The 229,569-nt window shown below is 59.7% G+C and carries 213 protein-coding genes and 2 tRNA genes (2 of these 215 cut by a window edge); 97 read left to right on the top strand and 118 right to left on the bottom strand.

What is annotated here, in order from left to right:
* Positions 1 to 422 carry the 3' portion of a cyclic nucleotide-binding domain-containing protein gene (locus tag RLW41_RS09210; RefSeq protein ID WP_414464300.1) on the top strand. Its footprint begins 103 nt before the window's first position, so only the last 422 of its 525 coding nucleotides appear in the window; the start codon falls outside the window, past its left edge; the stop codon is at positions 420 to 422.
* Positions 423 to 776: 354 nt separating this feature from the next.
* On the opposite strand, the gene RLW41_RS09205 is transcribed toward RLW41_RS09210, so the two are convergent.
* The 4 genes from RLW41_RS09205 to RLW41_RS09190 all read right to left on the bottom strand — a co-directional run bounded on the left by RLW41_RS09205 (position 777) and on the right by RLW41_RS09190 (position 6,581).
* Positions 777 to 1,508 carry a LolA family protein gene (locus tag RLW41_RS09205; RefSeq protein ID WP_414464299.1) on the bottom strand — a complete coding sequence of 244 codons (732 nt, stop codon included), beginning with the start codon at positions 1,506 to 1,508 and terminating at the stop codon, positions 777 to 779.
* 242 nt (positions 1,509 to 1,750) lie between these two features.
* Positions 1,751 to 4,471, bottom strand: coding sequence for a DNA translocase FtsK (locus tag RLW41_RS09200; protein ID WP_414464298.1), 2,721 nt, complete (start codon positions 4,469 to 4,471; stop codon positions 1,751 to 1,753).
* Between the two features lie 17 nt (positions 4,472 to 4,488).
* Positions 4,489 to 5,715, bottom strand: coding sequence for an aminotransferase class I/II-fold pyridoxal phosphate-dependent enzyme (locus RLW41_RS09195; protein ID WP_414464297.1), 1,227 nt, complete (start codon positions 5,713 to 5,715; stop codon positions 4,489 to 4,491).
* A gap of 65 nt (positions 5,716 to 5,780) precedes the next feature.
* Positions 5,781 to 6,581: a helix-turn-helix transcriptional regulator gene (locus RLW41_RS09190; RefSeq protein ID WP_414464296.1), complete on the bottom strand. Its 801-nt coding sequence runs from the start codon at positions 6,579 to 6,581 to the stop codon at positions 5,781 to 5,783.
* Between the two features lie 57 nt (positions 6,582 to 6,638).
* Here RLW41_RS09190 and RLW41_RS09185 point away from each other — a divergent pair, with 57 nt between their 5' ends.
* Complete coding sequence (locus RLW41_RS09185; RefSeq protein WP_414464295.1) at positions 6,639 to 7,655, top strand: MBL fold metallo-hydrolase; 1,017 nt, start codon at positions 6,639 to 6,641, stop codon at positions 7,653 to 7,655.
* Between the two features lie 15 nt (positions 7,656 to 7,670).
* Here the strand turns inward: RLW41_RS09185 and RLW41_RS09180 are convergent, their stop codons facing one another.
* From RLW41_RS09180 to RLW41_RS09135, 10 genes are all read right to left on the bottom strand, one after another.
* Positions 7,671 to 8,063, bottom strand: a complete 393-nt coding sequence (locus RLW41_RS09180) for a VOC family protein (protein ID WP_414464294.1) — start codon at positions 8,061 to 8,063, stop codon at positions 7,671 to 7,673.
* Positions 8,064 to 8,100: 37 nt separating this feature from the next.
* Positions 8,101 to 8,880, bottom strand: a complete 780-nt coding sequence (locus tag RLW41_RS09175; RefSeq protein WP_414464293.1) for a succinate dehydrogenase iron-sulfur subunit — start codon at positions 8,878 to 8,880, stop codon at positions 8,101 to 8,103.
* Between the two features lie 106 nt (positions 8,881 to 8,986).
* Positions 8,987 to 9,586: a hypothetical protein gene (locus tag RLW41_RS09170; protein ID WP_414464292.1), complete on the bottom strand. Its 600-nt coding sequence runs from the start codon at positions 9,584 to 9,586 to the stop codon at positions 8,987 to 8,989.
* Positions 9,587 to 9,729: 143 nt separating this feature from the next.
* The gene (sdhA, locus tag RLW41_RS09165) at positions 9,730 to 11,577 is read right to left on the bottom strand and encodes a succinate dehydrogenase flavoprotein subunit (protein ID WP_414464291.1); all 1,848 of its coding nucleotides are present in this window, start codon (positions 11,575 to 11,577) and stop codon (positions 9,730 to 9,732) included.
* Between the two features lie 5 nt (positions 11,578 to 11,582).
* Positions 11,583 to 11,966: a succinate dehydrogenase, hydrophobic membrane anchor protein gene (sdhD, locus tag RLW41_RS09160; RefSeq protein ID WP_409561538.1), complete on the bottom strand. Its 384-nt coding sequence runs from the start codon at positions 11,964 to 11,966 to the stop codon at positions 11,583 to 11,585.
* Positions 11,966 to 12,376 (bottom strand): succinate dehydrogenase, cytochrome b556 subunit, encoded by a 411-nt coding sequence (gene sdhC, locus RLW41_RS09155; RefSeq protein WP_013950197.1) that lies wholly within the window; start codon positions 12,374 to 12,376, stop codon positions 11,966 to 11,968. The genes sdhD and sdhC overlap by 1 nt, the downstream gene beginning before the upstream one ends.
* A 91-nt stretch (positions 12,377 to 12,467) precedes the next feature.
* Positions 12,468 to 13,442 carry an NAD(P)/FAD-dependent oxidoreductase gene (locus RLW41_RS09150; RefSeq protein ID WP_414464290.1) on the bottom strand — a complete coding sequence of 325 codons (975 nt, stop codon included), beginning with the start codon at positions 13,440 to 13,442 and terminating at the stop codon, positions 12,468 to 12,470.
* 154 nt (positions 13,443 to 13,596) lie between these two features.
* Positions 13,597 to 14,145, bottom strand: a complete 549-nt coding sequence (locus RLW41_RS09145; RefSeq protein WP_414464289.1) for a superoxide dismutase family protein — start codon at positions 14,143 to 14,145, stop codon at positions 13,597 to 13,599.
* 83 nt (positions 14,146 to 14,228) lie between these two features.
* Entirely contained in the window at positions 14,229 to 15,287 is a 1,059-nt protein-coding gene (locus RLW41_RS09140; protein ID WP_409561535.1) for a MaoC family dehydratase, read from the bottom strand.
* A gap of 147 nt (positions 15,288 to 15,434) precedes the next feature.
* Positions 15,435 to 16,334 (bottom strand): HpcH/HpaI aldolase/citrate lyase family protein, encoded by a 900-nt coding sequence (locus tag RLW41_RS09135; protein WP_013950193.1) that lies wholly within the window; start codon positions 16,332 to 16,334, stop codon positions 15,435 to 15,437.
* A gap of 159 nt (positions 16,335 to 16,493) precedes the next feature.
* Here RLW41_RS09135 and RLW41_RS09130 point away from each other — a divergent pair, with 159 nt between their 5' ends.
* From RLW41_RS09130 to RLW41_RS09120, 3 genes are all read left to right on the top strand, one after another.
* Positions 16,494 to 17,315 (top strand): PfkB family carbohydrate kinase, encoded by an 822-nt coding sequence (locus tag RLW41_RS09130; RefSeq protein ID WP_414464288.1) that lies wholly within the window; start codon positions 16,494 to 16,496, stop codon positions 17,313 to 17,315.
* A 96-nt stretch (positions 17,316 to 17,411) separates the two neighbouring features.
* Positions 17,412 to 18,599 carry a Na+/H+ antiporter NhaA gene (nhaA, locus tag RLW41_RS09125; protein WP_414464287.1) on the top strand — a complete coding sequence of 396 codons (1,188 nt, stop codon included), beginning with the start codon at positions 17,412 to 17,414 and terminating at the stop codon, positions 18,597 to 18,599.
* Complete coding sequence (locus RLW41_RS09120) at positions 18,599 to 19,237, top strand: carbonic anhydrase (RefSeq protein ID WP_409561532.1); 639 nt, start codon at positions 18,599 to 18,601, stop codon at positions 19,235 to 19,237. Before nhaA ends, RLW41_RS09120 begins: the two co-directional genes overlap by 1 nt.
* A gap of 31 nt (positions 19,238 to 19,268) precedes the next feature.
* On the opposite strand, the gene RLW41_RS09115 is transcribed toward RLW41_RS09120, so the two are convergent.
* The 5 genes from RLW41_RS09115 to ccmA form a co-directional block, all read right to left on the bottom strand.
* Positions 19,269 to 19,877 (bottom strand): DsbE family thiol:disulfide interchange protein, encoded by a 609-nt coding sequence (locus tag RLW41_RS09115; protein WP_414464286.1) that lies wholly within the window; start codon positions 19,875 to 19,877, stop codon positions 19,269 to 19,271.
* A gap of 10 nt (positions 19,878 to 19,887) precedes the next feature.
* On the bottom strand, positions 19,888 to 20,043 hold the full coding sequence (gene ccmD / locus RLW41_RS09110; RefSeq protein WP_024274982.1) for a heme exporter protein CcmD: 156 nt from the start codon (positions 20,041 to 20,043) through the stop codon (positions 19,888 to 19,890).
* Positions 20,044 to 20,054: 11 nt separating this feature from the next.
* Positions 20,055 to 20,807 (bottom strand): heme ABC transporter permease, encoded by a 753-nt coding sequence (locus RLW41_RS09105; protein ID WP_013950187.1) that lies wholly within the window; start codon positions 20,805 to 20,807, stop codon positions 20,055 to 20,057.
* Between the two features lie 62 nt (positions 20,808 to 20,869).
* A complete protein-coding gene (gene ccmB / locus RLW41_RS09100) occupies positions 20,870 to 21,535 on the bottom strand; it encodes a heme exporter protein CcmB (protein ID WP_024274981.1) in 666 nt (221 codons plus the stop codon).
* Entirely contained in the window at positions 21,532 to 22,155 is a 624-nt protein-coding gene (ccmA, locus tag RLW41_RS09095) for a heme ABC exporter ATP-binding protein CcmA (protein WP_409561530.1), read from the bottom strand. Before ccmA ends, ccmB begins: the two co-directional genes overlap by 4 nt.
* A 227-nt stretch (positions 22,156 to 22,382) precedes the next feature.
* Between ccmA and acnA the strand changes: the two genes are divergently transcribed.
* Entirely contained in the window at positions 22,383 to 25,097 is a 2,715-nt protein-coding gene (gene acnA, locus RLW41_RS09090; protein WP_414464284.1) for an aconitate hydratase AcnA, read from the top strand.
* Between the two features lie 202 nt (positions 25,098 to 25,299).
* The gene (locus RLW41_RS09085) at positions 25,300 to 25,611 is read left to right on the top strand and encodes a hypothetical protein (protein WP_414464283.1); all 312 of its coding nucleotides are present in this window, start codon (positions 25,300 to 25,302) and stop codon (positions 25,609 to 25,611) included.
* Here RLW41_RS09085 and RLW41_RS09080 read toward each other — a convergent pair.
* Complete coding sequence (locus RLW41_RS09080) at positions 25,593 to 26,198, bottom strand: hypothetical protein (RefSeq protein WP_414464282.1); 606 nt, start codon at positions 26,196 to 26,198, stop codon at positions 25,593 to 25,595. The two genes, RLW41_RS09085 and RLW41_RS09080, sit on opposite strands and share 19 nt — an antisense overlap.
* Before the next feature lie 457 nt (positions 26,199 to 26,655).
* Here RLW41_RS09080 and RLW41_RS09075 point away from each other — a divergent pair, with 457 nt between their 5' ends.
* The gene (locus tag RLW41_RS09075) at positions 26,656 to 27,417 is read left to right on the top strand and encodes a DUF1223 domain-containing protein (RefSeq protein ID WP_414464281.1); all 762 of its coding nucleotides are present in this window, start codon (positions 26,656 to 26,658) and stop codon (positions 27,415 to 27,417) included.
* Positions 27,418 to 27,519: 102 nt separating this feature from the next.
* Here the strand turns inward: RLW41_RS09075 and RLW41_RS09070 are convergent, their stop codons facing one another.
* Entirely contained in the window at positions 27,520 to 29,598 is a 2,079-nt protein-coding gene (locus RLW41_RS09070; RefSeq protein ID WP_414464280.1) for a M3 family metallopeptidase, read from the bottom strand.
* Positions 29,599 to 30,082: 484 nt separating this feature from the next.
* Between RLW41_RS09070 and RLW41_RS09065 the strand changes: the two genes are divergently transcribed.
* Complete coding sequence (locus RLW41_RS09065) at positions 30,083 to 30,466, top strand: DUF2794 domain-containing protein (protein ID WP_414464279.1); 384 nt, start codon at positions 30,083 to 30,085, stop codon at positions 30,464 to 30,466.
* A 131-nt stretch (positions 30,467 to 30,597) separates the two neighbouring features.
* Here RLW41_RS09065 and RLW41_RS09060 read toward each other — a convergent pair whose 3' ends face one another.
* The 3 genes from RLW41_RS09060 to RLW41_RS09050 form a co-directional block, all read right to left on the bottom strand.
* Positions 30,598 to 31,359, bottom strand: a complete 762-nt coding sequence (locus RLW41_RS09060; protein WP_414464278.1) for a Bax inhibitor-1 family protein — start codon at positions 31,357 to 31,359, stop codon at positions 30,598 to 30,600.
* Positions 31,360 to 31,462: 103 nt separating this feature from the next.
* The gene (locus RLW41_RS09055) at positions 31,463 to 34,042 is read right to left on the bottom strand and encodes an ABC transporter permease (RefSeq protein WP_414464277.1); all 2,580 of its coding nucleotides are present in this window, start codon (positions 34,040 to 34,042) and stop codon (positions 31,463 to 31,465) included.
* Complete coding sequence (locus tag RLW41_RS09050) at positions 34,039 to 34,806, bottom strand: ABC transporter ATP-binding protein (RefSeq protein ID WP_414464276.1); 768 nt, start codon at positions 34,804 to 34,806, stop codon at positions 34,039 to 34,041. The genes RLW41_RS09055 and RLW41_RS09050 overlap by 4 nt, the downstream gene beginning before the upstream one ends.
* Positions 34,807 to 34,858: 52 nt before the next feature.
* Between RLW41_RS09050 and RLW41_RS09045 the strand changes: the two genes are divergently transcribed.
* Together RLW41_RS09045 and thpR are read left to right on the top strand one after the other, a co-directional pair.
* Positions 34,859 to 35,575 carry an arylesterase gene (locus RLW41_RS09045; RefSeq protein ID WP_414464275.1) on the top strand — a complete coding sequence of 239 codons (717 nt, stop codon included), beginning with the start codon at positions 34,859 to 34,861 and terminating at the stop codon, positions 35,573 to 35,575.
* Positions 35,576 to 35,604: 29 nt separating this feature from the next.
* On the top strand, positions 35,605 to 36,183 hold the full coding sequence (thpR, locus tag RLW41_RS09040) for an RNA 2',3'-cyclic phosphodiesterase (RefSeq protein WP_414464274.1): 579 nt from the start codon (positions 35,605 to 35,607) through the stop codon (positions 36,181 to 36,183).
* 12 nt (positions 36,184 to 36,195) lie between these two features.
* On the opposite strand, the gene RLW41_RS09035 is transcribed toward thpR, so the two are convergent.
* A complete protein-coding gene (locus tag RLW41_RS09035) occupies positions 36,196 to 37,173 on the bottom strand; it encodes an NADPH:quinone oxidoreductase family protein (RefSeq protein WP_409561518.1) in 978 nt (325 codons plus the stop codon).
* Between the two features lie 52 nt (positions 37,174 to 37,225).
* Here RLW41_RS09035 and RLW41_RS09030 point away from each other — a divergent pair, with 52 nt between their 5' ends.
* Entirely contained in the window at positions 37,226 to 37,732 is a 507-nt protein-coding gene (locus RLW41_RS09030) for an RNA methyltransferase (RefSeq protein WP_013950169.1), read from the top strand.
* Positions 37,733 to 38,251 carry an invasion associated locus B family protein gene (locus RLW41_RS09025; protein ID WP_414464273.1) on the top strand — a complete coding sequence of 173 codons (519 nt, stop codon included), beginning with the start codon at positions 37,733 to 37,735 and terminating at the stop codon, positions 38,249 to 38,251. It begins immediately after the preceding gene.
* A 2-nt stretch (positions 38,252 to 38,253) separates the two neighbouring features.
* Here the strand turns inward: RLW41_RS09025 and RLW41_RS09020 are convergent, their stop codons facing one another.
* From RLW41_RS09020 to RLW41_RS09010, 3 genes are all read right to left on the bottom strand, one after another.
* Positions 38,254 to 38,898 (bottom strand): Smr/MutS family protein, encoded by a 645-nt coding sequence (locus RLW41_RS09020; protein ID WP_414464272.1) that lies wholly within the window; start codon positions 38,896 to 38,898, stop codon positions 38,254 to 38,256.
* The gene (locus tag RLW41_RS09015) at positions 38,895 to 40,214 is read right to left on the bottom strand and encodes a murein transglycosylase A (RefSeq protein WP_414464271.1); all 1,320 of its coding nucleotides are present in this window, start codon (positions 40,212 to 40,214) and stop codon (positions 38,895 to 38,897) included. The genes RLW41_RS09020 and RLW41_RS09015 overlap by 4 nt, the downstream gene beginning before the upstream one ends.
* A 102-nt stretch (positions 40,215 to 40,316) precedes the next feature.
* Positions 40,317 to 41,072: a Tim44/TimA family putative adaptor protein gene (locus RLW41_RS09010; protein WP_409561515.1), complete on the bottom strand. Its 756-nt coding sequence runs from the start codon at positions 41,070 to 41,072 to the stop codon at positions 40,317 to 40,319.
* Between the two features lie 299 nt (positions 41,073 to 41,371).
* On the opposite strand from RLW41_RS09010, the gene RLW41_RS09005 reads away from it, so the two are divergent.
* Both RLW41_RS09005 and secB read left to right on the top strand, forming a co-directional pair.
* Positions 41,372 to 41,902, top strand: a complete 531-nt coding sequence (locus tag RLW41_RS09005) for an FxsA family protein (protein ID WP_409561514.1) — start codon at positions 41,372 to 41,374, stop codon at positions 41,900 to 41,902.
* A 112-nt stretch (positions 41,903 to 42,014) separates the two neighbouring features.
* The gene (secB, locus tag RLW41_RS09000; protein WP_414464270.1) at positions 42,015 to 42,509 is read left to right on the top strand and encodes a protein-export chaperone SecB; all 495 of its coding nucleotides are present in this window, start codon (positions 42,015 to 42,017) and stop codon (positions 42,507 to 42,509) included.
* A gap of 6 nt (positions 42,510 to 42,515) precedes the next feature.
* Here the strand turns inward: secB and dnaQ are convergent, their stop codons facing one another.
* The 5 genes from dnaQ to RLW41_RS08975 are packed head-to-tail and all read right to left on the bottom strand — an operon-like array spanning position 42,516 to position 46,148.
* Complete coding sequence (dnaQ, locus tag RLW41_RS08995) at positions 42,516 to 43,226, bottom strand: DNA polymerase III subunit epsilon (protein ID WP_409561512.1); 711 nt, start codon at positions 43,224 to 43,226, stop codon at positions 42,516 to 42,518.
* Positions 43,227 to 43,247: 21 nt separating this feature from the next.
* On the bottom strand, positions 43,248 to 43,865 hold the full coding sequence (gene coaE, locus RLW41_RS08990) for a dephospho-CoA kinase (protein ID WP_414464269.1): 618 nt from the start codon (positions 43,863 to 43,865) through the stop codon (positions 43,248 to 43,250).
* On the bottom strand, positions 43,866 to 44,696 hold the full coding sequence (locus RLW41_RS08985; RefSeq protein ID WP_414464268.1) for a shikimate dehydrogenase: 831 nt from the start codon (positions 44,694 to 44,696) through the stop codon (positions 43,866 to 43,868).
* A complete protein-coding gene (locus RLW41_RS08980) occupies positions 44,693 to 45,304 on the bottom strand; it encodes a Maf family nucleotide pyrophosphatase (protein WP_414464267.1) in 612 nt (203 codons plus the stop codon). Before RLW41_RS08980 ends, RLW41_RS08985 begins: the two co-directional genes overlap by 4 nt.
* Positions 45,297 to 46,148 carry a pyruvate, water dikinase regulatory protein gene (locus RLW41_RS08975; RefSeq protein WP_409561508.1) on the bottom strand — a complete coding sequence of 284 codons (852 nt, stop codon included), beginning with the start codon at positions 46,146 to 46,148 and terminating at the stop codon, positions 45,297 to 45,299. The genes RLW41_RS08980 and RLW41_RS08975 overlap by 8 nt, the downstream gene beginning before the upstream one ends.
* Positions 46,149 to 46,599: 451 nt before the next feature.
* Here RLW41_RS08975 and hemE point away from each other — a divergent pair, with 451 nt between their 5' ends.
* The 3 genes from hemE to rho all read left to right on the top strand — a co-directional run bounded on the left by hemE (position 46,600) and on the right by rho (position 49,656).
* Complete coding sequence (gene hemE, locus RLW41_RS08970) at positions 46,600 to 47,652, top strand: uroporphyrinogen decarboxylase (RefSeq protein WP_414464266.1); 1,053 nt, start codon at positions 46,600 to 46,602, stop codon at positions 47,650 to 47,652.
* An 8-nt stretch (positions 47,653 to 47,660) separates the two neighbouring features.
* On the top strand, positions 47,661 to 48,188 hold the full coding sequence (hemJ, locus tag RLW41_RS08965; RefSeq protein ID WP_409561506.1) for a protoporphyrinogen oxidase HemJ: 528 nt from the start codon (positions 47,661 to 47,663) through the stop codon (positions 48,186 to 48,188).
* 202 nt (positions 48,189 to 48,390) lie between these two features.
* Positions 48,391 to 49,656: a transcription termination factor Rho gene (gene rho / locus RLW41_RS08960; protein ID WP_013950154.1), complete on the top strand. Its 1,266-nt coding sequence runs from the start codon at positions 48,391 to 48,393 to the stop codon at positions 49,654 to 49,656.
* A 79-nt stretch (positions 49,657 to 49,735) separates the two neighbouring features.
* Here the strand turns inward: rho and bla are convergent, their stop codons facing one another.
* The 3 genes from bla to RLW41_RS08945 all read right to left on the bottom strand — a co-directional run bounded on the left by bla (position 49,736) and on the right by RLW41_RS08945 (position 53,860).
* Entirely contained in the window at positions 49,736 to 50,584 is an 849-nt protein-coding gene (gene bla, locus RLW41_RS08955; protein WP_414464265.1) for a class A beta-lactamase, read from the bottom strand.
* Positions 50,585 to 50,756: 172 nt separating this feature from the next.
* Complete coding sequence (locus RLW41_RS08950; protein WP_414464264.1) at positions 50,757 to 51,737, bottom strand: sterol desaturase family protein; 981 nt, start codon at positions 51,735 to 51,737, stop codon at positions 50,757 to 50,759.
* Positions 51,738 to 51,847: 110 nt separating this feature from the next.
* A complete protein-coding gene (locus RLW41_RS08945) occupies positions 51,848 to 53,860 on the bottom strand; it encodes a thioredoxin domain-containing protein (protein WP_414464263.1) in 2,013 nt (670 codons plus the stop codon).
* Between the two features lie 107 nt (positions 53,861 to 53,967).
* Here RLW41_RS08945 and mnmE point away from each other — a divergent pair, with 107 nt between their 5' ends.
* The 7 genes from mnmE to coaA all read left to right on the top strand — a co-directional run bounded on the left by mnmE (position 53,968) and on the right by coaA (position 61,527).
* On the top strand, positions 53,968 to 55,311 hold the full coding sequence (mnmE, locus tag RLW41_RS08940; RefSeq protein ID WP_414464262.1) for a tRNA uridine-5-carboxymethylaminomethyl(34) synthesis GTPase MnmE: 1,344 nt from the start codon (positions 53,968 to 53,970) through the stop codon (positions 55,309 to 55,311).
* 365 nt (positions 55,312 to 55,676) lie between these two features.
* The gene (gene mnmG, locus RLW41_RS08935) at positions 55,677 to 57,611 is read left to right on the top strand and encodes a tRNA uridine-5-carboxymethylaminomethyl(34) synthesis enzyme MnmG (protein ID WP_414464261.1); all 1,935 of its coding nucleotides are present in this window, start codon (positions 55,677 to 55,679) and stop codon (positions 57,609 to 57,611) included.
* Positions 57,611 to 58,294, top strand: coding sequence for a 16S rRNA (guanine(527)-N(7))-methyltransferase RsmG (gene rsmG / locus RLW41_RS08930; RefSeq protein ID WP_414464260.1), 684 nt, complete (start codon positions 57,611 to 57,613; stop codon positions 58,292 to 58,294). Before mnmG ends, rsmG begins: the two co-directional genes overlap by 1 nt.
* A 3-nt stretch (positions 58,295 to 58,297) precedes the next feature.
* Complete coding sequence (locus tag RLW41_RS08925) at positions 58,298 to 59,143, top strand: ParA family protein (protein ID WP_013950146.1); 846 nt, start codon at positions 58,298 to 58,300, stop codon at positions 59,141 to 59,143.
* A 60-nt stretch (positions 59,144 to 59,203) separates the two neighbouring features.
* Entirely contained in the window at positions 59,204 to 60,082 is an 879-nt protein-coding gene (locus RLW41_RS08920; protein ID WP_414464259.1) for a ParB/RepB/Spo0J family partition protein, read from the top strand.
* Between the two features lie 117 nt (positions 60,083 to 60,199).
* Positions 60,200 to 60,532: a phosphoribosyl-ATP diphosphatase gene (locus RLW41_RS08915; protein ID WP_024274964.1), complete on the top strand. Its 333-nt coding sequence runs from the start codon at positions 60,200 to 60,202 to the stop codon at positions 60,530 to 60,532.
* A complete protein-coding gene (gene coaA / locus RLW41_RS08910) occupies positions 60,529 to 61,527 on the top strand; it encodes a type I pantothenate kinase (RefSeq protein ID WP_409561499.1) in 999 nt (332 codons plus the stop codon). Before RLW41_RS08915 ends, coaA begins: the two co-directional genes overlap by 4 nt.
* A gap of 134 nt (positions 61,528 to 61,661) precedes the next feature.
* Here coaA and RLW41_RS08905 read toward each other — a convergent pair whose 3' ends face one another.
* From RLW41_RS08905 to RLW41_RS08880, 6 genes are all read right to left on the bottom strand, one after another.
* The gene (locus RLW41_RS08905) at positions 61,662 to 61,943 is read right to left on the bottom strand and encodes a hypothetical protein (protein WP_414464258.1); all 282 of its coding nucleotides are present in this window, start codon (positions 61,941 to 61,943) and stop codon (positions 61,662 to 61,664) included.
* Positions 61,944 to 62,137: 194 nt separating this feature from the next.
* A complete protein-coding gene (locus tag RLW41_RS08900; RefSeq protein ID WP_013950141.1) occupies positions 62,138 to 63,136 on the bottom strand; it encodes an adenosine kinase in 999 nt (332 codons plus the stop codon).
* Positions 63,137 to 63,207: 71 nt separating this feature from the next.
* Positions 63,208 to 64,254 (bottom strand): DNA polymerase III subunit delta, encoded by a 1,047-nt coding sequence (gene holA, locus RLW41_RS08895; RefSeq protein WP_414464257.1) that lies wholly within the window; start codon positions 64,252 to 64,254, stop codon positions 63,208 to 63,210.
* 42 nt (positions 64,255 to 64,296) lie between these two features.
* Entirely contained in the window at positions 64,297 to 64,869 is a 573-nt protein-coding gene (locus RLW41_RS08890) for a hypothetical protein (protein WP_414464256.1), read from the bottom strand.
* Positions 64,856 to 67,480 (bottom strand): leucine--tRNA ligase, encoded by a 2,625-nt coding sequence (gene leuS / locus RLW41_RS08885; protein ID WP_414464255.1) that lies wholly within the window; start codon positions 67,478 to 67,480, stop codon positions 64,856 to 64,858. The genes RLW41_RS08890 and leuS overlap by 14 nt, the downstream gene beginning before the upstream one ends.
* Before the next feature lie 247 nt (positions 67,481 to 67,727).
* Positions 67,728 to 68,132 (bottom strand): GlcG/HbpS family heme-binding protein, encoded by a 405-nt coding sequence (locus RLW41_RS08880; RefSeq protein WP_414464254.1) that lies wholly within the window; start codon positions 68,130 to 68,132, stop codon positions 67,728 to 67,730.
* A 176-nt stretch (positions 68,133 to 68,308) separates the two neighbouring features.
* On the opposite strand from RLW41_RS08880, the gene RLW41_RS08875 reads away from it, so the two are divergent.
* Positions 68,309 to 68,941, top strand: a complete 633-nt coding sequence (locus tag RLW41_RS08875; RefSeq protein WP_414464582.1) for a YggS family pyridoxal phosphate-dependent enzyme — start codon at positions 68,309 to 68,311, stop codon at positions 68,939 to 68,941.
* Between the two features lie 112 nt (positions 68,942 to 69,053).
* Positions 69,054 to 69,986: a hypothetical protein gene (locus RLW41_RS08870; protein ID WP_409561492.1), complete on the top strand. Its 933-nt coding sequence runs from the start codon at positions 69,054 to 69,056 to the stop codon at positions 69,984 to 69,986.
* Here the strand turns inward: RLW41_RS08870 and RLW41_RS08865 are convergent.
* From RLW41_RS08865 to RLW41_RS08855, 3 genes are all read right to left on the bottom strand, one after another.
* Entirely contained in the window at positions 69,983 to 70,135 is a 153-nt protein-coding gene (locus tag RLW41_RS08865; protein WP_409561491.1) for a hypothetical protein, read from the bottom strand. The two genes, RLW41_RS08870 and RLW41_RS08865, sit on opposite strands and share 4 nt — an antisense overlap.
* Before the next feature lie 80 nt (positions 70,136 to 70,215).
* Positions 70,216 to 71,142 (bottom strand): polyphosphate kinase 2, encoded by a 927-nt coding sequence (gene ppk2 / locus RLW41_RS08860; RefSeq protein ID WP_409561490.1) that lies wholly within the window; start codon positions 71,140 to 71,142, stop codon positions 70,216 to 70,218.
* Positions 71,143 to 71,272: 130 nt separating this feature from the next.
* Positions 71,273 to 72,298 carry an aldo/keto reductase gene (locus RLW41_RS08855; protein WP_414464253.1) on the bottom strand — a complete coding sequence of 342 codons (1,026 nt, stop codon included), beginning with the start codon at positions 72,296 to 72,298 and terminating at the stop codon, positions 71,273 to 71,275.
* 343 nt (positions 72,299 to 72,641) lie between these two features.
* On the opposite strand from RLW41_RS08855, the gene RLW41_RS08850 reads away from it, so the two are divergent.
* Positions 72,642 to 73,259, top strand: a complete 618-nt coding sequence (locus tag RLW41_RS08850; RefSeq protein WP_414464252.1) for a hypothetical protein — start codon at positions 72,642 to 72,644, stop codon at positions 73,257 to 73,259.
* A 270-nt stretch (positions 73,260 to 73,529) separates the two neighbouring features.
* Here RLW41_RS08850 and RLW41_RS08845 read toward each other — a convergent pair whose 3' ends face one another.
* Together RLW41_RS08845 and RLW41_RS08840 are read right to left on the bottom strand one after the other, a co-directional pair.
* Positions 73,530 to 73,670, bottom strand: a complete 141-nt coding sequence (locus RLW41_RS08845; protein ID WP_013950131.1) for a hypothetical protein — start codon at positions 73,668 to 73,670, stop codon at positions 73,530 to 73,532.
* Between the two features lie 281 nt (positions 73,671 to 73,951).
* Positions 73,952 to 74,548 (bottom strand): N-acetyltransferase family protein, encoded by a 597-nt coding sequence (locus RLW41_RS08840; protein ID WP_414464251.1) that lies wholly within the window; start codon positions 74,546 to 74,548, stop codon positions 73,952 to 73,954.
* A 277-nt stretch (positions 74,549 to 74,825) separates the two neighbouring features.
* Between RLW41_RS08840 and zapE the strand changes: the two genes are divergently transcribed.
* Together zapE and mdh are read left to right on the top strand one after the other, a co-directional pair.
* A complete protein-coding gene (gene zapE, locus RLW41_RS08835; protein ID WP_409561486.1) occupies positions 74,826 to 75,929 on the top strand; it encodes a cell division protein ZapE in 1,104 nt (367 codons plus the stop codon).
* Between the two features lie 184 nt (positions 75,930 to 76,113).
* Positions 76,114 to 77,085 (top strand): malate dehydrogenase, encoded by a 972-nt coding sequence (gene mdh, locus RLW41_RS08830; protein ID WP_414464250.1) that lies wholly within the window; start codon positions 76,114 to 76,116, stop codon positions 77,083 to 77,085.
* A gap of 60 nt (positions 77,086 to 77,145) precedes the next feature.
* Here mdh and RLW41_RS08825 read toward each other — a convergent pair whose 3' ends face one another.
* On the bottom strand, positions 77,146 to 77,784 hold the full coding sequence (locus tag RLW41_RS08825; protein ID WP_409561484.1) for a 2OG-Fe(II) oxygenase: 639 nt from the start codon (positions 77,782 to 77,784) through the stop codon (positions 77,146 to 77,148).
* Positions 77,785 to 77,981: 197 nt separating this feature from the next.
* Between RLW41_RS08825 and sucC the strand changes: the two genes are divergently transcribed.
* The 6 genes from sucC (at position 77,982) to lpdA (ending at position 86,462) form a co-directional block, all read left to right on the top strand.
* A complete protein-coding gene (sucC, locus tag RLW41_RS08820; protein WP_414464249.1) occupies positions 77,982 to 79,181 on the top strand; it encodes an ADP-forming succinate--CoA ligase subunit beta in 1,200 nt (399 codons plus the stop codon).
* 124 nt (positions 79,182 to 79,305) lie between these two features.
* Positions 79,306 to 80,205 carry a succinate--CoA ligase subunit alpha gene (gene sucD / locus RLW41_RS08815; RefSeq protein WP_013950125.1) on the top strand — a complete coding sequence of 300 codons (900 nt, stop codon included), beginning with the start codon at positions 79,306 to 79,308 and terminating at the stop codon, positions 80,203 to 80,205.
* A gap of 112 nt (positions 80,206 to 80,317) precedes the next feature.
* Positions 80,318 to 83,281: a 2-oxoglutarate dehydrogenase E1 component gene (locus RLW41_RS08810; RefSeq protein ID WP_414464248.1), complete on the top strand. Its 2,964-nt coding sequence runs from the start codon at positions 80,318 to 80,320 to the stop codon at positions 83,279 to 83,281.
* Positions 83,282 to 83,408: 127 nt separating this feature from the next.
* Positions 83,409 to 84,689 (top strand): 2-oxoglutarate dehydrogenase complex dihydrolipoyllysine-residue succinyltransferase, encoded by a 1,281-nt coding sequence (gene odhB, locus RLW41_RS08805; protein ID WP_414464247.1) that lies wholly within the window; start codon positions 83,409 to 83,411, stop codon positions 84,687 to 84,689.
* Between the two features lie 11 nt (positions 84,690 to 84,700).
* Complete coding sequence (locus RLW41_RS08800) at positions 84,701 to 85,036, top strand: hypothetical protein (protein ID WP_414464246.1); 336 nt, start codon at positions 84,701 to 84,703, stop codon at positions 85,034 to 85,036.
* A 28-nt stretch (positions 85,037 to 85,064) separates the two neighbouring features.
* Positions 85,065 to 86,462 carry a dihydrolipoyl dehydrogenase gene (gene lpdA, locus RLW41_RS08795; protein ID WP_414464245.1) on the top strand — a complete coding sequence of 466 codons (1,398 nt, stop codon included), beginning with the start codon at positions 85,065 to 85,067 and terminating at the stop codon, positions 86,460 to 86,462.
* A 168-nt stretch (positions 86,463 to 86,630) separates the two neighbouring features.
* Here lpdA and RLW41_RS08790 read toward each other — a convergent pair whose 3' ends face one another.
* Positions 86,631 to 87,179 carry a hypothetical protein gene (locus RLW41_RS08790; protein WP_414464244.1) on the bottom strand — a complete coding sequence of 183 codons (549 nt, stop codon included), beginning with the start codon at positions 87,177 to 87,179 and terminating at the stop codon, positions 86,631 to 86,633.
* Between the two features lie 278 nt (positions 87,180 to 87,457).
* On the opposite strand from RLW41_RS08790, the gene RLW41_RS08785 reads away from it, so the two are divergent.
* A complete protein-coding gene (locus RLW41_RS08785; protein ID WP_409561478.1) occupies positions 87,458 to 87,910 on the top strand; it encodes a YaiI/YqxD family protein in 453 nt (150 codons plus the stop codon).
* A gap of 492 nt (positions 87,911 to 88,402) precedes the next feature.
* Here RLW41_RS08785 and RLW41_RS08780 read toward each other — a convergent pair whose 3' ends face one another.
* From RLW41_RS08780 to fsa, 6 genes are all read right to left on the bottom strand, one after another.
* The gene (locus RLW41_RS08780; RefSeq protein WP_414464243.1) at positions 88,403 to 88,966 is read right to left on the bottom strand and encodes a DUF4142 domain-containing protein; all 564 of its coding nucleotides are present in this window, start codon (positions 88,964 to 88,966) and stop codon (positions 88,403 to 88,405) included.
* Between the two features lie 165 nt (positions 88,967 to 89,131).
* Complete coding sequence (locus RLW41_RS08775) at positions 89,132 to 89,539, bottom strand: DUF6559 family protein (protein ID WP_414464242.1); 408 nt, start codon at positions 89,537 to 89,539, stop codon at positions 89,132 to 89,134.
* 3 nt (positions 89,540 to 89,542) lie between these two features.
* Positions 89,543 to 90,571 carry a TraB/GumN family protein gene (locus RLW41_RS08770; protein WP_414464241.1) on the bottom strand — a complete coding sequence of 343 codons (1,029 nt, stop codon included), beginning with the start codon at positions 90,569 to 90,571 and terminating at the stop codon, positions 89,543 to 89,545.
* Positions 90,572 to 90,602: 31 nt separating this feature from the next.
* Entirely contained in the window at positions 90,603 to 91,577 is a 975-nt protein-coding gene (locus RLW41_RS08765) for a tyrosine recombinase XerC (RefSeq protein ID WP_414464240.1), read from the bottom strand.
* 64 nt (positions 91,578 to 91,641) lie between these two features.
* The gene (locus RLW41_RS08760) at positions 91,642 to 93,066 is read right to left on the bottom strand and encodes an FAD-binding oxidoreductase (RefSeq protein ID WP_414464239.1); all 1,425 of its coding nucleotides are present in this window, start codon (positions 93,064 to 93,066) and stop codon (positions 91,642 to 91,644) included.
* A 15-nt stretch (positions 93,067 to 93,081) separates the two neighbouring features.
* Entirely contained in the window at positions 93,082 to 93,738 is a 657-nt protein-coding gene (gene fsa / locus RLW41_RS08755) for a fructose-6-phosphate aldolase (protein WP_409561474.1), read from the bottom strand.
* 107 nt (positions 93,739 to 93,845) lie between these two features.
* On the opposite strand from fsa, the gene RLW41_RS08750 reads away from it, so the two are divergent.
* From RLW41_RS08750 to RLW41_RS08725, 6 genes are all read left to right on the top strand, one after another.
* Positions 93,846 to 96,080: a primosomal protein N' gene (locus tag RLW41_RS08750; protein WP_409561473.1), complete on the top strand. Its 2,235-nt coding sequence runs from the start codon at positions 93,846 to 93,848 to the stop codon at positions 96,078 to 96,080.
* 170 nt (positions 96,081 to 96,250) lie between these two features.
* Entirely contained in the window at positions 96,251 to 97,201 is a 951-nt protein-coding gene (gene gshB / locus RLW41_RS08745) for a glutathione synthase (protein ID WP_414464238.1), read from the top strand.
* Between the two features lie 41 nt (positions 97,202 to 97,242).
* The gene (locus RLW41_RS08740; protein WP_414464237.1) at positions 97,243 to 97,740 is read left to right on the top strand and encodes a hypothetical protein; all 498 of its coding nucleotides are present in this window, start codon (positions 97,243 to 97,245) and stop codon (positions 97,738 to 97,740) included.
* 188 nt (positions 97,741 to 97,928) lie between these two features.
* Complete coding sequence (locus RLW41_RS08735) at positions 97,929 to 98,126, top strand: hypothetical protein (RefSeq protein WP_013950108.1); 198 nt, start codon at positions 97,929 to 97,931, stop codon at positions 98,124 to 98,126.
* A gap of 94 nt (positions 98,127 to 98,220) precedes the next feature.
* Positions 98,221 to 99,750, top strand: a complete 1,530-nt coding sequence (locus RLW41_RS08730) for a YifB family Mg chelatase-like AAA ATPase (RefSeq protein ID WP_414464236.1) — start codon at positions 98,221 to 98,223, stop codon at positions 99,748 to 99,750.
* A 26-nt stretch (positions 99,751 to 99,776) separates the two neighbouring features.
* Positions 99,777 to 99,983: a KTSC domain-containing protein gene (locus RLW41_RS08725; RefSeq protein ID WP_414464235.1), complete on the top strand. Its 207-nt coding sequence runs from the start codon at positions 99,777 to 99,779 to the stop codon at positions 99,981 to 99,983.
* A gap of 69 nt (positions 99,984 to 100,052) precedes the next feature.
* On the opposite strand, the gene folD is transcribed toward RLW41_RS08725, so the two are convergent.
* From folD to RLW41_RS08710, 3 genes are read right to left on the bottom strand one after another with little or no spacing between them, the layout of a single operon-like run.
* Positions 100,053 to 100,937 carry a bifunctional methylenetetrahydrofolate dehydrogenase/methenyltetrahydrofolate cyclohydrolase FolD gene (folD, locus tag RLW41_RS08720; RefSeq protein ID WP_414464234.1) on the bottom strand — a complete coding sequence of 295 codons (885 nt, stop codon included), beginning with the start codon at positions 100,935 to 100,937 and terminating at the stop codon, positions 100,053 to 100,055.
* A 23-nt stretch (positions 100,938 to 100,960) separates the two neighbouring features.
* Positions 100,961 to 101,311: a DUF167 family protein gene (locus tag RLW41_RS08715; RefSeq protein WP_409561467.1), complete on the bottom strand. Its 351-nt coding sequence runs from the start codon at positions 101,309 to 101,311 to the stop codon at positions 100,961 to 100,963.
* Complete coding sequence (locus RLW41_RS08710) at positions 101,308 to 101,598, bottom strand: YggT family protein (RefSeq protein ID WP_013950096.1); 291 nt, start codon at positions 101,596 to 101,598, stop codon at positions 101,308 to 101,310. Before RLW41_RS08710 ends, RLW41_RS08715 begins: the two co-directional genes overlap by 4 nt.
* A 248-nt stretch (positions 101,599 to 101,846) precedes the next feature.
* Between RLW41_RS08710 and RLW41_RS08705 the strand changes: the two genes are divergently transcribed.
* Positions 101,847 to 101,922 (top strand) — tRNA-Ala (locus tag RLW41_RS08705).
* A 404-nt stretch (positions 101,923 to 102,326) separates the two neighbouring features.
* Here the strand turns inward: RLW41_RS08705 and RLW41_RS08700 are convergent.
* Together RLW41_RS08700 and RLW41_RS08695 are read right to left on the bottom strand one after the other, a co-directional pair.
* Entirely contained in the window at positions 102,327 to 103,346 is a 1,020-nt protein-coding gene (locus tag RLW41_RS08700; RefSeq protein WP_409561466.1) for an O-fucosyltransferase family protein, read from the bottom strand.
* A 24-nt stretch (positions 103,347 to 103,370) separates the two neighbouring features.
* Positions 103,371 to 104,372, bottom strand: a complete 1,002-nt coding sequence (locus tag RLW41_RS08695; protein ID WP_414464233.1) for a hypothetical protein — start codon at positions 104,370 to 104,372, stop codon at positions 103,371 to 103,373.
* A gap of 340 nt (positions 104,373 to 104,712) precedes the next feature.
* Here RLW41_RS08695 and RLW41_RS08690 point away from each other — a divergent pair, with 340 nt between their 5' ends.
* Positions 104,713 to 104,913, top strand: coding sequence for a hypothetical protein (locus tag RLW41_RS08690; protein WP_409561464.1), 201 nt, complete (start codon positions 104,713 to 104,715; stop codon positions 104,911 to 104,913).
* A gap of 248 nt (positions 104,914 to 105,161) precedes the next feature.
* On the opposite strand, the gene RLW41_RS08685 is transcribed toward RLW41_RS08690, so the two are convergent.
* Both RLW41_RS08685 and RLW41_RS08680 read right to left on the bottom strand, forming a co-directional pair.
* Positions 105,162 to 107,456 (bottom strand): heavy metal translocating P-type ATPase, encoded by a 2,295-nt coding sequence (locus RLW41_RS08685; protein ID WP_414464232.1) that lies wholly within the window; start codon positions 107,454 to 107,456, stop codon positions 105,162 to 105,164.
* A 189-nt stretch (positions 107,457 to 107,645) separates the two neighbouring features.
* A complete protein-coding gene (locus RLW41_RS08680) occupies positions 107,646 to 108,647 on the bottom strand; it encodes a cytochrome-c peroxidase (RefSeq protein WP_414464231.1) in 1,002 nt (333 codons plus the stop codon).
* On the opposite strand from RLW41_RS08680, the gene RLW41_RS08675 reads away from it, so the two are divergent.
* The 12 genes from RLW41_RS08675 (at position 108,594) to RLW41_RS08620 (ending at position 121,334) form a co-directional block, all read left to right on the top strand.
* On the top strand, positions 108,594 to 109,376 hold the full coding sequence (locus RLW41_RS08675; RefSeq protein WP_414464230.1) for a VIT1/CCC1 transporter family protein: 783 nt from the start codon (positions 108,594 to 108,596) through the stop codon (positions 109,374 to 109,376). The two genes, RLW41_RS08680 and RLW41_RS08675, sit on opposite strands and share 54 nt — an antisense overlap.
* 449 nt (positions 109,377 to 109,825) lie before the next feature.
* Entirely contained in the window at positions 109,826 to 110,998 is a 1,173-nt protein-coding gene (locus tag RLW41_RS08670; protein ID WP_414464229.1) for an ABC transporter permease, read from the top strand.
* A gap of 5 nt (positions 110,999 to 111,003) precedes the next feature.
* The gene (locus RLW41_RS08665) at positions 111,004 to 111,795 is read left to right on the top strand and encodes an ABC transporter ATP-binding protein (protein ID WP_414464581.1); all 792 of its coding nucleotides are present in this window, start codon (positions 111,004 to 111,006) and stop codon (positions 111,793 to 111,795) included.
* 9 nt (positions 111,796 to 111,804) lie between these two features.
* Positions 111,805 to 112,926 (top strand): ABC-type transport auxiliary lipoprotein family protein, encoded by a 1,122-nt coding sequence (locus RLW41_RS08660; protein ID WP_414464228.1) that lies wholly within the window; start codon positions 111,805 to 111,807, stop codon positions 112,924 to 112,926.
* Positions 112,927 to 113,693: 767 nt separating this feature from the next.
* Positions 113,694 to 114,011 (top strand): hypothetical protein, encoded by a 318-nt coding sequence (locus RLW41_RS08655; protein WP_409561458.1) that lies wholly within the window; start codon positions 113,694 to 113,696, stop codon positions 114,009 to 114,011.
* A 1-nt stretch (position 114,012) separates the two neighbouring features.
* Positions 114,013 to 114,381, top strand: a complete 369-nt coding sequence (locus tag RLW41_RS08650) for a response regulator (protein WP_409561457.1) — start codon at positions 114,013 to 114,015, stop codon at positions 114,379 to 114,381.
* Positions 114,378 to 116,354, top strand: coding sequence for a chemotaxis protein CheA (locus tag RLW41_RS08645; RefSeq protein WP_414464227.1), 1,977 nt, complete (start codon positions 114,378 to 114,380; stop codon positions 116,352 to 116,354). Before RLW41_RS08650 ends, RLW41_RS08645 begins: the two co-directional genes overlap by 4 nt.
* 34 nt (positions 116,355 to 116,388) lie before the next feature.
* Positions 116,389 to 116,865, top strand: coding sequence for a chemotaxis protein CheW (locus tag RLW41_RS08640; protein WP_414464226.1), 477 nt, complete (start codon positions 116,389 to 116,391; stop codon positions 116,863 to 116,865).
* Positions 116,866 to 117,007: 142 nt separating this feature from the next.
* Complete coding sequence (locus RLW41_RS08635; RefSeq protein WP_409561454.1) at positions 117,008 to 118,861, top strand: methyl-accepting chemotaxis protein; 1,854 nt, start codon at positions 117,008 to 117,010, stop codon at positions 118,859 to 118,861.
* Positions 118,861 to 119,346 (top strand): chemotaxis protein CheW, encoded by a 486-nt coding sequence (locus tag RLW41_RS08630; RefSeq protein ID WP_409561453.1) that lies wholly within the window; start codon positions 118,861 to 118,863, stop codon positions 119,344 to 119,346. The genes RLW41_RS08635 and RLW41_RS08630 overlap by 1 nt, the downstream gene beginning before the upstream one ends.
* Positions 119,347 to 119,369: 23 nt before the next feature.
* On the top strand, positions 119,370 to 120,239 hold the full coding sequence (locus tag RLW41_RS08625) for a CheR family methyltransferase (protein WP_414464225.1): 870 nt from the start codon (positions 119,370 to 119,372) through the stop codon (positions 120,237 to 120,239).
* Entirely contained in the window at positions 120,240 to 121,334 is a 1,095-nt protein-coding gene (locus RLW41_RS08620; RefSeq protein WP_414464224.1) for a protein-glutamate methylesterase/protein-glutamine glutaminase, read from the top strand.
* On the opposite strand, the gene RLW41_RS08615 is transcribed toward RLW41_RS08620, so the two are convergent.
* From RLW41_RS08615 to RLW41_RS08605, 3 genes are all read right to left on the bottom strand, one after another.
* Positions 121,331 to 122,974, bottom strand: a complete 1,644-nt coding sequence (locus RLW41_RS08615; RefSeq protein ID WP_414464223.1) for a hypothetical protein — start codon at positions 122,972 to 122,974, stop codon at positions 121,331 to 121,333. The genes RLW41_RS08620 and RLW41_RS08615 overlap by 4 nt on opposite strands.
* A 72-nt stretch (positions 122,975 to 123,046) precedes the next feature.
* Complete coding sequence (locus RLW41_RS08610) at positions 123,047 to 124,402, bottom strand: putative bifunctional diguanylate cyclase/phosphodiesterase (protein ID WP_414464222.1); 1,356 nt, start codon at positions 124,400 to 124,402, stop codon at positions 123,047 to 123,049.
* Positions 124,399 to 124,761 (bottom strand): response regulator, encoded by a 363-nt coding sequence (locus RLW41_RS08605; protein ID WP_409561447.1) that lies wholly within the window; start codon positions 124,759 to 124,761, stop codon positions 124,399 to 124,401. The genes RLW41_RS08610 and RLW41_RS08605 overlap by 4 nt, the downstream gene beginning before the upstream one ends.
* A gap of 912 nt (positions 124,762 to 125,673) precedes the next feature.
* Here RLW41_RS08605 and RLW41_RS08600 point away from each other — a divergent pair.
* On the top strand, positions 125,674 to 125,964 hold the full coding sequence (locus tag RLW41_RS08600) for a PilZ domain-containing protein (RefSeq protein WP_409561446.1): 291 nt from the start codon (positions 125,674 to 125,676) through the stop codon (positions 125,962 to 125,964).
* Between the two features lie 13 nt (positions 125,965 to 125,977).
* On the opposite strand, the gene RLW41_RS08595 is transcribed toward RLW41_RS08600, so the two are convergent.
* Together RLW41_RS08595 and mprF are read right to left on the bottom strand one after the other, a co-directional pair.
* Positions 125,978 to 127,369: a virulence factor family protein gene (locus RLW41_RS08595; protein ID WP_414464221.1), complete on the bottom strand. Its 1,392-nt coding sequence runs from the start codon at positions 127,367 to 127,369 to the stop codon at positions 125,978 to 125,980.
* The gene (mprF, locus tag RLW41_RS08590) at positions 127,345 to 129,984 is read right to left on the bottom strand and encodes a bifunctional lysylphosphatidylglycerol flippase/synthetase MprF (RefSeq protein WP_414464220.1); all 2,640 of its coding nucleotides are present in this window, start codon (positions 129,982 to 129,984) and stop codon (positions 127,345 to 127,347) included. The genes RLW41_RS08595 and mprF overlap by 25 nt, the downstream gene beginning before the upstream one ends.
* Before the next feature lie 506 nt (positions 129,985 to 130,490).
* Between mprF and RLW41_RS08585 the strand changes: the two genes are divergently transcribed.
* From RLW41_RS08585 to RLW41_RS08575, 3 genes are all read left to right on the top strand, one after another.
* Complete coding sequence (locus RLW41_RS08585) at positions 130,491 to 130,991, top strand: hypothetical protein (RefSeq protein WP_414464219.1); 501 nt, start codon at positions 130,491 to 130,493, stop codon at positions 130,989 to 130,991.
* Between the two features lie 211 nt (positions 130,992 to 131,202).
* On the top strand, positions 131,203 to 132,291 hold the full coding sequence (locus tag RLW41_RS08580; protein ID WP_414464218.1) for a helix-turn-helix transcriptional regulator: 1,089 nt from the start codon (positions 131,203 to 131,205) through the stop codon (positions 132,289 to 132,291).
* A gap of 171 nt (positions 132,292 to 132,462) precedes the next feature.
* Positions 132,463 to 132,732: a hypothetical protein gene (locus tag RLW41_RS08575; protein ID WP_409561441.1), complete on the top strand. Its 270-nt coding sequence runs from the start codon at positions 132,463 to 132,465 to the stop codon at positions 132,730 to 132,732.
* Positions 132,733 to 133,287: 555 nt separating this feature from the next.
* On the opposite strand, the gene RLW41_RS08570 is transcribed toward RLW41_RS08575, so the two are convergent.
* The 5 genes from RLW41_RS08570 to RLW41_RS08550 are packed head-to-tail and all read right to left on the bottom strand — an operon-like array spanning position 133,288 to position 136,849.
* Positions 133,288 to 134,190, bottom strand: a complete 903-nt coding sequence (locus RLW41_RS08570) for a CsgG/HfaB family protein (protein WP_414464217.1) — start codon at positions 134,188 to 134,190, stop codon at positions 133,288 to 133,290.
* A gap of 22 nt (positions 134,191 to 134,212) precedes the next feature.
* Positions 134,213 to 134,578, bottom strand: a complete 366-nt coding sequence (locus RLW41_RS08565; RefSeq protein WP_414464216.1) for a curli assembly protein CsgF — start codon at positions 134,576 to 134,578, stop codon at positions 134,213 to 134,215.
* A 24-nt stretch (positions 134,579 to 134,602) separates the two neighbouring features.
* On the bottom strand, positions 134,603 to 135,115 hold the full coding sequence (locus RLW41_RS08560; RefSeq protein WP_414464215.1) for a hypothetical protein: 513 nt from the start codon (positions 135,113 to 135,115) through the stop codon (positions 134,603 to 134,605).
* Positions 135,100 to 135,687 (bottom strand): curli-like amyloid fiber formation chaperone CsgH, encoded by a 588-nt coding sequence (gene csgH, locus RLW41_RS08555; RefSeq protein ID WP_414464214.1) that lies wholly within the window; start codon positions 135,685 to 135,687, stop codon positions 135,100 to 135,102. The genes RLW41_RS08560 and csgH overlap by 16 nt, the downstream gene beginning before the upstream one ends.
* Positions 135,641 to 136,849 carry a hypothetical protein gene (locus RLW41_RS08550; protein WP_414464213.1) on the bottom strand — a complete coding sequence of 403 codons (1,209 nt, stop codon included), beginning with the start codon at positions 136,847 to 136,849 and terminating at the stop codon, positions 135,641 to 135,643. The genes csgH and RLW41_RS08550 overlap by 47 nt, the downstream gene beginning before the upstream one ends.
* Positions 136,850 to 137,234: 385 nt before the next feature.
* On the opposite strand from RLW41_RS08550, the gene RLW41_RS08545 reads away from it, so the two are divergent.
* From RLW41_RS08545 to RLW41_RS08535, 3 genes are all read left to right on the top strand, one after another.
* Positions 137,235 to 137,678, top strand: a complete 444-nt coding sequence (locus tag RLW41_RS08545) for a YeeE/YedE family protein (protein ID WP_409561435.1) — start codon at positions 137,235 to 137,237, stop codon at positions 137,676 to 137,678.
* The gene (locus RLW41_RS08540) at positions 137,675 to 138,085 is read left to right on the top strand and encodes a DUF6691 family protein (RefSeq protein WP_414464212.1); all 411 of its coding nucleotides are present in this window, start codon (positions 137,675 to 137,677) and stop codon (positions 138,083 to 138,085) included. Before RLW41_RS08545 ends, RLW41_RS08540 begins: the two co-directional genes overlap by 4 nt.
* A 195-nt stretch (positions 138,086 to 138,280) precedes the next feature.
* Positions 138,281 to 138,565: a hypothetical protein gene (locus RLW41_RS08535; RefSeq protein ID WP_409561434.1), complete on the top strand. Its 285-nt coding sequence runs from the start codon at positions 138,281 to 138,283 to the stop codon at positions 138,563 to 138,565.
* A gap of 53 nt (positions 138,566 to 138,618) precedes the next feature.
* Here RLW41_RS08535 and RLW41_RS08530 read toward each other — a convergent pair whose 3' ends face one another.
* The 3 genes from RLW41_RS08530 to RLW41_RS08520 form a co-directional block, all read right to left on the bottom strand.
* Positions 138,619 to 139,806, bottom strand: coding sequence for an efflux RND transporter periplasmic adaptor subunit (locus RLW41_RS08530; protein WP_414464211.1), 1,188 nt, complete (start codon positions 139,804 to 139,806; stop codon positions 138,619 to 138,621).
* 14 nt (positions 139,807 to 139,820) lie between these two features.
* The gene (locus tag RLW41_RS08525; RefSeq protein WP_414464210.1) at positions 139,821 to 142,982 is read right to left on the bottom strand and encodes an efflux RND transporter permease subunit; all 3,162 of its coding nucleotides are present in this window, start codon (positions 142,980 to 142,982) and stop codon (positions 139,821 to 139,823) included.
* Positions 142,983 to 143,416: 434 nt separating this feature from the next.
* Positions 143,417 to 143,968 carry an NYN domain-containing protein gene (locus tag RLW41_RS08520; RefSeq protein WP_409561431.1) on the bottom strand — a complete coding sequence of 184 codons (552 nt, stop codon included), beginning with the start codon at positions 143,966 to 143,968 and terminating at the stop codon, positions 143,417 to 143,419.
* A 522-nt stretch (positions 143,969 to 144,490) separates the two neighbouring features.
* On the opposite strand from RLW41_RS08520, the gene RLW41_RS08515 reads away from it, so the two are divergent.
* The 3 genes from RLW41_RS08515 to RLW41_RS08505 all read left to right on the top strand — a co-directional run bounded on the left by RLW41_RS08515 (position 144,491) and on the right by RLW41_RS08505 (position 147,934).
* Positions 144,491 to 145,756 carry a multidrug effflux MFS transporter gene (locus tag RLW41_RS08515; RefSeq protein ID WP_409561430.1) on the top strand — a complete coding sequence of 422 codons (1,266 nt, stop codon included), beginning with the start codon at positions 144,491 to 144,493 and terminating at the stop codon, positions 145,754 to 145,756.
* A gap of 137 nt (positions 145,757 to 145,893) precedes the next feature.
* On the top strand, positions 145,894 to 146,571 hold the full coding sequence (locus tag RLW41_RS08510) for a winged helix-turn-helix domain-containing protein (RefSeq protein ID WP_409561429.1): 678 nt from the start codon (positions 145,894 to 145,896) through the stop codon (positions 146,569 to 146,571).
* Positions 146,558 to 147,934 (top strand): ATP-binding protein, encoded by a 1,377-nt coding sequence (locus tag RLW41_RS08505; protein WP_414464209.1) that lies wholly within the window; start codon positions 146,558 to 146,560, stop codon positions 147,932 to 147,934. Before RLW41_RS08510 ends, RLW41_RS08505 begins: the two co-directional genes overlap by 14 nt.
* A 94-nt stretch (positions 147,935 to 148,028) precedes the next feature.
* Here the strand turns inward: RLW41_RS08505 and hutX are convergent, their stop codons facing one another.
* The 10 genes from hutX to RLW41_RS08455 form a co-directional block, all read right to left on the bottom strand.
* Positions 148,029 to 148,550, bottom strand: coding sequence for a heme utilization cystosolic carrier protein HutX (gene hutX, locus RLW41_RS08500; protein ID WP_414464208.1), 522 nt, complete (start codon positions 148,548 to 148,550; stop codon positions 148,029 to 148,031).
* Between the two features lie 5 nt (positions 148,551 to 148,555).
* The gene (locus tag RLW41_RS08495) at positions 148,556 to 148,903 is read right to left on the bottom strand and encodes an antibiotic biosynthesis monooxygenase family protein (RefSeq protein WP_409561426.1); all 348 of its coding nucleotides are present in this window, start codon (positions 148,901 to 148,903) and stop codon (positions 148,556 to 148,558) included.
* 214 nt (positions 148,904 to 149,117) lie between these two features.
* The gene (locus RLW41_RS08490) at positions 149,118 to 149,519 is read right to left on the bottom strand and encodes a bleomycin resistance protein (RefSeq protein ID WP_414464207.1); all 402 of its coding nucleotides are present in this window, start codon (positions 149,517 to 149,519) and stop codon (positions 149,118 to 149,120) included.
* Entirely contained in the window at positions 149,516 to 150,337 is an 822-nt protein-coding gene (locus tag RLW41_RS08485) for a heme ABC transporter ATP-binding protein (RefSeq protein WP_414464206.1), read from the bottom strand. Before RLW41_RS08485 ends, RLW41_RS08490 begins: the two co-directional genes overlap by 4 nt.
* A gap of 4 nt (positions 150,338 to 150,341) precedes the next feature.
* Entirely contained in the window at positions 150,342 to 151,427 is a 1,086-nt protein-coding gene (locus RLW41_RS08480) for a FecCD family ABC transporter permease (RefSeq protein WP_414464205.1), read from the bottom strand.
* Positions 151,424 to 152,329 carry a heme/hemin ABC transporter substrate-binding protein gene (locus RLW41_RS08475; RefSeq protein ID WP_414464204.1) on the bottom strand — a complete coding sequence of 302 codons (906 nt, stop codon included), beginning with the start codon at positions 152,327 to 152,329 and terminating at the stop codon, positions 151,424 to 151,426. Before RLW41_RS08475 ends, RLW41_RS08480 begins: the two co-directional genes overlap by 4 nt.
* A gap of 35 nt (positions 152,330 to 152,364) precedes the next feature.
* Positions 152,365 to 152,592 (bottom strand): hemin uptake protein HemP, encoded by a 228-nt coding sequence (hemP, locus tag RLW41_RS08470; protein WP_414464203.1) that lies wholly within the window; start codon positions 152,590 to 152,592, stop codon positions 152,365 to 152,367.
* Positions 152,593 to 152,641: 49 nt separating this feature from the next.
* Positions 152,642 to 153,202, bottom strand: a complete 561-nt coding sequence (locus tag RLW41_RS08465; RefSeq protein WP_414464202.1) for a hypothetical protein — start codon at positions 153,200 to 153,202, stop codon at positions 152,642 to 152,644.
* A 96-nt stretch (positions 153,203 to 153,298) separates the two neighbouring features.
* Positions 153,299 to 153,484: a hypothetical protein gene (locus RLW41_RS08460; protein WP_081740917.1), complete on the bottom strand. Its 186-nt coding sequence runs from the start codon at positions 153,482 to 153,484 to the stop codon at positions 153,299 to 153,301.
* 71 nt (positions 153,485 to 153,555) lie between these two features.
* Positions 153,556 to 154,656, bottom strand: coding sequence for a putative zinc-binding metallopeptidase (locus RLW41_RS08455; RefSeq protein ID WP_414464201.1), 1,101 nt, complete (start codon positions 154,654 to 154,656; stop codon positions 153,556 to 153,558).
* A 317-nt stretch (positions 154,657 to 154,973) separates the two neighbouring features.
* Between RLW41_RS08455 and RLW41_RS08450 the strand changes: the two genes are divergently transcribed.
* The 5 genes from RLW41_RS08450 (at position 154,974) to RLW41_RS08430 (ending at position 163,145) form a co-directional block, all read left to right on the top strand.
* Positions 154,974 to 158,276, top strand: a complete 3,303-nt coding sequence (locus tag RLW41_RS08450) for a DUF2126 domain-containing protein (RefSeq protein WP_414464200.1) — start codon at positions 154,974 to 154,976, stop codon at positions 158,274 to 158,276.
* Positions 158,277 to 158,418: 142 nt separating this feature from the next.
* On the top strand, positions 158,419 to 160,989 hold the full coding sequence (locus RLW41_RS08445; protein WP_414464199.1) for a circularly permuted type 2 ATP-grasp protein: 2,571 nt from the start codon (positions 158,419 to 158,421) through the stop codon (positions 160,987 to 160,989).
* A complete protein-coding gene (locus RLW41_RS08440; RefSeq protein WP_414464198.1) occupies positions 160,986 to 161,876 on the top strand; it encodes a transglutaminase family protein in 891 nt (296 codons plus the stop codon). The genes RLW41_RS08445 and RLW41_RS08440 overlap by 4 nt, the downstream gene beginning before the upstream one ends.
* A 112-nt stretch (positions 161,877 to 161,988) precedes the next feature.
* On the top strand, positions 161,989 to 162,570 hold the full coding sequence (locus RLW41_RS08435; protein WP_414464197.1) for a cytochrome b: 582 nt from the start codon (positions 161,989 to 161,991) through the stop codon (positions 162,568 to 162,570).
* On the top strand, positions 162,567 to 163,145 hold the full coding sequence (locus RLW41_RS08430; RefSeq protein ID WP_414464196.1) for a YceI family protein: 579 nt from the start codon (positions 162,567 to 162,569) through the stop codon (positions 163,143 to 163,145). The genes RLW41_RS08435 and RLW41_RS08430 overlap by 4 nt, the downstream gene beginning before the upstream one ends.
* 10 nt (positions 163,146 to 163,155) lie before the next feature.
* On the opposite strand, the gene RLW41_RS08425 is transcribed toward RLW41_RS08430, so the two are convergent.
* The 9 genes from RLW41_RS08425 to RLW41_RS08385 form a co-directional block, all read right to left on the bottom strand.
* Positions 163,156 to 164,136 carry a beta-ketoacyl-ACP synthase III gene (locus RLW41_RS08425; protein ID WP_414464195.1) on the bottom strand — a complete coding sequence of 327 codons (981 nt, stop codon included), beginning with the start codon at positions 164,134 to 164,136 and terminating at the stop codon, positions 163,156 to 163,158.
* Positions 164,133 to 165,392, bottom strand: coding sequence for an adenosylmethionine--8-amino-7-oxononanoate transaminase (locus RLW41_RS08420; RefSeq protein ID WP_414464194.1), 1,260 nt, complete (start codon positions 165,390 to 165,392; stop codon positions 164,133 to 164,135). Before RLW41_RS08420 ends, RLW41_RS08425 begins: the two co-directional genes overlap by 4 nt.
* Positions 165,389 to 166,036 (bottom strand): dethiobiotin synthase, encoded by a 648-nt coding sequence (gene bioD / locus RLW41_RS08415; RefSeq protein WP_409561410.1) that lies wholly within the window; start codon positions 166,034 to 166,036, stop codon positions 165,389 to 165,391. The genes RLW41_RS08420 and bioD overlap by 4 nt, the downstream gene beginning before the upstream one ends.
* On the bottom strand, positions 166,033 to 167,166 hold the full coding sequence (locus RLW41_RS08410) for an 8-amino-7-oxononanoate synthase (protein WP_409561409.1): 1,134 nt from the start codon (positions 167,164 to 167,166) through the stop codon (positions 166,033 to 166,035). Before RLW41_RS08410 ends, bioD begins: the two co-directional genes overlap by 4 nt.
* On the bottom strand, positions 167,150 to 168,220 hold the full coding sequence (bioB, locus tag RLW41_RS08405) for a biotin synthase BioB (protein WP_414464193.1): 1,071 nt from the start codon (positions 168,218 to 168,220) through the stop codon (positions 167,150 to 167,152). The genes RLW41_RS08410 and bioB overlap by 17 nt, the downstream gene beginning before the upstream one ends.
* Before the next feature lie 134 nt (positions 168,221 to 168,354).
* Positions 168,355 to 168,807 (bottom strand): DUF1178 family protein, encoded by a 453-nt coding sequence (locus tag RLW41_RS08400; protein ID WP_013950034.1) that lies wholly within the window; start codon positions 168,805 to 168,807, stop codon positions 168,355 to 168,357.
* The gene (locus tag RLW41_RS08395) at positions 168,804 to 169,682 is read right to left on the bottom strand and encodes a carbon-nitrogen hydrolase family protein (RefSeq protein WP_414464192.1); all 879 of its coding nucleotides are present in this window, start codon (positions 169,680 to 169,682) and stop codon (positions 168,804 to 168,806) included. Before RLW41_RS08395 ends, RLW41_RS08400 begins: the two co-directional genes overlap by 4 nt.
* Position 169,683: 1 nt before the next feature.
* Complete coding sequence (gene grxC, locus RLW41_RS08390; protein ID WP_013950032.1) at positions 169,684 to 169,944, bottom strand: glutaredoxin 3; 261 nt, start codon at positions 169,942 to 169,944, stop codon at positions 169,684 to 169,686.
* Between the two features lie 135 nt (positions 169,945 to 170,079).
* Positions 170,080 to 170,880: a ComF family protein gene (locus RLW41_RS08385; RefSeq protein ID WP_414464191.1), complete on the bottom strand. Its 801-nt coding sequence runs from the start codon at positions 170,878 to 170,880 to the stop codon at positions 170,080 to 170,082.
* Between the two features lie 80 nt (positions 170,881 to 170,960).
* Here RLW41_RS08385 and RLW41_RS08380 point away from each other — a divergent pair, with 80 nt between their 5' ends.
* Complete coding sequence (locus tag RLW41_RS08380; protein ID WP_414464190.1) at positions 170,961 to 171,869, top strand: methyltransferase domain-containing protein; 909 nt, start codon at positions 170,961 to 170,963, stop codon at positions 171,867 to 171,869.
* Here the strand turns inward: RLW41_RS08380 and mutT are convergent.
* From mutT to RLW41_RS08360, 4 genes are all read right to left on the bottom strand, one after another.
* Positions 171,814 to 172,245: an 8-oxo-dGTP diphosphatase MutT gene (gene mutT / locus RLW41_RS08375; RefSeq protein ID WP_409561404.1), complete on the bottom strand. Its 432-nt coding sequence runs from the start codon at positions 172,243 to 172,245 to the stop codon at positions 171,814 to 171,816. The two genes, RLW41_RS08380 and mutT, sit on opposite strands and share 56 nt — an antisense overlap.
* Positions 172,242 to 172,901, bottom strand: a complete 660-nt coding sequence (locus RLW41_RS08370; RefSeq protein WP_414464189.1) for a thiopurine S-methyltransferase — start codon at positions 172,899 to 172,901, stop codon at positions 172,242 to 172,244. The genes mutT and RLW41_RS08370 overlap by 4 nt, the downstream gene beginning before the upstream one ends.
* A 61-nt stretch (positions 172,902 to 172,962) precedes the next feature.
* Positions 172,963 to 174,210, bottom strand: a complete 1,248-nt coding sequence (gene argJ / locus RLW41_RS08365) for a bifunctional glutamate N-acetyltransferase/amino-acid acetyltransferase ArgJ (protein WP_414464188.1) — start codon at positions 174,208 to 174,210, stop codon at positions 172,963 to 172,965.
* A 94-nt stretch (positions 174,211 to 174,304) separates the two neighbouring features.
* Complete coding sequence (locus RLW41_RS08360) at positions 174,305 to 175,225, bottom strand: peptidylprolyl isomerase (protein ID WP_414464187.1); 921 nt, start codon at positions 175,223 to 175,225, stop codon at positions 174,305 to 174,307.
* Between the two features lie 411 nt (positions 175,226 to 175,636).
* Between RLW41_RS08360 and secA the strand changes: the two genes are divergently transcribed.
* Entirely contained in the window at positions 175,637 to 178,591 is a 2,955-nt protein-coding gene (gene secA, locus RLW41_RS08355; protein WP_409561400.1) for a preprotein translocase subunit SecA, read from the top strand.
* A gap of 56 nt (positions 178,592 to 178,647) precedes the next feature.
* Here secA and RLW41_RS08350 read toward each other — a convergent pair whose 3' ends face one another.
* The 10 genes from RLW41_RS08350 to RLW41_RS08305 all read right to left on the bottom strand — a co-directional run bounded on the left by RLW41_RS08350 (position 178,648) and on the right by RLW41_RS08305 (position 188,974).
* Positions 178,648 to 178,821 (bottom strand): hypothetical protein, encoded by a 174-nt coding sequence (locus tag RLW41_RS08350; protein ID WP_409561399.1) that lies wholly within the window; start codon positions 178,819 to 178,821, stop codon positions 178,648 to 178,650.
* A gap of 223 nt (positions 178,822 to 179,044) precedes the next feature.
* On the bottom strand, positions 179,045 to 179,626 hold the full coding sequence (locus tag RLW41_RS08345) for a TIGR00645 family protein (RefSeq protein ID WP_409561398.1): 582 nt from the start codon (positions 179,624 to 179,626) through the stop codon (positions 179,045 to 179,047).
* 136 nt (positions 179,627 to 179,762) lie between these two features.
* The gene (locus tag RLW41_RS08340; protein WP_414464186.1) at positions 179,763 to 180,767 is read right to left on the bottom strand and encodes a L,D-transpeptidase family protein; all 1,005 of its coding nucleotides are present in this window, start codon (positions 180,765 to 180,767) and stop codon (positions 179,763 to 179,765) included.
* Positions 180,768 to 180,876: 109 nt separating this feature from the next.
* Entirely contained in the window at positions 180,877 to 181,719 is an 843-nt protein-coding gene (locus RLW41_RS08335) for a L,D-transpeptidase family protein (protein WP_414464185.1), read from the bottom strand.
* Positions 181,720 to 181,795: 76 nt separating this feature from the next.
* Positions 181,796 to 182,755: a L,D-transpeptidase family protein gene (locus tag RLW41_RS08330; RefSeq protein ID WP_409561395.1), complete on the bottom strand. Its 960-nt coding sequence runs from the start codon at positions 182,753 to 182,755 to the stop codon at positions 181,796 to 181,798.
* A 175-nt stretch (positions 182,756 to 182,930) separates the two neighbouring features.
* On the bottom strand, positions 182,931 to 183,878 hold the full coding sequence (locus tag RLW41_RS08325) for an acetyl-CoA carboxylase carboxyltransferase subunit alpha (protein ID WP_024274928.1): 948 nt from the start codon (positions 183,876 to 183,878) through the stop codon (positions 182,931 to 182,933).
* Between the two features lie 154 nt (positions 183,879 to 184,032).
* Positions 184,033 to 185,565 carry a peptide MFS transporter gene (locus RLW41_RS08320; protein ID WP_414464184.1) on the bottom strand — a complete coding sequence of 511 codons (1,533 nt, stop codon included), beginning with the start codon at positions 185,563 to 185,565 and terminating at the stop codon, positions 184,033 to 184,035.
* Between the two features lie 411 nt (positions 185,566 to 185,976).
* Positions 185,977 to 186,909 (bottom strand): site-specific tyrosine recombinase XerD, encoded by a 933-nt coding sequence (locus RLW41_RS08315; RefSeq protein WP_414464183.1) that lies wholly within the window; start codon positions 186,907 to 186,909, stop codon positions 185,977 to 185,979.
* A gap of 9 nt (positions 186,910 to 186,918) precedes the next feature.
* On the bottom strand, positions 186,919 to 188,826 hold the full coding sequence (locus tag RLW41_RS08310; RefSeq protein WP_414464182.1) for a hypothetical protein: 1,908 nt from the start codon (positions 188,824 to 188,826) through the stop codon (positions 186,919 to 186,921).
* A 4-nt stretch (positions 188,827 to 188,830) separates the two neighbouring features.
* The gene (locus RLW41_RS08305; RefSeq protein ID WP_172636520.1) at positions 188,831 to 188,974 is read right to left on the bottom strand and encodes a hypothetical protein; all 144 of its coding nucleotides are present in this window, start codon (positions 188,972 to 188,974) and stop codon (positions 188,831 to 188,833) included.
* A 249-nt stretch (positions 188,975 to 189,223) separates the two neighbouring features.
* On the opposite strand from RLW41_RS08305, the gene aroB reads away from it, so the two are divergent.
* Both aroB and RLW41_RS08295 read left to right on the top strand, forming a co-directional pair.
* Complete coding sequence (aroB, locus tag RLW41_RS08300) at positions 189,224 to 190,918, top strand: 3-dehydroquinate synthase (protein WP_409561391.1); 1,695 nt, start codon at positions 189,224 to 189,226, stop codon at positions 190,916 to 190,918.
* 79 nt (positions 190,919 to 190,997) lie between these two features.
* On the top strand, positions 190,998 to 192,305 hold the full coding sequence (locus RLW41_RS08295) for an HlyC/CorC family transporter (RefSeq protein WP_414464181.1): 1,308 nt from the start codon (positions 190,998 to 191,000) through the stop codon (positions 192,303 to 192,305).
* Positions 192,306 to 192,312: 7 nt separating this feature from the next.
* Here the strand turns inward: RLW41_RS08295 and RLW41_RS08290 are convergent, their stop codons facing one another.
* Positions 192,313 to 192,609 carry a BolA family protein gene (locus RLW41_RS08290; RefSeq protein ID WP_409561389.1) on the bottom strand — a complete coding sequence of 99 codons (297 nt, stop codon included), beginning with the start codon at positions 192,607 to 192,609 and terminating at the stop codon, positions 192,313 to 192,315.
* Positions 192,610 to 192,762: 153 nt separating this feature from the next.
* Between RLW41_RS08290 and RLW41_RS08285 the strand changes: the two genes are divergently transcribed.
* The 4 genes from RLW41_RS08285 to RLW41_RS08270 all read left to right on the top strand — a co-directional run bounded on the left by RLW41_RS08285 (position 192,763) and on the right by RLW41_RS08270 (position 197,504).
* On the top strand, positions 192,763 to 193,389 hold the full coding sequence (locus tag RLW41_RS08285; protein WP_414464180.1) for a J domain-containing protein: 627 nt from the start codon (positions 192,763 to 192,765) through the stop codon (positions 193,387 to 193,389).
* 94 nt (positions 193,390 to 193,483) lie between these two features.
* Positions 193,484 to 194,485, top strand: a complete 1,002-nt coding sequence (gene cobS, locus RLW41_RS08280) for a cobaltochelatase subunit CobS (RefSeq protein ID WP_024274921.1) — start codon at positions 193,484 to 193,486, stop codon at positions 194,483 to 194,485.
* Positions 194,486 to 194,531: 46 nt separating this feature from the next.
* The gene (gene cobT / locus RLW41_RS08275) at positions 194,532 to 196,424 is read left to right on the top strand and encodes a cobaltochelatase subunit CobT (protein WP_409561387.1); all 1,893 of its coding nucleotides are present in this window, start codon (positions 194,532 to 194,534) and stop codon (positions 196,422 to 196,424) included.
* A 9-nt stretch (positions 196,425 to 196,433) separates the two neighbouring features.
* On the top strand, positions 196,434 to 197,504 hold the full coding sequence (locus RLW41_RS08270; RefSeq protein ID WP_414464179.1) for an esterase-like activity of phytase family protein: 1,071 nt from the start codon (positions 196,434 to 196,436) through the stop codon (positions 197,502 to 197,504).
* Positions 197,505 to 197,543: 39 nt separating this feature from the next.
* Here the strand turns inward: RLW41_RS08270 and rpmB are convergent, their stop codons facing one another.
* Entirely contained in the window at positions 197,544 to 197,840 is a 297-nt protein-coding gene (gene rpmB / locus RLW41_RS08265; protein ID WP_414464178.1) for a 50S ribosomal protein L28, read from the bottom strand.
* A gap of 259 nt (positions 197,841 to 198,099) precedes the next feature.
* Here rpmB and RLW41_RS08260 point away from each other — a divergent pair, with 259 nt between their 5' ends.
* The 5 genes from RLW41_RS08260 (at position 198,100) to RLW41_RS08240 (ending at position 204,687) form a co-directional block, all read left to right on the top strand.
* On the top strand, positions 198,100 to 198,957 hold the full coding sequence (locus RLW41_RS08260; protein ID WP_414464177.1) for a DUF3108 domain-containing protein: 858 nt from the start codon (positions 198,100 to 198,102) through the stop codon (positions 198,955 to 198,957).
* A 118-nt stretch (positions 198,958 to 199,075) separates the two neighbouring features.
* Positions 199,076 to 202,291: a helicase-related protein gene (locus RLW41_RS08255; RefSeq protein ID WP_414464176.1), complete on the top strand. Its 3,216-nt coding sequence runs from the start codon at positions 199,076 to 199,078 to the stop codon at positions 202,289 to 202,291.
* A gap of 4 nt (positions 202,292 to 202,295) precedes the next feature.
* A complete protein-coding gene (locus RLW41_RS08250; protein ID WP_409561382.1) occupies positions 202,296 to 202,715 on the top strand; it encodes an RNA-binding S4 domain-containing protein in 420 nt (139 codons plus the stop codon).
* A 124-nt stretch (positions 202,716 to 202,839) separates the two neighbouring features.
* Positions 202,840 to 203,178 carry a ferredoxin FdxA gene (fdxA, locus tag RLW41_RS08245; protein WP_013950005.1) on the top strand — a complete coding sequence of 113 codons (339 nt, stop codon included), beginning with the start codon at positions 202,840 to 202,842 and terminating at the stop codon, positions 203,176 to 203,178.
* A gap of 468 nt (positions 203,179 to 203,646) precedes the next feature.
* Positions 203,647 to 204,687 carry a CarD family transcriptional regulator gene (locus RLW41_RS08240; RefSeq protein ID WP_414464175.1) on the top strand — a complete coding sequence of 347 codons (1,041 nt, stop codon included), beginning with the start codon at positions 203,647 to 203,649 and terminating at the stop codon, positions 204,685 to 204,687.
* Between the two features lie 5 nt (positions 204,688 to 204,692).
* On the opposite strand, the gene RLW41_RS08235 is transcribed toward RLW41_RS08240, so the two are convergent.
* On the bottom strand, positions 204,693 to 205,625 hold the full coding sequence (locus tag RLW41_RS08235) for a thermonuclease family protein (protein WP_414464174.1): 933 nt from the start codon (positions 205,623 to 205,625) through the stop codon (positions 204,693 to 204,695).
* Between the two features lie 108 nt (positions 205,626 to 205,733).
* Entirely contained in the window at positions 205,734 to 206,423 is a 690-nt protein-coding gene (locus RLW41_RS08230) for an outer membrane protein (RefSeq protein WP_409561379.1), read from the bottom strand.
* A gap of 516 nt (positions 206,424 to 206,939) precedes the next feature.
* On the opposite strand from RLW41_RS08230, the gene RLW41_RS08225 reads away from it, so the two are divergent.
* The 7 genes from RLW41_RS08225 (at position 206,940) to RLW41_RS08195 (ending at position 215,314) form a co-directional block, all read left to right on the top strand.
* Positions 206,940 to 207,016, top strand: a tRNA-Arg gene (locus RLW41_RS08225).
* 66 nt (positions 207,017 to 207,082) lie between these two features.
* Positions 207,083 to 207,706 (top strand): response regulator transcription factor, encoded by a 624-nt coding sequence (locus tag RLW41_RS08220; RefSeq protein WP_409561378.1) that lies wholly within the window; start codon positions 207,083 to 207,085, stop codon positions 207,704 to 207,706.
* A 239-nt stretch (positions 207,707 to 207,945) separates the two neighbouring features.
* The gene (locus RLW41_RS08215) at positions 207,946 to 209,166 is read left to right on the top strand and encodes an aminotransferase class V-fold PLP-dependent enzyme (protein WP_013949995.1); all 1,221 of its coding nucleotides are present in this window, start codon (positions 207,946 to 207,948) and stop codon (positions 209,164 to 209,166) included.
* Between the two features lie 103 nt (positions 209,167 to 209,269).
* Entirely contained in the window at positions 209,270 to 210,226 is a 957-nt protein-coding gene (locus RLW41_RS08210; RefSeq protein WP_414464173.1) for an HpcH/HpaI aldolase/citrate lyase family protein, read from the top strand.
* A gap of 44 nt (positions 210,227 to 210,270) precedes the next feature.
* A complete protein-coding gene (locus RLW41_RS08205; protein WP_013949993.1) occupies positions 210,271 to 211,437 on the top strand; it encodes a malate--CoA ligase subunit beta in 1,167 nt (388 codons plus the stop codon).
* An 18-nt stretch (positions 211,438 to 211,455) separates the two neighbouring features.
* Complete coding sequence (gene sucD / locus RLW41_RS08200) at positions 211,456 to 212,355, top strand: succinate--CoA ligase subunit alpha (RefSeq protein ID WP_024274917.1); 900 nt, start codon at positions 211,456 to 211,458, stop codon at positions 212,353 to 212,355.
* Between the two features lie 109 nt (positions 212,356 to 212,464).
* Positions 212,465 to 215,314: a phosphoenolpyruvate carboxylase gene (locus RLW41_RS08195; RefSeq protein WP_414464172.1), complete on the top strand. Its 2,850-nt coding sequence runs from the start codon at positions 212,465 to 212,467 to the stop codon at positions 215,312 to 215,314.
* A gap of 56 nt (positions 215,315 to 215,370) precedes the next feature.
* Here the strand turns inward: RLW41_RS08195 and prmB are convergent, their stop codons facing one another.
* From prmB to RLW41_RS08170, 5 genes are all read right to left on the bottom strand, one after another.
* Complete coding sequence (gene prmB / locus RLW41_RS08190; RefSeq protein WP_414464171.1) at positions 215,371 to 216,288, bottom strand: 50S ribosomal protein L3 N(5)-glutamine methyltransferase; 918 nt, start codon at positions 216,286 to 216,288, stop codon at positions 215,371 to 215,373.
* 24 nt (positions 216,289 to 216,312) lie between these two features.
* Positions 216,313 to 217,413 (bottom strand): fatty acid desaturase, encoded by a 1,101-nt coding sequence (locus RLW41_RS08185; RefSeq protein WP_414464580.1) that lies wholly within the window; start codon positions 217,411 to 217,413, stop codon positions 216,313 to 216,315.
* 244 nt (positions 217,414 to 217,657) lie between these two features.
* Complete coding sequence (locus RLW41_RS08180) at positions 217,658 to 219,022, bottom strand: DUF2541 domain-containing protein (RefSeq protein ID WP_414464170.1); 1,365 nt, start codon at positions 219,020 to 219,022, stop codon at positions 217,658 to 217,660.
* 709 nt (positions 219,023 to 219,731) lie between these two features.
* A complete protein-coding gene (locus RLW41_RS08175; RefSeq protein WP_409561373.1) occupies positions 219,732 to 220,895 on the bottom strand; it encodes a thermonuclease family protein in 1,164 nt (387 codons plus the stop codon).
* Between the two features lie 139 nt (positions 220,896 to 221,034).
* Entirely contained in the window at positions 221,035 to 223,386 is a 2,352-nt protein-coding gene (locus tag RLW41_RS08170; RefSeq protein WP_414464169.1) for a protein kinase domain-containing protein, read from the bottom strand.
* A gap of 297 nt (positions 223,387 to 223,683) precedes the next feature.
* On the opposite strand from RLW41_RS08170, the gene RLW41_RS08165 reads away from it, so the two are divergent.
* From RLW41_RS08165 to RLW41_RS08150, 4 genes are all read left to right on the top strand, one after another.
* A complete protein-coding gene (locus RLW41_RS08165; RefSeq protein ID WP_414464168.1) occupies positions 223,684 to 224,313 on the top strand; it encodes an FHA domain-containing protein in 630 nt (209 codons plus the stop codon).
* A 111-nt stretch (positions 224,314 to 224,424) separates the two neighbouring features.
* Positions 224,425 to 225,243, top strand: coding sequence for an FHA domain-containing protein (locus RLW41_RS08160; protein WP_414464167.1), 819 nt, complete (start codon positions 224,425 to 224,427; stop codon positions 225,241 to 225,243).
* Between the two features lie 7 nt (positions 225,244 to 225,250).
* Entirely contained in the window at positions 225,251 to 226,039 is a 789-nt protein-coding gene (locus RLW41_RS08155) for a PP2C family protein-serine/threonine phosphatase (protein ID WP_414464166.1), read from the top strand.
* Between the two features lie 220 nt (positions 226,040 to 226,259).
* On the top strand, positions 226,260 to 226,421 hold the full coding sequence (locus tag RLW41_RS08150) for a hypothetical protein (RefSeq protein ID WP_409561369.1): 162 nt from the start codon (positions 226,260 to 226,262) through the stop codon (positions 226,419 to 226,421).
* An 86-nt stretch (positions 226,422 to 226,507) separates the two neighbouring features.
* Here RLW41_RS08150 and RLW41_RS08145 read toward each other — a convergent pair whose 3' ends face one another.
* A complete protein-coding gene (locus RLW41_RS08145; RefSeq protein ID WP_414464165.1) occupies positions 226,508 to 227,704 on the bottom strand; it encodes a cyclic nucleotide-gated ion channel in 1,197 nt (398 codons plus the stop codon).
* Positions 227,705 to 227,996: 292 nt separating this feature from the next.
* On the opposite strand from RLW41_RS08145, the gene RLW41_RS08140 reads away from it, so the two are divergent.
* On the top strand, positions 227,997 to 229,569 hold the 5' portion of the coding sequence (locus RLW41_RS08140; protein ID WP_414464164.1) for a formate--tetrahydrofolate ligase. The gene runs 104 nt beyond the window's last position; the window shows 1,573 of its 1,677 coding nt (coding positions 1-1,573); its start codon is at positions 227,997 to 227,999; its stop codon lies off the right edge, out of view.

Here is a 229,569-nt window from a genome sequence, read left to right as displayed (position 1 = left end):
TCTATCGCTCGGGCGACGCGCTTATCGCCGAGCATCAGCCGAGCGATGCTTCCATCCTCGTCATTTCAGGAACGTGCCTGCGCATCGACGACAACGGCGATCCATCACAAAAAACGCGCGGCGAGGTTGTACCCGAGGGCTCCATAATCGCTGAGCTCGCGATGCTCATCGAGATCGAGCACGTTACGACGATCATCGCACAAGGGCCTGTCAAAGCACTGCGTCTTCCGCGCCAAAAAATTCTCGCACTGATGCAAGACGACCCATCACTCGCGCAACATTTCAGCGCGTGCATCACATCGCGACTAAAACTGTTGGCGAATGATTTGAAAGCTATTGATACCAGCGAAGATGACGCTACGATCCCCCCGCTGCTTCAACCGCAGAGCGCCGATCAGGCCGCCGCGGCTCAAGCTAGCTAATTAAGCGGAGCGCCAAACCACACACGACATGTGTTGTGGTCTTCTTCGGGAATTCAGGGGGCCAGAAACGAGGGCGCCCAGTTCCGGGGGGAGGAACTGGGCGCTATGCGCTTGTCGCGCTCGGCACCGGGAGGGAAGCCGGTACCAGAGGCGGCGTCTTCGGCTAGACGGGGGGCACTACCGAATACAGGGTGACGCCACCTGCATGCATGAGAGTTAAGCGCAAGCTGGAGAAATTCAATAGTGCCCGCGCGGGCACTTCACGAAAATGTGAAGACATACCCAAACTTATCCACAGGATGGGTATTGCATCGCGTCAAAAGCGCAACACACTGATTTGCAGGCGAATTCCCCTTATGGCATCGCGCTTTTTGGCCAAAGTGATTGAATTTTAAACAAATTTCCGTCTAGGTCGTCTGTTTTGACGAGCTGCGAAAGCTGGATTCGGGTGTCCTGACCCTGGGCGTCGGTGGTCACCCACTCTTTCAGTTCCATGGCCGGTTTGGTCGCCAGAAAGAGCTTAATGCGGCCCGGAGAATTGGGGTCTTTATCTTCCAGCGTGAGCACGATCAGGTCGGCGGACTGCTGGACTTCCAGAATTTTCGCATCCCGCAGCAGATTGACGTCCTTGCGCAGAAGCAGCCGGAACGGCGTCTGATCGAGCGAAACGCGATCCTCGTTATTGAGGTCGAGGTCTTGAATGGCGAGGTTCTGGCCGTCGGAAACGATGATCTGCCGCGACGGCAAGGCGTAGTCGAAACGGAAGCGGCCGGGACGCTTGACGAAGAACTTGCCCTTCATCTTTTTGCTGTCGGCATCCGTCTGAACGAACGTGCCTTTGAGATCCTGCAAAGATTCGAAATACGCGCTGACATCGTCGACGATCTTCGTCTGGCGCGCGTCGAGCGTAATACCTTGATCGGTGTTCGGTGCGACTTCGCTGGACCAACCATTGACCGCAGGCTTGCTCGCCGGCGGATTGACGATCGTATTCGTCGGACCGTCCGGATCTTGCGCCGTGGCAACGCCAGAAAACGCGACCGTAAACGCCGTCGCGACGGCTGCTCCACGCAGAAAATGCCTCATGATTTGTCCCATTCGTGGCCCCCCACAGCCCCGATGCCCCGAGTCGGGGCCCTGTACGCAGAGTATCGTTTCAACAAAGATTGCGTCCAGAACTAGGCGAGAGGCGTTACAGCCCTATTTTGGGTAGAACCAATCGAACATCCGAGGCAAGCAAGCGGAGTAGCGCGCCCCCGAGTTATCCTCAGTTGTTAGCCTCGGTTTCGCTGTTGTTCGTGCTGGCCTGAGACCGTCGAAATACACAATCAGGCGGCGTCGGCGCTACCGCCGCGCGACATCAGAATTTCGCGCTTGCCGACCGAGTTCGCCGCTGAGATCAATCCTTCACGCTCCATGCGTTCGATGAGATCGGCGGCGCGGTTGTAGCCGATCGACAGGCGACGCTGGATATAGCTCGTAGAAGCCTTTCCATCCCGAAGCACGATAGCGACGGCGCGATCATAGAGGTCGTCGTCGCTCGCCTCGCGAATCCCAGTCGCGACGTCCGACGGCGGCGGCGTCTCCGTAATACCGTCGACATATTTCGGCGCGCCCTCCTGCCGGAGCGCATCGGCGAACGCCACAACTTCTTCGTCCGACACGAACGCGCCGTGCACACGCACAAGCTGGCCGGCGCCTGTCGAATAGAGCATGTCACCCTGACCGAGCAATTGTTCGGCGCCCTGCTCATTCAGGATCGTGCGGCTGTCGATCTTCGACGTAACCTTGAACGAGATCCGGGTCGGGAAGTTCGCCTTGATCGTGCCGGTGATGATGTCGACCGACGGACGCTGCGTCGCCATGATCAGATGAATGCCGGCCGCACGCGCCATCTGCGCCAGACGTTGCACCGAAGCTTCGACCTCGCGGCCCGCAACGATCATCAGGTCCGCGAATTCATCGACGATGATCACGATACGCGGCAACGGCTCAAGATCCATCTGCTGCGTTTCAAAGCGTGCGGCGCCGGTCTTGTCGAAGCCGGTCTGCACCGTGCGCGACAGCATCTCGCCGCGCTTCTTGGCATTGCGCACGCGATTATTGAAGACGTCGATGTTGCGAACGGAAAGCGCGGCCATGCGCTTGTAGCGTTCTTCCATTTCGCGCACGGCCCAGTTGAGCGCGGAAACAGCCTTATGCGGGTCCGTAATCACGGGCGTCAAAAGATGCGGAATGTCGTTGTAGACCGACAGCTCCAGCATCTTGGGGTCGATCATCAGCATGCGGCAATCTTCTGGAGAATGCCGGTAGAGCAGCGACAGCACCATCGCGTTGATGCCGACTGACTTGCCGGAGCCCGTCGTACCGGCGACGAGGAGATGCGGCATGCGCGCCAGATCCGCGACGACCGGATCGCCGCCGATCGACTTGCCCAGACCAAGCGGTAATCCGCTCGCTTCCGATTTGAACGCGTCGGCTTCGAGAATTTCGCGCAACAGCACCGTTTCGCGCCGGGCATTCGGCAATTCGAGGCCGATGGCATTGCGCCCCGGAACGACAGCCGCACGCACGCTTGCAACGCTCATCGAGCGCGCGATGTCTTCCGCGAGCCCTATAACGCGCGAAGACTTTGTGCCGCGCGCAGGCTCCAATTCGTACAGCGTCACCACCGGACCTGGCCGGATATCCTTGACCTCGCCCTTGACGCCGAAATCGGCCAGCACGTCTTCGAGCAATCGCGCGTTGCCGCGCATGACCGTCTGCGACAGCTCGGGACGCGGCTTCTGCGCGCTCGGACGCTTGAGCATGTTGAGCGACGGCCGCTTCCAAATCGGATTGGCGCGCGTCCGCGCAATGCCCGACAACAGCGCATTGGTGACCGCGGGCTTTGAAGCCTGCGCCTTGGCTTGTGCCTTGGCCAAGACCTTCGGCAGCGGCGGAGGCGGCGGGATAGAAGGATCTAAAACCTCTTCGACCACAGATTCACCACGCGCCAATGCGGCAGTTGCCGAAGCCGGCGCAAAGCGTTGCGCGATCGCCCGACTCGAATCTTCCGTCGTATCGTCGAACGTCAATCCGCGATCTGCGAATTCGCGGGCATGGGTGAACTCATCATCGAGATAGTCATGGTCATCGTGGTCATCGAAGCCTTGGACGCCACGACGATCCTCACGATCGTGCAATTCCGTTAGCAACTCCGAAGGCCGCGCGACATCTGCCGGACGCTGCCTTGCGAGACGCTCCGGATTAAGATCGAGCGTCGGCGTCGCGTCGCCCGCAAAGGCATCGAGCGAGCGATAGGAGTGCGTATCCGTTACAGCTACAGCAGGAGCGCGCCGGAACCAACCTTTGCGCACGCGCTCCGCACCACCCGCCAGCGTCGAGCTGACAGCCGCCACATCGTCGAGCCGTTTCTTGCTCGACGCATAACGAAGGCCCGAACCGAGCGAGCGCAGGAATGACTTGGTGACAGTCTCGACTTCGAAGCCGATAGCCTTGCCGCAGGTATGCGCAGCCGCTGCCAGCAGCACGACACCGGCAGCAACCGGCGCACGCTCTTCGTTGAGCATCGCGAACAGCTTCAACGCTAATTGATAAACGCCATCGCCCACCAGACCGCCGTAGCCGTGACGCAGCGGCCAGCCGCCCAAAACCGGCAGCGCCGAGATCGCGCCGGTCAGAGCCACGATGGACAGCGGATAAAAACCAAGCTTGACGCGTCCGTCCTTCACACGCTCGGAACGGAGCATCTCGATGCCCCAGACGACCGGCGCGATCAGCGCCAGCACCGCACCGAAGCCGAGCATCTGGAACAGAAGATCTGAAACAATTGCGCCGACGCGGCCCGCATAGTTCTGCGCAGCCGCCGTCGTTGTATGCGTCAGGCTCGGATCAAGCGCTGACCACGAAACGAGACTCGTCCAGATGAGCAGCGTCAGGCCGAGCAGGATCAACCCGCCAAAACGGCCCAGCCAACTCAACAGACGGTCCTCGACTGACTGCGGCAACAGCCGCTGAGGATCGATTCCTCGCGTATCCAGCGACATCTCGGCGAACGTACTCTTTAACGCAGCACGGAAATCGTGCGTTCGAGCGCTTCCTGGATCGTCTTGGAGTCCTGCACCATCGCGACGCGAACGTAGTCTGCGCCGGGATTGGTTCCGTCTCGTCCTGTCTGAGCCAGAAAGCTACCGGGAATAACCTTGACGCCTGCGCGTTGCCATAAGGTTACCGCCGCTTGAGCGCCGCCGCCAAACTGACTCATATCGAGCCAGAGACAGAACCCGCCAGCCGGCCGCTGGTAGCCGTATCGGCCACCTAACACATTGTCAGCAATGAGAAATTTGTCACGATACGCCTTCCGCGAACGCTCGACGTGCGCTTCGTCGCGCCAGATCGCGGCGGATGCATGTTGCAGTGGCAAGGGCACTGTCGGCGCGCACATGTTGCGCACTTCGCTGTAGGCTTCGATGAATTCCGGGTCGCCCGCACAGAACCCGGACCTCAACCCCGGCAGGTTCGAACGCTTCGACAGCGAGTTGAAAACGACGAGATTGCGGAACCGCTCCGGCGTCGCCGCCGCGACCTCCAAACCGCCGAGCGGCGCGGTCTCTGTGTAGATTTCCGAATAGCACTCGTCGAGGAACAGCATGAAGTTGTGGGCGCGCGCCAGTTCCAGCGCCTTCAGGATGTAGCTGCGATCGGCGACCGTGCCCTGCGGGTTCGACGGCGAATTGATAAAGAGCGCAACCGTCCGCTTCAACAGCGCCTCATCGCGCGCAATTGCATCGAGATCCGGCAGGAAGCCCGTCGCCTTCGTGGCGTTGAGATAGACTGGCTCCGCGCCAACCGCGATCGCCCCCGCGACGTAGGCCGAATAATACGGGTTGCACATCAGGATCGCAGGCCGACCCTGCACGTCCTTCCGACCCACCGCCGGCAGGCACGCAAAGAATAGCCCTTCGCGCGAGCCGCTGAGCATCAACACATCGCGCTCGGGATCGACGCCGCCCGGCAGGACGTAACGTTTCGCCAGCCATTCCGAGATCGCCTTGCGCGCCTCCTCGGCGCCGCGGATCGGCGGATACTTGCCGTAGAGCGCCGTCGCCTCATCGAGCTTTGCCTGAATGAAATCCGGCATCGCCTCGCGCGGCTCCCCGATTGTCAACTCGATGGGTTTCTCATGCCCCGGCGCAATCCCCGCCAGCAGCTTGCGAAGCTGACTGAAGGGCGATGAAATTGCTCCGGATGTGAGGGACGAAAGCGGGTGGCTCATCTCAGGATTGAACATCGATCTTGCGCTTGCCCGCCGCTATCGCATGTCGGCCGCGATTGGGAAAGCCCAATACTTGTCGGTCAGTGTCGGACGCCCGCGAGACTCCGGCCGGCAGGTGCCCCAAAAATCCGGCGAAACTCGCGGGCGAAGTGAGGTTGATCGTAAAAACCCGACGCATGGGCGGCGGTCGTAAAATTGCTTCCCTTGACGACTTCGGATACCGCCACGCGCATTCTCGCCCATGCCGCATAACGACGATAAGAAACGCCGACCTCCTGTTTGAACAGGTGCTGAAATCGCGACGTCGAAAGCCCCGCAGCATGCGCGACCCAATCGACCCGCGGCACCGACCCGCCCATCACGACGCCTCCCGCGTTGTCAGCAACCGCTTCGAGTGCCCGGCGCACGCGCGCGTCGATGGTTCTTCGCGCCTTAGGCTTGGAAAATTCGAGAAGATCATTCATCGCTTCATCGGTCCAAGCCAAGCTGGAAGGATCTTCGTAAAGCGACCGAACCTGTAAAAGGTCCGTGCGCATTCCGATCAACACACCCCGTTCCTCGCGTGTCTCTCCGACGAGCGCTGCAAGACCTTCAGCGGACGCCTCGCTCGGCTCAATGTAGATCACCGCGATCGGTCGGCCTCCGGCATCGAATTCGTAAGCCGTCCCGGCGGGTATGACGGCCGCACGACACGCGAACCACGAACCGCCAGCAAGTCTCAAGCGAAAATCATCGTAGAGACCCGCGAGCATCACCGGCGCGCTGTGGCTGTGAAGTGCATTCTTATGCAGACAGCCGGCGAAAAGCATGCGGCCCGAACCGACGTGCCATAGCGGCTTCAGGGACCCGCCCTCGATGTCAGCAGATTCATACAATCGCATAGCTCCGTGCCTCGACTAACCTCGGCTTCAGATCAGATACTTGGCAAGGACATCGAAATGCGCAAAGCCCTCTCGCCCGATATCGAAGCTCTCGTCGTGGATCGCCGGAAACTTTTGACCACAGGCATCGGCGTCGCTCTCGCACCCGCTCTGTCCCTGGCGTTTGCATCAGACGCGACCGCATCACCCCCGGCACTTGGACCTTGGCAACCGAAATTCTACCGCTTCAAGCTCGGCGCTTTCGAGATTACCACGATCTCGGATTCAGAAGCTTTCATTGATGGTCCGTTCCCAATCGTCGGGCAAAATGCCCGCGAAGCCGATGTTCGGGCGCTGATGCGCGACAACCTTTTGCCGGAGCAGAAATACCAGCCGGGCTTCACGCCGACGATCATCAACACCGGTGATAAGCTGATCCTGCTCGACACCGGCAACGGATCGAACGGTTTCATTCCGCGCCCCAATGGCGGCTGGCTTGCGGCCCAGCTCGGCCCCGCAGGCTTCAAGCCCGAAGACATCGACATCGTCCTTTTAAGCCATGGTCATCCCGATCACGTCGGCGGCATGATCGAAAATGCAAAGCCGCTCTTTCCCAACGCACGCTACGTGATTGGCGCAATCGAGCATGACTTCTGGGCTCCGGAAGGAAAATTCACAGCCGATCTGGAAAAATGGGCGAGCATATTCCGAACCAACACGAAACCCGTCGCCGACAAGTTTACGTTCATAAAACCAGGAGACGACGTCGTGACGGGCGTCCGCGCCATCGAAGCTTACGGACACACGCCAGGGCACCTTGCCTTTATGATCGAGAGCCAGGGCAAATCGATTTTGTATTGGGGCGACTGCGCCCACCACCAGGTTGCATCGCTCGCGCACCCTGAATGGGATTGCCTCTTCGATTCCGACAAACAGCTTGGTGCTCGAACCCGCCGTCGCATCTATGACATAGCGGCGACCGACCGTATCCCGGTCATCGGCTACCACATGCCATTTCCGTCAATCGGATACGTCGAGCGCAATGGACCCGGCAGCTATCGTTGGCTGGCACACTCCTACCAGCTCAACCTCTAACCGTGATCGTCTGGTTCACTCCGGCAGATGCGTTACGGCTTCGATGTTGTGGCCGTCCGGATCGAAAACGAAACCGCCGTAGTAGTTGGCGTGATAGTGCGGCCGAAGTCCCGGCGGTCCGTTGTCTTTGCCGCCTGCAGCCAGCGCCGCCTCGTAGAAGGCTTTCACTTCGTCGCGGCCCTGCGCAGCAAACGCGACGTGAAGGCGACCCTTCAGCGCCGTACCCGTTCCGATCCAGAATTGCGGCCGCTCACGACCGAACCCGGCATACCCGTCATCGTCCTCTTCCGAGAACTTCATTTCCTTGAGCAGCTTGATGCCGAGCGGCGCCAGCGCCTTGGTATAGAACTCCAGCGACCGGCGGTAATTGGTAACGGGGAAGCCAATGTGATCGAGAATGTCCAGCACGGTCGCTCCTTCATTATGATGCGATCGAGCCGGCCGCCTACACGCGGCGCTCGACCATAAGTTTCTTGAGTTCCGCGATGGCTTTTGCCGGAGACAAACCTTTCGGGCAAGCCTTGGCGCAATTCATGATCGTGTGGCAGCGGTAGAGCCGGAAAGGATCTTCGAGATTGTCGAGACGCTCGCCCGTCGCTTCGTCACGACTGTCGATTACCCAGCGATAGGCTTGCAGCAGAATGGCAGGGCCGAGATAGCGATCCGAGTTCCACCAGTAGCTCGGGCACGACGCGGAGCAGCATGCGCACAGAATGCACTCGTAAAGCCCGTCCAGTTTCTCACGATCCTCGCGCGACTGCTTCCACTCCTTCGGCGGCGTCGGCGTATCGGTTTTGAGCCACGGCTCTATGGAGCGATGCTGCGCGTAGAAATTCGTGAGATCCGGCACGAGGTCTTTGACGACTTCCATGTGCGGCAGCGGATAAACCTTTACCGGCCCTTTGACGTCATCGATACCCTTCAGGCACGCGAGCGTATTAGTGCCGTCAATATTCATCGCGCACGAGCCGCAAATGCCTTCGCGGCACGAACGGCGGAACGTCAGCGTCGGATCGATCTCGTTCTTGATCTTGATCAGAGCGTCAAGAACCATCGGTCCGCACTGCTTCTGATCGATATGATAGGTGTCGACGCGCGGATTGCGTTCGTCATCCGGATTCCAGCGATAAATCCGGAATTCCTTCCAATCGCCCTCGCGGTCCGGCCTGTTCCAGATCTTGCCTTCAGAGATTGTCGAATTTTTCGGAAGAGTGAGCTGAACCATGAGAGTGCCGGTGTTCCCGCCAACGAAATCCTTATGAACCTGACAGAAGCTTGAACGTCGTCCCCTGTCAACGGCATGAGCCCGCGGCGGATGCGGTTCTTTGGCCTTAACCGGATTTCTGGTGTTTCTTCAGCTCCCGGACCAACCCGACAAGGCTTTCCGCGATCTGAGCCCCCGTTTCGACCGCGACGCGCAGCGGCACTCGCGACTGGATAATGTCGTTGAGCCGTTCCTGTTGCTCGCCAAAGCCGAAGAAGACCTCCTCCGGCGCCTCGACATCCCCATCTTCGATCGCGGTCATGACGTCGAACGCGTTCTGCGTGGCAAGCACCAGCATCGAGGCGATGTCATTCATCAGTTGCAGATAAAGCCGCTGAGCGTCCGCGCGAATGCGTTGTCCGTGAACCCCAAACTTCAGCGGCGCCGACGCCTGTCCGCCGCCACCTGCAAACACCCTCGGATGCTTCTGGAAACGTTTAAAGATCTCGACGAGGCCGAGACAACAGGTTTCAAGATCGCGAAGCGCGGCACCAGTCTTGCGCTTGGTGCGGGTGCGCATTGCGACCTTTTCCTGTCCCGACCAATTAATGGCTGCGATCGACGCGATTGCGCCAAGAGCCGCCAGCGACGGCAGCACCGCCGCGAACGGATCGGGCGGCATGCGAGTGTCGGTATCGTCGCTCTCGTCCTTACTGATCTTCGTCACAATCGCGCCCGCCCCTTGAATAGCGGCCGCACCATAAGCGACTTCCCAAAGCGGCGCTATTTCTACTCATCCGGAGCGCTTCCGGAAAAGCCGGGCACCGGTTTTCCCAATGAGAAGCGCGACTAAATAAAAGCTGGACCGGCTCAATAAACGCGGGCTTTAGGCTCGATGTATTTGACCTCGTTGGTCATGGTCTTCGTGTGCACCGGACGATCGTCGAGCTTGACCGATTGCGTCGCGTAATCAGCCCATGCCAGCGTGTGCTTCATCCAATTGACATCGTCACGCTTGGGGAAATCTTCGCGCGCGTGCGCGCCGCGGCTTTCCTGGCGGTTTTCTGCGCCTACGACCGTAACGGCTGCTTGCGCGATCAGGTTGTCGAATTCCAGCGTTTCGACGAGATCGGAATTCCACACCAGGGACCGGTCGGTAACGGAAATATCCGCCGCATCGCGCCAGACTTGCGTGATCTTCTCGACGCCTTCTTTCAGCACCGGGCCATCGCGGAAAACCGCGCAGTTCGACTGCATGATCTTCTGCATGCGCAGCCGCAGCGCCGCCGTCGGCGTCGAGCCCTTGGCGTTACGGAAATGATCGAGGCGGGCAAGCGCCGGTTCGTGCGCGTCCTTGGGCAGGTCCGACTGCATTGCGCCTTGCTCGATCGTCTCGGCACAGCGCAAACCGGCCGCACGACCGAACACGACGAGATCGATGAGCGAGTTCGAGCCCAGACGGTTGGCGCCGTGCACCGACACGCATGCCGCCTCGCCGATCGCCATCAGGCCCGGCACGACATGATCGGGATCGCCGTTCTTCTTGGTCAGAACTTCACCGTGATAGTTCGTCGGGATGCCGCCCATGTTGTAGTGAACCGTCGGCAACACCGGGATCGGCTGACGACGAAGATCGACGCCTGCGAACACCTTCGCGTTCTCCGTGATGCCGGGCAAACGCTCGGCCAAAATCTTCGGATCGAGATGGTCGAGATGCAAATAGATATGATCGGCATCCGGGCCGACGCCGCGGCCTTCGCGAATTTCGATCGTCATCGAGCGCGAGACGACGTCGCGCGAGGCGAGGTCTTTGGCATGCGGCGCATAGCGCTCCATGAAGCGCTCGCCCTTGGAATTTGTCAGATACCCGCCTTCGCCGCGCGCGCCTTCGGTAATCAACACGCCCGCGCCGTAAATACCGGTGGGATGGAACTGTACGAATTCCATGTCCTGCAGCGGCAAACCTGCGCGCAGAACCATGGCGTTGCCGTCGCCGGTGCAGGTATGCGCTGAGGTGCACGAGAAATACGTCCGCCCGTAACCACCTGTTGCCAGGATGGTCTTCTTCGCACGGAAGCGATGCAGCGTGCCGTCATCGAGATTGAGCGCGATGATGCCCCGGCATGCACCGTCCTGATCCATGATGAGATCGAGCGCGAAATATTCGATGAAGAATTCCGCCGCGTGGCGCAGCGACTGCCCGTAAAGCGTATGCAGCATCGCGTGGCCGGTGCGGTCGGCAGCGGCACACGTGCGCTGTGCCGGCGGACCCTCGCCGTAGTCGGTCGTCATGCCGCCAAATGGGCGCTGGTAGATCTTGCCGTCTTCGGTGCGCGAGAACGGCACGCCGTAATGCTCGAGCTCATAGACGGCAGCCGGCGCGTTCCGGCACAGATATTCGATCGCGTCCTGATCGCCGAGCCAGTCGGAACCTTTGACGGTGTCGTACATGTGCCAACGCCAGTCGTCGCGGCCCATGTTGCCGAGCGCCGCCGCCACACCGCCCTGCGCCGCAACCGTATGCGAGCGCGTCGGGAACACCTTCGTCACGCAAGCCGTTTTAAGACCTGCTTCCGCGCAGCCAAGCGTCGCACGCAATCCTGCGCCACCCGCACCGACGACAACGACATCATAGACATGATCGTGCAGCGGATAGGCTTTGCCGATCTGCGACGGCGCGGCACCCGCGCCGTTGGCCTTGCCATTCAATTGCGACATCAGGCTCAGGCTCCAAAACTCAGTTTCAAAATCGAGAACACGCACGCGAGTGCGATGGCAATGGCGAAGAAGGTGTTGAGCATCAAGGCCACGACCTTAAGCCCTTCTTCGTGGACGTAATCTTCGATGATGACTTGCATGCCGATCCGCATATGGACGGTGCCCGAAAGTACAAGACCGAGAAGCGGAATCGCAATCAATGGGTGCGCAAGCTTCTGTTTCGCCGTCGCGTAGTCCGCGCCAAGCAGCGAAACGATCAGCCAAACGAGAAAGATCCCGAGGAACAGGTTCGCAACCGCCGTCACGCGCTGTTTCCAGAAATGGTCGGCGCCTTCTTTGGCCGAGCCGAGATAACGTACTTTTTTCAGCGGTGTCCGCATCGTGGTCATCAGACGGCCCCCATAGCAACCGCGATCCAGACAATCGCCGTCAACGCCAGCGACGCGGCAAGCGACCCCCACGACAAGAGATCGACCGTCTCAAGGTCGTAGCCGTGGCCGCTGTCCCAGATGAAGTGGCGGATGCCGCCCATCATGTGATGCATCAGAACCCACGTATAGCCGAGCAACACCAGCTTACCGAACCACGTATCGCACCAGCTCAGAAAATAGTTGTAGGCGTCCGGTCCGCTCGCGGCTGCGATCAGCCACCAGGCGAGCAGCAGCGAACCGAAATAAAGCGCCGCCCCCGTGATGCGATGTACGATCGACATCACCATGTTGATAAGCGGCGAATAGATTTGCAGATGTGGTGAAAGCGGCCGCTTGGGGCGCACGCCGCGGCCGGATGTAACTGCCATCGGACGTCCTTCTTTTTTGTTTGATGCGCATATCTAGCGCCTCGACGCGGGCGCGGCAATTCGCCAAATGCCACATAGATTCTGTCGCGCCTCAGGTCAGCGCGCCAGCAATGGCCTGCCCGAGATGCCGGCCGCTTGTAAAGGCATGTTCGGCGAAGCTGCCGAGGCACCAGTCCCCCGCAACGCCGACCTGCGTTTCCGGACAGTAAAGATGCGTCTCGCCCAGCGCCCTGCCGACGATACCCTGGCGCCAGAGGAAGGCTGTCATCCGCGACGGTCTGACAGGGGGGAGATTTAAGAACTCCCCGACCTCGCTCCAAAGCTCTTCCGCCACATCTTCGGGGTCAGCCTGCTCCGCCGCCAGGCTCCACGCCGATGAGGCATGAATGACAAGGGCCTCGCCCCTGGGATCGCGCCCCGGCTTCGTGTTGTCGCGCGCGATCCACCGCACGACCTCTGAGACGTCGGTGAAAACGTCATGCTCCGAAGTTTTCTTTTGATCGAGGCGGACCATCAAGGACCAGCAGGGCAGCATGAACACGTTCTGCAGCGGCGACGCGAGACGGTCGATCCGTTCCGTCAGCGGCAACGCCGCTGCCGCGGGAACAGTGATGGCCACCGCTTCGAACGGCCCAGCCGATGCTTCGTCTGCGAACCAGAGGTGCCAGCCTTTCTCTCGCCGTTCGAGCGATTGCACCCGCCGGCCGACCGAGACACGCACGCCATCGGCCATCGGACGCGCGATCGACGACATGCCGGGTGTCCCGACGATCCACGGCTCCCGGACGGTTTTGCCGGGCCCTGGTTTCCACTGTCGCGGCGCCCAGGTATCCGCATAGCCGAGACCCGCAATCTCCGAGAGATAACGCCCGAATTCATCCGTTTGCGCCAAGAGATATTGCGCACCCGGATCGAACCGGTCGCTGCCGAGACAGATCGTTGCGAGGCGGCCGCCGACGTTGCGGTCTTCTTCAAAAACCTCAACGGAAATGCCCGCGCTCCGCAACGTCTGCGCACATGAAAGCCCCGCCAGACCCGCACCGATGATTGCAACTTGATTGATCACCGCATCTCGCTTCGAATGTCCGGCCGGTTAATTACGACGCATACATACGATCGAATCGCGGCCCTTTGGAGATTTACAATCTCAGGCCCGGCGTGCGCATCGGCAAAGCGGCATCACGTCGATTGATCAACGTGAATTTCGCGTCCCACCGACGCTATTGCTGTTTGATCACACCGCAAGCGATCCGCTTTTCCCCGCTACCATCCGGATCGGTCCGATAGTCATCGGCCTTGTCATAGATGACAAGCGATGATCCATCGGCATCGAAAAGCGTATCGTCAGCGCCGACGTTAAAGTGGAGATACGTTGTCATCATTTCGGCGCGCGCCATACCGTCGGGTCCGGCGACGATGTTGGGAAGATCGCCCGCCATCGGACCCTCATCGTTCATGAAGCCGTGCTGAGCGCCGAGCGGATTGTAGGTCGGCCCTGCGGACGAAAAATCGCCATCGCATTTGCCGGCCTCGTGCACGCCAAAAGCGTGAGCGCCCGGTGGCAAGCCTTTGAGATCGAATGCGAGAAGCACGCCGGAGGACATGTCGGTCAGCGTCACCGTGCCGGCACTCGAACCGTCTGAGAGTTTGATCTCGGCAACGGCCTTTTCGCCGGCCGCGTCTGCCGGTCCGGCCACGGCCAGAACGAGCACGCCCAGCGCCACCCGACCGATCGTGATGCTCGCCTTGAGGTTCGCTCTGAGGTTCATGCGACGTGTTCCCCCGCTTCCTGCCCGGAAGTCGCTAGCGCCAAGGCACAGGCGTCAGCCAGCTCCGCTGCCGCTGAATGCCCTTAGCGGGGAAGCACAAGCCACGTATCGAGATCGAGAACAACCCCTTCGGCGTACTCGCCCGTCGGAGTCTTGAGCGGCAGTGACGCGCAATCCTGATTTTTGACGCCGACGAGACGAACCCGAAGCGCGCCGACGTCCTTCCGTTCGGGAATCTCGGCTTTCTCCAGGATTTCCGACCACGCGTAGATCGTATCGCCGGCGAACGTCGGCGCCACGTGCCGGCCGCCATTGATGGCCGCCAAGTGGAAGGCATTGCCGAGCCCGTTGTAGGACAGCGCCCGCACCAGTGAAATGACAACGCCGCCATAGACGATCCGCTTGCCGAACCGGCCTTTGGATTCGGTGTGCTGATTGAAATGGACCTTCGCCGTATTCTGATAAAGCCGCGTCGCGATCTGATGCTCGGCTTCTTCCAGCGTCATGCCGTCGACATGATCGATCTTCTCGCCCGGCTCATAATCACCCCAGCGATGCGGCGAACCCGACAGCGCGAAATCATATTTGCTGACGTCGAGCGCCGGGACCGCCGACGCAAGAACTTCCGGATCGACACGCTCGGGAAGCTTCGGCACCACCGCTTCCGGCGCCGGCGACCCCTTGGAGCGCTTGCGCACCATCACCCAGCGGCAATATTCGAGGACGACTTCGCCATCCTGGTTGCGCCCCGTCGAACGCACGTAAACGGTGCCCGTCTCGCCGTTCGAATTTTCCTTCAGACCAATCACTTCCGACGTCGCCGACAGCGTATCGCCCGGATAGACAGGCTTCAGGAACCGGCAATCGGCATAGCCGAGATTGGCGATGGCGTTGAGAGAGATATCCGGCGTCGTCTTGCCGAACACGACATGAAACGTGAGCATATCGTCGAGCGGCGCTTTCGGATAGCCGATGGCCTTGGCGAACGTATCAGCCGACTGCACTGCAAAGCGCGAGCCGTAAAGCGAGGTGTAAAGCGCCACGTCGCCGTCGGTGACGGTGCGGGGTGTGGCGTGCGGGATGACTTGGCCGTAAGTGAAATCTTCGAAGAAGTTTCCTGCGTTCGTCTTGGTTCCGGCCATCATCCCCGCCTTATGATTCGGGAAGCCCTTACGCACGGGCTTCGGGTTTTGGTTCTTTTCAGGATGTCGGGATCAGACCGCAACCCTTTTTTGAAAGGTCGGGGACGCGATCAAGGGCCGCACGAAGCCCGTTGGAGGCGGCATTTACTAAAACCACGGCTCCTCGACTTTCGATCGCGCGTTGATGGCATCGGCAATCGCGGCGACACGCCTCGCCATCACGAGATGCAGCCGTTCGACCATGCGTCCCTCGACCGTAATCACCCCCTTGCGCGCATTCTCGGGCTCTTCGAAGGCTTTGATGATCTTATGCGCCCAGGCGATTTCCTCGATCGTCGGTGAAAAGACTTCGTTGCAGGGCACGACCTGCGACGGATGGATGAGCGTCTTGCCGTCCATGCCCAGCGTGCGGCCATGCTCGCATTCGGCGCGAAAACCGGATTCGTCCTTAAAATCGTTGTAGACGCCATCAATGACATCGAGCCCATAAGCCCGCGCGGCCACCAGCGTCATCGCCAGCCACGGCACGACGGCGAAACGGTTGCGGCTTGCGAGCGCACGGCTCTCCTTCAGGAGATCGTTCGTGCCCAGCACGAAGCAGACGAGCCGATTGTCCTGGTCGGGCGCACAGGCGGCAATTTCCTTGGCGTTGATGATCCCCATCGGCGTCTCGATCATCGCCCAGAGCCGAATGCGCGGATCGGCATCCGATGCTTTGATGACCTTCGCCGTACCGGTGATATCGCCGGAGTTCGAAACCTTTGGAATGAGAATGGCATCCGGAACGGCTGCCATGGCCCCGTGCAGATCGGCCATCCCCCACGGCGTTTCTATCGGATTGACCCTGAGGATCACTTCCCGCGAACCAAACCCCCCTTCGTGGATCGCAGCCGTTGCCTGCGCTCGCGCCTTTTCCTTGTTGGGAGGCGCGACCGAATCCTCAAGATCGATGATGATCGAATCCGCCGGCAGCGTTTTGGCTTTTTCCAGAGCCCGCTCGTTGTCGCCGGGCAAATAGAGGACGCTGCGTCTGGGTCTCATGGCCATCGCATCGACTCCCGTAGAAAAATGCGTTGATTTTGCATCGCAGCATGCACGTTTGCAACATCGACCGCGACTAAACTTTCGAATAAATCGCAATTCCGAGCGCTGGCGTTGGCTTGTCCATCGCGCGGCAAAGGTCCAATCGCGAACTCTTCGGTCCCTATGCGCCGCATTCTCATGATCTCGTCGTATGTTGCGCATGATCCCGTTGGGCTGACCGCAACAAGCCCGCCCCTACTCGCCGCCGGCATCGATGTCGTCGGACTGCCGACGGTTGTGCTGTCGAACCATCCGATCCGCGCCCACATCGCCGGCATTACGCTCGATCCGAGACTTGTCGGAGACATGGTCCGCGCCCTCGCCGACAATGGCTGGCTGGCCTCGTTCGATGCGATTTTCTCCGGCTACCTACCATCGCTCCAGCACGTCGAAATCGTCGCTGAAGCCGTAATGCGTCTGCGCGCCGCGAAGCCCGAGATCACCTATATCTGCGATCCGATCTTCGGCGACGACCCCGGCGGCCTCTATATTGACGAACGATCCGCACACGGCATCCGCGATCTGCTCATGCCAATGGCCGACATCATGACGCCGAACCGCTTCGAGTTATCGTGGCTGTCCGGCAGCAATGTCCAATCGCCGGCCGATGCCGTCACCGCAATCGCCAATCTCAGCCGCCCCATCGTCGCCGGAACATCAATTCCGGACGGGCCAACCTCGCTCGCTACCGTGCTGACGGCTGCGGACCGCACCTTCATCGGCCGCGTCGAGAAATGGGCCGACGTGCCGCATGGCACCGGCGACATCTTCGCAGGCTGCCTCACCGCCAAACTCATGCACGGCGAACCGCCTCAGACGGCGCTGGCTTACGCTCTCGGCGGCGTTCGCCGCGCGCTCGAAATCAGCCGCGGCACCGATCGCATGCTGCCGAATTTCGTCGATTGGCGGCACATCTCTCCTGTGTCCATCAAAGCTGCAGCGTGAGTGACATTCGCGCGCCACGCCCGCTTTGGGTTGCTGCGCATGGAATGAACCGGCATATCTGCCCAGGGATCATTTTTATGGAGGGACTCCGCAGATATGAAGCCAGAATCAAGTGCGGAAGGCATTAGCAGAGAAGTTCTTGCCAGCCTTGTTTTGCTTGCCGCCGCGCTCTTGGCGCTGTTCCTTGCCAATTCGCCTCTTCACAACGCCTATGAGCACATCTTAACGACCAAAGTTCAGCTCGGCGTCGCACCCTTCGCTCTCACAAAAGAAATCCATCACTGGATTAACGATGGCCTGATGGTCATTTTTTTTCTGGTCGTCGGTCTCGAAATCAAGCGTGAGGCCATTCGCGGCGCGCTTTCGAAACCCGCCGCCGCGATGCTGCCGATCGTCGGCGCAATTGGCGGTATGGTCGTCCCGGCGCTGATCTATGTCGCGATCAATTTCGATAACGCGGAGCACCTGCGCGGCTGGGCCATTCCGGCAGCAACCGACATCGCGTTTGCCGTCGGCGTGATGGCGCTGCTGGGCAAGCGCGTCCCACCGACGCTGAAGGTCTTCCTGCTCGCCCTCGCCATCATCGACGATCTCGGCGCCATTCTGATCATCGCATTTTTCTACACATACGAACTGTCGTTCATCGCATTGGGATTGGCCGCTGCCGGCGCCGCCGTGATGGCGGTCATGAACCGGCTCAACGTCATGCGGGTCTGGCCCTATCTGCTCGTCGGAGCCTTCGTTTGGCTCTGCGTGTTGCAGTCCGGGGTTCACGCAACCATTGCGGGTGTCGTCACGGCGCTGATGATCCCGCTCTCGAGCCCGAAGAAAGGGGTCGACGGTCCGCTCCCGGCGCTCGAGCACACATTGAGCCCTTGGGTCAGCTTTGGCATCATGCCGATCTTCGCTCTCGCCAACGCCGGATTGGCGGTTGGCGACCTGTCAATGAATGACATGCTGTCGCAAATCCCCGTCGGCATCGCGTTGGGTCTTTTCCTCGGCAAGCCACTCGGCATATACGGCGCAGTGCGCGCTGTGATTGCCAGCGGCCTCGGAGAAATGCCTCACGGAGCATCTCGGATGCAGCTCTTCGGGACCGCAATTCTCGGCGGCATTGGTTTCACGATGAGCTTGTTCATTGGCCTGCTGGCGTTCCCCGACCCCACGCTGACCGCGGAAGTGCGTCTCGGCGTTATGGCAGGGTCCCTGCTGGCAGCGGTGGTCGGCTACATCGTATTGGTCACGAGCAAGGGAGCCCCACCGATGGCGGAGGAAAAACAATAATGAGCAGCTTTCCCGAAACTTTGGCGGACCGCTATCGCCGTTTCCGTCATCGCCATTTCGTTCCGAACGCCGACCATTACGAAGAACTCGCGACACACGGGCAAAGCCCCGAGACGATGATCGTCTCGTGCTCGGACAGCCGCGTCGATCCCGAGACGATCTTCTCGGCCATGCCCGGCGAACTATTCGTCGTCCGCAATGTCGCCAATCTTGTTCCGCCCTACGAAGTCAGCGGCAAATATCACGGCGTCAGCGCCGCGATGGAGTTTGCAGTGCTGAATTTGCGCGTGAAGAACATGATCGTCATGGGCCATTCTGGCTGCGGCGGCGTGAAGGCGGCGCTGGACCAGAACGCCGCAATCCAGACGGACGCGCATTTCATCTCGAAATGGATGTCGATGCTCGACGACGCCCGTCTCAGCGTTCTAGCTGCACATCAAAGCAGCTCAGCTAGCGTCCGTCAGGAAGCGCTCGAAAAAGAAGCCATCAAGCAGTCGATCGCTAATTTGCGTACCTTCCCGTTCGTGAAAGAGCAGGAAGACAAGGGCCGGTTGTCGCTGCACGGCGCGCATTTCGACATCAAGTCGGGAACGCTGACGGTTCTGAACCACTCGCGCGGTCAGTTCTTCGCACTTTGATGGCGTGGCCGCTCGGAGCCTTCTCGGCCTATCAGGATGATGGACCTGCCGCTCCGGCGGCAGCTTCCACTTTCGCCTTGGCAATGATCGGCAGCAACTTCGTCTTGAGCGACTCCGGCGTGATCGGCCCAACGTGCTTGTAGATCACGTGGCCCTTGCCGTTGACGACGAACGTCTCAGGCGTTCCGTAGACGCCCCAGTCGATCGCAGCGCGCCCATCGGCATCGGTCCCGACTGCCGTGAACGGATTGCCGTAACGCCCCAGGAAACGCCGCGCCGCCGCGGCCTGGTCCTTGTAGTTGACGCCATAAATGTCGACGCCGGACTCTTCCTTGAGCTGCTCCAGCATCGGATGCTCATCGACGCACGGTACGCACCACGACGCCCAGTAATTGACGACCGAGATCTTGCCCTTCGCAAGATCAGCCGAAGTAAAACCTGGTTCGGACTTGCCCGCTGTCACTTCCAGCCCTTCGACGGCCGGAAACGTCGTTTGCGGCACCGGCTTGCCGACAAGCGTTGACGGCAGCAACGACGGATCGCCGGACCTGAGGGCCATCGCGAAAAAGCCCGCGATGACCACGAAAATCACGACGGGCAACAAGCGCAAATAATTGGATCGACCCTGGGCCACCGTCATCTCTCTCTATTCAGTGCGAGGAGCGGCGCTTGACGCCCTGGCGTTCCAGCGCGGCGAGTTCGGCGCGCTGCTTCCATCCATCAGCCAAAAGCCAAAGGATGAGCCCGATCACCGTCACCGTGACGACGGCATACGACAGCCAAATGAAAGCGGCGTGCGGTCCCATATTCATATCAATCACTCCGCTGCCTGAGGCGCGAGCCGATCCCGGCCCATGACCGCCTGTGTCCTGAGCGCCTTCACCCGGCGGCGAAGAATCTCGTTCCTCATCGCCTTCAGATGCATCGCGAAGAACATCAGCGTGAACGCTAGCGCCATCACCAGCAACGGCAGACGCATGCTCGGATCGACGGTCGATGTGAAGTCCGTCGACGGCTGATGCAGCGTATTCCACCAATTGACCGAAAACTTGATGATCGGCAGCAGCGTCACGCCCACGAGCGCCAGGACGGCTGTCAGCTTGGCTGCAGCCCCTTCGTCTTCCAGCGCTGAACGCAGAGCAATCAAGCCGAGATAGAGAAAGAACAGCAGCAGCACCGACGTCAGTCGCGCATCCCAAACCCAGTAGGTGCCCCACATCGGCTTGCCCCAGAGCGAACCGGTCACCAGCGCCAGGAACGTGAAGGCCGCGCCGAGCGGCGCCGCGGCCTTCGCCGAAACGTCCGCCAGCGGATGACGAAACACGAGCAGGCCGAAACTCGACAGCGCAATCAGCCCGTAAATCATCATCGAGAGCCACGCGCACGGCACATGGATGTACATGATCCGGACCGTCTCACCCTGCTGATAGTCAGGTGGCGAATCCAGAAATGCCAAATAAAGACCGTAAACCAATAGGATAGCCGAAGCGGCCGTCACCCACGGCAGCACGCGAGCGGAAAGCTCCATGAACCGTGTCGGATTGGCGAGGCGTTGCGTAAGCGTCTGCATGGGCGGGATTTAAGCCTTTAAACGATACGGCGCAATGAAGCCTGAGGTTACCATTTGGAGAATTACTGCAACTGGATCCGAAGCGCAGCAGCTGCCGCGACCGGCCCCAGCACGACCGTAACCAGCGACACCGCCGCCAGAATGAGAAACGACGCACTAAGCCCATCGGGTCCCGCGCTGGCACTGACGGCCGATATGCCGAAAATCAGCGTCGGCACATAGAACGGAAGCACAATCACGGCCAGAAGCAGGCCGCCGCGACGTGTCTTCATGGTCAATGCCGCCCCGATCGCCCCCAGAAAACTCACGGCCGGCGTCCCGATTAAGGTTGTTGCCACAAGAATAGGGTAAGAATTGAGGTCGAGATTGAGGAGGATGCCGAGCACCGGCGCCATGATCGCCAGCGGAATTCCCGTGGTGATCCAGTGGGCTAAAGCCTTTGCGGCGCTGACAAGCTCGAGCGGCAGCGGCCCCGTCGCCAGCACATCAAGGGTCCCGTCTTCGTAATCCGCCTCGAAAATACGATTGAGCGACAGCAACGCTGCCAGCAACAGCGCGATCCAGAGCACGCCCGCCGCAATCCGCGCCAGCAGATTGAGATCCGGCCCGAGCCCAAGCGGCATCAACGAGACGACCACGAGAAAAAAGCCCAGCGCTGTCCCGATAGCGCCACCCTCGCGGACTGCCAATCGCAAGTCCCGCTTGATGAGAGCCCAGAAACTCTTCACGCCGCCATCCTATGCGCCACGAGATCGAGCGTCCGCGCCCGCTCCAGCGCCAAAGGCAAATGCGTGGCAATGACGGCAAGCCCGCCCTCGCGCGTATGCGCGTTCACCGCCGCCACTAGCCGCTCCGACGACGCCGCGTCGAGCGACGCAGTGGGCTCATCGAGCAGCCACAGCGGCCGGTGCGCAACAAGCAGCCGCGACAGCCCGAGCCGCCGCTTTTGTCCGGCCGAAAGATACGCGGCGGGAAATTCGCCAAGCTCTTCCAATCCGAAATGCTGAAGCGCAGCGTCGATCCGCTGCTGCGAATGATCGTTCGCTTCCAGATAGGCGTTCCAGAACGTCGCGTTCTCGATCACCGTCAAACTCGACTTCACCGAATTGGTGTGACCGATCGCATGCGCCTGCTCCGCGACCGACAGCTCCGGATCGCCGCCTTCGAGACGAACGGAACCGCGAAACGGCCGGATGAATCCGGCCAGCGTTCGCAGCAATGTCGTCTTGCCGATGCCGTTCGCGCCCGTCAGCACCAAGGCTTCGCCGTGCTTGACGTCGAACGACAACCCCTCGATGACACGCCGCGGCCCGCGGTCGATGGTCAAGTCTTCAGCAATAAGCTGCACAGTGATCGGATTCCATGATGTCGGATTGAGCAAAGGCGGGGCAATTTGGCCATCCGCACGATTGGGCTTTTCTTTTCGATATGCTTATATAAAAGGCACGTTGTATCCTTCGCTAGCGCAAAAGCGAGGGGGTCGCGCGGCCCAGTCCTATGTGCCGCGGGGCGTCCTCGATTCCGTCGGCACACCGGCGGCGCAGCCCTTCGTCTTAATCTTTCGGAGGCCTGACCTTGAGCGCCCTTACACCCATTTCCGACGACAGCTTCAAATGCAAGAAAACCCTCACCGTCGAGGGTAAGACTTACGTTTACTATTCCTTGCCCGATGCCGAGGCTAACGGCCTTAAAGGCATCTCGCACCTTCCCTATTCCATGAAGGTTCTCCTCGAAAACCTCCTTCGTCACGAGGACAACCGCTCGGTCACCAAAGCCGACATCATGGCCATGGCCGAATGGCTCGATAACAAAGGCAAAACCGAGAAAGAAATCGGCTTCCGCCCGGCCCGCGTGCTGATGCAGGACTTCACCGGCGTACCCGCCGTTGTCGATCTCGCCGCCATGCGCGACGGCATGACGAAGCTCGGTGGCGACCCGACGAAAATCAATCCGCTCGTCCCCGTCGATCTCGTCATCGATCACTCTGTCATCGTCGATGAGTTCGGCACGCCGAAAGCCTTGGCCGACAACGTCGCGCTCGAATACGCGCGCAACGGCGAGCGCTATAACTTCCTGAAATGGGGCCAGGGCGCGTTTCAGAACTTCCGCGTCGTGCCGCCGGGCACCGGCATCTGCCACCAGGTCAACCTCGAATATCTCGCTCAGACCGTCTGGACGAACGAGATGGCGGACGGCGCAACCGTTGCCTATCCTGATACCCTCGTCGGCACCGACAGCCACACGACGATGGTCAACGGCTTGGCCGTTCTCGGCTGGGGTGTCGGCGGCATCGAAGCCGAAGCAGCGATGCTCGGCCAGCCGCAGTCGATGCTCATTCCTGAGGTCATCGGTTTCCGCCTGACGGGCAAGCTGAAGGAAGGCGTCACCGCGACCGACCTCGTTCTCACCGTCACGCAGATGCTGCGCAAGAAGGGCGTCGTCGGTAAATTCGTCGAATTCTTCGGACCCGGCCTCGATAGTATGACGCTCGCCGACCGCGCGACGATCGCCAACATGGCCCCGGAATACGGCGCCACCTGCGGCTTCTTCCCGGTCGACGGGGAAACGATCAACTATCTCACGATGTCGGGCCGCGACGCGCACCGCATCGCGCTTGTTGAAGCCTACACCAAGGCGCAGGGCCTCTATCGCGAAACGGGCTCGGCCGATCCGGTCTTCACCGACACGCTCGAACTCGATCTCGGCGATGTCGTCCCGTCGATGGCGGGTCCCAAGCGTCCCGAAGGCCGCATCGCGCTGACCGACATCAAAAGCGGCTTCGAAACTGCGCTCGCCGGCGAATACAAGAAGCCGGATGAGCTTTCGAAGCGCGTGCCCGTCGAAGGCAAAGACTTCGACATCGGCCACGGCGACGTCGTCATCGCCGCGATCACGAGCTGCACGAATACGTCGAACCCGAGCGTGCTGATCGCCGCCGGCCTGCTCGCCCGCAACGCCGTCAACGCTGGGCTGACGAGCAAACCGTGGGTGAAAACATCGCTGGCACCGGGATCGCAAGTCGTCGCCGCTTACCTCGCGGATGCGGGCTTGCAGCCCTTCCTCGATCAGATCGGCTTCAACCTCGTCGGCTTCGGCTGCACCACCTGCATCGGAAACTCCGGCCCGCTGGCGCCTGAGATTTCGAAAGCGATCAACGGCAACGGTATCGTTGCTGCGGCGGTCCTGTCCGGCAATCGCAACTTCGAAGGCCGCGTCAGCCCCGACGTGCAGGCGAACTATCTGGCGTCGCCCCCGCTCGTCGTCGCTTACGCGCTCGCGGGCTCGGTTCAGAAGGATCTGACCAAAGAGCCGTTGGGCACTGGCAAAGACGGCAAGCCTGTCTTCCTGAAGGACATCTGGCCGACGACGCAGGAAATCCAGCAGTTCATCGCCGACAACATCACGCGCTCCATGTTCATGTCGCGCTACGCCGATGTCTTCAAAGGCGACAACAACTGGCAGGGCATCGCGACCAGCGGCGGCCTGACCTACGGCTGGAACGGCTCGTCGACGTACGTCCAGAACCCGCCCTACTTCCAGTCGATCGCCCGTGAAGCCAAGCCCGTGGGCGACATCGTCAACGCCCGCATCCTGGGTCTCTTCGGCGACAAGATCACGACCGACCACATCTCGCCTGCGGGCTCCATCAAGACCGCGAGCCCGGCCGGCAAGTATCTGCTCGACCACGGCGTGCAGCCGGTGGACTTCAACCAGTACGGCACACGCCGCGGCAATCATGAAGTGATGATGCGCGGCACCTTCGCCAACATCCGCATCAAGAACCACATGGTGAAGGATGCGAACGGCAACGTGAAGGAAGGCGGCCTGACGATCCACTATCCATCGGGCACCGAAATGCCGATCTACGATGCCGCCATGCAGTACGAAGCCGAAGGCGTGCCGCTCGTTGTCTTTGCGGGCGTCGAATACGGCAACGGCTCCTCACGCGACTGGGCGGCTAAAGGCACGAACCTGCTCGGCGTCCGCGCCGTCATCGCGCAGTCGTTCGAGCGCATCCATCGTTCGAACCTGGTCGGCATGGGCGTCGCGCCCTTCGTCTTCACCGAAGGCACATCGTGGGAATCGCTTGGCCTCAAGGGCGACGAACGCGTGTCCATTCCCGGTCTCGCCAGCGTCAAGCCGCGCGAGGTCGTGACGATCACCATCACCCGCGCCGACGGCTCGACGCTGCCCGTGCCGGTGCTCTGCCGGATCGATACGCTCGACGAGATCGAGTACTTCAAGAACGGCGGCATCCTGCACTACGTGCTGCGCAATCTGGCGGCTTAGGCCCTGGCTGCTCTCTCATCCCGGAAGCCCATGCGGCTCCGGGGTGCTACGATGGCGTAGCTATCTGCATGCCCGATGCAGCCATCTGCGGCACGGATGACATTCAGCGAACATTCGGGGGAGCATCATCCTCTGCATGCTCCCATCATTGCAATTACGACCAGAACCAATTATTTGACCCAATATTTTTAGAGGATATTCCATGGCGGCAAGAATTCGCGAACGCGATATTATTATTCCCGCATTAAGAGCAGCTGCTGCGCGCTCCGACGGCGATATCTCGACATCAGACCTCATTGGGAAGCTGGAAGAAGAGTTTCAGCCTGAAGGGCAGGATGCTGAAATCCTTGAGGGTCGTAGCGACAGTCATTTCTCGCAAAAGGTGCGAAATCTAATCTCGCATCGCAACGGACCGAATAGCATGTTCTCGAAAGGATATGCCGAATATACGGGCGACGGCATCAAGATCACCGATGCCGGACGAGAGTTTTTAGCTCAGGTCCCGACCGAATAGCGCGCCTTATATCCCGGCTTCAGCCATTTCAGTTCGGTATGGCGGCCTGCGTTCTTATCCCAGACAAACCAAGCATAAGCCGTGGTGCCAGACCCTTTCACCACGGCTCCCTTGGGATAGAACGTGATCCGTTCGCTGAAGACCCATACCCGGGAAGGTGGGAAATCGCTGAAAATCGTCCTTGCCCGATTAGCCCCTTCCAGAAACGCTAGACGTAGCAGCAGAGCGACTTTGCTACGTGCCTGTCTAACCCCCGCTGCCACGAAGGCCTCCGCGCTGTTATAGGGAGGGTTCGTGATAATGTTGTCGGTCTTGCGGTCGGCGGTCAGAAAGTCGATTCCGCCTTCTCCAAAACCGCGGTCGAACAGATCCGAACTGACGACGAGTTTGCAAGTTGTTTCGAGAACGCGTGACATGGCTCCGTCGCCACACGCTGGTTCCCATGTCGTTCCTTCGAATCGCTCATTGTCGACCAGCGCGTGAGTTGCCCATGCTGGCGTCGGAAAGAAATCCGGCCCATCCAAGTCAGCGAACCGCTTAAGGGTCGGTTTGAACCCGCCATTGAGATTGTAGGTGCTGTCGGCCATTCTTTTTTCACCTCACAGCAGAAAGAATAACTGAATCAGATAGTTATGAAAGCGGCGGAAGTGAGTCAAAACGACTCACACAACGAAGATCGCTGTAGAAGCTTGCAAAAGACTGAAGTGGATACCGAAACGCCGCTCGACCCGTTCGGGGAGCGGCGCTCAAAGAGTCAGACGTCCTGCCGCTAGACGAACGGGGCCATTGGCGCCCCGTGCGGGATTCGAACCCGCGTTCTCTGATTAACCGGCGCATCTGAAATGGGGGGCGTCTATTGCCGTTTCAAGTCCTCGTCCGCCTGCACGCAGATTGCACCACGTAACACCCTCCCGCCCTCCAGCGAATTCCTTAACGCTCACCCCTTCGTGACAAGGCTTTCGCGCCTTTCACTTTGGCCTGACGTTTGTGGGCGCTAAAGATAAACTTGGCGGCGGCCGTAGTATCTGTGAGGCTTAACGATTGATGCGTTTTCGCGAATTCCTGCTGGCGGTCCTCGTCGTCGGCGCCGGCGCCGTTCCCGCTTCAGCCCAGGAAGTCCCCGTCGACCGGCCAGCGGACCAGCCCGTCAAAGCCGTCGTTGAGCTCTTCACGAGCCAGGGGTGCTCGTCCTGCCCGCCTGCCGATGAAGTTCTGAAGACGCTCGCCGACGACCCGTCGATCATCGCCCTGTCGCTGCCCGTCGACTACTGGAACTATCTCGGCTGGAAAGATACCTTCGCCTCGCCGCGCAATACCGAACGGCAACGCAATTATGCCCGCGCCCGCGGCGACGGCCAGATCTACACGCCGCAGGCGGTCGTGAACGGCGAAATCCCTGTCAACGGCTCCTCGAAAGCTGCAATCGAGCAGGCTATCGACGAAACCTCCAAATCCGGAGGACCCCGCCAGGTGCCGGTCCGTTTCTGGCAGGAGCGCAACACCATGAACTTCGCGCTGGGCGCCGACGCATCCGGCCATGCCCCGCGCGAGGCGACGATCTGGCTCGGCGTCGTGCAGATGTCGGGTTCGGTGCCGGTCAAGGATGGCGAGAACGCCGGCAAGACGCTGACCTACACCAACGTCGTCCACGAGCTCATTCCCGTCGGCATCTGGAAAGGCCAGCCGATGCAGGTGCAGCTACCGCGCGCCGCCATGATGCAAGCCGACGTGCAGAAGGTCGTCGTTCTCGTGCAGGAAGGCCGCAGCGGCCCCATCATCGGCGCGACGATGGCGGGCCTCTGGTAGATAACCGCCCCGTGCGTTCCTGCCGGCTCGCGGAACGCGAGTCGGAACGCGCCGAGTAAAGCTTCGGCCGGCTCCCCGAAGGGGAGTCGCCGGGGCCAATCATCAAGCCGCCAGCCCGCGCTTCTTCAGCAGGCCGTCGATCTTCGGCGGCCGCCCGCGAAACGCCACGTACGCGTCATGCGGATCGCGCCGATTGCCTGCCGAGTAAATGAACTCGTGCAGCTTCTTTGCCGTCGCCGGATGAAACACGTTGCCCGTCTCTTCGAACGCCGCGAACGCATCCGCGTCCATCACTTCCGACCACAGATAGCTGTAATAGCCCGCTGCATAGCCCGACATGATGTGCATGAAGTGCGGCAGACGGTGCCGCATCACGATCTCTTTGGGCATGTCGATACCGTTGAGCGCATCGCGCTCGAAGCCTTCGATATCGCCGATTTCCGACATGTCGGCGGAATAGAGCGCCATATCGACGAGCGCGGACGACGTATATTCGACCGTTGCAAATCCCTGATTGAAATTGCGCGCCGCCGTCAACCGCTGACGCAGCGATTTCGGCATCGGCTTGCCGGTCTTGTAGTGCAGCGCGTGCTTTTCGAGCACGTCCGCCGTCGACAGCCAATGCTCGTAAAGCTGCGACGGCAGCTCGACGAAATCGCGCGACACTGACGTTCCCGAGATCGACGGATATGTCACATTGGACAGCAACCCGTGCAGCCCGTGCCCGAATTCGTGAAACAGCGTGCGTGCATCGTCGAACGACAGCAGCGGCGGCGTATCATCGCCGCCCTTCGTGAAATTCAAAACGTTGATGATGATCGGTGTCTGGCCCTTGCCGAGCTTGTGCTGCGAGCGGAACGACGACATCCAGGCGCCGGAACGCTTCGTTGGTCGGGCAAAATAATCGCCCATGAAAATGCCGACGTGCTGGCCTTTCTTGTCGAGCACCTCCCACACACGCACCTCGGGGTGATAGCGCGGCAGATCCTTGCGCTCCTTGAACTTCAATCCGAAGAGCTTCGTCGCCGTGTCGAACGCGGCGCGAATCATGTGGTCGAGTTCGAGGTAGGGCTGCAGCTTCGACTCGTCGAAATCGTACTTCGCCTGGCGCACCTTTTCCGAGTAATAGCGCCAGTCCCACGGCATGATTTCGGAATTGTCGCCCGCGTTCTGCGCTTCGGCCGCCAGCAGATCGCGTTCGCCTTTGGCGCGCACGATGGCCTTCGCCCACACGGCGCGAAGAAGCTCATCGACGGCAACCGGCGTCTTCGCCATCGTGTCCTGCAGGCTGAATTCGGCATACGACTTGAAGCCCATCAACCGCGCATATTCACCACGCAAGGCAACCGCTTCGGCAACGATCTGCCGGTTGTCGGTCTCGCCCTCGCGTGCGCCGCGGCTGATCCAGGCGTTGAACGCCTGCTCCCGCAAATCTCTGCGGGCAGAGTACGTCAGGAACCCTTCGACACTCGACCGCGCCAGCGTCACGATCGCCTTGCCCGGAAGACCCACATCGGCCGCCGCCCGTTCCGCACTGTCCTTGAGCGTTTGAGGCAGTCCGGCGAGATCGTTCTCGCCGTCGAGCACGAGCTGCCAGGATTGCTCGTCTTTCAAGACGTTCTGCATGAACTGCGTGACGAGCGTCGCGAGGCGCGCGTTGATCTCTTTCACGCGCGATTTGTCTGCCGACGACAGCCGTGCACCCGCGCGAACGAATTCCAGATGGTGGCGTTCGAGCACGCGCAGGTCTTCATCATCGAGCTTTAGCGCATCGCGGCGCTCGTAAAGATCATCGACACGCTTGAAGAGGCGCTTATCAAGCAGGATCTGCGTTTCGTGCGCTGCAAAACGAGGCGCCATATCGCGCGCGACTTCCTGCAATTCCGGCGTCGAATCCGAGCCTTCGAGATTCCAGAAAACCGACGCGACGCGGGACAACTGCCAGCCGCTCTTTTCAAGCGCGATGATCGTATTGGCGAACGTCGGCTTTGCCGAATTGCGTGCGATCTTTTCGATTTCTGCTTTGTGCTCGCGAAACGCCGCTTCGAGCGCCGGTTTGAAATGGCGCGCCTCGATTTTCTCGAATGGCGGCATGGCGAATTCGCCGTTCCATTTCATCATCAATGGATTGGCGGTGGCTTTTGGGCGCGGCTTCGATGCCGCCTTACGCTTTGCTATCATTGAGATCGAATATCCGAGTTTCCCCCACTCTGTAACTTTATATACGCACAAAATACCGTTTGTGCTCAAATGAAACCCTTGCAATGCGGCAACGCCGACAGGACCGGCGCGGTGGCACCGGTCCTGTCGAACACGACGTCGAGGGAGAGGGTTCGTTTTGGATGGGGACCAAAACGCAGAAGGGAGCGTTGCCTGAGAGTCCTATCTCGAAACTATGGCCCCGGGGGGCTGGGGGGCTATATATCCAGAGCCGGTCCTTTGAAATCGGACCCAAAGGCAACGGTTATCTCTATCGCGTTTTAATACGGCGGATTGGGGCCGCGCCTGAGTCGCGATTTTGTCAGGGTCAGGGTATTTCCGTGCTTTGTCCCCAAAGTTGTTCATCCCGTTCATTTGGCCGAAGAACCGCAAGTTTTTTGACGTCTCTCTTGCATTCGCCGTCCGTTAGCGCGATCCTTCATTATCAACGATTGGACGGCGCCGTTTGAGCGAGACAACCGACCCGATAGTTTTTCGCCCGCGCTCAGCGGGCACGCCTGGATCGCCCGATCAGCATTCGGAGCCAGGCCGACGAACCACATTCGATCGCTACGAACTCACAGCCATTCTCGATCTCTACGGCCGCAAAGTTGCCTCCGGCGCTTGGCGCGACTACGCCATCGACCTGCTGCGCGACAAGGCCGTCTTTTCCGTCTATCGCAAGGCAAGCGAATACGCGCTCTATCGCATCGAGAAGGATCTGCGCCTGGCGCGCAAACAGGGCGCCTACAGCGTCATCGCGGCCGGAGGCCTCATCATGAAGCGCGGCCATGACCTGAAGCGCGTGCTGAGCGTCCTCGAAGACCGCCCCGACGTCGTGAGATTTTAAAGCTCTTCCTCCGCTTCCGGCCGGCCCTCGGAACGAGAGTCGGAAGCGGAAAACAAAAGAGCGCCGACAAAAAATACGCAAACAAAAAAGGCCCCGGATTCCGGGGCCTTTCTCAATTTGATTTCTCGCTCTTAGTTGCGATTCGCCATTCCCAACAGGTTCAGGATGTGAATGAAGAGCGTGATGAACGAGCCGTAAAGCATGAAGGCGCCGAAGATCGACGACCGCTTCAGCTGCTCTTCGCCACCATACTGGACATTCTCGATGTACATCGACTTGATCGCCTGCGTTTCAAACGCCGTGATGACCGAGAAGAGCAGCACGACGACGGCCGAGATACCCATGCTGACCGTCTTGCTGGTGCCGGGATCGGTGATGAAGAAGAAGCTGCCGAGCATGACGACGATCAGGCCGATCGACGCCATCGACAGGAAACCGCTCCAGCCGGTCATGTCCTTCTTCGTGGTGTAGCCGATGAGGCTCGTGACCGCGAACATCGCGGCGGCGATGAAGAAAGCCTGACCGACGAGGCCAGCCATGCCGGTCGAAACGTAAAGCGAAATCATCGGAGCGATCAAAGCGCCCCAGGCCGCGCAGTAGAGCCAATAAGCGCCGTGGGCGACGACGTTACTGCCGCCGAAGAAAAGACGCGGTGCAAACCAGCCAAGACCCATGACGGCGGCAAACAGAACCCATTTCATCGGGCCCAGCGCAATCGCTGCCATGACCTGCGGGTTGGCCATAAGAAGCATGACAACGGCCGCCGTACCGGCAACACCGAGCGCCATGTAGTTGTAGGTGCCGAGCATGAACGAGCGCAGCCCCTGGTCTATCGCGCCAGATGTCCGCGCGCTGCCGTACGGGCTATTTGGTCGCGAAAAAACTTCAGCCATGGTCCTCGAATCCTCGTGTTATCCGGCGAACTGCCGGTTCTGCGTAGAATATGATCCTGCCGCCGAAACCTTTCAAGGTCCGGAAACCAAAAGCAGAATGCTTTTATTCTGAACGCAGGTAACTTGCAGGCGGAGCCTTAAGGATCATCCACGTTCCGATCCCGCCGAACACCGCAATCATAGCCGCTGCAACCCCAAGCGTCACGAAAACGGCATTGAGCGAAAAGACATAATCCAATTCCATCACGCGGGTAACGGCAACCCAAGCGATGACACTGCCGAGCAGAATGGCGACGAGCGCCGCAATCACGGCCAGCAAGGCATATTCCCAGGCGTGCGCCATGAGAATCTGCCGCCGCCGTGCCCCGATCGTCTTCAGGATCACGGCTTCCAGGATTCGCCGCCGCTGCGCCGTTACGAGCGCACCTGCTAAAACGAGCGCGCCCGCCGTCAGGGTCACGCTACCTGCAACTTGAACCGCCACCATCACTTTCGCGAAGATCTTGCTGAACTGATCGATGGCGTCGCGAACGCGAATGGCGCTGACCGACGGATAGGACCGGCCGATATCGCGCACCATCCGGGTTTCGACATCCGCCGCCGTTCCCGGCGGCAGGCGCACCGTCGCGAGCAGATTATGCGGCGCCGCCCGCAGCGTGTTCGGCGAGAACACCATGATGAAGTTGAGGGCGATGCTCTCCCACTTCACCTCGCGCAGGCTTGCGACCTTCGCCGCGATATTCCGTCCGAGCACATTGATCGTCACGCTGTCACCGAGCCCGAGGCCGAGTTTTTTCGCGATTTCGCCCTCGAACGATACGAGCGGCGGCCCGGAGTAGTCTTTCGCCCACCAGGAACCGGCGGTGAGTGTCGAACCTTCTGGAATGCTGTCGGAATAACTCAGGCCGCGGTCGCCGTTCAGTACCCACTGGGTATCGGACGGAAACTTGAGATCCTCCACCGGCGTGCCTTTGATCGCGACGATCCGGCCGCGCAGCATCGGCGCTTCGACCAGTGACGTGCCCGGCGCGTCTTGCGCGATGCGCGCCTTCAACCCATCGAAATCTCCGGGCGGAATGTCGAGCAGGAAATAATCCGGCGCTTCCTCAGGCAAGCGGTCCCGCAGATCCGCCACCAGTGAAGCATTCGCGAGTGCCACCACGACGAGCAGCGAAAGGCCAGTCCCGAGCGACAACACGACAGAACGCGTCAGCCCGTCAGGCGAACCGATGTTGCGCAACGCCAGTCCCAATTCCGGCCGCGACGGGCGCGGCAGGCGACGCGCCATCCGCGCCAGAAATCCGCCGAGCCAGCCGAATACGACCAGCATGACGACCAGCCCGGCAAGAATCCAGAGCGCAATCGACCGTGGCTCCGACGTCAACACCGCGATCGCGATCAGCGCCGCACCGAGCGCCGCCATCAACACGATCAGCGATGTTCGCGGCCGACCGCCGGATCCGTTAATGCTGTCGCGAAAAAGAACCGTCGCCGATACGTTTTCCGCTCGTCCCAATGGCCAGAGCGCAAACAGCAACGCAACGAGCGCGCCATAGAGCGCCGCGAGTCCCAGACTGAGCGGCGATACCTCGACGTTGATCCGAACAGGCAGCAAATCACCGTAGAATTCGTCGATGATCGACGGCACCGCAACGCCGAGCGCGAGGCCGATCGCAATGCCGACCGCGCTCATGATGACGAGCTGCACCAGGAATATGCCCATGATCTGCGAACCCGACGCGCCGATGCTGCGGAGCGTCGCGATCACCTTCATGCGCTTGTCGATGAACGTGGAAACCGCGTTCGCAATGCCCACGCCGCCGACCAGCAGCGATGCCAGCCCGATCAGGATGAGAAACTGCCGCAAGCGGTCGAGCGCCCGGCTGATCTGCGGTGACGGATCATAACGATCGTTGCTGGTGTAGCCGCCGGTCGGAAGTTTTTCGGCAACCGATTTGCGCAAATTCGAAAGCGCCCCACGGTCGCTTGGCGCACCTGTCGGCAACTTGATCGCATAGCGCCAGCGAATGAGTGTGCCGGGCTTGATGAGATCGGTTTTTTCCAGCGTCGCGAGTGACACGAACACACGCGGGCCATAGGTCATGCGGTCGACGATGGCATCCGGCTCGTTATCGAGAATGCCTTTAATCACCACACTTTCTGAGCCGATGCGCATCTCGTCGCCGATCTTGAGACCGAGCCGATCAAGCAACATGGCATCGGCGACGGCGCCCTGTCCGGAAAGCGCTTCGGCAAATGTGCCACCGCTCTTCAGCGTCACCGTCCCTGCGAGCGGATAAGCGCCATCGACGCCTTTCAACTCCGCCAGGGCCTGATCCGAACCGTCGGTACGCCGCGCCATCGTTCGCATCGTCGCCGTTTCGCTCACCCGCCCGAGACTGTGAAACAGCTGCTGATCCTCGGGCGTGCCGCGAACATGCATCCGCGCGAACACGACATCGCCGCCGAGGATCGCCTCGCCCTGTTTCGTAAGTCCGGCGCGCAACGCATCGGCCAGCGCGCCGACGGCCGCGATCACCATCACACCCAGTGCCAGGCAGGCGATGAAAATGCGAAAACCATCGAAACCATTGCGAATTTCGCGCAAACCGAGACGAACGATGGTGAGAATACTCGCGCGCTTCGGCTGAGCCGCGCCGTCCAAATTCGAGAGTGCCGTCACGACGACACCGCGCGCATAGCGGCTTCCGTCCTCTCGTCGGCGACGATTGCGCCGTCCGTCATGCGGATCACGCGATCGGTCATTGCCGCAAGCTTGTTGTCATGCGTGACGATCACGAGGGTCGCGCCGCGCCGCTCGCGCAGACCGAACAACAGCTCGATAATCTGTTTGCCCGTTCGCCCGTCGAGATTGCCGGTCGGCTCGTCTGCGAACAGAATATCCGGCGACCGGCTCAACGCCCGGGCAATCGCAACGCGCTGCTGCTCGCCGCCCGAAAGCTCCGCCGGGAAATGATCGACACGAGCGCTCAAGCCCACTTCCGCCAAGAGGTCGCGCGCCGTCTCGAAGGCCTTTGCTTCGCCCGCAAGCTCCATCGGCAGGGCGACATTTTCCAGCGCCGTCATCGTCGGCACGAGATGAAACGACTGGAACACGATGCCCATGTCGGCGCCGCGAAGAACGGCCAGATTATCTTCCGACAGCGATCCGAGTTCGCGCCCCGCGACCGTAATGCGCCCGCTTGTCGCCCTTTCGAGGCCCGCCATCGTCATCAGCAGCGAGGTCTTGCCCGATCCAGAAGGCCCGACGATCGCCGCCGATTGCCCGCGCGGAATCGCAAGCGACACGCCACGCAGGATATGTACCGGCCCGGCGCGGCTCGTTAAGGTCAACTGCACATTGTCGAGTTTAATGATCGGATCGCTCAAGCTAAGATGCCCTGCCTTGTCGTGGCTGATGTGTGTCGTATCGGACTTGTGCCGCACACATTGAGCCTCTACGTCAGCTCATGAAATGTGTGATGTGTGGGGCCGAAAGATGAACGCTAAAGCTTCCCGCGCCCCGAACCGGGTTTCTGGCTGGATTGCGAAGACCGCCTTTCGCGTACTGATCTGTGCCGGGATGATGGCTCCGCTCGTAACCTCTGCAACTGCCGTGTCGTCGCGCCCACTGACGATCGTCGCCTTCGGCGACAGTCTGACGGCCGGTTACGGCGTCAAAACCAGCGACTCCTTCCCGACCCAGCTTCAGATGGCGCTTCAGGCCAAGGGACACAAGGTCACCGTAACGAATGCCGGCGTTTCGGGCGATACGACGTCGGGCGGGCTGGAACGCCTCGACTGGGCGCTCGATCCCAAACCCGACGCCGTCATCATGGAGCTTGGCGCCAACGACGCGCTGCGCGGCATCGATCCGAAAGTCCCGCGCGAAAACCTCGACAAGATGCTGGCCGATCTCAAAGCCAAAGGCATTCCCGTTCTGCTCACCGGCATGAAAGCGCCGAACAACTGGGGCGACGATTACGCCAAAAAATTCGATGCGATCTTTCCGGATCTCGCAAAAAAATACGACGTTCCGCTTTATCCGTTTTTTCTCGAAGGCGTCGCGCTCGATCCCTCATTCACGCAACCCGATGGTCTGCATCCGACGGCCAAAGGCGTTGCCGAAATCGTGAAACGCATTCTGCCTGACGTCGAAGCGCTTATCGCGCGCATCGACCAAAGTGAGACGACAGCAAAAGGGGCTGCGCCTTAAGCCCCGCCTACGAGCAAGGACATCCTGAAATGCCCCGCTTGTTTACGGCCATCGAACTGCCTGACGATATTTGCGACGAGCTGCATCGGTTGCGTATGCCTCTTCCCGGCGCGCGCTGGATTAAACCGGAGAGCTACCACATCACGCTGCGGTTCGCCGGCGACATCGGCAACGTTCAAGCGCGCGAGTTTGCCGACAACCTCGCCCGCATCGAACCTGACGGATTCGAGCTGCGCTTGTCCGGTCTTGGCGTCTTCGGCGGTGACGATCCGCATTCGATCTGGGCGGGCGTCGAACCCAAACCCGAACTCGAAGACCTCGCCCGCGCCCACGAGAAAGCCGCACGCAATGCCGGTCTTGCGCCCGATACGCGGGCGTTCAAACCGCATGTCACGCTCGCCCGCCTGAAACATTCGAACGTCGATGCCATTGCCCGTTACTTGTCGCGCTACGGCGGCTATCGCTCGGAGCCGTTTTTCGTTGCACGAACATTGCTGATGTCCTCGCGCCCAAGCGTTGGCGGCGGGCCGTACGGCGTCGAAGAACGCTTCCCGATGCGCGGCATGGGCTTCCTGGCAGATGAAGGCGAAGGCGACGTGAGCTGGTAACGCGCGACCGCGTCAGCTTATCGTCAGCACGATCTTGCCGGTCGCCTCGCGACGGTCGAGCACACCCAACGCCGACACGATGTCTTCGAGCGGATACGTCGCCTGAACGCGCGGCCTGAGCCGCCCCTCGCGCACCCAGTCCAAGACGCGAACCATATTGGCGCGATGCCCGGCGGGATTGCGCGTCACCGCTTCGCCCCAGAAAACGCCTGCGATCTCCGCGCCACGCAACAGCAGCAGGTTGAGCGGAATTTTTGGAATTTCACCCGCCGCAAACCCGACGACCAGAAAGCGCCCTTCCCACGCCAAAGCCCGCACAAGCGGTTCGGATGCCTCTCCGCCGATACAATCGTAGACGACGTCCGCGCCGCGACCGCCAGTGAGGTTGCGAACTTCCGTTTTGAGATCCGATCCGGGAAACAAGATCACCTCGTCGGCCCCGGCAGCCTTGGCGATTTTCGCTTTTTCATCCGATGACACGACCGCGATGACGCGCGCGCCCATCAGCTTTGCGATCTCCACCGCCGCCTGCCCAGCGCCACCTGCCGCGCCGGTCACGACGACCGTTTCTCCGGCCTTGAGCTGACCGCGATCTGCGAGCCCATGAATCGCCGTGCCGTAGGTCACCGAAAGCCCGGCCGCGACCGTCATCGGCACCCCGTCCGGAATGGGCACCAGCTTGCCGATGTCGACCGCGATGTTTTCCGCCGCCCCGCCCCAGTTGACGTAGGCCATCACCGGCTGTTCCACGTGAATCCCGAGATCGTTCGGCCCCACGCTCTCGACCACGCCCGCGATTTCGGCACCCGGGGAAAACGGTAAATCCGGCTTGAATTGATATTTGCCGCGCGTAATCAACGTATCGGCGAAATTGAGACCGACTGCCGCAACCCGGACGATCGCCTGGCCGTCCAGCGGCACCGGCTCCGCCAGCGTCTCGATAACGAGGCCGTTCGGCCCCTCAAGGCTCTTGCAAAGAGCTGCCTTCATATGTGACGTCCCTCGCGCTGCATCTCTCTCTGACACACACGAGCGGAACCCAATGTCAAGAAAAGCGACCACATGGCCGCCGCATCCGAAAGGCTATTTCGCCATCGGCGCCGAACGCATGTCGAAGTCGCTCAATCTCGGTAACCTGATGCGCTCGGCCCATGCTTTCGGGGCAAGCTTTACCTTTACCGTTGGCGCCACCTACAAAGCCGCTGAGGCCTACGCCGACACGTCCAAAAGTCAGTTGCATTTGCCGCATTACAATTGGTCCTCGCTCGACGAGATGGCTCTGCCCGGCGGCTGCAAGCTGGTCGGCATCGAGCTGCTCGACGATGCGATAGATCTGCCGAGCTTCCGCCATCCGCTGCGCGCGGCTTATGTGCTGGGACCCGAGCTCGGCTCGCTGTCCGAACCGCTGATCGAACGCTGCGACTATGTCGTCAAGATCCCGACAGCCTTTTGCGTCAATGTTGCGATGGCCGGCGCTATCGTGATGTATGACCGCATTAAATCGCTGGCTCGGTTTGCCGATCGGCCGATCGGCGAGGGGGGACCTTGAATGCCGAATGTCGGGAAGACCTTAGCTATTCTGTTGTTGATTGCTGCAGTACCCGGCGGAGGAGCGTTCGGCGCCGAGCAGCAGATGACGCGCGTCAACACCTATGGCGCCTGGTCGTTGATGACCGACACTGCTGATCCGCATCTTTTCTGTTTCATCACCAGCGAGCCGACAGCAAGCCAATCGGGGAGCGTCAATCGCCAGTCGCCTCGGGCCTACATTTCCGCTTGGCCGAAAGACGGCATTCGCGCCGAAGTCAGCTTCCGCATGGGTTTTCGCATCAAGAAAAACACGCCCGGCATGGCGACCGTAAGCCCCGCAGGTTTTCGGCTCTTCGGCTCCGGCGACCGCGTCTACGTCTCCGATTCGACCCGCGAGCTGAAGCTCGTCGAAGCCATGCGCAAAGGCAGCACTATGACCGTCGCGGCGACGCCCGCGAGCGGCGCGACGGTTACAGATACCTATTCTTTGAGCGGCATCGGACAGGCCCTGCAGAAACTCCAGCAAACCTGCTTCTGAACTTACACGCGATGGCGCGCGCGCAAATGCACGTAGATGGCGCCCTCGCCGCCGTGCTGAATAGCAGCCGTCGTGAAGCTGACGACAATCGCGCGCAAATCCGGTTCTTCCAGCCAGCGTGGCACATTGCGTTTCAACACGCCGCGCTCGCGATCCGCTTCACCGATGTGGGCGGCCTGCGAACCCAGCGCCTTGCCCTTGCCTGTGATGATCAGGACATAGCGCAGGCCCCGCGCCTGACAGCTCAGCAGAAATCGCCGTAAAGCCGCATGCGCCTCGTGCTGGCGCATGCCATGCAGATCGACCCGTGCTTCGATGTCGAGACGCCCGCCGCGAATCTTCCGCACGCTATTGCGGTCGAAAAGCGCAAGCTCTGGCGCGGCCGTACGCGACGGCTTGACGGCGGGCACTTCAACGGGCGCCACTTCCGCGCGTTGCTTGCTCGCGGCGCGCTCCACGCGCCCGGCAGCTTTCGGCGCGGCTTTCGGTTTGACGTGCCCTTGTTTGACGGCCTCGCTGGCGGGATGAAAACGGCCCTTGGCGCGCTTCAGCGGCTCGACCGTTGCCGCCGCATAGTGCCAAACCTCATGATCGTCATCGCCGGTCGATCCGCCTTTTTTGGCGCCGGGCCCTTGCCGCTTCTTCACGGCTCCATGCTCGCAGTCTTCGGGTCCGGAACCGCCGGGATGCCATAGTCAGTGCTGGTTTCATTCGGCAGCAATGCATAGAGATGACCGGGCTGCTTCGTGACGCCGGCCCGCCGCCCGGCATCGGCGCCTGAACCGAAATAGATGTCCCCGCGCTCGGTACCCTTGATCGCCGAGCCGACATCGTGCGCAACCATCAAGCGGCGAAAAACCTTCGACGTCGTGGCGTGCGTGATCCGTGGCGCATCGACATAGATTGGCGTTCCAATCGCGTAGTACGTTGTATCGACGGCGAGGCTCCGTCCGGTCTGCAGCGGAATGCTCATGACCCCCATCGGCGCCTTCGCCTCATTGCCTAGAAGCTCCTTGAAGAAGACGTAGGACTTGTTCTTCCACATCACGGGTTTAGCGCGATCTTTGTCTGCCCGAAGATAGCTCTTCAGCGATTTAAGCGACATCTCCTCGGCCGTCATTTGACCGTCGGCGATCAATTCTTTTCCGATGGATGTATAGGGATAGCCGTTTTTGCCGTCGTAGGTCACGCGCACTTTTTCGCCGTTCGGCAGTTGAATGCGCCCCGACCCCTGCACCTGCATGAAAAAGACGTCGACCTGGTCCTTGAGATACATGAGTTCAAGCCCATGCCCTGCGAGACCGCCCTCCTCGATCTCGGAGCGCGTCAGATGCGGCTCAAGGCCCTTCGCAGTCTTCCGCTGATGCGTGAAAGACCCTGACTTCGCCCCGCGCTCGCTTTCCGCCACCATGTTCACCAGATCGGGCGGACGCTTGTAGATCGGAATCTTATAGATCGCCGTCGGCGTCCGCGATCCCTTGATGACCGGCTCATAATAGCCCGTCAGCAGACCTTCGCTGTCACCACCGCTAATGCGATGCGGCCGGAAGTTCGCTTCAAAGAACTGCCGCGCTTCGCTGCGCGTACGAATGGATTTCGTTTTCGACAGTTCGAGCGCAGTCGAGCAAATGTCGAGAAGGGCCTGCGGTTCTCCGGTGCTTCCTGGTTTGGCAGGACGGGCGCCCGCCCGCAGGACCGGCTTGCACGAGGCTAAAAAAGCCTTCCACGCCGCCAGATGATCGTCAGCCGCCCAGCCGGGAAGCTCACTGAACGCCATAGGCTCGAACGTAACGGCACTCGGCGGCATCGCAGGCGAAGCTTGAGTTTGAGGTGGCGGCGACGAAGGGTCGGCCAGCGCTGGCTGACCATCAACGATAAGATTATGGGACAGAAACACCAGCGCAGTCGCCATCGCAAGACGGCTGACCAGGAAAAATCTCGGGTGATACGCACACTTGGTCACAAGGCGCCCCCCGGTGCCCGACCCACGCAGTCCTCAACGACCTCTTAATCCGTGCGCGGTGTACACCGCCCCTCAGAAAAGCACGTACCGCTTAATCGTGACTTAATTTGGCGCCTGCGTCGCGACGAGCCGCCAATTCGGATTGCTCCGGGCCTTCGCCGTCGACACATCACGGCTGAACGTCCAGATATCCGTCACGTCCTTGATCTTCTGCGCGTCGCCCGCGATGACCTGACCGGCCTTGTCACGCGTTGCCGAGATCAGTTCGCTCATGAAGCGCACCGTCACAGACGCGACGCCGTTTTTGACTTCGGCTTCGACGATCTCAGCCTTTTTGATACCGACAAACTGCTGCTCGATCGTCTCCCCACGCGCTTCGCGGTCGGCGATCGCGGTGGTAAATCCATCATAAACTTCCTTGCTCAGAAGGTCTTTCAAGGCCCGGCGATTGCCCTCCGCGAACGCCGACACGATCATCTCGTAAGCGCGTCCGGCGCCGGCCACGAACGACTCGGGATCGAGCGAGGGATCGAGCTTCGCAATATCGAGCAAGCCAGCCGTGACGGCCGGATCCTGTACCGGATAGGCGCGAATTTTTGCTTCGACGCTCGGACCGGACATTTCCGGCGCCGGAGCAGGCGGCATGGGTTCCCGGTCGCGGCGCGGCATCGCGATGACGTCGGCCGACGCCGTTTCGGTCGCCGGACGCTGCGCAGCTTCGCGCTCACGCGTTTTCAGCCGCTCGACGCGCTGCTCGTCCTCATCGGTGCGATGGCCAAGCACGCTCCTGAGCTTGATGATCGCAGCAACCGCGACGACAAGAGCAATCAGCGTTATGAGATCAAATTGGCCGTACATTCTAAAGGTCAGCGCTCCGGTGGGGGACAAGGACAGAGATGCCGGTGGGCACCCGGATCGATTGCCGCAACCCTATCACCTATCTAAGGCTGCGGACGGACGTTTTGAAGATGGCAGCTATAGCACCTTAAGGTTGCCGCGTCTGCCGTCCATCTTTCGGCCTGCGAATGTGACGTTGCCTCATGGTAAGCGCCAAGAGCAACGCAAATAGTGTTGAAACGTCCGCCCCCGCGTCGGGAAGGTGTGTGGCCGCTGACATGCAACCGCGCTAAGGTGTCGCGTTCGTTAGGTAAGAGCATATGTCTCAACCCTTGAAAATCGCCCTGGTCCTCGCGTTCGCAGCCCTTCCGTTGCTGGAAATCGGGCTGCTGATCCGTGTTGGCCAGCTCATCGGCATCTGGTGGCTCGCGGCGATCATTATCGGCACCGGCATTCTCGGCACATATGTCATCCGCCGCGTCGGTCTTTCTGTTTTCGAACGCGCGCTGTCGCGCTTGGGATCCGAACGGGAAGGTTTCTCGCCCCTCTTCGATGGCTTCCTCCAGGTTCTCGCCGGGCTGCTTCTGATCTTTCCCGGTCTCATTGCCGATTTCTGCGGCCTGATCCTGCTCGTGCCGCCGATCCGCCGCATCGTCATCCAAACCGGCCTGCTGAAGCTCGTCACGCTGTTCCACTATCAGGCTGAGGTCAGCCGCGAGACGTTTCGCGCCAGAGACGATGTTCCGCCCGCCGATGCCGACGGCATCGTAATCGAAGGCGAATATGAGCGCGTCAGCGAGCGGCCTATTCGCCCCGGCAGATCCGTCCAGCCGCGCCGATCCCGCTCATAGCGACACGTGTTTCGGGAAAGACTTGCAAGCGCATTTGATTGCGTCACCCGGATCGACGTGCTAGCGACCCCGCATCAAAATTTAAGTATCGCGACGCCGCGGGAGGGGATCCATGGCCGACAACGAAAACAATGGAAACGGCGCAGCGAACGACGGACAGGTTCCGATCCAAGCCAAGATCGTCAACCAATACATCAAGGATCTCTCGTTCGAGAATCCGAACGTCCACAAGCTGATTGCCGGCGCCGGCGATCAGCCGAACCTTCAGGTCGAGGTTAACGTCGCCGCCCAGCGCATCAACGGCGATCTCTACGAGACCGCAATCGAGTTCAAGGCGACCGCAACGAACAACCTCGGCACGATCTACGTGCTCGAAACGGTCTACGCCGGACTGCTAAAAATCGACAGCATTCCCGATGGCGCGCTTGAGCCGTTCCTGCTGATTTCCGGCCCAGCGATGATCTTCCCGTTCCTGCGCCGTCTCGTCGCCGACATCACCCGCGAAGGCGGTTTCCCGCCGCTGCTTCTCGATCCGATCGACTTCGGCGGCCTTTACGTTCAGCGCCAACGTCAGCGCGCTCAGTCGGCTGGCCGCACCGACGCCTGATCGACCTCACGCCGACGTTTTATTCCAGAAGTTGAGCCAAAGCGCCGGCGTCTTCATTTTCTCGATAAACGACTGGTGCGCGGCGATGTCGGCCTCGCCAATGCGCGGCGGTAGCGGCTCTGGCCGAACCGCCGCGAGAGTGCGCCCTGCGCCGGGCCGCAGGCCGTTTGCTTTCGCGCCAACGGTCTGCAATCCAAGCGCCGCCTGACGTTCGCCGAGCAGCTCGACGTAAACTTCCGCCAGAAGCAAACTGTCGACGAGCGCGCCATGCTTCGTGCGCACGGAATTGTCGATGGAATAGCGTTTGCACAACCCGTCGAGCGTATTCGGGCCCGCCGGATGACGACGCCGCGCGATCGCGAGCGTATCGACCACACGATCGAAACTGATCGGCTTCTCACCGACAAGCCCCAGCTCGTAATTGAGAAACATGATGTCGAATTGCGCGTTATGAATGACGAGAACGTCATCCGCCAGAAACGCCAGCAGGTCGCGCACCACGTCCTTGAACAGCGGCTTGTCGAACAGGAACTCCGTCGCGATTCCGTGAATCTCTTGTGCTTCCCTCGGCACGTCACGCTGCGGATTGATGAAACGATGAAACTCGCGTCCCGTCGGAATGCGGTTGATCATCTCGATACCGCCGACTTCAATCAGGCGATGACCCTTTTTCGGATCGAGGCCCGTTGTTTCCGTGTCGAGAACAATTTCGCGCATTCTGGTCCTTCAAGCCTGGCGTCAATCGCGCCAGAACTGCTCGTAGGCCGTGGCGCTCAAGGCCGGTAGTTTAGTGATGACGACGTCGATTTGGCTGTTGCAGTTTTCGACCGATCCGCTGGTGTCCACAACGAAATCGGCCCGGATCTGCTTTTCGGCTTCCGAAAGCTGGCGTGCCACCACGGCTTCGAATTTTTCGTCCGTCATTCCCGCACGTGCAAGCACGCGCGCGCGCTGAACCTCACGCGAAGCGGTAACAACGATGATCGCATCGACATGCTCATCGCGCGCGGCTTCGAGAAACAGCGGCACTTCGAGAACGGCAAGCTCCGAACCATGGTGGTATTCGGCCTGCAGGAATTTGCGCTCAGCCTCATGCACGCGCGGATGCACGATGGCCTCGAGCTCTTTGAATCGATGTGGCGCAGCGAGCAGATGTTCGGTAAGTTTGGCGCGATCGACCACGCCGTTCGTCAGCGATCCCGGAAATGCCTTTTCGATTTCGTCAGCCAGCGGCCCGGCATAAAGCCGATGCACCTCCGCGTCGGCATCGAACACTGCGATCCCGCGCGCGCGAAACCGCGCTGCAGCTGTCGATTTGCCCATACCGATCGACCCGGTCAGTCCCACGACGCGCATTCATCCCTCGCGAATATGGTCAGCAACGAGGGTATAAAGCTCGGAGGAAACCTCAGGCCGGACCCCGAACCATTTTTCAAATCCGGGAACAGCCTGATGGAGCAGCATGCCGAGACCGTCGACCCCCACCAATCCATGCGTGCGTGCGGACTTTAAGAGCGGAGTTTCCAACGGGACGTAAACAAGATCAGCGACAACAGCGTCCTTTTTGCCAGAGCGGAAGTCGATCTCGGGATCGCCGACGCCATTCATACCGAGAGTTGTCGTATTAACGATAAGAGATGCTTCCCCGACGTGATTATTCCGGACATCCCACGCCCACGCGGACACCCCTGCGCCGAAGTGCCGCGCAATGTCTTCCGCCCGGTCAAGGGTGCGGTTAAAGACGCGAATATCGCTCCGCCCGCTGTCTAAAAGACCATAGATGACAGCCCGCGCCGAGCCGCCCGCACCAAGCACCAGAACCGGCCCATCGACCGCGCGCCAACCCGGCGCACGCCAATCAAGATTGGCCATAAACCCGTAGGTATCGGTGTTCGTGCAAGCGAGCGCATCGCCCTCGAACCAAAGCGTGTTCGCGGCGCCGATCGCCACCGCGGACGCATCCTTGATGTCTGCCGATCCGAACGCGCGCTCCTTATGCGGAACGGTGACGTTGCAGCCGAGGAACCCGCGCTCTTTCATCGTGGCAAGAAACGTAACGAGATCTTTCGGCTCGACAGGCTCCTTCGTATAGAAACCTTCGATCCCATACTTGCGTAGCCAATAGCCGTGAATGAGCGGCGATCGCGACTGCGCAATCGGCCAGCCGATGACACATGCTTTCTTCATGCCGTGATCATCTCTTCATCACGCAGACGCTGCAGCAGCGGCAGCAGCGGAATGCCGAGGATCGTGAAATAATCGCCCTCGATCCGCTCGAAAAGCTGCACGCCGGTGCCTTCGAGCTCATAGCATCCGACGCTCGCCAACGCCCGATCCCCCATGCGTTCGAGATAGGCCCCTAGAAACTCGTCGGAGAAATCGCGCACCGTCATTCCGGCGACCGCCAGCGTCTGCCAGTGTACGACGCCGTTGCGTGCAAGCGCCACTGCAGAAACGAGATCGTGCGTGCGTCCGCGCATCATCGTCAAATGATCGCGCGCTTCCAGCATCGTCTCAGCCTTGGAAAAAATCTTGCCGCCGAGCACCAGAACCTGATCGGCGCCGATCACCAATGCTTCCGGATGCAGTTCCGACACGGCGCGGGCTTTCTCGGCTGCCAGCACGCTTGCGATATCGCTCGCTTCGGCTCCCATCGTTTCTTCGAGAATGGCTGTGCGAATGGCGGCTTCGTCGATTTGTGCTGGAACGACATCGAACGTCAATCCAGCGGCTTCGAGCAATGCTTTGCGCGCCGCGCTTCCAGACGCGAGCACGAGGCGCGTTGATTCAGGCATTGGACGGTTCCACCTCCGGTCGCGTACCGGATTTCCGGTCTTGCAAAAGTTTCAGAATCATCGTGGCTGATTCCTCGATCGAACGACGCGTCACGTCGATGATCGGCCAGCCGTGTTGTGCCGCAAGTTTTCGCGTATACGCAATCTCCGCTGAGATCGTATCGCGATCGACATAGGTTTCGAGATCGCGGTCGGCCATCAGAATTGCGCGATTGCGGCGCACGTCCGCAATGCGATCGACGTTCGCGATCAGGCAGACGATGAACGCCGTATGCGGCTGCAACAATTGCTCCGGCAGCGGCACTTGCGGCACCAGCGGCAAGTTCGTGGTCTTGTAACCGCGCTGGGCGAGATAGAGCGACGTCGGCGTCTTTGATGTGCGCGAAATACCGAGCAGCACGATATCGGCATCATCGAGATTGTCGGGCAGCCGGCCGTCGTCATGCGCCATAGTGAAGTTCATCGCATCGATGCGGCGGAAGTAGTCGGCGTCGAGTACATGCTGGCCCGCGACTGTCGGCGTCTGCGGTGCGCCAAGATAGCTTTCGAAAACTTTCATGATCGGTTGCAATACGGCGAGGCACGGAATCTTGAGTCGCTGACAATGCGCTTCAAGCTCGGCCACCAGCGTCGTATTGACGATGGTATAGAGAACGATGCCGGGCTCCTGCTCGATATCGGCCAGCACGCGTTTCAATTGCCGCTGCGTTCGCACCAGCGGATGCACATGCTCGATGGCGCGAATGTTCTGATACTGCACCGTCGCCGCTTTTGCGATCGCCACCAGTGTTTCACCGGTCGAATCCGAGACGAGATGCATGTGAAAGAGGCTCGGCAGCGTCATGGCGATGATCTCTCGAAAATGACGCCCGGCGGCATGTTCAAAACTCGCATGTTATCCCCTGCCCCCGTGGACGACCCATCGGTTGAGAGAACAACCATCCTCTCGCCCACGGCGATACCCACATCCTGGCAAAAGGGAAAGATGTTGTTCAGCGAATGGCCGTCCAAAGGAACAACCACGCTCTCCTGGCCTCGTATGCCCGTTCTTAACAGGATGTCCCTTCGGGTTGGCGGCGCACATTACCTGCAAGGCCTTGATTAATGGGCGTCTTAAGGCCCTATTGCGCCAGCCGCCCCACAAGCGCTACGCCTCGTGCTACACGATCCGGCAATGGGATACCTTGTGGATGACGCGTGGATCGCTAGCCGATCCCCGATCCTCCCCGGCCTAAGAGTCAAAAAAATAAGCTTCAAGAAAATTTATCTGATCTGAAGTGAAGGGAAGAACGAAGGTGCGCGACCTGAAATCCGAACTGCTCGACAAGCGCTTCCTGCAACCGTTTGCGAGCAAGGCCGTCACACCGCCTCCAGTCTGGCTGATGCGGCAAGCCGGCCGCTACCTGCCGGAATACCGCCAGGTCCGCACCGAAGCCGGCAGCTTCCTCGATCTCTGCTACACGCCAAAGCTCGCCGCTGAAGTGACGTTGCAGCCGATCCGTCGTTTCGGCTTCGATGCCGCGATCCTGTTTTCCGATATTCTCGTCGTGCCCGATGCGCTGGGCCAGAGCGTTCGCTTCGCCGAAGGCGAAGGTCCGCGCCTCGATCCGATCAAATCCGTTGCTGGCCTCGCCCGACTCGCCCTATCGAACACCAACGACAAGTTTGCGCTCGTTTGCGAAACGGTCCAGCGGCTGAGCGAAGCACTGCCGCGCGAAACAGCTTTGATCGGATTTTGTGGGGCACCGTGGACCGTCGCGACATACATGGCCGAAGGCAAAGGTTCATCGGACCAAGCAGCGGCACGAGGCTGGGCCTATCGCGATCCGGCAGGCTTTCAGCAACTCATCGATATCCTGACGGAAACGTCGATTGTTTATCTCACGGGGCAAATTGAAGCCGGCGCCAATGCAATCCAAATTTTCGACAGTTGGGCTGGAAGCCTTGCCGAAAACGAATTTGCGCGCTGGGTCATCGCACCGACTGCCCGCATCGTTCGTGCGATCCGCGAACGCTTCCCCGCTGTTCCGATCATCGGCTTTCCGCGCGGCGCCGCGGCTTCGTTGCAAACCTATATCGACGGAACCGACGTCGATGGCGTCAGCTGCGACACATCTTGCCCGCTGAGCGTGATGCAGACGATCGCAAGAACAGGCAAAGCCTTGCAGGGCAATCTTGATCCGCTGTTGCTCGTGACGGGCGGCGATGCCCTCGACCAGCGTGTCGACACGATTTGCGAAACGATGGCCGGGCTGCCATTCGTCTTCAACCTCGGACACGGCATCGTTCCAGAGACACCGCCTGAAAATGTTGCGCGGCTCGTCGCGCGTGTGCGCAAAGCATCGTGAGGCACGTCATGGCGGAAACAACCAGTGGACGAACCGTAGCCATCCGCGCCGGCGTCGCCCTTGCCGTCACAGCGATTGCAGCCGCGGCGATGATGCTGATTTTCGGCGACGCGGCTTACCTTTGGATCAAGGCGCTCCACGTCATCGCGATCATCGCCTGGATGGCGGGCATGCTCTATTTACCGCGCCTCTTTGTCTATCATGCCGATGCGCCGGTCGGTTCGCCTCAGTCTGAGACTTTTAAAATCATGGAGGCGCGCCTCCTCAATATCATTACGACGCCCGCGATGGTGGTGGCCTGGGTCCTGGGTCTATGGCTAGCCTGGCAGGGTGCTTTCTGGTCGGCGCCTTGGTTGCATGCAAAATTGGCGCTTGTCCTTGCGCTTTCCGGGTTGCATGGCTACCTCTCTGCTGCCACCCGCGCCTTCCGCGAAGACCGGAACACGAAACCGGCGCGCCACTGGCGAATCGTCAACGAGATCCCGACCGTACTGATGATCGGGATTGTCATCCTTGTGATTGTAAAGCCGTTTTGACACTTTCCAGATCGGTGCCGATCTGCTATACAAGCCATGTCCTCATTGGATTTTGGCAGACGGCACGTTTCGACGTTTTAATGCGTCAACGCTCGCTGGGTTATGACGGGGCGCCCGCCTCGTCGCCGTCGTGCCAGGCTCATTCACCCCACCTCACCACCCGATTCCGCTGACATGCGGCGCTCCGTGGAGTTCTTTTTCAATGAAGCAAATGAAGCTCGAGGATTTGAAGCGGAAGTCTCCCGCTGAGCTCGTCACCTTCGCCGAAGAGGCCGGTGTCGAGAATGCCTCGACCCTGCGCAAGCAGGAATTGATGTTCGCGACGCTGAAGCAGCTCGCGACGCAGGAGACTGAAATTACCGCGACGGGCGTCGTCGAAGTTCTGCAGGACGGCTTCGGCTTCCTGCGCTCGCCGGAAGCGAACTATCTTCCTGGCCCCGACGACATCTATGTGTCGCCCTCGCAGATCCGCCGCTTTGCCCTCCGCACCGGCGACACCGTCGAAGGCCAGATCCGTTCCCCCAAGGAGGGTGAGCGCTACTTCGCGCTTCTCAAGGTTTCGAACATCAACTTCGAAGACCCCGAGAAGGCGAAGCACAAGAGCCACTTCGACAACCTGACGCCACTCTATCCGACGAAATGGCTGAAGCTCGAAATCGAAGACCCGACGATCAAGGATCTGTCCCCGCGTGTCATCGATATTGTCTCGCCGATTGGCAAAGGGCAGCGCGGACTGATCGTGGCACCGCCGCGAACCGGCAAGACGGTTCTGTTGCAGAACATCGCCCATTCGATCTCCGTCAATCATCCGGAATGCTACCTGATCGTTCTTCTGATCGATGAACGGCCTGAAGAAGTCACCGACATGCAGCGCTCGGTGAAGGGCGAGGTTATCTCCTCCACATTCGACGAGCCGCCCTCACGCCATGTCCAGGTTTCGGAAATGGTCATCGAGAAGGCTAAACGTCTCGTTGAGCATAAGAGGGACGTCATCATCCTGCTGGATTCGATTACGCGCTTGGGTCGTGCCTACAACACAGTTGTGCCGTCATCCGGCAAGGTGCTGACCGGCGGCGTTGATTCCAACGCGCTACAGAGGCCGAAGCGCTTCTTCGGCGCGGCTCGCAATATCGAAGAAGGCGGCTCGCTGACCATCATCGCGACGGCGCTCGTCGATACAGGTTCGCGCATGGACGAAGTTATTTTCGAAGAGTTCAAGGGTACCGGCAACTCGGAAATCATTCTGGACCGCAAGGTCTCCGACAAGCGCGTCTTCCCGGCGATCGATGTGGCCCGCTCGGGCACCCGCAAGGAAGACCTGCTCATTCCGAAGGATCAGCTCAAGAAGGTCTATGTGCTCCGCCGCATCCTCAACCCGATGGGCACGATGGACGGCATCGAGTTCCTCATCGACAAGCTGCGCTCGACCAAGACCAATGGCGAGTTCTTCCAGTCGATGAATACATAAGCAGCTACAACGATTCACGTGAAAAAGGCCGCTGCATCCAAGCGGCCTTTTTTCTTTGCGCTTGCCGTTCCATTCAGACCTAGCCGAAATGACGGGCAACGATCCGACCGACGTCAGTCAGCAGCGGATCCCGGTCCGCAGGCTTCGCTGCGACACCGGTCGAATAGGCTGCGACCAGCAGCGGCTTTTTATTTGGCCGCTGAATGATGGCGACGTCATTGGCTGTTCCGTTCGCGCCGCTTCCGGTTTTATCGCCGCTGGCCCAGCCGGCCGGCAGACCAGCTGGAATACGTCGCGCTGCCGTCTTGCAGCCATTCAACCAGCCCAAAAGTCTCGCTCGTGAGTTCGCAGCCAACGCATCTCCGAGCACCAGCGCGTTGAGATCGGCGAGCATCGCCGCTGGCGTTGTCGTGTCGCGCGGATCGCCAGGAATGCAGGTGTTGGCATCGGGCTCGAACCGATCGATCCGTGTCACCTCATCACCCAGAGAACGAACGTAGCGTGTCGCGCCGTCTGGCCCGCCAACTGCTTTGAGAATGAGATTGGCGGCGGTGTTGTCACCGTACTCGATCGCCGCCGCGCATAGATCGCTCATCGTCATGCCGCCTTTGCCGACGGCTGTCTTCGTCACCGGCGCATAATCGAGAAGATCGCTGGCCTGAAAGGAAATCCATCGGTCCAGCCGCTCAGAACCCTTGTCGACGTTGTGCAGAACGGCGCCAACGATAAGAAGTTTGAATGTGCTGCACATCGGAAAGCGCTCGTCGGTACGATAGGCCATGCGCTCGCCCGATCCGCTATCGAGTACCGCCACGCCGAGCCGGCCGCCGTATTGTCGCTCCAAGACCTCAAACGGATTTTCGTCGCCGCGCGCAGACGATCCCATGACGAGCGCTGCGGTCGTGAGAATGAAGGCGCGGCGATCCAATGACAGCTCCCATGAATGCGAATTTCGGAGCTCTCACTGACGATGATCTATCGCCAAATGATGGCGTTCGGAATCTCACTTTTCGAATGCCACAATGATTCACGTGAAATAAAAAAGCCGCCCAAATGAGCGGCCTTTTGTGATGTTGTTGTGATCATCACGACGAAGACGTTCATTCCGCCGCGTGCAGCACCTGATCGCGCGCTTCTTGCGCCGGCGTTTTTGCTTTGGCCTCTGCGGCCATCCGCTTATAGCGTTCCGGTTCGCCGTTGCCCGGCACGTAGACCCAAGGCAGGATCAACTGCTCCCACAAACTTTTCGGGAAGTTCGGCAGCTCGTCGACGCCCATGTCTTTCGACGTCACTTCGCGGGACAGCTTCTCGGTATAAGTTCCGAACAGCCGATCCCAGATCGTCAGCAGCATGCCGAAGTTGCAATCGCCTTCGGTGCCCCAGTTGACGTGGTGCATATGATGCGCGCGTCCGATAGCAAGATGCTTCTCCAGCGGTCCGAGATAGGCGTCCACGTTGGAATGCTGCACGATCAGAGTGACAGAGATCACGAAGCCGAGCACGACCGCAACGGACGCCGGCATGCCGATGATGACAAGCGGCATGTTGCCGACGATCATGTCGATCGCTTGGTGCAGCGGATGGCGGATAACGCCGTTGTAGCCGTAGAGCCGCCCGACGCCGTGATGCACCGCATGCAGCCGCCACAGCATCGGCAGGCGATGGCTGAGGTAATGCATGAACATGAAGGAGAAGTCGGCGACGACGAACGCGATCAGGACCTGGCCCCACATGGGCCACTCCGTCGGCCAGAGACCCTGGAACGGAAACAGCCAGCAGATCACGGGGATCAGCAGAACGCCGTTGATCGCTCCTAACTCGTAGAGCGCGATGTGCCCGGTGTTCGTGAGCATGTCTCCATGGGACTCGTTATCGTTCCACTCCGGAAAGAATGGAGCGATCCGTTCGGCGAGCAATGAAGTTGCATAAGCGACGACAAGCAGCGGAAATATCAACGCATACGCCCACGTCTTTCCCTCCGCGACGACCAAGTGGCTGACCACCCAATAGGCGGCGCCGGTCAGGCCGAGCATCATGAAAGGTATGTAGCCGTAACGTACGGCTGCTCTGAGAATTTTCATTGGTGGGGCTGCCTTTCTCGACACCCTGTATATCGCGCATAGGATAACTCATCCAAGCGTTTGCTCCGTGAGACCTTTCAACGCGGTAAAAATTGACAGCGATCAATAGTTTAGCTGCGTGCGATCAGAACTTCTTTTCGTAGGTCTTGCGGCTGCTGAACCGGCATTCCGCAAACGGGTCCGACACAGACATAAGCCGTTGATTCTCCGTCTATGCTCATTTTGCCTGCAAGCGGCGAGCCCTCCGCGAACGATCCGGTCTTCGAGAGGAAGGTCACCGCCGCCGGCACCGACATCTCAATCAGTGTCTTTCTCAGGTCAGATTTGCTGCCGCCGATCACGGCAACTTGAACAAGTCTGCCGAGATCAAACCCGGCGGCGATCAGACCGCAATATCCCGTTGGCGATCGAACAACCGCACCCGAAAACGTCCGCGCGAGTTCCGCTGCCCTGTCGTCGTACGAGAGGTCTCCGGTCAGCGCGGCGAGCGCGATCAGGTTCGACAGCTGAATCGCATTCGCGCTGGGTGTCGCGTCGTCGGATGCCGACTTCAGCCGCACGACGACGTCGCTGGTATCGTCGGCCGCCGTGAAGTAACCGCCGCTATCGACATCCCAATAATGCCTATCGAGCACCGCGGCCCAGCGCTGGGCTTGGCTGAGATAGCGGTCCGATAAGGTCGCCTCATAAAGACGGATCGCCGCCCAGATCATATTGGCGTAGTCGGATGCCGTCGCCGGAGCTTTCGCAAGGCCGCCGCGATAGGAATGAAAGAGGCGGTCGCCGCCAGCGGCGAGTTTCGTCGTGACGGCGCCGAACGCACGCTCCGCCAGCACCAACCATTCCGGCTCATCGAAAACGATAGCGGCGCGTGACACGGCTGCGATCGCAAGCCCATTCCAATCTGCAAGGACCTTGTCGTCCCATCCGGGCCGAATGCGAGATGCACGCCGCTGCAAAAGCTTCGCACGCATTTCGCCGAGACGCGCTTCTTCTTCATCCGACAGCAGCGTTTGGTGATCGAGACGATTGAGGATGGTGTGGCCCTCGAAGTTTCCTTGCGGTGTCACGCCATAGATGCGGGCAAAGAATGCTGCGTCTTCCGCACCCAAAACGTCTGCAATTTCCTCCGCACTCCAGACATAGAATTTGCCTTCCTCGCCTTCGCTGTCGGCGTCGAGTGAAGCTGCAAAACCGCCTGCTTCTGCGATCATCTCGCTCTTCAGCCACGCGATCGTCTCCGCGATGCGGGTCTTGAACAGCGGCTCCTGCGTCTCGCGCCAGACCTCCGTCAGCAGATCGATCAACAGCGCGTTGTCGTACAGCATCTTCTCGAAGTGCGGCACGAGCCAATACTCATCGACCGAATAGCGCGCGAAGCCACCGGCGAGATGATCGTAGATGCCGCCCTGGCAGATGTTGCGCAGCGTTGTGATGACGGCTTGCTTCGCATCCTCATCACCGAAGCGCATCGCGCCGCGCCACAGCAGCCAGAAGATATTCCATTGCGGAAATTTCGGCGCGCCATTGAGGCCGCCGTGTTCGCGGTCGACGGCACGCGAAATCCGCGTCACGAGATCGCGGACGTCGGGACCTGCCTCGACGCGGTCTTTCGTCGATGCTTCTTCCTTCAGCGACGCCACCAGCGCTTCGGTATTCTTGGCGACGTTTTCCGGCTGGTTCTGATAGGCCTCTGCGATGCGCAGCAGCACCGTTACGAACGACGGCCGGCCGTAGCGTGATTCACGTGGAAAGTAGGTGCCGCCCCAGAACGGTTTCGCCTCGCTGTCGAGAAACATCGTCAGCGGCCAACCACCTTGTTCGCCGAGCCGATGCAGCGCGCCCATGTAGATCGCGTCGATGTCCGGCCGCTCCTCGCGATCGACTTTGATATTGACGAAAAGGTCGTTCATCACCTGCGCGGTATTGGGATCTTCAAAGCTCTCGTGCGCCATCACGTGGCACCAATGGCATGCCGCATAGCCGACGGAGAGCAGGATGGGCTTTCCCGTTTGCTTGGCTTCGGCCAAGGCCTCCGGCCCCCACGCCCACCAGTGCACCGGGTTGTCCTGATGCTGCAGCAGATAAGGGCTCGTCTCGTACTTCAGGCGATTTTCGGACATGTAAGGAATTCAACGGGCGTTAGGAGGAATTGCGAGATCAAGTTGCGGCACGAAGCATTCGCGCGTACGCGAAGCTTATGTCGATAACGCGCTCGTACTCAAATTCCATGAATCAGAGCCCCCCAACCCCGGATGCGACGACCATCTTCGCGCTCTCGAGCGCGCCGGGTCGCGCGGGCGTCGCCGTCATCCGCATTTCCGGACCGGCTGCTCAGGGCGTGCTGCAGAGAATGGTGGCGCCGATACCCAAGCCACGCGTCGCTGCCTTTCGGACCATTCGTCATCCCGAGACAGGCGAAGCGCTTGACCGCGCGGTCGTGCTTTGGTTTGCGGCGCCTTTGTCCGAAACAGGCGAAGACGTCGTCGAGTTCCAAGTCCACGGCAGCCGGGCCGTCGTCGCAGCTCTTCTGTCCGCTCTGGCCACCATTCCCGGATGCCGCTTGGCAGAACCCGGAGAATTCGCCCGCCGCGCCTTCGAAAACGACAAGCTCGATCTTGCCGAAGTGGAAGGCCTTGCCGACCTCGTCGATGCCGAAACCGAGGCCCAGCGCCGCCAAGCCCTCGCGCAAGCCGGAGGCGTTCTCTCGCGACTCTACGATGGCTGGCGCGGGCGCCTCATTGAAATTGCCGCGCTCACCGAAGCGGCTATCGACTTTTCTGACGAAGGAGACGTCTCCGCTTCGTCGTTCGCCGAGGCTCGAAAACGAGCGGAAACATTGGCGAAAGAGATCGCGGCGCATCTGGACGATGGCCATCGCGGCGAAATCCTGCGCGATGGTTTTCGCGTTGCTCTGCTCGGCGCGCCGAATGCCGGAAAATCGTCGCTGCTGAACGCGCTCGCCCGGCGCGATGCGGCGATTGTGTCCGCCGAAGCCGGCACCACGCGCGACGTCATCGAAGTCCGCCTCGATCTCGGCGGCCTTCCGGTCATCGTCTCCGACACAGCTGGCATTCGCGATGCCGCGAGCGAAGTCGAACAGGAAGGCATCCGCCGCAGTCTTGCCGCCGCCCGCGACGCCGATCTGATCCTGTGGCTGACGGAAAAAGCCGAGTCGATTCCACCGCTTGGCTTTTCACGTGAAACAAGTCTTGTAATTCGTTCCAAAGCCGATCTTCCACATGAGTCGCAGATGGAACCGGACTTTGGCGATTTGGCCATCTCCGCGAAGACCGGCGCGGGTCTCGACCGTCTGATCGCAGTCATCTCAGAGCGTGCGAAACAGGCTGTCGGCTCGCAAACAGACCCCGTCATCACCCAGGCGCGCCATCGGCAGGCCCTCGAAACGGCCTTGGCCGACGTGACCGCTTTTCTGGCTGAAAGCCCCGAGCCCATCGAACTCCGGGCCGAAGATGTCCGCCGCGCCGCCCAGGCTCTGGGCCGTATCACCGGCCGCGTCGACGTCGAAGACGTGCTCGACCAAATTTTCAGCCGTTTCTGCATCGGCAAGTGATGGCGACACCGCCCCTCTCGCACGATAAACAGGATTACGATTTGGGGGCGGCGTCTCCCGGCGGAACAACGCTTGACGACGCTTACTCTTCAGACGAGCGCTGGCACCGGTGAGCCCGATGCTAAGGCCGCCGCCGGGGTGTCAACCGGAGGAGCCCAGGGAAATATGCGGCCCGGGGTGAGTCCAAAAAGTTTCACGTGAAATGATTCTTTGGATTCGCAAGCCTGGATTTTCCTCCATCCCGCCCAAACACCCGATTCTGCCGCTTCCGGCCCGCTCGACGAAGGAGAGTCGGAAGCCGCATTCGAAAAACTAAGGGCGTTTCGCCTTTTGCCGTGCCTCAAGATTTGCGCTAAATCGCGGCCATGAACCGATATGACGTCATCGTCGTGGGCGGCGGACACGCCGGAACCGAGGCTGCAGCCGCCGCGGCGCGCATCGGCGCGCGCACGGCGCTCGTCACGCACGCCTTTGCGACCATCGGCGAAATGTCGTGCAATCCGGCCATCGGCGGCCTCGGCAAGGGCCATCTGGTTCGGGAAATCGACGCCCTTGACGGCTTGATGGGTCGCGTCGCCGACGTTGCCGGCATCCAGTTCCGCCTTCTGAACCGCTCCAAAGGCCCCGCCGTCCATGGCCCGCGCACTCAAGCCGACCGCAAACTCTATCGTCAGGCCATGCAGGCCGAAATCGCCGCAATTCCAAATCTCGATGTCATCGAAGGCGGGGTCGAGGACCTGATCGTCGAAAACGGCCGCGTGGAAGGCGTGATCACGGCCGACGGTCGCCTGGTCCGCTCCGGCGCCGTTGTCCTGACGACGGGCACGTTCCTGAACGGCCTCATTCACATGGGCGAGCAGAAAATCCCGGCTGGCCGGGCAGGGGAGTCCCCGGCGTTGAAGCTGTCCGACCGGCTTTACGCTCTTGGCTTGAACCTCGGTCGCCTCAAGACCGGCACCCCAGCCCGCCTCGACGGCAAGTCCATCGATTGGTCCGGCCTTGAAATGCAAAAGGCTGACGACGATCCGGTCCCATTCTCGTTTTTGACCGAGACAATCGCGACGCCCCAAATCGCTTGCGGCATCACCTATACGACGCCGGAAACCCACGACATCATTCGCGCCAATCTCGCCCGTTCGCCGATGTATTCGGGCCAGATCGAGAGCGTCGGCCCGCGATATTGCCCCTCGATCGAAGACAAGGTCGTGCGCTTCGCTGACCGGACCGCGCACCAGATTTTCCTTGAGCCCGAGGGCCTCGACGACGACACGATCTACCCGAACGGTGTCTCGACCTCGCTTCCGGCCGAGGTTCAGAACGCATTCCTGAAAACCATGCCGGGGCTCGCAAACGTCGTTATCAAGCGGCCGGGCTACGCCATCGAATATGATTACGTCGATCCGCGCGAACTGACGCCGGGCCTCGAAGTGAAGCGCTTGCCGGGCCTGTTCCTGGCTGGCCAGATCAACGGCACAACTGGCTACGAAGAAGCGGGTGCCCAGGGCCTGCTGGCCGGCATCAACGCCGCGCGAACCGCCGGGCGATTAACCATAGATTCATATACAACGGATTCACGTGAAACTGTTTATTCAGAAATGGATTCACGTGAAACGTACAGTATTTCGCGCACTTCCGGTTATTTGGGCGTCATGGTCGACGACCTCGTCACCCGCGGCGTTTCCGAGCCCTATCGCATGTTTACGTCGCGGGCCGAATTCCGCCTGAAACTCCGTGCCGACAATGCCGACCAGCGCTTAACGCCCGAGGGCATCCGCCTCGGCGTCGTCGGGCCGGAGCGCGCCCGGGCCTACGAGGCGAAAGCCAAAGCTCTGTTCGACGGCCTTGACTTGTTGAACCAACTCTCGCTCACCCCGACCGAAGCCGCCCGCCACGGCCTGGCGGTCAATCGCGACGGCCGCCGGCGCAGCGCTTTCGATCTCCTGGCCTTCCCGGAGATTTCGCTGGAGCGGCTGAAGGCCGTCTGGCCCGAGATCGACCGCATTGAACCCAAGATCGCCGCTCAGCTCGAGGTCGACGCCCGCTACGCCGCCTACCTCCGCCGCCAGGATGAGGACGTGGCCCAGCTGAAACGGGATGAGGCCGTCCGCATCCCGGACGACTTCGATTACGCGAGCTTGCCCAGCCTTTCGGCCGAAATCCGCCAGAAGCTTGTCCGCCACCGCCCCGCGACCATCGCCCAGGCCGGACGCATCGAGGGCATGACGCCCGCCGCGCTTTTGACCCTGCTCGCCCGCCTCAAGGCCGCCAAGAGCGAAAAATCCGGCCGTAAGTCCGCCTGATGGCCCGATCTCGCACGGAAGCCCGCATCGACACGCCAGCCGCGTTCCAGGCGCGGTTCGGCATCTCCAACGAGACCCGCGAAAAGCTGGAAATTTACGAAACCCTGCTGAAGAAATGGCAGAAGACCATCAACCTCGTCGCCTCGAGCACCCTGGACGATATCTGGGACCGCCATTTCGCCGACAGCGCCCAGCTCTGGCCGCTCCGGCCCCCAGAGGCCAAAACCTGGCTCGATTTGGGCTCCGGCGCCGGCTTTCCGGGCCTCGTGCTCGCGATCCTGGCCTCCGAGACCGGCCAGACCCACCATACGCTGGTTGAGAGCGACAGCCGGAAGGCGGCTTTCCTGCGGGAAGCCGCCCGTCAGACCGGCGTGGCTGTGGACATTCTGTGCATGAGGATCGAAAATCCCGAGACTCACGCTAAGGTAGGCGTGGCCGACTGCGTCACCGCGCGCGCGCTCGCACCGCTGTCCAAGCTGGTTGAGATCGCAGCGCCGTATTTCGGGCCTTCTACGCTTGGGTTTTTCCTGAAAGGCCGTGACGCCACGGCCGAAGTCGAAAAGGCGGCTCAGGATTGGCAATTTGCCTTTGAGCTGATTCCAAGCGTTACGGAAGAGGACGGCCGCGTTGTGTTGCTTAAAGCGTTGAAACCCCGGGTGTCGAAACCCAAGACGGAGGGATAACCCGTGGCCGGTTACGTCTCAGGCGCGGGCAGTGCAAACGCGGGTCCGCGCGTCGTCGCCATTTCCAACCAAAAGGGTGGCGTCGGCAAGACCACGACGGCGATCAACCTCGGCACAGCGCTCGCTGCCGTGGGTGAGCGCGTGCTTGTGCTCGACCTCGATCCCCAGGGGAACGCTTCTACTGGTCTCGGCATCGATATCGAAAAACGCTTCCAGACTTCGTTCGATATTCTGACGAGCGGCGTCGCGATCCTCGATACGGTCCTGAAAACGGCCGTTCCGAACCTTTTCGTCGTGCCCGCAAACAACGATCTCGTCGGCATCGAGCCGATGCTGGCCGCCGATCAAAACAAGGCATTCAAGCTGCGCGACGCCATCACCGCGATGGTCGGACACCAGCGCACGCGCGATCCCGAAACGCACTTCACCTACGTGCTGATTGACTGCCCGCCGTCGCTGAACCTGCTGACGCTCAACGCCATGTCGGCTGCGGATGCGGTCATCGTTCCGGTCCAGTGCGAATTCTACGCGCTCGAAGGTATTTCACAGCTCAAAGACTCGATCGAACAGATCCGCGCAACACTCAATCCGCGCCTTGAAATCCAAGGCGTCGTGCTGACGATGCACGACCAGCGCGTCTCGCTCTCTCGCGAAGTCGCAGCCAACGTCCGCGCCTTTTTCGGCTCGAAAGTCTACGACACGGTCATTCCGCGGAATACGCGCATTGCCGAAGCCCCCTCACACGGCAAGCCGATCCTTCTCTACGATTACGACTGTGCCGGCAGCCAGGCCTACATGCGCCTGGCGACTGAGATCATGGAACGCGAGCGGCGCTTCAAGGCCGCTTGAGACATGTAAGAAACGAGCGGATTTAAAGAACAAACCGATCAGCAGGGGACTGAAAAGCAGATGAACTCGATGGTGCCGAAGAGCCGCCTGGGCCGTGGCCTCGCCTCTCTCATCGGAGAGCCGGCGCCGATGGGGCATCGCCTGCCGCCGGAAGGCGAGCAGCGCATGGTCTCCATTTCCGAGGTGACGTCGAGCCCGCTCAACCCCCGCAAGGATTTCCGCGACGACGAGTTAGCGGAACTGGCCGAGTCGCTTCGCACCAAAGGCTTCGTGCAGCCGATCATCGTTCGTCCGAACGGCATGGCAGGCGGCTATGAGATCGTCGCTGGCGAGCGCCGCTGGCGCGCTGCGCAGAAGGCAGGGATCCACACCATCCCTGTCATCATCCGCGAACTCAGCGACCGCGAGGTCCTGGAACTCGCGATCATCGAAAACGTCCAGCGTCAGGACTTGAACGCCATCGAGGAAGCGACCGGCTATCGCGAACTGGTCGAACGGTTCGACTATAGCCAGGAGCAGGTCTCTGAGATCATCGGCAAGAGCCGCAGCCATGTAGCGAACACGCTGCGCCTTCTGAAGCTGCCCGCCGACGTGCAGTCGCTTGTCCAAAGTGGCCAGATCAGTGCCGGTCACGCCCGCGCTTTGATCGGCCGCGAGGATGCCGGCAACATCGCCAAGCAGATCATCGACAACGGCCTGAACGTTCGCGATGTCGAAACGCTGGTGCAGACGTTCGGCGAACCGGGCAACACCGGCGGCGGCAACCGCCGCGCCCGCGACAAGGACGCCGACACCAAGGCCTTCGAAAAGGAGCTGACAGACCTCCTGGGTCTCAAGGTCGAAATCCGCAAGGCGTCCGGCGAAAGCGGCACGCTCATGATCCGATATGGCAACTTCGATCAGCTTGACTATATCCGCCAGCGGCTGGGCGGAGGCTGACGATTTTAAGCTTTTCTCGCGTTTTCGGATGAGTATCGCTTGATTATCCGGCGCTGGCTTGATGGTGTGCGCTCGCTTGGGTTCGAACGTCGAACCGAACCGCACGAGACGCAAGACATGAGCGAAGAGAATACCCTGGACCGGCTCGCCGCGTTGATTCACTCGCGGCGTTCCGACACTTCGGGAAAGTCCTATACATCTCAACTGCTGACCGCCGGGACCGAGCGCTGCGCCAAGAAGTTCGGCGAGGAAGCGGTCGAATTGGTCATCGCGGCGATGGGCACCGACGACAAGGCGGTGCGCGCCGAAGCCGCCGATGTGCTCTACCACCTGCTGGTGCTGCTTGAATCTCGCCAGATCGCCTTCGCCGATATCCTGATGGTTCTCGACGGACGTATGGGCACTTCAGGTCTCGAAGAGAAAGCCTCCCGCACCAAAGGCACGACGTGAACGCGCGGTACACACCGAAGCGACGAACGAAGACGCGTGACGACGCGCGGCTCGAAAGCTTGCCGTTTTCTCCCTATCGTGTCTTTACCCGCGAGGAATGGGCGAGGCTGCGCGCTGACACGCCGATGACGCTGCAGCCGAACGAGCTGGAACAGCTCTCCGGTATCATCGAGGAGCTGTCGGTCGACGAGGTCGAGCAGATCTATCTGCCGCTCTCGCGCCTTCTCAACCTCTACGTCGCCGCTGCGCAGAAGCTTTATTCCGTTAGCTCTGAGTTCTTAGGGCGCAAGGATACCAAGGTTCCCTTTATCATCGGCGTTGCCGGATCGGTTGCGGTCGGCAAGAGCACGACGGCCCGCGTTCTGCGGGCGCTTCTGGCGCGCTGGCCGGATCATCCGCGCGTCGATCTTTTGACGACCGACGGCTTTCTCTTTCCGAATGCCGAGCTGGAGCGTCGCGGCCTGATGGCCAAGAAGGGCTTTCCCGAAAGCTTCGATACCGAACGGCTTTTGCGCTTTCTGGGCGATATCAAATCCGGCCTCACGAGCGTCGCAGCGCCAGTCTATTCGCACTTTCAATATGACGTTCTTCCCGGTCAGGAAGTCCTGATCGAGCAGCCCGATATTCTCATTATCGAAGGCTTGAATATTCTGCAGCCGGCCGAAATGCCCAAAGACGGCGGCACTATTCCGTTCGTTTCAGATTTCATCGATTTCTCGATTTATATCGACGCCGATCCGGCCGTGATCGAGAATTGGTATCTGACGCGTTTCATGCGTTTGCGTTCGACCGCATTTCGCGATCCCGGCGCTTACTTCCATAAATACGCAACCCTCGCCGCCGACGAAGCCCGCCATGTGGCGCTGAAACTTTGGCGCGAGATCAACTTCGAAAACCTCGAAAAAAATATTCTGCCGACACGGCGGCGCGCGCAGCTCATCCTGCAGAAAAGCGAGAGCCACCGTGTCGAATCCGTATACCTCCGCAAGCTGTAGATTTACGCATGGTCTCTAAACGGCGGGCAAAAAAATGGGCCGCTTGGGGACGCGGCCCTGGCGAGTGATCACAGGAAAGATCGCTCTATAGTCGACGATTTGAAAAGGGTTTGGTGTCTTCGAAATACCGGGCTTTAGCGGCCGTGCTGAATAAGCGCCGAAATAGGCTCTGCAGCCACTGGCACTGCGGCTCTCATTTCCTTCGCCAGCTCGATGCGCGTCTTCATCGCAAAGACCTTATATTTGTCGCGAAGTCGCCGAATGGCCGACGGGTCGGAATATCCCATCATGCGAATGGCGGTGGTCGGCTTCATTTCGGGGTGAACACGCAACAATTCGTCCAATCGGGCGATCCGGTCGCTATCATCAATGCCGGTCCCTTTCGGGCGGCCGCGTCGGACAGGAGCGTGAAGCATTTTTTTTGAACCTCGAAACAAAGCGATTCAGTAATTTCGAGATTGCGGCAAGTTAAATCGTAATTCCAGGGAGAATAATTGTGAGTCCGAATTGGACACGAAATACCCCCTAAACATTCTCCTGTCGGACGGCGTTCAACTCAAAATAGAGATATCAATACGCCCCGGAATGGGATCCGGGGCGTAAAATGACCTCACGAAATAATGCCGTGTTGCCGGGCATATTCCGAGAGCGAAACAGCCGGCCGGGCGCCCGTATGGCTGATAATTTCCGAAGCCGCCAAACTCGCCAGCCGGCCAGCAGTTTCCAGATGCAAACCTTTTGCATATCCGAAAAGGAATCCCGCCGCATATAAATCGCCGGCACCCGTCGTATCGACGACCTCTTCAACGGGGAAAGTACCAATTCGAATTGTTTCGCCTTCGAAGTGAATCTCGGAGCCTTTTGCGCTTCGCGTCAGAACCGCAAGCTTCGCATCGGCACGCGCTTTTTCCGCCGCAAAATCGAAGGATTCCGTTTGGTAGAGCGATTTGATCTCGGATTCATTTGCGAAAAGAATATCGATGCCGGAGCGAATGAGTTTGAGAAACTCATCGCGATGGCGATCAACGCAAAAGCCATCTGAAAGCGTCAGCGCCGTTTTTCGCCCCGCTGCTTTTGCAGCTTTATGCGCCGACCGAAAAGCGGTCATCGCTTGCGGCTGATCGAAGAGATAACCTTCGAGATAAAGAATGGACGAAGCGCGGATCAATTCGAGATCGAGTTGCGTTTCTTCGATATTCGTCGAGATGCCGAGATAGGTATTCATCGTGCGCTCGCCGTCGGGCGTGACGAGAATGAGAGAACGCGATGTCGGCGTTCCATTCGAAATCGGCGAGGCACCGAATTCAACTCCGATAGAGCGAATGTCGTGTGAGAAAATCCGGCCGAATTCATCGTCGGCAATCGTACCGATGAACGCTGCGCTTCCGCCGAATGAGGCAACGCCTGCAATGGTATTTGCGGCCGATCCACCCGACGTTTCGATCGCAGGCCCCATGCCCGAATAGATCTTCTTGATCTCGTCCGCATCGACGAGCCGCATGCTGCCTTTTGCAACGCCGACGTCGGCGAGAAAAGCTTCGTCGCATCGCCCGATGATATCGACGATCGCGTTACCGATCCCGATCACGTCGTAACGCGCATCAGTCATGAAGGTCCCCTTTATTCTCAGATGAAAAGCGCTGGCACTATAGGGAGGCGCAGCCGACCTGCAAGCAGGCCTTAGCGGCGGCTCGCCGCAGCGGCAGATATCGCAGCCATCGACGACAGCGCCAGGATGAGGCGCTCGGCGATGACGTCTTCGAGATTGGACGAGAGCCGCGCCGTTTTCGCCGCTTCCGCGATCCGGCGCAGCGCCTGGTCGAGCTGGCTGCGCGACCAACTGCGAACCTGCCGCGAAAACAGATCTTTTTGCTTGAAGAACAGCGGCGGTCGCAGCGATTTCAGCGCATCATCGAGCCTTTGCCCGCCATCGACATCGCTGCGCACGCGATGCAGCTTCAGGAAATAGCGTTGCAGAACGCCAATGATCATCTGCGCATTTTCGCCCGACGCCATCGCGCGTCCAAAATCACCGATGGCGCTTTTTGTGCGTCCATCGGCGACAGCTTCCGCAATCCGTTCGACAGCAAGCCCAGCCGCGTCGCCGACGAGCATATCGACGTCTTCGAAGGTGATCTGCTGTCGCCCGAGACAGTAAAGGGCCAGCTTCTCAATTTCCGAGCGCGACAGCGCCCGGTCGGCGCCGAGGCGGCTTTGCAGCAGATCGCGCGCATCGCCGTCGATCTTGAGCTTGAACGACGTGAGCACATCGGAGATGAGTTCGTCGATATCGGCGGCGGTATCCGGATAGCAGGCGACCGCATAGCACGACGCCTGCTTTTCAAAGAGCGCGCGCAGCGTGTCGTCCGCTTTCAAGCTGCCGGCTTCGACGATCAGCAGACCTTCGAGCGGCACCGACGCCAGAATGGGTTTCAGCAACTGCGCTGAGATCTTTCGCCCCGCAATCGCCCTGACGATCCGCCGCCCCGAAAACATCGGACGTGTTTGAAGCTCCGTCTCTAATAGCCCAGTATCGTCGTCGAGCTCCGTCTCATCGATCTTGAGGATTTCGCCCGGCGGGTTTTCGCGGCTCGCCAGAACGCGCGCCAGCGTCGCTGAGCGTTCGCTGACTAGGCCCGGATCGGAGCCGTGAAACAGCACTGCCGCCAGATCGGCTGGTGGCGCCTTCATGAAGGCAGCGGTTTGTTGTGGTTTGACGGCGGCCATGAGCAAGCTCTTACAGGGCGGCAGCCCCGAAATGAAGAGCGGCTAGGCCTGATTGCTCGCGAGAACGGCGAGCAGTCGCGTGCGAAGCTCTTCGCCGACCGTTTCGGCCGCGCGGTTCTCAGCGTCCTGCCGGGCTTCGACGTTGGCAAAGATCGACGACACGCGATCGAACGATGCCCGGCCGTAGCTGGAGCCCGTGGCAACGACTTTCTTGTCCGACAGCCGCACGAGGCTGTAGGAGGCGTCGATGCCGTAAATCTGGTTGCCCGCGTTGCCGTCGACCGCGACGAGCATCGACGTGACGGATTCGCGGATTGCGATATCGAGGCGATACTTCGGCGGTGCGGGAGACCCGCCGCCCGTCGTCTGGAAGATCAGTTCGTTGCGGATGCGCTGTCCGACACGGCCCGGAATCGGCGCGACATCTACCGACGCCAGCCGCTCGTTGATTGCGGAGCCGTTGATCAGCGCCGAGCCATAGAGCGGATGAAATCCGCCGTTGCCGCAGCCGCCAAGTATGGGAAGTGTCAGAAGTGCGGACGTCAAAAACAGGCCACGTACAGCCGCAAGGCCGTACTTGCCCCCCAGTCCAAACCGCCCCTCAGCCAACGACATTCACGATCCTCTGCGGAACGACGATCACTTTCTTCGGCGACCGCCCTTCAAGAGCACGCGCCACCGTCTCAAGCTTCAACGCCGCCGCCTCAACTTCCTCGGACTTCGCACTGCGCGAAATCACAAGTTCGTCCCGTCGCTTACCATTAACCTGTACGGCAATGGTCACTTGATCGTCAACGAGTAGCTCAGCCTCAGCGGCGGGCCACGGTTCGTTCGCGACCAGCGTGTTGTATCCGAGCCGCGCCCAGCACTCTTCAGCCAAATGCGGCATCATCGGGCCGATCATCAGAACCAGAAGTTCGGTTGCCTCGCGAAGTGCCCACGCCGTCTCAGGATTCCGCTTCGATAGGGCGGATTGGAGAACATTGGAAAACTCGTGGACATTCGCCACAGCGACGTTGAACCGAAGGGCGTCGATGGCTTTGCCGACGCCGTCCAGCGCTCGGTGCGCGGCTTTTCGAACCTCCAGCGCCTCGCCACTGAAGGAGGCCGGCTTCGCACCTTTCTCGCCCGGATAAGCCTCTGCAACCTCTTCGACGATTCGCCAGACGCGCTGGATGAAGCGCCCGGCGCCCGCCACACCCGCTTCCGTCCAGATGACGTCACGCTCCGGAGGACTGTCGGAGAGCATAAACCAGCGGGCGCAGTCCGCGCCGTAATGGGCGATGATGTCGTCGGGGTCGACGAGGTTCTTCTTCGACTTCGACATCTTCTCGATAGAGCCGATCGCGGCCGGTTTTCCCGTCGCGATCTCGGTCGCCTTGCGGCTTGCGCCTTCGCCTTCGAGCCGAACGTCGGTCGGCAACAGCCAGGTCCCGTCTTCGGATTTGTAAGTCTCGTGCGTGACCATGCCCTGCGTGAACAGCGCCGCAAACGGCTCGCGCGTGTTCGTCGAAAACGTCAGATGGCCGGTGTCGCACATCGCCCGCACGAAGAAGCGCGAATAGAGCAGATGCAAGATCGCGTGCTCGATGCCGCCGATATATTGATCGACCGGCAGCCAGTATTGCGCCGCGCTTTTATCGACCGGTGTTGGCGCTTCCGGTGCCGTGAAGCGCACGAAGTACCAGGACGAGTCGACGAACGTGTCCATCGTATCGGTTTCGCGTAAAGCCGCCTCGCCGCAGATCGGGCACGTGGTGTGCTTCCACGTCGGATGCCGGTCGAGCGGATTGCCGGGCTTATCGAACGTTGCGTCTTCCGGCAGTTCGATCGGCAGGTCTTTTTCCGGCACCGGCACGGGGCCGTGCGTCTTGCAGTGAATGATCGGGATCGGGCAGCCCCAATAGCGCTGACGCGAAATGCCCCAATCGCGCAAGCGATAATTCACTTTGCGCGCGCCCTGCGGCTTTGATCCGAGCTTCTGCTTTTCGAGCCGCTTCGCCGCTTCCTCGAATGCGGCATCCGTCGAAAGCCCATCGAGAAAGCGCGAATTGATCATCGTGCCGTCATCGACGTAGGCCTTGTTCGTCAGCGCGAACGTCTCGACCTTTTCGCCGGGCGGCAGAATGACAGGCACGACCGGCAGCTTGTAACGCAGCGCGAAATCCATGTCGCGCTGGTCGCCGGACGGGCAGCCGAAGATGGCGCCGGTGCCGTAATCCATCAGAATGAAATTTGCGACGTAGACGGGCAATTCCCAACTGTCGTCGAACGGGTGCACGGCGCGAATTCCCGTATCGAAACCACGCTTCTCGGCCGCTTCGATTTCGGCGACGGACGTGCCCATGCGCCGAACCTCGTCGCAGAACGCTGCAAGTTCTGGGTTCTTTTCAGCCGCAGCTTTCGCCAGCGGATGATCTGCGGCAACCGCCAGGAACGATGCGCCGAACAGCGTGTCGGGTCGCGTCGTGTAGACTTCAAGCTCGTCGAAACCTTTGGGCGCCGTCTTCAGATTGAGCGCCCAGCGGACGAGCATGCCTTCTGAGCGGCCAATCCAGTTCGCCTGCATCAGGCGCACCTTCTCCGGCCACTTATCAAGCGTATCGAGATCGGAGAGCAGCTCTTCAGCGTAATCGGTGATCTTGAAGAACCACTGCGTCAGCTCGCGCTGCTCAACGAGCGCGCCGGACCGCCAGCCGCGGCCGTCGATAACCTGCTCGTTCGCAAGCACGGTGTGATCGACCGGGTCCCAATTCACCTTCGACGACTTACGATAAGCAAGGCCTTTCTTCAGCAGATCGAGAAAGAGCTTCTGCTGGTGCCTGTAGTAAGCGGGTGAGCACGTCGCGATCTCGCGCGACCAGTCGAGCGACAGGCCCATCGACTTGAGCTGTCCCCGCATTGTGTCGATATTGGCGTAGGTCCAGGCGCCCGGATGGACCTTCCGCTCCATCGCGGCATTTTCCGCCGGCATGCCGAAGGCGTCCCAGCCCATCGGATGCAGCACGTTGAAGCCCTTCGCCCGCTTGTAGCGCGCGACCACGTCGCCCATCGCGTAGTTGCGGACGTGGCCCATGTGAATGCGCCCCGACGGATAGGGAAACATCTCAAGGACATACGACTTAGGCTTCTTCTGATCCTCCGAGGCGCGGAAGATGTCCGCCTCTTCCCAGATCGACTGCCAGTGTTTTTCACGCTCGGGCGCGTTGTAGCGTTCGTTGGCCATGGGGCCTGGATCTCATTCAAATGCTTGCCGGAACGCCGTAAAGACCCCGAATGGTAAAAAGGGTCAAGGGATGGGTTTCTGCTGACCCCTCCGCGACCGCTGCAGAATTCAATTTCTTTCATATGGAGAATGAAGGTAGATGCGGTAACATATTGAAATAAAAAGCGCCCATGTCTGAGCACGAGCGCCTTTTACTATTGTCAGGTCAGGCCTGCGCCGAGTTGTCGGCACGGGCGCAGATTTGGTCTCAGCACGTATGCGCACCGGCGCCGGCTTCAGCGACCGTCTGATCCTGCACGCCGCTGCCGCCCGAGACGCCGATGGCGCCGACGACGTTGCCGTCTTTATCCTTGAGCGGAATGCCGCCTGCGAAGATCATCACGCGATCATGGTTCGAGGCGTGAATGCCGAAGAACTGGTCGCCCGGCTGGCTGTTTTCGGCAAGCTCTTTGGTCGAGATGTTGAAGGCACGTGCCGTAAACGCTTTATTGATCGCGATATCGATCGATCCGATCCATGCGTTGTCCATGCGAATGTGCGAAATGAGGTTCGCGCCTTCATCGACGACGGCGATGTTCATCGGCTGGCCGATTTCCTTCGCCTTCTTTTCTGCGGCGTCGATGATGCGGCGAGCGTCGGCGAGTTTCAGCATGTGGGGAATTCCTCTGCGGGGGGTGGAACGGATGCGTTATGTAGTGCTGGAGCTTGACCACAAAATTGCGACACTTGTTCACTGCGTGTCGGAATGGCTATGGGAAGCGAACAGCGAGTGAGGAAAGTGTGACGAGCGTCAGTTACCACGAAAGCGCGGTCGACAGGTTAAAGCACATAAAGGACGAAATTGTTGCCGCCGCCAAGGCTGCCGGCCGCGACACTGAAAGTGTCGAGCTGATTGCTGTCTCTAAGACTTTCGATGCAGATGCCATTCGCCCGGTCATTGCTGCAGGGCAGCGAATTTTCGGCGAGAACCGCGTCCAGGAAGCGGAGCGTAAGTGGCCGCCGCTACGCACCGAGTTCCCGGATGTGAAGCTACATCTTATCGGCCCGCTGCAATCCAACAAAGCGAAGGAAGCTGTCGCCTTCTTCGATGTGATCCACACCATCGATCGCGAAAAGATCGCGCGCGCCATCGCCGCCGAAATGGAAAAGCAAGGCCGCGCGCTCGAACTGTTTGTGCAAGTCAACACCGGAGAAGAGCCGCAGAAGGCCGGCGTCATGCCCCGCGAGGCGGCGGCGTTTGTTGCGCTCTGCCAGGATGAGTTGAAACTGCCGATCTCGGGCCTGATGTGCATCCCGCCCGTCGACGAAGAACCCGCCGTGCATTTCGCATTTCTTGCCAAGCTTGCTCGCGAGCTTAGGCTGACCGGCCTAAGCATGGGCATGAGCAGCGACTTCGAAGCCGCCGTTGCGTTCGGCGCGACCTACGTTCGTGTCGGCTCGGCTATCTTCGGATCGCGGTAACACGTTTTCCCACCGCAAATTTTTGGCCCACCTCAGTCTCGCGTGGCGTCAGTGCTAGGGTCGTCCGAGTGATTCGCTTGGACTGTGTGCATCGACACGCGCGAGGACTGCCATGACCGCATCTGCCCAGAAAAAAGATCCTGTCGAGGTCGAAGCAAAGGCCGCCGCGGCCGAAGCCGCCACCGTCGCGCGGGACGAAGTTCTGGAGCAGGCGCCAAAGGCCGATCCGTCGAAAGACTCCGTCGCGAAGCTCGAAAAGACCAGCAAGACCGCGGTAAAAGACGCAAAGAAGTCCTGGCACGACTTCAATGTTGACGTCTGGCTGACGCCCTTCAACTCCATCGAGTTCGGACCGTGGAAACGAGACCGCAACCGCGGCAAGTCGCGCCAGTTCACGACCGACATGGATGTCTTCGCCGAGATCACCGAAAACGGCGAGCGGACCGGCGTGCTCGGCTATCGCAAGGAAATTTGGAAGGACGCGACCGGCATGGACAAGCGTCTCGTGCTCAAGCTGTTCTCGGATACGCTGAACTGGAAAGCCAGCATGGACATGATGCTCGGCCGTTCGGTGCAGCAAACGCTCGCGGCTGGCGGCTTTCCGGTGACGAGCTTCGCAATCAACACCAGCGAGGACGACAACCTCATTAGCGTCGAACGCTCAGCCGACAAATGGCCGTTGCTGCCCGAGAACTTCTCGTTCTTCATCATCCACGACGGCGAGCCGCGGTTTTACCGGTTCCGCCGTGACTATATCAATCTCGGTGGCGATTACACGCTGATCGACCAGCACGGCGACCACGTCGGCCACATCGACGGCGCCATTCTCACGATCGGCGGACGCTGGCGCTGCAAACTGCGCGGCGACCATATCGACCAGCGGCTGTTGCAAGTGATGAAGCTGTTCACCGGCATGGTGTCGTTCAACAGCCAAGCCCGTCGCCACGTCAAACATATTGCGCGAGACATCCGCGACGGCCGGCTGAAGCCCACAATTCAGCGCCAGGAAGCCGACCTCTATATGAATCCGCGCCGCATCCGTTAAACGCCGGGATCAATCGGCGCTGAGTTCAGCCGAAGCAAATGCTCCGATCCGAACTTCGCCTGCTTTGCGTCATCGGCCGAAACGGCGATGGCCCAAAGCATAAAGACCGAGCACACGCTTAAGATCGCGAAAATTGAGCGCAACAGCATAAAGGCCTCCCGAGCCGGTCCTGTGAGCCAGCCCGCACCTTACGTTCTGCCATCGGAAAAGGTTCCGTCGCCGCAACGACCTAATAGATCGCCGGCACGTACATGTCGTCCGGGACCGGCATGCGGTGATAATCGGGATGGTGCACGCGGTCCGGCAGGACCACCGGCGCACGTGGCACTTCGCTGTACGGAATCTGGCTCAGCAGGTGATGGATGCAGTTGAGCCGCGCCCGCTTCTTGTCGTCGGCATGGACGATCCACCACGGCGCTTCCGGAATGTGCGTGCGCTCCAGCATCGCTTCCTTGGCCTTGGTGTAGTCTTCCCAACGGCGGCGCGATTCCAGATCCATCGGCGACAGCTTCCACTGCTTGATCGGATCGTGAATACGCATCTGAAACCGCAGATGCTGTTCATCGTCGGAGATCGAGAACCAATATTTGATCAGTGTAATGCCCGAGCGTGCGAGCATCTTCTCAAACTCGGGAACGTCACGGAAAAACTCTTCAACATCGTTTTCCGTGCAGAAACCCATGACGCGCTCGACGCCCGCGCGATTGTACCAGGAGCGGTCGAACAGCACGACCTCGCCGCCTGCTGGAAGGTGCGGAACATAACGCTGGAAATACCATTGTGATCGCTCGCGTTCGGTCGGTGCCGACAACGCGACGACGCGTACGACACGCGGATTGAGGCGCTGCGTGATGCGCTTGATGACGCCGCCCTTGCCGGCCGCATCGCGCCCTTCGAACACGACGACGACTTTCGCCTTCGCGTTGACGACCCAGTCCTGCAGCTTGATCAACTCATGCTGCAGACGGAACAATTCCTTGAAATAGAACTGCCGGTCGAGAAGACCGGCATCTTCGTCGTGATCCTTGCCGTCGAGCAGGCGGGCGAGCCGATTGTCGTCGAGCTCCATTTCAAGCTCTTCATCGAAGCTGTCGGCGATCTCGGCTTCGACGCGTGCCATCATCGCGCGGTCGCTTTTGTCCTGCTCGTCCATCATCGCTCGATAACCTCTTTCTTAGTGGCTCGCTTCAACCCGCAAGGCCGATAGACAAACGAGCCATGTGACATCGCTGTGACAAGCTTGGCCATTGGCCAAGCTTGTCGAACGGCGCTGACCTGAAAGCAAATTATACTGGCGGCGGATTGCGTTCCGCAAAGCCCGACTGATGCCAGTAGGGATAGGCCTTCGGCGTTTCGCTCGCGGCGTCGAGCTTGGCAATCTGTTCCGCTGTCAGGCTCCAGCCGATGGCGCCGAGATTGTCCTTCAATTGCTGCTCATTCCGCGCGCCGATGATGACGCTCGAAACCGTCGGCCGGTGCAACAGCCAGTTGAGTGCGATCTGCGGGATGCTCTTTCCCGTCTCTTTCGCGACCTCGTCGAGCGCATCGACGACGGTGTAGACGTACTCATCAGATACCGGCGGCCCCATGTCGGCGGTCTTGTGCAGGCGGCTAACTTCTGGAAGCGGCTGACCGCGGCGGATCTTGCCTGTGAGACGGCCCCATCCGAGCGGGCTCCAAACGAGCGCGCCGAGCCCCTGATCCAATCCCAGAGGCATCAGCTCCCATTCGTAATCGCGCCCGATCAGCGAATAATAGGTCTGGTTGGCGACGTAGCGCGGGTATCCGTAGCGGTCCGCAACAGCCAGCGACTTCATCAAATGCCAGCCCGAAAAATTCGAAACGCCGACGTAGCGAATTTTGCCGTCGCGAACCAATTGATCGAGCGTGGACAGAACTTCTTCCGGCGGCGTCATTGCGTCGAAGCCGTGCAATTGGAAGATATCGATATGGTCGGTCTGCAAACGCTTGAGTTGCGCTTCGCAGGTTTTCAGAATGTGAAATCGCGACGAGCCGACATCATTTGGATCATCACCGAAACGGAACGTCGCTTTTGTCGAAATCAGAGCTTTATCTCTGCGCCCTTTCAGGGCTTCGCCAAGAACGGTTTCCGAATTGCCCTTGGAATAAATATCGGCCGTATCGAAAAGCGTAACTCCAGCGTCAAGACAGAGATCGATCATGCGCCGCGCTTCCGCGACGTCACTAGAACCCCACGCGCCGAAGAATTCCCCCGATCCGCCGAATGTCGCTGCACCGAAGCTCAATAGAGGCACGGAAAGCCCCGACGCGCCGAGCCGTCGATAGTCCATGAAATGCGTCCTTTGAATTTGAATGTGCGAATTTATGGCGTCAAACTGCGGACAGTCGCCGCAGCCAAAGCTCAAATAAGCGCCATTGCAGCGCAATAAAAGTGTTCACATATGGCGGCGTTCCGTACGCAAACTTCACAATTTTTTCGCCTAACAGTAGCGATTAACAAAATCTGATCACGGAACATTTGAGCTAAACTTCTCATAAATCGGCTTGAATCGACCTACGCGCGTCAGTTGTGCCGTCCTCTGACGATATGCCGCGCGTCGAATCCTCTCTTGTTTTTGCCCCATTGAGACGGTGGATGCGCCCCGTTTGTGAAGACAAGTGAAGGAGTGGAAAATGCGATTGGGTTTAATCGCAGTGGCGATGGCTCTGGCCTGGGTGGCTGGGATGTCGTCGGCGGAGGCCCGCGAGTATCGGGGCCATAAGGGGGATCGTTACGAACGTTCTCACGCGCATTGGAATGGCAGGCGGGCCTACAGCGGACGCTACGCCCAACGCGCTGACCGCCGCTATACCCGCCGTCAGTACGCGCACCGCAAGTCGGCATCCCGCTACGCGTATCGCTCGAGCGAGCGTCGCCGTTATGCCTACAGCGGTCGCGTACACCGCCACTACTACGGCCAGCGTCGCTACGCGCAACGCCACTATTCGAGCGGCCGCCGCCGGTATGCATCGGCAGGTGGCGTCGGTGGCCGTCCGCGCGCGTGGTGCGGCTGGTGGATGCGCACGCAACTTGGCGGCGGTCCGGAATATAATCTCGCTGCCAACTGGCGCCATTACGGGCGTCCGAGCGGCCCGCGGGTCGGCGCCGTGGTCGTCTGGCCGCATCACGTCGGCATGATCACCGGCCGTTCCGCAAATGGCCAATGGATCGTCAAGTCGGGTAATGACGGAAACAGGGTCCGCGAGCGGCCGATGTCGGTTGCCGGCGCTGTGTTCCGCACCTCGGGTTGATAACGTCCGCAACAACGCAATAAAATCGGGCAGGTCGAGATTTCGACCTGCCCGGACGCGTTTCATATGAATCAAAAAAAGAGATGATGCTGCAACTTAAGCAGCTGGGCAGGAATTCGGTTGGTCCCAAAGAATATGGCCGGTGACGCTATCGCTGTCGCCCGGCCATTTCTCGGAAAGGAAGGGGCGCTAGTAGGGGCGCCCGTTCGCCAATAAGCATTTGCGATCGAAGCCAGAATGCCCAGTCCATGGCCCCGAAACGCGAATGGATTAGGCGGCCTTCTTCTTCGCGGTCTTCTTGACAGCCTTCTTGACCGTCTTCTTGGCGGGGGCCTTCTTCGCGACCGGCTTCTTGCGAGCCGAGGTCTTCTTAGCCGCCGTCTTCTTCGCTGCTTTAACTGCCTTAGCCATAGTTCTAAATCTCCCTCTAGGATGTTCGAATCAGCTCGAACTCTGCAAACATGAGCAAATTCCAGAAGTTTGTAGACGAAGAAGTTTGATATTGCGGGCAAAAAGGAGTTTATTAACGGTCATCTGTGACATTAAAGTCGCATTTTTTCTTATTTTTCGCCTTTTGGGGGTCCCTGGCTAGACTCCCACCGGCAAATTTCGCAGCGCGCCGAGCCTGCTGCAGTGCCGTTCCAAACTCAAAAAATCGCAATTTCACATCTTCGCAGCGAGCGCGACGAGCATCACAACGCAATTGATCCGCGCACGCGCTTTTGCAAATCGAGCGCCGACTGAAGATATGTCATCCGCTCATCGAGGATCTCGGAGAACCACGACTGGTAATCTGGATCCTTCGGCACGATGTCGGCGATGATCGATCCATCTTCGACTTTGAGTTCGGCTCCATAGTGACGCGCGATGGCTTGCATCTTCGCGTTGTCGGGTAAGCAAACAAGAATGAGGTGCCGAAATCCGCGATTGCGAGCGGTACGAATGACACGGCCCATCAATTGCGTTGCAATTCCGCGATTGACGAACGGCCTCTCCACCGAGAACGCAACTTCAGCGCCGTCGCGATGCATCAGAATCTCAGGACGCAACTCGGCAACCGCGCGCACTTCGCCATCGACGAAATATCCGAACGTGACGTTGCCGAAGTCGCCGGCGTGCGCTGCATATCGGTTGATGAAGTCATCCGACACATTGTGCCCGAACCGACGATGCCGCGCCTCATGATCGAGACGCTGCAGATGTTCGCGCAGCAGATAGGTTTCGCTCGTCAGCAAGCGGCGGATCAATCCGATATGTTCGGCGCCTGCCTCCGGGGCCTCATTCAACATTGTAACCAACTCCTCGATGCGGGCGGCCCGCCAGCCGTTAACCGCTTAATTCGTCCGCTAAAATGGCGATGATTTTGTGCGGAGCGATAGAAAATGCTGCAAGGCAGCAATGCACTTTTAACCGACGGAGATGAAGCGCGCCTGAACGGACGGCGTTCGGCGGTAGTCGCCAGCGGAGCGGTGGCAATCCGCCACTTCAATTCGTCGCGGCTCCTGCCTGTTGCGTCTTCCGCGTTCGCACGATTACCGAAGTTACCAGCAGGTGGTTGAGGGCATGATGGCGAAAATCCTCGAGGGATATCGGCGGCGGCTGGCGGAAAACGAAATCGAGTCAGACCCCGCACAAGCCGAGGTCGCCGCTCGTCTTGATGCGCTCGAAATGCAGCTCGCGTCCTACAAACCCAAGAACGGCGTGCTGTCGAAACTGTTCGGCAAGCCGCCGGAGCCGCCGCGCGGGCTCTATATCTGGGGCTCGGTCGGTCGTGGCAAGACGATGCTGATGGATCTCTTTTTCGAAGAGACATCCTTCGCACCCAAGCGCCGCGCGCACTTCCACGAATTCATGGCCGACGTTCATGATCGCATTGCCAGAGCGCGCCACGATGTGCCAGGCGATCCGATCCCGCACGTCGCCGAAGAGATTGCGAAAGAGGCGCGCCTTCTCTGCTTCGACGAAATGCACGTCACTGACATCGCCGATGCGATGATCCTGGGGCGTCTGTTCGAAGCGTTGTTCGCTGCCGGTACAATCATCGTCACGACGTCGAATGCCGTTCCCGCCAACCTCTATAAGAACGGTCTCAACCGCCAGCTTTTCCTCCCCTTCATCGCGCTTCTGGAAAAGAAACTGGATGTCATTGAGCTTGGCGCCAAGAAAGACTTCCGCCTCGATAAGCTGTCGGGTCTTCAGCTCTATTTTTATCCCTCTGACACCGCCGCGAAGGCCGCGCTCGATACGCACTGGTCACGCCTGACCGGCAATCATCCGGGCAAGCCGCAGATTATCGAAGTGCTGGGCCGGAAGGTGCCGGTACCGCTCGCGTCGATGGGTGTCGCCCGCTTCAATTTCCGTGATCTCTGCGATGTGCCGCTCGGCGCCAACGATTATCTACACATCGCGCACGCCTTCCATACGGTTTTGATCGACGACATCCCGCTGTTGACACCCGACCGCCGCGACGTTGCCCGCCGTTTCATCACGCTGGTCGACGCTTTTTATGATAATCGCATTTGTCTCATCGCCTCGGCGGCGGCCGAACCCTCGGCTCTTTATCCGAAAGGCGACGGCGCTGAACTGTTCGAGCGCACGGCATCCCGCCTCACCGAAATGCGCTCCGAAGCCTATCTTGCCGGGCACTCCGGCGGTCGCAGCCGTCATTAACGGCAAACGGACAGGCAATTCTGATCCAATCGGGCAGTGGCGCCCGCTTTCTCACCGTGCGATGAGACTTTCGGATGAAACTTGCGGCTTGCGCTTGACGCCCTGAGGATTTTGATTAGGCAGCAACGCTGTAATCGTTTGTCGCAGACATAGTCATTAATGAATTGATCCTGGGGGAAGCAGCATGGCGCGCACCAAAATTGCACTGATCGGATCCGGACAGATCGGTGGAACGCTTGCCCTCTTGGCCGGGCTCAAGGAACTCGGCGACATCGTCATGACCGACATGTTGGCGGGCGTCGCAAAGGGCAAAGCGCTCGATCTGGCGCAGACGGCGGCAGTCGAGGGCTACAACGCCAAGCTGTCCGGCGCCGGCACCGATGAATATGAAGCCATCGCCGGCGCCGACGTCTGCATCGTCACCGCCGGCGTTCCGCGCAAGCCCGGCATGAGCCGCGACGATCTCATTGGCACCAATCTCAAGGTGATGGAGCAGGTCGGCGCGGCAATTAAAACGCATGCGCCGAATGCTTTCGTCATCTGTATCACCAACCCGCTCGACGCCATGGTCTGGGCGCTGCAGAAGTTTTCAGGCCTTCCGGCAAACAAGGTCGTCGGCATGGCAGGCGTGCTCGACAGCGCGCGCTTCTCCTGCTTCCTCGCCGAAGCCGCTGGCGTCTCGATTGAAGACGTGCGCGCCATGACGCTCGGTGGTCACGGCGACGACATGGTGCCGATGGTCCGCTATTCGACGATCGGCGGCGTGCCGCTGCCTGATTGCGTGAAGCTCGGCTTCTTCTCGCAGGAAAGCCTCGATGCAATGATCAAGCGCACGCGCGGCGGTGGCGGTGAGATCGTCGGGCTGCTCGGTACCGGTTCGGCGTTCTATGCGCCTGCAGCCTCTGCGATCGCGATGGCCGAGAGCTATCTCAAGGACAAGAAGCGGATGCTCCCCTGCGCCGCGCACTTGAATGGCGAATACGGCCTGAAAGACACCTACGTCGGCGTGCCGGTCATCATCGGTGCGGGCGGCGTCGAAAAAGTCGTCGAACTCGCCATGGACGAAGGCGAGAAGGCGATGTTCGCGAAGTCGGTCGCCTCCGTGCAGGGCCTCATCGAAGCGTGCAAGACGATCAGCCCGGCTCTCGCAAAATAAAAAAGGAGCGGCGCAACCGTGCAGTCACGCCACTCCTCATTGCCGATCGAAAGTTCAGCCTCAGCCGAACTTGAACATCTTTTTGAGGCTGTGCGAGAGCGCGCCGCGCTTCTCTTTCCGCGCCACGTCGGCTTCGCTGCGCAGCCACGTCATCTGCACGACACGCCGTTCGCCGACGAACGGCGTGTGGCCATGCCACGACCAGTCCGACCGGCGGAAAGCAAAGACAGTGCCCGTCAGCGGGCTGACCTGCTCGGTGTAATCCTCGAAATCGTGGTCGTTCTTCAGCACACGCAGGCAGCCCGCGCCCGTGCCGTCCCACTTGTCGTTCAAGTAGGTGAGCATGGTGGCGATCTTGGCTTCGCCGTCCGTGTGAATGCGTCCGTCCTTCGCGGCCGAGAGCTTGCGGATGGTGATCATCTTCGGCTTGCCGACGAGATCGATGTCGAGCTTCTCCGAAACGATCTTCGAAACTTCCGGGCTCTTCAGATCGGCCAGAAGCTTCTCGAATGCGCCATGGATACGGTCGCCGATGTCGGTCTCCGTCAGAAAGCCCGGCTCTTTCAGATCCGGAAAGTCGGCCTTCAGCGGCTCGACCGCCGGCGACTGAATGAAGTTTTCGCCGACCAGATAATTGAAGGGATCGCGACCGGTACGCGCGGCCTTCAAGCCATCAATGTTGATGCAGGCAAAAGTCATGGACGTTCCCCGTTGTTGACTGAACCCGTATTGAAAAACGATTTACGGCGGCGCCAGTGTCGACTCAAGAGGCGGTCTCGCCGCCTGTCGACAATTGCCCGTGAAGGGCACCTTTACCCCCTTAAATTAGGGCGTAAAAGCGGCGCGACATGTTCCAGTGCAGGCTATGACAATCTTTTGTGGAGCAAGGCGAGAGCATGAACATTCACGAGTACCAGGCGAAAGAGCTTTATCGTCAGTACGCGGTTCCGACACCGAATGGTTTTCCCGCTTTCTCGGTCGAAGAAGCCGTCGCCGCAGCAAAGAAACTTCCCGGTCCGGTCTGGGTCGTCAAAGCTCAGATTCACGCGGGCGGTCGCGGCAAAGGCAAGTTCAAGGAAGCCTCAGCCGGAGACAAAGGCGGCGTCCGTCTCGCCAAGTCGCTGGAGGAAGTCGAAACCTTCGCTAAGGAGATGCTCGGAAACACGCTCGTCACGGTCCAGACCGGACCGGCGGGCCGCGTCGTCAATCGCCTCTATATAGAAGACGGCTCCGCCATCGAGCGTGAGCTTTATCTCTCGGCCCTCGTCGATCGCGCGACCTCGCGCGTCGCGTTCATCGTCAGCCAGGCGGGCGGCATGAACATCGAGGATGTTGCGCACGACACTCCGGAAAAGATCCACACGCTGACGATTGATCCCGCGACCGGATACCAGCCATTCCACGGACGCAAGGTCGCGTTCGCGCTGGGCCTCACGGGCGATCAGGTGAAGACCTGTGGAAAGCTTGTTGAGAACCTGTTCAAGATGGTCGTCGAGAAGGACATGAGCCTGCTCGAGATCAATCCGCTCGTCGTCACCAAGGACGGCAAGCTCATCTGCCTGGACGGCAAGATGGATTTCGATTCAAACGCGCTCTATCGCCATCCCGAGATCGTTGCCATGCGTGACCTCGGCGAAGAAGACCCGACCGAAATCGAAGCCTCGAAATACGATCTCGCCTTCGTCAAGCTCGACGGCAACATCGGCTGCCTCGTGAACGGCGCGGGCCTTGCCATGGCGACCATGGACATCATCAAGCTCTATGGCGCCGAGCCTGCGAACTTCCTCGACGTCGGTGGCGGCGCATCGAAGGAAAAAGTCCAGGCAGCCTTTAAGCTCATTCTCGAAGATCCGGCCGTCAAAGGCATCCTGGTCAATATCTTCGGCGGCATCATGCGTTGCGATATCATCGCTGAAGGTGTCGTCGCCGCGGCCCGCGAGATGGCGATCAACGTGCCGCTCGTCGTCCGCCTGGAGGGCACGAACGTCGATCTGGGCAAAAAAATCCTGAAGGAGTCGGGCCTTAAGATCATTCCGGCCGACGATCTCGCCGACGCGGCCAAGAAAATCACCGATCAGCTCAAGCAGCCCGCTTAAACCGGGGGTCGAACGCGCTAGGAGCAGCAATTTCAATGCTCCTGGTACGTCAGTTCTACTTGCTGCACCGCAAAAAATGCGCGACATTTAGGCCTAAGAAGGCCAAGAACAACGCGGGGATGGAATGTCTATTCTTGTCGACAAGAATACGAAGGTCATTTGCCAAGGCATTACTGGTAGTCAGGGAACCTTTCACACCAAGCAGGCGCGTGCCTACGGCACCGAAATCGTCGGCGGCGTAACGCCCGGCAAGGGCGGCTCCAAGCACCCTGACGCCGAACTCGCCGACATTCCGTTGTTCGATAGCGTTGGCGAAGCGGTCGCCAAGACGGGTGCCACCGCAACCTCGATCTACGTTCCCCCGCCCTTCGCGGCCGACGCCATTCTCGAAGCCATCGACGCCGGCGTACCGCTGATCGTCTGCATCACCGAGGGCATTCCGGTGATGGACATGGTGCGCGTCAAGCGCGCGCTCGACGGTTCGAAATCGCGCCTTGTCGGACCCAACTGCCCCGGACTTCTCACACCCGATCAATGCAAGATCGGCATCATGCCCGGAAACATTTTCAAGAATGGCTCGGTCGGCATTGTATCGCGCTCGGGAACGCTCACATATGAAGCCGTAAAGCAGACGACGGACGTTGGTCTCGGGCAGACGACGGCCGTCGGCATTGGCGGCGACCCCGTCAAAGGTACGGAATTCATCGACGTCCTCGACATGTTCCTCTCCGACGACGAAACGCAGTCGATCATCATGATCGGAGAAATCGGCGGCTCCGCCGAAGAGGACGCGGCTGACTTTCTCATCCAGGAAGCAAAAAAGGGCCGCAAAAAGCCGATGGCAGGCTTCATTGCCGGCGTGACGGCGCCTCCGGGCCGCCGCATGGGCCACGCGGGCGCGATCATCTCCGGCGGTAAGGGCAAGGCGGAAGACAAGCTTGCGGCGATGAAAGCTGCGGGCATTGCCATTGCGCCGAGCCCCGCCGCGCTCGGCCGTACTCTTGTCGAAGTCTTGAAGGCTTAAGGTCGCCGAAATAACCGAGCCGTAAGACTGGCGGCGTTATCAGTCCGGTCACTGTCCGCGTCATCCAGAGCATCGAGGCAACGCTCTTGGAGAATGAATAAGGACGAACGACATGGCACGAAACGGCCAGAATGAAGCGTTCCTGCGCACCTCTTTTCTGAGCGCGGCCAACGCCCCCTATATCGAAGACATGCAGGCTGAGTATGAGCGCAACCCCGGCGCCGTCAGCGACGAGTGGCGCCGATTTTTCGAAAGCATCAAGGAAGCGCCCACACAACTGACGGGATACGCGGGCGGACCCGCCTGGGCGCCGCCGCTGTCCGCGCTTCTCGAGGAAAGCGGTACCGATAAAGATCTCGTCGGCGCGCTGACCGGCGATTACGGCGAGACCGAGCGGACCATCCGCGACAAGATCGAGCGCCGCGCGCAGATCTCAGGCTTCGAAATGACGCCCGCGGCGTCGCTCCGGGCGACGCAGGATTCGATCCGCGCACTGATGTTGATCCGCGCCTATCGCGTCATCGGTCACTTGGCGGCTGACCTCGATCCGCTCGGCCTCGCCGACCGCCGCGTCCATCGCGAATTGCTGCCGGAGACCTACGGCTTCACCGACGCCGACCTTGACCGCCCGATCTTCATCGACCGCGTCATGGGCCTCGAAACCGCAACGATGCGTCAGATCCTGACCATCCTGCGCCGGACCTACTGCCGCAAGATCGGCGTCCAGTTCACCCACATCACCGACCCGACGCAAAAGGGCTGGATTCAAGAACGCATCGAAGGCCCGGAAAAGGATGTGCGCTTCACGCCGGAAGGCCAGAAAGCCATCCTGAAGAAGCTCATCGAAACGGAAACGTTCGAGAAGTTCTGCGATATCAAATATACCGGCACCAAGCGCTTCGGCCTCGACGGCGCGGAATCAATCATTCCGGCGCTTGAGCAAATCATCAAGCGCGGCGGTCATTTGGGCGTGCAGGAAATCGCCATGGGCATGGCCCATCGCGGCCGCCTCAACGTGCTCGCCAATGTCATGTCAAAGCCGCTGCGCGCGATCTTCAAAGAATTCAAAGGCGGTTCCTTCAAGCCCGACGACGTCGAAGGCTCAGGCGACGTGAAATATCACCTCGGCGCCTCTTCCGACCGCATGTTCGATGGCAACAGCGTGCATCTTTCGCTGACGGCGAACCCGTCGCATCTCGAAATCGTCGATCCCGTCGTCCTCGGCAAGGTGCGCGCCAAGCAGGATCAGCGCAACTGCCCGAGTAACGATCGCACCGCCGTGATGCCGCTTCTCATTCACGGCGACGCAGCGTTCGCGGGTCAGGGCGTCGTCGCGGAATGCTTCGGCCTGTCAGGCTTGCGCGGCCACCGCACCGGCGGCTCGATCCACTTCATCATCAACAATCAGATCGGCTTCACGACCGCGCCGCATCACTCGCGCTCGTCGCCCTATTGCTCCGACGTCGCCCTGATGATCGAAGCGCCGATTTTCCACGTCAACGGCGACAGCCCCGAAGCCGTCGTTCACGTCGCCAAGATCGCGACCGAGTTCCGTCAGCGCTTCCAGAAGCCTGTCGTCATCGACATGTTCTGCTATCGCCGCCACGGCCACAACGAAGCCGATGAGCCGCTGTTCACGCAGCCGGCGATGTACAAGCGGATCAAGTCGCATCCGACGGTCGTCGACATCTACTCGAAAGACCTGATCGACGAAGGCATCATCACGCAGGCCGAATTCACTGCCATGAAAGACGAGGTGCGCGGCAACCTCGACAACGAATTTTCGTTCTCCGACGGCTACAAGCCGAACAAGGCCGACTGGCTCGATGGCCGCTGGTCGGGCATCACTCGGCCAGACAGCGACGACTGGCGCGGCAACACCGGCGTCGAGATCGACACGCTCAAAGACATCGGCCATCGCGTCACGACGATCCCGAACGACTTCCACATTCACAAGACCGTCGGCAAACTGATCGAACGCCGCCGCGAGATGATCGACACTGGCCAGGGCATCGACTGGGCCATGGCCGAGCACATGGCCTTCGCCTCGCTCCTGATGGAAGGCTTCCGTGTTCGCCTGTCCGGCCAGGATTGCGAGCGCGGCACCTTCTCGCAACGCCATGCCGTGTTCATCGACCAGGAAAGCGAACGCCGTTTCTCGCCGCTGAAGCACTTGTCGCCGAACCAGGCGCGCTTCGAGATCGTCAACTCGATGCTGTCGGAAGAAGCCGTTCTCGGTTTCGAATACGGCTACTCGCTCGCTGAGCCCAACGCGCTGACGCTGTGGGAAGCCCAGTTCGGCGACTTCGCCAACGGCGCGCAGGTGATCTTCGATCAGTTCCTGTCGTCGGGCGAACGCAAGTGGCTGCGCATGTCGGGCCTCGTTTGTCTGCTACCGCACGGCTACGAAGGCCAGGGTCCGGAGCATTCGTCGGCTCGCCTCGAACGCTATCTGCAGCTTTCAGCGGAAGACAATTGGCAGGTCGCTAACTGTTCGACGCCTGCGAACTATTTCCATATCCTGCGTCGCCAGCTGCACCGGAATTTCCGCAAGCCGCTGATCCTGATGACGCCGAAGTCGTTGCTTCGTCACAAGCGTGTCGTCTCTAAGATCGAGGATTTCGGTCCGACCACCAGCTTCCACCGGCTGCTGTGGGACGATGCCGAGCGCGGCTCGTCGTCGATCACGCTGAAGCCCGACGCCGAGATCAAGCGTGTCGTGATCTGCACCGGCAAAGTCTACTACGATCTTCTCGAAGCGCGCGACGCCAAGGGCCTCGACGACGTCTATATCCTGCGCGTCGAGCAGCTTTATCCCTTCCCGGCCCGCGCCCTCATCAACGAGCTTGGCCGCTTCAAGTTCGCCGAGATCGTCTGGTGCCAGGAAGAGCCCAAGAACATGGGCGCCTGGTACTTCATGGACGCCAATATCGAGTGGGTTTTGAACCACCTTGGCTACATCCACCGCCGCCCGCGGTACGCCGGACGACCAGCGTCGGCCGCCACCGCGACCGGATTGCTTTCGCAGCACATCAAGGAGCAGACAGCGCTCGTCGCCGACGCGCTGGGAATTTGACGAGCACACGCGATCGGCGACCGGCTCCGCGAAGCGGAGTCGCCGATCGCAACAAAAAAGTATCCCGCGATTGGAGGCCGGCTCGACGAAGGAGAGTCGCCAATCGCAAACAAGAAGAGGCTAAAGAATGTCGATCGAGATCCGCGTTCCCACGCTCGGAGAGAGCGTCACGGAAGCGACTGTAGGCAAGTGGTTCAAGAACTCCGGCGATGCAGTCACTGCGGATGAGCCGCTTGTCGAGCTGGAAACCGACAAGGTGACTGTCGAAGTTCCGGCACCCGCCAGCGGCGTTCTCGGCGAAATTCTGGTGCAATCGGGATCGACCGTTGAAGTCGGCGCACTGCTCGCCGCGTTAAACGAAGGCGGCGCCGCGGCGGCTCCGGCAAAAAGCGAAGCTAAAGCCGCTCCGCCTCCGCCGCCTCAACCAGCGCCGGCTCCTGCCGCCGCTCAAACAGCTCCGCCGCCCCCGCCTGCGGCCCAGAAAGCCCTCACCGAAGCGGGCCTTGAAGCCTCCGACATTCAGGGCTCCGGCCGCCGCGGTCAGGTGCTGAAGGAAGACGTCTTGGCAGCGGTCGGTTCATCGGCGCGTCCTGCCGCGCCGCCGGTGCATGAAGCCGCTCCGGCAACGAACGTCGTCGCGATACCGACAGCTCCGGCCCTGAAAGCCGTACCCCAGGAAACGCGCCTCCCCTCGGCCGGCAACGACGTCGCCCGGGAAGAACGCGTGAAGATGACGAGGCTGCGCCAGACCATCGCGCGGCGCCTGAAGGACGCGCAGAACACCGCCGCCATGCTGACGACGTTCAACGACGTCGATATGAGCGCCGTGATGGCGCTGCGCTCGCAATACAAAGACATTTTCGAGAAGCGCTACGGCGTGAAGCTCGGCTTCATGGGCCTGTTCGTGAAGGCCTGCATCCAGGCCCTGCGCGATGTCCCCGCGGTCAATGCCGAGATCGACGGCGATGAACTGATCTACAAGAATTACTATCACATCGGCGTCGCCGTCGGCACCGAGAAGGGCCTTGTCGTGCCGGTCGTGCGCGACGCCGATCGCCTGAGCCTCGCGGGCATCGAGCAGCAGATCAACGAGTTCGGCAAGCGTGCGCGTGACGGCCGCCTGTCGATCGAAGACATGCAGGGCGGCACGTTCACGATCTCGAACGGCGGCGTCTACGGCTCGCTGATGTCGACACCGATTCTGAACGCGCCGCAGTCCGGCATCCTCGGCATGCACCGCATCGAGGAACGCCCCGTGGTCAGGAAAGGCCAGATCGTTGCGCGCCCGATGATGTACCTCGCGCTCTCGTACGATCATCGCATCGTTGACGGCAAGGAAGCCGTCACCTTCCTCGTCCGCGTCAAGGAATGCCTCGAAGACCCGCAGCGCTTCATCCTGGAGCTCTGAGCTCAAACAGAATGAGTGACGAGAGTGACAGGCCAGCATGGGACGATGACGAAGGTCAGCGCCTCGTCGGGAAGATAGTATTGGTTGGCATTACCTATATGGAGCCCGATTACGAGACGGTGATACGTCAAGAACAATACTTCGGTACGATAGTGTCGGCAGATTCGATGCGCGGATTCCAAATAGATTGCATGGGCGGATTGGCAGGAACCACTAAGTTTTTGCCGCCTGATCTACGGTCGTTGCGCGCCGCAGCGCCCGGTGAATATCGATTGAGGTCTACGGGTGAAATTGTCGTCAATCCAGATGTGATTTCCACTTGGACTTTAAGCAAAGAAAAGAAATAGAGCGATAGCTCGGACAGCGGAATGTGAAATGAGCTATGATCTGATCGTTATCGGCACTGGCCCCGGCGGCTACGTGTGCGCCATCCGCGCCGCCCAGCTCGGAATGAAAGTCGCCGTCGTCGAGAAGCGCGCAACCTTTGGCGGCACCTGCCTCAACATCGGCTGCATCCCGTCGAAGTCGCTGCTTCATGCTTCGCATTGCTATGACGAGGCTAAGCACGAATTCGCGTCGATGGGCATCGGCACCGATCCGACGCTCGATCTCGCCAAGATGCAGGCGTTCAAGCGCGAAGGCGTCAAAGGCAATACCGACGGCGTCGCTTACCTTCTGAAGAAGAACAAAATCGATCATCACTTCGGCACCGGCCGCATCGTGAAGTCCGGTCAAGTCGCGGTCACGTCTCCAAGCGGTGACACGCAAACGCTCGAAACAAAGTCGATCGTCATCGCGACGGGTTCCGACGTGACCCGCTTGCCGGGCATCGAGATCGATGAGAAGCGCGTCGTCTCGTCGACCGGCGCCCTCGATTTCGAGACTGTACCGAAAAAGCTGCTCGTCGTCGGCGCAGGCGTCATCGGACTTGAGCTGGGCTCTGTCTGGCGTCGTCTCGGCGCGGAAGTTCTCGTCATCGAATATCTGCCGCGCATTCTGCCCGGCATGGACGCCGAGATCGCAAAGTCGTTCCAGCGCATCCTCGAAAAGCAGGGCATTGCCTTCCGCCTGTCGAGCAAGGTTGCGGGCGTCGAAACATCCGACACTGGCGTCGTCGCCAAGGTCGAGCCCGCAGCAGGTGGTGTCGCCGAAACGGTCGAGGCCGACGCCGTTCTCGTTGCCGTTGGCCGCGTGCCCTATACAGAAGGGCTGGGCCTCGCCGAAGCCGGCATCGCGCTTGACGCCAAGAAACGCGTGCTGGTTGACGGCTACTATCAGACCAATGTCACCGGCGTTTTCGCAATTGGCGATGTCATCGCCGGTCCGATGCTCGCGCACAAGGCCGAGGACGAAGGCGTCGCCGTCGCCGAGATCATCGCCGGTCAGGCGGGCCACGTGAACTACGATGTAATCCCGAGCGTCATCTATACAAGTCCGGAGGTCGCGAGCGTCGGCAAGACGGAAGAGGAACTGAAGGCCGCAGGCATCGCCTACAACGTCGGCAAATTCCCGTTCACCGCCAACGGCCGCGCCAAGGCGATCAATCAGACGGCGGGCTTCGTGAAAATCCTGGCGGACGCGACGACCGATCGCGTGCTCGGCGTCCACATCATCGGCGCCGTCGCAGGCGAATTGATCGCCGAAGCGTGCGTGCTGATGGAATTCTCAGGCTCGGCCGAAGATCTGGCGCGCACCTGCCACGCGCACCCGACCTTCTCCGAAGCGATGAAAGAAGCCGCCCTTGCCGTCGCCAAGCGCGCGATTCATTTCTGACGCCGCTACCGCCACACCCACCGTCATCCCAGCGAAGGCCGGGATCCAGTCGAACCTCGGCTCCAAAATGCCGATTGGGAGCGTGAGCTGGAGCTTGCGTCGAGGTTCCAGCCTCGCCTTGCTGCGCTAGGGCGAGGCCGGGAACAGACGGAGCTTCTGAAGCTCCATTCAGCGAATCCGCATCAATGACTTTCGCTTGATGCTTTCGGCAAACATGGGCGTCTCCCGGCGATTATGATCGCCTCCAGCCGTTTGCCGTGCCTGCGCTGCATCCTCAAACGAAATGTTGTGTTCCTTGATGAACGCCATGAACTCTTCGGTCGGATGCGCGATGACGCTATTCGTAAATTCGCAGCTCGTCGCGCTGATCGGCTTGATACTCAGGTCCCAAATAACTTGAACAGTCGTGTGACCGTTCGGCGAGAAGGCATCTGATATCGAAACCATGTGGCAGTGGAGAGGGTCGGTGATCTCGCCGACGTACTGCTGAATCATCAACGTGCCTCCGATTCTCTCGACGTTGATGGACATTTTGCGTCCGTCATCTGTCGTCGTGAAACCGGCGGTGATGTGATCGGGCGCACAACACCTGCGATATTCGTACATGGGCAGGTTGAACAGCCAATCAGCGATATCGAGACCGTCTGCCGGAACATCGAGAACGTGGCTGAAAGCCGATTTGGATAGAACAAGATCCGACAGAACTTTGGTCGACATTTGAAGGTCCTCATGTGTTGCAAGCGCTGAGGACAAATGCGCGTAAATCGCGGAGCAATCTTTCGATATTCGATGCGCTTTATCTTATCCGCACGATGCCATTGCAGATCGGCCTATAATGCGGCTGCTCAACTTTACGGATGCCATGTCTTTTCTGGCTGACACGCAGGCCGAATTTAAAATATGACCGCAGATGACAAAGGCCCGTTGCCCACATGTCGATCATCGCCGCATGTCGCAGCGAATGAAGCGCTCTATTTGCCGAAAGTAATACGACCATGGAAATCTACGTCGATGCGGATGCGTGTCCGGTGAAGGCCGAAGTCCTCCGCGTCGCCACCCGCCATGATCTCATCGTGCACATGGTCTCGAACAGCTGGATGCGGCTGGAGGAAAGTCCGCTCATCAAGCGCGTGATCGTCGGTGACGGCGCGGACGCCGCCGATGATTGGATCGCCGAGCATGTCACGCCCTCGGACATCGTCGTAACGGCGGATATCCCACTCGCGGCACGTGCCCTGAAAGCCGGTGCCCAATGTATCGGTCCGACAGGAAAGCCATTCAGCGACGCGAACATCGGCATGGCCGTCGCGATGAGAGACATGCAGCGCCACCTTCGCGAAACCGGCGAGAGCCGCGGCTACAACGCGTCCTTCACGCCTCGCGACCGTTCCCAGTTTCTTCAAGCTCTCGAAAATGCAGTGCAGGCCGGATTGCGTCGACCCGCATGACAGGCGTCGCGCTGGGCGGCCGGCGCGCGGAACGCGTGTCGCCCGGCGCCAAACACTTAAAAAAAACTTATCCCCGCTCTCTGAACCGCCCGCATACTCGCCTCATCTTGCCGCGTGCGAAGGGCTCTAGGCTCGAGCTGGGATCCTGAGGGCGGTGGGAGCGTGCCGGACTGCCGGGGCCCATCAGCTGGAACCGGGGTCGTCTGCCGGCCTCGGTAGCCCCAAGGGGCGCCGGGGTTCAACGCCCGTTCGAAATCTCGGAATGCGCGGGCGGATGGCGGTGTCGACGGTTCGAAATGGGGGCCCACCCTCGTTGCACGTCGCGGATCGGCGAAGGCTGCATCCCGAACAGACAAACAAAAACGCGAGGCGTCGCCGATCTGCCCCTTCGCTTTATCTTTGGCCATCGGCGACTCTGCTACGCGGAGCCGGCCGCCGATGGCCGTAGGCTATTACGTCCGATACGAGCAGCATCGAAGTCCGGGAAGTTTATTACTTCGTGTCGCCCGAAGTACCCGATGTCCCTGGCGATGCGCCGGTCGCCGCATTCGACGACATCTTGTCGTGCAGCTCCTTGACCATCGCCAAATGATGTTCGAGCGTCGGCAGCGTCTTTTCGGCAAAGCTCTTCACGGGACCGGCCGGACCATTGGCAGAGTAATCTTTGAACAAGCCAACCGCATCTTTGTGCGCCGAAAGCTGTTCATCGACATATGCCGCATCAAAACCATTCTCGGTCGTGAACACGCGAAGTTTGGCGTATTTGGCCGTGTGCGCAATATCGAGCGCATCTTTAGGCGCCTCGATTTTCGCCTCGGCGAGGCTCGCCTTGAAGTCCTGTCCGGCCTTCGTGTGGTCGTCGATCATTTGCTGGGCAAAGCTTTTGACGTCGGCCGCTTTGCCGTATTTGAGCTCAAGTTGGCTCGTGTCGATCTCGAATTTATTGGCCACCGCGACCTTGTCGATAAAGTCTTGCGTGGCTTGGGGCACGGTGTCCGCAACGGCTGTTGCGGCGGTGAGCATGAAAATGCCTAGGGCGAGCAGTTCCCGGCGCATGGCAGCGTCTCCTCTAACGAGCTGGCAGCCAAGCAACTTTACCGACGATGCTTCGTTCCGTAGAAAAATGCGTCCTTTCGCACTGGTGCGAAAGACAGCGTCTGGAAGGGTCTCATCATTGGCGCCGTTAACAGGCGCTATTCATTTTTTAGCGGAGGTCAAAAATTAGAACTGCGAATGGCCCGGCCCATTTCCGTGATCTTGATAATATGACCAATCGCTGTGCCACCACTTGCCTGAAGTCCAGTTCAAGGGCGTCTTGAGTTTGCGAATGTCCTCGGCTGTGTAGTCGTGCCGCGCGATATCAAATAAATCCGCAATTTCAGCGCGGTGAGCAAGCCGCTGTGGTTCGGCCAGCCTGAGATCAGGTATAATATCGGCGGCTTTGCAATAGACGGAAAACGCATAAGGCTGAAGCTCTGGGCGCGCTCGAATTTTTTCCAGTGCTCTCCTGATCTGTTGTGGGGAGTAGTGATCCGCCGGCCCATACGCCTTCGTCAGCAAGGCAGGCAAAATACTGACAATGGGCCTCAAAAAGCGTCGCTGTCGCCATCTGAAGAGATACTGAAACATATTTTACTCCACAGGCGTCACCGTGTAGCCCGACTGGCGCAACAGCGCGACGAGCCCGGTCGGGCCCGGAAGGTGCAGCGCGCCGACCGCAATAAAGGCGTTGCCCTTGTCGAGCAGCGGCAGTGCAGCATCGCGCATGCGCGCGTTGCGGTCGACGAGCAGAGATTTCTTGAAGCCGTCGAAGACGGACGGCGAAATTCCGCTTTGCGCCGCAAGCGCCAACTGGAACGGCATCGCCGCACCGATTTGCCGCTTGACGTACATCTGCACCAGCGTCTCGGTCATATCATCGGCACGGTCGAGATATTTCAAACCGACTTTGAGCATTGCGATTTGCTGATCGTCGGGAACGGAGGCAAGCGCGCTGAGCTGATCCTCGATCGTCTCAAGTCCTGTGATGGCGATGCCGTGCTTTTGCGCTTCGGCCGCAACCTGCAGATCGAGTACCGTCTTGCCGGCAGCGAGCTGCTTCCTCTCGCAGTCCGAAGTGGCGAGCAGCATGCTGACGAGCCAGGGCTTCATCGACGCCGCCAGCTCGCCGGGCATGCCGGCTTTCGCCACGGTCTGCTGCACATCCTTATATTCCTGGTCGGTGAGATCCTTTTTGAGCGACTCGCCATTCGTATAAACGATGAGCGCCGCCATCTTGGTCATCGCGGCGGCGACCGCTTTGTCCGAGAGATCGGCCACTTCGAGCGCAACCGATTTCGATTGCGCAATGTCCTCTTTGACCGTTGGCGACAGCGTCGCAACGCGCGGATCGCTGAGATGCATGGTGCCGAACAGATAGGAGGTCGGGACGCCCGGCTTATCTATTTTCCAGAGCATCGCTTGCGTGTTGGGAAGCGCGTCGCTCTCGGCCATCACCTTTTTGTAGATGTCGGGAGTCTTGGCCTGCATCTCAGCCAGCATGTCGGCGCCCTGGCATCGCGCTGGAGCGTCGTCGGCGAAAGCAATCCTCGGGCCGAGCGAAAGAAATGCCAGCACACTGACGATATGACCAATGAAACGTAGGTTACGTGAAAACGTCATGGGTACTCGCAAACGAAACAGCAGATGAATGTCAGCGCCGCGCCGCCCGTGGATGGGCCTGGTCGTAAACGGCCAGCAGCCGGTCTCGATTAACCTCAGTATAGACTTGCGTCGTCGACAGTGAGGCGTGACCTAAAAGCTCCTGAATTTGGCGTAAATCGGCCCCCGCCGAAAGTAAATGCGTGGCGAACGAGTGGCGCAGAGCATGCGGCGTCGCAGTATCCGGTAAGCCAAGCGTCCGGCGCAGTTTTTCCATCGCGAGCTGGATGAGCCGGGGCGACAACGGGCCGCCCCTGGCACCCCGAAACAGCGGGCCATCGGGCTCCATCGGATAGGGACAAAGCCCCATGTACACGGTGATCGCGTCCGACACGACGGCCAGTGCTGGGACGAGCCGTTCTTTGCCGCCCTTGCCGCGGATGTGCATGATATCGCGGCCATTGATCGGGGCGGTCTTCGGCGTGAGAGTCAGGGCTTCGCTGATGCGCAAACCGGCGCCGTAGAGCAGCAGTAGCACCGCCGTATCGCGCGCCGTGATCCATTCTTTTTCTTCATCGCTCGCATCCCGTTCGATCAGCGACGCTGCACCTTCGACCGTCAGCGGCTTCGGAATCGAATGCGGAATTTTTGGCGCTGCGACTTGCAAAACGGCCCGGTTTTGCACTGTATCTTCGCGTTCGAGCCATCGAAAGAATGTCCTCAGCGCCGACAGCGATCGCGCGAGGGATCGCGATGTCAAACCGGCCTTGCGCCGGTTTGCCAGAAAGGCACGAAGGGTTCGCGCGTCGAGCCGTTCGAGATCGGCGAGACACGGCGGATGCCCGAGATACGATTTGAGGAAGGCAAGAAACTGCCGGGCGTCGCGCGCATAGGCCTCCCGCGTCGCCGCGCTCTGCCCCCGCTCGACGACGATATGATCGAGCCATCCCTCGACCACGCGCTTGAGGTCGCCACCGAGCGGCAGCTCCGCGTCGCCTGCCAGAATGTCGTCGAGCGATTGTGCCACCGGCCCCACCTTGAGAAGCCTCCCGACCCTTCGCAGGTTCGGTTAACAAGCCGTTAACAGTAACTTACAGCAGCTTGCCGGGGTTCAAGATCCCCTTGGGATCGAGGGCTTTTTTGATCGCCCGCATCATGTCGAGCTCGACCTCGGACTTATAGCGCTTCAGCACGTCGCGCTTCATTTGCCCGATACCATGCTCCGCCGAGATCGAGCCGCCAAGCTCGGTGACGAGTTCGAAGATCGCGTCCGACATCGCGTCCCACAGCGCCAAATATTGCGCCTTCTCCATGTGCTCGGGCTGCGTGACGTTGTAATGCAGGTTGCCGTCGCCGAAATGTCCGAATGGGACAGGGCGCGCCCCCGGACAAACGCCATCGACCACTTTCGCGGCGCGCTGAAGGAATTCGGGAATGCGCGCGATCGGCACCGAGATGTCGTGCTTGATGCTGCCGCCCGCACCTTTTTGCGCTTCCGAAAACGCCTCGCGCAGCCGCCAGAAATCTTCCGCCTGCCGAAGCGAGCGGGCAATGGTGGCGTCGCGAATGAACCCCTGGCCATGCGCCGATGTCAGCAGCGGCTCAATGGTGTTCGCAATTCGCGTGCCCTTGCCGCCATGCGACAGCTCGATCAGTGCGTACCACGGATAATCGTCGGTGAACGGATCGCGCACGTTCGGCATGTATTTGAGTGCAAACTCTTGCGCCCGATGCGCCCAGAGTTCGAACGCCGTCAATGACGAGCCCGCTTCGGACTCGGCGCGGCGGAAAAGTTTCATCGCGGCGTCCGGCGTGTCGAAGGCGACGATGGCCGTCTCACGCTCGGCGGGCATCGGGAACAGCTTGAGGCTCGCAGCGGTAATGATGCCGAGCGTTCCTTCCGATCCGATCAGGAGATCGCGCAGATCGTAACCCGTGTTGTCTTTCTTGAGGCGCCGGAGACCATGCCAGATGCGTCCGTCCGCCAGCACCGCCTCGAGACCAAGCGCGAGACTGCGTGCATTGCCGTAGGCAAGAACCGCCGTGCCGCCCGCATTTGTCGCCAGCACGCCGCCGATCTGCGCACTGCCCTCGGACGCGAGACTTAAAGGAAAGAGCCGGCCCGCATTTTTTGCAGCATTTTGCGCTTCAGTGAGCGTCACGCCCGCTTCGACGATCATCGTGCCGCCGATGGCATCCACGTTGCGGACGGCCTTGAGCCGCTCAAGTGACAGGACGATCTCGCTGCCGTCGCGCGATGGGATTTGCCCGCCGACGAGTCCGGTATTACCGCCTTGCGGCACGACCGCGATATCCTCGGCATGTGCGAGCGTCAGAATGCGCGAAACCTCATCCGTCGAGCCCGGTCGCAGAACGACCGGCGTCGAACCCGTATAACGGTCGCGCCATTCATGCAGATATGCGCCTTGATCTTCCGCGCGCGTCAGCGCGTTCGTTTCGCCAACGATTTCAGCAAAACGCGCAATCAAGCTTTCGGATAAGGTTTTTAAGTGCACGTGCTCGTGCCTGCCTCACACGATGGTCTGGCCGGTCTTCTTCCAGTCGTTGACGAAGGCCGCGAGGCCAGCATCCGTCAGTGGATGCTTCACGAGTGACTTCAGAATGGCCGGAGGAATGGTGGCGACATCGGCGCCGATCATGGCTGCTTCTTTGACGTGGTTCACCGTGCGGATCGAGGCCGCCAGAATGTCCGTCGAAAGATCCGGATAATTGTCGTAGATGGTGCGGATCTCGCGAATGACGTCCATACCGTTCAATCCAATATCATCAAGACGGCCGATAAATGGCGAAACGAATGTCGCACCGGCCTTCGCCGCAAGCAGCGCCTGGTTCGCCGAGAAGCACAGCGTCACGTTGACCATCGTGCCCTCGCTCGTCAGCGTCTTGCAGGCTTTGAGCCCGTCCATCGTCAGTGGCACTTTGATCGTCACGTTCTTGGCGATCTTCCGCAGCACTTCCGCTTCCTGCATCATGCCCGCATAATCGGTCGCAGCCACTTCTGCCGAAACCGGCCCCGGAACGACAGCGCAGATCTCACGAATGATGTCCTTGAAGTCGCGGCCCGCTTTTGCAACGAGGGTCGGATTCGTCGTGACGCCGTCAAGCAGGCCCGTCGCCGCCAACTCCTTGATCTCGGCCACGTCGGCGGTATCGACGAAGAATTTCATTTCTTTCTCCTCACCTCGTCCCTTAAGTCTTGGGAATCTGCCTTTGGTGCGCCCCAAGTTGGAGGCAAACCTAGCACGACCGATTCTCGGAGGAAGCTTCTAGTCCGTTGAACGCCCCTTTGGATAGCCTGCTTGAAATCCTGGATAACGGCGCGACAGCCGGCGCCCGCAGCGTGCCGGTATTGATGCCGGTCGCGCTCGACCAGACCTACGACTATCTGGTCCCGGAAGGCATGGAAGCAGGCCCCGGATCCTTCGTGCTCGTGCCGTTTGGGCCGCAGACCCGCATCGGCATCGTCTGGGATGGCCCGCGCGGCGATGGCAAGCCGGTCGATCCCAAGAAGATGAAAGCCCTGACCAGCGGCATTGATGCCCCTCCCCTCCCCGAAATTTCCATGCGGTTCGCGGAATGGGTGGCCCGGTACACGCTGGCGCCGCTGGGCATGGTCGTCCGCATGATGATGAGCGCCGATACCGCATTCGAGCCGCCCAAGCATCGCTTTGGCGTCGCGATCGTGGCCGGCGCTGCGCCGCCCGCCAAAATGACGCCCGCCCGCACCCGCGTGCTGGATGTGGCCGCCGACGGCCTCGTGCGCGCCAAATCCGATCTCGCCCATCTCGCGGGTTGTTCGACCGGCGTGATCGACGGCCTCGCGGCGGCCGGCATGCTCGTTGAAGTCGCGATCCCCGAGCGCGTCTTCCCGCGCCCCAATCCAGCGCATGCGACGGCGACCTTCACAGCGGACCAGACCCGCGCCGTCGACTCCCTCAAAAGCGCTGTCGATGCGCAGAATTTCTCGGTCACGCTGCTCGATGGCGTGACGGGATCGGGCAAGACGGAAGTCTATTTCGAAGCCGTGGCCCGTGCGCTTGAAGCGGGACAGCAAACGCTCATCCTGCTCCCTGAAATTGCGCTGACGAGCCAGTTTCTCGATCGGTTTGAGCGCCGCTTCGGCGTCCGGCCTGTCGAATGGCATTCGGCTTTGAGCCCCGCCGAACGCGGCCGCATCTGGAAGGGCGTCGCGCGCGGTGACGTGCGTTGCGTCGTCGGCGCCCGGTCTGCGCTCTTCCTGCCGTTTTGCCAGCTCGGTCTGATCGTCGTCGACGAGGAGCATGACCAGGGTTTCAAGCAAGATGATCGCGTGCACTACCAGGGCCGCGACATGGCCGTCGTCCGTGGCAGCCTTGGGAAGTTTCCGGTTGTGCTCGCCTCCGCCACGCCATCGATCGAAAGCCACGTCAATGCGCTGATCGGGCGCTATCGCCACGCCGTGCTGCCGGGGCGGTTCTCGGGCGTGGAAATGCCGGACGTCTCGGCAATCGATTTGCGGTCGGAGAAACTGGAACCGGGCAAGTGGCTGTCGCAGCGCCTCGTTCAAGGCATCACCGAGACGATGGAGAAAGGCCAGCAATCGCTGCTTTTTCTCAATCGTCGCGGCTACGCGCCGTTGACGCTTTGCCGGTCTTGCGGCCATCGCCTCGAATGTCCGCAATGTACAGCTTGGCTCGTCGAGCATCGCTTCAGGAAAAAACTGACCTGCCACCATTGCGGCTTCTCGCTCGCGCTGCCTGAGAAATGCCCAAAGTGCGCGACACCCGGCTCGCTCGTCGCCTGTGGTCCCGGCGTGGAGCGTGTGCAAGAGGAAGTCGCCGAGCGCTTTCCCGATGCACGCGTCGCGCTGCTCTCGTCGGATTTGATTCCCGGCTTGACCGAGATGCGTGAAATCATCCGCAGCATCGAAGCCCGCGAATTCGACATCATCATCGGTACGCAAATCGTTGCCAAGGGCCACAACTTCCCGGGTCTCGCGTTGGTCGGTGTCGTCGATGGCGACTTGGGCCTCGCGCATGGCGCCGATCCGCGCGCAGCAGAACGCACGTTCCAGCTTTTGCACCAGGTGACGGGCCGCGCTGGGCGCACGAGCTTCGTCGGTCGTGGCTTGGTGCAAACCTATGCACCCGAACATCCCGTCATGCAGGCGATCGTTGCCGGTGACCGCGACGCCTTCCTGAATTACGAGGTGCGGACGCGGCAGGCCGGCCTGTTGCCGCCCTACGGCCGCTTGGCTGCGATCATCATTTCATCGCGCGACAAGGCGCTGACAGAAACCGTCGCGCGCGACATCGCCCGTCGTGCGCCGCAAAGCGACGCGATCTCAGTCTTAGGCCCATCGGAGGCGCCGATCTCGGTCGTGCGTGGTCGTTATCGCTGGCGCCTGCTCGTCAAAGCCCCACGCGACGTCGATTTGCAAAGCTACCTGCGCGCCTGGGCTGGAACGATTCCAAAACTGAAATCCGATGTCCGCATCACTGTCGACATCGACCCCTACAATTTCCTTTGAGGCCGCAAATCGCGCGCATCCGCAGGCTCTGCGGCATGTTTGCCATAAGCGCGACGGCATCGTGAGACGCGTCGTTCATGTCATTCCGCGACGGCGTCAAATCGTATAAACGACGTGGGGCTGCACGCCGCTCAGGCGCGCCCGAAATGCAACGTCCTTGAAAGCCTGACATGCCGCTCCGCATAGCCGTTCAGATGGACCCGATCGACCGCATCGATATTCGCGGCGATTCGACCTTCGCCATTCTGCTCGAAGCGCAAAAACGCGGGCACGACATTTTCTATTACACCCCGCCCGATTTGGCGCTTCGCCAAGGTAAGCTACTCGCGCGCGGGCAAACTCTGAAAGTCGAGGACAAGCACGGCGCGCACTATGCCTTGTCGGATCCGCGCGTCGTCGATTTGAGCGAGCGCGATGTTGTCCTGCTGCGCCAGGACCCGCCATTCGATATGGCTTACATCACGACGACGCATCTGTTGGAACGCATCCATCCCAAGACGCTGGTGGTGAATGACCCTGCGCACGTTCGCAACGCGCCGGAGAAGCTTTTCGTCCTTGATTTCCTCGATCTGATGCCACCGACGCTCGTCACACGTTCGCTCGCCGACGTGCAGTCGTTCCGCGCCGAATACAAAGACATCATCATCAAACCGCTCTACGGCAACGGTGGCGCTGCAGTGTTTCGCATCAAGCCGGAAGACGGCAACCTCGGCTCTCTCGTTGAGCTTTTTCAAACCGTTTTCCGTGAGCCCTTCATGGTCCAGGAATATCGCCCCGAAGTGAAAGATGGCGACAAGCGCATCATTCTCGTCGACGGCGAAGTCGCAGGCGCTATCAATCGTGTTCCGCAAGCCGGTGAAACGCGCTCGAACCTGCACGTCGGCGGCACCGCTGCGCCGGTCGAGCTCACCGCGCGCGACCGCGAAATCTGCGCGCGCCTCGGGCCGGAACTGAAACGCCGCGGACTTATTTTTACAGGCATCGACGTCATCGGGCCCTACATCACCGAGATCAACGTGACATCGCCAACGGGTATCCGGCAGGTGAAGGCCTTTGGCGGCAACGACATCGCGGCGATGATTTGGGACGTCATCGAAGAAAAACGACAAGCGAAAGTGTGAAACGCGGATTTGAGGCGCACGGGGCAGCAAGGGACATCACGATGAAATCAATCACGATCGCAGGTGCCGCAGCCACTGCCTTCAGTTTTGCAGCCGCACTTCCTATCGAGGAAGCCAATGCCGTAACGGCATCGCCCTTCGCGTCGCTGATCGGCCGTTGGAGCGGCTCCGGCATGATCGGCTACAAATCGAGCCCACCCGAAAAAATCAAATGCCGCGCCACCTACCTCACGGCAGGTTCGGAGAACGAGATCAAGCAAACGATCCGCTGCGCGACTTCGGGCGGCAACGTTGAGATCATCAGCAATGTTAAGGAAACCGGCGGCAAGCTCTCGGGCCACTGGAAAGAGACGATTCACAATTTCGAAGGCGACTTGACAGGTGACGTCACTCCACGGGGCTTCCGCGTGATCGTGAAAAGCGCCGACGTGACGGCCAACATGGACATAATGGTGATGGGCAGTCGCCAGGCCGTCGAAATCCAATTCGTCAATTCGCAGTCGCTGCTCGGACTGACGCTTGCGATGACGAAGGGCTGAGCGGAAAGACGGCCGAGCGCATGAGCCTCATCGGCGTTGTCGGGCTGCTCATGTCGACCGCGAGCGTGGTGATAATACCGATCGGCGGAACAACCCTCGGGTTATATCAATTTAAGAGGGTCTGGAGATTGAGGCCCGTTAGCCTGCTGACGATCTCCGTACTGTCCGCCGGATGAAGCGAGGCGCGCATGGAAGAGATCGAGAAACAAGCTCGTGAGTACCTCAAGGCTTTGTATGGCCTGGGAAAGTCTTCCGCCGACATCCTCGCCGTTCAAAATTTGCCCGCCATTCTCGCTTTCGCGCGCCAGAAAAGATGGATTGTCGAGGGACCCGATGGCGGCCACGGACTATCTCCTCTGGGTGTCAGAGAGATCGCGCCGGAATGAACGGTGCCTGTTCTCAACAAATCGTTCCACATTTGTTCTTGCCTTTGGCTCGCCGCCGTGATTACCTCGAAACGAGGGGTTTTCGGGGGCAGGCATGTACGGCCAGATCTCAACACTCGCGTTCATTGGCATTGAGGCACGCCCGGTTGAGGTGCAAGTTCGGGTCACGCCCGGCGCAGCGGCCTTCGCGATCGTCGGGCTCCCCGACAAAGCCGTGGCCGAAAGCCGGGAGCGGGTCAGGAACGCCCTTCACGCTGTAGGCCTCGGCCTTCCTTTCAAGCACATCACAGTCAATCTCGCGCCTGCTGACCTGCCGAAGGAGGGCAGTCACTTCGATCTGCCGATCGTGCTCGCGATGATGTCGGCCATGGAGGCAATCGCACCCGACGCCATAGCGAACTATGCCGCCATCGGCGAGCTGGCGCTGGACGGCTCGATCCGCGCCGTGCCGGGCACCCTACCGGCTGCCATTGGCGCCAATGCGCTCGGCAAAGGTCTGATCTGTCCGGCCGCCACCGGGCCGGAAGCCGCCTGGGCCAGCGAAGAGATCGACATTCTAGCAGCCCCGCATTTGCTATCGCTCGTCAATCACTTCAAAGGCATGCAGACCCTGTCGCGGCCAAAGCCGAACGTTCTCCCTGTCCAAAATTACGCCGCCGACCTTCGCGATATCAAAGGCCAGGAGACCGCCAAAAGGGCTCTCGAAATTGCGGCGGCTGGAAATCACAATCTCCTTCTGATCGGCCCGCCGGGCTCCGGCAAATCGATGTTGGCTTCGCGCCTGCCGTCAATATTGCCGCCGCTACAACCTGAAGAGATCCTTGAGGTCTCGATGGTGCATTCGCTCGCCGGTGAACTGATGGGCGGCAAGTTGACAGTCGAGCGTCCGTTCCGCGCGCCGCATCATTCCGCCAGCATGGCGTCGCTCGTCGGCGGCGGCTCACGCCCACGGCCCGGAGAAGTCTCCCTCGCGCACCATGGCGTGTTGTTTCTTGACGAGTTGCCGGAATTCCAGCCCAACGTGCTCGACGCATTGCGGCAGCCGTTGGAAGCCGGCGAAACTGTCATTGCCCGAGCAAACCACCGGATTTCCTATCCCTCGCGAATCCAGCTCATCGCCGCGATGAACCCCTGTAAGTGCGGTGGCGGTAATCCTGGCGAGCCGTGTCGGCGCGGACCCCGCTGCGCTGCCGACTATCAGGCGCGCGTCTCAGGTCCGCTGCTCGATCGCATCGATCTGCAAATAGAGGTGCCCGCAATCTCTGCGGCCGATCTGGTCTTGCCCGCCCCGTCCGAAGGCAGTTCCGAAGTTCGCATCCGCGTTGCCGCCGCGCGTGACCGTCAGCTCGCGCGCTTCGCGGCGCTGGGTGCCAGAGGTGTACGCACCAATGCCGACTGTTCAGCCGCTCTGCTCGAACAAACCGCAATGCCGGATGAGGCCGGCGTCGCGTTGCTTCGCCGCGCAGCCGAGACGCTCGGCCTCTCCGCGCGCGGCTTTCACCGCACGCTGAAAGTTGCGCGAACTATTGCCGATCTTGAAGGCTCAGAAAACGTCGCCCGGGCTCACGTCGCAGAGGCCTTAAGCTACCGCGGCGAAACCCTGCGCCAGGCGCGTGCCGCATAAGCAAGGTTGAAACACGAGGAACAGAAATGGAGTTTCCGCGCTCGTCGGTCGTCAAGTCCGCTGACTACGATCCCGAAGCACGAACACTCGATGTCACCTTCCGGACGGACCGGCGCTACACCTATTTCAGCGTCCCGGAGCACGTTTTCGATGCCCTCATCACGGCATCATCAGCGGGTGAATATTTCAACACCCATATCCGCGATCACTACGACAGCCTCGAACGCCATTAGGGCCAAAAAAATCCGGGACCCGACGGCCCCGGACGAACAAAACATTCACAACTTGCTGTCTCGCTGATCTCAGCCGAACACCGACTTGACGCCGGCCTGCATCGCTGCCGCCTGCGCCGCATTGCGGAGCAGACACGCAATCGTCATCGGTCCGACGCCGCCCGGAACCGGCGTGATCGCGCCCGCAACCTGCGCACATTCCGCGTAAGCCACGTCACCGACGATTTTCGTCTTGCCGCCTTCCGATGGCACGCGGTTGATGCCGACGTCGATAACGGTCGCGCCCGGTTTGATCCAGCTACCCTTGACCATCTCGGGAATGCCGACGGCAGCAATCACAAGGTCGGCACCTCTGACGACGCTCTCGATATCCTTCGTTCGCGAATGCGCGATCGTCACGGTGCAGTTCTCGCGTAGCAGCAGCGCGGCTACGGGCTTACCGACGATGTTGGAACGCCCGATCACGACGGCATTCATACCCGACAGGCTCTGATGCACCGTCTTGGCCAGGATCACCGAACCCGTCGGCGTGCAGGGGACCAGCGCCCGCTCGCCGACCCAAAGACGGCCGACGTTCACCGGATGGAAACCGTCGACGTCCTTGTCCGGGTTGATGAGGTTCAGAACCTTTTCGGCGTTGATGTGCTTGGGCAGCGGCAGCTGCACCAGAATGCCGTGGCAGGCCGGATCGTTGTTCAGCTTCTCGACCATCGAGAGCACGTCCGCTTCGCTCGTTTCGGCGGGAAGCCGGTGCTCCCACGAGTTCATGCCAACTTCGACGGTCTGCTTCGCTTTGTTCGCAACATAGACCTTACTCGCGGGGTCTTCGCCAACGAGCACGACCGCGAGGCCGGGTTTCAGCCCATGTTCTTTCTGAAGCCGCGCGACTTCCGCCGCCACCTGGGCGCGGACCTTCGCCGCAATCTCTTTTCCATCGATGACCTGGGCTGACATTCCTCTCGTTCCTCCTCGTTTTCCTATTTTTTGAATTCGCCTATCCGGTCCTGCAATCGTCTGTCGAGTTCGTCCGGATCGCCGGATATCCGTAAGGATTTGAGCCGTGATTTCCCGCCCTTAGCGAGCGAAACAGACTGCTTCGCCACGCCCAGCCATCGGGCCACGAGCTCTTCGAGAGCTCGGTTCGCCGCTCCATCCTCGGGAATTGCGCGCACGCGCGCTTGAAAGGCCGGACCGTCGGGGGTTTCGACAATCCCGTCAACCGCCTCTTTGCTGGATTTTGGCGTTAAGCGGAAGCGCGCAATGACGCACGCGGTATCGTGCCACCAGGCGCTGTCAGCCGACTGCGCGCCGCCGGACGCCGCCGTCACACGACGGCCTTGGCGATGTTCGGCAGCACGACAGTCTGGATGAAATAACAGGCGAGCAGCAAGATCACCGGCGAGATATCGAGCCCGCCCATGTTCGGCATCGCATTGCGAATGGGGGCGAGCAGTGGCTCCGTCACGGCGTTGAGCGCCTGCCAGATCGACCGCACGATCGGATTGTAGGGGTTAACCACCCCGAATGCCATGAGCCAGCTGACGATCACCACGGCGATAACGACGTAGGTATAAAGCGTGATGAGATAGTTGATAAAGCCCAGAAGCTCGAGCATTCGCCGTCCCGCAATTTGGTGTCGTTGCGCCATGTAGCCCCGACACCCTGCCCCCTGCAAGCCTTTGGCCCGACTTGTGTCCAGACTTTCGCGCCCGAACTGCGAATGGGGTTATCAGGGTACCCAAAGTCTAGCGCGATTGTCGCAGTTTCCGCGCAAACGGCCGTCCGTCCCGTGCCCTAGGATGCCGACGAGCGGAGCGGATTTCTTGACAACTACTCAGGGCGAACCCTAAATGCCGCGCATCCGGGGCCGTAGCTCAGATGGGAGAGCGCTGCAATCGCACTGCAGAGGTCAGGGGTTCGATTCCCCTCGGCTCCACCAGCACAATTCTCACAAATCTCATCGCTATCGCTATCGTCTCAACAGGTCGCTGAATTCCGCCGTTTTTCATGTAAAAACTTGATTTCTACCCCTTATTGTCAACCGATGACCGACGAAAGATGGGGAAATGGTGAGCATGGCTCACTTTGCAGTATTAACTGCTGCAGAAAAATTTATTCGCATCCGCTGGCGTGGGCAGGCCTTCAATTCCCCAAAGTGCCTCCGAATTTCGCCTGCCCAAAGCCGGACGCCGTCGGACGCTGACAAATTTTATTCCCAGCTCTCGGCGCGACACTAATACCGGCAGCGGTTCATGGGAGCCGATACTGCTCTACAACTACCTGGGACATTTATCGAAAAAGTCGAGGATGCGGATACAGTTGAGATGTGTGCCCGGTAGAAATTTAAACGTCACCAGGAACACGATCCTGCTTGCGAAATAGTCTCCTAAAGCGATTGCTTATCTTACGTTCGCTGATCCGGGCTAGCAGGCTCCGAATAACGACTTCCTTCGCGATTAGCTGTTGATGCAAATTAACATTCACCACGTGGCTCCCCGGCGACATGTTGATCCAGGGCGTGGCCGGGTCAATCGCGGCTGCGAAGAAAGATAAGTTAGATTGGCAGCCTATGAAGACGCTGCTGCGCGAAAGACAATAGGCGTCGACAATGGCCTCGACGGCTAGCCTATATGGCCCTGCCTGAGGATTTTCAGGATCGTGTATCGGTTCTCCATTTAGGCTTCGGACTGCGCTTTGGCAAGCAACACAAGCACCGAAACGGCTTTGAAAGTTCTCCAGGATATTCACTTCGTCGGTCGCAACATACAGGCGCCAGGGTATCGGCACACGTCGAACTATATTTTCTACGGTGGCGCAAATGAGATCAAATGGTACCGGCGGCGCTTCGTTGAATTTGTCGGTCCCTCTTACATGAACGCCAATGCAAAATGTGTCTCCAACCTTCTCACGCCAAAGCTCTTCAACAGATTCCAGAATTTCAGAGCGAGGCCGAACATACGCTGCGATGATTTCCGACGTGCGGAAGCGATTTGTTAGTAGGCGAAGGGCCATCTCGCTGGCGAACTCTTCGGCTTCGGTCCGTTTGGGCACTTCGGTAAATCTGGATCCCATTACGAGGCCAGCAGGCCACTCGAAGTAATGGTCCCACCAATTTTCGCCACGTGCAGGATCGTGGTACGGGCCGCTATCGAATTTGATGACGGCAATTTCGTTGTTAAGTTCACACCAATCGATAGCCCCTAGAACTGAATAGACGTTGGAAAAGAGGCCATACTTACGAGAGACAATTACCTGTTGAGACACGGGGATCATCCATTTTCGTAGCCGATGATCAATATTCGTCAGTAAGCCGTTTTTTGAATAATTGCCCGCTAGGGCGCAGCGCACGGAGGCTTGACCCACTCAACAACCCTCAGCACCGTCGCCCTAGCCTGACTGCGACCGCATAAGCACTGCACTTTTGATTGCGCGGCGTATTTTTCGTCCAATCGGATCGCGCTTTCCAATGCTAGCCGGCTGGGTATTCCCTAGTGCGCTTTCGACAAGATATTGGAAATTCCAATTATGAGCTTCGCTCAGCGCAACGGATTGAAGTTGAGCAACGGCGGCGATCGCGAGAGGGGCCGTTCGATATGCAGGATCGCTTTTGGAAGTCGGTAATTCAATTTCACAAAAGCGGGAGCCGAAAATTATCTCCGAGAAAGCTGACGATGTTGTTTGCCCGAAATTATCCGAGCCGGCCATCGCTTTCATTGCCTCGTTTTCTACGGACGGGCAGGCGTCTCGCGCATACAGCGCGCATTCGTTCCAGACGTCCTCATTCCAGCGGTCCGAATGTAACAAATGCGTCAGAAACGGTTCCTTTATTCTGAAGGCAGGCACCTCTTCGGAACAGGAATATGGAAATACATAATCCCACCACGGAACACCGAGTTGGAAGCGACGTATGCGATCGTTCGAGATAGTCTTGGGGACTTTCGCCGGAGTGAACGCGACGAGATCGTAGCCCAATTCGAATACGTTGCCACGCGATGCTCCGTGATCCATCACATCCATACGGCGTGCTGCAACAATCGATTTTTGTGACTGCTGAGCTAGAATTTCTGCGCAGCCCTCGGCTGACAGCATGTAAATGTCGGCATTAACGATTCCGACTGCTTCTGCAGATGACACCGTATCTAAAATGGCGCCGAGGCTAGGGCCAAAGCGATTGGGAAAATATGCTTCGTCATTCGATACGCCTAGACAATCTATAAGTGCCAATCGATTGATCGCATCCACTTCGTCGAAACGATTGATGGATAGCGGCTGAAAACCGTTTTTTCTCCAGGAGTCAATACACGATGCAAGATAGCGGGTACCGAGTTCTTCGCCGGTCTTGCGGTCTTTCCGCGAAAAGACGGGTGGCACCGAGGTGATTAGCAACATGAGCAGACTAACCTATCGGTGATGAGCGGCCGCACAGCTCTCCCCAGAAGTCCGATTTGGTTTTCATAAATTGTGGAGGAAAATGCCGGTACGAGGGTGACATAGTCGGGTATCAGCGAAGTATCGAGATGTTTATGACCCAGCCATACGGGTTCATGTCCGAGACATTGAGCAACGAACGATAGACCGCGAGCGGTATTTAAATGGTGCCCGACAGCGTCTCGAATTGCGGGGGCGACGATGGCACTCCGCGACACGGTATCGTCGCGCCGGTGGGACAAAAATTCTTTAGAATGCAGCATTCAAAAAAGACTTTTTTGTCAGAGCATAAATTAGCGTAATGCCACGCAACTACTATCTAAGAAGCGAGATCAATTCGCAATCAATCAGCAAAGGCATTCCGGAAAAAACTGTTGATGATTGCTGTCACAACAGTCGGCTGGTGGTAGCGTGTGGCGTGGTCGAGATCGCGCAGCGTACGGATCAGGCGATGCGGCTCGCCCATATTTGCCCCGAGCACGCGCATCACCTGTTGCGGTGATGGAAGAGCAGATCGTCGCCGTAGTCAGCAGCGGCAACGAGCGCGCGACCAGGTGACAAGAAGACGGCGACCGCGATCTTCAACTTCGAGATGACTATGCGCGATTCTTTTTCATCGCGGATGCGGCCGGGCGAGGTCGATGCCGTGACGGCGATCGTTCCTAATCAATCGGTTCATGGCTTCGATTTGCCGGTGAGCGTTGTGATGAGCTTACGAGTGACTTACGGCGCTGCTGTCATTTTCCACCGTTACGCTGCTGTGTGTTCGTAGATATCTTCCTCCTGGGCGTTATGCATCCGGACGAGCGCCTCGACTGATTCAATAATTCTCTGAGCATCGCGGATGAAATACCGATCGACGCTTTCGACGTGCATGTCATCGGTCAGCCGGGACAGAAGTCGCGCCAGATGCAAAATTTCGCGATGTGCCCGGCTCATGGCTGCAAGAGCAGGATTGCCATGAAGCGAGCGATTGAGGCGAGGATAGACGACCATCTCATCTTCGCGCTCGTGTTCTACAATGCGCTTCGAGACAATTTGATACGCCTCGGAAATGAGGCTTACTGCGATGTCCTTTGGTGCATCGTCGAGTTTGTCGGCAATTTCCCGGAGCCTGTTCAGCGCTTCGTTGAGAACTTCGTGGTCTTGTTCCAGTGCGCGGATTGACGAGGGTGCGAGCGCGCCTTGGACTGTAGAGCGGCCTGGAGAAAGTGCCCGTAGCGCATTCAGGATCACAGCCACATCGATCAATTCTTGCGAAATCGCGCCCGCGACCGGCGATAGCATTCCTAGGGCGGCGGCAATCATTGCGATGCCGGAGAGCGTAAGCCCGATTACAATACTCTGCAAGGCTATGCGATATGCTCTTCGTGCGATGGCTACCGCATCCGCAACCCTGTCGAGGCGATCAACCAGGATGACAACATCTGCGGCTTCCGATGAGGCACTTGCGCCTCTTGCGCCCATCGCCACGCCGACGTCAGCCGCCGCTAGTGCGGGGGCGTCATTTATGCCGTCGCCGACCATGATGGTGGGATGCAAGCGGCGCTCCACCGCTACGGCCTCGACCTTATCGGAGGGCACCCGGTCGGCGAGTACGGCATCGATATCCAATGCCGCTCCGATTGTTTCGGCTGCATCTGCTCGATCGCCGGTCACCATCACAATGCGTTTTACGCCCGAGGTCCTAAGCGCTTGAATGGCTCTTGGCGATTCACGGCGAAGTTCGTCGGAAAGAAGCAAGGCGCCGATTGGTTGGTCGTCAACAGAAACAAAGACGCTTAATGCAGAGCGCCAGGACGCCCTTCGGAGCGCCCGCACGGCCCAGGACGGAAGTCTACCGTGTGTGAAAATAAATCTATCAGAGCCCGCCTTGACCAGCTTTCCCGCGACGCGCCCCTCAATGCCAGAACCCATCGCTTCATGGACGTTCTCTGGTCCGGTGAGGCTAATGCTGCGGGCGCGTGCAGCTGTTACGATAGCGCCTGCCACTACATTGTGAGAGGCCTGCTCCAATGATCCCGAAAAACGCAGGACCTCTTCGGAGGAGAAATGGGGCGCCGTTTCTATCGCTGCCAGTCTAGCGCCGCCGACGGTCAAAGTCCCGGTCTTGTCGAACATGACCGTGTGTGCGCGTGCCAATGCCTCAAGCGCGGAGCTGCCTTTGATCAGTATGCCGCTTCTCGCAGCGCGCGAAACGCCTGCTATGAAAGCCACGGGAGCTGCAAGAATGAGAGGACAAGGAGTTGAGGCGACGAGCACGGCGAGTGCGCGAACGGCATCCCCAGAAAAGAGCCAAGCGGCGCCGGCAAGTAACAGCGTGGCAGGCACTAATGCCAGAGCGAAGCGATCCGCCACACGCATAAAAGGTGCTTTTGCTGCTTGCGCCGCTGTAACCATTCGAACGATTGCTGCATACGTACTCTCGCCAGCGACAGCGCTCGCGGTCATGTCAAAGGTTTCACCTGCATTGACTGAACCACTGCGAAGAGGATCATGGCGCTGGCGGATGACGGGCAATGGCTCACCCGTCACAGCTGACTCATCGATGGCGCCAACTTCCGACTTGAGAATGCCATCGACGGGAAGGACTTCGCCAGCCCGCACCAGGAGCTTATCGCCGACTGCAATTTTTTCGACCGCAATATCTTCGACGAGCTGACCTGAGTATCGATGAGCAATTCGAGGCGCGCGATCTATGAGCGTCTTTAAATCCCGCTCCGCCTGACCGACGGCATAGTCTTCGAGCAGATTGCCGCCCGAATACATGATTGCCACCACCACACCCGCGAGATTCTCACCGAGAAGCAGGGCTCCGGTCATGGACAGCAGCGCGATCGCGTCGACGCCGAAGCGTCCAGCCGCGAGATCGCGGACAATCGAGATCGCAAGCCCCAGAATTACCGGTAATGTCGCAAGTGCCCAGACGCTCTGCGCCCAAAGAGTTCGGCCGAAGAACCAGAGTAGCCCGCCAATGATGATACCGGCCAATGCGATCGTAAATAGCAGCCGCCGGATCAGACGGTCGGATGGCCAATTTGGCATAAGATCCTCGCCGCGCCCCAACCAATTTAGGAAATAAGTAGCAGAGTTTTTGAAGCGGGCTATTTGATCGTGCGCAATCCGTGGGCGCTCTGCCTCGTCGAAACGGCGGTGGAAAAGAGTGCTCACTCCGCCGCTATGACCTCACGTCGGAGTTTTTGAGAGCGCCTGGACGTTCTCCAGTTCTGATTCTTATGGCTGCGGTCTGGGTGTTTCCACACCACTGGGCGGGAGTATTGGGTAAGTGACGTTGGGTTGCTGGCCGGTCAGCGATTCCAGGAATGATGTGATATTGCTAATTTCCGCGTCCGTTAGGTGTTGCCCGAGTTGGCTTGTTCCCATGACGGCAACAGCTTGACGAAGATCCCACGATTTTCCTGTATGGAAGTATGGGGGTGTCAAGGTGATGTTGCGGAGCGGAGGGACGCGGAAAACATATTCATCACTGACCGTGTGCGTGACTTGGAAGCGCCCCTTATCATCTGGCGGCAGGAAATCCGCGCCAGGTTTTTCAACCACTCCGAACGGCGCGTACATTTGTCCTCCAACGTTTATGCCGGCATGACAGGACGAGCAGCCTTTATCCATGAACAGCTGCAAACCATTTCTTTGCTCCGGAGTCAGAGCTGCTTGATCGCCCCGCAAGTACTTGTCGAACGGGGCATTGGGCGTGATTAGCGTCGCTTCGAAGGCTGCTATCGCGTTCGCGGCATTTGCCATCGTGATAGGATCGCTGTCTTTCGCGAAGGCTACTTCAAAAAGCTTGCTGTATCCCGAGATGCCTTTCAACATTTGAATGGCGTGCTCGTGAGTGATGCCCATCTCGATGGGATTTTGAATCGGCCCACCAGCCTGGGCTTTCAAATCAGCCGCGCGGCCATCCCAAAATTGGGCGACGTTGACTACCGCATTCAACACCGTGGGCGCGTTTCGGCCGCCGTGTTGCCATTTGTGCCCAATCGAGTTTGGAAGCATGTCGACGCCTCCAAGCCCTATTTGATGGCAGGTATTGCAACTAATGTTATGACTTTGTGAAAGACGCGGATCGAAATAGAGAGCTTTGCCGAGGTTCACCATCGCGGGCGTCGAGGCAATCCCTTTAATCGTTGGAGGGGTAAGCGGGATAGGTTCGAAGGTTGCTTGGGCCTGCTTCATGAGAGGGTCATCGGCCGCATCCGCCTCGATCACGACCACAGCGCTCGCCAGCTGTTGGTCGGAGTCGCGGCGGCAAATCCATCGGCTCAGGCTGTTGCAATTGCCGGAATTGCTGGTGTCACACCAGGCGCAATGTCCATGGCAGCCGGAGAGTACGTTTCTGTTTCCTCGCAGTCCGATATCGAGCGAGCAGATATCGCGCGCGAAAAGCAGGCGATTGAAAGCGATCGATGTCGAATACGCGGAGCTCGTCGCAATTTATCAGCATCGAGGCCTGTCTCACGACACGGCCAAACTGGTTGCCAAAGAGCTCACTCATTCAGGCGGCTTTTGCGTCCGGCGCCACTTTCACGGTGGTGGGCGGGATGCCGTTACTGGCCGCATCGCTCGCGCCGGAGGCTTATCATTCCAGTCGTTCTTTCGGTGACGGTTCTCACGCTGGCTCTTCTGGGCTATCTCGGAGCAAGAGTCGGTGGCGCACCAATTAGTGCCTTGCTCCTTCGCTTCGTCGGCTGGGGGATCTTTGCTATGGCCGTTACGGCCGGGATTGGGAAGTTCTTCGGCGTCAGACATTGCGCTAAGCATCAAGTGCATCGCATTTGCAAACCCAGATCGCGTCGTCTCAAGCTTGGCGGCCGACAAGCCGGTGCAATTCACGTATCGAGATTATCGTTGTGCAATCAATTGCGCTTGTCCAGCCGCGACCGCCTTGGAGCCTGCTCTGACGGGAATACGTCCGAGAGGGGCGGAGACGCTGTCAGGATATGAACGGCCCGGAATAACCAGATGTCGATCGTCCCAAAGAAGAAGACGTTGTAATTTGGTCACGGGAGAGGTCTACATTGCTGCGATGAAGACATCTTAAGTTGCTGGTTTTAATGGTAGAAATGAGCCGATAAGTAGCTTCCCCTCGGCTCCACCAAGTGCTTTGGAACCGCTGAACTATTTAGCACTTTGTCGTTCTCGACATCAGGACTTGCACTCCGCTCGCCCGGCCATCGCAGCAGCCATATTAAGAACTTACGCTTTGTTTTCGCCATTCGCGCAAAAGGCGCGCCGGCCTCTGCACAACTCAAGTGCCATACGAATCCTACGAATTGACTCGTATCAACGGGCTCGGCGATGAGATTTTTATGTTGCCTTCGATACGCCAAGGCTGCCACCAAAAACGGCAATCGCCGAACGCATTCGAAAAACCAAACTGCAGATAGCTTCGCATGGTTGATGAAAAAGCGGACGAGGGAGTGGTCGACGGCGCATCTTCCGTGCGTCTGTTGGCGGTAAGCACTGCGGACCAGATCACCATGCTCGCGGCATCCGACCAATGGACGGCGCCGAATGCGGCCAGCCTGGATGGCTTGATCAGCGCGGTTCTCGCCCGCCCCTCTCTGGGGAACGTGACGCTGGATATGAGCGGTATCGAGCGGATCGATACCTACGGTGCATGGGAAATTTCGCGCCTTCAGCGCGAACTCAGCGCGCGTGGCGGCAAACTCAAGATCTCGGCTCTGCCGGAACAATATGCTGGACTGTTCCGGGCCGTGGAGCAGGCGGCCGAACTCGCTGATAAGGTTCCCTCACAGCCGCGCAAGGAATTTACGGGCCTCGCTGCCATCGGCCAAGGGATGGCCAACTATGGCCGGGGCTTCGTTCTTCTGCTCAACATGATCGGTGCAGTCTGCGCTGCGGCCATTCGGGCGATCCTGAAGCCTTCAACGTTTCGCTTCACATCGACGGTCCATCAGCTCGACCGCGTCGGCTGGCAGGCGATCCCCATCATTTTTCTGATTACCTTTTTGATAGGCAGCATCATTGCCCAGCAGGGCTTCTTTCATTTCAGAAAGTTTGGCGCCGACGACTATGTCGTCGATATGGTCGGCATTCTTGTTCTTCGCGAAATCGGCGTTCTCATCGTCGCTATCATGGTGGCGGGGAGATCTGGCAGCTCTTACACTGCCGAACTCGGCTCGATGAAGATGCGCGAGGAAATCGACGCGCTCCGAACCATGGGCTTCGATCCGGTCGACGTGCTCATTCTTCCTCGCATTGTCGCGCTCGTCATTGCGCTTCCGCTGCTGACCTTCATCGGCTCGATGTCGGCCCTTTACGGTGGCGAGCTTGTAGCGTGGCTATATGGCGGAATGAGCCCCGAAATTTATGTCGCCCGCTTGAAGGAAGCGATCTCGATGACGCACTTCAAGGTCGGCATGATCAAAGCGCCGTTCATGGCGTTCGTGATCGGCATCGTAGCGTGTACGGAAGGCCTGAAGGTTGGAGGGAGCGCCGAATCCCTCGGGCTTCGGACGACGGCATCGGTTGTGACCTCGATCTTTCTCGTCATCGTCCTTGACGGTCTGTTCGCTGTCTTTTTTGCATCGATCGGTATGTGATGAGAATGGCCTCTCCGAGCAAAGTGCCCGTCATTAGCGTTCGTGACCTGGCCGTCGGGTTCCGAGACCGAATGGTCCTGGATCATCTGTCTCTCGACGTCCGTCCCGGGGAAATTCTTGGCCTCGTCGGCGGCTCAGGCAGCGGCAAATCCGTCCTGTTGCGCACCATTATCGGCCTGTTGCCGAAACAGTCGGGATCAATCGAAGTTTTCGGACATGATGTTGACCACGTCGACGATGAGACCCACCGTGCGCTGCAGCGGCGATGCGGCATCCTCTTTCAAAACGGCGCGCTGTATTCGTCGCTCACCGTAATACAAAACGTGCAGTTTCCGATGCGCGAGTTCCTGCACTTGCCGGAGGATTTACTCGATGAGATCGCGGCGACCAAGCTCGCGATGGTTGGACTGTCCCGGCTCGACGCCAACAAGCTGCCGTCGGAGCTTTCGGGCGGCATGACGAAACGCGTCGCCATGGCTCGCGCGCTTGCACTCGATCCCGAGGTCGTTTTTCTCGACGAGCCGACGTCAGGTCTGGACCCCATATCGGCGGGTGATTTCGACTCGCTGATCCGAACGCTGCAGCAGACCCTTGGCCTGACCGTGTTCATGATCACGCATGACCTCAACAGCTTACACACCGTATGCGATCGCATCGCCGTATTGGCGGATGGCAAGATCGTCGCCGACGGTCCACTCTCGGCTATGCTTGCGAGCGAGCACCCTTGGGTCAAATCGTACTTCCGTGGCCAACGCGGACGCATGCTGGAATCTTCACGCCAACAGTCATCTGGTTGAGACGCCGTTATGGAAATTCGCGCGCGATACACGCTGATCGGACTCTTCACCCTCGCGACTGTCGCGGCGGCGTTCGTATTTGTCTACTGGCTCAACCACGCAGGCGGCTTGGCCCAGCAGGCGCTTTACCGCGCACGTTTCGAGACACCGGTCTCTGGACTTCTCAGAGGTTCGGCGGTTCTCTTCAATGGTATCCGCGTCGGCGAAGTTGTCGCGCTCGAGTTGGCAGCCGACCATCCCAAGCAGGTCACGGCTCTGATCTCCGTTGACAGTACGACGCCCGTTCGTTCCGACACGAAGGTCGGTATAGAATTTCAAGGCCTTACCAGCTCGCCCGTCCTAGCATTGCGCGGCGGCGCACCCGATGCACCCCCCGTCACATCAATCGACCGGCAGCCGCCACTCCTTACCGTCGATCCAAACGACACGCAAAGTCTCACGGAATCGGCGCGAGATATCCTGCATCGGATCGGTGCCGTCATTGATGAAAATCGCGAGCCCTTCAAATCGCTGGTCGCGAACATCAACACGTTTTCGGCATCGCTCGCGAAGAACTCCGATAAGGTCGATGGCATTCTGTCCGGTCTGGAGAAGATGACAGGTGGTGGCAAGAAAGCCGACGCACCCATTGTCGATCTCGAAGCTCCCAAAAAATTTCCGGGCCTCGGCAAGATTCCCGAGGGCCAACTCGTCGTGCCGGAACCAGATATCGTGGGCAGTGTCTTCAATGATCAGGTCGCAATCATGACGCCAGCGGGCGAGCGCTCGAACGCAATCGCCGCCCGGTGGCCGGATACTTTAAGCCGGGTCGTGCAATCGCGCGTCGTGCAGAGCTTTGAAAATGCCGGATACCTGAAGGTCCTTGGACGCCAGCCGGACACGCTCGAAGTCGATTATCAGCTCATCTTGGATTTGCGTAACTTCGAGATCGTGGCCTCGGACACGCCATCAGCCGAGATAGCATTCTCAGCAAAGGTCGTCGGCAAAAACGGACAGATCCTAGGCGCACGCATATTTAAAGCGAGCGTACCGGCGACGATCACCGATCAGGCTGGAATATCGGCGGCACTCAATCAAGCGTTCGACAAGGTCGCGTCCGAACTTGTCGTCTGGGTCTGCAGCGTCTCCTGAGCGCAGCAGCGCGACTTCATTCGCGCGCCGGAGCTAACGAGATTTAGTCGACGCCGCTCGACTGCCCATCTTATCCGAGTGTGATCGGAATCGGCGACAAGAATTATGCGAACTTACGACGTAATAGCGCTCACTATCGAGCGCTATGGCGATTTAGAAAATTCAGTATCGCGGCAATGCCAAGCACCACATTCAGCCAACCGCAGATCGCCGATCCCGCACAGGGCCGCGGCGATTGATGAGAAATACCGTCTGCCCGATTGTGCGTCGCTGAATGCGTTCCCCTGAATCCAACAGAGATCAAACGAATCCCATTTCTATATAATCGGCAATCTCTGAGCCCTTTCCTGGAAACCTGTTTGTCCAGTTTGGGCAACTCGTCAGCTCAGCGATTTAAGAAGCGGGAGAGGCCGATTTGTGCTGATTTTATAGACGATGCAACTCGCGCGTATGCGGAATGGCCTTTTTCTTCGAATGGCAGGTGGATGTCACGCAGCGAACGAAGGCGCCCCATCCCATAAGGAAAAAAATTTTTCCATTATCATATTGAAAACAGGCCAGCCGAATTTGAAATATTGATGGCAAATTGGGAGCTGCGCGGTCCGAATATTTTTCAAATACGATATTGGTCTTTAGTTTCAATCCGATATTTTTGGCGTTAGGCCATCATTAACACCTCACCTACATATAATGGCCTAGGCTTATTGTCGTTCAGTAAGTCATGAAAGCGGGGCGGAGTTTTTGCTGCGGCAGCACTCCGGGGGGAAATGAGCGAAAATTGCAATTCGACGCTGGATATTTCCGGTCTGTTGACAATTCGAACGGTCAGCGATGCGAAAAACGCAATTCTGAACTCCATAAACGATAGCGAATCACTCGACCTCCTGATCTCCGAAGAGTCCGACATCGACATTGCCGGAATCCAACTCATCGTCGCCGCGCGGCTCTATGCGCAGGGCGCCTCCAAGCAATTATCGCTCGCCGCTCCGATTTCCGGGCGTGCTTTGAGCCTGATGGATCGAGCGGGACTGCTCGCTGAAATGTCGGCTGAAAATCGCCGGTTCTGGTTGCACGAGGGAGCCTGAAATGTCCGCGTCAATTCTCACGGTAGACGATTCATCAAGTATACGAGTCGCGATCAAGGTGGCGCTGACAGGGGCCGGTTATCAGGTCAGCGAGGCGGTCGACGGGGCAGACGGCATTAAGAAAGCCAATGCTGGAAAGTTCGATCTCATCATCACTGACTTGAACATGCCCATCATGGACGGTCTGACGATGATCGAGGAGCTACGCAAAATCCCGGCGCACAGCGGTGTGCCGATCATTTTTCTCACCACGGAATCCGACGCAGCACTCAAACAACGAGCCAAGTCCGCGGGTGCCACTGGCTGGCTGACGAAGCCCTTTCAAGCCGACAACCTTCTGAAAATCGTCAAGAAGGTGCTCGGACAATGACGTCGAATACGGATGCAATTGCAACATTTCGCGCGGAGGCAGACGAGCTTTTGGATCGCATTGAGCTTGGCTTGCTCGATTTGTCGAGGAAGCCCGGTGATCGCGCGCTCGTCGATGATGTTTTTCGCAGCCTTCACACCCTGAAGGGCTCCGGAGCCATGTTCGGATTCGATGCACTTGCATCGTTCACACACCATTGTGAATCGGCGTTCGATCAGGTCCGCAAGGGTGAGGTCACGGCTACGGCGAACCTCGTCTCGGTTGTTCTGGCTGCGCAAGATCACATGCGGGCTTTGCTCGAAGGAGCCGAAACAGCTAGCGAGGCGACAGGCCAGGAACTGCTCCTCCGCCTGGAGCAGGAAGTGAAGATGGCAGGACATGCTCCGCCGCCGGAAGAACCCGAGAAAACGTCTTGGGAGATTAATTTCTCGCTGCCGCCGAATGCGTTGGTCAACGGTTGCAACCCGATGGCACTTCTGGCCGAAATGCGCGATCTCGGTGAGTGTAGCGTCGCGGCTGATATTTCGGAAATCCCGGCCCTCGACGCGCTGATTGCGAACGAGTGCTACATCACGTGGAACGTTAAACTTCTCACCGATAAGCCGCGGACGGATATCGAAGACGTCTTCATGTTCATTATCGATGACATGAAGCTCGATATTCGTCAGGTCGAAGCCGAGAAAGGCAGCGAACCGGTTCAGTCGGAAATTTCCAGCGATGCCGCACCATCCTCCGATGCGTCGCAGACGGATAAGCAGCGGCCGTCGGCCGGTGCCGACACGCGCCAGGCAGCCAAAAGCTCTGAAAGTGTTCGCGTTCCTGCTGAACGACTGGATGAGCTCATGGATCGTGTCGGTGAACTCGTCATCGCGCAATCGCGTCTTAGCCAGATTGCCGCCGCCAGCCCGGACCTTAATCTGCGCGCCGTCTCCGAAGACATCGAGCGGCTCTCCAACGAGCTGCGCGATACAATGATGGTTCTTCGCATGGTTCCCGTCGGAACCCTATTCGGCCGCTTCCGTCGCCTCGTGCATGATCTCGCGCGCGAGACGGGCAAGACGATCGATCTGACGACCGAAGGCGAAGGAACGGAAGTAGACAAGACCGTTATCGAGCGGCTGGCGGACCCGCTCGTGCATCTCGTCAGAAACTCCGTCGATCATGGCCTCGAAACGCCGGAAAAACGCAAGGCGGCCGGAAAACCGGAAGCAGGTAAAATCAATCTCGCGGCGCGTCATGCAGGCGGCGAAGTCATTATTTCCATCACGGACGACGGTGCCGGCATCGACCGGGCGCGCGTTCGAGCCAAGGCCGAAGCGCAAGGCTTGATTATGCCGGGTGCCCACATCGGTGATCACGATCTGCTGCAAATGATCTTCCAACCTGGCTTCTCGACCGCGCAAGCCGTCACCAATCTCTCCGGCCGCGGAGTCGGCATGGACGTCGTCAAGCGGACGGTGGAAGCGCTGCGCGGATCTATCGATCTCAGCAGCGAGCCGGGCGCAGGCTCGCGTATCTCGCTGCGCATCCCGTTGACGCTTGCTATCATCGACGGCCTTTTGGTTCGAGTCGGCACGGGACGCTATGTCATTCCGCTATCCGCGGTCGAGGAATGTCTCGAATTGCCGGTCGAGCAGGATCTGCGCTCGCGAGGTCGAAGCTTTATCTCGCTGCGTGACACTCTCGTTCCGTTCCTCAGGCTTCGCGAAATTTTCCAGACAGGAACACAGCCGGATCAATTCCAGAAAATCGTGGTCGTTTCGACTGGGGCCGAGCGTGTCGGATTGGTCGTCGACCAGATCATCGGTGACCATCAGACCGTAATCAAGGCCATGTCGAAGCTGCATGAAGACGTCGCAATGTTCTCTGGCGCGACGATCCTCGGCGATGGCTCTGTCGCACTGATTCTCGACATCGCGCATCTGGTCGCAACGGGCCAAATGAACGAAGCACAGCTGCGGAAGGCCGGTTGAGCACGTCCGACCATAACGACGAAGGCATTCGGCTATGACGCAAGAAATTGAAGTACTGACGTTCGATCTCCAGGACGAGACGTTTGCCTTGGAGGCAAGTATTGTCCGCGAGATCATGGACATGCCGATCGTGACGATTGTGCCGACGGCTTCAAAGCTGGTCGGCGGCGTCATAAACTTCCGCGGCAAAGTCATCCCCCTCGCAAATCTGCATATCGCATTCGGAATGGAAGCCGGACCGCCGACGATCGACAGTCGGACTGTCGTGATCGAGCTTGATATCGATGGCGTTGCAAGCTTCATCGGGCTGCGCACCGACAAGGTGAACGAGGTGACAACCCTCGATCTCAGCCGAAGCGAACCTCCGCCGAGCGTCGGTATGCGGTGGCGATCCGAATACGTGAAATGCGTCGTCAAGCAGGGCGGCGAATTCATCGTTCTCCCTGATCTTCGCAACATTTTTTCCATCCATTCGGAAAAAACAGGAGGACCGCTCAAAGCCGTTGCTTGAGCCGTATTGGAAGGCCCTGCGCATGGAAGCGCCGGCAAGACTCATGACGAGTTCCGTTCGATAGCAGCGGTGAAGCTATCGCAATCCGTTCATGAAGTATGAGGGAAAGCCGCAAGGTTTTCCCAAGCCAAGGGGCAGTTCGATGCGATTTACGATCAAGACCAAGCTCGCCGTTGCTTTTACAATCGTGACCCTGCTGTCATGCGTTATGGCAGGTCTGGGCATATACCAGCTATCGCTTCTCAATTCGCAGGTTACACAGATCGTCGAAGGCCCGGCGGCGCAAGTCCAGCATGCCGACGACATAGAGATTAGTGCCCTCTATATGATCCGCGCCGAAAAGAATATCATTGCCGAAACGGACCTTCAGAAGCTCGCGGCAATGCGCGAAGAGCTCAATAAATATCGCCAGAAGGTCTTGGATGCCGCGGAGCAGGTCAAGCGCGTAGCTGGGCCGGAGGTCAAAGAAAAACTCGCTCAATTCGACGCAGCATGGCGGGAATGGGTTCCGGTGCAGGAACAGGCGCTGCAATTCGCAGCGGAAAATACGTCAGAATCTCGCGCCAAAGCCCTTGCGATCTCTGCGGGTGAAGCCCGCAACAAAGCGAAGGCAGCCTTTGCGATCATTAACGCCATCCAGGACATTGGCGACCGCGATATGACGCAAATCGCTGGCGAAGCTCAATCAGAATATCAGACAGCACGCATGGTGCTTCTTGCGACCGCTGCATTCATCTTCCTGCTGTCGGCCAGCGCAGGTATTTGGATTTCTCTCGGTGTCTCTCGTGGACTGAGCAAGGGCGTCCAGCTCGCGGAAGCCGTCTCGATCGGCGACCTTGATCAAAATGTCACCGTCGCGACCAACGATGAGATCAAAGACCTCATCGATGCGATGACGCGCATGACCGCAAACCTTCGTGAAACTGCAGGCATCGCAAATCAGATCGCAGGCGGTGATCTGACGGTGCAGCCAAAGCCGCTGTCGGACAAGGACACGCTGGGCCATGCTCTCGAAAGCATGGTCGAACGTCTGCGCGGCGTCGTGTCGGATGCGATCGTCGCGTCGAGGAACGTTTCGGCTGGCAGCCAGCAGCTCTCTTCGGCCTCGGAACAAGTCTCCCAGGGCGCAACCGAACAGGCCTCTGCGGCGGAAGAAGCATCAGCGTCGATGGAAGAAATGGCGGCGAACATCAAGCAGAACGCCGACAACGCCGCCCAGACCGAGAAGATTGCGCGCCAATCGTCGAAGGACGCTGAGGCCAGCGGCGACGCGGTAACCCGTGCGGTCAATGCGATGCGCACCATCGCTGAAAAGATCGGTATCGTTCAGGAAATCGCTCGTCAGACCGATCTTCTGGCTCTCAACGCAGCGGTCGAAGCCGCGCGCGCTGGGGAGCACGGTAAGGGCTTCGCAGTTGTTGCGTCCGAAGTGCGCAAGCTTGCGGAACGCAGCCAGACGGCGGCCGCGGAGATCGGATCGGTGTCCGGCGACACCGTGAAAGCGGCGCAGGAAGCTGGCGAAATGCTGACACGCTTGGTTCCGGATATCCGTAAAACGGCGGAACTCGTTGCTGAGATCAGCGCCGCGTGCCGTGAACAGGACATCGGTGCTTCGCAGATCAATGAAGCGATCCAGCAGCTCGATAAGGTCACGCAGCAGAACGCCGGTGCATCGGAAGAAATGTCGGCGACCTCTGAAGAATTGGCGGCGCAGGCTGAAGAGCTTCAGCAGAGCATCGCGTTCTTCCGGACCGACGACTCGAACCGCTCGTCCGAGTCTGCGAACGTCCGCTCGGTGCCCGCCAAGCGGATCACATCGGCGAAGCCGTCGGCCGCTCAGAAAGCGCTCGCCAAAGCTTCCGCTGAGAAGAAAGCGACGTCGTCTGCGCCGCGCAATACAGTTGCCGAACTTCAGTCGCGTGTGAAGGGCTTTGCCCTGGACTTGAGCACGGGTGGCCCTGACGCGGACGATGCAAACTTCCGGGAGTCGGCGTGATGACGAGCGCTGGGTCCGAAGCTCAATACGTGACGTTTAGCTTGGCCGACGAAGTCTTCGCGGTCCCCGTTACGGAAGTGCGGGAGATCCTGGATTACCGAAAGGCATTCAGGATTCCGCACGGTCCCGACTATCTCCTTGGCCTCACCGACGTTCGGGGCCAAGGCGTACCGACTATAGATCTGCGCCAGCGTCTCGGGCTGGCACCGACGGAGCCGACGCCGCACACGCGCATCCTCGTTTTGGATGTGGCGCTTGCGGGGCGAGTTCTATGCCTGGGTCTTGTGGCGGATCGGGTCTTTGAAGTAACGCCCTTCCACAGCAATCAGATCGAAGCGGCGCCGGACATCGGCGTTCGCTGGCGCTCGGACTACATCGCCGGTGTGGTCCAGCGCCCCGAAGGATTCGTCGTGCTGATCGACCTGCCAAAACTGTTCTCGTCATCGGAGTCGGCGATGCTTTCGCAAACTGCGGCCGCAGCGTAACCAAGGTCTACGGAGCTTTTGGTATGACTTCTCTAAGCCACAGCGTCGACCGCGGGCAAGATACGCGGCTGCGCAACGATAACCTGAGCAAGCGCAACTTCGATCGCTTAGCACGTTTCATAAATGGGTATAGCGGCATCCGCATGCCGCCGACCAAAGTGACGATGCTTGAGGGACGGCTCCGGCGGCGCTTGCGCGTCACCGGCCACGACTCGTTCGACAGTTATTGTCACTTCCTTTTTGATGAAGATGGCATCGAGTCCGAAGCCATTCATCTGATCGACGTCGCGACGACGAACAAGACTGATTTCTTTAGGGAACCAAACCACTTCGCTTACCTAGTCGAAAATGTTCTGCCGGCGATGATGCAGCGAGACAAAGGTGAGGTTCGCGTTTGGAGCGCGGCTTGCTCTACCGGCGCCGAACCCTACACGTTGGCGATGATCCTTGAAGACTTCAGGCAGAGCTATCGGCCAGGATATTCGATCCTCGCGACGGATCTAAGCACCGAGGTTCTGTCGACCGCAGTTCGCGGCATCTATCCCGAAGAGATGATGGATCCGGTACCCCCCGTCTTGGCGCGGAAATACGTGCTGCGTTCGGTCCGCGGCGATCGGCAGGTTCGCATGCACCATTCGCTCAGATCGAAGATCGGTTTCGCGCGGCTGAACCTTATGGACGATAGCTACGCAATTGGTGCACCGGTCGATGTTATCTTCTGCCGAAATGTGCTCATCTATTTCGAGAAAAAGGTGCAGGAAGCCGTTCTATCGCGGCTTTGCGATTGTCTCGCGCCGAACGGCTATCTGTTCATTGGTCATTCCGAATCCATTGGCGGATTTTCACTTCCGGTCAAACAGGTCGCAAATACCATTTTCCAGAAGACGCGATAGATGCCTCAAAAAAAAATACGCGTTCTGATTATCGACGACTCAGCAAGCGTGCGTCAGACCCTGACGGCGGTGTTGAGCTCGGACCCGGACATCGAAGTCATGGGTGCAGCCTCCGACCCGATCGCCGCTGCGCGTCGTATCCAGGATGAGGTACCCGACGTCATCACGCTCGATGTCGAGATGCCGCGTATGGACGGCATTACGTTTCTCAGAAAGCTGATGGCGCAGCGGCCAGTTCCGGTCGTCATGTGCTCTTCGCTGACCGAGGCAGGATCGGAAACGCTGATGCAGGCGTTGGAGGCAGGCGCTGTCGACATCATCTTGAAGCCACGCATCGGTGTTGCCGATCATCTAGCCGAAAGCTCGCTTCGAATTTGCGAAGTGGTCAAAAGCGCGGCTTTGGCGCGGGTCGGCGGACGACGGCCGCGCGATGCGATGGAAGTCAGAATGGGAGGGCCGGAAAAGAAGCTGACGGCGGACGCGATGCTTCCGCCGCCGTCCGGCCGCGCGATGGCGAAAACGACCGAAATGGTCGTGTGCATGGGTGCTTCGACCGGCGGAACGGAATCGCTGCGCGTCGTCTTGGAAGCCATGCCCGCAAACGCGCCGGGCATCGTCATCGTGCAGCACATGCCGGAGAAATTTACTGCGGCCTTTGCCAAACGTCTGAATTCACTCTGCGCCGTCGAAGTGAAGGAAGCGGCCGACGGCGATGCCGTGCTGCGCGGCCACGTCCTTATTGCGCCGGGCGACAGACATATGATGCTGGAACGGCAGGGCGCGAGATATTTCGTGTCCGTCAAGAGCGGCCCGCTGGTTTCTCGCCATCGCCCGTCGGTCGACGTGCTGTTTCGGTCGGCCGCGCAATCGGCTGGTTCCAATGCCATCGGCGTCATCATGACAGGCATGGGCGACGATGGTGCGCGCGGGCTCCAGGAAATGAAAGCCGCAAACGCCTTCACGATTGCCCAAGACGAAGCGACGTCGGTGGTCTTCGGCATGCCGAAGGAGGCCATCGCACGAGGTGCAGCCGCTAAGGTGGTGCCCCTGAATGCGATAGCAAGCGAAGTGTTGCGAGCGGCAAGCCGTAGCTAAGCGGCACGCGCCGAGACAGCCGCGTCGGGCAAACAATGTGCGTGTACGTCTCGCTCTCTCGCCATCGTGTAGGTCGCAGCGATGGTATCGAGAAGGCTTTTCAGCGGATCAAGAATATCCGCGACGTCAATATCCTCTTCACCGGCAAGCAACTGAAGTGACGCCGCGGAAGTCGACAAGACGTTTCCGAGTTCGGCATCGAAATTCAACTCGGTCTCGGCTTTCGCAAGGGAATCAACGACGTCCTTTCCTTGTCCCATGATTGTCGCGAGCCGAGACTCTGCAAGATCGGCAGCGTCACGCAAACGTGCGGCTGCCCCTTCGAGCTTGGATTTCGGACTAGTCTCCGCGCGGTCCGTGTTCAAATGCGCCATGTCCTCGCCGAGGGAACGAAGTGCCGCGAGTGTCACATCGGCAATGGAATCGAGCTTTTTGGCGTAGAGGCGCAGCTCGATGGCGATGACCTGGAGCGGCTTTCCGGCGTCGCCCATCCGCGAGCAGCTGACCGTCGTGTTGAGCGCCATGAATTGCACGTCTTCGCGAACGCTTTTGATCGTATCGATACGCCGCAGCAACTCATCGACCGTCCGAGCTGTCGCGGATCGGACATCATTGGCTGCCGCGACGGCTTGCTCCATGTCTGTGACGAGGATCTCGGCATCAGCGACGCTCCGCTCGAGAGATCGAAGATTGTTATGGCTATCTGATGAACCTTGCGTTTGCTGGAGGCGCAAAAGAGATTGCGCATCGGCTGCCATTTCCGCCATGTTCGCGAGCATCACGTGGGAATCGCGCTCGAAGTCCTGGGCCGTATCCGCGAGCTGCGCGGCGAGCAGACGGCAGATGAATTGGGTAAATCGCCCTCTCGCGTCGTCCGAAAGGCCGTCTTGCGCTAAGCGAGAATCAGCTTCGGTCAGGAGATTGAGCCCATTCTGAATGTGCTCGATGCGCTGCCGCGATATATCTCCAATTTGAAGCGAAGATAGCGCATCGACAACCTTGAGCTGGATATTTTGCGCAAGTGCAGAGGCTTCACCGGTCATGTCGGCGATCTGCTTTTGATGCACCCGGATCGCAGTCGCATCGTCCGCCAAATGATTGGGAACAGCCGGAACCATCGCGGAGACTTCTTCGGCGAGGCCAGATTCAAGTTTCAGCGCCGCGCGGACCTGGTCCAGCAGACCGTTGAGCCGCATATCGATGTCATTGAGTTCGGTGCCGCCAACCTCGATTCTGGTCCGCATTTCCTGAGAAAAGGCGTGAAACTGTTGAGCATCTTGCTGATCGTCGGCGGCAGTGATCTTCAAGTTGAGGGCGAAGACCAGAAGGTAGCGCAGAAGGCTTCGCATATCTTCGATATCGCGCAGCAATTCTGCGCTTCGGCATTCCAGATCGCGCAGCTCTTGCCCGCGCTCGCTGAGCATATTCGGCAGAGACCGCAGCTCTTCGGCGGCGGCGGAGAGTTCCCGCGTCGCTTCTCCAACGGCTTCGCCGTCAAGAAGGGTACTCAACTGCTGGAGGTATTCGAGCTGTTGACTGATCAAAGAGACGGCGGATTCGAGTATCGTTCCCGCGCGCGAGAATTTCCCCTCGATCTGGCTTCTCGAAGTTTCCAGATGGCCTAAGATTGCCTCAATCATCGAAATGCGGGTGTCCAATTTGGTATGACGGACGAAAGTTTGCGTGTTCGGCACAAGCATGTTGCGCACGAGTCAGACCATAACTGGCGATGTATGATTGGAGACTTTACCGGTGACGGCGGCGTAATGTCCCGCCGGCATCGGCTTGCCGATGAGGTAGCCCTGGATCTGCTGGCATCCGAGCGTTCGCAGAAGCTTCAGTTGTTCTTCTGTTTCGACGCCTTCAGCAACGACGGTCAAACCCATCGCGCGCCCAAGCCCAAGCACGGAATCGACGATTGCAGCCGCATTCGAATTGCGAACCATATCGAAGACGAAACTCCGATCAACCTTGATGCGGTCGAATGGGAAAGCACGGAGTGTACCAAGAGATGAATAGCCGGTGCCGAAGTCATCGAGCGCAACGCTGACGCCGAGGCCCTTAACCCCGGTGAGAACCTTCGACGCGTAGGCGAGATTCTGGATGAACAGGCTCTCGGTCACTTCGATTTCAAGGCGTTCCGGCGCCAAACCGGTTTCGATGAGCGCGTTTCTGACGACTTGTACGAAATCGCCGCGTTCGATTTGCACGGGCGATACATTAACAGCAATGCGAAGACCATTTTTCCACGAGGATGCCTCGCGGCAAGCCTCACGCAGGACATAAGCGCCGATGGCGCCGATGGCTCCGGATGCCTCGGCCGCGGGGATAAAATCGGCGGGAGACACCGGACCAAAATCGGGATGCTGCCAACGCGCAAGCGCTTCAAATCCACTGATGGCGGACGTTGAGGCTTCCGCCTGCGGTTGAAAGGCGAGGGAAAGCTCGCCCCGTTCCAGCGAGAGGCTGACGTCGTGTTCGAAGATGAGACGCCTGTGCTCTGTATTCAGCATCTCAGGGGAAAACGCCGTGACCTCGTCGCCGATTTTCTTGGCGTGATGCAGCGCCAATTCGGCCGCGGCGATTAGCTCCTCATGATCGGCCCCGTGGATGGGAAAGTGTGCGGTGCCGACACAAGCCGTGACGCGGATCGTCTTGCCGTTTTCGAGGACGTGGGGCTCGCGCAGCGTGTCAACGATGTGATGCGCCTTCGCGCTGAACTCGCAGTCCGGTTTATCGCTGGGGGAGATCAGCAAAAATTCGTCGCCGCCCGTGCGCACGATCGTGTCAGTGTCGCTAGAGATCGAACGCAGCCGGTTGGCGATGCGGCTGATGATGACATCTCCGACCGCCTGGCCATGCAACTTATTGACGGCGCGAAAATCGTCGAGGTCAATGTAGAGAATGCCGACGGTCTGCCCGTCCGTTGTCGCCTGCTCAAGAATTCTAGCGAACAATTCCTTGAGCGTTCCGCGATTGTGTAGACCGGTTAGTGGGTCACAAATCGCCAGCTGACTGAGACGAACGATGAGTTCATGCTCACATTCTGAGCCGGAGAGTTCGGTCATTTCAAAAACCCACGCGCGATATCGAGAAGCCCCTGTGCACTGAACGGCTTAGTAATCCACGCCGACGCTCCGGCGGCACTGGCTTCTTTGCGTGCCGCCTGATCGGACTCGGTTGTCAATACGATGATGGGCAGACCGTGGTAGGATGGTCGCGCGCGTAAATGCCGAATGAACGCAAGTCCATTCATTCGTGGCATATTGAGATCGGTAACGACGATGTCGATGAGATTGGAAGTCGCCTTTTGAAGGCCCTCTAGTCCGTCGGATGCTTCTATGATGTCGAATCCGGCGCTTGCGAATGTTACCCGGATCATCTGCCGGACGCTTGGCGAATCATCGATCGCGAGCAGTGTCGGCATAAGCTTCCCCACCATGACGCAAATTCTCACGCACGATCGCAATGCTGCGGCACGACGCGTCACTGCTTGCACGTAGTTCAATAGTACGCCACAGGAGTGAAAGATCGCTTAATTTGCCACATTTCGAAATGGCGCTTGAGAACCGGAATTTTAAAATATCGCTACGACTTTTGAATAATAAAAATCGGCATAAAGCGGTTTCGAGGAGCACTAAGCGAACAATCGCCATGCGCTTTTGAAAATGGCGTCTTTTTGAAAGACAATTATCGCGATGGAATTCAAGTGATCAGCATTCGACGCAAGCGCGATCGAGACATTGCAATTACACCATTGGCACGATTCAGTGTGCGCATCTCAGAGAGGAGATTCTCGCGATCCGTCTTGCTCGCACGTGGCGAATTACGTCCGCAGGCTCTATTCGCCTGAAATGCATCGAATGATCTCGCGATTGTCTTCCCGACAAAAAGCTTGCCGCTTGCAAATGTGAGTTTCGCCTTCTTATCAATCGGAATGCAGCGAATGGCTGAGTCCGTCGCGACGCTCAATTTCCATGCAGGCGCTGCGAGCCGACCTTGGGGGGCAATGCGTGATCAGATGGAGCGGCCAAATCGCAAGCGAGAAAACCAGGGCATTAATTTCCTAATAATTGCCGCACGTGTTGCTCCTTCGAATCTCGCAACGAGACCCGTTTGGCTCATCTGACGCATTGCGGGCCTGGGCTATAGCACGCAAAATAAACATCATTCGTTTTTGCGCCAGCGGCTTCGTAGGGCAATGACAGCACTGGTTTTTCAGGCCTGCAATCGAACTGCTCCGTCTCGAGCAGTTACCATCAACAGAGATTGTGCTCGTCGGCTTGGCCCTGAGATCGGTAAATGTTCCATTAAATTTCTGATTTTTTGAACATTCGCCATGCGCAAGGAAGAACGAAAACCCGTAAGTCGTCCGGCGAAAATCGAACTCGGCGAGGGTCAGGTCTTGACGTGCCGCATCGCCGATACCTCGCGCGGCGGAGCGTTGCTGCTGGTTGAAAACAGCGAGTGGTTGCCGAAATCATTCGTCATCCACGATACGTTCTCTGGCAGTCGCCGTCGTGTGCGCGTCAAGTGGACGTCCCCCAATCGCGCTGGGGTTCAATACGTCGATGCCGCCATCGCCGTGCCGGCTGCGCGCCGGTCAGCCGGCTTCGGCAAGCGGATATAAGCAAACGTCTGGGTCAATGCCGTCTTTCGGCAGCTGCCCAGCGGTCCAAAATGAGCTTAGCGATCTCTAAGTACGCGCCGCCGAAATGATGGCCGCCGGTTCTTTCAATGAGCGTCGCGCCTTTGAGTTCCGACAACGTACATCCGGTATCGCCATCCGCTTTCTCTTCGACGCTGAAGATGCACGTTACCTTATCCTTCGGTAACTCGGCCATGAACGGACGCAGGCTGATGTCGGCGGATGATGGAATACCGAGCCAACCTGCCATCGACATTTCGAGACGCCCAACCGGCTCCGGCGCCATCAGCACGATCAGCTTGACCTGCTTTTGCAGATCGGGATCGAGCTTCGTCCAGACCATTGGAATGGTTGCGGCTCCAAATGAGTAGCCGATCAATGAAACATCCTGGATATGCCACGCCCTTCTATAATAACGCGCGATGCGATCGAGATCGTCGGCGATCGTTTGCGGGTTCTTCTCGCTCCAGAAGTACCGCAGGGTATCGAGGCCGATAACGGAGATGCCGTTCTTCGACAGTGTCTCGCCGATTTGCTTGTCGATGTCCCGCCACCCGCCATCCCCCGAAAGAAAGATCGCAATACCCGTAGGGTTCTTTGCGGGAAGTTCGGTCAGCGGCAGATCGCTAATGGAGGCTTTCGGCACGAGGGTCATGTCGAACACGGCTTTGACCGCTAACGATAGGGTTGAACCATCGGTCGCCTCTCCCTGTTCGATCGAAGTGCCGGGGTTGACCGCGACGAACGGTTTAAGAGCGGTACTCGCCGGATCCTGGGTAAAGAGTGCCCATTTGCCGTTGAGCTTGATCGGCCCATATTCGAACGCGCCATCCTTGTTCCCAAGAACCGGCGCGCCGCTGCAAAAAGCAGCCTTTGATGTGAGCGAAGGCGAAAATCCGGAACTCAGCGCCCCGGACACGCTGTTCGGCGGTGCTTGCGCCAGAGTGAGATACGCGATCGTGCCGGATCGCCCGAGGCCGAAGAAAACCGGCGATTCCCACGCTTGCATGCCGAGCGCACGTTCGGACAGTCGGACGAGATCTTCGATGTCGCCGAAGAGTTGATTGCATTGGCCCGCCAGGAGGGTCGTATTGAGAATGCCACGCATCACGCCGGCGTCGAGAATTGCGACCGCCGCGCCTTGGCTCTCGAGCGCGGCGGCTATGGGCTTGTAGGAAGGCGACGCTGCATCGGGATCAGCCATCAGAACGACAAAGGCGGAAGGTGCATTGCCGGACCACAGGACCGGGACATTGCCAAATCGCTTTTGCGCGATGGTTTTCGTGTCGGCAGACGCAGGCGTTCCGATAGAGATAATCACACAGAAAATGCCGAAGGCTGCGGCCAACACGCGAGCGATGCCTAGATGGCGCGATCTTTGGACCATTCTTTATTCCCGTCGGATGTTGAGCGCCGTGCGCTGGCGCTGATGAGGGAGGCGATGTCGAAAAGAGTTTGCGGCAGGCGCAACCCGTGCTCGTAGGCGAGGTATTTCGTGCGCCACTCCGGCTTGAACTTGCTTTTGAAAATACGGACCCCCTCGAAGTGATAGAGCCGGTCGCCGTATCGGAAAAACAAACCGGCGAGACGAGCCCACCGCGATGCCAGTCTGTGATCGGGAAGGCCCGAGAGCGGCGCCATCCCGAGATTGAACCACTTATAGCCTTCGGCCTTCGCCTGCTCCAAAAGCTTGAGCACGAGATATTCCATCGCCCCTTCCGGGGCGCCGGGAACCTGGCGCATCAAATCCAGCGTGCACGCAGAAGCCGGCGTGTTCCGCCAGAGGTTCGCGAATGCCACGATGCGGTTTTCATGACGAAGCACCGCAATGTCGTGGCGTTCGACATACTCGAGATTCCAAAAGCCGAGAGAAAAGCCCTTCTCGCGATGTCCACGCTGGGCGAGCCATGCGTCCGATACGCGCTTTAACGCCGGAAGGAATTTCGACACGATCGCGGCGGGCAAGATTTCGAATTCGATATTGGCCTTTTCGGCACGCGTTTTAGTTTGACGAAGCCGTTTTCCAGCCTTGCCATCCAGCGTGAACGTCTCGAGATTGACCCACGCTTCCTCTCCGAGCTTGATCAAGGAGAAACCGGCATCGAGATAGATAGGCAGATGATCCGCAGTGATCTGATAGAAAACCGGAGCCCCTTTCTGCTCGTCGGCGCTTTCCTTGAACCGCCAAACGAGATCGATGAGGTCGGCGCTGTTGTTCGCAATCGGGTCGCCCATCGCGACCCACGTCGATCCGCGGACGCCATACATCACGAAACCGTTGCCGCTCTGCGAAAACAGAAAGCGCTTGTCGCCGATGAATGCCAGCTCGGCTGTGACTTGCGAGGAGTGATGTGCGATTTCTTTCGCACGCCGAAGTTCTGCGGCTGAGGCCTTGCGGCTGATGTTCGGCGCTTTGTGGAGCAGCTGGTAAGAGGCGATGATCATCACGATGATCGCGGCGCCGAGCGTAGCGCGCAGAAAGCGCGAGGCATCCTGATGGTAGGCGAATTCCCACCACAGCGAATTGTCGTAGGGCACGCCGCGATAGATGGCCAGTCCGATCAGAATCGACGCGCCGATAGCGATCAACACCGCAAGAATTGCTGATGCCGAGAGCCGGCCTGCAAGTACGCCACCCTTGCGGTAGAACTCCCGCCGTCCCGCGATCAGGATCAATGCCGCCGCGAGACACGCGAGCGCTTCGATGAAATCAAAACCCTTTGTGATGGAAAAAACAGCGCCGCTCAGCAGCAGGATGATTGCGAGTTGCCAAGCTGAACGTAGCCGGTGCGCCAGGCCGTTTGCGATCAGCAGAAGAACGGTTCCGACGAGGCTCGCAATGAAATGCGAGGCCTCGACGAACGGCAACGGCAGAAAATCGCGAATGAGCCACAGGCGGTGGGCGGGAAGCGTTCCAGAAATCACCAGGATCAGCCCGCCGGAAAAGGTCACGATGGCTGCGAGCGGCGGAATAATCGGTTCGATGATCGTGGCGGAGGTGCTGTCGTCCTCATGCGCTACTCCCCTGCGGCCGCGCATCTCGTGCACCATCAGCATCGTCAGCGCGACAATGACCGGCGCGATATAATAAATCAGCCGGAAAAGCAGAAGCGAACCGACAAGTTCGCCGCTCGGATGCTGCGTCACGCCGAGCAGGATGACGGCGTCGAACACGCCGAGGCCGCCCGGTACGTGACTGACGACGCCGAGCACAGTCGCGAGGGCAAAAACGACAAAAAAGCCCGGCATCGTGACGTGCAGATCTTGAGGCAACAGCACCCAAAGCGCCGATGCCGCCGCTGCAACGTCGAGCATGCCGACGAAGATTGCCCCTATCGTGGCGCGCGTGCCGGGGAGCGGCAGTCGCCAATTCCCGACTTCGATCCGGATTGGACGGATCGACACGTAGACGAGCCAGACAGCAATGACGGCCAGGATCATCGTTCCCGCCAGCCGGCATGCGGGCACGCTCAGGTGCACCAGTGCGGAGACGAGCTGCGGATCGACCGCGAGGCAGATCCCGGCAATTGTCGCAAGACCAGCCCAGAAACTTAGCGCACAAAGCATTACGATGCCGAGGACGCGGTCGGTATCGACGCCCCAGACGCGATAGAGCCGCAGCCGGACTGCCCCGCCCGTGAGGACGCCGAAGCCGAACGTAAAGGTGACGGCATGGCTGATGAAAGACGTGATCGCCGCAATGCGTAGCGGGACCTGCTTGGCCCCGACAACCCTGAGCGCGATGAGGTCATAGCCTACCAGCGCCGCATAGGAGAGGACCGTAAACAGCCCGGAGAGCGCCAGATGCGAAAGTGGAAACGTTGCTATCGTGTGCCGGACCTGCGGCCACGAGATCTCTTCGAGGTTCCGATAAAGGACCGTCGCCGCATAGGAGAACGCCGCGAGAGCGACGATGGCGCCGACAACGGACCAATCGATGCGTTCGAGAAGTCTTGGGCCGGGCGCCGTCGGCTGTGGAGCCTCATTCTGCGTCTCAGCCATTGTAAAGTGTACCATCTGAAAGGGAAGATTGATCCGCACTGGTGCTAGCGCGGGGCTTGGAGCCGGAAAAGTTAGGCATTGGTAATCTTGAAAGAAACGCCCATCTTACGTTATCGGCAATCTCCACAGGCCGGCTAATGATGGACGTGCAAAGCTAAAAGGCCGCACGTTCAGTGCATCGGCGATCGGGTGGCCGGGTGGCTCAGCTAGAACGAAGGTACAAACTCTTCCGCTCAGGAACTTTATCCCCCTTCCGAAAACGATGCCGCGGGCGCTCGCAGCCGCTGCCACGCTTCAGGAATATAATCCGCAGACATACTATTTTTCCGAGGCCATCGTCTCGCTCTGCTTCCCAACCCATCCGCTGACTGTCGATAATCGGCGCTCAAATCGCGGAGGTCCCTGCCAGCGGCCACGGTGATTCGATCCGATAATCAACAGAGGACGGCAGCCTTGCAGTAAACCGCGGGTTTGTCGTTGCGCTTCGGCCCAACTGTGCGAATATTTTGGCCGCTCCGCTTGAGCGTTCAGCGCTTGGACATATATCCCACTCTTGCGTTCGATCTATTGAGATCGAGCAGCGCATGGACGTATCTTTATCGTTGTCGGTCACGTGCTTCGACGGCGATGGCGGGGGAACAGGGCGAATGCGCAGCCGGGATTTGATTTCCGTATTTTTGCTGGCAACAGCCATGGTGTGCATCGCGCAACCGAGCATGGCCAGACATCGGCCCAAAGCTGTCTCCGCCACAAATGACGATCCCTGCGCGGCGCCGCAGGACTATGTGCGCCAACGGATCAATAAGATCAAAGCGCTTCAGGCTGCGGCGCCGGCTACGAATAGCAACCTGTTCGATTTGCTTGGCGGCAAAAAAGACGTCGACCCTCAAAAGTCCGCGGAGATATCGAACCTTCGCTATGAGGCAGATGGCGTCAACGCCTTGCTTGCGGCTGGCGGATGCCAGGCCTTCAACCTGGATCAAGAACTCTTGCAGAGTTCAAAATAGCGCTTGCGCCGGAGCAGCGTTCGGAAAGTCCCCCGCAAATGTGCGTTCACGGCGCAATTTCGGTGAGCTGTCTCAGTTACATAGTTTTTCATATTTCGAGAATGACGCGAAGACTATTGCCAACTGAGAATTGGACGGTCAATCTCTCTAATATTCATATTTGGGCTCGGACCGAGCGGCATTTTTTATTCTATCTAAAGTCACGCTAGCCATGACGATGAGCGCCTTCGTTGCAGAGGAGCTGCCGGCGTTGCTGGATCTCCTCTACGGCGCAGCCCTAGACGGAGATCAGTGGCCGATATTTCTCCAGGGGCTGATGAAGCCCTTTGATGGAGCGAATGGCATTCTGCATTTCTTCGATATCGAAACGCAGACAACGCCGCTGGCGCATCCCTTCGGGCTCGAGGCCGAATATCTTATCGGCTACCAGGAGCACTTCGCGAGCTGCAATCCCTATCCTATTCAATCGTTCGCCAAACTACCTTTTCTCCAAGTGGTTCCGGCAACGACGGTGCTGAGTAGAGAAGAAGCACTGCGCACCGAATTCTATAATGATTGGATGAAACCTCAGGGTATTAGTCCGGATCATCTCGGGTGTATGGTCCATAAGGATATCCAGCAGATGGTGATCCTCGCGATAGCCCCCAAAGAAAAACAGCTGGAGCGGAACAACGATCGCTACATCAAACAGTTTGAAATTCTGGCGCCGCATATAAAACGCGCCGTCACCCTTTCGAAAGTCAGCCGTGTGGATCCGATCCCGGGTGGTCTGCCCGCACAATTCTCGTGCGCCGCCATGCTGATCTCGCAAACTCGCGCCGTTAAGGCCGCAAATCCGCCCGCGGAAAGCCTATTGCGGGAGGGATTATTTTTAACGGTCGATCCGCTGGGTAAATTGCGAGGAAGAGACAGCGATATCCAGTCCGCGCTTGTCGCTGCAATCGACGCCGTGTTTGTTCGTCGCGATCCATTCGGCGGTCCCGTCCACTGCCGGTCGTTCACGACGGGAGATCGGGTGTCGCTTATTGTTTTAAAATTACCAATGATTGCCATGCCATTGGCCCTTGTTCTCGTTATTGCGCAGCCAAGTAACAGTGCATCTCGTTTTCCAGAACAATTCACGACTGCCGAAGCGCGGTTGGCTGACGCTCTATTGAACGGTCAATCCCTCGCAGAGTTTAGCGAACATGTCGGTGTATCGATCAACACAGCACGTAAGCAGCTCGCAGCGTTGTTTGCGAAGACCGGAACGAATAGACAGGCGGCGCTCGTCGCCTGGCTGCTGCAACGAAATTCATAAAGGCGACAAATTAATTACGCTAAAAGTATAGGGTTCCGAATTTCGATTGAAGTGAGATAATTTTATCGAACGGCACGAGAAAGAGAGAGATCGGATGGCTTCCATCCGGAGCGTCTGAGCTGTGCGAAGCTACGATTGAACATATCTTGAAGCGTGATTGTTAATTCATAAATGGCGATTCCACCTAATTTTTTGAGTTCTTCTCATTGCCTGATACGCGACAGCGTCGTGCCTTCTGTACCATTTGAAGGAGATATTATGTCAGATGATCGACTCGACTTTCTCGCCCTCTGCCGCGCCGTGGAAGAAGGCGCGCACACTGATCTTTCTGAGGCCGACCGTGAGCTTTTGATCGTCCTTCATAAGGCGTTGAGCGGATTGAAAGTTGCGGTTGAGCGAGCGCTTTTAAATTCTTCGATGGAAGAACATATCTCGAATTAATTCCGCGCTGCCGAAGGGCGCGGATAGGGGAATGGGGCGTTGACGAAAGACGCCGCGCTCCGATCACGCAACGATCACATTGAAAGCCGAGACATTGGGCAGGCTCTAGCTGTGTGACGTGATCGCTTTGATGCGTGCCCAGGCCACTGCTATCAAACCGTCACGTCGTTGGCCTACTCAGTTCGGATGAGGCTTGAGAGCGAATCCGATGAGATATTGGAAACAGTTTGTGGCAGGAGCGCTCGTTGCAACTGCGATGGTTGCCCGGCCCACGTCCGGTATACAAGCAGTACCACCCGGCGTGCATCTCCAACGAGCCGGATCGGAAGTTTACATCGAGCAGCCTCCGAAGAACGCATTTGAAAAGAGTGATCCGACCCTTCGCAAAGGCGCCCAGGACGGTACGGGAGACGGCAACCTGAAGCCCGCAGAAGGTCCAGAACAGCCATCTGCCAGACAGCCCGAGGCATGCGATCGCGAAAACACGCCCTCGCAGGCGTGCTACGCCGCGACACAGCAAGCCCGCCCGATCCCGAGATAGCGTAAAAACCAGCCTCAACTTTTTGGAGAGGACATCACGTCCGGCGCAATGGCAACGGCCTGTTGCTGGCGGTCGAGTTCGCGCATAAAAGCAGTTCCCGCGGCGCGATCCCTGAATTCCCAAAGGTGCTTCTTCACGCCTTCAAATATAAGGGCATAGACAGCAAGCTGAATGCCATCGCGTACCGCCAGCGTAGCGGGCGCGTTCTTGGTGAATCCCAGTTCGGCCTGCAGAAGCTGATCGACGGCTGCATATTGGAACGCCGAGCCGTGGACGAGCACGGAATAAAGCGTTTTGGTCGTCGTGACTGAGGCGAGAACGCGACCTGACTGGACGCTGACGGCGCGCAGCGCGACGGTGATGACATCGCGGCGATACTGCATGTCCCCGCCAATGCCGAGATAAGTCGCGCCTATGCCGCCGTTCGTCTCATCGGTATCGTAGCCGATGATGCCACCTTCCAGGATGATCCCGGCAAAGCGCAATGGTGACAGTGCTTTGGCCTTATTGCCGTCAAGCGCGGCGCGAGTATTCTGTATGATCTGCCGTTCCTGTAGCAGCGGCTGTAAATCGTTGCGCTCGACGACGTTGAACCATCTGCCGTCACCGGCTTTCGTCAGGACGTCGATCAAAACCGCACCGCCGCCCTGCGTGAGCGCTCGCGAAAATTCGGCAAAATTATCGTTTGACTTGTTTTGCCCCGTCAGGTCGGGAAAGTCGTAGACGGAAACGTCGAGCCTTCGCACCGGCGGCGGAAGCGCATCGAGCGCGATGCCGGATTTGGTATCGGGAACGAGCCTTGGCGCTTGGTCCAAGCGATCGTCAACGCTGCCCGTAATTGGCGAAATAGTGGTGCAGCCGCAGAGACCCAAGGCAAGCACGCCTGCTGCTACGAAACACGCTTTACGATAAGTCACAAATGCCCCCGGCCGATACGCGTTACGGAATGTTGTGGCTGTTCGTCGGGAGTGTCTGCTGCTGCGTGCCGCCTGTCGCCCCGTTGCCTCCGCTCCCGCTTTGGCTGCTGCCGCTTCCACCGATCACAATGACGGAGCCGTCGCCGCCGCCAGCGCCGATGTTGTTCAGCGAGTTTTCGAGGCCGGAGAGGTCAGGGCCGGCGGCGCCAGATTTTGTGCCCAGTCCCTGCGCCTGGGCCTGTGAGAGCAGATAGCTGCCATTGAGCGGATTACCGCCAAAGGTGGGATTGGCGGGATGATAAACCAATTGAGTGGCGCCGCTGTCTCCAGCGAGACAAACCAAGCTCAACACCATGCCGACGGTACGCATAACAATTTTCAGCATCATTGAATCCGTTTCTGAGAAGGTCCGCTATTTTTTGATTAGGAGTGCACCATTCGGCAGACGGGCGATGAGCACGTTGGACGGCGCTGCGCCCTTCGGCTGCAAAACGCCGACAGAAAGGCTTTGTGTGTTGACCAGATAAAGGTTCGAGACGTCGTTGCCCGCCTGCAGTACGCCGACAGCGTTGCGAGAACCGCCGAGCACGCCGACATTCGAAAAGTTGTTTTGCCCGGCCTGGAACTGCGCGACGGCGTTGTTGCGTCCGGCCTCGAGCGTCAGCGCGAGGTTGAGGCTTTTGCTGGGTGTGGCCATTTCCGGCGTCGGGACATACGCTACCGAACCTTGCGTATAAGGAGAAGCAGGCGCGACCTGAATTGGCTGCGATGCCATACGCTCTGTTGTCTCTGTTGCTGCTTGACGGATATAGGCGCCGTCAGCGTGGGCCGACGACTGTGGGCCACAAAGCGCCAGAGATACGGCGACAAGAACCGACGCGGCGCGAAGCATGCGCAAAGGTTTGGTCGTCACGGCGAATGGCACGATACTCTCCCTGCATTCGTTTCGATTGAAAGCCGGGCGCTGTAGTGCCTGATCGCCCCGCCATCCAGGACCGTCGTCGTCAGAACGCTGTCGTGACCCTGATTGAGGGCGAATTCGCCGCTCTGCGCATTGTCGCTGCTGCCGCTCTCGCCGCGCTTGCTGACGATCAGGTGATACTGCCCACTGACCGGATGGTGTGAATGCGCGATGGCAGTGAGCCAAAGCATTCCGTTTTTGCTTTCGCTCCGGATCTCGCATGTCACCGCGTTATCTGCCGCAGATGTCGTCGCGCTCGCATGAACAACGCCACTGATCACGAGTAAGGCCGCAAGACAATTCAGGCCGCCATATTGTGACAGCATTCCGCATACGGCGGATTCGGAAGTCTGGTCTTTTCGAAAACGGAACATGAAGCCAACAACTAAACTGATATCATAGGGTTCGTTTTTCGATCCGGCTTGGCTGCCATTTGCGCAGCAAAGAGAAGACAGCGGACGAATGTCCGCTGTCTTACCGATCCTGAGACTACTTCTGGGAAACGATCGCAGCGTTGTGGGCGCCGTACTGAGCAACGAGCGAAGCGTTCACGACGCTGGCCGAGCCGCTATAGGCCTGCGACGTCAGTGCGTAGTTGCCGTTGCCGACCTGGAACGTTGCCTGCGTGTTCGCGGCGCCCGCAACGGTCGGAGCATCAGCCGTCGTTTGGGCCACAACGGCTTGGTTGCCGGCGCCTGTCTGCGCGGTGAACGACGCGTTGGTATTGCCTGCCAGCGGATTCGCCATCATCTGGTTGGTCAAAGCGACGTTCTTCACGCCCGACTGAAAGGTGAAGGCATTGTTGACTCCAATGGTGGAAGTCGGCGCGTTCTGCTGCGAGGTGATTGCCGAGTTCTGGCTGCCGTACTGAAGCGTACCCTGCGTGTTCGCTGCATTGGCCTGAGCGACGATCGCTGAGTTCTCTGAGCCGAACTGGCCCGTGAACGACGCATTCGTCTGGCTGTTGCTTGCGCCGTTGAACACGGTGCCGCTCTGCGCCGTAACCGCTTCATTCTTGGAACCGGCCTGAACCGTGAGCGCCTGGTTGCCAACGCCGCGAAGCGAACCGCCACTCGCATCCTGGCTGGTGATCGCCGAGTTGGCATCGCCGGTCTGGAAGGTCGCGGCCGAGTTCTGCCCGCCTGTGCTGAATACGCCGGTCAGGCTGTCGGTGTGGTCCTGTGTCGTCTGTGAGGTCAGCGACTGGTTTTTCGAGCCGAACTGGCTGGTGAACGAACCGTTGGTGCTGGCGGCGACGACTGAGTTGCCGGTCTGCGCCGTAATGGCGGTGTTGCCTTTGCCGACTTCCAAAGTGGCCTGGTTGTTCTTGCCACCGGTCTGACCGGCAAGTGCGCTATTGCCTTCGCCGACCTGGGTCGTGAACGAGGCATTGCCGACGGCAATCGCCGTCGCCTGGCTGTTCGGAGCATTCGTGCTCTGGACAGTCGTCGCGACGTTGTTCTTGCCGAACTGAGCGACGCCAGAGGCATTGCTGCCGTTGGCATAACCGTTGGTCTGCGCCGTGATGGCCGAGTTACCCGTGCCGACCTGCTGGGCGGCTTGAGTGTTGTTGCCGTTTTCCTGCGCAACTGTCGATGTGTTCGAAGAGCCGATCTGGTCGATGAAGGATTCGTTGTCGGCGGCATAGGCCGACGAAGCGCTCGCCAGAACGAGCGCCAGTGCTGCCACTTTGTTCATAGATGACGTTCCCCGTAACTACTCAAAATACGGAGCAGGTCCGTCTGCAGCCGATCCCCTCCACGCCAGCGTTAAAACATTCTTAACCCTACGCTTTAATGACGTTCAGTCCCAGGGACCGCGATTGGGATCAATACAAAAATGTAAGAAAAATAAGGCCTTACCCGGCCATTTCATCAAGGAACTGTCATGGAGATGAACGCTTGCGATGCAACCGCGAAGGTTCGGATCCGATGCCGCTGTGGGCGCGGAGCAGAGTCTCCCATCGTCACAAGCGCAATGCAAAGTCTGACGGCTATCACACGTGGGCCGGAAGACACATCGCATTGCGCCAAATCATGCCTATCTTCCGCACGGGAATCACGATCGAAAAAAGGATTGAGCATTGCCAATCGAGACGGAGTTCACGCCGATCGCATCGGCGGTAGGCGGAGCATTGATCGGCTGTGCTGCCGTTCTTCTCATGTTGATGGGTGGCCGCATCGCCGGCATCAGCGGAATGTTGAGCCGCGTGCTCGCACCGGGGCGTGAAAGCAAGCCGCTTCAGGCACTGGCGTTCGTGGTCGGATTGATTTCAGCGCCGATCGTTTGGATGGCAGTATCCGGTAGCGCGATTTCTCAAACCATCACCGATAACCTGCCGCTTGCGGCGATTGCTGGTTTGCTCGTTGGCTTCGGCGCGGTGTACGGCGGCGGATGTACGAGCGGCCACGGCGTCTGCGGCCTGTCAAGGCTTTCGCCTCGCTCCATCGTGGCAACCACCGTTTTCATGACGATGGCGTTCGCTGTCGTTTTCATTGTGCGCCATATGATCGGAGCCGGCCAATGATTGTGCTGGTCAATCTGCTCGCCGGTCTCGTGTTCGGTTTCGGTCTCATCCTGTCTGGCATGGCCAACCCGGCAAAGGTCCTGAACTTCCTCGACATCGCCGGTCATTGGGATCCGAGCTTGGCGTTTGTCATGGGTGGCGCCGTGATCGTCACCGCTATTGGCTATCGCCTGATCTTCCGCCGCGCAAAGCCTGTGCTCGATGAGAGCTTTCATCTTCCGACCGCCCGGCAGATCGATGGTAAGCTTGTCCTCGGTGCGGCTGTCTTTGGGATCGGCTGGGGACTGGTTGGCCTTTGTCCTGGCCCCGCGCTCGTATCGATCACGCTTGCGTCTCCGGCCATCTTTGTTTTCGCGCCGGCGATGTTGATCGGAGTGGCACTCGCCGCATGGCTGAAACGCGCATGATCTTGCGTCGCCTCGCCACTTGCTTCAGAGTGACATCTGCCAATTACGTCATGACGTTGCTATTTGAGCGTGGTCCAATGTCACGAAGACGATCTTGTCTGCACGCCGTGTCGTACGCGAGGATATGAAACATCAGCGCTTCCAAGCGAAATCCAATGACCAATCGTTGGAGATGCGAACGGTTGGAGCTCGACGATGAATGCTTCTGATCCCTCCGAGCACCATGAGGGCGCTCCGCATCCGCCGCCCGGCACCGACAACACCGGTGTGCTGGTTTTAGGACTCCTGGCGATCGCCGCATTCTGCGGCTGGTACCTGATCGTTCGCGACCGCGCGAGCGATACAAAGCCATTGCCCGTCGTTCAAAAACCGATTATGCCGCCGTCGACAACCGACACGTCCGCGGAATTTCCGGGCCATAAGCACTATAGTGTTCTAAGCCCGCTTCCCGACCAAGCAGACGCAACAAAGCAGCGCTAAGCTTCGCAGCAGAGCCAGGTGTCTAGCAACGCTTGTGCCGAGCTTGGCTGAGCTTAATTGACCGTCGTGCTGCCGGTCTGGAGCGCAGCTTTGTTGGCTTGCGGCGGCGGCGCCGTGAGTGGCTGCACCGGCGATCCTGGACCGATTTTCTGCAGATTGCCTGTAATCACGAGATCCTTCTCGTCCAGTCCAACCACGCTGACGAGATCGCCTTCAGTCGGCCCGAGCGTCACCAGCTTTTGCTCGGCAATATTCTTTGGCCCGACAACATAAACGTATTTGCCGAGCTGGCTTGAACCGATCGCCGTTTGCGGAACCATCAGAGCATTCGGGTTTTCACCGGCGTGTACATGGATGCGAACATATTGACCCGGCAGCAGTCCATAGTCGGCGTTCGCAATCGTCGCTCTGGCAGTCAAAGTGCCCGTCAAATGATCAACCGCATTGTCGACGAACGTGATCTTGCCTTTATGCGGCGGCTTGCTGTCGCCCGGCACGAAGACCTCTGCCGCTATAGCTCCGCTCTTGCGCACCTTCTCAATCGTATCGAGGTCCGTTTCCGACGGGTTGAACGTGACGTAAATCGGATCGAGTTGAACGAGCGTGTTGAGCGGCGCACCCGCAACGCTGATCAGCGTCCCGATCGGCGCTTGATTCTTGCCAAGCCGGCCTGAGAACGGCGCACGGATTTGCGTGTACTCGAGATTGAGTTCGGCGGTGCGAATGGCTGCATCGTCGATGTTGATTGCAGCCTCGCTCTGGCGCAACGAACTCGACCGCTGGTCGAATGTATCTTTGGCGAGCCAGCCGCTTTTCGTCAGCTCGGTTCCGCGTTGCAGATTTGATTGGGCGTAATCGCGCGCCGCAATATCCCTCTGCTTTTCGGCCTTAGCCCGGTCGAGCGCAGCCTGATAGTCGCGTGGGTCGATCGTATAAAGCAGCGTGCCTTCCTTGACATCAGAACCGTCAGGCACGTGCTGTGCTTGAAGGTAACCGGAGACGCGCGCTTGCAGCGTGATGTTATTGATCGACTCGGTCCGCGCCGGATAATCGAGATAGATACTGACCGGACGCTTCACGACCGACGCGACCGGAACCGGCATGACGAACGCACCCTGATGCGGCGGGGCGCCGGTGCTTTCAACCTCGGCAAGGAGCTTTGGGATCTCCGCCCGATAGGCATAGGCCGTTACGCCACCGATGGCGATCAATCCGAGAAGAGCTGCTTTCCAAACGCGCATCGCGAATCCCTTATCTATTCGGCAGCAACGGGGGCTGAAGGACCATGTGGCGTATGGGTCTCGCCGGACGCATCCGCATCGCGGCCCTCGCGCCATTTTTCGATGGTGGCATAGAAGACCGGCACGAACAGCAGTGTCAGCAGTGTTGCCGCCAGCATGCCGCCGAATACGGTCGTACCAATGGACTGCCGGCTCGCGGCCCCCGCGCCAGAGGCAATCATCAGCGGTACGACGCCGAGGATGAAGGCGAAGGCGGTCATCAGGATCGGACGGAGGCGAAGGCGACCCGCTTCCATCGCCGCCTCGACGATCGACAGACCTTCGAGCCGTCGCCGCTTGGCGAATTCGACGATCAAAATGGCGTTCTTTGCCGATAGCCCGATCAGCATCACGAAGCCGATCTGCGAATAGACGTCGATCTGCATATGGCGCACCCAGATCGCGAGCAACGCGCCGAACAGAGCGAGTGGCACGGCTAGCAGCACCATGAATGGCATCGACCAGCTCTCATACTGCGCGGCGAGGATTAGGAAAACGAATACGCTCGCGAGCGCAAACACCATAATCGCGATCGAACCGGCTTTAAGCTCCTGGAACGTGATCCCGGTCCATTCGTAGCTGAAATCGCGGGGCAACGCCGTTGCCGCTGCTCGCTCCATGGCAGCGATTGCTTGGCCCGTACTGTAGCCTGGCGCCGGTCCACCATTGATGAGCGCCGACGCATAGTTGTTGTAATGCGGAACCGTTTCCGGTCCGACGATCGGCTTCAAGGTTCCGAGCGTGCTGAGGGGTACCATGCCGCCGGTATCGTTGCGCACGTAGAGCTTCGACAAATCGGATGCATTAGCGCGTGAGGACTTGTCCGCTTGCAACGTGACCCGGAATGTTCGCCCGAACAGATTGAAGTCGTTCACGTAGAGTGAGCCGAGATAGATCTGTAGCGTGTTGAACACGTCCGGCAGGCTGAGCCCCAGAAGCTTCGCCTTCGAACGGTCGAGGTCGTACTTGAATTGCGGCGTTGACGTCGAGAAAGACGAGAACAACTGCTGCGCATCAAGCTCCGGCTGCTTGCGGGCTTCTGCAATCAAAGCCTGTGTCGCATCGTTGAGCGCCTGGCTGCCTCGGCCAGTCAAATCTTCCACCTGGAACTCAAAACCGCCCGTCGTGCCAAGACCCGGGATTGACGGCGGATCAAAGCTCAGCGCAATCGCCTCCGGGATCATCAGCAACTTGGGGCGAACCGCAGCCACGAGATTGGATGCGCTCTGCGACGGTGGCCGCTCGTCCCAGGGCTTCAAGATAGCGAACTCGACCGCCGAGTTCGACTGTGCGGCGTTGGTCAAAAAGTTGAGACCACTAATCGAACCGACGATATCGACGCCCGGCGTTGCCTCCAGAATGTCTCGGACTTTTTTCGCAACCTCGTCGGTGCGTTCGAGCGAAGCTCCATCCGGCAACTGGACGACGACGAAGAAATAGCCCTGGTCTTCGACCGGTAGGAACGTCGAGGGAACGCGCTGGGCGATAAAATACGTTCCGGCCAGGATGCCGGCGAACAGCATCAGCATCACCCAGCGAATACGAATAAGGAAGTGGACCAGATGGGCGTAGCCGTGCGACATGCGGTCGAAACCAGCATTGAACCAACGGAACAGAAAGAACGTCGACGCAGGCTTATGCCGCAGAAACGCTGCTGCCAGCGCCGGACTGAGCGTCAGCGAGTTGAACGCCGACAGACCGACCGAGATCGCAACCGTCAATGCAAACTGGTTATAGAGCCGGCCCGAGACGCCCGGAATGAACGCCACCGGAATGAAGACGGCCATCAGCACGCCGGTTGTCGCGATGATGGGGCCTGTCACCTCAGACATCGCCTTTAGAGCGGCGTCCATCGGCTTCAAACCGTTCTCAAGCTGGCGCTCGACGTTCTCGACCACGACGATGGCGTCGTCGACGACGAGGCCGATTGCGAGCACCATGCCGAGCAGACTCAGCATGTTCAGCGAAAAGCCGAGCGCCTCCATGATGACGAGAGTCGCGATCAACGATACCGGGATCGCGATTGTCGGAATGATCGTCGTACGCCAGCTTTGCAGGAAGACGTAGACGACGAGCACGACGAGGAACAGTGCCTCGAGCAGCGTGAACACCACGTCATGCATGGCGGCCGAGACGAAGCGCGTCGTGTCGTAGTGCATCGCGTAGGAGATGCCCTTCGGAAACCGTTTCGACAGCTCCTTCATTTTGGCGAGCACGCGCTCTTGCAATTCGAGCGCATTAGAGCCCGGCATCTGAAACACTGCCAGCACCACGGAGGGGTCTTTGCCGAAAAATGCCGTCGAGGAATATTGCAGCGCACCTAGCTCAATCCGCGCCACATCTCGAAGCCGAACGATTGCGCCGGTCGTTGGATTGGCGCGCAATACGATATTGCCGAACTCTTCCGGATTGCTGAGGCGCCCGGTGGCGTTGATCTGCATCTCGAACGGCGTGCCGGGCGGCGCAGGCGATTGTCCGATCTTACCGGCCGCGACCTGGATGTTCTGCTCAGCGACCGCATTCTGAACATCGACCGCCGTAATGTTGAGCTGCGAGAGCTTGTCGGGGTCGAGCCACACGCGCATTGAATAGCGGCGCTCGCCGAAGATCTGCACGTCGCCGACACCCGGCAACCGCTTCAGCGGGTCGACGATCTGGAGATAGGCATAGTTGCTGAGTGTGACGGGATCGACCGAGTGGTCGGGCGACGTCAGGTTGACGATCAGCACGAAATTCGGATTTTGCTTGCGGATCGTAATGCCGGCCTGATTGACGATCGGCGGCAGCTGCGATGCGGCTTCCGAGACGCGGTTCTGCACGTCGACCGCGGCAATGCTGAGCGGATAGCCGACGTCAAAGGTGATCGTGATCGTCGATGAGCCGTCGTTCGAACTCGACGACGACATGTAGGTCATGCCTTCAACGCCATTGATCTGCTGTTCGAGCGGCGTCGTAACGGTATCGGCGACGACTTGCGCGCTGGCACCCGGATAGATCGCGCTCACGACCACCTGTGGCGGCGTAACATCCGGAAGCTGCGAGACCGGCAGCAGGAAATAGCAAATCGCGCCCGCCAGAACCATGATGACGGCGATCGCCGAAGCAAAGATCGGTCGGTGTATAAAGAAGTTGACCATGCGTCGTCCGTGCTGAAGCGCGGGAGCAATCAATCGCTATTGGTCCGGCTCTTCTCCCCCAAAGCCCGAGACGCTTTTAAAAACCTAAGTGACCATTATCTCAAGCGCGTATTCGCGCGATTTTGGAGCAAGTTTCCCAAGCGAACTATGAGTTTATCGAAATTACGGAGGATGGCTCCGGATTTCCCAACAATCTCCGTGGCTTCGAATCAGCGTCCGGAAAAGAGCCCGTTCGCCGCCACCAGCGAGCGTGGCGATATGTCATAGCAATAAGCCGGGTCTCGAACCCGCGGCCGCTTTTACTCGCTTTGTGAATTATCCGCGTGGTGACGATCCAAGACGGCAGGTTTGGGCAGCTGCTCGCCGATACCGATGGAAAGCTCCGGGCACCGAATTTGGCACGCCAACTGGATCGTCGCCGCGGGGCAATCGCGTCAATGAAGGTCGGGCGCTTCGTTGTGCGTTCGCGCAACCTCTTTTTCGAGATCGGCGAGATCCAGGAACTGATCCGCCTGACGGCGCAGCTCGTCGGCAATCATGGGAGGCTGTGTCTGCAATGTGGAGACAACGCTCACCCGTTTGCCCATCTGTTGGAGAGCTGCGACGAGACTCCGGAAATCTCCGTCGCCGGAAAAAATGACGATATGATCGAGATTCTGCGCAAGCCGCATGGCATCGACGGCCAACTCGATATCCATATTGCCTTTGATTTTGCGCCGACCCGAGCCGTCCACAAACTCTTTCGACGGCTTCGTGACCATCGAAAACCCGTTGTAATCAAGCCAATCGACCAGCGGGCGGATAGAGGAATATTCCTGGTCGTCGGCCAGCGCGGTGTAATACAGCGCCCTCACCAAGAGAACCTTGCCGCGGAAAAGCCGGAGCAATCTTTTGTAATCAATATCGAAGCCCAACGATTTTGCTGTCGCGTAGAGATTGGCGCCATCAATAAATAAAGCTACCCGCTCAGTCGGATAGAAATTCATTCGCGCCTTCCAGATAAAAATGCGGTCGGGATCGAGTGCCAGATATTTTGAGTAGCAGACCAGAATGTCAATCCATCTGAGCTTTCTACCGACGCTATTATAGCCTAATTCACGCGATCTGTGTCTGATACTCTCGAACAGAGCGCCTTTGCATATAATCAGTATGCGTCATTGTTAATCGCAGATGAACGAACGAAATTTCCGACGCTAAACAAAGGAGGCCCTCTGCGATTGGGACGTAGACTCCGCATCGACCGGAGCGCCTGATCGCTCATTTCGGCTCAGAAGTCCGCGCGTGCACTGCAATCAAGGTGTCGACCGCGCCGCGCCTGCATTCAAGGCGCCTGCGCCTCAAGAGACTGCACCGCGTCCCTCTCATGTTCAAACATCAGGATGACTGAGCGGAATCGGCGTGCTACCCACCGCCCGCAACCCGGCATCAAGTCGACGTCCCGTCGCATTTTGGCGCCACGTCAGGCGTCCGCGGGGCTTGGTCGGGAAAATCAATTCAGGGAATAAGCGATGTCCACATCAGAGCGCGGAACGCAGACGCTGGCGTCGCGCCAGGACGAACCGTCCGAGCCGCTATCGATCTCTTTCTTCGAATTCGTCTGTCTCTGCGCGTGCCTCATGGCCATGACGGCGCTCGCCATCGACATCATGCTACCGGCCCTTCCCGAGATCGCCTCATCATTTGGCGTCGCCAGCGAAAATGACCGGCAACTTATCGTAGTTCTTTATATGGCTGGTTTCGCCGTCGGGCAGATTTTCTTCGGTCCGCTTTCGGATCATTATGGCCGCAAGCCGATGTTGCTTCTTGGACTTGCCGTTTTCATCCTCGGCACGATCGCGGCTCTGTGGGCCAAGTCATTCGAGATGCTGTTGGCGGCACGCCTCATTCAAGGCGTCGGCGCGGCTTCGCCCCGCATCATCGCTATCGCGGTGATTCGCGATCTCTACGCCGGCCGGCAGATGGCTCGCGTGATGTCGTTCGCGATGATGGTGTTCATCACCATTCCAGTTCTCGCACCGTCGGTCGGGCAGGCGCTCGTCCATGTCGGCAATTGGCATTGGATCTTCATCGTGCTTTTCGTGATGGCCGTCGGCGCTGCAATCTGGTCCGGCCTGCGGCTGCCCGAAACGGCACGTCCCGCGCTGGGCGTCGAACGGCCATTGACGTTGGTCCAAGCGCTGCTGGCCGCGCTTTTGAACCCTCTGACGGCTGGCTACGGCGCGGCTGGCGGCTTCATGTTCGGGTGTCTGCTTGCCTATGTGGCGAGCGCCCAGCAGGTGTTCGTTGACGTATTCGGCATCGGCGATGAGTTCCCCATCGTCTTCGGCGCTATCGCGTCAGCGATTGCCGTTGCGTCGTTCGTCAACGCACGGTTGGTCGGCCGCCTCGGCATGCGCCGCGTCTCGCATACAGCGCTGGTCGGATTTATCGCCGTGTCCTTGTTGCTCGCTGCCGCATCGGCGTTCGGCACGGCAGGTTTCGCGACGTTCGCTCTTGCCGTCGGATTGAGCTTTTTTCTCTTTGGTCTGATCGCGCCGAACTTCAACGCGATCGCCATGGAGCCTCAAGGACATAACGCCGGCATGGCCTCGTCCGTTATTGGGGCGCTCGGTACGGCAATCGGTGCGCTTGCTGGCGGTCTGGTCGCAAGATCCTTCGACGGCTCGATCTTCCCGATCTCTGCTGGATTCGCCATCTGCAGTCTCATCGCGGGTGTGCTCGTTCTGAGCGTCGAAGGGTTCTCCGGCATGTTTGGTCGCAACCGGGCGGCGTGAGGGTGCGCCTAAAATTTCTGTAACGCACGCCAGAATGCGTCTGCGGGCTTGGCCTCGTATGCTGTCCTGTACTACATGCTGGCGCGAACGAGGTTTATGCTGTTGGCCAAATTCGCGAGCTGCGAGGCGAGACGAGCATGAGAATTCTGCTGCTTGAAGACGATCAGAACACCGCAGCGTACATTTTGAAAGGCCTCGAAGAAGAAGGCCACACCGTCGATCATCTGGCGGATGGTCGCGACGCGGTCGCTCAGGCCGTCTCGGAAAATTACGACGTCATCATCCTGGATCGCATGCTTCCGAGCCTTGATGGCTTGGCGATCATCAAGACCATCCGCAGCGCCGGCCGTGGCGTACCGGTTCTGTTTTTGACGGCCCTCGGCGGCGTCGATGATCGGGTCGAAGGCCTGGACGCCGGCGCCGACGATTATCTGGTGAAGCCCTTCGCCTTCTCCGAGCTTCTCGCGCGCGTCAACGCGCTGGCCCGTCGCCCGCATACGAAGGGCGAAGAAACGCGGCTCAAGGTCGGCGATCTCGAAATCGATCTCGTTAGCCGAAAAGTGACGCGCGGTGGCGACCTCATCGATTTGCAGCCACGCGAATTTCGCCTCCTTGAGGTTCTGATGCGCAATCGTGGGCGTGTCGTGACGCGCACCATGCTGCTTGAACGCGTCTGGAGCTTCCACTTCGATCCAAAGACAAGCGTCGTCGAAACGCATATTTCGCGCCTCAGGGCGAAGATCGATAAGCCCTACCGCAAAGAATTGATCCATACCATCCGCGGGAGCGGCTACACGGTCCATGACGGTTCGTGATCTTCTGAAGCGTACGCCGTTTCGCTTGGCGGCAACATTTTCGCTGTTTTTCATCACGACGATCCTGGCGCTTTTCACCGTCGTCTATCTCGTTGCAAGCGCGCGCCTCGTCGCCGACATTCGCGATCGAGTCGAGACCACACTCGATTCTCTCGCAGCTCTTGATGGCGAGCGCACATTCGACGATCTCGTCGGTCTCGTCGCGAGCGAAAGTGAATCGGTGCGCGATCCCGATTTCATCATGGAGCTTGTCGACAAGAAGGGGAACTTTCTCGCCGGCAACGTTCGCGGCGTCAAAGATTCGAACCAATGGATGACGCTCAAGCGCTCAGACCTTTTCCTCACTCTGGATCGCGGCGAACCGGATGACGAGTTCCTGGCGATCTGGCGGCCGCTGGTCAAAGGTAAACTGCTGGTCGGAAGCGACAACAGCGAAGTCAAGCAGATGAAATCGTTTCTGCAAAAGCTGCTCGGCTACGGTCTGCTTGCAGCTTTCCTGGCTATTGCGCTGTGTGCGACTTATTTCGCGCGCGAAACGCAGCATCGCATCGACGCATTCGCGCGTCCGCTGGCGCGCGTATCGAAGGGCGAGGTCACGGCCCGCGTTCCGACATCCGGCCAGCAGGATGATATCGATCAGGTCGCGATGCAGGTAAACGGGATGCTCGGAAATCTGCAGCGGCTGATTGAAAATGTGAATCAATCGTCGTCCGACATTGCCCACGATTTGAAAAAGCCGCTCGGGCGATTGCGCCAGCGCCTCGAGGACGCCAGCCGCGGCTCGGGCGATAAAGCGGAATTTCAGGGTGCAATCGACAGCGCGCTCGACGATATCGACTCGATCTCCGAAACGTTCGACGCGCTTTTACGCATCACACAGATTGAGGCTGGCGCTCGCAAATCTCGCTTCGTCACGCTCGATCTGGCGCAAGTGCTGGCTGACGTCCGCGATGTCTACGACATCGTGGCCGAAGATGCCGGCGATCGGCTCGCATATACGTCGGCGTGCTCTGGTCCGACGCATGTTCGTGGTGATCGCGAGCTTCTCGTGCAGCTCTTTGCCAATCTCATCGAGAATTCCATCCGTCATTGCCCGCCGGGCACCGAGATAGCGATCCATCTGACGTCGGAACCTGGCGCGTTTGTCGTGAATGTCTCCGACACGGGTCCTGGCATTCCGGAGCACGAGCGCGAAAATGTCTTCCGCCGTCTTTATCGCCTTGAGCGGGCGCGATCGACGGATGGCAGCGGTTTAGGGCTCAGCCTTGTCGCCGCGATCGTGGAACTGCACGGCGCAAAAATCGATCTGTTGGACAATGCGCCGGGGCTTCGGGCCGAAGTGCGATTTCCTATAGCGTCCTGAGTGCTGAGAGCGAACGCTAAAATTAAAATCGGACGGCGCATCTCCCCCATGCGCCGTCCGACATCCCCCGGCTCATCCAGTTGTCCGATTGTCGTCAGCTGGTGAGTTCGGTCTTCAGCGCATCAAAAAGCTTCACCTGCTCTCCGACCAGTTCTCGCTTCTCGTCGCGACGAACGAAGATCTTGAACATCGCCTCTCCCGCCGCGTTGAAGAATTGGATCGAGCGGGATTCGCGCCCCATGAATGGTCGCATCACGAAGGCGATCGACGTGCAGTTCTCGATCTTGATATGGCCGCCGATCGGGCTGTCGCCGTGTAGATTGAAGTACCCCCGTCCGACGGAGCCGGGTGGGATAGGTCCTTCGCATTCGAGCACGATGTCCGGCGTGTGCACGATGAAGACCATCGGACCCCACGACATAAGGGCACCAAGGATCTTCTCGAAAGCACTGCCGGGAACGATGGCGCGATGCTCAGCCGGCAGCGCTTCCACCACATCGAACGTGCTCACGCCATACTCGCGCGCTATCTGTTCGAGGATGCCATCCGCATTCTTGGCGAGCCGCTCCCGTAGCGGCTGGCGCGCCGGGGCATCCGATGTCAGAGCTTCGCTCATAATGCTTATTCAGCCGCAGCGAGAACGGATTTCGTGCCGTCGGATGCAACTTCCTGGATGACCTCGAAGCCTTCGAATTCAGGGTGTCCGAGATAAAGCTTCTTGGCCGTTCCGGCGCCCGAATGCGATTTCCGGAATGATTCCGATTTCGTCCAGGCATCGAAGTCGGCGAACGAACGCCACATCGTGTGCGAGGAATAAAGGACATGATCATCTTTGGTCGGACCACGAAGCAGATGGAACGTGATGAAGCCCGGTTCCTTGTGCAGGTTTACCTCGCGTGACAACCAAACTTCCTCGAAATCCTTCTCTGCTCCGTGTTCGACTTTGAAGCGGTTCATTGCGATGTACATGTGATCACCTTCATTGACATGTGAACAGCGGGCCGGGAGCTGGGGTTTGTTGGCGAACCGGCCCGCTGCTTATGATCTCAGAGCGGCGAGACGGGAAGTCAAAAGCTCTAAGACGCATATTAGATCGAAATTCGTGTGATGCGAGAGGCAAGCGCCCACCGCGGGTGAACGCTAAAATTATATACATAAATAGTCAACATTATCCGCATGCAATTTAAGCGTTGAACGCGATGTGACTCGGCAGCATTTGCCCGATGTTGAGAAGATTGCCGTCGTCGTCGATGAAGTGAAATTCGCGCATGCCCCACGGCTTGTCTTCGACGGTCGAAAGGCGTTTCGCGCGCCCGTTTTTGAACGCGGCATGCCAATCGTCGACGTCACTCACGCGAATGTAGGCCGAAACGCAGTGCGGCTCGGGAATATGTGTCACGCTGGACATATGAAGCTCAACTGTGCGCCGGCGCAGAATGAGATAATTATGTGCAGCGTTCACAACGCTGAAGCCCTTGCTGGCGTATGTCTCCGAAGCGCGCGCGATGTCTGTCGAAATAAGAACAGGAATTGCCAACGGTACGGCTACGCCAATGTGGTGAAGTTCGTCCGGCAATGTCATCATTGTGTTGCGGCTCCGGTTCCCAGTCTACGGGCGATCGCTGCTGGCAAAACCAACCGCCTACCGTCTCGCGATGCCTCGATCTGCAGTCGACACCCGAACGTGTGACTGAGAAGCTCTTCATTCAAGATGTCGTCCGGTGTACCGCGCCCAACAATTCGGCCGTCGGCCATCAGCACGACGTCATCTGCGAACGCTGCGGCAAGATTGAGATCGTGAATGACAAGCAAAACGGCACGTCCGCTTTGCGCTTGTTTTTTGATAAGGCTCAGAACGTCGCCTTGATGCTTGAGATCGAGACTCGCGGTCGGTTCATCGAGAAGAAGTGCGGCAGTTTCGCTCGGTTCGCGCGGTGCCGTGCCTAACTGGCACAAGGCGCGCGCGATATGCACGCGCTGCTTCTCTCCACCGGAAAGTTCATGCAGCATACGGGCTTCGAAAGCAGCAAGCCCAACGGCGCGAAGAGCTTGGCGCGCGGCCGTCGCAGCTTCCGTGTCGCGAACGCCAAAGCCGGGCACCGTTGCACCCAGCATCACGACTTCAAGAACGGTGAAGGGAAACGACAGGCTGGTCGATTGCACTACGACCGAACGCCGCGATGCAAGACGTGCGACGGAAATATGACGGATGTCATCGCCATCAAGTAGAACCGCACCGGCCGTCGGGCACAGTTCGCCCGCCATGACGCGCAACAGCGTCGATTTTCCTGCGCCATTCGGACCGATAATCGCCGTCAAGCGGCCTGGCGCGATGGCTAGAGAAGCATCGGAAAGAAGCGCCTTAGGGCCACGTTTGACCGTGATGTTGCGGGCTTCAAGCATGACGTCACTCCAATCCTCGCACGCCGCGCCGCAGAACGAGATGAAGGAAGACCGGCGCGCCGATGAATGCCAAAACGATTCCGATCGGCAGTTCCGCGGGTCTTACGATCATCCGCGCAACGATGTCGGCAGCGATTACAAGCGCAGCGCCGAGCACGGCGCTGCCGGGAAGCACGACACGATGATCCGGTCCCGAAATCAAACGCATGACATGCGGCACCACGAGGCCGACAAAGCCGATCACGCCCGCAACGGCAACCGACGCGCCGACCGCCGCCGCCGTCGCGGCAATGACAAGCCGCTTGGTGCGCTCGGTGTCGATGCCGAGATGCATGGCTTCCGCTTCGCCGAGCAGAAACCCGTTGAGACCGCGCGTCAGCCGCGGCACCAAAAGCGCGAGCACGACGGCAAACGGCGTGACGGCAAGAACCTTTTGCCAGCTCGCGCCCGAAAGCGATCCCATCTGCCAAAGCGTCAGATCGCGCAGCTCGCGATCATCGCTGACATAGACGATGACGCCGCTGATCGACGCCGCGAATGCACCGACTGCAATGCCAGCAAGAAGCAGTGTCCCGACCGCAAGCTCCCCGTGGCGCGACGCAATGACGACGAGAATGATGGTCGTGAGCAAGCCTCCGAAAAACGCTGCAATCGGCAACGCATAAATTCCAAGGGGCGCTACGATGGATGCTGCGATGCCGTGCCCGAGTACGATCGCCGAGATCGCAAATAGCGCGGCTCCCGACGACACGCCGATCAGTCCCGGATCGGCGAGGGGATTGCGGAACAGGCCCTGCATCATGGCGCCTGATGTCGCTAGCGCCGCGCCGACAAATGCAGCGAGTAACGTCCGCGGCAACCGCAGATCAATGAGCACGAGGCGATCGCGTGTCGCGGCAGCATCCGTCGTCAAGCCAAGCGATGCTTCGAGTGCACGCGGCAATGCCTGAAGCGAAATTCCGGTTGGCCCGATGGCGAGTGAAAGCGCTGCGACCACCAGGAGTACAGTCGCGAGCGCCAAAAAAACTTTACCGCGTGATGGTCTGACGGTCGCTCCTACCCAGGCAAGCTTGGTATCGAATGTCGTCACGGCGTTGCGGCCGCGTGACCGCCCTCTGTGTAAATCGCCTTCATCAGGTCGCGCGCGGCCGAAGGGGCTCGGGGTCCGAAGCCAAGCAGATATAGCCCATCCATTGCGACGAGGCTCTTTGTTTTGGCAGCAGGTGATTGGCTCAGGCCTGGGAGTGACAACGCTTGGCTCGCATTGTGATCGTCCGTCGTGCCTCGACGCATCATCACGACGACGTCTGGCGCAAATTCCGTCAATTGCTCGTCGCTGACCGGTTTGAAACCGTTTACTCCCGCCGCCGCGTTGTCGACGCCGGCGAGCTGCAAAATGGAATCGGCAGATGTGCCGGCGCCGGCCACTGTTGCGCGGCCGTTTTGAATGGCGAGAATGAACAGCGCTTTCTTGCGGGTTTTGATCTGCTTTCGATCATTCTCGAGCGCTGCGAACTCAGACTCAACCTTCGACGCCAGCGCCTTCGCTGCATCATCGGCGCCAACCACGCTTCCGATATGGCGGATCTTGGCGGGGACGCCCTCCGCCGACGGCTTGTCGGCGATGTCGACGTAACGGACGCCGCTGCTCTTCAATGCGTTGACGACTTCTGGCGGCCCGGCGCCATCTGAGGCGATGATCAGCGTCGGACTGACGGACAGAGCGCCTTCCGCCGAAAGCGCGCGCATATATCCGACAGATTTCTTCTCCTTCAGAGCCTCGGGCGGAAATTGGCTCGTCACGTCAACGGCGACAATCTTATCCTGCTGGCCAAGGTCATAGAGAATTTCGGTTATGTCGCCGCCAATCGATAAAATGCGCTGCGTTCCGACCGGTGCATCAGCTGCCATCGTGCGATGAGAGAACGACGGCGTGGCCGCAGCAGCGAGTGCCACGCCAGCCATGATGAAAAGTCGTGTTGCCACGCGCATGTGAACAAGTCCTGTTGATGGGCCGTTGAACAGATTTACTTCGTCAGAATGAGCTTGCCAGTTGATGTGATCCGCAGGCGGTACGCTTGTTCGCGATGAATGAGCACAGCTTCGCGGCCGCCCTTGAGAAGTTCATCCACACGATAGCGGATAGGGGGCTCGCTTACATCCCGATGATGGTCCTCGGGCGCTGGCATGCAAGTCTCAGTGCCGGGTTCGCCTTGGTGCAGAACAGATCCGGCAAACGGCTTTTTGGACGGCATTCTCTCATTCAACGGGACAAGGTTCAAAACAACCATGACGATCTAGGTCTTAGTGCAGATAGACGGCCTGAACAGTCTGCGCCTGCAATTCCGGAGCGTCCGATCCGCCATCGACCTGCGTGCTCGCAAGCTGCATTTGAAGGGCGGCGAGAGAGCGAGCAGCGGATTGTGTCCGCGTCGATGTCTGAGGCTTGTCGAGCGCCAGCATCAATCCGCGTTGGACGCCATGCTCATCGCGCGTGCGCACGGCCTTGAGAAGACCTGCGACGGCAAGCTCATCGGGCGACACATGCTGACAGCCGACGCTGAGGTAGGAAAAACCGATCTTACGTTCAGCGCGAAGCGCCCGAAGCAATGACGTCACGCGTGCGACCAGAAGCGGCCCATCGCCCAATCCAAGATTTTCTTCCGAGATCTTGATGGCGATCTCCCAGGGCTGTGCCGAGCCGCTGGTGTAGACTTCGCAAACCGCGCGAAAGACATCGAGCGTAACGTTCTCGACCGGAGAAAATCCAAGTTCGCTGCGAAGGGGAAATCCGAGCGCATGTCCGGCGCACACATCTTCGCCGTCTTTGGCGGGGGTGTTGGGTTTGGAGGTCTTATTCCGCATTGCTGTTCATCCGCGGGTTGGGAAGGGAGAGGAGGGCTTGAATGGTCGCGTCGAACTACTCAGCGAGGCGCCGCGACCGGCGAACGTCGCTGGCGGCTATGATGTCGTCTCGTCGGACGTATCTTCCGATAGATCTGACAACATGCGGTCGAAAGCAGAGACGTGCCCCGTCGCGAAATCCCATATCATTCCGACGGAGGCTGAAAACATCGAAGCGGCGAGTGCGGCGTTGGACGTATCGCATACGTCAAGCCGCTCACCGGCGAGCTGTGAGCGCTTCATGTGGCTTCTCTCCAAAGTATCGGGGTTCAAGGCCCCGCAAATGGCAGATGCGCCATTAAGCTAATGTATACTTATGGAGTCAAGTTTAATGTTTGAGCATTCTCTGATGCGGCCGGCTCTTGCGGCTGTTGCTCGATGCGCTCGTGGATCATGCGATGAACGAACGCCAGCTTGTCGTAGGCAGGCTCGGGAATGACGAATGGATAGAAATCGTCATGCCCCATGCTTCGGCTGAGGCTGTTCATGGCGATGGTGAGCGGAATCCACCGCGCCATCAGCGCCCCGAAAGTCACGCTGGAATAAATGTCATCACGAAGATCGAGGCGAAGGCCATGTCCTTCCATGCCTTCCGCAGCAGCGGTATCGAGCGCATCGACCATATGAAGATAATGCGCCCACGTCTCGGCCCAATCTTCCCAAGGGTGGGCGCTGGCATAGGCTGACACATATTGCTCTTGCCAATCGGCCGCTGGACCGTTGGCGTGGTGGCGGGCGAGTGCTGCATCATAATCGTCACGTTCGTCGCCAAAGATTTCGCGAAACTCTTCAAGTCGTCCCGCTTCTTCGACGAGCACCATCCAATAGTAATGGCCGCTTTCGTGGCGAAGATGGCCAAGCAGCGAGCGATAAGGCTCATCGAACTGCTGGCGCTGCCGTTCCCGTTCGACCGCATCAGCTTCGCTGACGTCAATGGTTACGACGCCATCGAGATGACCCGTCAGCGCATTGCGGACGAAGTCGAATGTCAGCGGGCCTTTTGTCGAAGCTGAGCCGTCAAACGGCAGACCGAACCGCAACAGCGAATACACCAGACGCTTCTTGGCGTGCTCGATCGCGCGCCAAGCGAGCAGGCTGCCGGGTTCGGAGAGATTGGGAATGATGCGATTGAGGTCGCAGGCCTTGCAGAAGATATGGCTTTCACTGTCGGGCGTCAGCCAATTGCAAACGCCGAATTCGGCATTGGCACAGTAGCGCAGCGCAACGTCGTCTGGACCGGCATTGAGCTTGCGGAAGATTGGAACGTCAGGTGTGGTTTCGCTTAAGCCCGCATCCGCGATCGCCACGATCGCCTGCTCGGCGCTATCGAAGCCAAGCGTGCTGCCGCACTTCACGCACGTCACGTTCTCGAAATAAACGGTGTTTCCGCAGTTCGCGCAGGCAAAATTCTTCATTCTGGCGACCGCCAACTCCTGAAGGGGAATGTTTGCCTTTCCGGCATGGCACCAAAGCACTCGGCGGCGACGTCACGGCTTCCGTTCAAGCGATTTTGCGGATAAGTCACGCCGTTGCCTTCATAAAACGCAAGGGGCCGCCAATTCTTCAGCATTCTGCCCAAACGTCCAGCAGAATTTTAGGCTGCGCAGTTTTTAGGCTGCACCAAGCTTGTACCACATCTATCGGACCGCTAACGCAGGTAGACGTATTTCGTTGCCAAGCGCTCGTCTGACGGGCGTCCATCGCGAGATCAAACAGGGATAATGCCTCATCCATGGTCCTCCACGTCGCGCTGACCCATAAAACGAGCTACCGCTACGATCGAGGTGTCAACATGGGGCCGCAAGTCGTGAGGCTCCGTCCGGCGCCGCACTGCCGAACCCCCATTCTCAGCTATTCGCTGACCATCACGCCCAAGACGCATTTTCTCAATTGGCAACAGGATCCATTCGGCAATTTCCTGGCGCGCGTCGTGATGCCGGACGAGACGACGGAATTTTCCGTCACGGTCGACCTCGTCGCCGACATGGCGGTAATCAATCCGTTCGATTTCTTCATCGAGGAAGCCGCCAAGGACTGGCCGTTCACCTATGACGACCACCTGAAGCAGGAGCTCGCGCCCTATCTCGTTCCGGACGCCGTTGGCCCGAAACTCAAGCGCTATCTCGAAAAGGTCAGTACCAAACCGCAGACGACGATTGATTTCATCTGCGATCTCAATCGCATGGTGCAAGGCGACGTCGGCTATCTGATCCGCATGGAGCCCGGCGTCCAGACGCCCGAGCAGACGCTGTCAAATGCTTCAGGCTCCTGCCGTGACAGCGCCTGGCTGCTGACGCAGATCATGCGCAACGTCGGCCTCGCCGCGCGTTTCGTCTCCGGCTACCTGATCCAGCTGAAGCCCGACGTGAAGCCGCTCGACGGCCCTGCCGGCACCGATACCGATTTCACCGATCTGCATGCTTGGTGTGAGGTCTACATCCCCGGCGCTGGCTGGATCGGCCTCGATGCGACCTCAGGCCTTCTCGCAGGCGAAGGCCATATCCCGTTGGCTGCCACGCCGCATCCCATCAGCGCTGCGCCGATCACCGGCAGTCACACCAAGGCCGAGGTCGAATTCGACTTCGTGATGGCGGTGACGCGCATTCGCGAAACCCCGCGCGTCACGAAGCCCTACGACGACGAAACCTGGAAGACGATCGTCGAAACCGGAAAAGCCGTCGACGAGCGCCTGACGAAAGGCGACGTTCGCCTCAGCATGGGCGGCGAGCCAACGTTCGTTTCGGCGGACGACATGGAAGGCGCAGAGTGGAACACGGCTGCTGTTGGGCCGACCAAACGCCGCTATGCCGACGAACTCGTTCGCCGTTTGCAGCAACGGTTCGCACCAGGCGCGATGCTGCATTATGGCCAGGGCAAATGGTATCCTGGCGAGCAACTGCCGCGCTGGGCTTTTGCGCTCTACTGGCGGGGCGACGGCCAGCCACTCTGGGAAAATCAGGATTTGATCGTCAGCGAAAGCGTCGCCCGCCCGGCGATGCCGGAAGACGCTGACAAGCTGATGCGCGGTGTGTGTAGGCAACTCGGCCTGCCCGAAGACAGCGCCATGCCGGCTTATGAAGACCCGGCGCACTTTCTTCTGGTGGAACGAAAACTGCCGATCAATGTCACGGCTGAAGACAATAAACTCGAAGACCCGGCTGAGCGTGCCCGCATCGCCCGCGTATTCGATCGCGGTCTTGGCGCGGTCGCGAGTTATGTGCTGCCGATCCAGGCGTGGCAAACAGCCGATAGAGGCCGCCGCTGGGTCACCGAGCGCTGGGCGCTCCGGCGCGATCACCTTTTCCTCATTCCTGGCGATTCACCGGCAGGGTTCCGCCTTCCCCTGCAGTCGTTTCCGATCGTCTCTCCGCTCGACTATCCGCATGTGATCGAGCGCGATCCGATGGGCCCGAACCGGCCGCTTCCTGAACGCACAATCCTTTTGCAGCAGCGCCGCGTTGTGACGCTCGAAGCACCGCCCGTAAGCCAGCAAGCTAGCGTCGCGCCGGAAATATCGGGATCGGTCCGCACGGCCTTGGCGATCGAGCCGCGCGGCAACGCCGTCTGCGTGTTCATGCCGCCGCTTTACGATGCCGAAGACTACGCCGCGCTGGTCGCGGCTGTCGAAGAGGCCGCCAAACAGACCGGCGTGCCAGTGCAGATCGAAGGCTACAATCCGCCGCCAGACGCGCGCCTCAATGTGATCAAGGTGACACCGGACCCAGGCGTCATCGAAGTCAACATTCATCCTTCGACGAGTTGGGAAAGCTCGGTCGCGATCACGACAGCCCTTTACGAGGAAGCGCACAACGCTCGTCTCAGCGCCGAAAAGTTCATGCTCGATGGCCGCCATACCGGAACCGGCGGCGGCAATCATATCGTGCTTGGCGGCATCACGCCCGCCGACAGTCCGTTCCTGCGCCGCCCCGATCTGTTGGCATCGGTCGTCACCTACTGGCAGAACCATCCGGCGCTGTCGTACTTCTTCTCCGGCATGTTCATCGGTCCGACGAGCCAGGCGCCGCGCACCGACGAAGCACGCCACGAGTCGCTCTACGAGCTTGAGATTGCGCTTTCGCAGGTGCCGAATCCGGGAATGGGCCACATCCCACCGTGGCTGGTGGACCGCCTGTTCCGCAACCTGCTGATCGACGTCACCGGCAACACTCACCGCGCTGAGATCTGCATCGACAAGCTCTACTCGCCGGATGGGCCGACGGGCCGCCTGGGCCTCGTCGAGTTCCGCTCGTTTGAAATGCCCCCGCACGCCCGCATGAGCCTGGCGCAGCAACTTTTGCTCCGCGCCTTGATCGTTATGTTCTGGGAGAAACCCTACCGCCAGAAGCTCGTTCGTTGGGGTACAGCGCTGCACGATCGTTTCATGCTGCCGCACTACATCTGGGCCGATCTTTCATCCGTCGTCACCGACCTCAAAGAGGCGGGGCTACCGATCGAACTCGAATGGTTCCGCCCGCATTTCGAATTCCGCTTCCCGCTTTTCGGCACCATCACCGCTGACAACTTGACCTTGGAGCTGCGTCAGGCTTTGGAGCCATGGCACGTCCTCGGCGAGGAAAGCACTGCGGGCGGCACAGCCCGATACGTCGATTCTTCACTCGAGCGTGTCGAGGTGAAGGTTAAGGGACAGACTGGCGACCGCCACGTCGTGACCTGTAACGGCCGGCCTCTGCCGCTTACCGGCACGGGAAACTGGGGCGAAGCCGTCGCAGGCGTTCGCTACCGCGCCTGGTGGCCGCCGTCCGCGCTTCATCCGACCATTCCGCCGCACGTGCCGCTGACGTTCGACGTCGTCGATACTTGGTCCGGCCGCTCGATTGCGGGCTGCCGCTACCATGTCGCCCACCCCGGCGGCCGCAACTTCGAGGTGTTTCCGATCAACGCCTACGAAGCCGAGGGCCGCCGCCTCGCCCGTTTCGACGCCGAAGGTCATACGGCAGGTCCGATGCACGTCAGGTCAGAGAGCGTTAACCCGGATTACCCGGCGACCCTCGATCTTCGGCGCAATCCGGGCTGAAAATCGCCATCGGAAACGTTTCCACAGCGGTTCCCCTCCGCATTTGCCGCAGAGCCTCGCTTGCGGACGGCGATTCGGCACATGATAGTGTGTGTCGTTCAATCGGTGATTTGGGGGACCGTCGCGGCGTGGACCAGTCGGAATGACGACAGCAGCGGCAATGAAAGCAGAGCCATTGTTCAACCTTTTGAGCGCCTACCGGCGCCAGGAGGTTTCAGGATTTGACGAGCTGCTGGAAGACGGCGGGGCGATCCGCGAGCACTGGCGTCCGCTGCTCGATGGCTTGGCGCAGCTGACCGACGCCGAACGCGAGTTGCGCTCAGCGCGCCTCGCCCGCCGAGTTCGCGAAACGGGCATCGCCTACGATATTTTCGCCGACCCCAACACGTCAGCACAGCGCTGGTCTCTCGATCTTCTCCCTGTCGTCATTTCGGCAGGCGAATGGCGGGGCCTCGAACGCGCACTCATTCAGCGTGCACGGTTGTTTGACGCCATTCTGAATGATGTCTACGGCGACCAGAATTTGGTCCGCCAAGGTCTCATTCCCGCCGAACTGCTATTCTCCGATCCGGCCTATCTCGTCCCCTGTAAAGGCGTGCTGCCGAATGCAGGTGGGCTGATGTTCTATGCCGCCGATCTCGCGCGGGGCGAGGATGGCCAGTGGCGCGTCATCGACAACCACACCGAGACGCTGGCCGGCATTGGCTTCACGCTCGCCAATCGCGTCGTTCATACCCACGTCGCGGGCGATATCTTCAAGGACTGCAACGCCCGTCGCTTGGCGCCCTATTTCCAAGAGCTGCAATCAACGCTGACGCTCCACAGCGGTCGCGAAAACGCGCGCATCGCGCTGCTGACGCCGGGACCGCATCACGAAGACTATTTCTCGCACGCCTATCTCGCTCGTTACCTCGGTTATCTGATCGTCGAAGGCCATGATCTCAAAACCAGAAATTCCCAGGTCTATCTCAAGACGCTCGAAGGACTGAAGGAACTCGATCTGATCGTGCGCTGCATCAGCGGCAAATCGAGCGATCCGCTGGAGCTTGATCCGACGGGTTTCATCGGTCCATCCGGTTTGCTCAGGGTTTGCCGGAAGTCGCCGCATCTCGTCGTCAACGCCATCGGGACCGCGCTGGCGCAAAACCGTGGTCTTGGCCCCTATCTGCCGCAACTCGCGCAGCATATTCTCGGTGAAGACCTTCAGCTCCACGACGCGCATCGCCGCTGGCTCGGCAATGCCGACGCCCGTCAAGAGCTGTTTGCGTACCCCGAACGCTTCACCATCCGCAAGGCGCAGGAAGGAACCGGTAGACCGGGGCAGGCCGCACTGGGTTGGGAAGCGCGGGCGCTCTCGACATCGGAACGCGAAAAGATGCGGCACGAAATTGCGTTGCATGGCGCGACACTCGTCGCCGAAGAAAAGATCGGGTTCAGTTCGTCCCCAGTCTACGCCGACGGCGGCCTTGTCCCGAAGCCGTTCGCAATACGCGTTTACATCTCCCGCACTTCGTCAGGCGAATATCAGGTGATGCCCGGTGGCCTTGCGATGTGCGTCGCTCCGGGCCGTGCCGTTGCACTAAGCGCCCCTGACGGGCAGACACGAGACGTTTGGGTGATCGGCGAAGGCGAACAGGCGCCGCACATCAGTCTCTGGCGCCCAACCCTCGCGAACGCGCGGGTCGAGAGATCGCAACGCGTTATCCAAAGCCGCGTCGCCGACGATCTCTTTTGGCTTGGCCGATATAGCGAACGCGCCGACTGGACGATGCGCGTGCTGCGCGGCGCGCTACGTCGCGTCGAAGAAGACAGCGGGCCTGATACTGGCCAACGTGCCGCGCGCAAATGCCTTGAGGTGCTCCTCGGCAAAGACCTGAGTTCCGTTATCGGCAGTCGCGAAACGCCGCCTGACGATGAAATCGAGCGTCTGTGCCGCCGCCTCATCACGACGGGCCTCGGTTCGCGCACGCTCGAACGCACGCTCGACGGGCTCTATCGGGTTGCGCACCTTGTCCGTGACCGCCTCTCGCTTGAAGCCTGGCAGACTTTGAGCAAATTCCGCGGCGGTGAGCCTTGGCGCAAAGCTCTCAACTCGGCCCACCCCGTCGAAATTCTCGATTTACTGGATGAGGGCATCACCGCCGTCGCGGCATTCAACGGTTTTATGCATGAGAACATGACCCGCAACTTCGGCTGGTCGTTCCTCGACATGGGACGGCGCATCGAACGCGCGCAAAATCTCAGCGAAGCTATTCTGACGCTCTTCATCCCGGTGTCCGATCCGGAAGAGACGTCGAGCAGCCTGCTGCTGCTGCTCGAACTCGCGGACAGCTTTATCACCTATCGCTCGCGCTATCGACTCGATCCGATGCTGCCGTTGGTCTTGGATTTGCTGTTGCTCGACGAGACAAATCCGCGAAGCCTTGCCTATCAGCTCTCAGCCATCGCGCGCCATCTCGAAAGCCTGCCGGATTCGTCACAAGGAGCGGGTTTACCCGACGACCGCCGTCTTATCATTGCGCTTCTGACATCGATCCGTCTGGCCGACGTCGAAGCCATGGCAAAAGAAGAAACAGCCAAGACGCTCGAAAGCCTGCTGATGGATCAGCTCGACATGCTGCCTGAGCTATCCAATGCGATCTCGCGCCGCTACTTCAACGTTCTCGATGAAGCGCCCCACCGGACGCACACGAGGGTTGGTCCCTCGATATGATCTTCGATATCGTCCATAAGACGCACTACCGCTACCGGTCGACCGTGGTGCAATCGTTGCACCTTGTGCACATGTCGCCGCGTGCGATGCCTGGGCAGATCGTTCGCAATCACAGTCTGCTCGTCGAGCCTGCGCCGGCATCGCGACAGGAGCGCATCGACACATTCGGCAACGTTGAAGTCGTTCTCGATATCGAGGAACCGCATCAGGAGCTGGTGCTGCTCGCACGCAGCACCGTCGAGAAATCGCTGCCGCCGCCCGTCGATCTGACCGCAACGACGCCGTGGGATGCGCTCGATCCGTGTCTGCACGAAGCGGCACAGCAGCGCGATGTCGATATTTTGATGTACCGCTGCGCCTCGCGCTTGACGACGCCGACATTGGAAATCGCCGACTATGCAGCTTTCTCGTTCACGCCGCTGCGGCCGGTCCTCGAAGGCGCGATGGATTTCGTCATGCGGATTTACAACGATTTCAAATTCGATCCGCATGCCACCGATGTGTCAACGCCGGTCACGCAGGTCTTCGCCATGCGTCGCGGCGTCTGTCAGGATTTCGCGCATCTGGCACTCGCGGGTTTGCGCGCGCTTCGCATTCCGGCGCGCTACGTCAGCGGCTATCTCCACACCCATCCGCCTGTGGGACGTCCAAAGCTGCAAGGCGCCGATGCTTCGCACGCGTGGATCTCGGTCTGGTCGCCGGAATATGGCTGGGTTGGTCTCGATCCGACCAATGGCATCATTGTCCGCGACGAGCACATCACGGTCGCATTCGGCCGCGATTACGATGACGTTAGTCCGATCAGCGGCGTCTTGCGCGGCGGCGGCGAACATGCCGTCAGTGTCAGCGTCGATGTGAACGTGGTCGCCGGCGCAACAGCAGACTGAACCGCCGTCCCGCCGCCCGGTTCCTTTTTTGTGCCCTCTTGAAAGCGCTCGCCTGTGCTTGCATGTGTCGCCCAAGGGGTGATGCGCGCACATCGCGCAAGGCGGGAGCAATATGCACATTCGCGACACATTGGACGGTTACGGGCTTATTTCGCGCCTGTTTCATTGGTTTATGGCTGTTGCGATCGTCGCCATGTTCGCCCTCGGCCTCTGGATGGTCGGACTCGACTATTACAGCCCCTACTACAATTCTGCGCCCGACATTCATCGCAGCGTTGGAATGGTTCTATTATTTGCGCTGGTCGTTCGTCTGATCTGGCGCATGGTCAATTCGAAGCCCTCCGACGCCGAGCTTTCGCCGCTTGAGCGAAAAGCGTCGTTCGCGGTCCATTGGGGCTTCTACCTGCTGTTGTTCGCGTTGCTGATCAGCGGTTACCTGATCTCGACGGCGGATGGCGCGCCCGTCAGCGTCTTCGGCTGGTTCGACGTGCCCGCAATTACGAAGCTGCCCGGCCTCGAAACGCCCGCCGGCAATATACATCGCATTCTCGCGTATGCCGTCATTGTGCTCGCCGCCATTCATGCGATTGCGGCATTGAAGCATCACATCATCGACAGAAGCGAGATCCTGACCCGCATGTGGTCCGGCCCAAAGAGTTCATCACGCACCTTAGAAAAGGGAAATCAGCAATGACGGTCAAATACGCAGCGTTCGCCGTATCGTTGGCGGCGGTTGTGATGTCTACCCCGGCGATGGCTGCCGACTACAAGATCGACACCGACAATGCTCACGCATCGATCACGTTCAAGGTCAACCATCTCGGCTTCAGCTGGATCATCGGCCGCTTCGACAAATTCTCCGGCACGTTCGCGTTCGACGATAAGAACCCCGACGCCTCGAAAGTGAAAGTCGATATTGACACCACCAGTGTCGATACTAACCTTGCTCTGCGCGACAAGCATCTGCGTGGCGCCGACCTTCTCGACACCGACAAATATCCGACCGCCACGTTTGAAAGCACAAGCATCAAATCGACAGGCCCGAACAAGGCAACCGTCACCGGCAATCTCACGCTGCACGGCGTCACCAAGGAAGTCATAATCGATGCCGAGCACGTCGGCGGCGGCAAGGATCCCTGGGGTGGCTATCGCGATGGTTTCACTGGCACGACGAAAATCACGCTCGCTGACTTCGGTATCCTGCGCAATCTCGGGCCCGCGACGAAGGACGTCGAGTTGATCCTCAACATTGAGGGTATCCGTCAGTAACGGCGGAAATCTACCAACGGAAGACGGCGGCGCCGCCGGTCAATCCCGCGCCCGCCGCCGTCATCAACACGACGTCGCCCTGCTTATAGGGCCGCGCTTCGGCCGTCGCCGACAGCGTAAACGGTATCGTCGCGGCCGAGCTGTTGCCGAAGTTCTCGATTGTCGAACGCAGACGGTTAGCAGGAATGTCGAGTCGGTGCGCAATGGTGGTCATCATCCGCGCGTTGGCTTGATGCGGAATAAGGTCGGTCACCGCCGACGGCGCGAGCCCCGCTTTTGCAAGCGAACGTTCGGCGCAGTCCGTCATGATAGCGACGGCGCCCTGATAGACGGCCTTACCGTCCTCCATCATCATCAGCACGTCCTTCGGATCGGTGATCTGGGAAAACGGCATCCTGCTGCCGCCGCCCGGAATCTTGATCAGATCGTAGTGCTGACCTTTCGACGCGAGATGCGCGCCGATAACTCCAGCATCGCGACGCTCAGTCGGCGCCAGCAATACCGCGCCGGCCGCATCCGCGAACAGCACGCTACTACCCCGATCGCTTTCATTGATGCGGCGGGAAAGAATATTCGCCGCGATGACGAGCACCGGAATACCCTGCGTGCGCACGAAACTATCGGCAAGCGTCAGCGCGTAAAGAAAGCCCGCACATGCGCCCGCCATGTCGATTGCACCCGCATTCGAAAGCCTGAGGCGATGCGCAACAAGCGGCGCTGATGGTGGTAGCAAATGATCGGGCGTAGACGTCGCAAGCAGCAGCAACCCGACGTCGTCCCGCGACATGCCGGACCGTGCCAGGGCCATATCACCGGCTTTGATCGCAATATCGGAGAGCGCTTCGCCCTCGGCCGCGTAGCGCCGCGCGTCGATACCGGTGCGCCGTTTGATCCAGCCGGCTTCGAGACCGAGTCGCGCTTCGATCTCGTGGTTCGGCACGACGCGCTCCGGCGCATAATGCCCGTGCCCGACGATGGCGACTCCGCTCATGCCAGCACCTCATCGACGGCCTCGCTGAGGGCATTGTAGACGAATCTAAGTTCGTCCTTCGTCGTGCAATAGGGAGGCATGATGTAAACCGTCGAACCCAGCGGGCGAAGCAGGACGCCGCGCTCCAGTAATCGCGCTCTGAGCTTCAAGGCAACGTCAGCCAGATAGCCAGGTTGAAGGTCAGCAAGCTCGAACGCCGAAATCGTTCCGAGCTGCCGCAAGTTCGCAAAGCGCGGATCGGTTTGCAGTTCGTTGAGACACAAAGCCTGATTTTGGGAGAGTGCAAGGATGCGCTCCAGCACGGGCTCGGTCCGCCAGATTTCGAGATTGGCCGCCGCCGCGGCGCAGGCGATCGGATTGGCCGTGTATGAACTAGAATGAAAAAACGTCCGCGACCGATCTTTCGAAAGATGCGCGTCGTAAATCGCAGTCGTCGAGAGCGTCACGGCAAGCGGGATTGAGCCGCCTGTCAGCCCTTTCGCGACGCAAAGGATGTCCGGCGAGATGCCGGCCTGTTCGCACGCGAAAACGGTGCCGGTGCGCCCGAAGCATGTCATGACTTCGTCGGCGATGAACAGCACGTCGTGCGCTTTGCAGATGCGATGCATTTCTTTCAGAGTGTCGGCGTCATAGAACAACATCCCGCCCGCGCCGAGCACTAGAGGCTCACAGATAAAGGCCGCCACGTCGCCTTTGCGGCATGCGATCTCGAGCGCATCGAACGTCGGCTGCGCGTGATGCGGTTTCGGATAGGGGATGCGGCCGACCTCGAATAAAAGTGGCTCGTAGGCCGCGTTGAACACTCCGCGCGCACCCGCCGACATCGTGCCGATGGTATCGCCGTGATAGCCGTGTTCAAGCGCCAGAATGCGCGTGCGCTTGGCGCCGATATTTTTCCAGTAGCCGAGCGCCATTTTCAGCGCCACCTCAACCGACGTCGAGCCGCTGTCGGAAAAGAAAACGTGCGACAGCCCCGGCGGCACGATTTTCAACAATCCCGCCGCGACGGCCTCCGCCGGCGCGTGCGTGAAGCCCGCGAAAATCACCTGATCCAGCGCCTCCGCCTGCTCTCGCATTGACGCGATGATTTTCGGATACCGGTGCCCGTGCGTGATAACCCACCACGACGACACGCCGTCGAAGATTCGTTGCCCATCGTCGGCTTCGAGCCACGCGCCTTCAGCGGCCCGAATGCGGCGCATATCGGGTTCGAGCGCATGTTGCGTGAACGGATGCCAGATCGGTGACGCGGTCATGGGCCGACCGCCCCGATGTCGAGGACGTCGGCAACGGAGAAATTCTCGGCGAATGCGCGTTGCAGGCTGTAGGCGTCGAGCTTGGCAAGCCGTGGGAGGCGGCCCAGGCGCCGAACGCCTCCAAATGATGTGATCGCTTCTTCGCTATTGCTATTCGCGTCGCCGATGAATGCAACGCCTAGAATAGGAATCGCTCGGCGCTTCAACGCTTCGATCGACAACAACGAATGGTTGATCGTGCCGAGCTTTGTCGATGCGCACAGGATCACGGGAAGACGCCACTGCGCCAAAAGATCGACCTGCAGAAGTCGGCGCGTCAGCGGCACCATCAATCCACCCGCTGTCTCGACAACGAGCGGTGTCGGCAGCCCAAATGGCGATAACTGTCGGGCATCGATCTCGACGCCGTCGATTTCTGCGGCGAAATGCGGCGATGCGGGCGTGTTCAGCCGATAGACTTCCGGCAGGATGTGCGACTGCGCAAGATCGGTCACGCGGCTGACGACATCGGAATCCGTCTCACCTTGAAGGCCCGACTGCACCGGCTTCCAGTAATAGCCGTCGAGCGCGCTCGTCAGCGCCGCGGAAAAAACGGTCTTGCCGACATCCGTGTCGGTGCCGGCGACGACGATGCGGATGGTCATGCTGCATTCTCCGCTTCAGCCGCCGCGAGATCGTCGATGAGGCGCGTAATTTCAAGCTCGGAAACATTGAGCGTAATCGTGAGTCGAAGCCGTGACGTGCCTTCCGGCACGGTCGGCGGACGGATCGCGCGGATGTCGTAACCCCTGGTCTTCATCGCTGTCGCAAGCGCCATCGCCGTGCCATCGCTGCCGATGATCAATGGCTGGATCTGCGAGCCTGAAGCCGCAAAGCGCGTTTTCGTCGTCAGTTCCCGCGCGGCAAACCCGACGAGATCGTGCAAGCGCTGCCGCCGTTGCGGATCGTTGCGGCAAATGTTGAGCGCTGCGCGCACGGCGGCAGCCATCAGCGGCGACGGTGCCGTCGCGTAAATAAAGGCTCTACCGCGATTGACCAGAAAATCGCGAATAGTGCGCGGCGCTATCACAAGTGCGCCCGTCGCGCCCAACGCCTTTCCGCACGTATGCACCGTGACGACGTTTTCGCGGCCTTCGAGATCGGCGGCGAGGCCGCGCCCATCTGGACCGAGCACGCCCGTGGCATGTGCTTCGTCCACGATCAGCATCGCGTCATGACGATCCGCGATCGCCGCGAGCTCAGCGATGGGCGCGCGATCGCCGTCCATGCTGTAGAGGCTCTCGATCGCAATCCACGGCTGCCCGGTGCCGCCGGTCGCGCGCCATGCCGTGATCGCATCGTCAAAACCTTGCGCATCGTTATGGCGCACGGCCTTTGCCTCAGCCTTCGACAGCCGCATGCCTTCATGCGCGCTGGCGTGGATCAACTCATCGTAGACGATGAGATCGCCGCGTGCAGGCAACGTCGAAAAAAGCGCGGTATTGGCAATGAAGCCGCCGCCGAAATAAAGCGCGGTCTCGCCGCCGAAAAAGTGCGCCGCTTCCTGCTCTAAAAGCTCGTGCTCAGCGTGATTACCGCGCAACAGACGCGATCCGCCCGCGCCGACCGGAACGCCACGCGCAATCGCCGCTTCGATGGCGTCGGCAAGCGCGCGCGATTGCGCCAAGCCGAGATAATCGTTCGACGTGAAGTCCAGTCCGTGCGCGGGTTCTAGCGTTCTCAGACGCCCACGGCGGGAGAGCGCGTCGAGCGCACGCTCATGATTGCCTGGCATCCTGATGTCCCGCGCACGTCGCGGGCTCGTGCTCCGGAGACGTGTCGATATCGAGTTCAAGCGCCGAAAGTCCGAGCTTGGCAAAAAGTTTGCCGTCTTTGTCTTCGCCGGGATTGTCGGCGGTCAGCAGCGTTTCGCCGACGAAGATCGAGTTTGCGCCCGCAAAGAAGCACAACGCCTGCATCTCATCGCTCATGTCGGTGCGCCCGGCCGAGAGACGGACGAACGACTTCGGCATCATGATGCGGGCGACCGCGATGGTGCGCACGAAATCGATCGGATCGATCTGTTTTGTATTTTCGAGCGGCGTTCCTGGAATGGCGATCAGCATGTTGATCGGCACGCTCTCAGGATGTTCGTCGAGATTGGCGAGCGTCACCAGCATATCAACGCGGTCCTGGCGCTCTTCGCCCATGCCGACGATGCCGCCCGAGCAAACCTTCATGCCCGCATCGCGAACGCGCGCGAGTGTGTCGAGCCGGTCGGCGTAAGTGCGCGTCGTAATCACCTTGCTGTAATAGGCTTCCGACGTATCGACGTTGTGATTGTAGTAGTCGAGGCCCGCATCGCGTAGCTTGACGATATCGTCATCCGTCAGCATGCCAAGCGTCATGCACGTTTCCATGCCGAGCGCTTTGACGCCTTCGACCATCGCGACGACGACATCCATGTCGCGGCTCTTGGGGCTGCGCCAGGCCGCGCCCATGCAATAGCGCGTCGCGCCCGCCGCCTTGGCTTTCTTCGCTTCCGAAATAACCCGCTCGACTTCCATCAGCTTCGAGGCTTTGAGGCCGGTCTTGTGATGGGCCGACTGGCTGCAGTACCCGCAGTCTTCCGCGCAGCCGCCGGTCTTGATCGACAGCAGGCGGCTCATCTGGACTTTATTGGGATCAAACGATGTCCGGTGGACACTTTGGGCGCGGAAGAGCAAATCCATGAACGGCAGCTCGTAGAGCGCCAGCGCTTCTTCACTCGTCCAATCGTGACGGATTGTGGGACCGGCGCGGTTGGCAGCGCGCACGGACGGATCGAGACGGGCAACGGTCGAGGTCATTCGGGCGTGATCTCCGTAGGGCGTACTGCCCTATCGGAAGATGTTTGCACCGCTTCCGGCCTGTCTCGCAACCGTCAAAATGCCTCCCTGATCGGCGAACTACGCCGGGAAAAGGGCAAGCATCGGTTCGGTGGTTAATTTAGCTCGTCCGGAGGCGTGGGAAGAATGCCGAACGGCACGCCGTCTTCTGCAAGCTCCTGGGCCTCTTCGAGCGTCGAGCTGCCGCGGATTTGGCGCTCTTCTGTCTCTCCGAAGTGCATTTTACGGGCTTCTTCGGCGAACCGCGGCCCGACGTCCTCAGTATTGGCGATAATCTTCTGAGCGAAGGCCCTGAGCGCCTCGCGCACCGCAGCACCGTTGCCGCCACCCCCGGCGGCCGCTGGACTTGCGTCTTGCGTCGATTGTGCTGGGAGTGCCGCACGCTTGGTGACGACAGAAGGTGCCATCGGCAGCTTGCTGACTTCGATCGAACCGCAGTGCGGACACGCGATTTCACCCGAGCGAGACTGCGCGTCGAAGTCGGCGCTGGCGCGAAACCAGCTCTCGAACTCGTGCCCGGAGGCACATCCTAGAAGATATTTGATCACTGCTCGTGTACCAGATGCGGCGATTTCGAAGGTGTCGCGACGACGACATCGAAATCGCGGTCATGCATCAACGACGGAATTTTCCGCCGGATCTGATCCGCGTAGGCGGCGTCGATATCCGCAGTAATGACCTGGGGATCGACGCCCGCTTCCGCAAGGATTTCGCCCCACGGTGAGATGATAAGGCTATGGCCGAACGTCTCCCGGCCATTCTCATGCAAGCCGCCTTGGCCCGCCGCCAGAACGAACGTGCCCGTCTCGATAGCGCGCGCTTGCAAAAGGGTGTGCCAGTGAGCTTCGCCGGTGGTCCGCGTGAAGGCGGCTGGTCCGGCAATGAACTTGGCCCCGGCCTTGGCGAGAGCCCGATGCAGCGCCGGAAAGCGTAAATCGTAGCAAATCGTCAGGCCGAGGCGGCCCCACGGCAGATCCGCCAGCATGGCGCTCGGACCCGCTTGATAGTTCGCGCTTTCGCTATAGATCTCGCCGCCGCCGAGGTCGACGTCGAACATATGGATCTTGTCGTAGCGCGCCGCGACGTTGCCGTCCGGCGCAATGAGATAGGACCGGTTCGCCAATCGTCCCTCGGCAACCTTGACCGCCATCGAGCCGATGTGCAGCCAGATCTTCTGCTTGCGGGCGGCGTCGGTGAAAGCCTGAAGGGCAGGATTGCTCTGCTCTGGCTTCGTCTCGGCCATCAAGCGCGGCTGGTCGAGTTCCATCAACGTCGTGCATTCCGGCGTCTGGATGTAGACCGCGCCTTTGCTGGCCGCTTCCTTGATGAGCGAAACGGCGTCAGTGACGTTGCGTCCGACGTCACGGCCTGCCCGCATCTGGACGAGCGCCGCGCGAAAAGCCGTCTTGGACCCGGATGCCATCTCAGGACGCCGTCAGCAGCGTATCAAGGCGGCCCGATCGATCGAGATCGTAAAGGTCGTCACAGCCGCCGACGTGCACGTCGCCGATCCAGATTTGAGGGACTGTCCGCCGGCCACCCGAGCGCGAGGTCAGCTCCGCACGTAGATCGCTCCGTCCAGTCAGGTCGACCTCTTCGAAGGCAGCGCCTTTCCGGCGCAACAAATCCTTCGCCATATGGCAAAAACAGCAATTTCCAGCCGTGTAGACCGTCACCTTCGGCATTGCTCGGCGCCTCTCACTACGCCATTAAAAATCATTCGAATCAAAAGTAGCGCGTTCGCGAGGTCATGCAACCTTGCTTTGCAGTTTTGCGCCGCTGTGCCGCGCCTATGTCACGCCCTTTCCAGTTTCAGAATATCATTCTGAAACAACAGCAAGTGCGAGGACATCCACGCGCCGTGCACCGGCACGTCTGAGGGCGATTGCGGCGGCTGAAGCCGTCGCGCCGCTCGTGATCACATCGTCGATCAGAACTATGGCTTTTCCGGACACGTTCGGCAATTCGTTGGCGGGAACACGGAAAACACCTGACACATTTTTAAGGCGTTGCGCCCGGGTTAGTCCAACCTGGTGCCCCGTCGAGCGGCGGCGGACGAGTGCGAAAGGATTAACAGGCTTGCCCGCGCGCCGGCCTGTTTCCATAGCCAGAATCTGCGCCTGGTTGAACCGCCGCGACAGCAGCCGCCAGCGCGCGAGTGGCACGGGTACCAGCACGTCGGCGTCCGCCAGCAACTCTTCGCCCGCCACCGCCAGCCAGCGTCCGAACAGCCGCCGCGCGTTATGGCTGTCGTGGAATTTGAAACCATGAATCAACAGTCGCATCAGCCCGTCGAAGCGGGCAACGGCCCGCGCCCTGTCGTAGTCCGGCGGATCGGCGATGGCAGCCGCCGAGAGCATCGGTCCGCCGGTGCCTATTGCCAGCGGTACTCCGAGCCTGTCGCACAGCGGTGGCCGGATGAACGCGACCTGCCGCCAGCATGATGGACACAGGGCATCGTGGCCCATAATGCGCGTCTGGCAGCCGAGGCACAGTGGCGGCAGCAGAACATCGAGAGCGGAGCGTCCGAGGTGCTTCAGACCACGTGCAAACGCCCAGCGACCGTCGTGGCGCGATGCCTCCGCGGGCTCCTCATATGCAACCGGCTGACTATTCGACATTGCGCGACTCTAGCCCAACGCGCTAACGCGGGCGAGAGGAACCCGGCCGCCGTTCTCGTGACGCCGCGGAAAGAGACAAAATGGCTGTAGCGCCCCGTATTTTCGACCGGACTTTGCTCCGCGCCCGCCGCGATCGCATCGCCAGGGTGTGCGCCGACCAGCCGCTTCCCGATTTTCTGCTGGAACGCGTCGCCGACGACTTTGCCGAACGCCTCATCTTCGTGCGCCGGGAGTTCCCTGTGGCCGCCAGCCTAGGGGCCTATCATGGACTGTTGGCGGCGCGGCTCCGGCAGCTTCCAACGATCGGTCGGATCGTCGATGTCGAACCGGCCTACGATGCCCTTTCGCGCGGGAAAGACTGGAAGGTCGTCGCTGACGAGGAAGCATTGCCGTTCACTCCAGCCGCTCTCGATCTTGTCGTCTCCGGCCTGTCGCTGCAATTCGTCAACGATCTGCCGGGCGCGCTTCTCCAGATCAATCGCGCTTTAAAGCCAGATGGTCTGTTTCTCGGCGCGCTGCTCGGCGGCGAAACGCTGAAGGAGCTGCGCGAAGCTTGGATCTTGGCGGAGGACGAAGTGCTTGGCGGTGCCTCTCCACGCGTTGCGCCGTTCGCCGATGTTCGCGATCTGGGTGGTCTTCTGCAGCGCGCGGGCTTCGCGCTGCCCGTCGCCGACAACGACATCATCGAGGTAACGTACGCGTCGCCGCTGGCCTTGATGCAGGAACTCAAAGCCATGGCCGCTAGCAATCCGCTGGTCGAGCGTCGCCGCACTCCGGTGACGAGAAGCCTGCTCTTGCGTGCAGCCGAGATTTATCAGGACCGCTTCGGCCTGCCGAATGGCCGTGTCTCGGCGACCTTCGAGGTCGTCACGCTCACGGGCTGGGTGCCGCACGAAAGCCAGCAGAAGCCGCTGCAACCTGGCTCAGCCAAAGTCAGCCTGGCCGATGTCCTGAAATCTCGGCCAAAAGATCCCGGAGCCACGGAATAAGGGGCTCATCTGCGGGCGGCATCGGATAGCGGCTCAGCTCGATGCCGCGAACCCATTTGATCGTTTGACCTTCGCGCGGGCAGATCTCACCGTCCCATGTGCGGCAGAGATAAAGCGGCATCAACAGGTGGAATTTCTCGTAGGCGTGGCTCGCGAAGTTGAACGGCGCAAGGCACGGCCGGCACAGCTCAATATCAAGTTCTTCTTTGAGTTCCCGGCAGAGCGCATCCTCGGGCGTTTCTCCCGCCTCGACCTTGCCGCCGGGAAACTCCCACAGTCCGGCCATCGACTTGCCCTCGGGGCGCTGGGCGAGCAGCACGCGATTATCGTCGTCGATGAGCGCGACGGCCGCAACGAGCAACAGGGGATTCGTCATGCCTGCCGCCTGAGCAGATAGGCGACCTCTTCGAGCCGTGTCACGCCGCGCTTCTTGAGGTTGTCGCTGGCTGCGAGCCCATCGCGCACTTCGAGAACGTCGATGTCGTACAGCTTGCCGAAAAGCGCACGCACCTCGTCCTGAGCTACGGCAAACGGCGGACCTTTGATCTCGCCTTGAGGATATTCGATGGAGATCACGAAAATTGCAGCCTCTGGCGGTAGCACGCTCGCAAGCTTTTCTGCGTACTGCGGCCGCATCTCGGGCGGCAGTGCAATCATCGCGGCACGGTCATAGCAAACGGCAACACCGCGAAGGGCATCCGCAGGCAGAGCGAAGAAATCGCCCTGATAGATCTTGTAAGGGCCTGCCTCGAAAACATGAAACGGTCCGCTGGCCGTGACAGTGGGTGTCAGTCCGCACTCTTTGAAAAAGTCGCGAACCGCCAGTTCGGAAAGCTCCGCACCAATGACTTTGTGGCCCTGCTCTGCAAGCCAAACCATGTCGCGCGTCTTGCCGGAAAGCGGCACGAACACGATGCTCCCCTTCGGCAACGAGAGCCCCGGCCAGAACTGCTGCAGCTGGGCATGGATATGGGGTTGGTGAAACCCGATCTCGCCGCGCTGCCAGCGCTCTTCCCAGAAGCTGTGTTCCATCGCGTGATCGGTCCTTTCATCCTACGTCACACGGTCAGGCTTGCCCTGCTCCGTGGTTCCCCTAGCTGCGGTAGTCGGCGTTGATCGACACGTATTCGTGCGTCAGATCGCACGTCCAAACGCGCGCCGCTGCCTTGCCGACGCCGACGTCGGCGCGAATGACGATTTCAGCGTTCTTCATGTAGGCCGCAACCGTCTTTTCGTCATACTCTTCGGCGCGTTCGCCGTCCCGTGCGACGCAATGCGGACCAAACCAAATGGTCAGTTTATCGCGGTCTGCGGCCTCGCCCGATTTGCCGACCGCCATCACGACCCGGCCCCAGTTCGGGTCTTCGCCGGCGATCGCCGTCTTTAGGATCGGCGAGTTGGCACAAGCCAGTGCAATGGTCCGCGCCGCATGCCAGGACTTCGCTCCGGTAATCTCGAACGTCACGAACTTCGAGGCGCCCTCGCCGTCCTTCGCCACCTGGATCGCCAGATCGCGCATCAAATCGTGAAGCGCTTCCGAAAAAGCCTGCAGCTTTTTCGTCTTTGCCTTCGTCACGGGCTTCTGCCCGCGTGTCTCTGCAGCGCCTGTCGCAAACATCAGGCAGGTGTCGCTGGTCGACGTATCGCCATCGACCGTCATGCAGTTGAACGTCGTCTGCACGTGCTCTGCCAGGAGTTCCTGCAAGGCTTCGGAAGAAATGGCGGCATCCGTGAAAATGAAGCACAGCATCGTCGCCATGTCGGGCGCGATCATGCCTGCACCCTTGCAGAAGCCGTTGATCGTCACCTCGACGTCGCCGATGAGCGCGGTCCGCGTCGCGAGCTTCGGAAAGGTGTCCGTCGTCATGATCGCGCGCGCCGCCGCCTCGAAAGCGTCAGGCTCGGCGCGCTTGGCAAGATCGGCGAGAAGATGCGCGAATTTTTCTGCATCCAGCGGTTCGCCGATGACGCCTGTCGATGCAACGAAAACCTCGTGCGGCTTGCATGCGACCGCGTCGGCGGCATGCGTGACGGTGATATCGACCGCGTCGGCGCCCTTCTTACCGGTGAAGGCGTTGGCGTTCCCAGAATTGACGACCAGCGCTCGTGCCGTGCCTTTCTTCAGGTGTTTGCGGCAGGCTAGGACCGGCGCTGACGCCGTTTTCGATTGCGTCAGGACGCCCGCAACCGAGGTCCCCTCGGCGAGCACGGTGAGCAGGAGGTCGGTGCGGTTCTTATAGCGAATGCCGGCTTCGGCGGTCGCAAACGCAACGCCCTCAATGACAGGCAGTTTTGCAAGACTTGCGGGCGCGAACGGGGAAACGCTCGTGACTTTGCCCATGAGGCAACCTCCAGCTGAGTAAGAGGCTCCCTGAAACAGATCGGGCTGCCATAATCAAGCAGCCCGTCTGAATTCTTTTCGGTGAGCGAAGCGGTTAGGGTTTCGGAGCGTCCTGCGGCGGCGTATCGGCGGCCTTTGGCTGCGACTGCTTCTGGATCATGGCTTGCCGCTCGTCGATCGCCTTCTTGATCTCCGGATCGACGACATCAACCTTCGCGCCCGACCGCAGCGAGACGGCTGTTTGCTGCGCCTTCCGGAGTAGCAGCGACTGGATGATGCGGTCCTTGACGATCTCGAACGCAGGCGGCTGCTTGACGCGGCGATCCTCGAGCTTGACGAGATGCCAGCCGAACTGCGTCTTCACCGGGTCCGAAACCTCGCCCTTCTTGAGCTTGAAGACGACCTCTTCGAATTGCGGCACCATCTGCCCGTGGCCAAAGTAACCGAGGTTGCCGCCATCGTCTTTCGAGCCTGGATCTTTTGAATTTTCTTTGGCGAGCTGGGAAAAATCGGCGCCCTTGTCGATCTTTTCCTTCAAAGCTTTGGCTTCTGCTTCAGTATCGACAAGAATATGCCGTGCCGATACTTCCTCTTCGGGCTTTAAAAGCTTCACTTGCTCGTCGTAAATCTTGCGTGCGTCGGCATCGGTCACGCCGGCCTTAATGACCTTTTCGAAATAAAGCTCGCGCAGTGCCCGGCGCTTCAGATAGGCGAGGCGGGTCTGGAAATCAGCGGACTGGTCGAGCTTGTCCTTCTCGGCAGCCTCAGCAAAGAGCTGATTATCGATAAGAAATTCAAGCAGCGACGCGCGCTTTTGCGGCCCAGGCATCGTTCCCATGTCGGAGCCGATCTCGCTCTCCGCAACCGCCAGATCGCCTTCCGTGATCGGTTTTCCGTCGATCGTAGCGACGACTTTATCCGGCGATGCCGGCGCTTTGTCGTCGGCCGCGGCTGCCAGCGGCAAAGCTGCGCCTGCGAGCGCGAATGTGAAAATAGCCAGGGCAATGCGCTTCATCGGCGTTGGGCTCCGCTGTGGGTTTGAAGTCGAAATAATGGGCCGTCTCATAAGCTCATTCAGGCACGACGGCGTAACCGCACGCGGGCGGCCAATAAGCGCGCCTCGATAGCGGTCCGGAGGTCGAAAACCAAGTTAAAAGTTGGGAGGGTGCCAGGAAATCGCCATCCTCTGTCATCGCGCACAGAACATTGACAGTCAGGGGGGCGAGTTCTTATGTCTCCCGCTAATCGGATCGGGTCTTGAGCCCGTCACGACCGCGCGTTTAGCAGCGCCGAGGGAATGTTGACGCAGGCGTGGCGGGGCACCCCTTGCCGCGCATTTTTTGCTGAATGCTGCCCGGCGCTTGAAACTGAGCCTGGTCGCGCGCGTGCGTGGCCAACACGAATTTTGTAGGGACGGAACTTAAAGATGCTCTCGTTCGGTGGTCTCGCTTCGAAAATCTTTGGCTCTTCCAACGAGCGGAGGGTCAAAGGCTTTCGCTCGCGAGTCGCAGCGATCAACGCCCTCGAACCGGAGCTGCAGAATCTTTCGGACGAGGAGCTTCGTGCCCGCACCGAAATGTTCCGTAAGCAGCTTGCCGAAGGCGCATCACTCGACGATCTTCTGGTCCCCGCGTTTGCAACGGTTCGCGAAGCTGCCAAACGAACGCTCGGTCAGCGCCACTTCGACGTCCAGCTGATCGGCGGTATGGTGCTTCATCAGGGCGACATCGCCGAAATGAAGACCGGCGAAGGTAAGACGCTCGTCGCGACTGCCCCAGTTTACCTCAACGCTCTGGCGGGCAAAGGCGTCCACGTTGTCACCGTCAACGATTACCTCGCCAAGCGCGACGCTGACTGGATGGGTCAGGTCTATCGCTTCCTCGGGCTTACTGTCGGTGTCATCATCCATGACATGTCGGACGAGGATCGCAAGGCCGCTTACGCCTGTGATGTGACATACGCCACCAACAACGAACTCGGCTTCGACTATCTTCGTGACAACATGAAGATGAACTATTCCGAGATGGTTCAGCGCGGCCATGGCTACGCCATTGTCGACGAGGTCGACTCGATCCTGATCGACGAGGCGCGCACGCCGCTGATTATCTCCGGCCCGCTCGAAGACCGCGCCGACCTTTATCAGTCGATCGACGAGCTGATGAAGCTCCTCGTGCCCGAAGACTTCGAACTCGATGAAAAGCAGCGCCAGGTTTCCTTTACGGAAGCCGGTAACGAAAAGATGGAGCGTGCGCTCGAAGACGCGGGCCTGCTCAAAGGCTCGCTCTACGACATCGACAACGTCACGCTCGTCCACCATCTCACGCAGGCGCTCAAAGCCCACAAGCTGTTCCAGCGCGACAAGGATTACATCGTCAAAGGCGGCCAAGTCGTCATCATCGACGAATTCACCGGCCGCATGATGCCGGGCCGCCGTTACTCGGAAGGTCTGCATCAGGCGCTCGAAGCCAAGGAGCACGTCGAGGTTCAGCCCGAGAACCAGACGCTGGCGTCGATCACCTTCCAGAACTACTTCCGCCTCTACAAGAAGCTCGCCGGCATGACCGGCACGGCGATGACGGAAGCCTCCGAATTCCTCGACATATACGGCCTCGAAGTCATCGAAATCCCGACCAACCTTCCCGTCAGCCGTCTCGACGAGGACGACGAGATCTATCGCACGCAGCGCGAGAAACTTGCAGCGATCGTCCAGTCCATCGCCGAAGCCATGAGCCGCGGTCAGCCGATTCTCGTCGGCACGACGTCGATCGAGCGCTCAGAGCAGCTTTCCGAGCTTCTGAAAGACAAGAAGTACATCAAGGGTCTCGCTAAGCAGCTCGAGGAGCAGGCCGCCAGCCTGAAGCCGGGCAAGGAAGAAGAGCTGCGCAAGCACTTCACCGATATGGCGGCACTGCTGACGAGGCTCGTCAACGACGCCAAGGGCAACGAGTATCCCATCCCGCATCAGGTGTTGAACGCTCGCTATCACGAGCAGGAAGCCAACATCGTTGCGCAAGCCGGTCAGCCCGGCGCCGTCACGATCGCCACCAACATGGCCGGTCGCGGCACCGACATTCAGCTCGGTGGCAATGCCGAATTCCGTCTTCGCGATTGGATCGCAGAGGAAACGGCGAAGGGCACGCCGCCAGATGAATCGGCGATCTCGGCGAAGCGCGATGAGCTTGTTGCCGACGTTGCCGACAAGAAGAAAAAAGCGCTTGAAGCGGGCGGCCTCTACGTCCTTGCGACCGAGCGCCATGAAAGCCGCCGCATCGACAATCAGCTGCGCGGCCGCTCGGGCCGTCAGGGTGACCCTGGCCGTTCGAAGTTCTACCTCGCGCTCGATGACGATCTGATGCGCATCTTCGGCTCGCAGCGCATGGACAAGGTGCTGCAGACGCTCGGCCTCAAAGAAGGCGAGGCGATCACGCACCCTTGGATGAATAAGTCGCTCGAAACCGCGCAGAAAAAGGTTGAGCAGCGCAACTTCGACATCCGCAAGCAGATTCTGAAATACGACGACGTGATGAACGACCAGCGCAAGGTCATCTTCGAGCAGCGTCTCGACATCATGGGCCAAGAGGACGTTTCGGAAACCGTCCACGAAATGCGCAACGAGCTAATCGACGTGCTTGTTACGCGCTTCATCCCGCCGGCTGCCTACGCTGAGCAGTGGGACGTGAAGGGCCTCATCGAGCAGGTCAACGCCATCTACGGCATTGAGCTTCCGATCGAAGCCTGGGCGGCCGAGGAAGGTATTGCCGACGAAGAAATCGGCGAGCGCATCAAGGCCGCGGTTGACGCCAAGGTCGAGGCCAAGACCCAGGAGATGGGGCCGGAGCTTTATCGTCAAATCGAAAAGATGGTTCTGCTGCAGACGCTCGATCATCTCTGGCGCGAGCATCTCGTTACGCTCGAGCATTTGCGCCAAGTGATTGGCTTCCGTGCTTACGGCCAGCGCGATCCGCTGAACGAGTATAAGTCCGAAGCGTTCATCCTCTTCGAGAACATGCTTGGCCACCTGCGCGAAAACGTGACGGGTCAGCTCATGCATGTCGAACTGGCGCCGCCAGAAGATCAGCCGATGCTGCAGCCATACGAACTGCCGCCGATGGAAGCGCACCACATGGATGCGTCGTCGGGCTATGATGATTTCGTCGAGCGCGATCCTGAGCTGGCGATGGCGGATGCCGCGATTGCAGGCGCCCGCGCCCGTCGCGATACGCTGCCTGAGCCTGAGAAGCGTGCGCCGCTGCAGAGCCGCCGCAGCGATGGGGCCGTCGATCCGAACGATCCCGCCACCTGGGGCCGCGTCTCGCGCAATGCACTCTGCCCGTGCGGTTCAGGCAAGAAGTACAAGCACTGCCACGGCAAGATGGACTGACGAGCAATCCCTTTTTGCGAGATAGCTCGCCTTGAGCGGCGATGCGATATGAGAGTTTAGCGCGCGTCGTCACCGGGTGATCGAAGGATCGCACGGTGTTTGCGGAGACGATCCGCTTTTTCTGCGCGCAGCGGTCCGTCGCCGTCTTCGCCCTTCATGAGTTGGACAAAGATCACGACGGCGGCGGCAACCTGGAAGCCCAGAACGATCTGCAGGGGGAGCAAGTTCATCGGCGTCTCTCCGTTTGTGTCAAACAAACGGCGGGCGAGGCACCGTGTTCCGGACAGGAACACGAATGGCTGTGGACAAACAACTCGCAGGAATCCGCCCAGGACGAAATTACCAGGGCTAAATTAATTGACGCCTGGTGAAGCGGGGCGAGTTTCGAAGGGAAAGCGGGCTAGCCTTCTAGGCTTTATGAGCTAGCCCATTTGCCGTTTAGGCCCCCAAAGATCAGTGCTCGTTTGTTTTTGCGGCGGCCTTCTCGGGAGCTTCGCTGGCCTCGCCATGGTGTCCGCCAGCGATGCGGTCGGAAAGCGCGAGCAGAACGCTCGAGACGACGAATACCAAGTGGATGATGACCAGCCACATCAGCTCCTTCTCGCGTTCGGGCGTAACCGTGCCGAGCGACATGAACTGACGCAGAAGCTGGACTGCAGAAATCGCCACGATCGACGACAGCATCTTGAGCTTTAGCGCCGAGAAGTCGATGGTGCCCATCCATTCCGGGCGATCGTCGTGGTTGGAGTGATCCATCCGCGAGACGAAGTTCTCGTAGCCGGAAAAGATCACGATAATCAGCAGCGACCCCGTCAGCGTCAGATCGACGAGCGTCAGCAGTCCAAGAATGACGTCCGACTCTGTTGACGTGAACGCACTCTCTGCGAGGTGCAGTAGCTCCATCAGGAATTTGATGAGCAGCACGAACAGCGAAATGGCTAAGCCGAAATAGAACGGTGCAAGCAGCCAGCGCGCGCTGAATAGCATGTTCTCCATAAATATCTCGACGCGCTTCACGACGCTCTTTTCAGCCATGCGTAGTCCTCGCTCCTGTGTCATCCGGTGAACCACGTGTGCGACGGCAAATGCTCATCGCACCCATTATGCAATGGTTATAAAGGCCAAGTAAGGCTTCAGGATAACGGGCGCAAGCGTTGGCCTTCGCAGCCGACTATCGGACGAGAGGCCACGAGAACATTGGTGGCGGGGTGTCGCTTTCGAGGCTCGTCTGGATTTGCGGAATAGGCGCCGACTTCGACGCGGCCGCTTGCGTCACGAGTTTCGGCATCACGGCCGTCGGCGGTGGCACGCTGTTGAGCCATTGGTCCTGTTCTCGGATGGACGCCAGCGTCGGTTCGCAGACGTCGAGCGGCCCAGGCAGAGCGCCGCGAGGTGTCTCGCTGAAGATATACCGACCGCTACACACGCCGACCGACGGCGGCCGACGGGTCCGTTCGAACAGGTCGTAGCCGTCTTTGAGGTTGTTCCAGAACGCTTTCCACGGCGAGCCGCTTTGCGCGATCATGTTCTCGTTCGTCATGCGGAACGGCAGCACATGCACCGGCACGAGCGTCTCCCCCGCATCGATTGCCGCGAGCGTCAGCTGATGAATTTCTTCCGACACCGGATTCGTCATCGCAAAGCAGCCAACCGACGAGCATCCGCCGTGAATGAGGATGTCCGAGCCCGTGCGCGCCTGCGATTGGTCGAGAATGTTCGGATATCCGATGTCGATGGAAATCGGCCAGCGGCCGACATGACGAGCTTGTGAGCGCGAGACGGTGTAGAACCCTTCCGGCGCCTGCCGGTCGCCATCGCTCAATTTCGGCCCGAGCGTTCCCGACCAGTGGCAGATGGGATAGGTCGCAAACAGGATGAAGGGGCCATCCTTGCCCGTCTGCTTCCAGATCTCCAGTTCGGACTCGGCCTTGAAGATGCGGATCATGATGGGAGACGCAAGCGTCACGCCTTTGTCGCGCAGGCGTTCCTGCAGCACCGCGACGTTGGGCGTTCCGGGCAACGGCAACGCACCGGTCGCCGCAGCACGCTGTCGCTCGACCCGGTCCGGGGCAACGTCCTTAAGCTCGATTGTCAGCGCGTAAGCGTGCTGAACGCCGGCGAGGCAGAGCACCATCGCCGCGACAAGTCTGAGACGCGATAAATCGAACGACACCATAGAATTTGCGACCGGCTGACTCCTGCGCGAGCCGCACACTATCGCCGGTCAAGCGCGATTCTAAGTGACTTTGTGCAACACTCGGCCCGAGAAGTGAGGCTATGTACAGCTAGCTTTTAGCCTGCTCGGCTGTGCACTTGTCATCAATCGAATCATCCCCAGTCGAGCCGGCATCGCCGGGCGCGAACCGATAGGCGCCGTTGCAGACGCTGACCTTCGGTGGCCGCCCGTCTGCTTGGAATAGGTCATTTCCTTCTTTCAGGTTTTTCCAAAACGCGATGTTGGGATTGCCCGCATACCGCGCCATCGCCTCATCAGACATCCGGAATGGATAAACCTGCACCTGAAAGCGTTTTTGCCCGTTCTGCAGCGCCGCGGTGACGAGCTGCCAGATTTCCTGCATCTGCGCGTTCGTCATCGCAAAACAGCCGATGGACGCGCAGCCGCCGTGCACCATGATGAATGAACCCGTGCGTCCGTGGGACCGATCGAAGGCGTTCGGATAGCCAAGATTGAACGAGCGATACCAACTGCTGTTCGGATTGAGAGCCGTCTGGTCGACGGTATAAAATCCTTCCGGCGCCTGTACGTCGCCTTCGCGATGTTTCGGCCCGATGCGCCCCGACCACCGGCAGATCGGATAGGTCGCGAAGCGATGGAACTCACCGTCGCGCTGCATCCAAAGCTCCAGCTCGAATTCGCTCTTGAAGATCCGGACCAGGATCGGCGCGCCTTCTTTGACGCCGGCCTTCGCCAGCCGTTCCGGCAATTGCGCAAGATCGGGCTCGCCAGGCATCGGAAGGCCAAGGCTCCAACGCGCCAACCGCTGGCCGCGTTCATAGGCGATCAGCGCTCGGTCGCCATCCGGCAGTTTCGGCAGCCACGACGGCATCGTCGTGAACGCAGCGATCCCTGCCGCGAACAACGCCGCGACAAACCGAAAGATTTTCAAGGCACGTCTTTTGCGGGGCTTCTGCAACGTTGGCTCGCTTAACGTTTGGGACCGTTATCGAATGCCTCGCGGAGGCTCAGTTTGCGTTGGCGACCGGCGCCGTAACGGCGGCCGCCTGTGTGCTCTGACGCGCTTTCGCCTTGTTGATATCGGCCAGCGTCGGCTCGTTGTCGGGATCGGCAATCCCTTTCAACTTGTTACCATGCGCAACGTCAACCCCGCCAGGCTCTGGCAGCGGCTTGAACGCCGTCACGATTGGCCGTGCGAGCGGTGGGCAAGGGCCGGCCGGATCAGGACGGTTTCGCGACACCGCATCGACGACATAGCGCCGTTCGCAAACTGTGATGGCGGGCGGAATCCGGTACTTCTCGAAATAGTCGTAGCCCTGCTTCATGGTCTTCCAGAAGCCGTACCACTTGTTGTGCTTTTCTTTGGCCATCCGCGCGTCCGTCATCCGGAACGGATAAGCATGGAGCTGAAAGCTCGGCTGCCCGGCCTTCAAGGCTTCGCGCGTCAGTCCGTAAATCTCTTCCATCAACGCGTCGGTCATGGCGTAGCAGCCCGCCGACCGGCAATTGCCGTGAACCATGACAGAATCACCCGTCCGGCCCCACGACTTGTCGTAGGCGTTTGGATAGCCAAGGTTGAACGACAGATAATACTTAGAGTTCGGATTCATCAGGGCTGGCGTGATGGTATAGAAGCCTTCCGGCGCTTGCCGGTCGGCATAACGCTCCTTCGGCCCGATCGCGCCCGACCAATTGCAGATCGGATAGGTCTTGAAATGGTAAAAGCGCCCGTCGTCGCGCTGCTTCCAGACCTCAAGCTCTGACTCTTCCTTGAAAACCCGGATGAAAACCGGCGAGCCCGGCTGCATTCCTTTTTTCGCGAGAAGCGCCAGCGTGTCCTTGGACAGCGGCACGTCGGCGGGCGGCGGAATCGTTGGCGTATTCGAGCATGCGCTAAGCGTCACGGTGGCGATGACAATCGCCAGCCGCATAACCATCCGTAGCGCCGAACCAATGCTGGTCCCCACCAATGCCCCGTTCCCGTTCCGATTGACGTCCCCGCCGCTGCAATCAGGCGGACCATACGCACAAAGAACTCGAACGCCTTAGTGAGATTTGAACGATGGTCAGTCAACTCAAGTATCGTGTCGAAATGCGGCGTGCTGGGGGCGCCGCACCTCCGTTGCCCAATAGCCTCACAAACTAGCGACCGATCGACAGAAAGCGGTCGTGGCGCTGGGCGCGAATATCGTCGGACGACTTTCCGTCGAACTCCGAGAGCATCCGCGCAATGGCATTGCCGGTGGAGATGATCACCGATTCGCGGTCGCGATGCGCCCCGCCGGTCGGTTCTTTCACGATGGCATCGATGACGCCCAATTGGTCGAGGTCCTGCGCCGTGATCTTCATATTGGTCGCGGCTTCTTCTTTTTTGTTGCTGTCGCGCCAGATGATCGACGCCGCGCCTTCCGGCGAGATGACAGAATAGATCGCGTGCTCCAGCATCAGGATCCGGTTCGCCGTCGCAATGGCAATTGCGCCGCCCGAACCGCCCTCGCCGACGATGACGGCGACAATCGGCACGCCGAGCCGCAGGCAGCATTCGGTCGAACGCGCGATGGCTTCCGCTTGGCCGCGCTCTTCGGCGCCGATGCCGGGATAGGCGCCCGGCGTATCGACGAACGTGATGATCGGCAGGTTGAAGCGGTCTGCGAGTTCCATTAACCGCACGGCCTTGCGATAGCCCTCAGGCCGCGCCATGCCGAAGTTGTGCTTGATACGCTGTTCGGTATCGGCGCCCTTCTCGTGTCCGAGTACCACAACCGAACGGTTGCGGAATTTGCCGATGCCGCCGACGATGGCTTCGTCCTCGGCGAAATAGCGATCACCTGCGAGCGGCGTGAAATCTTCGATGAGGCCGCCGATGAAATCCAGCGCGTGCGGCCGTTCCGGATGGCGCGCAACGAGCGTCTTCTGCCACGGCGTCAGCTTCGCATAGGTATCAGCAAGCGCTGCTTTCGCTTTTTGCTCAAGCTTCGTGATTTCGTCCGTGATCTGCGGACCCTTGCCGTCCGTCTGCAAGGCCTTCAGTTCGGCAACCTTGTTTTCGAGCTCAAGAATCGGCTTCTCGAAATCGAGATAGGTACGCAATGCGGTGGTGGCGTTCACTGAAAGCTTTCCTGACTGTGCAACTGAAGCGTGCGCCCTCGCCGCTTCACGCGCGACATTCGCCATGGCTGGCTCCGGGTGTCAAGGCGACAGACCTTCCCGACCGCTGCTTAGGCGTAACCGGCGTTGTGAATGCTTAACTTTCGCCTTCCGAGAGCCGCCTGACAATAGGCGCAACGGCGAACATAAGGGCCGCCGCCGCCGCAACCAACCCGGCCTGCGCCAGGAACGAAAGCGCGAGCGCATCTGGGTCGCTGGTCGTGAAGGCGCCGCCGATGTCGCCCGCAATTTTATCGCCGAATGCCGTCGCAAGGAACCAGAGCCCGAGCACCTGTCCGGACATTTTTTGCGGCGCAATCCGCGTCATCGTCGAAAGTCCGACCGGGCTCAGCATCAGCTCGCCGACCGTAAACAGGAAATAGAGACCGAGCAGCCACATCGGCGACACGCGGCCGTCGGCGGCATAGTTGGCGGCCGGAACCATCAGCAGGAAAGACGCGGCAAGAAACGTTAGTCCAAGCCCGAATTTGACGGGCGACGACGGCTGATGCGCGCCAAGCCGCATCCAGAGCGCCGCGACGAACGGCGTCAGCATAATGACGAAGATCGGATTGGCGGACTGGAACCAGGACGACGGGAAAGGCATGCCGACGAATTCGTTGCGCGTCAGTGTATCGGCGAAAAGCGAGAGCGTCGTGCCGGCCTGCTCGAAAATGGCCCAGAAAATCATGGCGGCGAGAAAGTAGACACCGACTGCGGCCATGCGATGCGCATCGGCGTTCTGACGTGTTGCACCGTAAGCAATGCCGACCAAAGGAATGATGATGAAGAACCAGCGGAGCCAGCGGAAGCCATTGACATCGGAAAGAAACGCCAATGCTAGCAAGCCGAGGGTTACAGCCGCCATATACCCCGCCTGCTGGCGGAAAGAGGATGATGTTTCACTGGCGACCACGCCGGGGTCTTTGAGATGGCGCATGTTCCGCGCAAAGAGGACCATCGAGATTGTCATGCCGACGCCGGCAGCACCGAAGCCCCAATGCCAGCTTTGCGTCGGGTCGAAACCCATCGCCGAAAGCCAGTCCTTGAAGACGCTGCTCTGGGCCAGAAAGCCGGTGACGAGAGGAGCCAGGAACGCACCGACGTTGATGCCCATATAGAACAGCGAGAACCCCGCATCGCGGCGGTCATCGTCCCGGCTGTAGAGCGCGCCGACGAGGGCCGAGATGTTCGGCTTGAAAAGCCCCGTTCCGATCGCGATAAGGGCCAGGCCGATATAGAACGTCGTCAGCGATGGCCACGCCAGCGCGTAATGCCCGGCCGCGATCGTCGTTCCGCCGATCAGCACGGAACGCTTCGCCCCGATGATGCGATCGGCGATAAAGCCGCCGGGCAAAGCCAGCAGATAGACCGCCATGCCATACGTGCCGTAGATGCTTCCGGCTGATGGCGTCGGGAAGCCGAGGCCGCCTTGCGACACCGGCGCGACCATGAACAGCACGAGCAGAGCGCGCATGCCGTAATAAGAAAAACGCTCCCAAAGCTCAGTAAAATAGAGGGTTGAGAGCCCCTGTGGATGTGAACCAAGTCCAAGCCACGAGCCGCGCGCGGCCGGTAGGATTGATGCCAGAAATCCGGCGGGAGCGCCCTGGTTGTTATGCGACGACATCAAGCGCCTTTCGCAACGCTCGTCGTTGTGCCGGTTCGCTCAGGGGGCGCCGTGGCGACCATGGTCGGCATCGGTCTTCGAATGGCCGGACGGAATTTTCTGATGTCCATCGGTCCGCTCCCGTTCGCAAAATAGCACCCTCGCTTTGCTCGTGCCCCCCGTGCGTGGCGCCGCGATCCCGTTATGGCGGCGTCAAGCACGTTTGCGCGCGCCGACGTCTGGAAACGCCACGGCAGGACGCGATCAGCGTTTATAGAAGATCTGCGCGCGATCGCTACGGTTGATACCAGTGGCGAAAAACGTGTCGCGGGTTTCGACGCTGACGCAGCGGCACGATGGCAGGTCCGGTCGAGGCGGCTCACTGGCGTCTCCCATGCGGTCGGCGCTTTAAGGCATTAGAGCCCTGGCGCGCTACGTCTTGTTCTTGGCGAGCGGGTGATGCGCATTGACGAGCGCTTTCAGTCGCTCTTGCAACACATGCGTATAGATCTCCGTGGTCGAAATGTCAGCATGGCCGAGCAGTTGCTGAACCGCGCGCAGGTCCGCGCCGCGGTCGAGCAGGTGACTCGCGAACGCGTGGCGCAGGACATGAGGTGAAACGCGTTCGGCCGCGATATCCGCCGCGATGGCGACATCTTTCAGGTCCTGTGCGAAACCTTGCCGCGTCACATGTCCGAGCGCCGCCTTCGAAGGAAACAGCCACTCGGAATTATCGAACCGGCCGGATACGCCGAGGAAGGCGTCCAGCGCTTCGCGCGCGGTGGCGTTCAAGGGCACCATCCGTTCTCGTCCGCCTTTACCCTTGATGGTCAGAACGCGCGTATCGCCGCGAAGCACGCTCCGTGGCAGGCCCACAAGCTCCGAGACGCGCATTCCGGTCGCGTAAAGAAGCTCAAGCAAGCAGTGAAACCGCAGTGCGCGAAATAAGGCATGCCCTTCCACACCATCGCATTGCTTTTGCGAGGTCTCCAGCAGTCTGTCGACCTCGGCGATGCTCAGGACCTTCGGCAGCGCGCGCTGTTTTTTGGGACCTTGCAGTCCAGATGTCGGATCGAGTGCAATAGCGTCTTCGGCCAGAAGAAACCGATAGAATTGCTTGATGGCCGAAAGCCGCCGCGCCCGCGACGTCGGCGCTTGTCCTTCGCTGGCCAGATGGCCGAGATAGGCTTGAACGTCGTCCGAGGTAGCATTTCTCGGCATAACGCCCCGGCTTGGCAAGAAACTGAGGAAGCCTTCAAGATCGGCGGCATAAGCCTCAATCGTGTTGGGTGAAGCGCCACGCTCGGCCGACAGCATCGCGAGAAAATCCGCGACGTCGGTATCGCGCACCGCGGTAGACGTCATGACCGCCCCTCAATTCGTCTCGGTACGCGGCCATGTCGGCAGCAGGGCTTCGAGCCCGAGGCGGCGCGCGTCGGCCTCAAGTCCGGCGCGCTTCAATGCCCGGATGCTGTCGCCGAGCGCGATCAGATTGGCGTCGGCCGCGCCGTTCGGGCCGAGCGCCTTCATGACGAGCAGCACCGTATGGCCGAATTCCTGTTTCTTCGAAGCGATCTGCAACTCGGTCAGCACGCCGGTTTCGGGAAGATAGCCGCCCGTCGGCTGTGAAATCGTATTGGCCGCCTGCCAGAGTGGAATGGGCACGAGGTAATCGAGCGCTTCCATCACGGTCGTCAGCCGATATAGAGCCGCAGGCGGAAACCGTCCGTTGGCGGCGTAATTTTCCAGCGCGGAGAAGCTTTGCCCTCGGTTCGGATCATGCGTATCGGCGATGTCGATCAGTGCGCGCCAGTGGCCGAGACCCGGTCCGCCCGACTGATCCGCGATCTGAATCCAGTTACGCGACATGTCGAAACGGCTCGACGCCAGCCCGATTTCGACGCCCGTTTCGGCAAACCAGCTCACTTCCGGAGCCGGTTGCAGATCTGCCGTTGCCTGCGCGATCATTTGCGCGCCGATCATGCCGAGGCCTTCGTGCTTCATGTCATCGAGGAAGGCACGAATGAGCCGTGCTTTGCGTGCCGGCGTTCGTTCATCCTCGGCCGCCTTGAACAGCGCAGCGCGTCGCGCCACGCCTTGCGGACCACGGCCGCTTAACAAGTCGTCGGGCGGCATCCTCTCGGCGTTGACACGGTAAATCCCCGCCAGCATTTGCGGCGTCAGCGCATTAAGACGCGCCGCCGCTTCAGTTGCGGGAAATCCAAGATCGACTGGGGTTGAATGATCGGTAGCAAGCGCCACGAGCAGAGCCGGCTCGCCCTTTTCCAACACGAGCTTGTGCGGCAGCCCGCCGACCTTTTCGGCAATCCGATAGTCAAGCAGGGTGATTTGTTTGACTTGCGTGTAGCGCGGCTTGGACCCGATCGAGAATGCATCGAGCGCTTCGAGGCCGGGCGATGTCTCGACGCCTTCCTCACGCGCCATGTCGGCCGCTAGTCCCGCCGCCGACTTGTCGCCTTGAGATTCGGAGCAATATCCAGCCATCAGGATGACTTGGCCTTTGAGGCGCGCTGGAATCTCACCCTTCAGCTTGGCCGATTGCGCAACCAGTTGGCATGCCTTGTCCGGATGCCCGGCCGCCAGCTCGTTGCGGGCTTCGAGCGACACCAGCAGCGGATTGTCCCCCGGCGGTTGCTTTGCGATTTCGGCCGCGGCGGCGCGCGCCAAGCCCGAGCGGTAGAGCGCTTCGAGTCGGAGCGCCATAAAGTTGGAGTTCGAGCCATCGCCCGACGGCGACGTAATGAGCCTTTTCCAAAGATCGTGCAAAACGGGCGAGCGCGGCGGAATTTCAATCGTTGCGATCAGCTTTTCCAACGCGGCGACGTCCATGCCCCCCCAAAGCTCGTACGGCAGTCCTGAGCCGTCGTTCGACATCACGGGAGCGAGACTGCCCTTGTCCACGGCCGGCGGAATAGCATCGCGCATCACCGAATTGCCCGAACCCGAGCCAGACGACCGGCTTGGGTTGGACGGGAAGCCGGGCATGGAACCGGAATTTCCGCCGCTACCGGAGGGCCGCGACCACATATCGTCGTCCCCGCCGCCAGAGGGCGAGCCCAGCGGCTGAAGATAGCTGCGCTTGTCAGGTGGAGGTGAATAAGCATCGTCGTGCGCCGGCTTTTTCCGGCTGCTCGTCGCTGGCGCGGCATAGGAATCGTCTTGCGCGCTTGCCGGCAGCGCGGCGGCAATAGCGATCGGCAAAAAACCGGCAAGCACAACGCTGCGCGCCGCCGCTATCGTCTTTCGGTGTGTATGCACCATGGCTCTACCGCCGGATTTTCACGTCTGGCACGGGCTTGCTGATCATCTGCTGCTCCGGCTCGAAGCGTGTCGCGAGCACATAGAGACCGCCGAAAACCGCGGCCGCGAATGCGCAAAGTACGAACAATAGCCGGAAAAGGCTCGGCATTTCTTTACCCCGTTCCGGCCTTTAGGTGAGCACCCTTGATGGCGTGATTATGACTCGGATTGGCATTTTAACGGAACCCCCCTTGCGTCGAAACGGCGTCTGTTTCCGATCCACGGCAGGCTTGAAGTATGGTTCCAATTTGCGAACGATTTTGGTTCATGGCATGAGGGCGCGGAAATGACCTTTCCGCTACGAGACAGTCTGCCCGAAGCTAACCGATTCGCCGTTGATATCGGCGTCGAGACCCCCATGACGGAAGCGGAAGCCATAGACCTTGCGAAGAAGCGCATCGGCAAGCGCCCGATTGTGCTCGTCGGCCTTATGGGTTGCGGCAAGTCGTCGGTCGGCAAGCGACTGGCGTTTAAGCTCAGTCTGCCGTTCGTCGACGCCGACGAAGAAATCGAGCGCGCGGCCGCCAAGACGATCAACGATATTTTCACCGACCACGGCGAAGACCATTTCCGGGATGGCGAGCGCAAGGTCATCGCCCGCCTGCTTGGCAACGGCGCGCAGGTGCTTGCAACCGGCGGCGGTGCCTTCATTCACGCTGAAACTCGCAAACGCGTTAAGGACACCGCTTTTTCCATCTGGTTGCGTGCCGAATTGCCCGTACTGATGCGCCGTGTCATGAAGCGTGACACCCGGCCCCTGCTGCGCGGTGGCAATCCGGAAGCCACGATGCAGAAGTTGATTGAAGCGCGTTACCCGATTTATGCAGAAGCCGATATGACAGTCGAAAGCCGCGACGAACCACACGACATCATCGTCAACGAAATCATCACCCGGCTCGCGACCGGCGCAGACGGCGCGCCGCCTACGACGCTTGAGGCTAACCCCTCCAAGACCGTTCATGTCGAGCTGGGCGACCGCTCTTACGATGTTTTGATCACGCGCGGCGTTCTTCGCGACGCCGGCGCGCTCATCAGGGCGCGCTTCGGCCCCGTCAAATGCGGCGTCGTGACGGACGAGAACGTGGCGCGCCACCATCTTACGACGCTTGAAAATAGCCTCAAGGCTGAGGGCCTGTTCGCCGGTTCGGTCGTCATGAAACCGGGCGAGGCGACGAAGAGCTTTCGCAACCTCGCAGACCTGTCCGAGCGTCTCCTGGAGCTTGGCCTCGAACGCGGTGACCTTGTTGTGCCATTTGGTGGCGGTGTGATCGGCGATCTCGCGGGCTTTGCCGCTGGCATCTTGCGCCGTGGCGTCCGCTTCGTTCAGATTCCGACGTCGCTTCTCGCGCAAGTCGATAGCTCCGTTGGCGGCAAGACCGGTATCAACACGCCGCAAGGCAAGAACCTCATCGGCGTTTTCCACCAGCCGAGCCTCGTCATCGCAGATACGTCCGTGCTGACGACGCTACCCGCGCGCGAGATGCGAGCCGGATACGCCGAGGTCGCCAAGTATGGCCTGCTCGGTGACGCCGAGTTCTTCTCCTGGCTTGAGGCGCATTGGCAGTCGGTCTTCGGCAACAACGGTCCGGCGTTGACGACGGCCATCGAAACGAGCGTGGCCGCCAAGGCCGCCATCGTCGCCCGCGACGAAACGGAGACCGGCGACCGCGCGCTCCTCAACCTTGGGCACACGTTCGGTCACGCATTGGAAGCGTGGACCGGTTACTCCGACCGCCTGCTGCACGGCGAAGGCGTGGCCATTGGCATGTGCATGGCTTTTCGTCTGTCAGAAGAGCTGGGTCTTTGTCCCGCCGGCACGAGCGCCCGCGTCACCAACCATCTGAAAGCCGTCGGCCTACCGACGCGGATCGCCGATATTCCCGGCGGCAAGGCCGATGCTACCGAATTGTTGCGCCTGATGGGCCAGGACAAGAAAGTTAAAGCCGGGAAGCTGACGTTCATTCTTGTTCGTGACATCGGTCAGGCTTTCGTCACTCGCGACGTCGCACCGGAAACCGTGCTGGCCTTCCTCGGCCGGGAAATCAGTCTATAGAGCATATTAAGTCTCTGCCCTGCATCTGTGCTAGATTACTGCCTCCCCTAGGCAGGAATAGCGGACACCATTACCCCCGATGACCGTAATCATAAGCTTTCTGGCAATCCTTTTGCTGATTGTTCTGTCGGCGTTTTTTAACGTCAGCGAGACCGCGCTGACGGCAGCGTCGCGGGCACGCATGCATGCGCTCGAAGAAGACGGCAACGTTCCGGCCGCCCTCGTCAATAAGGTGCTGTCGCGCCCCGAAAAGATGATCGGCACAGTCCTGCTCGGCAATACGCTCGTCGACGTGCTGGCTGCAGCCCTTGCCTCCAACATCGCCGTGCATCTTTACGGCCAGGTCGGCGTCGCCTACGCGACAGCCATCATCACGATCCTGATCGTTATCTTTGCCGCCGTGCTTCCGAAGACGTACGCGCTCGCATATGCCGATCGCGTCGCGCTTGTCGTTGCGCCGCCCATGCAGGGCCTGATCTACATTCTGACGCCCTTCACCAAAGCCATAGAATTCATCGTCCGCCACATCCTGATCCTGACACCAGGTAAGGCCGACGATGCCGCCAATATTCTCGCTGCGCACGAAGAGATCCGCGGCACGATCGATTTGCAGGCAAAGGAGGGTACCGTCGCCAAGGGTGACGCCGAAATGCTCGGCGGCGTTCTGGATTTGCGCGATCTCCAAGTCGCCGACATCATGGTTCACCGTACCAAGATGGAAACCATCGACATCGACGAGCCGCCCGCGAAAATTCTCGATCAGTTGATGCGCTCGCAATATACGCGTGTGCCGCTGTGGAAAGACGAGCCGGAGAATATCGTCGGCGTTCTGCACACCAAGGATCTTCTGTTGGCCCTGTCGCGCCACGGATGGGATCCCGAGAAGCTCGATATCATGAAGTCAGCGTCCGAGCCCTGGTTCGTTCCGGACACCACGACGCTGAAAGACCAGCTCAACCAGTTTCTGAAAAAGAAGATTCAGATGGCCCTCGTCGTCGACGAATACGGCGAAGTGCAGGGCCTGATCACGCTCGAAGACATTCTGGAAGAGATCGTCGGCCAGATCACCGACGAGCACGACAATCCCGATAGCCATATCCGCATGCAATCGGACGGCACCGTCAACGTTGACGGCACCGTTGCAATTCGCGATCTCAATCGCCATTTAGATTGGGATCTTCCCGACGATGAAGCGACGACGGTTGCGGGTCTCGTGATCCACGAGGCGCAAACGATCCCGGAGCCAGGACAGGTGTTCACCTTCCACGGTTACAGGTTCGAGATTTTGCGTAAAAGCCGCAACCGGATCATGGCGATGCGCATCAAACCGATCGCATCGGCAACCCCGCCGAATTCAGGCTCGGCGTCCGCACGGCCGAGCGGCTGAAGCTTATTCAACCGTGTGAGGCAGCCGTTTTGGGGAGCGCTTCGCCCGGCGCGATGGTCGAAAGTGCGAGCGCGTGCACGCCGCCGGCAAGTTCGTCTTTGAGCAGATCATTCACAAGGCGATGCCGTTCGACGCGTGACTTGCCGGCAAACGCCTCGGAAACGACAAGAATTCTAAAGTGGCTCTCGCCCGTGCCCGGAGAATTGCGATGGCCCGCGTGGAGTTCGGACTCGTTGATAACGTCAAGCCGTGTCGGCTTGAGGGCGATCATGAGCTTTTCGCGAAGTCGGCCAGTAACGGACATCTTTTTCTCTCATGGTGTCTTTCGTGCTGCTTTGGTGCGATGGGGCACACGGACGAAAGGGCCTATTAATGGATTGACGGCACAGTCACGACGGAAATCAAGAGTTTTCTTGCCGCCTTGTTTCGGCGCGGCCTAACCCTCATAATTCATGCAATGAAACTGGAATCAAAATACTTCGACAGCATCCGCGTCTCTTCGAAGCGCCAGACGAGCGCCAAGAGGGAAACGCACGCGCCCGTGTGTCAGTGGAAAGGTTGCGACAAGCCCGGCGTACATAGGGCGCCAAAGGGCCGAGGCCGCGACGGCGAATATTTCCAGTTCTGCGTGGATCATGTCCGCCAGTACAATCAGGACTACAACTATTTCGACGGCATGAGCGACGCCGAGGTCAGCAATTTCCGCAAGGACGCCGCGACCGGCCATCGCCCGACCTGGAAGACCGGCGCCAACGCCTGGGCCCACGGCACGCGCGATGGCTCGCAAGACGCCGACGCTGCTGCCCGCGTCAAGGCAGGCACGCAGCGCATGAACCGCAAGGTCCGCTCGTCTCGGACGGCCACGGCGCCAACGTTTCAACGCCAGTTGAAGCCGCTTGAGCGCAAATCGCTGAAAGTCATGGATCTCGGCGAAGACGCGAGCCGTGAGGATATCAAGTCGCGCTTCAAGGAGCTGGTGAAAATTCACCATCCTGATGCGAACGGCGGCGATAGCAGGTCTGAGGAAAAGTTGCGTGAAATCCTCCAAGCCTATAACTATTTAAAGCAATCTGGCCTGGTCTAATCCTCCGAGCCTCTGAAGCAGGTGCACCCGCCGAGGTCGCCCCTGTTCGAGGCCTTAGCGGCAGCTGGGCGATTTGATCGGGAATCCAATGGAAATGCGCACGTCTACAAGCGCGAACGGCGCGGCTGCCGCCAACCTACCGGACATGAAGCTGTCCGTTCGCCAAGTTTTCGGGATCGATAGCGATCTTGAGGTGCCGGCCTATTCAAAGCCGGAAGACCATGTCCCGGAAATCGATCCAGATTATTTGTTCAATCGTGATGTCACCCTCGCGATCCTGGCGGGCTTCAAGCACAACCGCCGTGTGATGATCCAAGGCTATCACGGAACCGGCAAATCAACTCACATTGAGCAGGTCGCGGCGCGCCTCAACTGGCCGTGCGTGCGCGTCAACCTCGACAGCCACGTCTCGCGCATCGATCTCGTCGGCAAGGATGCCATAGTCCTGAAGGACGGCAAGCAGGTGACGGAATTCAAGGAAGGCATCCTTCCTTGGGCGCTGCAGAACAATATCGCGCTGGTGTTCGACGAATACGATGCCGGCCGCCCCGACGTCATGTTCGTCATCCAGCGCGTGCTCGAAGTCTCGGGCAAGCTGACATTGCTCGATCAGTCGAAGGTCATTCGTCCGCATCCGGCCTTCCGCCTGTTCGCAACGACGAACACGATCGGCTTAGGCGACACATCGGGCCTTTATCACGGCACGCAGCAAATCAACCAAGGTCAGATGGACCGGTGGTCGATCGTTGCGACGCTGAACTATCTTCCGCACGATGACGAAGCCCGGATCGTGCTGTCGAAGGTCAAATCATTCGCGAAGACCGACGCCAAACGCAAGCAGGTCTCGCACATGGTTCGCGTCGCGGACCTGACACGCTCGGCCTTCATCAATGGCGATCTGTCCACCGTGATGAGCCCGCGTACGGTCATCACCTGGGCCGAGAATGCCGATATCTTCGGTGATATCGGCTTTGCATTCCGCGTCACCTTCCTGAACAAGTGCGATGATCTCGAAAAGCCGCTCGTTGCGGAATTCTATCAGCGCTGCTTCGGCGAAGAGCTTCCAGAAAGCACGGCCAACGTCGCGCTGAGCTAATCTCTCCTCCCCCTCGTGGGGAGGGCAAAAGAGCGACACGAAGTCCATGACGTCTCCAACCAAACGCCGGGAAGCGCCGTCCGAGCCGCTGAAACGCGTCCTCGGGCCGGCCGTGCGCGCCATTGCGGGTGATGGCGAAGTCGAAGTCGATTTCGGCCCCGGTAAGGGCGACGTGTCGGGCAAGGCCGTGCACCTGCCGGACTTGCCGCGTGCTCCATCTGCGAAAGACGTCGCGTTGGCGCGTGGCTGGGCCGATAGTCTTGCTCTGCGTATCGGCTGTCATGACGCCAAGGTTCATCGCCGCATCGCGCCGCCTGCCGGTCCCGCCCGTGCCGTCTTCGAAGCCGCCGAACGCGCACGCGTCGAAGGCTTGGGCTCGGCTCGCATGCCCGGCATGGCGGCCAATCTCACCGCGCGTCTGGAAGACCACTACAGTCATGGTCGTTTTCGGTCCGTCGCAACGCGCGCCGAAGCTCCGCTCGAAGATGCGCTCGCGCTTCTCATTCGCGAACGATTGACCGGCCAAGCTCCGCCTGCATCGACGAAGGGCCTCGTCGACGTCTGGCGTTCCGTGATCGAAGGGCGTGGTGGCAAGCTTTTGAACAAGCTGGAGGCGCTCTCGGAAAACCAAGAGCAATTCGGCCGCCAGATTCGGGATCTTCTGAAGATCCTCGAAATGGCCGAGCAGAGCGACGAGCCGCAGCCGAACGACGACGAGGAAGAAAACGACGAAGGTTCGGCCGAAGGCGGCTCGGAAGATTCCGACGAGCAAAGCGAGGACGCGACCGACGGTCAGGATCAGGAAAGCGAGGAGAAGCTTTCCGAAGGCGATCTCTCAGAGACCGAGGAAACGATGGAGCAGGGTTCGACCGAACCCCAAGACCTCGACGACGGCGAGATGAACGAGGAAGAGACGCCTGCGCCTTGGCGTCCGAACATGACGGTCCTCGATAATCCCGAGGCCTTCGGCTACAAGGTCTTCACGCGCGCCTATGACGAAGAGGTTAGCGCCGAAGAGCTTTCGACGCCGGAAGAATTAGAGCGTCTGCGTGCCTTCCTCGACAAAGAGCTGAAAACGCTTTCGGCTGCCGTCGCCAAGCTTGCCAATAAGCTGCAGCGCCGTCTCTTGGCGCAACAAAATCGCGGCTGGGATTTCGATCTCGAAGAAGGCCAGCTCGACGCTGCGCGCTTGACGCGCATCATCACCGATCCGACCGGCGCGCTGTCATTCAAGCGTGAGCGCGACACTGATTTCCGCGATACCGTCGTGACATTGTTGCTCGACAATTCCGGTTCGATGCGCGGCCGGCCGATCATGGTCGCGGCTTGCTGCGCCGACATTCTCGCGCGCACACTGGAGCGTTGCGGCGTCAAGGTCGAAATCCTGGGTTTCACCACCAAAGCTTGGAAGGGCGGGCAGTCGCGCGAGGAGTGGCTGGCGGCAGGCAAGCCGCCCGCGCCGGGCCGCCTCAACGATCTTCGCCACATCATCTACAAGACGGCGGATGCCCCGTGGCGACGCGCCAAAAACTCCCTCGCCCTGATGATGCGCGAAGGTCTTCTGAAGGAAAATATCGACGGCGAAGCATTGGCCTGGGCGCATGCTCGCCTTGTTAATCGGCCCGAGCAGCGCCGCATTCTGATGATGATCTCCGACGGCGCGCCGGTCGACGACTCGACGCTCTCGGTGAACTCAGGCAGCTACCTCGAACAACACTTGCGCCAAGTGATCCACGAGATTGAAAATCATTCACCGGTCGAATTGATCGCCATCGGCATCGGTCATGACGTGACGCGCTATTATCAGCGCGCCGTCACCATTACCGATGCGTCGGAACTGGCCGGCGCGATGACGGAGAAACTCGTCGAACTGTTCGATGAGCATCACGAAGCCGACAAGGCGGCCGCCACGCGCCGCAAGCACGCGCGGGTTCATTGAGGGCTATCGGTGGCGGCGCTTTTTCTCCGACGATTTGCAGTCGCGATCGCCGTTTTAGGCGTTGGCGCGAGTTCGGTTCTGGCGGACGAGAAGCCAGACATCTCGACATTGAAGTCGGCACCGATCACTGTCGAAGCTCGGCCGATTTCTACGTTTTCGCGCACCGGTGAGGACCGGCCGCTCGGCAAATTGAAGTTCGTGGGCGGCCTCGTCCTGACGTCGCCGTCACCCTATTTCGGTGGCTGGTCGGGCCTGTTGCTGAGCGACGATGCGAAATCTCTTCTCGCTCTGTCTGACACTGGCGTCTGGATGACGGGCAACCTGACCTATGCAGGAATACGCCCCTCCGGCATCGTGGACGCGCGCCTGGGGCCGCTGTTGGAAAAATCCGGCCGCCCCATCCAGCGCGTCCGTGATCGCGATTCTGAATCGATCGCGCTCGAAGGTGGCGCCTTTCAGAATGGCTCCGTCCTCGTTGGTTTCGAGGGCCGTCACCGCATCGAACGCTTCAGGCTCGGCCCGAAAAATATTCAGGCAACCGGCATCGCCCTCAGGATCCCTGCCGCGGCCATGCACATGGACCAGAACAAAGGCTTCGAAGCGCTCACGATCTTGAAGGGCGGCCCGTACAAAGGCTGGCCGATCGCATTTTCGGAGCGGCTTTATGATCCGGCGCGCAATCATACCGGCTGGGTCTGGACCAAAGCCGGACCACAAACCTTCCATCTGAAAAACGTCGGTGACTTCGACATCACCGACGTTGCCAGCCTCGATGACGGCACGATCTTCGTTTTGGAGCGCCGCTTCCGCTGGCTAGAAGGCGTCAAGATGCGCCTCGTGCGCATCGCGCCCGACGCTCTCGCTCCAGGACGCACGATCGAGGGCGAAACCCTCATCGACGCCGACATGGCTGATAATATTGACAACATGGAAGGTTTAGCAGCCACACGGCTGAAGTCCGGAGAGGTGCTGCTCACCATGATCTCGGATGACAACTTCAATCACGTCATCCAGCGCACAGTGCTGCTGCAGTTTCTGTTGCAAGAATCCAGGCAAGCGAAAGCCCGGCTGCCGAACTAGGCCACCGGGCTAAAACGATCTGCAAATTGCGTCGAAAGATCAGGCGGCCTTGGCGGCGGCCTGGACCTTTTGAATCTCGCGCTTGAGCTTCAGGCAGGTCTGCGACAGCTCATTGTTGTTCGCCTTCAGGAGGAAGGCATCGAGGCCGCCGCGGTGTTCGACCGACTTCAGCGCCCGTGCCGACACGCGCAAACGAACCTTGCGGCCGAGCAGTTCGCTCATCAGCGTCACGTGGCAAAGGTTCGGACGAAACGTGCGTTTCGTCTTGTTCTCAGCGTGGCTCCGGAGGTTACCCGAGAGGGGCAAAGTCCCCATGAGCTCGCAGCGCCTGGTCATAACACTCTCCTATGCCGCACCCTCAAACCGGGGCGGTCGATCGAAAACTTGCTGTTTCAGCAAAAAATAGCGCCCCGCAAGCCGAGCCTGCGGGGGTTTCGGGTGCTGTATAATTGACAGGACCGATGCCCGTCAAGACGGGCAGCGACGATTGCAGTAGCCCGCCTAGTCGCCCTCTCCGAACCCGCCCAAAGCCCAAGAATAGTCGCAAATTCTGACTATCAGGGCCCCTTCGCCCAAGGGCAAGTAGGGAAACACGATGGCGATATCGGGAGCCGGTGCGCGGAGGCGGGGCGCCTTCTGCAGCCTTTTCGCGGTTGCCGCTGCCACTTTTCCGCTCGAGAGCGCCTCGGCCATTGGTCCCAATTGGCCGACGGAGGTGGTTGCCACCTATAAGCTTGCCTTCGCCGGCTTCGACGTCGGGGCCTACCAATTCAACGCCCATTTCAATAACGGAACCTACGACGCCCAAGCACACGCCAAAGTTTCGGCATTTTTCGGCGCGTTTAAATGGGCAGGCAATTTCTCCGGCAAAGGAGCGTTGGAGCCCTCGGGCCTTCGCCCCGCAGCCTTCGAAATGAGTTACAAAAAGAAGAAAAAATTTGTCTCCGTCAAAATTGGCTTCGACGGGCGCGCGGTGACCGCCGTCGCCCTGGTTCCCAATAAGCCCCCCTCACCGGATACGATCAAGCTGAAGCCCGAAAATTTGAAGAATGTATTCGATCCGATGGCGGCGATGATCTCGGTGTCCGATGCTAACCCCTCCGACGCCTGCAACCGGGTAATTCCGGTATTCGACGGCAAGGCACGCTACGATTTGCACTTCACTTTCAAAGGTCGCGAGCCCCTCACCGAGCGCCGTCCGTCCGGCCAGCCCAAGGAGCTTATCGTGTGTCGGGTCAAATATGTGCCTATTGCCGGGCATAAGCCGAAAGATTTCACCGATCCCTGGATCGATTACAATAATATCGAGTTTGCGCTTCGGGCCGTGCCGAGGGCCGGAATCTACGTGCCCTACCGGGTCACGATCCCTTCCCCCATCGGCAACGCCGTCATGACCGCTAATACAATTAACATCACCTCGGCTAACAACCAGCAGATCGCGCTGACGCAGTAACACGCGTGGCGCTCGAGGATTTGAGGCGGTGTGACGCTCTTTGTCCGCCGACCGAATAATCCTTGATCTCTAGGCCCTCCTCTGCAATGCCAGGGCTCGATCGGAGTCAATGCAACATATGGCAAGTGATCTGGAAGCCCGCATCCGAAACGTGACGGCGGTGCTCGGACCCACCAATACCGGTAAGACGCACCTCGCCATCGAGCGGATGCTGGGCCACGAAAGTGGCATGATCGGCCTGCCGCTGCGCCTGCTCGCGCGCGAGGTCTATGATCGCATCAAGCAGCGCGTGGGCGCGGACAAGGTCGCCCTCATTACCGGCGAAGAAAAAATCAAGCCGGAGCGCGCCCGTTATTGGGTGTCGACCGTCGAAGCGATGCCGCGCGACATCGATGTTGATTTCCTGGCGATTGACGAAATCCAGCTTTGCGGCGATCCCGAGCGCGGTCACGTCTTCACCGACCGGCTGCTGCATGCGCGCGGCCGCTCCGAGACGTTGCTGCTCGGCGCCCAGACGATGCGTGACGCCATCTCGGATCTTATCCCCGGCGCCAACTTCATCTCGCGCCCGCGCCTGTCGAAGCTGACCTACAGCGGCGAAAAGAAAATCACCCGCCTGCCTGCACGCTCGGCAATCGTCGCGTTTTCGGCACAGGAAGTTTATGCACTCGCCGAATTGATCCGTCGCCAGCGCGGCGGCGCGGCTGTCGTGCTTGGTGCGCTCTCACCGCGCACGCGCAATGCCCAGGTCGCGCTTTATCAATCAGGCGATGTTGAATTCCTGGTTGCGACCGATGCCATTGGCATGGGCCTCAACCTTGATGTAGACCACGTGGCGTTCTCTGCGCTTCGCAAGTTCGACGGCTACAATCATCGCAATCTGACGCCGGGCGAGATTGGTCAGATCGCCGGTCGTGCCGGCCGCCACATGAACGATGGCACGTTTGGCGTCACGGGCGGCGCCGAGGCGCTCGATGCCGACATGGTGGAACGTCTCGAAACCCACAGCTTCGATAGCATCCGCACGCTGCAATGGCGTAACCGCAATCTCGATTTCTCGACGCTCGATGCGCTGCATGCGTCGCTCCGCGAATTACCGCGCGAGCAGCGTCTGACGCGCGCCCGCACCGCCGACGATGTGGCAGCACTCGAAGCCTTGACCTCGGATCGTGAAATCGCGGACATCGCCTCATCACGCCCGCGCGTCGAGCTACTTTGGGAAGTCTGCCAGCTTCCCGATTATCGCAAGATCTCCGGTCAAAGCCACTCCGAACTCGTCTCAAATCTTTACCGGTATCTGACGACCGGCGAAAATCGCATCCCCGAAGACTGGTTCTCCAAGCAGGTTGCTTTGGCGGATCGGACGGATGGTGATATCGACACGCTCGCGACCCGCATCGCGCACATTCGCACTTGGACCTTCGTCGCAAATCGTCCCGATTGGCTGAAGGATCCGGCGCATTGGCAAGAGCGGACGCGCGCTATTGAAGATAGTCTCTCCGACGCCTTGCACGAACGTCTGACGCAGAGGTTTGTGGATCGCCGGACCAGCGCTCTGATGAAAGGCATGCGGGACAAAGACGAATTGACGGCCGACATCGCCGATGACGGCGCCATCACGGTCGAAAACCACTTCGTGGGCAAGCTGAAGGGTTTCCGCTTCACGCTCGATTCCGCCGCTGACGGCATTCACGAGAAGGCGACGCGCCAGGCGGCGATGCAGGTCGTGACGCGTGAGCTGGGTATGCGGGCGCGTCGCGTTGCGGCGGCGCAGAATGATGCGTTCAAGCTCGCGCGCAACGGCATGATCATCTGGCGCGACGATGAAATCGCCAAGCTAGAACCTGCCGAAGATCCGCTGCAGCCGTCCGTTACGCTCATTGCCGACGAGACGATGAGCGAGTCCGATCGTGAGAAGGTTCAGGCCCGCATCAAGACCTGGGTCGACGATACGATCGCCGACAAGCTGAAGCCGCTCGTCGAGATGTCGAAGAGTGCCGAGCTTCAAGGCTTGGCGCGCGGCATCGCATTTCAGTTGAAGGAAGGCCTCGGCGCCTTGAAGCGCGAGACGGTCGCCGACGACATCAACGCGCTCGATCAGGCGGCGCGCGCTGAGCTACGCAAGTACGGCTTGCGTTTTGGAGCTTTCAACATCTTCTTCCCGATCATGTTGAAGCCTGCTCCGGCCGACCTTGCGGCGACGCTATGGCTTCTGAAACATCCGTCCGAAAACGGCGTCGTGCCGCAATTGCCCCGGCCCGGCTTGACGTCGGTCGTGGTCGATCCTGCGACGCCCGAAGCGCTCTATCGCGCGCATGGCTTCCACGTCTGCGGCCCGCGCGCCATTCGTCTCGATATTCTTGAGCGTCTGGCCGATTTGATCCGGCCGCTGCTCGCATGGCGCTCCGGTCCCGGCAAGACGGACGCCCCGAAAGGCTCGACGGGCGATGGCGGTTTCCGTGCCACCGACGACATGATGTCGATCCTCGGATGCTCGGCCGAAGAGCTTGGTGAAGTGTTGAAAGCCCTCGGCTTCCGCCTCGAACGCCGACCGATCGCGGTTGAAGCCGCGCCTGCGGCTCCGGTTGCTGAGCCGGAAGCAGCTCCGTCGGCAGCCGAAGCTTCGACGGAACCCGAGAGCGAAGTCGCCGCGGCCCCGGCAGAGGTCGGTGCCGAAGCGTCAGTTGAAACGCCGCCAGCAGCTGCTGAGGCTCCGCCCTTGGCGGAAGCGGTCGCTTCCGTGGATGCGGATTCCGATGCAGCCGCTGCGATGGCTCCCGATACGTCCGCGGTGTCGGCTCCGGCGTCGGAAGAACCCAAGTTCGAAGAGATCTGGCGCCCGCGCCGTCATCAGCGTCCCGAACGCCGCGACGGACAGCGTCGCGATGGACAACAGCGCCGCGACGGCGGTCACGGACGGCATCGCTACGGCAACCGTCATCAACAGCCGCAAGCAACCGTCGCAGGCGAAGGTGCAACCGCCGCGCCCGCCGCAGACGCCTCAGGTGCGCCGCAGGGCGGCGAGCAACGCTCCGACCGTCAGCATGATCGCAACCGCCACCCCGACCGGCGCGATAATCGCCAGCGGTTCGAAGGTCGCAACAACGACGATCGCCGCAATGATCGCAGGGACGAGGGTGGTCGCCCTCGTCGCGACGATGATCGTAAGGGACGCCGTGATGATGGCCGCCGCCGTGACGACCGGCGTTCACCGCAGGTGATCACGGCCGCGCCGCCAAAGTCGGCTGGAGGCGATGCCTCATCGCCGTTCGCGGCGCTGGCGGCGCTCAAGGCTCAAATGGAGAAACGGAGCGAAGGCTCCGGATCGACCTGACGAGATGCCGGACGCGGATCGCGCCGCGCTGCAGCGGATCGACCAGTGGCTGTGGTTTGCCCGGATTGCGAAATCCCGGACATTGGCGCAGGCGCTGATTGAACGTGGCAAGGTGCGAGTCAACCGTGTGAAGATCGATAAGGCGAGTACAATCGTGAGGCCGGGCGACGTCCTGACCCTCTCGCTTGGCCCCCGCGTCATCAGTGTCGAGATTCTCGGCATTGGCGCTAGGCGTGGTCCGGCTCCTGAGGCCCAGGCGCTTTATCGTGACCTGACACCCCGGCAGTTGCCGCCAGCGTCGGGGGGAGTGCCGGAGGCGAGCGGAAGCGATATTGTCATGCAGGTGCCGTCCCGTCCCGAAGGCAGCGGCCGGCCGACGAAGCGCGAACGGCGTCTGATCGACAAATTCAGGGGACGGCATTGAAACTGTGACGCCCGGTCCACCTAGGCAGCCGTTGTGCCTATGGTAATAAGGGCGCCGCTCGAACCAGAGATTGCTTCGCGACGCCACGCTGGAGCGTCGGCCGTTACAAGAATTAGGAATTCGAATGACCTACGTCGTCAACGAGAAATGCATCAAGTGCAAATACACCGATTGCGTAGAGGTCTGTCCGGTCGACTGTTTCTATGAAGGGGAGAACATGCTCGTCATCCACCCCGACGAGTGCATCGACTGTGGCGTCTGCGAACCGGAGTGCCCTGCTGACGCTATCAAGCCCGACACCGAACCGGACATGGAAAAGTGGATGGAGCTCAACCGCCAGTATGCGGACGCTTGGCCGAACATCACCGCCAAGAAGGCTGCGCTGCCCGACGCCGATGCGGTTAAAGACGAGCCGAACAAGTTTGAAAAATATTTTTCACCAAATCCGGGATCAGGGGATTGATTTTGCGCCAAACAGCGACTCTTGCAACCCGTTAGGGCATCTCTTACATAAGCCGTTGGTTTAGCGCGTTAATTTAAATGCGGCCTTAAGCTCGTCGAGATTGTCTCAGAACCCGACACTTCAATTACCGTCAAGACTGTGTTAGTGTCAGTTGCGATGGCGTTAAGTCTGCACAAATCCGGAACGGCCGCGAACAAAAGGGGGCTGCTCAACTCTGAAGAGCAGCAACCAATAAGACGTTATGGGGCGTCAACGGGCCAATTCAGAGTCGGACGGGATTTGCGAAGCTAGGCCACAAATGAGCGCGCAGGGGACGGCCTCTCGTAAAGACGAGGCACGGATCAATGCGCGCGTGCCGTTCGGACGTCGTCTCGTCCGCGGCACGGATGCTCCGTCCTTAAGGTAGGGCGGACTGACGGCAGAGCCGGCCCCCCGGCGACGCCCAGTATGCGAGAGTGAGAGATCGATATGGCTCAAAAGAAGAAAGCTCCGGTCAGCCCCAAGTCCGCAGCCAAAACTGCCGTCCGTAAGTCCATGCCCTTGAAGGTGAGCGCAAGCGCCAATAAGGTCGCGAAGCCGTCTGCCAAAGCCAAAGCCGAACCGCCAACGAAATCCAAGCTCGCGCCGACCTCCAGCTCGAAACCCGCAACGCCGACGAAGAAGGCAGCGCCCGTCGCGGCGAAGCCCGTAAAGGTCGAGGCAGCTCCGGCCGCCAAGAAGCCTGTCGCAGGGCCGACGCCGGTCGCGCCGCACATCGCCGCTGCTCAATTGAATGCCAAGGTCGCCGCTGCAGCCGCGCCTCAGCGCACTGTTGCCGTGCCTGCAAATGCGCACAAGGCCGCCAGCCAGAAGATTTCGGCGCCCGTCGCAGGCACACAGCAGTCTGCTGCACCGAAGGAAGCCGCTGAGAAATCTGCCGCTGCGCGCCAGATCCTTGCGGTTCAGAAGAAACCCGTCAATCAGCGTCACGGCTTCAAAGCCAACGAATTCATTGTTTATCCCGCTCACGGCGTCGGCCGCATCGTCGGCATCGAGGAGCAGGAAATCGCCGGCATGTCGCTTGAGCTCTTCGTCATCACTTTCGACAAGGAGAAGCTGACGCTGCGCGTCCCGACCGGCAAGCTGGCCAGCGTCGGAATGCGCAAGCTGGCGGACGAAAGCCAGGTCAAGAAAGCGATGGAAACGCTCAAGGGCCGCGCCCGCATCAAGCGTACGATGTGGAGTCGCCGCGCACAGGAATACGTTGCGAAGATCAATTCCGGTGATCTCATCGCGATCGCTGAGGTTGTTCGCGATCTCTATCGCTCCGAAGCGCAGCCCGAGCAGTCATACTCTGAGCGTCAGCTCTACGAAGACGCGCTCGACCGCATGGCCCGTGAACTCGCCGCCGTGGAAAAGCTTGACGAGCGCGGCGCCGTTCAGCGCATCACGGACATTCTCTCCAAGAGCGCCAAAGGCCGCCGGTTGGCGGAAGCTGAAGCGCCGGTCGAGGAAGAAGAAGCCGCCTAACGGCTTCAAAGAGACTTCAGGTTTACAGTGCTCGGTTCCGCACCTTCCGGCGGGGCCGGGCGCGCCTCTTTTGGGGCCTCTGTCTGCGAAGCTGCCGCATCGTCTGCCGCTTCAAGCTGAGACGGATCGGCGATATCGATCAGCGGGCCGTTGCGCCGTTCGATCCAGCCGCGCACGACGACGGTGGTGTTTGCCAGCGCATCGAGTGAGCGATCGAAGTCCGGATTGGCGGCAAGAACTTTCTTGTCGATCCGCGCCGTGAAGTCGCTTCGCCAGTCATTGCTGAAATTCAGATACGTCGCGCTCTTCGTCCGCCCGACGGAAACGACCGTTCCCCCAACGCGCTCGTATTTGCCGCGCCGTTTCATGATCTCGCCCGGCCGATCGGCAGTGAGCGTGCGATAGACGCCGTTTTGCCAAAGCCCCAGGCGCCGCGTCCGCGCATAGGCCTCATTGGCGACGAGTTCGTGCGTGCACGCAAAGCTTTCCGGCAATCCGTAAGCGCGTGCAAAACCGCCGCGCAACAGTGCGCCCTGTACCCAGTCTTCCCGGCCCCGGTCGATAACGAATACCTGCGCCAGCTCGCGGCCATAACGATCGAGGCGGCGGCCTGCAAACGCCAGCTTCACGCGCTTTGCCAGCACGAGATCCGATAACGCTTTGACCGTATCGGCTTCGGGTGGCCACGCGCCCTGAGCGGCGTCTGCGTCGCGCGCTCTCGGCGCCAACGCCCCTATCAATCTCACGGCCTTGCCGTCATCAAGAATGAGCGTCTCGCCGTCAATCACTCTGGTGACGGTTCGGATGGGGCCTGGCTCAAGCGTGCACGGCGGCGGAGCCTTCGCCTCTTCGGCCGCGGCGCCAAGCGGAGCGAAAAGCCCCACAGCGCCGATCAATCCTGCCCACCATCTCCCCGCCATGACACAAAGAGAGATCACACGCGCCCTTGTTCGCCAAGAGCGGATTGGCGTTGCGCACGACGAGACAAGATAAGTTTATGAGGAACCGGTCAGCCGGCCCATCTGAGAGGTATGCGGTCCCGAAACTCAGAAGCGATGAACAAAGCCGAAGCTGAATTTGTCCATGGTGGCGCTTACGTCATTGTAACCGGACGGCAGAGAATCAAAGCCCTCGTCAGAGAATTCGACCCGTTTGTATTCGAAACGCAGACTGTTGCTGTCGCTCCAAAGATATTCGATGCCGCCGCCTGCGGTCCAACCGGAGAGCATATTCGTATCGCTGGTGCCAAGACCGCCGTTCCGCACTTCCAAATTGGCAAACGCATAACCGCCAGTGGCGTAGATCAAAGTGCGATCGAACAGAAGAAAACCGGCCCGCGCGCCGACCGATCCGTCGAAGTCGGCATGCGCTTTGAAGCCCGAGATCCCGTCTACCCGAGAGCTGTCGCCATAGAGGAAATCGTAGCTCAAATCCGCGGTCGGTCCGAAAATGATGTTGCCAAAACGGAAGTCATAACCGCCCGACGCGCCGAGCGTGATGCCATCAGCGCTGCCGAGCCGATTAAACGACATGGTGTTATAGCCGATCGACGGTTTCCAGTAGAAACCCTCCCACGATGAGGCGAGCGGCTTCTCGGCATAGTTGGGAACGACGAGGTTATAGGGGTAGTCCATGCTGCCGATGGGTTTCACCTCTTCGGGAAGGCTCTGAGCCATTGCGCCGCCCGCGGGCAACAGAATGGTCGACAAGGCCAGCGCGAACAGTGACTTTTTCATCGGAGCATTCCCTCGCGTCATGACCACTTCCCAACGTCAGCCAGGAGGTCCGATTTTCCAGGTTGTGCGTCAACCGGAATGCTTCGGATATCCCGCCCATAAAACAGATGACGTTGAGTTTTCTTCCCCACCTTCGGCCAGCGTGCTGTCCGCGGCCATTCCACGTCGCACTGTCGGCCACGTTAAGCATTTTGAGAAGTAGGCAATTTGAAACATTTCGTATCTTGTTTCAAAGCGTTGCCCTTAAGCCCCTCGCGGCACCATGACTCGCTGGCCATCTCTGGCTGTCGATAGGGAGCAGCCATTTGCAACCAAAAGTAGCTGATGTGAAATTCGAGCACGCAAGGCTTTTGGGAAGGTGATCTAATTCGACGACGTCCGTCACGAAGGAATCGCGCCAAAGGTATCCTCCAATGAGCCGCGCTTGACCTCCGCCAGCGCTGACCGCATAGCTCTTGGCACCCGCCGCAGGGCCGGGAAATCGAACTGACGAAGTGCGGCCGCAAGGCCAGGGCCGGCCCCGTAGCTCAGCTGGATAGAGCAACGGTTTCCTAAACCGTAGGTCGCAGGTTCAAATCCTGCCGGGGTCGCCAATCGCGAGGCAGGGCTGCGGACGCCTTCAGGGGTGCCGTCGCGGATTTAAGGAGAGCATCGCGGGAATGGCGGCCAAGATCGAGGTCACGATCGCCGATCAAAATCCGGTCGTACGCGCAGGTCTCGACGCGCTGATTGAGCGTGACGGGCGCTTTACCGTATGCGGTGTGCACCCGACGGGTGAATCGTTGCTCAACGCTCTTAAGACAAAGCCGGTCGAGATCGCCGTCGTCGGCTGGACATTGCCGGACATGACCGGCGGAGCCGTGCTTCAGCGTATCAAGCAAGAGAAGTGGCAGACCCGAATCATCATCTACACGGGCGAGCGTTCCAACGAGGTGCTACGGCAAGCCATCAAAGGCGGTGCCTGGGGCTTCGTCTCTAAGACCGAAGATCCGCAGGTTCTGCTCGAAGCTGTCGTTTCGGTCGCGCGTGGCCGCTTGTCGCTGCCGTATGTCGATATTGATCTTTTGAACCATGACCCGCTCGAAGGTCTGACGGCGCGCGAGCGTGAGTTGCTTGCTGCACTTGCGAACGGCTGGACCAACTTGCAGATCGCGGCGCGCACCGGCATTTCGCGCAACACGGTGAAATACCATCTGAAAAATTTGTACGACAAATTGGGCGTTTCGAATCGCGCCATGGCTGTTGCACTGCATGTCTCCGTTAACCGTTCGGAGCAGCAATAACGCTGTCGCAAAAAGGCGCTGAATTGCAGCACCAAAGCACGACGAGGTGGGTAGCTCATCCTGCCCAACAGGGTGTTGATAGATTTCCGTTCCCACCGTCACTGTCCGCCTGCTAGTTAAGATTTGACGCCCGCAACTGCGATCGGGCGGAAGGATCAGCAAAAGCAATGCCGGAACGTCTCCCCTGCTGCGTCGGGGATCGTCGGCTTGGCACAACGCAGCGTGGAGGAGCGCTTCATATGAATTTGATTACGCCACATCTCTTCATTCCCGGCCCGACCACGATTCCGGATGCCGTGCGGATGGCCATGAACGTTCCGATGGAGGACATGCGTTCTCCGGAATTCCCGAAGTTCACGCTTCCGATCTTCGAGGACTTGAAGAAGGTCTTCAAGATGAAGGACGGCCGCGTTTTTATTTTCCCGTCGTCGGGCACCGGCGCTTGGGAATCGGCGATCGAGAACACGCTGGCCCCTGGCGACAAAGTTCTGATGAGCCGCTTCGGTCAGTTCTCGCTGCTCTGGGTCGATATGGCTGAGCGTCTCGGCCTCAAGGTCGAGCTGTGCGACGAAGAGTGGGGTACGGGCGTGCCGCTCGAAAAGTACGCCGATATCCTCGCTAAGGATAAGAACCACGAGATCAAGGCTGTCTTCGCCACGCACAACGAAACTGCGACGGGCGTGACGTCCGATATCGCCGGCGTTCGCAAGGCGCTCGACGCTGCAAAGCACCCCGCACTTCTCTTCGTTGACGGCGTTTCTTCGGTTGGCTCGCTTGAGATGCGCATGGGCGAATGGGGCGTCGACTGCTGCGTCTCCGGTTCGCAGAAGGGCTTCATGCTTCCGACCGGTCTCGGCATCCTCGCCGTCAGCCAGAAGGCACTCGACGTCAACAAGAGCGTCAACGGCCGCATGAACCGTTGCTTCTTCTCTTGGGAAGACATGATCAAGACCAACGATCTTGGCTACTTCCCCTACACGCCGGCCACGCAGCTCATTCGCGGTCTGCGCGCTTCGCTCGATCTGATCCTCGCTGAAGGCATCGACAACGTCGTCGCTCGCCATCACCGCATGGCGTCAGGCGTTCGCGCCGCTGTTGACGCTTGGGGCCTGAAGCTCTGCGCCAAGGAGCCGAAGTGGCATTCGGACACAGTGTCAGCGATCCTCGTTCCGGAAGGTGCTGATGCGAACGCTGTCCTGAAGACGGCTTACTATCGCTACAACACCTCGCTCGGAACCGGCCTCAACAAGGTCGCTGGCAAGGTGTTCCGCATCGGCCACCTCGGTGCCGTCGATGAGTTCATGGTCGGTGGTGTTCTCTTCGCTGTCGAAATGGCGCTCAAAGACTCTGGCATCAACATCAAGCTCGGCTCGGGCACGGGCGCTGCCGCGGAGTACTTCTCCAAGACCGCGACGAAGTCAGCGACGAGTGTGACGCCGGCTCAGGCCAAGGCTGCCTAACAAATTAAAAGCGCCTGGCTTCGGTTGAGGCCGGGCGCTCTTTCCCATTCGTTTTGCGATCGAAACAAAAACACGTTCTCAAATCTAGGAAGGCAACCTCCCAATGAGCTTCTCGCAGTTCCCGCTCCGCAAACAGAGATTGCAGCGTTCATACCTCGCGGTTCCGGGCTCCAACCCGAGCATGATCGACCGCGCCATCAAGAGCGCCGCCGACTATGTCTTCCTCGATTGCGAAGACGCCGTTGCGCCGCCCGAAAAAGAGCAGGCCCGTAAGAACATCATCCAGGCGCTGAACGATCTCGATTGGAAGGGCGCCGGCAAGAGCGTCTCGGTCCGTATCAACGGCCTCGACACCCACTACATGTATCGCGACGTCGTCGATATTTGCGAGCAGGCTGGCGCCAAGCTCGACACGATCCTCATCCCGAAGGTTGGCGTTCCTGCTGACGTCTACACGGTTGAATGCATCGTCAGTCAGATCGAAGTCGCCAAGGGCCTGAAGAAGCAGATCGGCACCGAGGCGCTCATCGAAACGCCGCTCGGCATGGCCAACGTCGAAGCCATTGCTTCTGCTCCGAGTCGTCTGGAATCGATGCACTTCGGTGTGGCCGATTACTCCGCCTTCAACAAGGCGCGCACCGTCGTCATCGGCGGCTTGAACCCCGATTATCCGGGCGATCAGTGGCACTTCCCGCTGTCGCGCATGACCGTTGCCTGTCGCGCTTACGGTCTTCGTCCGATCGACGGACCGTTCGGCGGCATCGACGATCCGGAAGGCTACAAGGCGGCAGCGCGCCGCGGCGCGGCTCTCGGCATGGAAGGCAAGTGGGCCATCCATCCCTCGCAGATCGAACTCGCGAACGAGATCTATTCGCCGACGGCCAAGGAAGTCGAGCGCGCTGAGCGCATTCTCGTCGCTCTGAAGGAAGCCGAAGCCCAGGGTAAGGGCGCCGCTTCTCTCGACGGCAAGATGATCGACGCAGCCTCGGAAAAGATGGCGCGTAACCTGCTCGTCACGGCTGCCGCGATCAAAGCCGCAGAAGCTGCGCGCGCGAAATAAAAAAACAGCCAGGAAACGTCGAACAATCCTAAGGAGGTCCAATAATGGACATTCACGAATACCAGGCGAAAGAGCTTCTTACGAAGTTTGGCGTGCCGATCCCCCGCGGTGGATTGGCGTATTCTCCTGAGCAGGCGACCTACCGCGCGAGCGAGCTTGGTCACCCCGTTGTCGTCAAGGCCCAGATCCATTCTGGCGCCCGCGGCAAGGCGGGCGGCGTCAAGCTCTGCCGCAACGAACGGGAGATCGAGGAAGCAGCCGAGTCGATGCTCGGTCGCAAGCTCGTCACCACCCAGACGGGACCGGCCGGCAAGCTGGTCTCGCGCCTCTACATCGAAGAAGCGACGAACATCGACCGCGAAATCTACCTCGGCTTCGTGATGGACCGCGCGGCGGAGCGCATCGTCGTCGTCGCGTCGGCAGCGGGCGGCATGGATATCGAAGAGATCTCTGCAACCCAGCCCGATACCATTATCCGCGTGCAGGTCGATCCGGCCGTCGGCATGCAGCAGTTCCAGGCGCGCGAGATCGCGTTTGGCCTCGGCGTTGATCCCGAAATCGTCAACAAGATCGTGCCTGCGATCATGGGCGCTTACCGCGCTTTCCGCGACCTCGACGCGATGATGGTTGAGATCAACCCCCTCGTCATCACCAAGGAAAAGCAGGTTCTCGCGCTCGACGCTAAGATGTCGTTTGACGAGAACGCGCTGTTCCGCCGTCCGCACATCGCCGAGCTGCGCGACAAGAGCCAGGAAGATCCTCGCGAGACGTACGCGTCCGACCGCGGCCTGTCTTACGTCGGTCTCGACGGCGACATCGGCTGCATCGTCAACGGCGCCGGTCTCGCGATGGCAACGCTCGATATGATCAAGCTCGCAGGTGGCGAACCGGCGAACTTCCTCGACATCGGCGGAGGTGCCTCGCCCGAACGCGTGACGAAATCGTTCCGCGCCGTGCTTCGCGACAAGAACGTGCGTGCCATCCTTGTCAACGTCTTCGCCGGCATCAACCGCTGCGACTGGGTTGCAAAGGGCGTCGTCGATGCCGTGAAGGAATTGAACATCACAATGCCGATTGTTGTTCGCCTCGCCGGAACGAACGTCGAGGAAGGCCGTAAGATCATCGACACCAGCGGCCTCACCGTCATCAGCGCAGAAACGCTGGCGGAAGCGGCGAAAAAGGCTGTCGAAGCAACGAAAAAAGCGGCCTAAATCCGGAGAAACGCACCAATGGCAATCTTTATCAATGAAAAGACGCCGATCCTGATCCAGGGCTTCACCGGACGTATCGGCACCTTTCACGCTCAGGAAATGATTGACTACGGCTCCAACGTCGTCGGCGGCGTGACGCCCGGCAAGGGTGGCACGTCTCACCTCGGCCGCCCGGTGTTCAACACCGTCAAGGGCGCGGTCGATGAGACCGGCGCTGAAGCTTCTATCGTCTTCGTGCCGCCGCCGTTTGCGGCCGACGCGATCATGGAAGCAGCCGACGCCGGCATCAAATACTGCGTCTGCATCACGGACGGCATTCCGGCTCAGGACATGATCCGCGTGAAGCGCTACATGCGCCGCTACAAGAAAGAAAGCCGCATGGTTCTGACCGGCCCGAACTGCGCCGGTACGATCTCGCCAGGCAAGGCGATGCTCGGCATCATGCCGGGTCACATCTACCTGCCGGGCCGCGTCGGCATCGTTGGCCGCTCGGGCACGCTCGGTTACGAGGCGGCGGAACAGCTGAAAGCGCTCGGCATCGGCGTCTCGACGTCGGTCGGCATCGGCGGCGATCCGATCAACGGTTCATCGCACCGTGACGTTCTTGAAGCTTTCGAGGCGGATCCGGAGACCGACGCCGTTCTGATGATCGGCGAAATCGGCGGCCCGCAGGAAGCCGAAGCCGGCATGTTCGCCAAAGAGCACATGAAGAAGCCCGTGATCGCCTACATCGCTGGCTTGTCGGCGCCGAAGGGCCGTCGCATGGGCCACGCCGGCGCCATCGTCTCGGCATTCGGTGAATCGGCCGCTGAAAAGGTCGAGATCCTGAAGGGCTGCGGCGTCACGATTGCGCCGACGCCGTCGGAAATGGGTTCAACCGTTGCCCAGGTCCTCGGTCAGGTCCGCAAGGTAGCTTAAGTTTGGTTCGGCCGGAGCGTGCGTGTTTTGCCTCCGGCCGTCCACTTCGCTACACTATGAATCTTCATGAGAATTCTGTCCCGCACGATGGGACATGGAGCCTTTGGTGATGCAGGATACGACGCCCGCTGTTGGCTCGAACAAGCTCGACGAAATCGAGCTGATCAATCAGCTGAAGCGTCTTAGAGCGCAAATTCCGGACAACCCTTCGCTCAACCCGATTTTGAACGTCGCGTTCGACATGTCGCGGCGTCTTGAGGCGGGCGAAGTGTCGTTTGACGAGATGAAGGGCCTCGCGTGCCGCCTGATGGATCGCGCCTTCGTTCGCCGCGCTCGCGGTTTGCGCGATAAGGTCGGTTACGTCGATCAGGCGACCACGCTGAAAGACTTCACGGCCTACGTCGAAAAAACGGCAACCGAGTCCGGCAACAATCTCAAAGCGTTTGAAGAGCGTTGGTCGCGTGCCCGCACCGGCATCGTTCTGACCGCCCATCCGACGTTCGGCCTTGCCGACGCGCTCTACCGGCGCATGGTCGATATCGCGGTTTCCGATCCAACGTCCGACGTCACGATCGGCTTGCCGCATCGCCCCGAAGATAAGCTGACGCTCCATCACGAGCACAAGTGCGCCCAGGATGCGATCCGCAACCTGCGCAACGCATACGAAGAGCTGCTGCACGGCTTCTATAGCGTTGCCTCGCAGAAGTTCGGTGACGCGGCGTTCAAAGTGCGCCCGAGGCTGACGACGTTTGCGTCGTGGGTCGGCTACGATCTCGACGGCCGCACCGACATCACCTGGACGTTCTCGTTTGAAACCCGCCTTCGCGAAAAGCGCGCCGCCTTGGCCGATATCCGCGAACGCTTCGTCGTCCTGAAGCACAAGCTCGAAAGCGGTGACGCCGCACAGCGCGTCGCCCGCCAGATCGTCGGTAAGCTCGATCTCGGCATCGCTGCCGTCGATGAGCAATTGAAGGCGCTCGAAAGCTTCGCCAACAACACCGAAGGCCTCGCCAAGGCCGCTAACGTCATGACAAAGACGGACGGCTACAACCTGCTGACGGTCGAGGCGCTACAGGCTCTCTTCAACAATCTGATCGATGCGGTCCAGGCGCCGCAGATGAAGCGCGCCACAGCCGCGCTCGCCGGTCTCGTCGAGGCAACCGGTCTCGGCATGTCGCATATCCACCTGCGCATCAATGCCCTGCAGCTCCACAACGCATTCCGCGCCTACGTGCACGAGCCGTGGACGCGCGACCTGACCGAAAGCCAGTCGCTGAAGCGCATTGTCGAGATGATCAAGAACACGCCGCGCGAGACGGTCAACTTTGCGACGCTCGATCTCGAAACCGCGACTGCGATCCGCCAGTTTGCGCTTACCGCGCAGATCATGAAGCACGTCGATAAGGAAACGCCGATCCGCTTCCTCATCGCCGAATGCGAGTCGCCTGCAACGGTTTTGATTGCTGTGTTCTTCGCCAAGCTGTTCGGCGTCGACCACATCACCGATATCTCTCCGCTTTTCGAAACTCCGACGGGTCTTGAGAACGGCGCACGCATCATGGAGCGCCTCATCGAAGAAGAGGCCTACCGCGAGTACGTGATCGGCCGAAAGCGGATCAGCATTCAAACTGGCTTCTCCGACGCTGGCCGCTTCATCGGACAGATCTCGGCGACTCTGGCCGTCGAACGCTACTACAAGGCGCTGGCCGCGATCGTCGACGCCGCCAAGCTCGAAGGCATCGAGACGCTGCTCTTTTCGACCCACGGCGAGTCGATGGGCCGCGGCGCGCACCCCGGCACGCTTTACCGTCGTCTGCACTACGTGATGACGAACGAAGCACGCCGCCGGTTCGGCGCTGCCAACATTCCGGTGAAGCACGAGACGAGCTTCCAGGGCGGCGACGGCTACGTCTTCTTCGGCAACCGCGCTTTGACGACCCGCGCTCTCGCAACCATCGTGATGGACGGCGATATCCCGCCTGCCGAAAAGGATCCGTTCTATTCGGCGCAGGATTTCAGCTTCGACTTCTTCCTCCGCCTGCGAGGCTTCCAGCAGGACTTGTTCGCGCACGACGGTTACCGTGCCGTACTCGGCGCATTTGGTCCAAACTTGTTGTTCAAGACGGGCTCTCGTCCCGTGAAGCGCCAAGGCGACCACGCGTCAGACCGCGGCAACCCGGCGCGCATGCGCGCCATCCCGAACAACGCCATTCTTCAGCAGTTCGGCTATATCGCTAACGTCGTTGCCGGTCTCGGCACCGCCGTCGGCGTCGATCGCGACCGCTTCTATAAACTCGCGAAGAAGTCCAAACGATTGCAGTCTCTGCTCGCAATGATCGCTCACGGCAAGACGATGTCGAGCCTCAATGCCATGGCGGCGAACGCTCAAGTGTTCAATGCGGGCCTGTGGGCGTCGCGTGCCTCATGGGGCCGCGAGGAAGCGCTAAACAGTGCGTTCCGCACCTTGGCGACGCATCTGCTGCCCGACGATCGTTATGGCGACGTCTCCGAACTCGTCCATTTGCTGCGTTTGGATGCTATCGACCTTCACGCCATCCTTGCCGACTTGAACATTGAAGACGGCATGGTGCCCGACGAGAACCGGCTCGAGCTCGATCTCCTGCAGGCAATCCGCCTCGCGCTGATCATGCGCATCTTCATCTTGGCGGCGCAGCTTCCGCGCTTCGCTCCGCAAGACGGGCTGTCGCATACGCAGGTGCTCGAGATGGCTTTGAGCCTCGAAATTCCCGAAGTACTAAGCATTCTGCGCAAGGCGTTCCCGCACGACGAAAAAGACGTAACGGCCAAATCGTTCGACGAACAGGCGAGTTACCGTCCGCGCGGCATCGACGACTACGCGCGATTGGAAACGGAAATCCTAACTCCTATGGAGATCTCTTACGAATTCATTCGTGAGATCGGCACCGGCATTTCGCACCACTTCGGCGCTTTCGGCTGAGGAGTATGGTCTGTTCGCGGGCGGGACGCTGGCTTTTGCCACGACCGTCCGCGAAGTCATTTGGCGTCTTTTAGATCGTCGGCAAAAAGCGCGAAAACTTCGGCCTTGCTGGTCTCGGTATCGAGCCAAAGGAATGGCAGGTCCGGCCTCGATGCCTCGAGGGTGGTCTGACCGTCGCCGATCTCAACGACGATGCCGCCGCCTGGCGCCAGCCGTCTCGACGCGTCGTGCAGAATACGATGCACGAGATCCATGCCGTCCACGCCGCCGAGATGCGCCAATGTCGGCTCCGCCTGATATTCCGGCGGAAACGCAGCAACGGCGTCGGCAGTTACGTAGGGCGGATTGGATATGATGAGGTCATACGTTCCGGCCGGCAGATCATCGAACAAATCCGACTTGAACGTGCGGATGCGATTCTCAAGCCCGTAATCGCTTATATTCCGCTGCGCCACCGCGAGCGCGTCCTCTGAAACGTCGGCGGCATCGAACTTGGCGTTCGGAAACGCTTCTGCCGCGAGAATGGCAAGACAACCCGATCCGGTGCAAAGATCGAGCACGCGCGTCACGGCCATCGGATCGGGAACGATTGCCGCCAATTGATCTTCGACCAGCAGTTCGCCGATGAACGACCTCGGCACGATCACGCGTTCATCGACGTAGAATTTTCGCCCCTGGATGTAGGCCGCATGCGTCAGGTAAGCCGCTGGCTTACGCGTATCGACGCGCTCTGCAATGAGCGAGGCGATGCTTTGGCGCTCGTCCGTCGTCAGCCGGCAATCGAGCCATGGGTTGACGTCGTCAATTGGTAGATCGAGCTGCGATAGAATAAGAAATGCGGCCTCGTCGACGGCATTGGATGTACCGTGCCCATAGACGAGATGCGCTCGGCTCATATGGGTCACGGCATAGCGCAGCCAGTCACGAATAGTGACGAGATCATCAATCGGCGCTCGCGCGGGGGCTGTCGTCATGGCAATGCGCGAACGCAATAATCTTTAGGCAGTTGCTGGAAGTTCGTCGAAGCCGATGAGGCGGCGCTGGTCTTCGTCCCAGAGCTTCAATCGCGTGCATCGAAGGCTCTCACGCAGCGTCATCCGATTGATCGATTTCAACTCCGGGCTTGCATCAAGGCAAGCGAAAAGCCGGTAGTTCGGAATCATGCTGTTAAGGTGATGGATATGATGCAGCCCGATATTGCCCGTGAACCAGTTCAGGACTTTCGGGAGATCGTAATAGGACGAACCGAGCAGCGCCGCGACTTGGAAATCCCAGCCTTCGGCAGTGTCCCACGTCGTCTCTTCGAACTGATGTTGGATGAAGAACAGCCAGCCGCCCGTCGCGGCCGCAATATGCAGCACCGGTAGGCCCACCCAGAGCACGTTAGCGACGCCGAAGAAGTAGCAGAGCGGCGCGTAGAGCGCGACGAGCCCCACGTTCAGCGCTAAGACGCTTTTCCAGGCATCACGCGGCGGCAAGGCATGGAACCACGGCAGTCGCTGTATGATAACGAAATAGGCTGGCACTCCCAGCCCAAACAAAAACAGCGGATGCCGATAAAGCTTGTAGTGCAGCTTCCGAAGCTTCGAAAGCTTCACGTATTCGTTCACCGTCATGGTATTGATATCGCCGGCACCGCGGCGATCGAGATTCCCGGACGTCGCGTGATGCTGCGCATGCTCCCGGCGCCACAGGCCGTAAGGCGCGAGCGTCAGCACGCTCATGGCGCGTCCGACGAAATCGTTGAGAGGTCGCGACGCAAAGAATGACCCGTGGCCGCAATCGTGCTGGATGATAAAGGCCCGGACCAGAAGCCCGGCAGCAGGAACGGCAAGCAGCAGCGTCGCCCAATAGGCATGTTCGACGGTCGCGAACATCACGCCGATGATCAACACCAGCGGCACGATGGTCGTCAGCAGCTGCTGGATCGCAAGCCTCGGCACTGAACCGCGATACTTCTGGCAATGCGCGGCAAGGCGGCGGACGCGCTGTTTCTGCGTCTCCGGTAATGTCTTTGCGGCGGATGATGGAGCTAGTCTCGGATCGCGGGTGAAGACGTCGGCACGACTGTCGGCCTGCAGCGGCTGCTTGAGGCTCACGTTCAAAGCTTGGTCCCCCAATAGTGGAATCGACGGCCGGCCACAGGTAGCGTCGCGTAGCATATTCGTCGCACTTCGCGAAACGCTGTTGACGGAGTTTGCTGCGGGATAATCGGTCGATCCGATACGATTCCTGCGCAAAACCCTCAGTATTCTTCGGTCCGCGCGCATTGGTGCGAAAAAAAGAGGGCCGGATTGTGCCCGGCCCTCATGATTCTCCATCTACCGGCTATTCGCGCGAAGCCTAGTAATGTTGGCCCCAGATTTCGACGATGGCCGAACCTTTGCCTTTCGCGGACGAGTCGAAGAAACGCGACCGGTACTTGGCTTCGATATGGTCGATCGGGTGGCGGCGGCCCATCCTGAGATCGATCGGTCCGAACGTGCCGCCTGCGTCGACACGCGTGCGGATCGGAATGGTCTCGTCCTGGCCATCGGCGTAGACGACTTTGACCTCGTTAAGCGTAATAGCGCGGTCGCGGACCGTGACCCGCAGGCGTCTGAAGCCGCCTTCGTTGCTGCCGACTGGAATGATGTCCTTATCGAAGCCGATGAAGCCTGCCGTCTGAGCGCCGAGGAGCACCCAGCCCTGGTTATATTTGCGGCCTTCGCCCTTCGGTCCGAGCCAACCCGGCGCGTAACGGCCGAAGACTTCGATCCGCGCTTGCCCGTTGAAGTTCGGCCGCGAGCGATAGACGAGCTGGATCTCCTTGATGAAACGGTCGCCTCTGAGGTCTATCCAATTCGTCCGGGAGTTTTTCGGAATGTCGGCATTGATCGCCAGCGTATCGCTTTCCCCGTTCGCATAGACGATCTTCATCTCTTTGATGTGAATGTCGTTATCGAGGACACGCAGGCGAATCTTGGAAAACTTGCCTATTTCCGGTCCAATCCGTATGACGTCGCGGTCCGTTAGGAAGCCCACGTACTGCGCCCCAAAGAGAACGTCACCGCCCGCTGTTGGTTGGCCTGGTGTCGATGGGGACGCGACCGGAACCGTAGGGCGCACCGTGATATCGTTGTTCGATATCGCCCGGCTGGGCTGTCTGCTGCTGTAGTCAGCGCCGCCGCGATCCATTCCGCGGCCTTCGCGATCCTGAATTCCGATGATCTGCAGTCGCCCGCGGCCATAGCCGGGGACCTGTTCGATCTTGATCTGATCGATGAACTTGTTTTCGTAGGTCGGATTGATAGGCCGGCTGCGCTCGCCCCAATACATGTCGATCTGGCGGTCTTCGTTCCACACCGAACCGTCGCTGTAGACGATCTGGACGCGCCGGACGTCGAAAAGTTTGCCCATGGCATTCTTGATGCGAATGCCTTTGTAGGCGCCTTTAGCTTGCCGCACATCGATCGTATATCGGTCGAGAGACAGGTCGACGTCGGTTTCGGCAATGAGAATAAGCTGATCGCCACGGCGATAATGATACCGGTGCCGGTGGCGATGATGCCGATGGCGCCACGATTGAGCTTCGGCGACTGTCGTAGTGCTGATGAGGCCGGCAACACCCGCCCCAGCTCCGACGAAAGTGACTGTTCCAACGCCGCTTACACCTGCGGCGCCTGTGGCCATGATGGCGCACAGCCCCAGTACCAGTCTGCGCAACATAAACTTGAACCCCTCTGGTTACTAACGCCCGTGCCCCTGCAACGGCGGCACTTTAGCGGCAGCGTTTCAAAACCGGGAGCGTTCACGCCAACGTTTGGCTGTTCAGAAAAAACGATGGTGTGAATCTGCAACACAGACTTCTGACTGTCCTGTCCGAGACTTGTGCGAGCTAAAGAAGAATCGGAATTCGGTTGCTGTATGAACGTTTGCACACCGATTTATTTTGCCAGTGTAAAGACCATTAGCCGGGCTTCTGCAGCGGACGGCGGTTAAGAGACATCTGGCCGTTTCCTCGCCCGCCTCTTTTGGTAGCCCAGAGAACTTCCGGTTGCAGGCTCGCGAGCTGTGGTACCGAGGTGGCTGATAAAAGACGACGCTATCGTGCGCTTTTCCTAGTTCATTAGCGTTTCAAGTTTGATGCTGCCACAGCACAGGCGACTTTCCGCAAAGGAAACTTTGTTAGTTTATCGGGAGTTCAGCCGTTGCCTCTACGCATCACGGAACGGCAAACTAGGTACATCTTGACGACAAAAAAAAGAATCACATGCCTCTGGTTCTTGATCTTTCTGCCACCTTTGGCTGTATAATCCGTGTAGATCTTTCGCGCCGTTCCAAGACCCCAATAGCGTGAAGGTCGGTTTGCAACCCGCAGTCTCCCCCGGCTGCGGGATTTTTTTGCCGGGCAGCGTTCAACGCCAATACTGGCAGTTCAAGATTTATCCCATGGCGCGAAGCCCGCAGCTTTCGCCTCGTCTTCGCTGCAGAACCACCTCTCGCCGCGTGCGGTCCGCACACGCGCCTTGGCATAGGCATCCGACCAGGGCAGGGCGTAGATCTTCGCCGATGCCCTAATGACACCCTTGATCGGGCAGCCGTCGGGCGCGTCGCGTTTGGCCGCCTCCCAGGTCTGGTTGCGCCAGTCTTGCGGTCTAAGAACTTCACCCTGCCAGATGCCGCGCTTGGCCTCGCGTGCGCCGCCTTCGTCGCTGCTGAGCGAGCCGAAGAACGATTTATCCGTCGCGAAAACGTAGCCGTCCCGCACCAGCATCGTCGCGACGTCCTGCGAACCATCGATCACGCAGCTTGCAAGCGTTCGTCCGCTATCGTCCTGGCCCGACGATGAGCACGTCACCTTATGACCGCGGACGATCCTGTTGAGGCCTAAACGGGCGGCGGAAGCGCAATTCCAGCGTCGGCCGTTGGCCCGATGGCAGGGCTGCGCTGCCGCCGGCGCTTCAATGCCAGCGAGGCGCACGAGGGTCCCATCGACTCGCATCGTATCGCCCGTCAGCGCGGCTGCCGTACCTGAGATTTCATTCGAAATGGTGACTTGGTGCGAAGCATCGATCGAGCCGGTCGAGATATTGAGATCCGACGTGCCGATGCCATCGGCGCTTCTCAGCATCGGGCCGCCGACGTAGATGAGCAGCAGAAACAGCCCCGCGCTGATGAGGTGATGCGCCTTGATCGGCGATTTTCGTGCTATGTCCGGCATCAGTTTGAGCTTGTCGCGTGCAGCATCAGCAGGAATGCGGATCGCACTACGCAGTGGCGTCAAAAGTGCGCGCGCTGCGTCCTTCAAAACGCTCCAGCCGAATGAGACCCAGCGAACAATGCCCCAGAAGATCGCAATTGCGACGTCGGCGATGGCATGTCCGATGAACGCCAGCACGCGCATGACGCCGCTTTTGGCAGCGAACGCCCCGGCTCGTCCGGCATCGACACCCGCGTCGGCTACGTTCTTGACCTTCTCGATGGCGGCAACGCGCGCATCTTCAATCCGGCGTTGACGGTCGGCCCGGCGAACGAGAATGGTCGTCCGCACGTATTCCTTCCATTCAAAGCCTTCACTGCGCCTGCGCCACCCGAACATCGAGCGCACCTCCTCGAGCATGAATCGATTTAAGCATTTTGGGACGAATGATGGCAGCCCTTTGGCTCCATCGTGCAGCCCACAAGCATTTGCATGTGATCTAGCGAAGCCGTCTGACACCCGCAAGCAAAGGTGCGCTTCAGTTGCGCTGGGCGAGCTGTGCTCCCGGCAATGACCAGATCCGTATGACGCCGTCTTGTCCGCCGGTCAGCAGTGTGCGCCCATCGTTTGAGAACACGACAGTCTTTGCGCCGGATCCCAGTCCCGTGAGCGGCAGATAATTGCGCGGTCGCTTCAGGCTCCTGACGCGTACGACACCATCTTCGGACGCCGACGCCAGCAGATCACCGACGCCGGAAAACGCGAGCGCGGTGATGCGCGCATTGTGTCCGCCCAACGTCCGCTGCATGCGATAGGAATTCATGGAGAGCAGCTTCACAGTACCGTCGAGGCTACCGGTCGCGAGTAATGAGCCATCCGGCGAGAAATCAAGCGCCGAAATGAAATCGGAATTGTTGCGATAGAGCCGCCGCGAGTCTTTCGTCTCGACGCTCCAGATCCTCACAGTTCGATCTGCGCCGCCTGATGCAATCCAACGGCCCGACGGATCGACCGCGAGCGCCTGCACCGCATTCTCATGCCCTTCGAGCACCGCCGTGGGAGCGTTCGGGAAGGCTGTTTCCCACAGCGTCACCATCCAGTCGTGACTGGCGGTTGCGATGCGATCTTCCGAAGCAATGAAATCGACCGCCCAGATGGTTGCGTCGTTGCGCTTGAAGCGGAAGAGGCGGCGCTTGCTGTCAAGATCATAGATGTCGACGGCGCCGTTGGCATGGCCGGTCACGACGCGATTATTGCGCACGGCAAGCGATACGGCCGGGCCATCTTCCAGCTGGATCGTGCCCAGCTGATAGCGCGTATCGTAGGACCAGACTTTAAGTTGCGCCTCGTGCGCGGCCGTCACGATCAGCCGGCCATCGCCGCTCAGCGCCAGCCGTTCGATTGGTGCATCGTAAGCCTTGATCTCAGCTGTTTCCGTCAGTGCAGGATCGGGATTGACGGCAACCGGTTTCGAGATCGTTCCCGTCGTGATCGCGCTTACATGCGTCGATAGAAGCTGCGGGATCCGATCGTGGAATGCAAACACGACGCCCGCGAGCGCTGCCGCAACGATAACGCGCGTCGTTAGCCGGCGCAGGAACGGCTTGCGCCCGACGTCCGGGTTGGGACGCACCTTCGGCTTCGATTTGGCTTTCTCAGGTTGCGGACGCGCTGGCGGCGGTAATGGTGGCAGCTTCTCCGCGGCTTTGGCCTTGTCCGCTTTGGCTTTTTCAGCTCGCGCCTTCGCCTTTTCGGCCGCCGCCGACTTTTTCACGGCGGCAGACGGCGCGGGCGGCGGAGCAGCCTTGCTCTTGCCCTTGTTCTTCGCGGCGGAAGGCTCTTTCAGCGACTCGACGAAATCGAGCATGCCGCCTTTCGGACCCGGCGCATCGGGAGGCGGCGGAACTGCGGTATTGATGATGGCTTCGGTTGCGCGCTTCTCATCGTCCTGCTTGCGGCGGACTTCGGTCTTCTCTCGCAGGCGTTGGAAAAGCCCGGGCTTCTCCGGATCCGGCGAAAGCAGCGCCCCACGCCATTCGGCAACCGAACGCGGCCGCGCGTCGACGGAAAGCGCCAGCGCCTGCTGGATGGCCATCAGAAACGATTGCCGATAGCTCGCCAGCGCGGCGTCGCGCACCGGCACCATCTCGTCCTTCAGCATGCGCGACGGCGAGTCGGGCGGCCGCTTACCGGTCACCGCATGATAGAGCGTCGCGGCGAAGGCATAGATATCCGACCACGGCCCCTGCTGGCGGCTCGTCTCGGCATACTGTTCATACGGGCTGTAGCCGGGCTTTACGAGCGCCGACACCGTCTTCGTCTTTGAATGCGCAGCAATGTCGCTTCGTGCCGCCCCGAAGTCGATCAGCACCGGATCGCCGGTGTTGCGAATGATGATGTTATCGGGCGCGATATCGCGATGCAGGAAGTCGGCTTTGTGAATGACCTCAAGCGCATCGAGTAGCGGCGCGACGATCTGGTCGAGTTCCTTCTGGCGCGGCGCGCGGCCCAGATCCTTCAGCCAATTCTTAAGGCTTTTGCCTTCCTCGAACCGCAGCACCATGTAGGCGGTGTTGTTGGCGCGGAAGATGCGATGCACCTTGACGATGTTGTGGTGATCGAACTTCGCCAGCGTCTGCGCTTCTTCGATGAAGCGGTCGAGACCCCAATTGTAATCGCCGGTGCAACTCTCTGACCGCGGCGTCGCTTCGAGGTTTTCGGTGCGCAGCGCAAAATCGCTCGGGAAATATTCCTTGATGCTGACTTTGCGCGTCAGCTCCGGTTCGTCGGCGAGGTACGTGACGCCAAAACCGCCCGCACCGAGAACCCGGACGATTTTGTAATCGCCCGCGAGCTCCGTGCCGTCCGGTAAAGCGACAAGCTGCGTCATTGTCCTCGTGCGCGGGCCGTCCGCGCTGGTGATGATCTGTCCTGTGTTCTGCACCTCGCTGCAGAACGATCCACGGAGCTAGCTGCGCGTTTTGTCCTGGCCTCTCAACGAGCCAGCACTCTGTTGTCTCTGTTTTGAACCCATTGCGCAAGAATGTGGCGTATCGACGGGTGATGAACCCCTGATGAATAAATCCTCGCGGTGTCGCTTTCCAGCCATGTTGCCGCCGACATCTCCTCACCAAATCTGCCTGGCGCGATGGGAACCCGAATCATCATGATGCACGCGCGGTCACGTTTGAAACGAGTCACTATAGCCGGTACGGCGATTCTCGTTCCGGCGGCAGTCTTGACAATGCTGTCGTCGCACGGCGCAGCAAACGATTTGCTTGGTTCGTCCGGCCCGATCGCGACGCGCCTCAACGCTCTTTTTCATGACAGCTATCGCGTTGCGCCCGCTTTGACTGTTGGCCTGCTGCTCGCGGTCGCCCTGCCGATCGTCGCTGGCTTGGCCCGGCTATCGAAACCGCTCACCCGTTCAAAAGACGCCACGCGCATCTACAAGCCAAAGCCCGGCCGCGCCGATGCTTTCGATGCCGACGTCGGGCACGGGCCGGTCATTCCGCGCCGCATGCCATTCATCGAAATCGAGAACGGTCGCGGCATGAGATGCGCAATTCCGCGCGATATGCTGAGAATTGGCCGCGAGGATGATAACGACATTCGCATTCCGAGCCGCTATGTGCACCGCTATCACGCTGCCATTCATCGCGAAGATCACGATGATTGGCTTATCACCGATTTAACGGGCGTCGAGAGCAACGGCTTGATCGTCAACGGCCGCCGCTGCTGCGAAGCCCGCCTCCACGATGGCGACCTCATCCAGCTTGGCCCGGGAAAGCTTCGTTTTCGTGCCGGCGCTAGGTAATACTCGCGTTGTCGCCAAGGTTCTGTCCAGGTTCCAGTTCATGCGTATCAAAACGCTGCGGCGCGATTCGGCGGAAATCTGCGCCTGTCGAAATCAGAGGGAGATGTGTCGATGGCAATCGAACGGGGCGAGACCACCGCAGGCAACGAAGTGAAGGGCGGTAAGCCTCATAAATTTCTGGGCTCATTGAGGGACGCACTGATGGCAGCCGGTCGCGACGAAACAGCTCCAGCCGCGGGGGTCGCGGCCCCCGCACAGGTTCAGCCGGTTGCATCACCTCCGGTTCCGGCCGCTCGGAGCGAGGAGCCAAAACCCATCCCGGTGGCAGCGGCATCTGACAGTCTGAGCGCCGAAGAGGCCGCACGTCTTGCCCGCACCGGTCCCGAACCCAAAATTCCGGAACGCTTCGGCCTGTCGAAAGAAAAAGAAGCCGACTCGCCGCCGACCACGCGCGTGATCCGTGCCGAACCCTCGAAGCCGCGAAAAGTCGAGGCGGAGCTCGATACCGAGGCTCCGGCCCGCACCGTTCTGGTGCGCGGCAAGCAAAAAATCGAGCACGGCGTTTTCGAGCGCGACCCCGTCGTCGGCTTTCTGATCGTTGTCGGCGGCCCCGGCCTTGGCTCTTTTCGCCCGATTTTCGAGGGCAACAACACGCTTGGCCGCTCGCGTGACAACAGGATTCCGCTGGATTTCGGCGATGATGCCATCTCGAACGAGGCGCAAGCCTACCTGCGCTACGATTCGACGGATCGGACTTTCCTCTTCGTGCCAAATCTTGCTAAGACGAATGTCGTTTCTGTGAACGACAAGCGACCGGCAGGCCCCGTGCCGCTGCAGCCGATGGACGTCATAACGCTCGGGCGCACGCAAGTCGCTTTCCTGCCGTTCTGCGGAAGCGATTTTGACTGGTCAGAGATTTCCGAAGCTTAAGGATCGAATGCCGCCGTTCGAGCATGCAGTCGCCGCAACGCGCGGAGCTCGCGACTATCAGGAAGATACAGCCGCGTTTCTATCGGACGGCGGCGAGCCCATCGTATTGTCAAGCGAAGGGCCGGGCTACGACCGGGCGGGTTTGGCCGTTCTTGCCGACGGCATGGGTGGCCATACCGGAGGTGCGCTCGCAAGCCAAATGGTGTGCGATCATTTTCTGCAATCCGCCTCCGCTGCGAAAGGCGAGGTGAGCGAGCGGCTCATCGCCGGGCTGGGGGCCGCCAACGCCGCCCTCGCAACGAAGATTGCAGAGAACCCGCTGCTCGCTGGGATGGGCTCGACTCTAATCGGCGCCGCCTTCAGTCCGCTCGGCGTCGAATGGGTGAGCGTCGGGGACAGTCCGCTGTTCCTCTTCCGCCGCGGCGAGGTCGCGCTTCTGAACGAAGATCACTCGCTCGCGCCCGAACTCGATCGCATGGTTGCTGAGGGAAAGCTGACGGCCGAAGAGGCACGTCACGACCCGCGCCGACATATGCTGCGCTCAGCCGTAACGGGGGAGGAAATTGACCTGCTGGACGTTTCCCGCCAGCCGTTGAAACTCGAACCCGGCGATTACGTCTTGCTGGCGAGCGATGGCATCGCGACGCTCGAAACGAATGAGATCGCCCGCCTGATCCAGGGTTACGCGAAAGACGGCGCGGCGGCGGTCGCCAGGGCCATCATTCGCTCGATCGAAGCGATCCGTGAGCCATATCAGGATAATGCGACCGTCCTGGTCGTAAGGGCCGTGGGCTGATTATTTCAGCCTGCTGCGCTGTGTTTGCCTATCGAAATTTCGACAAGAATTATCTGCTTGAGCACAAGCAATAATTCATTCTGTTTCCGCGAATTTGATCAGCGCGCGTTGCAACCTTACGCAAATGTATTCTGGCCGCCAGAAACCGGCAAAGAACCTTCCGTATTCAGCCTTGGCTGACCGGCCGCAATGGCCGGCTGAGATGCGAAGGAGAGACTTTATGATTTCCAAGATTTTGAGCGCTGCTGTGATGGCCGGTCTTCTGATGTCGGTTGCGGCTCCGGTTATGGCCAACGCCGCCGATGCCCCGAAGACGAAGGCTGCCTGCAAAAAGGCGAAGGGCACGTGGGACAAAAAGACGAAGTCCTGCACCGTGAAGTAAGTCTCGAAGCATTTCGAGTTTCATGGAAACAGTGGGCCACAAGCCCACTGTTTTTTTATGTCGAGACGCGTTGGGTCGCCCGCCGTCTAGGAGGCATCACGGAGATCGCCGGTCGCAAGCCTGCGAATGTGCGAGGCAACACGCGGCTGCTTCGATGCCAACCTATGAAAATCCTCGCGCTGCAACTTCAGCAGGCGGCACCGTGACGACGTTATGATAGCCTCTCCATGCGGACTGTTTTCAAACATTGTCTCCACACCGAAAACGTCGCCGACGGAATAGACGTGGCGTTGACCGTCCTTGAGCTTTTCAAGCCGTCCCGACGCGATGAAATACATAGCGTCACCCGGAGAACCCTTTTTCACGACTTCGACGTTCGGGGGCAGGTTGTGCGCTTCCAATAACGGCATAATTTCAGAGGCTTCTTTGGCGTCGAGACGCGCCAGTAGTGGCACACGCGACATCAAAGACCAGGAAATCACGAAGTCCCGCCTTTGCAGTTCTTGGGCAAAGCCGGTCGAGATGATGGCGACAGGCAATGCGAGGATGCAAAGACCCATTACCATTGTGACGCTACCAATGAGTTTGCCCAGGGCAGTAATGGGCGTCACGTCGCCGTAGCCAACCGTCGTAAGCGTGGCGATCGACCACCAGGCCGCTTCTGGAATGGTCCCGAATTTATCCGGCTGAGCGTTTCCTTCGATGTAGTACATCAAAGTCGCAGAGAAGAGCAGAGCCATTGCGAGAAGCAGGCCAGCGCCCGCCAGCGCCTTGCGCTCGTTCGAAAGCACGCGGATCAGCGTGTACATCGCCGGCGAGTAGCGCGACAGTTTCAAGAACCGCAACAGCCGCAGCGTTCTGAGGATACGCAGATCGATCAACACGATCGCGCTCAGATAGAATGGAAGGAATGCCAACAGATCGATGATCAGCGCCGGATGACACGCCAAATTGAGCCGCGCCTTCCACGGGTGCTTTCGGTTGAGATACGGCACTTCGGTAGCAGTCCAAAGTCGGAGCCCGTATTCGATAGTAAAGATCGCTACGGAAAACACTTCGAACCAATGAAACCAGGGCCGCCAGGCAGCCTCGAGCGATGGCACCGTTTCGGCGACGAATGCGGCGACGTTCAGCAGAATAAGAACGACAATGAAGCTATCGAAGAGCTTGCTCGCCTTGTCGTCGCCCTGTCCGGTCTCGATGATCTCGTAAATGCGTTTACGGAGCGTCTTATAACGCAAGCCTGCTGCTTCTGCGATCCGCTCTGTCTGTTGGTGTAACACGACGTCCCCCGTAAATCCGTATAGAGATCGTTGCTCCCGTAGATCTTGTCATCGCACTGCATCATTGTGCGGCGCCGATTTACTCAACCAACGGCTAGTCTCCCCCGCGACGTTGAGTAGACCTTGCGTGACGGCGCCAACTGAGGCATCAGCGCATGGATATCGCCGATCACCTATCCGAGATTCGTCCATAGGCGCTTGGCAATTTCACGACCACAACTGAACGTCGTCATCAGCCCGAAGCACATAAGTTTTTCACCCAATAAAAAAAGATTTCTAGGAGGAAAAATCCGTGACCGTGAAGTCCGACATAGAGATTGCGCGCGAAGCGAAGCTGAAACCGATCGCCGAAGTCGCGGCAAAGGTCGGTGTGCCCGCCGAGGCGTTGGTTCCCTATGGTTGGACCAAAGCCAAGGTCTCTTCCGAGTACATCAAGCAGATCGAAGGCAACAAGGACGGCAAGGTCATCCTCGTAACGGCCATCAGCCCGACGCCTGCCGGCGAAGGCAAGACGACGACGACCGTCGGCCTGAGCGACGGCCTTAACTATATCGGCAAGAAGGCCATCGCTGCACTGCGCGAGCCTTCGCTCGGACCGTGCTTCGGCGTGAAGGGTGGCGCGGCCGGCGGCGGCTACGCCCAGGTCGTGCCGATGGAAGACATCAACCTGCACTTCACGGGCGACTTCCACGCCATCACCAGCGCCCACAACCTACTGTCGGCGCTGATCGACAACCACATCTATTGGGGCAACGCGCTCGGCATCGACCAGCGCCGCATCGGTTGGAAGCGCGTCCTCGACATGAACGACCGCGCATTGCGCACGATCGTCAATTCGCTGGGTGGCGTCTCGAACGGTTTCCCGCGCGAAGATGGCTTCGACATCACGGTGGCGTCGGAAGTCATGGCGATCCTCTGCCTGTCGCGCGACATCAAGGATCTCGAAACACGCCTCGGTAACATCATCGTCGCCTACACCCGCGACAAGAAGCCCATTCGCGCGCGTGACTTGAAAGCTGACGGTGCCATGACGGTGCTGCTGAAAGACGCGCTGCAGCCGAACCTCGTGCAGACGCTCGAAAACAACCCGGTCTTCATCCACGGCGGCCCGTTCGCCAACATCGCCCACGGCTGCAACTCCGTGCTTGCGACAAAGACTGCAATGAAGCTCGCTGATTATGTCGTGACCGAAGCCGGTTTCGGCGCTGATCTCGGCGCTGAGAAGTTCTTCGACATCAAATGCCGTAAAGCCGGTATCGCACCATCGGTCGTCGTTATCGTTGCAACGGTGCGTGCGCTGAAGATGCACGGCGGCGTCGCCAAGGACGACCTCAAGGCCGAAAATGCCGCTGCCGTCGCCAAGGGCTGCGAAAACCTTAAGCGTCACATCGAGAACGTCAACAAGTTCGGCGTCCCGGCCGTCGTCGCGGTCAATAAATTCATCACCGACACCGACGCGGAAATCGTTGAAGTGCAGAAGGCCGCCGAGAGCATGGGTACGAAGGCATTCCTGTGCACCCATTGGGCCGACGGCGGCAAGGGCACCGAAGCGCTGGCCAACCATGTCGTTAAGGTGATTGATGAGGGCAAGGCGAACTTTAAGCCGCTTTATCCTGACAACATGAAGCTGCGTGACAAGGTCAAGACGATCGCAACCGAAATTTATCGCGCGGCCGACATTTCCTGCGACGCCAGCGTCGAGAACCAGTTCAAGGACCTGGAGGCCGCGGGCTTCGGCCATCTGCCGGTCTGCATGGCAAAGACCCAGTACTCATTCTCAACCGACCCCTCGAAGCGCGGCGCGCCCACCGGTCACATTGTCCCGGTCCGGGAGCTTCGCCTCTCGGCTGGCGCGGAATTCGTCG

It is taken from the genome of Hyphomicrobium sp. DY-1 (assembly GCF_047497105.1).
Taxonomy (GTDB): domain Bacteria; phylum Pseudomonadota; class Alphaproteobacteria; order Rhizobiales; family Hyphomicrobiaceae; genus Hyphomicrobium_B.
This window is presented reverse-complemented; position numbering and strand designations above follow the sequence as displayed.

Bases quoted from the DNA above. Each gene is read 5' to 3' on its own strand.
- RLW41_RS09205 (WP_414464299.1), bottom strand. From the start codon at position 1,508: ATGAGGCATTTTCTGCGTGGAGCAGCCGTCGCGACGGCGTTTACGGTC.
- RLW41_RS09200 (WP_414464298.1), bottom strand. From the start codon at position 4,471: ATGTCGCTGGATACGCGAGGAATCGATCCTCAGCGGCTGTTGCCGCAG.
- RLW41_RS09195 (WP_414464297.1), bottom strand. From the start codon at position 5,715: ATGTTCAATCCTGAGATGAGCCACCCGCTTTCGTCCCTCACATCCGGA.
- RLW41_RS09190 (WP_414464296.1), bottom strand. From the start codon at position 6,581: ATGCGATTGTATGAATCTGCTGACATCGAGGGCGGGTCCCTGAAGCCG.
- RLW41_RS09185 (WP_414464295.1), top strand. From the start codon at position 6,639: ATGCGCAAAGCCCTCTCGCCCGATATCGAAGCTCTCGTCGTGGATCGC.
- RLW41_RS09175 (WP_414464293.1), bottom strand. From the start codon at position 8,880: ATGGTTCAGCTCACTCTTCCGAAAAATTCGACAATCTCTGAAGGCAAG.
- sdhA (WP_414464291.1), bottom strand. From the start codon at position 11,577: ATGTCGCAATTGAATGGCAAGGCCAACGGCGCGGGTGCCGCGCCGTCG.
- sdhD (WP_409561538.1), bottom strand. From the start codon at position 11,966: ATGACCACGATGCGGACACCGCTGAAAAAAGTACGTTATCTCGGCTCG.
- sdhC (WP_013950197.1), bottom strand. From the start codon at position 12,376: ATGGCAGTTACATCCGGCCGCGGCGTGCGCCCCAAGCGGCCGCTTTCA.
- RLW41_RS09145 (WP_414464289.1), bottom strand. From the start codon at position 14,145: ATGAACCTCAGAGCGAACCTCAAGGCGAGCATCACGATCGGTCGGGTG.
- RLW41_RS09140 (WP_409561535.1), bottom strand. From the start codon at position 15,287: ATGGCCGGAACCAAGACGAACGCAGGAAACTTCTTCGAAGATTTCACT.
- RLW41_RS09135 (WP_013950193.1), bottom strand. From the start codon at position 16,334: ATGGCCATGAGACCCAGACGCAGCGTCCTCTATTTGCCCGGCGACAAC.
- RLW41_RS09130 (WP_414464288.1), top strand. From the start codon at position 16,494: ATGCGCCGCATTCTCATGATCTCGTCGTATGTTGCGCATGATCCCGTT.
- nhaA (WP_414464287.1), top strand. From the start codon at position 17,412: ATGAAGCCAGAATCAAGTGCGGAAGGCATTAGCAGAGAAGTTCTTGCC.
- RLW41_RS09120 (WP_409561532.1), top strand. From the start codon at position 18,599: ATGAGCAGCTTTCCCGAAACTTTGGCGGACCGCTATCGCCGTTTCCGT.
- RLW41_RS09115 (WP_414464286.1), bottom strand. From the start codon at position 19,877: ATGACGGTGGCCCAGGGTCGATCCAATTATTTGCGCTTGTTGCCCGTC.
- ccmD (WP_024274982.1), bottom strand. From the start codon at position 20,043: ATGGGACCGCACGCCGCTTTCATTTGGCTGTCGTATGCCGTCGTCACG.
- RLW41_RS09105 (WP_013950187.1), bottom strand. From the start codon at position 20,807: ATGCAGACGCTTACGCAACGCCTCGCCAATCCGACACGGTTCATGGAG.
- RLW41_RS09085 (WP_414464283.1), top strand. From the start codon at position 25,300: ATGGCGGCAAGAATTCGCGAACGCGATATTATTATTCCCGCATTAAGA.
- RLW41_RS09080 (WP_414464282.1), bottom strand. From the start codon at position 26,198: ATGGCCGACAGCACCTACAATCTCAATGGCGGGTTCAAACCGACCCTT.
- RLW41_RS09075 (WP_414464281.1), top strand. From the start codon at position 26,656: ATGCGTTTTCGCGAATTCCTGCTGGCGGTCCTCGTCGTCGGCGCCGGC.
- RLW41_RS09070 (WP_414464280.1), bottom strand. From the start codon at position 29,598: ATGATAGCAAAGCGTAAGGCGGCATCGAAGCCGCGCCCAAAAGCCACC.
- RLW41_RS09060 (WP_414464278.1), bottom strand. From the start codon at position 31,359: ATGGCTGAAGTTTTTTCGCGACCAAATAGCCCGTACGGCAGCGCGCGG.
- RLW41_RS09045 (WP_414464275.1), top strand. From the start codon at position 34,859: ATGAACGCTAAAGCTTCCCGCGCCCCGAACCGGGTTTCTGGCTGGATT.
- thpR (WP_414464274.1), top strand. From the start codon at position 35,605: ATGCCCCGCTTGTTTACGGCCATCGAACTGCCTGACGATATTTGCGAC.
- RLW41_RS09035 (WP_409561518.1), bottom strand. From the start codon at position 37,173: ATGAAGGCAGCTCTTTGCAAGAGCCTTGAGGGGCCGAACGGCCTCGTT.
- RLW41_RS09030 (WP_013950169.1), top strand. From the start codon at position 37,226: ATGTCAAGAAAAGCGACCACATGGCCGCCGCATCCGAAAGGCTATTTC.
- RLW41_RS09025 (WP_414464273.1), top strand. From the start codon at position 37,733: ATGCCGAATGTCGGGAAGACCTTAGCTATTCTGTTGTTGATTGCTGCA.
- RLW41_RS09010 (WP_409561515.1), bottom strand. From the start codon at position 41,072: ATGTACGGCCAATTTGATCTCATAACGCTGATTGCTCTTGTCGTCGCG.
- RLW41_RS09005 (WP_409561514.1), top strand. From the start codon at position 41,372: ATGTCTCAACCCTTGAAAATCGCCCTGGTCCTCGCGTTCGCAGCCCTT.
- secB (WP_414464270.1), top strand. From the start codon at position 42,015: ATGGCCGACAACGAAAACAATGGAAACGGCGCAGCGAACGACGGACAG.
- dnaQ (WP_409561512.1), bottom strand. From the start codon at position 43,226: ATGCGCGAAATTGTTCTCGACACGGAAACAACGGGCCTCGATCCGAAA.
- coaE (WP_414464269.1), bottom strand. From the start codon at position 43,865: ATGCGCGTCGTGGGACTGACCGGGTCGATCGGTATGGGCAAATCGACA.
- RLW41_RS08985 (WP_414464268.1), bottom strand. From the start codon at position 44,696: ATGAAGAAAGCATGTGTCATCGGCTGGCCGATTGCGCAGTCGCGATCG.
- RLW41_RS08980 (WP_414464267.1), bottom strand. From the start codon at position 45,304: ATGCCTGAATCAACGCGCCTCGTGCTCGCGTCTGGAAGCGCGGCGCGC.
- RLW41_RS08975 (WP_409561508.1), bottom strand. From the start codon at position 46,148: ATGACGCTGCCGAGCCTCTTTCACATGCATCTCGTCTCGGATTCGACC.
- hemJ (WP_409561506.1), top strand. From the start codon at position 47,661: ATGGCGGAAACAACCAGTGGACGAACCGTAGCCATCCGCGCCGGCGTC.
- rho (WP_013950154.1), top strand. From the start codon at position 48,391: ATGAAGCAAATGAAGCTCGAGGATTTGAAGCGGAAGTCTCCCGCTGAG.
- RLW41_RS08950 (WP_414464264.1), bottom strand. From the start codon at position 51,737: ATGAAAATTCTCAGAGCAGCCGTACGTTACGGCTACATACCTTTCATG.
- RLW41_RS08945 (WP_414464263.1), bottom strand. From the start codon at position 53,860: ATGTCCGAAAATCGCCTGAAGTACGAGACGAGCCCTTATCTGCTGCAG.
- mnmE (WP_414464262.1), top strand. From the start codon at position 53,968: ATGAATCAGAGCCCCCCAACCCCGGATGCGACGACCATCTTCGCGCTC.
- mnmG (WP_414464261.1), top strand. From the start codon at position 55,677: ATGAACCGATATGACGTCATCGTCGTGGGCGGCGGACACGCCGGAACC.
- rsmG (WP_414464260.1), top strand. From the start codon at position 57,611: ATGGCCCGATCTCGCACGGAAGCCCGCATCGACACGCCAGCCGCGTTC.
- RLW41_RS08920 (WP_414464259.1), top strand. From the start codon at position 59,204: ATGAACTCGATGGTGCCGAAGAGCCGCCTGGGCCGTGGCCTCGCCTCT.
- RLW41_RS08915 (WP_024274964.1), top strand. From the start codon at position 60,200: ATGAGCGAAGAGAATACCCTGGACCGGCTCGCCGCGTTGATTCACTCG.
- RLW41_RS08905 (WP_414464258.1), bottom strand. From the start codon at position 61,943: ATGCTTCACGCTCCTGTCCGACGCGGCCGCCCGAAAGGGACCGGCATT.
- RLW41_RS08900 (WP_013950141.1), bottom strand. From the start codon at position 63,136: ATGACTGATGCGCGTTACGACGTGATCGGGATCGGTAACGCGATCGTC.
- holA (WP_414464257.1), bottom strand. From the start codon at position 64,254: ATGGCCGCCGTCAAACCACAACAAACCGCTGCCTTCATGAAGGCGCCA.
- RLW41_RS08890 (WP_414464256.1), bottom strand. From the start codon at position 64,869: ATGTCGTTGGCTGAGGGGCGGTTTGGACTGGGGGGCAAGTACGGCCTT.
- leuS (WP_414464255.1), bottom strand. From the start codon at position 67,480: ATGGCCAACGAACGCTACAACGCGCCCGAGCGTGAAAAACACTGGCAG.
- RLW41_RS08880 (WP_414464254.1), bottom strand. From the start codon at position 68,132: ATGCTGAAACTCGCCGACGCTCGCCGCATCATCGACGCCGCAGAAAAG.
- RLW41_RS08870 (WP_409561492.1), top strand. From the start codon at position 69,054: ATGACCGCATCTGCCCAGAAAAAAGATCCTGTCGAGGTCGAAGCAAAG.
- RLW41_RS08865 (WP_409561491.1), bottom strand. From the start codon at position 70,135: ATGCTGTTGCGCTCAATTTTCGCGATCTTAAGCGTGTGCTCGGTCTTT.
- ppk2 (WP_409561490.1), bottom strand. From the start codon at position 71,142: ATGATGGACGAGCAGGACAAAAGCGACCGCGCGATGATGGCACGCGTC.
- RLW41_RS08855 (WP_414464253.1), bottom strand. From the start codon at position 72,298: ATGGACTATCGACGGCTCGGCGCGTCGGGGCTTTCCGTGCCTCTATTG.
- RLW41_RS08850 (WP_414464252.1), top strand. From the start codon at position 72,642: ATGCGATTGGGTTTAATCGCAGTGGCGATGGCTCTGGCCTGGGTGGCT.
- RLW41_RS08845 (WP_013950131.1), bottom strand. From the start codon at position 73,670: ATGGCTAAGGCAGTTAAAGCAGCGAAGAAGACGGCGGCTAAGAAGACC.
- RLW41_RS08840 (WP_414464251.1), bottom strand. From the start codon at position 74,548: ATGTTGAATGAGGCCCCGGAGGCAGGCGCCGAACATATCGGATTGATC.
- zapE (WP_409561486.1), top strand. From the start codon at position 74,826: ATGGCGAAAATCCTCGAGGGATATCGGCGGCGGCTGGCGGAAAACGAA.
- mdh (WP_414464250.1), top strand. From the start codon at position 76,114: ATGGCGCGCACCAAAATTGCACTGATCGGATCCGGACAGATCGGTGGA.
- RLW41_RS08825 (WP_409561484.1), bottom strand. From the start codon at position 77,784: ATGACTTTTGCCTGCATCAACATTGATGGCTTGAAGGCCGCGCGTACC.
- sucC (WP_414464249.1), top strand. From the start codon at position 77,982: ATGAACATTCACGAGTACCAGGCGAAAGAGCTTTATCGTCAGTACGCG.
- sucD (WP_013950125.1), top strand. From the start codon at position 79,306: ATGTCTATTCTTGTCGACAAGAATACGAAGGTCATTTGCCAAGGCATT.
- RLW41_RS08810 (WP_414464248.1), top strand. From the start codon at position 80,318: ATGGCACGAAACGGCCAGAATGAAGCGTTCCTGCGCACCTCTTTTCTG.
- odhB (WP_414464247.1), top strand. From the start codon at position 83,409: ATGTCGATCGAGATCCGCGTTCCCACGCTCGGAGAGAGCGTCACGGAA.
- RLW41_RS08800 (WP_414464246.1), top strand. From the start codon at position 84,701: ATGAGTGACGAGAGTGACAGGCCAGCATGGGACGATGACGAAGGTCAG.
- lpdA (WP_414464245.1), top strand. From the start codon at position 85,065: ATGAGCTATGATCTGATCGTTATCGGCACTGGCCCCGGCGGCTACGTG.
- RLW41_RS08790 (WP_414464244.1), bottom strand. From the start codon at position 87,179: ATGTCGACCAAAGTTCTGTCGGATCTTGTTCTATCCAAATCGGCTTTC.
- RLW41_RS08785 (WP_409561478.1), top strand. From the start codon at position 87,458: ATGGAAATCTACGTCGATGCGGATGCGTGTCCGGTGAAGGCCGAAGTC.
- RLW41_RS08780 (WP_414464243.1), bottom strand. From the start codon at position 88,966: ATGCGCCGGGAACTGCTCGCCCTAGGCATTTTCATGCTCACCGCCGCA.
- RLW41_RS08775 (WP_414464242.1), bottom strand. From the start codon at position 89,539: ATGTTTCAGTATCTCTTCAGATGGCGACAGCGACGCTTTTTGAGGCCC.
- RLW41_RS08770 (WP_414464241.1), bottom strand. From the start codon at position 90,571: ATGACGTTTTCACGTAACCTACGTTTCATTGGTCATATCGTCAGTGTG.
- fsa (WP_409561474.1), bottom strand. From the start codon at position 93,738: ATGAAATTCTTCGTCGATACCGCCGACGTGGCCGAGATCAAGGAGTTG.
- gshB (WP_414464238.1), top strand. From the start codon at position 96,251: ATGCCGCTCCGCATAGCCGTTCAGATGGACCCGATCGACCGCATCGAT.
- RLW41_RS08740 (WP_414464237.1), top strand. From the start codon at position 97,243: ATGAAATCAATCACGATCGCAGGTGCCGCAGCCACTGCCTTCAGTTTT.
- RLW41_RS08735 (WP_013950108.1), top strand. From the start codon at position 97,929: ATGGAAGAGATCGAGAAACAAGCTCGTGAGTACCTCAAGGCTTTGTAT.
- RLW41_RS08730 (WP_414464236.1), top strand. From the start codon at position 98,221: ATGTACGGCCAGATCTCAACACTCGCGTTCATTGGCATTGAGGCACGC.
- RLW41_RS08725 (WP_414464235.1), top strand. From the start codon at position 99,777: ATGGAGTTTCCGCGCTCGTCGGTCGTCAAGTCCGCTGACTACGATCCC.
- folD (WP_414464234.1), bottom strand. From the start codon at position 100,937: ATGTCAGCCCAGGTCATCGATGGAAAAGAGATTGCGGCGAAGGTCCGC.
- RLW41_RS08710 (WP_013950096.1), bottom strand. From the start codon at position 101,598: ATGCTCGAGCTTCTGGGCTTTATCAACTATCTCATCACGCTTTATACC.
- RLW41_RS08695 (WP_414464233.1), bottom strand. From the start codon at position 104,372: ATGTTGCTAATCACCTCGGTGCCACCCGTCTTTTCGCGGAAAGACCGC.
- RLW41_RS08690 (WP_409561464.1), top strand. From the start codon at position 104,713: ATGCCACGCAACTACTATCTAAGAAGCGAGATCAATTCGCAATCAATC.
- RLW41_RS08685 (WP_414464232.1), bottom strand. From the start codon at position 107,456: ATGCCAAATTGGCCATCCGACCGTCTGATCCGGCGGCTGCTATTTACG.
- RLW41_RS08670 (WP_414464229.1), top strand. From the start codon at position 109,826: ATGGTTGATGAAAAAGCGGACGAGGGAGTGGTCGACGGCGCATCTTCC.
- RLW41_RS08665 (WP_414464581.1), top strand. From the start codon at position 111,004: ATGGCCTCTCCGAGCAAAGTGCCCGTCATTAGCGTTCGTGACCTGGCC.
- RLW41_RS08660 (WP_414464228.1), top strand. From the start codon at position 111,805: ATGGAAATTCGCGCGCGATACACGCTGATCGGACTCTTCACCCTCGCG.
- RLW41_RS08655 (WP_409561458.1), top strand. From the start codon at position 113,694: ATGAGCGAAAATTGCAATTCGACGCTGGATATTTCCGGTCTGTTGACA.
- RLW41_RS08650 (WP_409561457.1), top strand. From the start codon at position 114,013: ATGTCCGCGTCAATTCTCACGGTAGACGATTCATCAAGTATACGAGTC.
- RLW41_RS08645 (WP_414464227.1), top strand. From the start codon at position 114,378: ATGACGTCGAATACGGATGCAATTGCAACATTTCGCGCGGAGGCAGAC.
- RLW41_RS08640 (WP_414464226.1), top strand. From the start codon at position 116,389: ATGACGCAAGAAATTGAAGTACTGACGTTCGATCTCCAGGACGAGACG.
- RLW41_RS08635 (WP_409561454.1), top strand. From the start codon at position 117,008: ATGCGATTTACGATCAAGACCAAGCTCGCCGTTGCTTTTACAATCGTG.
- RLW41_RS08630 (WP_409561453.1), top strand. From the start codon at position 118,861: ATGACGAGCGCTGGGTCCGAAGCTCAATACGTGACGTTTAGCTTGGCC.
- RLW41_RS08625 (WP_414464225.1), top strand. From the start codon at position 119,370: ATGACTTCTCTAAGCCACAGCGTCGACCGCGGGCAAGATACGCGGCTG.
- RLW41_RS08620 (WP_414464224.1), top strand. From the start codon at position 120,240: ATGCCTCAAAAAAAAATACGCGTTCTGATTATCGACGACTCAGCAAGC.
- RLW41_RS08615 (WP_414464223.1), bottom strand. From the start codon at position 122,974: ATGATTGAGGCAATCTTAGGCCATCTGGAAACTTCGAGAAGCCAGATC.
- RLW41_RS08610 (WP_414464222.1), bottom strand. From the start codon at position 124,402: ATGACCGAACTCTCCGGCTCAGAATGTGAGCATGAACTCATCGTTCGT.
- RLW41_RS08605 (WP_409561447.1), bottom strand. From the start codon at position 124,761: ATGCCGACACTGCTCGCGATCGATGATTCGCCAAGCGTCCGGCAGATG.
- RLW41_RS08600 (WP_409561446.1), top strand. From the start codon at position 125,674: ATGCGCAAGGAAGAACGAAAACCCGTAAGTCGTCCGGCGAAAATCGAA.
- RLW41_RS08595 (WP_414464221.1), bottom strand. From the start codon at position 127,369: ATGGTCCAAAGATCGCGCCATCTAGGCATCGCTCGCGTGTTGGCCGCA.
- mprF (WP_414464220.1), bottom strand. From the start codon at position 129,984: ATGGCTGAGACGCAGAATGAGGCTCCACAGCCGACGGCGCCCGGCCCA.
- RLW41_RS08580 (WP_414464218.1), top strand. From the start codon at position 131,203: ATGACGATGAGCGCCTTCGTTGCAGAGGAGCTGCCGGCGTTGCTGGAT.
- RLW41_RS08575 (WP_409561441.1), top strand. From the start codon at position 132,463: ATGGCGATTCCACCTAATTTTTTGAGTTCTTCTCATTGCCTGATACGC.
- RLW41_RS08565 (WP_414464216.1), bottom strand. From the start codon at position 134,578: ATGATGCTGAAAATTGTTATGCGTACCGTCGGCATGGTGTTGAGCTTG.
- RLW41_RS08550 (WP_414464213.1), bottom strand. From the start codon at position 136,849: ATGAACAAAGTGGCAGCACTGGCGCTCGTTCTGGCGAGCGCTTCGTCG.
- RLW41_RS08540 (WP_414464212.1), top strand. From the start codon at position 137,675: ATGATTGTGCTGGTCAATCTGCTCGCCGGTCTCGTGTTCGGTTTCGGT.
- RLW41_RS08535 (WP_409561434.1), top strand. From the start codon at position 138,281: ATGAATGCTTCTGATCCCTCCGAGCACCATGAGGGCGCTCCGCATCCG.
- RLW41_RS08530 (WP_414464211.1), bottom strand. From the start codon at position 139,806: ATGCGCGTTTGGAAAGCAGCTCTTCTCGGATTGATCGCCATCGGTGGC.
- RLW41_RS08525 (WP_414464210.1), bottom strand. From the start codon at position 142,982: ATGGTCAACTTCTTTATACACCGACCGATCTTTGCTTCGGCGATCGCC.
- RLW41_RS08520 (WP_409561431.1), bottom strand. From the start codon at position 143,968: ATGAATTTCTATCCGACTGAGCGGGTAGCTTTATTTATTGATGGCGCC.
- RLW41_RS08515 (WP_409561430.1), top strand. From the start codon at position 144,491: ATGTCCACATCAGAGCGCGGAACGCAGACGCTGGCGTCGCGCCAGGAC.
- RLW41_RS08510 (WP_409561429.1), top strand. From the start codon at position 145,894: ATGAGAATTCTGCTGCTTGAAGACGATCAGAACACCGCAGCGTACATT.
- RLW41_RS08505 (WP_414464209.1), top strand. From the start codon at position 146,558: ATGACGGTTCGTGATCTTCTGAAGCGTACGCCGTTTCGCTTGGCGGCA.
- hutX (WP_414464208.1), bottom strand. From the start codon at position 148,550: ATGAGCGAAGCTCTGACATCGGATGCCCCGGCGCGCCAGCCGCTACGG.
- RLW41_RS08495 (WP_409561426.1), bottom strand. From the start codon at position 148,903: ATGTACATCGCAATGAACCGCTTCAAAGTCGAACACGGAGCAGAGAAG.
- RLW41_RS08490 (WP_414464207.1), bottom strand. From the start codon at position 149,519: ATGATGACATTGCCGGACGAACTTCACCACATTGGCGTAGCCGTACCG.
- RLW41_RS08485 (WP_414464206.1), bottom strand. From the start codon at position 150,337: ATGCTTGAAGCCCGCAACATCACGGTCAAACGTGGCCCTAAGGCGCTT.
- RLW41_RS08475 (WP_414464204.1), bottom strand. From the start codon at position 152,329: ATGCGCGTGGCAACACGACTTTTCATCATGGCTGGCGTGGCACTCGCT.
- hemP (WP_414464203.1), bottom strand. From the start codon at position 152,592: ATGCCGTCCAAAAAGCCGTTTGCCGGATCTGTTCTGCACCAAGGCGAA.
- RLW41_RS08465 (WP_414464202.1), bottom strand. From the start codon at position 153,202: ATGCGGAATAAGACCTCCAAACCCAACACCCCCGCCAAAGACGGCGAA.
- RLW41_RS08460 (WP_081740917.1), bottom strand. From the start codon at position 153,484: ATGAAGCGCTCACAGCTCGCCGGTGAGCGGCTTGACGTATGCGATACG.
- RLW41_RS08455 (WP_414464201.1), bottom strand. From the start codon at position 154,656: ATGAAGAATTTTGCCTGCGCGAACTGCGGAAACACCGTTTATTTCGAG.
- RLW41_RS08450 (WP_414464200.1), top strand. From the start codon at position 154,974: ATGGTCCTCCACGTCGCGCTGACCCATAAAACGAGCTACCGCTACGAT.
- RLW41_RS08445 (WP_414464199.1), top strand. From the start codon at position 158,419: ATGACGACAGCAGCGGCAATGAAAGCAGAGCCATTGTTCAACCTTTTG.
- RLW41_RS08440 (WP_414464198.1), top strand. From the start codon at position 160,986: ATGATCTTCGATATCGTCCATAAGACGCACTACCGCTACCGGTCGACC.
- RLW41_RS08435 (WP_414464197.1), top strand. From the start codon at position 161,989: ATGCACATTCGCGACACATTGGACGGTTACGGGCTTATTTCGCGCCTG.
- RLW41_RS08430 (WP_414464196.1), top strand. From the start codon at position 162,567: ATGACGGTCAAATACGCAGCGTTCGCCGTATCGTTGGCGGCGGTTGTG.
- RLW41_RS08425 (WP_414464195.1), bottom strand. From the start codon at position 164,136: ATGAGCGGAGTCGCCATCGTCGGGCACGGGCATTATGCGCCGGAGCGC.
- RLW41_RS08420 (WP_414464194.1), bottom strand. From the start codon at position 165,392: ATGACCGCGTCACCGATCTGGCATCCGTTCACGCAACATGCGCTCGAA.
- bioD (WP_409561410.1), bottom strand. From the start codon at position 166,036: ATGACCATCCGCATCGTCGTCGCCGGCACCGACACGGATGTCGGCAAG.
- RLW41_RS08410 (WP_409561409.1), bottom strand. From the start codon at position 167,166: ATGCCAGGCAATCATGAGCGTGCGCTCGACGCGCTCTCCCGCCGTGGG.
- bioB (WP_414464193.1), bottom strand. From the start codon at position 168,220: ATGACCTCGACCGTTGCCCGTCTCGATCCGTCCGTGCGCGCTGCCAAC.
- RLW41_RS08395 (WP_414464192.1), bottom strand. From the start codon at position 169,682: ATGGCATCCGGGTCCAAGACGGCTTTTCGCGCGGCGCTCGTCCAGATG.
- grxC (WP_013950032.1), bottom strand. From the start codon at position 169,944: ATGCCGAAGGTGACGGTCTACACGGCTGGAAATTGCTGTTTTTGCCAT.
- RLW41_RS08385 (WP_414464191.1), bottom strand. From the start codon at position 170,880: ATGTCGAATAGTCAGCCGGTTGCATATGAGGAGCCCGCGGAGGCATCG.
- RLW41_RS08380 (WP_414464190.1), top strand. From the start codon at position 170,961: ATGGCTGTAGCGCCCCGTATTTTCGACCGGACTTTGCTCCGCGCCCGC.
- mutT (WP_409561404.1), bottom strand. From the start codon at position 172,245: ATGACGAATCCCCTGTTGCTCGTTGCGGCCGTCGCGCTCATCGACGAC.
- RLW41_RS08370 (WP_414464189.1), bottom strand. From the start codon at position 172,901: ATGGAACACAGCTTCTGGGAAGAGCGCTGGCAGCGCGGCGAGATCGGG.
- argJ (WP_414464188.1), bottom strand. From the start codon at position 174,210: ATGGGCAAAGTCACGAGCGTTTCCCCGTTCGCGCCCGCAAGTCTTGCA.
- RLW41_RS08360 (WP_414464187.1), bottom strand. From the start codon at position 175,225: ATGAAGCGCATTGCCCTGGCTATTTTCACATTCGCGCTCGCAGGCGCA.
- secA (WP_409561400.1), top strand. From the start codon at position 175,637: ATGCTCTCGTTCGGTGGTCTCGCTTCGAAAATCTTTGGCTCTTCCAAC.
- RLW41_RS08350 (WP_409561399.1), bottom strand. From the start codon at position 178,821: ATGAACTTGCTCCCCCTGCAGATCGTTCTGGGCTTCCAGGTTGCCGCC.
- RLW41_RS08345 (WP_409561398.1), bottom strand. From the start codon at position 179,626: ATGGCTGAAAAGAGCGTCGTGAAGCGCGTCGAGATATTTATGGAGAAC.
- RLW41_RS08340 (WP_414464186.1), bottom strand. From the start codon at position 180,767: ATGGTGTCGTTCGATTTATCGCGTCTCAGACTTGTCGCGGCGATGGTG.
- RLW41_RS08320 (WP_414464184.1), bottom strand. From the start codon at position 185,565: ATGTCGTCGCATAACAACCAGGGCGCTCCCGCCGGATTTCTGGCATCA.
- RLW41_RS08315 (WP_414464183.1), bottom strand. From the start codon at position 186,909: ATGACGTCTACCGCGGTGCGCGATACCGACGTCGCGGATTTTCTCGCG.
- RLW41_RS08310 (WP_414464182.1), bottom strand. From the start codon at position 188,826: ATGGTGCATACACACCGAAAGACGATAGCGGCGGCGCGCAGCGTTGTG.
- RLW41_RS08305 (WP_172636520.1), bottom strand. From the start codon at position 188,974: ATGCCGAGCCTTTTCCGGCTATTGTTCGTACTTTGCGCATTCGCGGCC.
- aroB (WP_409561391.1), top strand. From the start codon at position 189,224: ATGACGGAAGCGGAAGCCATAGACCTTGCGAAGAAGCGCATCGGCAAG.
- RLW41_RS08295 (WP_414464181.1), top strand. From the start codon at position 190,998: ATGACCGTAATCATAAGCTTTCTGGCAATCCTTTTGCTGATTGTTCTG.
- RLW41_RS08290 (WP_409561389.1), bottom strand. From the start codon at position 192,609: ATGTCCGTTACTGGCCGACTTCGCGAAAAGCTCATGATCGCCCTCAAG.
- RLW41_RS08285 (WP_414464180.1), top strand. From the start codon at position 192,763: ATGAAACTGGAATCAAAATACTTCGACAGCATCCGCGTCTCTTCGAAG.
- cobS (WP_024274921.1), top strand. From the start codon at position 193,484: ATGCGCACGTCTACAAGCGCGAACGGCGCGGCTGCCGCCAACCTACCG.
- cobT (WP_409561387.1), top strand. From the start codon at position 194,532: ATGACGTCTCCAACCAAACGCCGGGAAGCGCCGTCCGAGCCGCTGAAA.
- rpmB (WP_414464178.1), bottom strand. From the start codon at position 197,840: ATGACCAGGCGCTGCGAGCTCATGGGGACTTTGCCCCTCTCGGGTAAC.
- RLW41_RS08260 (WP_414464177.1), top strand. From the start codon at position 198,100: ATGGCGATATCGGGAGCCGGTGCGCGGAGGCGGGGCGCCTTCTGCAGC.
- RLW41_RS08255 (WP_414464176.1), top strand. From the start codon at position 199,076: ATGGCAAGTGATCTGGAAGCCCGCATCCGAAACGTGACGGCGGTGCTC.
- RLW41_RS08250 (WP_409561382.1), top strand. From the start codon at position 202,296: ATGCCGGACGCGGATCGCGCCGCGCTGCAGCGGATCGACCAGTGGCTG.
- fdxA (WP_013950005.1), top strand. From the start codon at position 202,840: ATGACCTACGTCGTCAACGAGAAATGCATCAAGTGCAAATACACCGAT.
- RLW41_RS08240 (WP_414464175.1), top strand. From the start codon at position 203,647: ATGGCTCAAAAGAAGAAAGCTCCGGTCAGCCCCAAGTCCGCAGCCAAA.
- RLW41_RS08230 (WP_409561379.1), bottom strand. From the start codon at position 206,423: ATGAAAAAGTCACTGTTCGCGCTGGCCTTGTCGACCATTCTGTTGCCC.
- RLW41_RS08220 (WP_409561378.1), top strand. From the start codon at position 207,083: ATGGCGGCCAAGATCGAGGTCACGATCGCCGATCAAAATCCGGTCGTA.
- RLW41_RS08215 (WP_013949995.1), top strand. From the start codon at position 207,946: ATGAATTTGATTACGCCACATCTCTTCATTCCCGGCCCGACCACGATT.
- RLW41_RS08210 (WP_414464173.1), top strand. From the start codon at position 209,270: ATGAGCTTCTCGCAGTTCCCGCTCCGCAAACAGAGATTGCAGCGTTCA.
- RLW41_RS08205 (WP_013949993.1), top strand. From the start codon at position 210,271: ATGGACATTCACGAATACCAGGCGAAAGAGCTTCTTACGAAGTTTGGC.
- sucD (WP_024274917.1), top strand. From the start codon at position 211,456: ATGGCAATCTTTATCAATGAAAAGACGCCGATCCTGATCCAGGGCTTC.
- RLW41_RS08195 (WP_414464172.1), top strand. From the start codon at position 212,465: ATGCAGGATACGACGCCCGCTGTTGGCTCGAACAAGCTCGACGAAATC.
- prmB (WP_414464171.1), bottom strand. From the start codon at position 216,288: ATGACGACAGCCCCCGCGCGAGCGCCGATTGATGATCTCGTCACTATT.
- RLW41_RS08180 (WP_414464170.1), bottom strand. From the start codon at position 219,022: ATGTTGCGCAGACTGGTACTGGGGCTGTGCGCCATCATGGCCACAGGC.
- RLW41_RS08175 (WP_409561373.1), bottom strand. From the start codon at position 220,895: ATGTTCGGGTGGCGCAGGCGCAGTGAAGGCTTTGAATGGAAGGAATAC.
- RLW41_RS08170 (WP_414464169.1), bottom strand. From the start codon at position 223,386: ATGACGCAGCTTGTCGCTTTACCGGACGGCACGGAGCTCGCGGGCGAT.
- RLW41_RS08160 (WP_414464167.1), top strand. From the start codon at position 224,425: ATGGCAATCGAACGGGGCGAGACCACCGCAGGCAACGAAGTGAAGGGC.
- RLW41_RS08155 (WP_414464166.1), top strand. From the start codon at position 225,251: ATGCCGCCGTTCGAGCATGCAGTCGCCGCAACGCGCGGAGCTCGCGAC.
- RLW41_RS08150 (WP_409561369.1), top strand. From the start codon at position 226,260: ATGATTTCCAAGATTTTGAGCGCTGCTGTGATGGCCGGTCTTCTGATG.